Below are 230,686 nucleotides of genomic sequence, written 5' to 3'. Positions count from 1 at the left end.
CCTCCACCCGCCGCTCGTCGGTCGCTCGCAGGCGGTCCCACAGCTCGGGGTTGCGCCGCCCCCAATGGCGTACTGCCACTTCGAGGTGCGGGTCGAATCGCTCCATCGAGAGCCAGCACCGCATCAGCGCGACGTAGCGCTCGACGATGCTGCCGGGCAGCGTCGCGGCCGCGATGATCGAACCCGAGTTGGTTTCTTCCCAGACCTCCAGCAAGCGGTTGAGCAGTGCTTCGTGGTTCTCGAAGTGCCAGTAGAAGCTGCCCCGGGTGACGCCGAGCTTGTTGGCGAGCCGCAGGACCTTCACAGCACCGATGCCGTCGTTGACGAGCACTTCCAGAGCTGCCGTTACCCAGTCGTCGGCACTCAGGCGCTCCCGCTCGGCCATCGGGCCACCCTAGCCAGCAGCCTGCCGGTCGGAAGTTGGGGATGCCAAAGCCGGCATGGACCCACAGAGCGATCACTCTTGGAGTCATCACTCCCATGATGGGCGTACGCTGGGGCCGTGCGAGTGGAGGAGCTGGCATCGGCCCACGCAGTGAGCGTCGACACCGTGCGCTACTACCAGAAGATCGGGCTCCTGCACCCGCCCGCACGCCATGGGCGGATGGCCCGGTACGACGAGAGTCATGGGCGGCGGCTCGGCGAGATCCGGCACCTGTCCGAGGCGGGTTTCTCGCTGGCACAGATCCGCAGGCTCGGCGACGGCCACGATGACCCGATGCTGGTCGCGCTGGGCGCTCGCCACGGCGACACCCTGACCTTCGACGAACTGGTGCAGCAATCCGGCCTCGACGCAGAACTGGTGCGGCTGGCGACCGACACGGGCTTGGTGCGACCGCTGCGCACGTCCGCCGGCAGTGCTGGCGAGGCGGCCACCGGTGAGGGTGTGGGCGAGGGTGCGATAGCCGACACGCTCTACAGCACCGGTGCGCTGACGATGCTGCGCGCAGCCACGGAGCTGCTCGCCGCCGAGATGCCGCTCGACGATCTCATCGGACTGGCGCTGCGGCATGCATCGAACATGGAAGCCGTCGCTGCGGATGCGGTCGGGCTGTTCGCCGAGCGCTTTGCCGACGTGCCCGCGGCGCAGCGCGCCGACCTGGCCGGCCGTTTGATCCCGTTGGTCACCGATCTGGTTGCACAGCACTTCCGCGAATCGCTCGTCGAGCACGCCACCGAGCGCATCCTGGCCGGCGACATCGACGATGGAGGGGCCCATTCCGAGGCGAAGGCTGCGCCGAACGCCCCGGCCGCCGGAGGTTCGGGACGCCGCACCGCAGCGGGGCTGCGCACCCGAACCGCCCTGACGCTGGAATGCCGGGAGCTGTCCGGCGAGCTGGACCCGCTGGCAGTGTTCGCCGCATCCGACGCGCACCAACGGGTGTACTGGGCGTGTCCCGACGGCGACCTGGAGTTCTGTGCGCTCGGCAGCGCCTTCGACGCCACTGCCGGGGCCGGCGCCGACCGCTTCGCCTCCGTCGCCGAGGCGCTGAGCCTGCTGGATGTCGCCATGCGCGGCGACAGCGGTCACCCGATCGGGCCGCTGGCCGTGGGCGGCTTCTCGTTCCGTCCCGAGGCGCCCGCGGCGGACTCGGTGTGGGAGCCATTCGGCACCGGCTGCCTGACCGTGCCCGAAGTGCTCGTCGTGCGCCGGGGCGGCCAGTCGTGGCTGACCTCGGTGCCCGGTGCCCCCGTCTGGCCGATCATGGCTGCATCCCGATCAGGGGTCGGGGGGGCATGTGCCACCTGCGGCGTCGCTGACGGCAGCGGGGTCTGCGGCCTCGCCGCTGCTGCCGGGGCAGCGGACGCGAACTGCGCCCGCGACGGCACGACCATGCGAGGCCACGCCGGCGACGATCTCACCAGCGCAGATGCGCACACCCTGGCGGATCCTGAACTGACGGAGGGGCCCGCGAGCGATCTGAATGCGGCGACTCTGGCAATGCTCGGCGGGAGCTACCGAGCAGACGACGGCTACACCGAGCTGGTGCGGCGCGCCCTCGGCAGGATCGCCGAAGGCGGGCTGGACAAGGTGGTGACGGCGCGGGAACTGCACATCGCGTCGGGGCTCGAGCCCATCGCGGTGCTCAACCGCCTGCGAGCGCGCTACCCGTCCTGCGTCACGTTCGCTTTCGGGCGCGGAGCGCAGACGTTCTTCGGCGCCACTCCCGAACAACTGGTGCACTTCGACGGGCTGCGGCTGCAGACCGACGCGCTGGCCGGCTCGGGGCCCCGTGTCGGCGATCCAGCGCGGGACGCCGATCTCGCGGCCGAACTGCAGCGCGATCCCAAGGAACTGACCGAGCACGCCATGGTGGTCACCGATGTGCGCGACACGCTGCGCGCGTGCGGCGCGGCGCTCGATGCCCCCTCGCCGACCGGCGTCATGGAACTGCGGCGCATCATGCACCTGCACACGCCGATCAGCGGGCGTGCCCCCGCAGGCACGAGCGTGCTGCAGCTCGCGGGTGCACTGCACCCCACGGCGGCGGTCGCGGGGCTGGCGCGGCGTATCGCCCGCGACTGGATCTCCGAGCACGAGGGATTCGAACGCGGCTGGTACGCCGCGCCAGTCGGCTGGACGACGCTGGACGGGCGTGGCGAGTTCCGCGTCGCGCTGCGCTGCGCGCTGACCGATCCCGCCGAGACCCGGCTGTTCGCCGGCGGCGGCATCGTGGAAGGCGCAGATCCCGATGCCGAGCTGACCGAGACCAACATCAAGCTCGAAGCTCTGCTGTACGCGCTCAAGGGCGACTGAGCAGCAGCATGCAGATCTCCGGCGACGATGCCGCCTACTTGGCCTGCCGCTCGCTGTACGAGGGACTCGTGGCTGCGGGCGTCACCGATGCGGTGGTATCGCCGGGCTCACGGTCGATGCCGCTGGCGCTCACCGTCGACGCCACTGCCGAGCTGCGCACCTGGGTGCGGATCGACGAGCGGTCGGCCGGGTACTTCGCGCTCGGGCTGGCCAAGGGCTCGGGGCGACCGGTGCTGCTGGTGTGCACGTCGGGCACGGCAGCGGCCAACTACCTGCCGGCGGTAGTCGAGGCCCACTACTCCGGTGTGCCGCTGGTGGTGGTGACCGCCGACCGGCCGCCGGAGCTGCGGGACTGGGGAGCGGGGCAGACCATCGACCAGCACCGGCTCTACGGCAGCCATGTGCGCTGGTTCTGCGAGACCCCCGTGGCGTCCGAATTGCCACCCGACGAGGCCGCGCGGTGGTTCGGTGCGGCGGCAGCGCGAGCAGCGGAGCAGGCGACGGGCGCCGATCCCGGTCCCGTCCATCTCAACGTGCCGTTCCGGGAGCCGCTGGAGCCGCTGCCGTGCTGAGCGAATGGGCTGCTGCGCACGAGCGGGGCGTCGTGGTGGCTGGGCCGATGTGGGACGGGGATCGGTGGGCGGATGCTGTGGCCGCGTTCTGCCGGGCCAGTGGGTGGCCGCTGCTGGCTGAGCCCTGCTCGCAGCTTCGGCGTGAACTGGATGGTGTGGTGGTGACCGATCATCACGACCTGCTGCTGCGCACGGCGTGGGCGGACGCCGAGCCGCCGGACGCGGTGCTGCGCATCGGCGGGGCGCCCACGTCCAAGCCGCTGAGGCTGTGGATCGAGCGGCACCGCCCGGCGTTCGCATTCGTCGATCCGGCCAGCACCTGGACCGATGCGAGCTTCAGCGTCTCGTTGCACTTGACGATCGGACCAGACGCCGTGGCCGACGCGACCCGCACGCTGTCAGCCCCGGAATCCAGGTGGGCGCAACGGTGGGCCGACGCCGATGCACACGCCGGCGCCGCAATCGACGGCGTGCTCGACGCCGAGCCGTTGCTGGAAGCCGGTGTGGCTCGCCAACTCGGGCGCAGCCTTCCGGCGGGTCACGCGCTGTACGTGTCGAACTCGATGCCCGTGCGCGATGTCGATTCGTTCCTGCGAACTCGGGCTGAGCCGCTGGCAGTGCACGCCAGCCGGGGTGCGAGCGGCATCGACGGCGTGATCTCGGCTGCGACCGGCGTGGCTGCGTCAGGCACCCCCACCACAGTGCTGGTCGGCGACCTGGCATTCCGCCACGATCTCGGCGGGCTGCTCGGCACGTTCGACCCAGGGTCCGGCACCCATGCTGGTCCCGGCGGGCCGGATCTCACCGTGGTAGTCGTCGACAACGGCGGCGGCACCATCTTCTCGTTCCTGCCTGCCTACGGCCTCATCGACCCTGAAGCATTCGACCGGCTGCTGACGACGCCTCCCGAGCACAGCAGCTCGCAGCTCGCAAGCGGGCTCGCCGCGGCCATGGGCTTCGAGCACCACCACATCGGTACGTGTGACGAGCTGCATGCGCTGCTGGCCGTTCCCGGGTCACATCGGGGCGTGCGTGTCATCACCATCGACATCGACGCCGATGCGAACCGCGATCAGCACCGGCGCATCGCGGCCGCCACCGAGATGGCGCTTGGCGGCAGCGGAACCGCAGAACCTTGACACCGAGGCAACAATCCCGCCAATCCGGCGCAGATGCCGAGTTCGCAGACGCCTGGGCAACCGCTACCCAGATAGCGAACATCGGCCGCCGCCAGTCCGGCCCAACCCGCGGGTTGGCAGGCGGCGCTGTGGCGCACCGCGTGCTGCCATGAGCGAGCACCGCAGCGTGCAACTCGCGGTCGCCACGAGGGGCAGCGGCGAGCCGGTCATCGTCCTCCACGGATTTACTGGCAGTGCTGAGGCGATGGCGCCGCTGGCGGACCGTCTCGATGGCTACCGGTGCATCGCCGTGGACCTCGTCGGCCACGGTCGCAGTCCCTCCCCGGTCGACCTCGCGCCCTATGGCGTCGAGGCTATGGCAGCGTCAGTCGCCTCACTCGCATCTGGCGTAGCTGACGGGCCGTGTCACGTCATCGGCTACTCGATGGGCGGCCGGGTGGCGCTGGCGCTGGCATCGGCCCACCCGGAGGTCTGCAGGTCACTGACGCTCATCAGCGCCACCGTCGGCATCGCGGATGTCGCGGAGCGTGCATTGCGTCGCCGGGCCGATCAGGCGCTCGCCGATCGGATCGAGGAGCACGGCCTGACCCGCTTCGTCGACGAATGGATGGACCTGCCGATGTGGGATCCGCTCCGAGCGAGCCTCAGCTCGGCGGCATGGCAGGCGTCCATCGATCAGCGCCTGCGCTCCGATCCCGCCGGGCTGGCGAACTCGCTGCGTGCCGCCGGAACGGGCTCGATGACGCCGCTCTGGGATCGCTTGGACGCACTCGACGTGCCGACGCTGGTCATGTGCGGCGAACTGGACACCAAATTCGTCGAGATCGGCCACCAGATGAACGACCTGCTCCCGCGCAGCGATCTCGCCATCCTGACCGGCGCCGGCCACGCCGCGCATCTCGAAGCCCCCGACGACTGCGCACGCGCCATCCGCGGGCACCTCGCAGCACGCTGATATCCGGTCGTCAGCAGCGCACCGGCCCGCCTTGCCGCAACTGGCAGGCCGGTGACGGGGACCCCCACAGGCCTCCACCAAGACCGGGGTGATTCAACCCGTCACGACCGAGACATCAAGATAATTCTGGACCCTTCGAATCGCACTGAAATAGATTTTCGTATTCGGCCTGTCGCAATTGTTCCCGCTATTGCTGCCCTTGTGGATGCCATAAGCGGCTGAATAGCTGTAGACAGGACCGCCGCTGTCGCCGCTGCACGAACGCATGTCAGGTCCGGTAGCTCGGACGAAGACCGCTGCACAGCTTGTGCCATTTACGTCACAGCCGCTCGAAGGGTTCGGCCGAACACTGACGTTGTCAACTGTGCCGCAGCTCGCAGCCGAACCAATTCCGAAGTGGCAGACGTAGTGGCCATTCATCTGCAGTCTGTTGGGTCCGATGCTGAGAATCGCGCACGTCTCGGGTCGGAGCAGGTCCGTGTTGCATCGGATTCGGTGCGTGACGCTGTGGTTCTGGCCCTGCGGTATCAGGTACAAGGCGGCATCGACGAATCGATGCCAATGTCGCACATCCTCCGCAACCGTCACGCCTTGTGTCTGGCGAGACCGGCCGCGGCAATGTCCAGCTGTGATGATGCCCTGGCGGCCCGTTCCGTTCTGGATGGCTGTGAACCCTGAGGTACATGTGCCCATGCTGCGGCCGCCTTCGAATGCGACTTCGTCTACAAGGGGTTCCGAACTTACAACGTCGAAGCTGACGTCAATGTGTGGAGCCAAGAGCACTCGCACACTGCGCAGGACTGCGGCGTCTCGTTGGCTGTTCTCTCCAGTGGATCCGACAGGGCCAACGTCGTCAGGCAGTTCCCCTCCAGGAGTCACCGAGGGGGCGATTGGAACGTTCGCCGTGTGAATGCCGATCTCCAAAGCGTTGGCGCGCAGGTCGATACCCGTGTGGGTGACGGCGTCACTGAATGCTGCATCGCTGTCTACTGCGCCGGTGTTGCCGACCGGGCCGACCACCTCGCCGAAGCCGAACCGGTCCTGAGCGGCGACCAACTGGGCGAAGGTGGAGGCAGCACCGGTGCGGATCTCCACATCAGCATGGGCGGCAGCGATTGCAGCGGTCGGACTGCTGGGAGGCTGGTGACCGGTGAGCAACACCCACGCGGTCAGCGCGCCTCTGTGGTCAAGGCCCCAACCGGCCAGACGGTCGGCCTCAAGTTCATGAAGCGATGCAATGATCTCCTGCAATTGGGGAATGCGTTCCAGACGCCGCTGTGCCTCGGCGTAGGTGACCGAATAGTCAGATGCGTATGAGGCCACGACAGGGTGGGTCGCGGACTCGTCATCAGGAGCGGACGCGGCGTGAGCGGCTGTCGGCAGCAGCGCACCTAGCGCCGCTGCGGCAACCAGCACGGCGAGCAGTTGCCGTGCTCCCCGGCCTAACGGGCCGCCGCTGGCTGCTTGGGGGCGGTGGGGGTGTCGGTGGCCCATGGTGCCCTCCTTTCGAGCCACTGGCGCGGGCGAGACGGCTCGCCACGAGCATTTCGCGGCCGTGAGCTTACCGAACGTTCAGTAAGCAACACGGCGCAAGCAGATCACCGTCTGCTGCGCCGTGGCGCGCAGCTCAGCCCGTGGGCCGGGGTGAATCAGTGGGGGGCTATTGGTTCCAGTCGGCGAGTGCGGTTGGGTTGATGGCTTTGGTGCCGCCGAACACGATGAGTTCTTGGGTGACGCGCAGGTAGCTGTTGGTGATTGGCGGTATGCGGTCGGGTCGGGTGAGGACCAGCGGCGCGCAGCGGCGGGCGAGCAGGGGCGCGCTGGCGGCGGCGTCGGCGGGGTCGGTGCCGGTGGCCAGCCCGACGGTGTCGGCTTTGAAGCAGTGGCGTCCGTCGAGGAAGGGGGTGTCGAGCCAGCGGGCGAACCGGACCGCGGTGGCGTAGCGGTCCGCGCCGCCGAGGCGGGTGAGGGCCATGGGCCGCTGGCCGCTGCGGTTGGCTTGGGGAATCGCGCGTATCTGGGCTTCGATGTCGGCCGACACCGCGGCGGTGCCGCCCATGACGATGACATGGTCGGCATGTTCGGCGAGGTACGCGGCGGCATCGGGGTGCAGCGCGCCCGCGTCGGCGTACAGGATCGGATAGGGCCCCGATGCGGCGAACGGCCCCGCGGCGAGCGCGTCGGCGAAGGTGCGTCCTGACGCGACGATCACGAGGCGCCCGTAGATCGGCCCGAGGCCGGCGGGCCGCCCGACGCGGCGGGCGACCGCGACGGCGGCGGCAGCGAGGCCGTCGGTGTGGGCGATGCGCTCGGGGTGGGGGTCGATGTGCGCGAGCGCGGCGAGCGCGGCGTCGCTGATGTGCTGTGTGCCGCCGACGGCGATGATCTCGCTCACGCCAAGCTGCTCGAGCCACGCGACGGTGCCTGCTGGGAGGCCGCCTGGGGCGGTGAGCAGCAACGCCGCGTCGAGCGCGCCCGCCAGCGGCCCTGCGGTGAGCGCGTCGGTCCAGCTGTGCCCGCCGGCGAGCACCACGGTGTCGAGCTTGCCGTCGTTGAGCGCTGCCACTTGCCGGGCCACCTCCAGCGATGTCGCGTACCTGTCCGCGCCCCACAACCGCACCGCCTCGCCCTGACTCTCGTCCTCATCATCATCGCCGCCGCCGCCGCCACCACCACCGCCACCACCGCCGCCGCCGCCGCCCGTCGGCCCGGGTCCCGGTCCCGGCCCGGTTCCCGGTCCCGGCGGAGGGGGTTGAACGCGTCGGGGCTGCACCTTCTGCAGCGTTTCGGCCGCGAGGGTCTTGCCGGGGCCGTGCGTGTCTGTGTAGGTGACCGTGGCCCGCAGCCAGTGGCCGACATCAGCGGCGCTCAGCAGCAGGCTCTGCTGGGTGGCGCCGTCGACGGCTGTCCAGCTGCTCTGGTCGGGGGAGCGCTCCCACAGCCACACCTGGCCGGTCGTCCCGGTGTCGGGTTCGGTGAGCGCGGCCCGCAGCACCTGCCCTTCGTGCAGCGGTGTGCCCGGCAGCGTGAGCGTTCCCTCTTCGTCGACATCTGCGACTTCGATGCTCACCGTGACTGCGGCGGACGCGCCCGAGGGGTCCCTGGCCGTCACCCGCACGGTGTACGAACCGCGGGCTTCGTGGTTGAGCGGCGCCTTGGTCAGCACACCGCCGGTACCGGCGTCGATGCCGAACAACGCACGGCCGCTGTGATCCAGAACGTAGGTGAGCGGGTCGCTGTCCGCGTCGGCGGCCGTGGCCGCGCCGAACCTCACACCGGCCGGGGTGTTCTCGTCGACACTGAGCTGTACCGGGCTCTGCGCGAACACGGGCGGCCGGTTCGCCACTGGCGCAGCCCGCGTCGCCGACACCGACGTGCCGGTGGCGGTCTTGCCCGAACCGTGCCGGTCACGGTAGCCGGCCTGCGCACGCAGCCACTGGCCCTCGTCTGCGGCCACCGGCGTGTAGCTCGTCGTGTAGTTCGTCCCGGTCGCTCCGCTGATCGAGGTCCAGGTCTGACCGTCGGGCGACCGCTGCCATTGCCAGGCGACCGATGTCATCCCGCCGTCGGGATCGGCAAGCTGAGCGCCGACCAAGGCGCCGACTTGGGGATGCAACGGCGCGAACGTGACCGTGCCGGCCTCGTCCACGTTGCGCACCCTCACCGTCGCCTGCCGCGAAACGGTGACCGACCCGTCCGACGCCCGAACCGTCACCGCATAGGCATTGTCACGGCTGCGGTCGGCGGGGTTCTCGAAATCGGGCACCGCCCGGAAGCTCAACTCACCGCTATCGGAAATGCTGAAGTCGTCCCGGTCGTTGCCCCACAGCGCCCATGCAATGGGGTCGTTGTCAGGGTCGGCGGCAGCGAAGGTGGCAACGGCCACGGTCGCAGCGGTTCCCTCGTCGACCCCCACCGTCGACGGCCCCGACAGAACCGGGGTCTCGTTCACGTCGGTGACCGTCACCTCCACGTCCAACGTCCCCGTCGTCGCCCCGTCGGACGCTGCCACCGTCACCTCATAGACGTTGTCACCATCAGCATCGGCAGGAGACTCGAAATCAGGCGGCGACACAAACACGAGCACGGTCCCGGCGAAGCCGAAAGCGGCGGCGTCGTCACCGGACAACGACAACGACACAGCAGAACCCTCGGGGTCCACAGCCGAATAGACAGCCACCGCGCTGATGCCGTTCTCGGGAAAGCCCGGGCTGGTCGGCCCGCTCACCACCGGGGGCTCATCGACATCGGTCACCTCGACAGTGACGGCAATGGTGTCGTCGATCACGGTGTCGGCCTCGCCCGCGTCGTCGAGGCTGTCGCTCACCGAGACCGTCACCGAATAGCGCCGCCGCGTCTCGTAGTCCAGCGCAGCCTTTGTCTGCAGCCGGCCCGCGGAGGTGATGTCGAACAAGGCTGCGCCCTGGCTGTCGAGCGTGTAGGACAGCGTGTCGCCGTCGCTGTCACGCGCCGCCAGCGCCATGCCGATGCCCGCGCCCGCACCGGCGGTCTCCGCGACGGTGCGGACGGCGAACTCGCCGTCGGAGAAGAACGGCACCCCGTTGGAAGCGCCCGGCGTGCCCGGCGCGGCCACCGACCATGCCCCGGTGCGGGTGCTGTTCTTGGCCCGCACCTGCACGTCGCGACGGGCGCCGTTGGCGAGTCCGGTGATCGTGTAGCTGCGGGTGCCCGCCGCCGCCGCGTCGGCCGCCACCGTCCACTGCCCATCGGAGCGGTCAGAAGCATCGCTGCGGATATGACGCACGTCATAACCCGCCACCGCCGAACCCCCCGGATCCGACGGCGCGGTCCACGACACGGTCAACGAGCCGTCGCCCGGCGCCACCCCGCCCAGCGCAGGCGCCCCCGGCCCCGAACGATGCCCGTACACCGTCAGCGTCCACGAGTCCAGCCTCGAAACAGCCCCGCCCGACCGCCGGTCGCGCACCCGCAGCGTCCACGTCCCCGACGGGTCCTCCCCCAGATGCCGCGCAGAACCGAACCGGAACGGCGCCAGCAGTGCACACAATCTCCGGCCCGACTGCGGGCAAAGGTGGTGCGCCACGGGTCTCGACAGCACCGACACCGCGCCCGACGGCGACACCAACTCCACCTCCAGGTCCCGGAAGTCCGGCGCCCGGAACGACGCGTCCACCTCCACCCACTCCACGAAGTCGATCGGCGCGTCGAACTCCACGCTCTGCGAAACGCGTGCCCCATTGTCGGGAACCGACACCGCGCCGCCGGCCGAGGCCACCGCGGCAGTGCGCATCGACGGAAGGTTCGCCCAAGCGGAGGCGAGCTGCACCGCCGCCTCGGCGTCCACCACCCCGAAACCGTACTGGTGATTGTGCTCGTAATGCTGGCCGGACGCCCCGCGCCGCTGGGCCCCACGCTGCCAGCCGCTGTCGGAGGCGTCGTTCTTGCGGGCCGTCTCGGCCAGGATCAGCTTCACGTCCCGCCAAGTCAGTGTCCGGTTGGCGGCACGCACCAGCGCCACCGTCCCCGACACGATCGGCGTGGCGGCGCTCGTGCCACCGAAGGCGTCGCTGTAACGGTTGTAGTTGTACGTGGTGGCCATATCCGGGCGGCTCTTGAGCGACCGGTCGCCGGACGGCGCACACACCCACAGGTTGGGGCCCTGCTCGGAATAGCTCGCCCGCCCGCCGAAGCTGTCCACCGAGCAGACAGGGATGAACCCGTGATGGGTATTGAGTTCCTCCAGCGATGCCCATGCGCCGATCAAGTGGTCGTTGCCTGCGGAGGCGACGTACACCACTCCCTTGCCGCCGTCGCCCTCCCGCAGCCCCGACTCGATAGCCAGGTCCAACAGCCGGGAAGAGCGCCCGACACCGACGTTGTCGACATTTCCCCAACTGTTGTTTGAGACCGACGTGGTGGCCCGGCCCCGCGCCAGAGCGTCGGCCGCGTTCGCCGCGCTGAACTCCGAGAACAGGTCGTGGCCGTAGATGCTCGCCCGGGGCGCCACGCCCCGCGTGCCGACATCGTTGTCGCGTGCGGCGATCAGACCGGCCACCGCCGTACCGTGGAAGTCCACGGACCCGTCAACCGGGCCGTAGCTGTGGTTGCGCGACGTCAGCACGTTGTCGCGCAGGTCTTCATGGAACGGGTCGAGTCTCCCATCGACCACCGCCACGTTGATCCCGGCGCCCATGGTGGTGCTCCACGCAGCGCCCAGGTTGATGTCCTCGCCCGCTGTGCCGCCCAAGCTGCCGTCGTTGCCCAGATGCCACTGGCAGCCAAAAAAGGGATCCTCGATGCCGGACGGCGCCTGCGGACAGTGACGCAGGAGACGGTCGTAGCCCACATCGCCCGAGAACAGCACCAGGTACGAGCCGGTAGCGGTCGCCTGCTCGGCGCTGACCCGCAGATAGTAGGTGCCGGCCGCCAACGTGTCGCTGAGCACGTTGTAGTACGCCAAAGTCAGCGATCTGCTGTTGACGAAGGCGACATCGTAGACATGATTTGACAACGCGCTGCCATTGTGATCGGTCAGATCGAAGTCGATGTCGACATCGCGGCTTGCCGCCGATATCCACACCCGTGCCGAGGAGGCGAGGTCGATGCGGAACCAGTCGACGTCGCCGGCCGGGTCGATCTTGCCGCCGCCGGTGTCGCCGAGTTCCAAGCGGGCGGCCGTGGTTCGCGTTCCGCCCGGCTCGGGCGCCGCGTCGACGTACAGATTGTACAAACCGGTCGGAGCAGAGAGTCGTAGGATGCTCGGATTCGTCCAGGGCTGGATCCGGATGTAGTAGGTCCCGGCCGCCAGCCGGGTCCGCATGGCGAACTGCCTCGTGGAGGGCCACAGCCATGCGTCATCGTTGATGCTGATCCAGGCCCCGCTCGAACTCAGAATCGCCCCTTGCGTGTCAGCCACCTGGCCGCCGCCCCGCACCGCCACGTCCGCCTCTTGGGCCAGCACCAGCTTGAAGTAATCGGCATCTGCCGTGGTGCCGAAGGAACTGAAGACACCGCGCGCCGTCTCGCCGAGGCCGATGGGTGTGGCGTCGGCCAAGCCGGTGGTCTCCGCCAGGGTGCCGACGTGCAGCGTGTACGGACCCTGCTCACCATCGCGGCCCGCCTCCACCTTGACGTAGTAGGTCCCCGGCGAGAGCCGTCCGCTCATCACGAAGTTGTGCGGACCCGACGCAATACCCGCGTCGTCGGACCGGTAGCGGCGGGTACCGCTCTGGGTGTACAACTCGCCGTAGGTGTCGGTGTCCCCGGTAGTGAAGAGGTAGAACTCGCGCATTCCCGTGCCAGAGACGACGAAGCGGAAATAGTCCACGTCAGCGTTCGGGCCGAGGACGCCCTGAACCGGGAGTTCCGCCACGATCCTGACCGCTGTCGAGAGCGACCCGCCCGGCTCGGCCGGGGTTCCCGTGGTCGTGGTCGACCAGGCGCCGTCCACGCTGGCTGTGGTCGCCCGCACCTGCACGTCATAGGAGGAACCGTTGGTCAGCCCGGTCAGGATCGCCCGCAGGGGCCCTTCGGTCCACGCGTCGTCTGTCACCGTCCAGTTGGCGTCGGACTTGTCGGTGGCGCTGGTCAGGATGTGGCGCACGTCGTAGGCCACCACCCCGGCCGCGCCCGCGGGCGCTGTCCACGCCAGCGTCAATGCAGTGTCACCCGGCGCGACATGGCCGATCGTCGGCGCCGTGATCGACTGGGCCAGCACGACGCCGCTGCCGGCTAGTGACCACAGCACTGCCACCGAGGCCGCCAGCAGCGCCCAGAGGCACGCGCGCCGCACGCTCAGCGGATGGCCGAGCATGCTCAATCGGTGGCGGTCTGCTGCCACCAATTCGGACTCGACAGCTCCACGCCTGGCTGGGCGGCCAACGTGTTCGCCAGGTCCAACGACGCCAATCCCGGTCGGGTCTCAACGAAGAACCCGTTGGCCACGTAGTCCAGAGCCGTCGTGCGGCCGGCCGCGACGCCGTTGCGCTCGAAGAACGAAGCGACCGCCGCACCGTCCCAGTCAGGGTCGAGCACCAGCACCACACCGCCCGGCAATGCCATCAGCGCGCCCTCATCGGAGCGAAACACAGCCAGCACTCGGCCCGGACCGGCGTCGCCGGCCTCGCTCTGCGCCGCCGCACTATCGGCATCGCCGCCGACCCGGTCCAGGTCGTCACGGGCAACGACATCGCCGTCCAGGAGCACCAAATCGGGCTGCAGCCGCACCACCAGAGCACGGTCGCCGTCATGCCACGTGTAGGACTCCCCCGACGCCGGCTCCGACGGCGCCGACGCCTCTGTCTCGCCCTCCTCGTCGCCGACAGCCGCGACCGCCGCCGACGACTGCTGCACTGGCGCATGCTGTACCGCCATGGTGCCTTGGCCGCCGGCCTCGACGGACGGCTCGATCTCGGGCACCCCGGGCGCCTCATGAGAAACGGGCGTCGACGCCCCCGCAGTCGCGGCGGCCGACACCCACAGGCCGCCCGCCGATCGTTCAGACTCCTGCGCGGCCCACAGCCGCCAGACAAATCCGCCCGCAAAGAGGACCGACAGCGCCACGCCGACCCGAACCGCAGAGCAACGCGTCACCCTGCCGCCCGACGTGCGGTACCCCCCCCCCCCCCCCCGGATCGGTCGTCGGAGAGGGCCGGGTCATCAGCGAAGCAGAGTAGCTCAGCACACGGACCCAGCCAACCAACAAATCCACGCACCAGCCGCCTGCCCGCCGACGTGGCACTGCGGCTCGATGCCAATGGCGGCTGGGATCGAGCGACAGCCGTGAAGGTGCTGCGCCCCGGCGGCTACCTGCCCGTGCCTACCGAGGCCTCTTCCATCGCTGATTGAGCCATCTTCGCTACCGAGCAGCGTCTTGTCCGATCATTCGGCCTGCCGACCGCTCAGTCGCCGTCGTAGAGGCGTTCGAGGTCGACGAGCTCGATTTCGGATCGACGCTGGGCGGCATCGCGCAGCTCGGGGTCGAATCCCGCAACGGAGAACAGCACCCGCTTGGCGTCTGGCGCCACACGGACATCATCCCGGCGCTGCAATAGCTCGGCTGTCCGGTCCAAGCGATCGAGATCTCGTGTCCCCAAGACGGAGAGCTTGGCTTCCCCCAGCACACCAACCTCGCTCGGCGTCGTTCGGCCGTCAGGCCACCGTCTCATCGCCGCGATGTCGAGTTCGAAGGACTGGCGGCGTCCACGGTCGTTGACCTGCGTCCGCCGAACCGGGCCGATGGCACCGCCCAGCGTCGCACTCGAGGCGTAGCGGCCGACCCATCGACGACAGACCGTCTCGAAGTGCGGACCCAAGACCTGAGACTGGAATGTGCGCGTCGACGAGTTCCAGACCTCTGCTGCTCGCCGGTCTTCCAGCAGTGCGCGGTCGCGCCGTGTCACGAGGTGATGGAAGCGCACGATCGGATCGGCGATCCGGTAGGCGGGCCGGCGAGCGGTCAACAGGTCGTCTTCGCGCAGGACAAAGCCGGCGCTGGTCAGCACGCCGAGTTGGTGGACGATGTCGCTAGACGCCCGGCCAGTCGCTGCGGCAATCTGCCCTTGGGAGGAACGGCCTGCGGCGATCGCCTGCAAGAGCGAGTAGTACGGTGCCTCCGATGTCACCCGGGGGTCTTCGCGCAGCAGGTACTCGTCTTCACGGAAGAGCGCGTGGGACGGGTTCAGCAGGGTGTCGCAGATCCACTGGCCGAGCTCGTCGAGATTCTGCGGCACGCCTGCCCCAGCGGTGAGGTCCTTGTAGCCGGCCGCGCCGCCCACGACTGCATCGACGCTCAAGGCGATCGCCGCGTCGGCGAAGCCCCAATAGTCGCGCGACTGCCGGTAGTCGAACGATCCGAGCGACATGTCCAGGCTCGCGCGTCCGCGCATCGGCGAGGTGCCGCTGAGGATGCCGGTCATGACCGACATGGCCGAGCCGCACACGATGATCGAGACCGGAGCGCGCCAGTCCGCCCCGAGATCGCCGCCGCTCGATTCGTCCATGAGGGACTGGATCACCGAATCCAGTTCTGCGCTGGTGTCGCGCAGGTAGGGATACTCGTCGAGCACGAGCACGTGGGGTCCGTCTTGGCGATCGCCAAGGGTGTCGACGACCTGTGACAGCGCATCGCCCCAGTCGCTGAAATGCCCCGGCGGGGCGCCCGGGTGCAGCGAAGCCGCGCTGCGGGCAAACCTGTCCAGGGCAGCCCGTTGGCCTTCGTTCAACACCAAGTGGTACACACCGCCGAAGGTCTCGGTCAGCCGTCGCAGCAGGTAGCTCTTGCCATATCGACGACGCCCGTACATGAGGCCCAGTCGCAGCCGCGGGCCATGCGCGGCGACGAAGTCGGCGAGATCCCGCCACTCGACGTCACGGTCGTGCAGGCTCTTCGGTTTGGGGTGCATAGAGAATCCTGTGCTCTCGTGCACAAGTTAGCATAACTTGATTTCGGTGAAACCAAATCATGCAACACTCGGTCACCGGTGCAATGCACGACACGGCCCGAGCCTGGGTCAAACCGCGTGGTCGCTGTTGTCAGATGCGCCAGCACTGGGTCTTGCCGAGCGATGTTCGGGGCAGCTCGCTGACGAGTTCCAAGGCTCGGGGGGCGCAGTAGGCGGGAAGGTGGGCCTTGACCGCGTCCCGGAGCGCGTCGAGTTCGGGAAGGTGGGCCGGGGTGAATCAGTGGGGGGCTATTGGTTCCAGTCGGCGAGTGCGGTTGGGTTGATGGCTTTGGTGCCGCCGAACACGATGAGTTCTTGGGTGACGCGCAGGTAGCTGTTGGTGATTGGCGGTATGCGGTCGGGTCGGGTGAGGACCAGCGGCGCGCAGCGGCGGGCGAGCAGGGGCGCGCTGGCGGCGGCGTCGGCGGGGTCGGTGCCGGTGGCCAGCCCGACGGTGTCGGCTTTGAAGCAGTGGCGTCCGTCGAGGAAGGGGGTGTCGAGCCAGCGGGCGAACCGGACCGCGGTGGCGTAGCGGTCCGCGCCGCCGAGGCGGGTGAGGGCCATGGGCCGCTGGCCGCTGCGGTTGGCTTGGGGAATCGCGCGTATCTGGGCTTCGATGTCGGCCGACACCGCGGCGGTGCCGCCCATGACGATGACATGGTCGGCATGTTCGGCGAGGTACGCGGCGGCATCGGGGTGCAGCGCGCCCGCGTCGGCGTACAGGATCGGATAGGGCCCCGATGCGGCGAACGGCCCCGCGGCGAGCGCGTCGGCGAAGGTGCGTCCTGACGCGACGATCACGAGGCGCCCGTAGATCGGCCCGAGGCCGGCGGGCCGCCCGACGCGGCGGGCGACCGCGACGGCGGCGGCAGCGAGGCCGTCGGTGTGGGCGATGCGCTCGGGGTGGGGGTCGATGTGCGCGAGCGCGGCGAGCGCGGCGTCGCTGATGTGCTGTGTGCCGCCGACGGCGATGATCTCGCTCACGCCAAGCTGCTCGAGCCACGCGACGGTGCCTGCTGGGAGGCCGCCTGGGGCGGTGAGCAGCAACGCCGCGTCGAGCGCGCCCGCCAGCGGCCCTGCGGTGAGCGCGTCGGTCCAGCTGTGCCCGCCGGCGAGCACCACGGTGTCGAGCTTGCCGTCGTTGAGCGCTGCCACTTGCCGGGCCACCTCCAGCGATGTCGCGTACCTGTCCGCGCCCCACAACCGCACCGCCTCGCCCTGACTCTCGTCCTCATCATCATCGCCGCCGCCGCCGCCACCACCACCGCCACCACCGCCGCCGCCGCCGCCCGTCGGCCCGGGTCCCGGTCCCGGCCCGGTTCCCGGTCCCGGCGGAGGGGGTTGAACGCGTCGGGGCTGCACCTTCTGCAGCGTTTCGGCCGCGAGGGTCTTGCCGGGGCCGTGCGTGTCTGTGTAGGTGACCGTGGCCCGCAGCCAGTGGCCGACATCAGCGGCGCTCAGCAGCAGGCTCTGCTGGGTGGCGCCGTCGACGGCTGTCCAGCTGCTCTGGTCGGGGGAGCGCTCCCACAGCCACACCTGGCCGGTCGTCCCGGTGTCGGGTTCGGTGAGCGCGGCCCGCAGCACCTGCCCTTCGTGCAGCGGTGTGCCCGGCAGCGTGAGCGTTCCCTCTTCGTCGACATCTGCGACTTCGATGCTCACCGTGACTGCGGCGGACGCGCCCGAGGGGTCCCTGGCCGTCACCCGCACGGTGTACGAACCGCGGGCTTCGTGGTTGAGCGGCGCCTTGGTCAGCACACCGCCGGTACCGGCGTCGATGCCGAACAACGCACGGCCGCTGTGATCCAGAACGTAGGTGAGCGGGTCGCTGTCCGCGTCGGCGGCCGTGGCCGCGCCGAACCTCACACCGGCCGGGGTGTTCTCGTCGACACTGAGCTGTACCGGGCTCTGCGCGAACACGGGCGGCCGGTTCGCCACTGGCGCAGCCCGCGTCGCCGACACCGACGTGCCGGTGGCGGTCTTGCCCGAACCGTGCCGGTCACGGTAGCCGGCCTGCGCACGCAGCCACTGGCCCTCGTCTGCGGCCACCGGCGTGTAGCTCGTCGTGTAGTTCGTCCCGGTCGCTCCGCTGATCGAGGTCCAGGTCTGACCGTCGGGCGACCGCTGCCATTGCCAGGCGACCGATGTCATCCCGCCGTCGGGATCGGCAAGCTGAGCGCCGACCAAGGCGCCGACTTGGGGATGCAACGGCGCGAACGTGACCGTGCCGGCCTCGTCCACGTTGCGCACCCTCACCGTCGCCTGCCGCGAAACGGTGACCGACCCGTCCGACGCCCGAACCGTCACCGCATAGGCATTGTCACGGCTGCGGTCGGCGGGGTTCTCGAAATCGGGCACCGCCCGGAAGCTCAACTCACCGCTATCGGAAATGCTGAAGTCGTCCCGGTCGTTGCCCCACAGCGCCCATGCAATGGGGTCGTTGTCAGGGTCGGCGGCAGCGAAGGTGGCAACGGCCACGGTCGCAGCGGTTCCCTCGTCGACCCCCACCGTCGACGGCCCCGACAGAACCGGGGTCTCGTTCACGTCGGTGACCGTCACCTCCACGTCCAACGTCCCCGTCGTCGCCCCGTCGGACGCTGCCACCGTCACCTCATAGACGTTGTCACCATCAGCATCGGCAGGAGACTCGAAATCAGGCGGCGACACAAACACGAGCACGGTCCCGGCGAAGCCGAAAGCGGCGGCGTCGTCACCGGACAACGACAACGACACAGCAGAACCCTCGGGGTCCACAGCCGAATAGACAGCCACCGCGCTGATGCCGTTCTCGGGAAAGCCCGGGCTGGTCGGCCCGCTCACCACCGGGGGCTCATCGACATCGGTCACCTCGACAGTGACGGCAATGGTGTCGTCGATCACGGTGTCGGCCTCGCCCGCGTCGTCGAGGCTGTCGCTCACCGAGACCGTCACCGAATAGCGCCGCCGCGTCTCGTAGTCCAGCGCAGCCTTTGTCTGCAGCCGGCCCGCGGAGGTGATGTCGAACAAGGCTGCGCCCTGGCTGTCGAGCGTGTAGGACAGCGTGTCGCCGTCGCTGTCACGCGCCGCCAGCGCCATGCCGATGCCCGCGCCCGCACCGGCGGTCTCCGCGACGGTGCGGACGGCGAACTCGCCGTCGGAGAAGAACGGCACCCCGTTGGAAGCGCCCGGCGTGCCCGGCGCGGCCACCGACCATGCCCCGGTGCGGGTGCTGTTCTTGGCCCGCACCTGCACGTCGCGACGGGCGCCGTTGGCGAGTCCGGTGATCGTGTAGCTGCGGGTGCCCGCCGCCGCCGCGTCGGCCGCCACCGTCCACTGCCCATCGGAGCGGTCAGAAGCATCGCTGCGGATATGACGCACGTCATAACCCGCCACCGCCGAACCCCCCGGATCCGACGGCGCGGTCCACGACACGGTCAACGAGCCGTCGCCCGGCGCCACCCCGCCCAGCGCAGGCGCCCCCGGCCCCGAACGATGCCCGTACACCGTCAGCGTCCACGAGTCCAGCCTCGAAACAGCCCCGCCCGACCGCCGGTCGCGCACCCGCAGCGTCCACGTCCCCGACGGGTCCTCCCCCAGATGCCGCGCAGAACCGAACCGGAACGGCGCGTACAGCCCGCACCTCGCCGGGCAGGCGGCGACGGACGCGGGCGGCGACAGCACCGACACCGCGCCCGACGGCGACACCAACTCCACCTCCAGGTCTCGGAACGCCGGCGCCCGGAACGACGCGTCCACCTCCACCCACTCCACGAAGTCGATCGGCGCGTCGAACTCCACGCTCTGCGAAACGCGTGCCCCATTGTCGGGAACCGACACCGCGCCGCCGGCCGAGGTCACCGCGGCGGTGCGCATCGACGGAAGGTTCGCCCAAGCGGAGGCGAGCTGCACCGCCGCCTCGGCGTCCACCACCCCGAAACCGTACTGGTGATTGTGCTCGTAATGCTGGCCGGACGCCCCGCGCCGCTGGGCCCCACGCTGCCAGCCGCTGTCGGAGGCGTCGTTCTTGCGGGCCGTCTCGGCCAGGATCAGCTTCACGTCCCGCCAAGTCAGTGTCCGGTTGGCGGCACGCACCAGCGCCACCGTCCCCGACACGATCGGCGTGGCGGCGCTCGTGCCGCCGAAGCTGTCCTGGTAATGGTGGATCCTGGCCGTGGTGGCGATTCCGGGAGCGGCGCTCAGGCCCCTGGAAGGCGCGCACACCCACAGGTTGGGACCCTGCTCTGAGTTGAACACCCTCTCGCCAGACGCGTCGACCGAACAGACCGTGGTCACACCGTGGTGGGTCTTGTACCCGTCCAGCGACGCCCACCCGCCACTGTCGTCGTCGTTGCCGGCGGAGGTGACGTACACCACTCCCTTGCCGCCGTCGCCCTCGCGCAGCCCCGACTCGATAGCCAGATCGATCAGCCGGGGTTGACGGCCGACATGGCCATCTTTGCTCCGGCTCCAACTGTTGTTGGAAACCGACGTGGTGGCCCGGCCCCGCGACTGAGAGTCGGCGTAGTTGGCTGTGGTGCCGTAGTTCGCGGCCTCATAGGCGTAGATGCTCGCCCGGGGCGCCACGCCCCGCATGCCGACATCGTTGTCGCGTGCGGCGATCAGGCCGGCCACGGCGGTGCCGTGTCCATCATCGGCGTGGGAGACGCTGCCGATGATGTAGCTGTGGTTGCGCGACGTCAGCACGTTGTCGCGCAGATCCTCATGGCGCCAGTCGAGCCCGCTGTCCACCACCGCCACGTTGATCCCAGCGCCCATGGTGGTGTTCCACGCAGCGCCCAGGTTGATGTCCTCGCCCGCTGTGCCGCCCAGGCTGCCGTCGTTGTCGAGGTGCCACTGGCAGCCGAGCAGGGGATCGTCGACGCCGGCCGGCGCCTTGGCGCAGTCGAGCGGGAGACGGTCGAATGACTGGACCCGGCGGAGAACCACCAGGTACGGGCCGGTGTCGGTCGCGTCCTCGGCGCTGACTCGCAGGTAATGGGTCCCCGCCTCCAACGTGCCCCTGAAGATGCTTTGGTGCCCGATGGTGCTCTTGCGCACATCGTAGATGTGCCTGGGAAGCGTGTTGCCGTTCTGGTCCGTCAACTCCAGTTCGACGTCGACGATGTCGCTGCCCGTCCGATCGAAGCTCGTCGCCGAGATCCACACCTGCTCCGAGGAGGCGAGTTCGATTCGGAACCAGTCCACGTCGCCTGCCGGGTCGATGCGGCCGCCGCCGGTGGCGCCCAGCGCCAGGGGCGCTGCCATCGCACGCGTGCTGCCCGGCTCGGGCGCCGCATCCACATGCAGGGTGAACAAGCCGGTCCGGCTCCCGTAGGGCTGGCTGCCGAAGGCCTTGACGCTGATGTAGTAGGTCCCGGCCGCCAGCCGGGTGCGCATCGCGAACTGGAGATCATGCGGCCACAGCCATGCGTCGTCGTTCTGGCTGTGGGTCACGCCCGGAACGAGAATCTTGCCAGCCAGATCCGGCACCAAGCCACCGCTTCGCACCGCCACGTCGGTGGTCTCGGTCAGCACGAGCTTGAAGAAGTCGGTGTCTGCCGCTGTCAAGACGCCGCGCCCCACTCCCCCGAGTTCGATGAGCGGCGCATCGGCCAGAGCGACGGGCTCCGCCAGGGTGCCGACGTACAGCGTGTAGGCGCCCTGCGCCCCGCTGTGGCCCGTGACCTTGACGTAGTAGCTCCCCGGCGAGAGCTCCCCGGTCATCATGAAATTGCGCGGGCCCGACACGACGTACGCGTCGTCGGACAGGTTGAGGCGGATGCCGCTCTGGTTGTACAGCTCGCCGTAGGTGTCGGTGTCCCCCGTCGTGTAGGCGTAGTAGTCGCGGTCGGCGGTGCCCGTGACGTCGAAGCGGAAATAGTCCGCGTCGGCGTTCGGGCCGAGGACGCCCTGAACCGGGAGTTCCGCCACGATCCTGACCGCTGTCGAGAGCGACCCGCCCGGCTCGGCCGGGGTTCCCGTGGTGGTGGTCGACCAGGCGCCGTCCACGCTGGCTGTGGTCGCCCGCACCTGCACGTCATAGGAGGAACCGTTGGTGAGCCCGGTCAGGATCGCCCGCAGGGGCCCTTCGGTCCACGCGTCGTCCACCACCGTCCAGTTGGCGTCGGACTTGTCGGTGGCGCTGGTCAGGATGTGGCGCACGTCGTAGGCCACCACCCCGGTCGCGCCCGCGGGCGCTGTCCACGCCAGCGTCAATGCAGTGTCACCCGGCGCGACATGGTCGATCGTCGGCGCCGTGATCGACTGGGCCAGCACGACGCCGCTGCCGGCTAGTGACCACAGCACTGCCACCGAGGCCGGCAGCAGCGCCCAGAGGCACGCGCGCCGCACGCTCAGCGGATGGCCGAGCATGCTCAATCGGTGGCGGTCTCCAGCCACCAATTCGGACTGGACAGCTCCACGCCTGGCTGGGCGGCCAACGTGTTCGCCAGGTCCAACGACGCCAATCCCGGTCGGGTCTCAACGAAGAACCCGTTGGCCACGTAGTCGAGAGCCGTCGTGCGGCCGGCCGCGATGCCGTTGCGCTCGAAGAACGAACCGACCGCCGCACCGTCCCAGTCAGGGTCGAGCACCAGCACCACACCGCCCGGCAATGCCATCAGCTCGCCCTCATCGGAGCGATACACAGCCAGCGCCATGCCGGTGCCGGCGGCACCATCCTCGCTCTGCGCCGCCGCACTATCGGCATCGCTGCCGACCGGGGCTAGGTCGTCACGGGGAACGACATCGCCGTCCAAGAGCACCAAATCGGGCTGCAGTCGCACCACCAGGGCACGGTCGCCGTCATGCCATGTGTAGGACTCCCCTGACGCCGGCTCCGACGGCGCTGATGCCTCTGCGTCGCCCTCTTCGTCGTCGACGGGCGGGACTGCCGCCGACGACTGCTGCACTGGCGCATGCTGTACCGCCATGGTGCCTTGGCCGCCGGCCTCGATGAGCGGCTCGATCTCGGGCACCCCGGGCGCCTCATGAGAAACGGGCGTCGACGCCCCCGCAGTCGCGGCGGCCGACACCCACAGGTCACCCGTCGATCGTTCAGACTCCTGCGCTGCCAGCAGCCGCCAGACAAATCCGCCCGCAAAGAGGACCGACAGCGCGACACCGACCCGAACCGCAGAGCGACCCGTCACCCAACCGCCCGACCGCGGTACCCCCCCCCCGGATCGGTCATCGGAGAGGGCCGGGTCATCAGCGAAGCAGAGTAGCTCAGCACACGGACCCAGCCAACCAACGAACAATGACCCGCCATATCACCTCACGATGGTTGTTTCATGCGATGACGCTGCCCATCAAACAACTCATGAGGTGCGTTGCGTGTTCAGTTCGTGTTCATGCTTTCGCTGCCGCTGAGTGCCCGCGCCACGAATCGTCACGCGGCGCAGCAGCAGCCGCTGGGGCCGTCAGGGCCCGCCGGCGCTTGTACCCAGCTCCGGCAGCGGGAACTCGAAAGCGCCGGGCAGCAACTCGGCAACGGTGGTGTTCTCGTTCACCGCGCAGTCAGGACCGCCCGCCTCGAGGAGCAGTTGGCGGCACCGGCCGCATGGAGCAAGCAGTTCGCCGTCTGCATCGGTGATGGTCACCGCCACCAGGCGACCGCCCCCGCTGCGATGCAGGTCGCTGACCATGCCGCACTCGGCGCAGAGCGTGAGCCCGTAGGACGCATTCTCGACGTTGCAGCCGGTGACGATCCGGCCGTCGTCCACAAGGCCTGCTGCGCCGACGTGGAATTTCGAGTACGGCGCGTACGCCATGCGCGACGCTGCGTGCGCCCGAGCACGCAGTTCGGCCCATCCGATGGCGGTGTCCTCGGCCATGCCGAACCTGCCTCCTCCGTCGCCTCTGCGACGAGAGTACGGCCACCGACGCCACCCGACTGAGCCAATAGCGTTCACGCCGTGCAGGTGACACTGCAGGAATTCGAGCTGCCGCTGGCACGGCCGCTGCTGACCGCTCACGGCTCGATCGCCGTGCGACGGGGCATCGAAGTGCGCGTCGGCGACAACGCCTGCGTCGGCACCGGCGAGGCGGCACCGCTGCCGGGCTTCGGCGTCGAGACGTATGAAGAAGCGCTGGCGGCGCTGGAGCGCTGGGCTGAGCATCCTGAGGGCGAGCCGCCCCGCGAACCGTGTGCTGCCGCCGCAGTGGAATCGGCACTCACCCAGCTCGACGCCGAGATCGAGGGCGTCACGCTGTCCACGCTGCTGGCCGAGACCCCACCGACGCAGCGGCGCATCGCCACCCACGCGTTGGTGTCCGATCTGGATCCTGAGGCTGCGGCCCAGCGCGCAGCGCACGCCGCAGCGGCAGGTCACCTGGCGGTGAAGCTCAAGGTTGCCGCCCGCGACCACGCCAGCCGTGGCGGCAACGGCAGCGCCGCGGACATTGCCGAACAGTCGGTGCGCATCGCACACGTGCGCCGCTCCCTGCCCGCCGGTGTGGCACTGCGACTCGACGCCAACGGCGGCTGGGACCGTGCGACAGCGGTGAAAGTGCTGCGCCCCGTCAGCCACCTCGACATCGAGTTCATCGAGGAGCCCACGCCTCATGCCGCTGACTGGGCGCAGATCAGCCGCACGGTCGGGCTGCGGGTCGCCGCGGACGAGCACCTGCGCGATGCCGACGCGCTTGACCGGCTGATTGCGGTCGGTGCCATCGAGGTCGCGGTGCTCAAGCCGGCGGTGCTGGGCGGTCCGCACGCTGTCTATGACTTGGCCCGGCGGGCGGCGATGCGTGGTGTTCGCTCGGTGGTGTCGTCGTTCATCTGCGGCCCCGCAGGTTTGCGCATCGCCCGCGAGACCGCCGTCGCGGTCGATCCGCATGGCGTGCATGGGATCGGCACGGCGACGCTGTTCGCCGAGCCCTTGCCGGAGGATGTGACGCCTGCCGGCGGGTACTTGCCTGTGCCGGTCGGCGTGCCCTAGATGCGCCAGCGTTGGGCCTTGCCGAGCGGTGTCTGGGGCAGCTCAGCGACGGGTACCGGCGGCAGACGCAGCTAGTCCAGGTCGGCCACCCAGTTCAGCTCGCAGCGGAAGGGACCGTCGTCCCCTCCTCGGTAGGTAGCGAGCTCGACCGTGTCGCGGTGTTCGACCCGAACGCGCGTAGACGTGTTGACTTCGACGCCGCTGCCGTTGACTCCGATCCAGCCGACCCCGCGACGTGCCGGTTCACGCCACTCTGCAAGGCCGCGGTCGTAGTACAGGCATTCCGAATCGGCGGTGATTTGCCAGTAGCCGGGCTTGAGCCGGCCCTCTGGTGCGTCTTGGCCCGTGCGATGCGCGCTTGCCGGCACCCAGGCCGCGTTGTCTTGTTCGTCGGCGTCATCGGAGAAGTGGGCGGCGAGGGTCGTCAGACGGTCGCGCGTGAGGGATGCACAGCGGCCGACGTGCGTCTCCCAGGGGCAGTTCGGGGTCTGTCCCTCGACATTGATGATCTCGAGCGGTGTTCCCCACGATTGGGCATCTGCGTCGAATCGGTAGACACCGGAGCCTTCGACCGGGTACGCATCGACGCTGCCGTTGAGCCTGAAGCGGATGCCGTCGTAGTACATCGGATGGTCGATGTCGAGGCTGCGCACGGCCAAGATGAGATTGGTGCGCGTGATCCCTGCGGGCAGTTCTGCGGCGATGCGCAGGGCCTCAACGTAGGGATACCCGAACAGGTAGCCGAGTGCGTGCAGCTGCTTGTCGCGGTCGAGGTCGGCGTCCTCGATGTTCTCGTTGACGAACTTGATGAACGGTTCGCCGGCGTAACGCGGCTCGATGTTGTCCTTTGCGCCCCCGCCCATGACGAGCCAGCCGTCGGCGGCTGCGCCTGCGGGCTTCATGTAAACGTCGGTCTCGCTGCAGACGGACGAGGTGAACATCGCGCCGCCTCTCGCCTCAATGGATGCGATCAGCCCGTTCGAACCCGCATCCTGGATCGCGAGGAAGCACGCGGCGCCGACGGTCATCGAGATGTAGACGTCGGGGTTCGCGTCAGCCACGGCTTGCATCTCGGTCGCGAGCGAGGGCGCGGCCGGGTCGTGGCGGACCGGGGTGAAGCTCGACACGACCTCGGGGTGAGCTTCGGCCCATTCCCCGAACGCCGCCTCGTAGGCACGCCCGTAGTCGTTGTCCATGACGACCGAGGCCACGCGCACCGGCAGCTTCCCGGTCAGGTTCTCTTCGATCCAAGTACCCCACAGCACCGCCTCGGTGCCATACGCCAACAGCGAGCCGGTGGTCCACGGATGGGTCGCTGGGTCGCCCCAGGCCGAATGATGGCTCTGCGCAAACGGGTGCGGGATGCACTCGTCGTTGATCCGGTCGTAGGTCGCCATGGTGCTGGGCAATCCAAGCGTGACGATCGACAGCACGTTCTCCGACTTGATGAAGGCGTCCACGTTGTCAATCGCCCGTTGAGCGACGAACCCGTCATCTTTGGAAATGAGAACGAGCTGGCGGCCCGAGACCGGGTCGTTGGCGTTCACCCAGTCGAAGTAGCTCTCCATGCCGGCGCCGACCCGTGCGTTCTCGCCGGCGAGGCCCGACTGAGCCAACGAGTAGCCGATGCGGATCTGGGCGTCGGTGACGCCTGCCATGTCGGACCAGCCACTCGGGCAGTCGTCGAGGTCGATCCGGAACCCAGCCAGCCCGCGCAGGACGTTGTCGTCGTCGATGCCGTAGTTGCCTGCCCTGATCTGCCGCGTCAGCTCATCGACGATCTCAGCGCGTTGAGCAGCTGCTTCGGCGAACAACTCCTTGATCGCTTCTTGGTCTGTCGGGGTGCCCACAGTGGTGTCGCCGGCGGCGCGCTGGCCTACCAGTCGCGCGGTGGCCCACCGGTCAATCCCGGACAGACGCCTCATCGAGCGATCGGCGACTTTCGCCGTCGGCAGCGCCGCTGTGCCGCCGACAACGAACCCGCCCGCATTCGCAGCGGCCAGACGCGCCTGCTGATCGGCAGGCATCGGCTCGTCACGCGGGCCGGCGAGCACGATGCAGTCGCTGCCGATCACCCCTGCGAGCATCGCCGCGGCGTACATGTCCGACTGCGCCCTCGCATCCGAACCGACCACGATCGGATCCTCACCCGCACACGACCCTTGCGACTGCGGCGGCACTGCAACGCCGTTGATCCTGGGTGGGACGCCCTGAGTTGCTGCAGCGTCGGGCGTTACGCCAGCCGCGTGCTGACCCACGCGACGGGCCGTGGCCCACCGATCGGGCCCGGACAATGAGGTCATCGAGCGGCCCGCGATCTTCGCCGGCGGTACCGCCGCCATTCCGCCCACAACGAACCCGCCCGCATTCGCAGCGGCCAGACGCGCCTGCTGATCGGCAGGCATCGGCTCGTCACGCGGGCCGGCGAGCACAATGCAGTCGCTGCCAATCACCCCTGCGAGCATGGCCGCGGCGTAGATATCCGACTGCGCCGCCGCATCCGAACCGACCACGATCGGATCCTCACCCGCACACGACCCCTGCGATTGCGGCGGCAGCGCCACTCCAGCGGATTGCGCCGACACGGCCCCTGCGGGAACCAACGCGGCCAGCGCGCCTACCAGGCACACCACCACTGCCGCGACGCTGATGCGCCGCAGCGAAATTACATATCTACGGGGGGGGGGGGGCAGCAAACATGGGCAGGGAACCTAACACTCTCTGATGAAGCGTGAGCGGCGACGATCCGCTGCGTGAGCGGGCAGCAGTTCCAAGCCGATTGGTCGAGGCGGGCGGCAGCCCGACGCTCATGTGAATGCTCGTGGCTGCGGGCAGAACCTACGCGTCTCTGTCGGCTAGGAGGCTGTGGCTTTGCCCCGGCGCCAGAAGCGGAAGAACTCAGGTATGCCGATGAGACCCCGGCTCACGGTGACGCTCGGCAATGCTTGGGGCGGCGTGAGCTTAGGAGACTCGGACTGTTCTGGATCCGTCCTGACCGTGCTGGCCTCGCCCATGCCGTCAGGTTACACCGAGCAGCAAAGCAAGCAGAAGCGTCCCCCCAGCGAACGTGGCATAGACCTGCAGCGCTACCAAGCGCTTCGTTCTCGTCAGCGATTTCTCGTTGCGTTTGCGGTGGCCTTCGTGCGTGAACGCCAAAGACAGTTCGAAGTCCTCCACGCTTGAGGCTTGGTTCGAGAAGTAGTCGAGAGCATCGACATCGGTGCCTTCGTTCCAGCGACTGGCCGAGAGTTCGACGAGCAGTGTCAGAACCACCAAGGCCACGGCGGCGTAGGTAATCCAGAGACCCAACTCGCGGCTGACCGGTTGATCGGCGGGCTGGGCTGCGAGAGCCACGAGTCCTGCAGAGAGGAACCCGGCGAGCATGCTGCGTGACAGAGACTGCAGGCCGCGCAGACGCTCGTCTTGCTTGCGGCGCAGTTCTCGGGCCTCATCGAGGAGGTGCCCGGTGATCGAAGCTTGGCTGCCATTGGACATGGGTCCAACCTCCTTCCGACTACAGACGCCAGCGCTGGGTTTTTCCCAGGGGGGTTTGGGGCAGCTCGGCTACCAACTCAAGGGCTTGGGGGGCGCAGTAGGCGGGGAATTCCGCTTTCACTGCTTCGCGTAGTGCTTCTAGTCGGGGGGGTTGTGCGGGGTCGGTAGCGACTACTACGGCTGTTACTGCTTGGCCCCACTCGGGGTCGGGGCGGCCTACTACTGCTACTTCGGCGACGTTGGGCAGGTCGGCGAGGATTCGTTCTATTGCTACTGGCCAGACCTTTTCGGCGCCGGTGGTGATCATGTCGTCGACTCTTCCGAAGACGGCGAGCTGGCCGTCTTCTGATACGGCGCCGGCGTCTCCTGTGGGGAACCAGCCGTCGGCCGTGCGGGGATCGGTTCCGTCGCGGTAGCAGCGCAGCAGCATCGGGCAGCGGAGCTGCACTTCGCCGTTGGCGATGCGCAGCTCGACGCCTTCGAGCGGCCAGCCTTCGTAGATCACGCCGCTGAACGTCTCGGTCATGCCGTAGGTGGCGACGGTGTTGGGGGGCCGTTGGGCGGGCATCGCGGAACCGCCTAGCAGGATCGCTCGGAATGCCGATGCGTCGATGCGCGCTAGCGCGGTGGGTACCAGCGAGGTGAGGGTTGCGCCTTGGCGGGCTGCTGCTTCGACCGTGGCTGCGTCGAAGCCGTCGTGGACCTCTAGGGGCGTGTCGGTGAGCAGTGTGCGGACGACTACTGCGAGGCCGCCGACGTGTGCGAGTGGCAGGCATGCCAGCCAGCGGTCGGTGCTGGGATCTACGGCGAGCGCTGAGCTGGTTGCCATCGCGTTGGCCTCGATGGCTGCGTGGGTGAGGACGGCGCCTTTCGGATCGCCGGTGCTGCCGCTGGTGGCCATGACGAGTGCGTCGCCGGCCTCGACGTCCCAGCCGCCTCGGCGGCGGTGGCGGCCGGTGGCGTCCACGACGACACTGGCGCCCATGCGCTCGACGAGCGACTCCTGCGCCGTGGCCGGCAGCCGCTGATCGACGGGCAACACGGCGTCGCCGGCATCCCAGGCTTGCTGCAGCTCGGCTACGAAGCGATCACCGCCGCCGATCGCCAGCGCCACCAGTCGTCGCACGGCGCGGACACTACCGATGCGGCCGCTCGTGCCCGCCGGAATTTGCGCTCGGCGAGCGCGGCGCTGCGAGGGCTGCCGCTGGGCAACGAGCGGGATCGTTCGCTCGAAATGGATGAGACGTTGGCGGAGTTGTCGCACGTGGGCGCGAGACTGTCGGCTGCATGGATACGACCGCTGCAACGCCGACGCTGCGCTGGACCGGCGACAGCATCGAGATCATCGACCAGACGCGCCTGCCGGGCGAGCTGGTGCTGATCGACGTGCGCGACGTGGCCAGCGCCGTGGATGCCATCGAGCGGCTTGCCATCCGGGGCGCGCCAGCCCTCGGGGCCTTCGGGGCGCTTGCGCTGGTTGTCGGCCTCGACGAGGCGCAACCCGGTTCGCTGGGTGACGCCGGTGCGGTGCTGGAACGTTTCAGGACCGAGATCGGCGACGCCCGCCCGACCGCGGTCAACCTGCGATGGGCAGTGGACCGCACGATCGATGCCGCGCTGGCTGCCGCCGGTTCGTTCGGCTCGAGCGACAACACGGGCGATGGCAGCGCCAGTGAGCAGGGCAACACCGGCGACAGCGGCAGTGCAGGCAGCGTTGCCGAGCTGCGCCGGCGGCTGCTGGATGAGGCCCTGGCCATCGGAGCGGAAGATGCTCGGGCGTGCGCCGAGATCGGACGGTTCGGCCGCGAGCTGCTCGCCGACGCCACTGTCATTGCGACGCACTGCAATGCAGGACGGCTCGCCACGGCGGGCACGGGCACGGCACTGGGCGTCGTGTACGCGAAAGCCGCGGGGGGCGAACCGGTGCGTGTGCTGGCCGCCGAGACCCGCCCGCTGCTGCAGGGTGCACGGCTCACCGCCTGGGAACTGGCCGACGCGGGCATTGATGTGTCGGTGGTCGCCGATGCCGCGATGGCGTCGCTGATCGCGGGTGGTGCGGTGGACGCGGTAGTCGTGGGCGCGGATCGCATCGCTGCCAACGGCGACACGGCCAACAAGGTCGGCACGCTGGCGCACGCGCTCGCTGCCGCGGACGCTGGCATCGGCTTCTATGTCGCCGCCCCGACCACCACGATCGACGCAGCGCTTCCATCGGGCGAGTGCATTGCCATCGAGCAGCGGAACCCCGACGAGGTGCACCACGCCGGAGGGACGCGTCTGACCCCTACGGAAGCCGTCGCCATCAATCCCGCATTCGACGTGACGCCCGCCCGCCTGATCACGGCGATCATCACCGACGCCGGCGTGTTGCGACCGCCGTACGACCGGTCCATTGCTCAGGCGCTGGCTGCAGCCGGAGACGACATGCGGGAGTCAGTCGAATGAAGGGCACAAGCGAATATCCGCCGGTGGCGTTGGGCTCGGCCCAACCGGGGAGAGGCCGGTGCTGAACCGCTGGGACGACGCTGAGGCGGCACGCTGGGCCGAGCTGGGTGACCTCGGCGAGATCACCTACGGCTCGCGCGTGGTGGGCGCCGATCCAGCGCTGGTGCTGCACGGCGGCGGCAACACGTCCATCAAGGGCCACAGCACCGACGCCTGGGGCGAACCGGTCCCGACGCTGTGGGTGAAGGGCAGCGGCTGGGATCTCGCGACCATCGAACCGCCCGGCTTCGCACCGCTTCGCTTGGAGCCCGTCCGGCGCCTGGCCGAGCTGGCGGAGCTGAGCGACACCGAGATGGTGAACCAGCTGCGGATCCAACTGCTCGACGCCAGCGCTCCGAACCCGTCGGTGGAGGCGATCCTGCATGCGCTGCTGCCCCACCGCTCGGTGCTTCATAGTCATGCCGACGCCGTGCTGGCACTCACCAACACCGCCGACGGCGACGGGCGGGTGCGCGAGCTGTGGGGCGACCGGGCTGTCGTGGTGCCCTACGTGATGCCCGGTTTCGATCTGGCCCGTCGCTGCGCGGACGAATGGCAGGCGCAGGCCCACGACGGCACCGAGGCGATGGTCCTGCTCAACCACGGCATCTTCACCTTCGGCGAGACCACGCGCCAGGCATACGACTCGATGATCGACCGGATCAGCGAGGCCGAGCAGTGCCTCGCAGAAGCGGGCGTGACATCGTTCGGCGAGACCGGCGACGACAGCCTGCTGCAAGAACTGTGGGGCAGCGCCGACGCCGGGGCTCTGACGGCGGACCAAGTCGAAACGGTGGCCGAGCTGCGTGCAGAGATGTCGGCCGCGGCGGGCGTACCGATGCTGCTGCGGGCCGTGCATGACGAGCGGGCAGCAGCGTTCTGCGCCCGCAACGACCTGGTTTCGGTGGCACAGCGAGGGCCGGCGACGCCCGATCACATCATTCGCACCAAGCAGTTCCCGATGGTGGGCCGCGACGTGGATGCCTTCATCGAGGGTTACCGCGCGTACTTCGAGCGAAACTGCGGGCGTCACGCCGACGGCGCATCGCAATCCGATCACAGATCCGACGAGGAAGGCAGTTCGCAGACCTCGCTCACGATGCTCGACCCAGCACCGCGTGTGGTGCTCGATCCCGAACTCGGGCTGTGGACCGCGGGCCGCCGCGCAGCCGACTGCGACATCGCTGCGGACATCTACCTGCACACGATCGACGTCATCAGCGCCGCAGAGGCTCTCGGGGGCTACGTCGCGCTCAGCGAAGCCGACCTGTTCGACGTGGAGTACTGGGAGCTCGAGCAGGCGAAGCTGGCGCGGGCCGGCGCGCCAGCTGGCTTGGCCGGCCAGGTGGCGCTCGTGACGGGTGCTGCTTCGGGCATCGGACAGGCCGCAGCCGCGGCGTTGGCCGCAGCCGGAGCGGCAATAGTCGGCATCGATATCGACATCGGCATCACGCACGACGATGACGGCGACAGCGACCGGCCGTCAGCACTGCACGGTTCGGCATGGCTCGGAATCGAGGCCGACGTCACCGATGCCGGAGCGGTGACCGAAGCGGTTGCCAGCGCAATCGAGCGCTTCGGCGGCATCGACATCGTGGTAGCGGCGGCCGGCATCTTCGGCCCGTCGGCGCCGCTGGAAGAGCTCGTTGATGACTCCGGCCTCGGCACGGCATGGCAGCAGACATTCGACATCAACGTGAGCGGCGCGGCGAACACCCTCGCCGCGGTTCATCGGGTGGTGCGGCACTCGCCGGCCGGAGGTCGTGTTGTCATCGTCGGTTCGAAGAACGTGCCCGCACCCGGCAAAGGCGCAGCGGCCTACTCGGCATCGAAAGCAGCGCTGACGCAGCTCGCCCGTGTGGCAGCGCTCGAATGGGCGCCCGACGGCATCACCGTCAACGTCGTGCATCCTGACGGCGTGTTCGACACGGGGCTGTGGTCGGACGAGCTCATCGCCCAGCGCGCTGCCAGCTACGGGCTCACCTCCGAGCAGTACCGGCGGCGCAACCTGCTGGGCCGCGAACTGGCGTCACCCGACGTCGGCGCGCTGATCGCCCAAATGTGCGGCCCGGCGTTCGCCCACACCACCGGCGCCCAGATCCCCCAGGACGGCGGCAGCGACCGAGTCATCTAGCCGGGCCGACCCCTCCTATCCGCTACGTGCGCGACGCGACGCGCGAACGTGGGGAGTGCACGCCCGCAAGTGGAGGTGCGCCGTGGAGCGCGCGGACCTGACCGAGTTGCACTACATCTGCCATATGAACAACTTGCCGTCAATTCTCGCGAACGGCATCCTCAGCCATAGGCACGCTCAACGACACCACCCGACCCGAATCGCGAACGAAGATGTCCAAGGCCGACGTGCTAGGACGACGGTGCCGGGCGGCCGTCCGTTACACGACTACGTGAATCTGTATCTCAATGCACGCAACCCGATGCTGTATCGGGTCACCGACGGCGGTAACGACGTAGAACATCTGTGTGTGTTGTCAGTCTCGACGCAGGTACTTGACCACGACGACGTGGTGCTGACCGACGGAAACGCTGCCTCGGGTCCGACGGCGTTCCGCTCGGTGTCCAGCGGCTTGGCTGCGATCGAGCGTCAACGCGTCTTCGCCCAGAATTGGAACCATGCAGATCCGTTGGAGAAGCGAGAGCACCGACGGGTGATGTGTGCTGAAATCCTTGTGCCAAGATCCGTCGACGCTGCGATGATCTCGGGCGTCTACGTCGCCAGTGACCGGATCGCTGCCTCAGTCTCGGCTAGCGTTGCGAACGTTCGCGCGATCGTCAAGGAGTCTCTCTTTTTTCGTTGATGCGAGTAGGCACGAACAAGGCAGGAAGCACAGCCGGGGGGACAGCGTGATTCATCTCACGACAGGCGATGTGCTCTCGGCCAATGCTCAGACGCTCGTCAACACGGTCAATTGCGTAGGCGTAATGGGCAAAGGCGTCGCGCTGGGCTTCAAGCAGCGGTTTCCTGAGATGTTCCGCGACTACGCCGAGCGATGCCGAGAAGGCTTGGTGCGGCTTGGAGAACCGTACCTCTTCAGACCACTCGTCGAGCCTTGGATACTCAACTTCCCTACTAAGGACCATTGGCGATCTGTGTCACGGCTCAGCGACATTGAGGCGGGACTCGACTACCTCGCATCCCATCTCACGCAGTGGGGCATCACGTCGATGGCAGTGCCTCCTCTCGGCTGTGGCCAGGGCGGTCTCGACTGGCCAACTGTGGGACCCGTGCTGTACCGCCGGCTCGAGGAGTTGGCAATCCCGGTGATTCTCTACGCGCCCCAAGACACGCCCGTCGAGCAGGTCTCCAGGGAGTTCCTGATGGAAGGCGGTGGCGGAGCAGCGACCGATCCCGATTCGAACATTCCGGCAGCCTGGATGGCTCTGGCAGTGATCATCCGCAAGCTAGAGCGAGAGCGTTATGCGGCACCTGTCGGACGAACTTCGTTTCAGAAGCTCGCGTACTTCGCGACCGTCGCAAGTGTTCCTACTGGCCTTGAGTTCGAGCAACGAAGCTACGGACCGTTCGCCAACGGACTCAAGTCAATTCAGACGAGGCTTATCAACAACGGAATTCTGGCGGAATCCAAGGTGGGCCGAATGTTCGAGGTTCACACAGGTGCCGCGTACCGCGATGTGGTACGCCGCCGCCAGCATGAAATCGAAGTGCACATCGAAGCGATCGAGCGCACGGCTGATCTCATGCTCCGCGTCGACACAAAGCGGGCTGAAGCCTACGCGTCGGCGCACTTCGCGGCCGTTCTGTTAGCTCACGACAAGGGCGGGCGGCCGACTGAGGCCGAGGTGCTGGCGCAGGTCATGCGCTGGAAGTCACGACGCCGCCCACCTCTGGCCGAAGAGGACGCTGCCGACGCGATCCGCAGTTTGAGCATGCTGGGTTGGCTTGACGCGGAATTCAGCGAGACACTCCCGGCGCACGACGACTTTCCTGATACCGAGAGCGCTGCAGCGTAGGCACCTGCAGGCCACCGGCTGAATCTGACAAGCAGCTAGAACTGGCGGGCGTCGATGGTGACGCCGGCGTCTTGGGCTAGAGCGCGGAGTGTTTCGATATCGGCGGGCTCGGCCGTGAGCGTGATCTGAGTGCTTTGTGTGATGTGCTGGATCTCGTTGTTCTCGAAGCCGTCTTCGATGCGGTTGATGATCTCGCGCAACAGGTTGACGAGGCTGTCCCGGTCTACCTCCGGCCCGAGGCTCGTGTTGGCGGTCAGCGAGAGCTGCCAGTGCTGGGCTGGCGGCGGTGGCGGAGTCGGCGTGGGTGGGGTGGGCTGAGGCTGCGCCGGGGTGACGACATCGGGCGGGGCAGGTTCGGGTGCTGGACTGGGGGCTTCGGGCACCGTCGCGCGCCGGAGGCGCACGGTACGAGAGGCCAGATTGATGTCGCCGCGGTCGTGAACGGTGTACACGTTGTTGCCGTCGTCGATGAGTTCGACATCACCGCGACGGACGGCTTCGTAGATGGCCTCGGACAGCTCACCTGCTCCAGTAGGCAGCAGTGGCTTGTGCGGGTTCGACCAGAAGCTGTCGCGGACCTCGGCGAGTGGCACGCCGTAGTCACTGTCGCGCAGGTTGTGCATCAGAGCGCTGTAGCCGAACTCACCGACTTCGAACGCCTTGCTCTCGTCGCGCAGCAATGCCCACACGTGAGCTCCGTTCAAGGCGTCCTGCTTGTCGGTTGCGAGCCGTACGAAGCGCTCTTCCCGTTCGAACTCGCCCTTCGGTGCGAGGTATGCGATGTGGCGGTAACACAGCTTGACCCGAGCATCGAGCGCCTTGAGCGCTTCGGCGGCGTCCCGCTTCGCTTGGGCAGCCATGTCGTCGTCGGCTTGGACGGCAGGAAGCTCGGCCACACGCTTGCGGGCCAGCCACTCCGAGGCGAGGCCTCGGGCCTGCGCCCGAGTGGCCGTGTTGGCGACTGCAAATACAGCCGACGATGCCCACTGCACGCTCATGGGCGACGAACCCCGGCCCATCGCGGCTGCGATTGCCTCGCGGGTCACCGTGTCGTCGCCGTTGAACAGCGAGAACCAGCGCGAGTCCAGGATCACCAGGCGCGTCTGGTGCTGCCGGTCGATGCCGGCCTGTCCGATCACGTCGCGTGCCGCTGCAAACGAAACGCCCTCTGGAGGGACATCGCCGCCATCGACAGAAACGACGTCACCGAAGGGGCCCGAACTCGTCAGCGCAAACGCGCGCTCCGTGACGGCCTGGTCACGGTCGGCCTCGCTGACCGCCTGTTTCTCGGCTTTGGTGAGCATCCCGAGCGTCTTGCGAGTCTCGACGACCCACCGCTTAGGACTGCTGCCTCGACCCGCAATCGAGTCCACCGAGGCCATGCCCGCATCGGTTTCCAGCAGCTCAACAGCCACCGCCTCGGCATCGCCAGCGCCGTAGCCGCTGACCGGCACGAACGACGCAGCGTGCAGTTCCGCCTCGGTCGCACCCCGAGCACCGTTCGCTCGGGGACACAGCGACCGGACGAACAGCGCTGTAGCCATCCGTTCCGCTGATCGCGGATTGTCGTTGCTCCAGCCCTCGGTGCGAAGCGCGTCTAGCCGACGTGCTACACCCCGGTCCGGATTGTGCTGATCAACGATGTCGACGCTCGCGACCTCGCGCAAGTTCGACAGGGTCCGGTGATCGGCCACCAAACCGGAACTGAGCAGCGAGTCGCGTACCTGATGTGACTGCAAGGGCAGGTCGCCACTATCGATCAGTTCCGGAACCCATTCGCCGTCGGAAGCCCGACGCGACTGCTCATAGGCAGTCGACGCGAAGAGGCGGATGGTGGAACGGACACGCTGGAAACCGGCATGCTGCGCCCACTCGTTCTCGGCGAGGGCAATCAGGCTGGGATGGAACGGAAAGCAGCGGGCCACGGCGTCACGAAACGCGGCGCCTGTCGGCCCGCCAAGCTTGTCGAACACCTTGGTCGCCCACGGACCTCGCATGTGCTCGGTGAAACGGTCCGCGACGTGGTCGGTCTCGGCACGGGGCGGCAGGCGTTCGAACAGCCGCCGTTGGATGATCTCAGCGAAGTCGCCGCCGCCCGTTACCGCCGTTGTACGGCCGTTGCGGGTCAGCAGCGCCTCCAGTTCGGTTTGGCACTGGGCACCCGCTTCGTTCAACGCCATGTCGTCTTGGTCCGACGCGATCATCACCACCACGACGACACAGTTCGGCACGTCGTTCACGACATCGAGCAACGCCCGAAGGAACGCCATCTCACGCAGTGCACCGTCGGGATCGTTGGCCGCCGCCAGCCGGATGTAGTCCATGATCTCGTCGACCAGGATGAGCACCGGCCGACCGGTACTCCGCAGCGCCTCGGCTAGATGCTTCTTACTGGTGATGTGCTCCTTGAACTGGTCGTAGCGGTGCCCGTCCTTGTCGAAGAGCCGCCACAAGAACCGCTCGCCGAGCAGTTGCGCAGGGCCGAAGTCTTCGCTCGCAGCAGTGGTGTTGTCGCAATCAAGCACAACGCAGACCGGGCTGCCGAGGTCGGGTCGCACGTTGCCATCACCGGCGATCTCTCGCGCCGATGCGAATACCTCTCGGCCCAAATCGGTCGGTGCCAGCTCAGTGGGATGAGCGGCGAGATGCCAGAGGCCGATCAACCCATGTGACTTGCCCCCGCCCATCGCTTGGTCGAGTCGCCATACGGCAGCTGTCTGCGTTGATCCCTCCACACCGAGTCGCACAGCAACCCGTGCCATGAGCTCGACGAGGTCACCCGTCGGGTGAGTAATCGCGCCGAAGTACGACGGTGACGCGTATGGCGTCTGATTGGACTCGATGCCAGCCACGCCGAACACGGCGTCGTGCAGTGACATCTGCACGTCGTCTACCGCACCATCGCTGCGCGTGACCTCTGGACGCAAGGCGACGGTTTCCCACCACGGATGCGCTTGGGTACTCGCGTTCATCGTCAGTCAATCCCCTCCTGCACAAACAGCGTGCCCTGTCGATCCTGTCGTTCCTCTTCCGCCAGCCGCTCGCCGGTCTCATGCGTCAGCCGCGTGGCCCGCTCGGCGATCAGATGCCGCTGCCGCACGACCCAAGTGAAGGTCTGCCCGTCACGATCGCTCTCGCCGAGCACGCGACCGAATTCGGACATGGCGGCCCACAGCATCTCGTCATCCGCCCGCTCCAGCAGGTGCAAGGCCGTCGCGATGTCGCTGATCGAACGCCCCTCAGCGGCAACAGCGAACACGATGTCCACCACGGGGCTTGTGGGGTGGAGGCTGAGCGAGTCGACGGTCTCATCGCCGAATGCCAACCGTGGACCGCCCTTCACTTTCTGCAGCACTCCCTTGACATCGTCCTCAGTCACGTCGTAGGACAGTCGCAGCCAACGTGCCTCGGACGCTGGGGCGACGCCGCGGCCGTGCTGACGCAGCCACGAGAGCGCGAACCGGGTACGCACATCGAAGTCAGTCAGCTTGAACCGATCAATCCGTACATCGGCGGCGGCTTCGACTGCACGATGCGCCATCCCCAGAAAGTGATCGAACGGCACAGGCTGGCCAGTGAAGTCGCGCACTTCGGAGTACTTGCCGACAACCTCCATCGCCGGGGCAATCGCCGCCATGCGCTGGTCGGAATCGGCCAAGCCATCAGCAGTCCAAGCAGGGACACGCGATGCGATCACCGCCCGAATCTCCTCGTCCACCATGCGGACATCACCAACGGGCCGATCCTGTCGGGCGGCGCGGCACGCCATCATGATCGTATTGTCGATGTACTCGCCAGCCTGCTTGCCGCCCTTCTCGGTGCTGCACGGCCACGAGCCGGTCAAAACCAGTCCTGCATCGCTGATGGCCGTGAGCACGCGAACCCAAGCATCAGGATCTCCATGCCCGAACACGATGCTGACCACACCGTCGGGCTTGACCTTCAGTCGCGCCTGCTCAAAAGCCTTCGTGATGGTCTGCCTGTAATGAGCTTCCGTGCGGTGATCAGGATCATCGATGGTTGTCTTCTTGATAACCGCTTCATGCGTCTTCTCCTGCAGCCCACCGGCGTCGGTGGTCACCCCGAACCAGGGATCGGCGGTGACCAGGAGCCGCTTGAGCCACACGTACATCAAGTCAGATGAGTCGCAGTAGTTGATCATCGAGTCGTATGGCGGGTCAGTCACCACTGAATCGAGGGACGCATCTGGCAGCGCCAACTCGGTGGCAGAACCGCGCTGCACCGATGCCGGATTGCCAGCAGCTCGCTCAAGTTGCTTTCGGAGGCTTCGAATCGTGTGAACCGACAATGAGATCCACGTGCCCGGACCCTCACCGCATCCGGTTTCGAAGTAATCGAAGCTGTGTGAGATACCGGAGTCGTTGTAGTAGATGTGCCCCGTCTTCTGCGAGGGAACCTGAAGCGTCGCGCACCTGCTGCTGTACTTCATTCGACGGGCGAGATTCGAAGCGGCGTAGCCCGCCAGCGCCGAGACGTAGTCGTCGCTGGCCCCCGCAGCTTGCATCCGCGCACTCATCTGGTTGACGATGCGTGCAAGCCGGACGAACCCAAGGGTTTGGCGGTCGTTGCACAGTTCGCCCCAACTGCGATATCCGAAGTTCACGGGGGCGATGAACCTCGAGAGCCCGGGGTCCATCGGCTCACGGGGCACTGCAGATAAGTCAGGCCCGAATGGCCCTTCCGCGCTGAGTACCGCGTCGAGTCTCTCCGCGGCAGCCAGATCGGCGCTGCTGGGCTCGCGGTAACGCTTGCCAACATCAGCATCAAGATCGGCAACTGCAAGCATCACATCATCCTTGAGGCCGTCGCGCATCATGCGCTTGAGCGTTTCCGAGTGATGTGTGTGGCCGCAGAACGAACAGACGCCGCTCTTGCCGCGATCCCCCGCAGTCTCTCTCAGTGTGGGTTGAGACTCCGGCTTCCCGTCGTGAACCTCGGCAGCACAGGCACCTAACGATTCGTGGGGAACGATTCGGTAGGACTGTCCCGGGTCGTCCTTCTTTGGGTTGGGATTGCGAAGGGCGAGCCTTCCGGTGAGCGGAAATCGGTTGCCGCAGTTCGTGCAGGGCAACGTCACGGCCCACACGTAGCCCCACGGACGCTTGCCGTTGACGACTGGATAAAACTCACCCATCACAGACTCGTAACGACGTCCTACTTCGTTGAGCACGAATCGCACGTCTCGCAATAGCCGCGGTTCGGTGAAGTACTCGGCGGCGTGCTCGTCGTACCCTTCGAACGGCAACGGCGGCTCGTCGTCCCAATTGCGCATCGGGTAGTCGGCCAACAAGCGGCCGGCGAGAGTTGCAACCGGTGAGTAGTCGATGCCCCAGGCCTGCACGCCCAACCGGGCGGCTTCGAGCGGAATCATCGCCCTGCCCGAGAACGGATCACAGAGCTTCGCACCGTCGGGGTAATGCTTGGCAAGCTCGGCGCGCAATTCGACATTCGCGGCGTCGTAGTCAGTCATCGCCTCCCGAACGAGATTCTTCAGGCTTTCTTGTTCGCTCGGATCGTGAGGCCACGGCAACAAAGAGCAGAGCACGGCCGCCTTGGCCTGGGCCAGTGGTCGTGATGCGAACCAGGTGAACAAGCTCTTCTCAGCGAAGCCCGTGCCCCAGCCACGGGCCGAGTGCGTCGATACTTCCTCACACGGGAACCACCGTTCGATCAAGCGCGTGCTCATGCATCGTCGCCTTGATGTTCAAGTGCCGCGCTCAATGCGCTGCCGGCGAGCCGGTACTCGGTGACGTCCTGGAGGCTGTCGCGGAAGACGTTCGCTGGGTCCTGCCAATGCCCGAACAGGCTGCCCTCGCCGTCGATGCAGTTGTCCACCACATACAGCCAGTAGTCATCCCGATGCTGACGGGCACTGGTCAATTCGCCGGAGGTCAGACGCACGCCGCTCGTAGAGGCCTGACCGGCCACGCCCTTGACCTCGATGCAACGCACTTGAGGTCCGCGACGAGCTTCGAGGTCGTAACCACGGTTCTGCGTGTGGACATCGGTGACATGCCAGCCATCGGCTACCAGATGCTCAGTGACCCAACGCATGGACACCTCCTCACTCTCAGCAGCAGACTCCAGATCAGCTGGGTCGGCATCCAGCCCAGCCACAACACGCGCCCAACCGATGCGGCGCGGTCCGGATGTGGTCACCTGCGCGACCTTCTGAGCTTCGGCAAGTCGGCTGTCAACCGCGGACTTGATTCGCTGACGTTCCTTCCTGCCAACCGCACGATCAGCGATGTGGTCGGTCAGATGGTTTGGCAACGGCAGTAGCTGGCTCCGTAGCTGGGCCACCCACTTGCTGAGCCGCTGTTCGCGTGCTGCGCGTTCGGACTCGGCGGCGCTATGCGCCACGGCCAGCGCGGCATTGGCGACTGATTCATCAAGCGGTACGCGCTCAACCGCGATACCGGTGCTAGTCATCTCTGACGACGGCGCTACGAGGTTCGGCAATTCCGCCCACGACATGCGGCGCGTGGTGCCATCGGCCAATACGGCGATCAGCCAAGTCTGCGTGCTGTGCCTGGGGTGATGCCGCGGGTTGTCACTGTTTCCACCCTCGGTGATGTCGCTCTCGAACACGAACAGCGTGTAGCTCTCGGGAGAAGCGGTGTCGCAAAGCACAGCGCCCTGCCACATGTCGGTCTCAAGCCGGGCACGCAGTCCTTCGGCCAGCGCGCCGAACGCGTCGTCGCTCGGCCCGAGCATGTAGGCATCGGCTGCACGCTTCACACCTTGGGCTATTGCGGCCGACTGAGCTTCGTGCCGGGTCACCACCAACAACTGTTGACCGTCGGCACCGCCGAGAGCTGAGGGCAGATCCCAACCTTGGGCTTGTGAGTCCGCAGACAGGTAGTAGAAGCCGTCGCCGAGCGGCGCTGGCCGGCAGCCGATCAAACCCGCTGAGGCGGCCCGCTCCAAGAAATGCTCGACGATGACGGGATTGACGCGGGCAACAACCTCGTCGATGCGCGCTGCGTTCGCCGTCTCGGTATCCACTTCCACGCTGAGTTGCGTGGACTCCGCCAAGTAGTCGTCTCTGGCGCGCCTGAGTTCATCGACGGTGGGCCAAGGGTCTGCCGGATCGAACGAGGTCTCGCCGTACCACGGCAGGAGGGATTGCTCTGCTGTGCCGGCATTAGCGCGGGCGCGCTCCATCACTGCTGCAAGACAATCGAACATTTGGCCATCGAGTTCGTTCGCGGCGGCGATCAGCCGTTCAAGCAGCGTTGCAAGCACGTCCCCTTCGCGCGTGCCGAGCGCAACCAAGTTGTAGAGGTACACCTTGTCGTCTTGGCCGATGCGATGGATGCGCCCCATGCGCTGCTCTAGGCGAACGAGCGACCACGGGATATCCCAGTTGACGAGCACATGGGCGGCTTGCAGGTCGATGCCCTCGTTGCCGGCATCAGTGGAGACGATCACCTCGAACTCGCCGTCCTCGAACTGCTGGCGCGTGGTGGCCCGCTCGGGGTGGCTGTCTGCGCCCGAGTAGCTGCGTGCCGTGTAGCCGGCCTTCGTGAACATGCGCACGAGCCATGTGGCCGTGTCGGCGTACTCGGTGAACACGACGAGCTGCTCGCCCGATCCGGGAGTGATGCCGTGCTCGGCCAAGCACTTGCCCAGAGGCAGCCACTTGGAAACTGCTGAACTGGTGTCGGCGGCGGTGCTGGATGCCGCGTCGACGGCCGTTTCCAAGTCGGCCAGCAATTCGGTGATCGCTTCCCGCTCGGCGCGCGCATTGAGCGAACGGGCTGCGGTGACCTGCTCCTCGGCTGCGTCGTCGTCGCTCTCACGTTCGATGACTGCCACATCGTCGTCGCCCGCGAGCGCCGGTCCGTCGGCGGTGCCCATCCGGTCAAGGCGGCGCCGCAGCGTGCAGGCGAGCGCGTACAGCGATGACGCCGCCCGCTTGCCATAGACCATCGCGGCGAGCTGGCGTCCGCGAACCGGGAAGTAGGTATTGGCGATGTGCTGCGAAGCGTCGTAGTACTGCCGCTCGGTGGCATTCAGCCGCACCTTGAGATTGAACGCCTCGCGCTCACGGAACAGCCGTGTGTGCGAGTCGTAGTCGACCAACTGCTCCTTCATGCGGCGCAGAAAGTGCAGCGAGCCAGGGCGAATCAACTTGCGGGTGAGCGGTGCACCGCCCCCGGGCGGCGACGCCAGAGTGTCGCCGCCAACCGCACTAGGGAAGATGATCGGGTCGACGAGATGTAGTAGTTCCCGGAAGTAGCGTTCATCGCCCCGATGGGGCGTCGCGGTGAGAAACAGCGCGTGCGGCACGTCAGCAGACAGCTCGCGACCGACTCGATGAAATGTCTCCGCAGTCGGTGTCATGCGATGCGCTTCATCGAAGATGACGGCATCCCAACCTGCGCGGTCGGGATGCAGCGCTTCGCGAACCTGCGGATTCGCCGCTGCCAAGTGCAACGAGACGACCCAGGTGTCGGCCTGAGTGGTGGCCAAACCATCCCAGCGCACGGTCTCGGCGGTGACCTCGCGCAGGCCTCCACCAAGGAACCTCTCGAAATCGGCCTGCCATTTGCCAACCAAGTGCGCTGGGCAGACAACAAGCGCCCGCTTCACGAGCCCAAGTCGTTGAGCCTCACGCAGCCACAGCCCCGACATCATCGTCTTACCTGTGCCCGGTTCGTCGGCGAGCAGAAAGCGCAGCAACGGCTGGGGCAGCATCCGCCCGTATACGGCATCCATCTGATGCGGATATGGCCGCAGCCGAGTGGACACCAGCACCGTGGACGCTGCGGCACGAGCAGCGTCGAGCATCCACTCTGTCCACAGCCCGGCCAGCACCGTCTCCGGCGCCGCCAGGCAGTCAGCAGCCACGACCTGCAGCGACTCGAACTCCTCGGTTGTCAGCGACACTTTGCGCAGCGAAGCATCGTCATCGTCGTTGCCGTCCGACTCGGATGGGTCGGCCACGTACAAATCGAGCTTGAGCCCACGCGGCACGCACATGTCCACCAGCACAATCGCCGCCTCGCCCGGCAGCCTGACCCGCTGCCCCACCAGCGCCGCAGCCCGCTCGCCCAGCGTCTGCCCCTCCGCCTCCAGCACCCCCGTGACAGTACCGACCCGCTGCCGGGATCGGCTGCGTAGCCTCCACAGCCGGTGGCTGGGCCGATTCAGCTCTCAAACAAACAAGTCAAACGCGCGGGAATCGTGCTGCGCCGACACATGAACGGAGACTTCCCAGGCCCATCACCTGACGAGCTGCGCGACGCCGCGCGTACGGCGGACGCATTTCGTGCCGTACACCGCCAGCCAATGTTGACAGCGCGGATGGGGTTACGGTCCTGCGTCATCTCTGAGGGGTACGAAATCGGCGGCGACACGCAAATCACGCAGCGTCTCAAGCGACGAAGCACCATCTGGGACAAACTCCGCCGCGAACCGGATATGAATCTGGCACGCATGCACGATATTGGCGGCTGCCGAGTCGTATTGCCGTCCTTGAAGGCGGTCGAGAGAGTGAGCCGCCGATTCACCGCCAACAGTCAGCGCCGCAATGGCAAAACCGACCGCATCATCGACTACGTCACGAAGCCTCGTGAATCGGGATACCGAGCCGTCCACATCCGCACGTGGTACGGCGGTCGACGCATCGAGGTGCAGTTGAGGACGCCGTGGCAGCACCTCTGGGCGAGGCTCATCGAGGATCTCACTAGCCGTACAGGTGTGGACTACAAGAGCGGTGACGGCCCACCTGGGCACCACAGCGGGTTGAAGTCACTTGGCGACTTGTACGCAGCACGCGATATCGAAGGGCCGGACCGCTGGGTCCCCGACGACGAACTGCGCGCACTAGCAGAGGAGATCATGGAGTTGATCACACCTGCATCCGCTCGCTGAGTAGTCCAGCGCTCGGCGAGGAACGGCGTGCAGAGGCGCGGACTACCCTGCGTGCATGGCATCCGCTCCCCTTCGGTGCAAGACGATCCACTTCTTGATCGCGTACGACCATGACACGCGCAGCAGAATCGTGATGGAGGAATTCACAAATGGCGCCCGGGCCGTCGAGGCATACGGCGATCTTGAGCGTCAATACGAGGACCACCCGCGCATCGAGGTGGTGCTGCTCGGTGCCGATTCGGAAAAGGCAATCCGAGTCACTCACCCGAACTATTTCGACGACCAGCCGCTCGAAGAACTGTTGCAATTCGCTCGCTGAATCCAGCCTCGCAGCGTGGCTTGCAAATGCGGTCCCCACTCCGCGCCGAGCAGCGCGTCCTGAGGATGTCTACAACGGGTCTTCAGGTGCGGGGGCGGCGCCGGCCATGAGCAGGCCGATCTCCTCACGGGTGGCGGTGCGGGGATCGACCGTGGCCACGATGCGGCCCTCGTACATGACAACGACCCGGTCGCTGAGTGCCAGCACCTCGTCGAGCTCGGCCGACACCAGCAGCACGGCCGTGCCCTCGTCGCGGCGCTCGCGGATGCGGCGCCAGATGAACTCGATGGCGCCGATGTCGATGCCGCGGGTGGGCTGCGCCGCGATGAGCAGGTCGATCTCGTCGGAGAACTCGCGGCCCACGATGAGCTTCTGCTTGTTGCCGCCCGACAGGCTGTCGGCTGGGGACTCCACGTCGGGCGTCCGCACGTCGAAGGTGGCCACGACATCGCGGGCGTGGGAGTCGATGCGGTCGCGCCGCAGCATGCCGCCGGCTGCGAAGGGCCGCTTGAAGTAGCGGTTCAGGACAGAGTTGTCGGCCACCGAGTATGAGCCGATCAGGCCGTGCTTGGCCCGGTCCTCGGGGATGTGCCCCACGCCGATCACCGTGACCTGGCGCGGTCGGGCACCCGACGCATCCCGGTCGCTGATCGACACGGTGCCGGCCGTGCCATGACGCAGCCCGGTGATGGCTTCCACCAGCTCCCGCTGACCGTTGCCCTCCACGCCGGCGACGCCGACGATCTCACCGGCGCGTACTGCGAGTGACAGCTCGTCGACGGCTCGCTGGCCGCGGTCATCATCGGCGCAGAGGCCAGTTATGTCGAGCACCACCGGCCACTCGCCAGCCTCGGCGATCGGGGCTTCGTCGCTGGTGACAGCCGGCGTCGAGATCGCCGATCCCACGCCGGTGGCACCCGATTCGAACCGGTCGCCGTGCAGATCCACCGCGCGGCCCACCATCAGCTCGGCCAGTGCCGCCTCGCTGGTCTGCGCGGGCGTGGTGGTGCCCACCACCCGGCCCTCGCGCAGCACCACGATGTCGTCGGCTGCGGCCATGACCTCGCGCAGCTTGTGGGTGATGAACACGATGCCCACGCCTTGGGCGGTCAGGCCGCGCAGCACGTCGAGCAGGTGATCGGTCTCCTGCGGGGTGAGCACTGCGGTCGGCTCGTCGGCGATCAGCACCCTCGCATCGCGGTACAGCGCCTTGAGGATCTCGACGCGCTGCTGGGCTCCGACCGGCAGGTCCTCCACCGCCGCATCGGGGTCGACATGGAGTCCGAATCGGTCGGCCAGGTCCATCACCCGGCGGCGCGCCTGGGCCACGTCGATCATGCCGAGCTTGCGCGGCTCGGCACCGAGCACGATGTTGCGCACCACGCTCATCGGCGGCACGAGCTGGAAGTGCTGATGCACCATGCCGACGCCGCGGGCGATGGCATCGTGCGGGCTCGACAGCTCGACGTTCTCGTCGGCAATCACGACCTGACCCGCATCGGGGCGGTGCAGGCCGAACAGCACGTTGACGAGGGTGCTCTTGCCCGCACCGTTCTCGCCCAGCAGCGCCAGGATCCGCCCGGGCCGCAGCTCGACCGAGACGTCGTCGTTGGCCACGACCGCGCCGAAGCGCTTGGTGATGCCGTGGCCGGCCAGCAGCACCTCGGGCTCCGCCTGCGAGACAGCGGTCGCAGCCATCATCGGACCTCGTACGGCTGGCCGAGCGCAGCCGGGTCGCGCATGCGGCCGAACAGGCCTGCTGCGGCCACGACGATGATCGTGACCACGAACGGCAGCATCCCCACGAACTGCGCCGGGATGTCGAAGGTGTCATTGAGCTGGAACTGGCCTTGCAGTGCCGTGGTGAAGCCGAAGAACAGCGCCGCCGCGTAGGCGCCCAGCGGGGTGCGGCGACCGAAGATCATCACGGCCAACGCCAGGAAGCCCCGCCCGCCCGACATCGCCCGGGTGAACGTGCCCACCGACTCCAGCGCCAAGTACGCGCCGCCGAGGCCGGCCAAGCCGCCCGCCAGCGTCACATTCCAGTAGCGCAGCCGGATCACATCGATGCCCACGGTGGCCGCGGCACCGGGGTGCTCGCCGATGGCGGTCGTGCGCATCCCCCACACCGAGCGCAGCAGCAGCACGTGGAGCACCACGACCAGCACGAGCGCCAAGTACGTCAGCGGCGGGCGGTTGAACAGCGCCGTGCCCACGACGGGCAGGTCGGCGAGCGGGCCGAGCTCGATCGATTGATACTTCGGCTGGCCCAGCGAACGCCCCCGGTCGTAGAAGAACGAGGTCAGGCCCAGCGCCGCGATGTTCAGGACCGTGCCGGCGATGATCTGGTCGGTTCGCAGCCCGACCGACATTGCAGCGAGCATCCAGCCCATCGCCAGACCGGTGCTGACGCCCGCGACAACGCCCAAGAACAGCGAGCCGGACATCGACGCCACGGTGAAGGCCGTAAAGGCCGACATCAGGAACTGGCCTTCGATGCCGATGTTCACGATGCCCGAACGCTCGCCGATCATCCCGCACATGGCGCCCAGCACCAGCAGGGTGGCGGCGCGCACGGTGCCCCCGAGCACGGCGGTGGTCTGCGCCCCGTCCCAGGCGTAGAAGCCCCACACGCACGCCACCAGCACGACGGCCCCCGCCACTGACCACACGCGCTGCGGCGACCAGCCCGACGGCCCCAAGCCAGCGCGGTCGCTCAGCGTGCTGGCGGTCAGGTCCGTTGCCGGCATATTCATGGCCGCCTGCCGCCGTGCCTCAGCAACCGCAGCTCCGAGGCCGCGGCAGGGTCGTGCGACCAGCGAAGGACTGCGCCGGCGGTCATCGGCCCCACCCCGCACCGAGCGTCAGGCGACGATCCGGCGCATCGGGCCGATCACGCAACCGCAGCAGCCAGCGCACGATCAACGGCGCTGCCACGAACAGCAGGATCAGCGCTTGGATCACATCGATGATCTCCGGCGCAACCCCCGACTCAAACTGCATCTTGGCGGCGCCCGCTTCCATCAAACCCACCAGCAGACCAGCGGGGATGACGGCGATGGGGTTGGTACGAGCCAACAGCGCAATCGTGATGCCCTCAAAGCCGAGGCCCACGTTCACCCCGGCCTCGAAGCGACCGTCGACGCCGAGCGACTCGATCGCTCCGCCGAGGCCGGCCAGCAGCCCCGCCACCGCCATGGTCGAGGCCATGATCCAGCCCACCGAGATGCCCGCATACCGAGCGGCGTGACGGTTCGCCCCCACGCTGCGCACCTCGAAGCCGTAGGTGGTGCGTTCCAGGATGAACCAGCAGGCGAATGCGGCGATCACCGCCAGCACGAAGCCCGCCGGCAGCCATCCCCAGGTGGGGATCTCCGCCGACGGCTCCACCAGCGGGGTCCTGGCGATGATGTTGGAGCCGGATCGGTCCTGCCAGGGGTTCGCCGCCAGCCAGTCGGTGAGGTTGCCGGCCACGAAGTTGAGCATGATCGTGACGATCACCTCGTGCGCCCCCGATGTGGCTTTCAGCACGCCGGCGATGGCACCCCACGCAGCCCCCGCAGCGGCACCTATCAGCAGCGCCAGCGGAAGATGCACCACCAGCGGCACGCCCTCGAGTCCGAAGCCCACGCCCGCCGCGAATGCCGCACCAACCAGCAGCTGGCCCTGCCCGCCGATGTTGAACAGGCCCGCCTTGAACGCGAAAGCAACAGCTAGGCCCCCGAACACGAGCGGCGTCGCCTTCTGCAGGGTGCGCAGCAGCGCATCGGCGTCGCCCGCCCCGCCGAGCACCAACGCGCCGTAGGCACTCGTCACCGAGTGGCCCTGCACAGCGATGAGCACGGCGCCTAGGACGAGGCCCAGCACCACCGATGCCAGCGGCACCGCAGCGGCGCGCATCACCCCACGCATCGGGCTCTGGCGAGCGTCGGCGGCGTTGCCTTCCGCTTCGAGGCGGTCAGCCTCCGCGGGCGGCGATGGACTCGCGGGCGTGCTCACGGCGAGGTGAGGTGCCCGCGCTCGGGGGCGTCCCGCTCAGCTTCTGGCTCGCCGGATCAGCCTGGCGGCCATCCGGTGTCGATCTCGCCGGCGTTCAGGCCAGCCAGCACGTCGTCCAGCGTCGCCCGCATCTCGTCAGTGACGATGCTGTCGAAATCGTGGAACGGCGCCAAGCCGACCTCGCCGAGGTAGTTGCCCCCGGCGAAGTCACCGCTCTCAGCTTGGGCAACCAGGTCGGCCACGCCCGGGGTGATGAGCTTCATGGCGCTCGTCACCAGGCACGGCCGCGCCTCGGGCACCGTGTTCCACTGGTCTGTGTCAACGCCCACGCAGTAGGCGCCTTCCTGCGAAGCAATCTCGATGAGCGCCCCGTTGCCAGTGGCACCGCCGGCGCCGAAGATGATGTCGGCACCCTGGTCGAGGGCCTGCCGGGCGGTGGCAGCACCCCAATCGGGATCGCCGAACGCAACGTCCAGACCGCCGGGGTGGTACGTGGAGATCGTCTCCACGGCCGAGTTGGTATAGCGGGCTCCGTGCTCCCAGCCTTCCTTGAAGGCCACCACGGGAGGTACCAGATCGGTGCCGAGCACGGCGCCCACGATGTTGGTCTCGGTGAGCATGCCCGCGAGCGCGCCGGCCAGGAAGCCCGACTGGTCTTCGGGGAAGATCAGCCCGGCCAGATTGGGCAGCGCCTCAGCCTGGAACTGGTCGACGCCGATGAAGAAGATGTCGGGGTTCTCCTTCGCCGCAGTGATGGTGGCGTCGCCGAGGCCGAAGCCGACGGTGATGATGACGTTCACACCGTCTTCGACGAACAGGTTGATGTTGTTCTCGTAGTCCTTGGCCTCTTCGGTCTCGATGTAGTCGGCTTCGGCGCCCAGCGCGGCGGCGGCTTCCTGCGCGCCCTCCCACGCCGACTGGTTGAAGCTCTTGTCGTCGACCTTGCCGGTGTCGGTGACCAAGCCGATCTTGAACGCCTCGCTGTCGTCGCTGCCCGTGCAGGCTGCAGCCAGCAGCGCAACGATCGCCAACACCAGTGCCAACCGCTTTGTCAGTCTCGTCATGGAGGCCCTCCCGTTCGCACCCGTGACGTGGCCGGGCCGCAGCGGCCCCGCCGGTTTGCAGGCGAGCCTATGCGCGCTCATTCCTGCACGAGTTCGACCAGCGTGCCCAGATTGCCCTTCGGGTGAACAAATGCGACCGTGGTGCCGCGGGAGCCGGGTCGGGGTGCGGTGTCGATGGGCACCGCACCGGCGTCAATCATTGTCTGGAGTGCTGCGGCGCAGTCATCCACCCGGTAGCCGACATGGTGCAGGCCCTCACCCCGGCGCTCGAGGAACTTGGCGATGGGCGAATCCGGGCGGGTCGCCGCAGTGAGCTGGATGTAGCTGTCGGCGACCTTGATCAGGGCCTCCTCGACGCCGTCAGAGTCGACGACTTCCCGGTGGGCGACCTCAGCGCCGAACGCTTCGGCGTAGTAGGCGACCGCAGCGTCGAGGTCGTTCACGGCGATGGCCACGTGGTCGATCTCGGTCAGGATCATCGGGCTGCTCCCCATTTCTTGGCGGCTCAGTGTCGGCGGCTTCAGGCGCTGGCGGCTTCCAGCGAGGCTGCATGGCGGGCGAACAGCGTGATGCGGTCATCGCCGATTCGCTCGCGCTTCTCTGGATCGGTGATGCCCAGACCCGGTTCGGGGGCGAGGCACAGCACGCCGAGCTTGCCCTCATGCAGGTTGTGATGGACCTGCCGCGCGGCCAAACCCGTCTCCTCGAGCGTGAACGTCTTGGACAGGATCGGCTGGATGCGCCCCTGATCGATGAGCCGGTTCATCGCCCACGCCTCGGCGTAGTTGGCGAAGTGACTCGACACGATTCGCTTCAGCTTCATCCACAGATGCCGGTTGTCGTACTCGATCATGTACCCGCTGGTGGCGGCACACGTCACGACGGTGCCGCCCCGCTTGGCGGCGAACACCGATGCTCCCATGGTGGACCGGCCTGGATGCTCGAACACGATGTCGGGGTCGTCCCCGATGAGGCTGCGCACCTTCTTGCCGAAGCGCCGCCATTCGCGCTCGTCCTGGGTGCTGGCGTCGCTCCAGAAGCGGTAACCCTCGGCGCTGCGATCGATGGTGTGCTCCACGCCGAGCTGGCCGAGCAGCTCCGCCTTGTCGGGCGAGCTGACGACGCCGATGGGCACGCCGCCGCCGTTGAGCACGAGCTGGCAGGCATAGCCGCCCAACCCCCCGGTGGCGCCCCAGATGAGCACCGAGTCGCCCTGCTTCATGCGAGCGGCGTTGTCGCCCACCAGCATCCGGTAGGAGGTGGCGGCGCAGAGCGCATTCACCGCCGCTTCCTCCCACGACAGGTGCGCCGGCTTGGGCATGAGCTGGTTGGCCTTGACGATGGTGAGGTCGGCCAGCCCGCCGAAGTTGCTCTCGAAGCCCCAGATCCGCTGGTTGGAGGCCTTCATCGAGTCCTCGTGGGCTGCAGGATCCTGATCGTCGACGTAATTGCAGTGAACGACCACCCGGTCGCCGGGGCGCCAATTGCGCACCGCCGAACCGCACTGCAGCACAACTCCGGAGGCGTCTGAGCCGAGCACGTGGTAGTCGAGCGCGTGGCGGGCACCCCAGCGGCTCTCCCGACCCAGCCGATCCAAGAAGCCGAACGTGGGCAGGGGCTCGAAGATCGAGGTCCACACGGTGTTGAAGTTGATGGCGCTGGCCATCACCGCCATGTACACCTCGTCGGGCGCGAGCTCGGGCGTGGCGACCTCGCCGATGTGGGTGGCCTCGCGGGGATCCTTGTCGGCCGAGGCACGGCCCTCGAACATCGTCTGCTCGTCACGCAATACGTATGCCGCCCTGAAGCTCTCCGGGATCGGCATGGCCTCAAGTTCGGGGCCGGACGCGCCGGCATCGATGGCATCAGCGAACTGCTTCACGGGGCCGAACGCTAACGGTGCGGCAGAGCCGCGAGTGCCACAATTTGGTGACGATCCGGCCCGTCGATCCCGGGCTCGGGCAGCCTCGCAGGCCGTTTCGTACACTCGCCGTGCACAGATCAGTCGCCGAGCCTGCGGGCTGGCGCGTCGGTGCAGGCGAGGGGGTTGCAATGGCTCGTAATGGGAGGGCTGGTTCGGTAGTCGTCGGGGGTGCGCGCACGCCGATCGGCAAGTTCAACGGCGGACTGGCCGGCCTGACCGGCGCACAACTCGGCGGCATTGCCATCGAAGGTGCGCTGGAGCGTTCCGGCTTGGCGGCCGGCGACGTCGACTACGTGGTGATGGGACAGGTGCTGCAGGCCGGCCAGGGCCAGATCACCGCCCGGCAGGCTGCGACCAACGCCGGCATCTCCATGGATGTGCCCGCCATCACGATCAACAAGGTGTGCCTGTCGGGCCTGAACGCGATCTACATGGCCGACCAGATGATCGCAGCGGGCGACGCCGACGTGGTCGTCGCGGGCGGCATGGAGTCGATGACCAATGCGCCCTACCTGCTGCCGGATGGCCGCAACGGCATGCGCATGGGCTCGGGCACGGTGCTCGACGCCATGATCCACGACGGCCTGTGGTGCGCCTTCGACGACGGTCACATGGGCGACGGCACCGAGCGAGACGCGGCGAGCGCCGGTATCGCCCGCAGCGCGATGGACGAGTACTCCGCCCAGTCGCACGAACGAGCGACGGCCGCGCAGAAGGACGGTCGCTTCGATGACGAGATCGTGGCCGTCAGCATCCCTCAGCGCCGCGGCGATCCGCTGACGGTGCTCGACGATGAGGGCATCCGGCCCGGTACGACGCCCGAGAGCCTGTCGGGCTTGCGGCCGGCGTTCGCACCGGACGGTGCGGTCACGGCCGGCAATGCATCGCAGATCTCCGACGGCGGCTGCGCGCTGGTGGTCATGTCACCCGAGGCGGCTGCTGAGCGCGGCATCGAGCCGCTGGCCGAAGTTGTGTCGTACGGCATGGTGGCGGGGCCGGACACGTGCCTGCTGCACCAACCGGCGAATGCGATCCGCCGTGCGCTCGAGCGCACTGACCTCGACGTGTCCGACCTGTCGCTGTTCGAGATCAACGAGGCCTTCGCTGCGGTGGCCGTGGCGTCGACCGAGGAGCTGGGCGTGTCGTCGGAGATCGTGAACCCGAACGGCGGTGCGGTAGCGCTCGGCCATCCCATCGGCATGTCGGGTGCCCGTCTGGCGCTCACCCTCGCCAGCGAGCTGCGCCGCCGTGGCGGCGGACTGGGCGCGGCGGCGCTGTGCGGCGGCGGCGGTCAGGGCGACGCTGTCGTCCTGCGGGTTGCATAGTCACTCCGTCCAATCCATCTCACTTCACCAAGGCCTCTGAACGGCAGCGGCGCGAGCCGATTCAGGCGGCCTCGGGTCGGGCGAGCACTTCGGTCGCCACGGACATCGGCCACATCGCAGCTTCGACGGCATCGCTGACCGCTCGCGCATCTGCAGCGGGTGCTTCGAGATACACACGGCTCGCGCCGAGCAGCTCAGTCAGCCTGGCAAATGGGGCCGGGTCGACCAGCATCGCTCCTACTACCGCCGCTGGCGCAGTGGCAATCGCCAGCAGCGCGCCGCACGGATCGACGAACACCGCGGCAATGCCGTCCGGGCCAGCACAGGAACTCAGGCACAGCGCACGCGCGTGGCACTTCCCGGTCACGAGCACTCGCTGGTCGGGTGACGGCCTGAACACTGCGACAGGCAAGTCGCGTGAGGTTCGATGGTCGGGGTCGAAGGCAGCCATGGCACTCCTTGGGAGTGCAGGCCGCTGGGGAAGTGTCGGCCGGACAGTAAGCAGGTACAGCTCACCCGTCCAGCGATTTAGGGCGTGAGGGTGCGGCGGTTGCGGAGAGCTCGTTCGAGGGTGAGCTCGTCGGCGTATTCGAGGTCGCCGCCGACGGGCAGGCCGCTGGCGAGCCTGGTCACTTGCACGCCGAGCGGTTCGAGCTGACGTGCGAGATACATGGCGGTCGTGTCGCCCTCGATGTTCGGATTAGTGCACACGATCAGCTCGGTGATCGACTCGCTGTCGAGGCGGGCGAGCAGCTCGCGGATGCGCAGCTGTTCGGGCCCGATGCCTTCGAGCGGGTTCAGGGCCCCACCGAGCACGTGGTAGCGGCCCCGGAAGCCCGCCTTCTCCATGGCCACCACGTCCCGCGGCTCCTCCACCACGCAGATCATCCCGTTGGCCCGCGCCGGGTCGGCACAGATGGGGCATGGGTCGGTCTCGCTGAGGTTCCAGCACTGGCTGCAGAAACCGACCCGGTCTTTGGCGGCGGTGATGGCTGCGGCGAGGCGATGAGCGTCCGCGGCCGGCCGCTTCAGCAGCCAGAACGTGATGCGCTGGGCGCCCTTGGGGCCGATGCCGGGCAGGCGGCTGAGTTCGTCGATCAGGTCTTCGACGGCGTCGTCGTACACGTCTGTCCCCGCCGCTGGTGGTGGTCAACCAAGGCTGTCAGGTCGCGTCCTCGTCGTCGCGGACCACGACCGAGCCCGGAAAGCGGTCCACGATCCGCTGCACCTTGTCCTCCTGCGAGGACACAGAAGCGGCCGCTTCCTGCGAAGGCGTTGATGCGATCGGACCCTCGGTCGCGGTCTGTTGCGCCGCCGAAGACGAGGCATCCTCGGTTGAGGTCGACGGCGCCGACTGCGGTGACTCGGCGCTGGCCGGCACAGGCGGACTGGGCGCACCGCCCGCGTCGCTCACCTCGAGACGCACCGTCTGATCGAGCAAGTCCGACAAGATGGGCTCCACCTCATTGCTTCGACGCCGGGCCTGAGCGAGGGGCACGCCTTCAGTCAGCCGGACGGTCACCACATTGCGCTCGTGGGCGAGAACGGTTGCGTCACGGAATAGACCTGCGGCAACCGGACGCAGCTTCCCGACAATCAGGGATTCCCACATGCGTTGGAGCTCAGGGGCTGACATCGCAGAGCCAGAGTCCGGCGCAGGCTCGGCCGTCGTGGGCGGCTGCGCGTCCGCGCCGGGCGACGTAGCGGGAGGCGAGGGCGCGGCAGCGGCCTCGATCGCCGGATCCGGCCGCGGTTCGGGAGGCACCTGCGCAGCAACGGACTCAGCCGGAGCGGGCGGCACAGCCGGTGCAGGGGGCACAGGCGGGGGCGGCGGGGCTGCGGACGGGGCATCGAGTGAGGGGGGTGCCGTAGTTGCGGCCATGGCCGCTCGGGCGGCGGCGGGGCCGGCAGCGGGCGGCGCTGGCGCGCCCGCTCCGCCGCGGGCCGGCGCTACGGCGGAAGGCCCTGCATCGGGCTTGGCGGCGCCGAGCAGATCATCGGCGAGCAGGCCCACTAGCGCTGTCTCCAGCGTCAGGCGACGATCAGCCGATTGGGGCATCTGCGCCAGGGCGCTGCCGAGCACCTCGAGGGCCCGCACATTGGCACGGCGACCCATCACGTCGCTCAGCTCTCGCGCCGAAACGATGTCGGCTTGCGGCAGTTCAGCGGGCTCCACACCTGCGCCCACCAGGAACATGTCACGCAGGCGGCGTGCGGTGCGCTCGGCCAAATCACGGGCGTCGACGCCAGCAGCCGTGGCCTCTGCCACAGCGATCAGGGTCGCGGCCAAGTCGGCGCCAGCGAGCGCCTGCACCAGTGCGTTCACGTCGGCGCGATCGTCGGGGATGCCGCCGGCCGCCAGCACCGTGTCGAGCGCCGACAGCGCATCGCGGACCGACCCGGCACCCCGTTCGGTCACGTAGTCGACGACGGCATCATCGACCGGCGCGCCAGCGGCTTCGGCAATGGCTCGCACATGCGGCGCCATCTCGTCCGCACCCACCAGCGACAGCTCGTACTGCTGGGTGCGGCTGCGGATGGTGGGCAGCACTTTGTTCGGATCGGTGGTGGCCAAAATGAACACCACGTGCGACGGCGGTTCCTCCAAGGTCTTGAGCAGCGCATTGGACGCCGCCGCAGAGAGCATGTGCACCTCGTCGAGCAGGTACACCTTGCGGCGCCCGGAGCTGACCAGGGCCGCCTTCTCGGTCATGTCGCGGATGTGGTTCACCGAGTTGTTGGACGCTGCATCGAGCTCGATGAGGTCCATCGAGGTGCCCGCAGCAACGGCGACGCAGCTGTCGCAGACACCGCATGGCTCGCCCTCGTCGGTGAGCGCCTCGCAGTTGAGCGCCTTGGCCAGGATGCGGGCGGTGGAGGTCTTGCCGGTGCCGCGAGGACCGCTCAGCAGGTACGCGTGACCGACGCGGTCCTCGCGTACGGCGTTGCGCAAGGCCCGAACCAAGTGCGGCTGTCCGACCACCTCCGCAAACCGCTGAGGCCGGAACCTCCGGTAGAGCGACTGGTGCTGCATCTCGCGGCGATCCTAAGAGGCCGGGCAGAGATTCGCCGACCGCTTTCTGGCCGCCAATTGCTTGCCGCTCTTGTTCGCTGTCGCTCACGGGGCCGCTAGGCCCCGGAGGCCGGGCAGAGATTCGCCGACCGCTTTCTGGCCGCCAATTGCTTGCCGCTCTTGTTCGCTGTCGCTCACGGGGCCGCTAGGCCCCGACTGTGACCGATCCGGCGGCTCTGCGGTTATCGTTCGGGGCGTGTCGCCGTCTGACGTGGCGGCCGGGTCCTGTGCAACGGCGACCCGTGAACCGAGTCAGGGCCGGGAGGCAGCAGCTCTCAGCGGACCTCGTTGTGTGCCGCAGATCGCCTGGCCGCCTCGCCAGACGGCGACACGCCTGCTGCACGCCGATCGCCCTGCGATCGGCGCATCGGTACGGAGAGTTGCCAGAGTGGACGAATGGGCTCGCTTGGAAAGCGTGTGAGGCTTTCATCGGCCTCCGTGGGTTCGAATCCCACACTCTCCGCATGTCAGACTGAGCAGTGATGACCAGCTCCGGGCTGCCCACCAGGGACGCCAAGGGTTACGAGCCGGACCTGCCCATCTCGGTGTCCACGATCCTGGACTGGCCGCCGCGGCCGCTCGCGACCCTGCGGCACATCTCGCTGATGATGCTTCCGCAGGGAATGCTCTGGGTGGCGATGTCGGCAGTGGTGTGGAACTTCTTCACGCCGTCCCCCGAGCGCATGGCCAGCCTGCACCCCAGGTGGATCTTGGAGATCTACGTCCGCAACGTGGTGCTGTTCACGCTGGTCGCGGGGACGCTGCACGTGGCGCTGTACGTGCGGCGGGTGCAGCAGCAGCGCTACAAGTACAACCGCCAGTGGCTCAGCACCACCAACCGGGCGTTCCTGTGGAACAACCAGACCCGCGACAACATCTTCTGGTGCCTGGCGAGCGGCTGTGCGGTCTGGTCGGCATATGAGGCGCTGACCATGTGGTTCTACGCCAACGACTGGATCCCGTCGGTGGAGTGGGGCACCTGGTGGCCGTACATCTGCGCGCTCACGGTGATCGCGTCGCTGTGGTCGGTGGTGCACTTCTATTGCATCCACCGGGTGCTGCACACGCGCTGGGTCTACGACCACGTGCACTACCTGCATCACCGCAACGTGAACACCGGGCCGTGGAGCGGGCTGTCGATGCACCCGGTCGAGCACATGATGTACCTCAGCATGATCGTGCTGTGGTGGGTGGTGCCCGCCCACCCGTTCATCCTGATCCTCACCCTGCTGTCCAACGCCGTGGCCACGTCGTTCTCGCACTCGGGATTCGAGCGCTTCGAGATCGGCAAGCGCGAGGGACCGACCATGGCCGGAGCCGACTACTTCCACCACCTGCATCATCGCTACTTCGAGTGCAACTACGGCAACCGGCCCGTGCCGCTCGACAAGCTGTTCGGCACCTTCCACGACGGCACGCCCGAGGCCCACGCCAAGATGCGTGAGCGGGCTAAGGCGCGGCGCGGCGTCACCACCGCCTGACACCGAATTGCCTCTTGCTTCCCGCTCTTGTTCGCTTCGCTCACGGGCCGCTCGGGCCCAGGCGGCGGCGCGGCATCTCGACCGCCTGACGCCGAGGCCCGACGCTGCCGCTTGATATCGGGCAGCAGCGGCCACACTGCGGGTGTGACAGACGAAGCAGCCATCGAGTTGGCGTTGGAACAAGCCCGTCGGGCTGCGGCGATCGGCGAGGTGCCGGTCGGCGCGGTGGTGATCCTCGACGGCCAAGTGCTGGCCGCACGACACAACGAGCGCGAGACCACCAACGACCCCACCGCGCACGCCGAGGTGCTGGCCCTGCGCGATGCCGCGGCGGCAATCGGCGACTGGCGGCTGAACGGCGCCACGCTGGCGGTGACGCTCGAGCCCTGCCCGATGTGCGCGGGAGCTGCGCTGTCAGCCCGGGTAGCCCGGGTGGTGTTCGGGGCCTACGACCCCAAGGCCGGTGCCGCGGGAACCCACTACAACCTGCTGGTGGACCCGCGCTTCAACCACAACTGCGAGGTGGTCGGCGGCGTGCGCGAAGAAGAGTGCGGCGAGCTGCTCACGGAGTTCTTCAGCGCCCATCGTTGAATCGCTCGCGGCGCAGCGCCACGACGCTCGGGAGCGGCCGGGGGTGGCGGAAGGTGTGGGATTCGAACCCACGGTGACCCGAAGGCCACAACGGTTTTCGAGACCGCCCCATTCGTCCGCTCTGGCAACCTTCCGCAGCGCACCCTATCGACGCCTGCCCGGCTGACCGCCCAGCTCGCAGCCCGGCTGGCGAGGCGTAATTCGGTCGCGACGCGGACGAATTCGTGACAGCCTCAGAGCCGTGAACAGCGCTGTCGACCGCACCGGGGCCGCGGCCGGAGACCCGGCAGGTCAGGCCGACGGCACGTGGTCGGTCTCGGACTTGACGGCCGCCGTCGGCGAGACGATCCAGCGGGCCTTTCCCGGCGAGGTCTGGGTGCGCGGCGAGATCATCGGCTACTCGGTGGCGGCGAGCGGCCACATCTACTTCAACCTCATCGAGCCGGGTTCCGGCAACGATCGCCGGGGCGCACGCATGCGGGTGGCCCTGTTCAAGGGACGTCAGCGCCTGGTGAACCGCGACCTCGCCGCAGCAGGCGGTCTGACGCTCGACGACGGCATCGAGGTGCGGATCCGGGCCGAAGTCGAGTACTACGCCGGCAGCGGGCAGGTGCAGCTCATCATGAGCGGCGTCGACCCGCACTTCACCCTCGGCGTGCTGGCTGCCGACCGGGAGCGGATCCTTGCCGAGTTGGCCGAGTCGGGGCTGCTGCGGCGCAACGCCGCTGTGCCACTGCCCCTGGTGCCGCTGCGCGTCGGGCTCGTCACGGCCAGTGGCAGCGCTGCCCACGCCGACTTCGTCCATGAGCTGGAAGCCAGCGGGTACGCGTTCGAAGTGCTGCTGTGCGATGCCAGAGTGCAGGGCGTGACGGCCGAGGCCGATCTGGTGGCGGCGCTGCGCACGCTTGGGCAGGCCGACGTCGACGTGATCGCGGTGGTGCGCGGCGGGGGTGACCGCACCGATCTGCTGGCGTTCGACCTCGCGAGCGTGGCGAAGGCCATCGCGCTGTGCCCGCTGCCGGTGTTCTGCGGGATCGGCCACGAGATCGACACCTCGGTGGCCGACCAGGTGGCACACACGGCCGCCAAGACGCCGACTGCATGCGCCGCCGCGCTCGTCGCCCATGTCACCGCGTTCGACGAACGCCTGGCTCAAACCCGTCGCGAGGTGCACCGGCTTGCCCGCTCCCGGGCGACTGCCGCAGCAGCGCGTCTGGCCACTGCTCGAAGCACGCTGGGCCTGCTGGCCGAGCGCCGCCTAGCTCGCCCTCGCTCGTGGCTCGGCGAGGCCCGACTGCGGCTGGGCCACCAGACGCAGCGTCACTGCCGCGCTGCAGCCGGCAAGCTCGTCGGCGCGCGCCGGTCGCTGCAGCGCAGTCATACCCATGTGCAGCGCGGCATGGCGTCGCTCGCCTCCCAACGACCCCGGTTGGAAGGAGCGTCGGCGCGACACCTCGGCACCGCGAAGGCTCGGCTGCGTTCTGCATCGGCGCTGGTGTCGGCGGTTGCACCCGAGCGAACCCTGGCCCGGGGTTTTTCGATCACGCGCGCAGCCGACGGCAGCATCGTGCGCGAGATGCCCGCCGCTGGCGACACGATCTCCACCGAGACCCAGCACGCAGTGTTCGCCAGCGTTGTGCGCGACGACCACGCGACCGGCGATGAGCCCAACAGGCTGGCTGACGATCCGACGACGGGAAGGACAACTGATGGCTGAAGATGCCGACCATCGCGCTGACGCGGACCCAGGTAATGCCGAGCTCGGCGGTTACGCCGAGTCAATGGCCGAGCTCGAAACCATCCTGGCCAGCCTCGAGAACGACGATGTCGACATCGACACGCTGGCCTCGAAGGTTGAGCGAGCCTCGCTGCTGATCGCGCACTGCGAGGGACGCCTGCGTGCCACTGAGCTGTCGCTGACAAGCATCCTCGCCCAGCACGAACCGGCGACCACGGCCGAGGAAGACTTCTGAGCAGTGGCCGTGCGGGCATGTGTGGACCGAGGGAGTTGGTGGGCGCTCCCCCGGTCCACCTGCGCGTCACGGGCCGGTGGAAGACCCGGAGCGCACGCTCACGCCACTGCGGATTCTGCCCACTGTGAGTGACCGCGGCGGCTCGTCGAAATCAACGAGGAACCTATGAGTTCACCATCGAATTGTCAAGATGATGCGGCCCGATATCCCAGTAGTTCCGGGGATTTTCTGCATGGTGCGTGGCCGTCGCCGCTGCAAGCGGCCAATGTTGCCGCAGGTGCTGTGCGACGGACCGAGCCGCGCATCGCAGGCGCATGGGCTTACTGGGTGGAAGAGCGACCCCTCGACCACGGGCGAGGTTCCGTGGTGCGGGTGCGCCTCAACGAGCCCGGCGCAGGGCCCGTCGATGTTCCCCACTCCGCGGAGGCAGACATCCGCACCGCCGTCCACGAATACGGCGGCGGTGCCTGGCTGCCGTTCGAAGCAGCCGACGGCAACCACTTCGTGCTCGCCAGCTGCATGAGCGATCACCGGGTGCGGCTGTTCGACGCGGCGGGAGAGGCCGCGCCGCGTGCAGTGACGCCAGAACCGGACATCCCGCGGGGGCTGCGATACGCCGACCCCGCGCTGGTGCCCGTACCGCCCGGCAGCGCCGGTGGCGCGGCCGTCAGCCCGGTCAGCGTGTGGGTGCGCGAATCCCATGACGACACCGGGAACGAGCCGCGCAACGAGCTGGTCGCGATCCGCCTGGACGGGACGATCAGCGTGGTGGCCACCGGTGCCGACTTCTACTCGTCGCCACGACCGTCACCCGATGGCAGCGCACTGGCCTACCTGAGCTGGGATCACCCGAACATGCCGTGGGACCATGTGCGCCTGCACCTAGTGGACCTGGACGGCGGCATGGCGGTACCGGGGACCGACCGGGTACTGGTCGACGGCCCCGCCCTGAGCCAACCGGCCTGGAGCCCTGACGGCGAGCTGCACACCGTCACCGATGTCGACGGCTGGTGGTCGATCCACCACGTCGATACCGAGACGGGTGCCACCGAACCGGTGCTCGGAAACACAGCGGCCGGCGGGGAGCACGGCCGCGAGTTCGGCGTGTCGGCATGGGTCTTCGCGCAGGCCACCTACGGCTGGAGCGCCGACGGAACGCTGTGGTGCACGTGGACCTCAGGCGGTGTCGGCCACCTGGGCATCATCCGCGATGGACAACTGGAGGAGGCTCCGAGCGGGTTCACCGACTTCGGCCGCCTCGCGGTCACACCCGGCGGATCGGTCGTCACGGTGGCCGCCGGCTGGACCCGCCAGGCCGCCGTCGTGGAGATCGCACCCGACGGCAGCCATCGCCAGCTCAGCGCGAGCGAGCCGTCCGTGCTCGATTCCGACGACGTCTCGGTCCCCGAGGCGTTCACCTTCGACAGCGACGACGGATGCGAAGCCCACGCTTTCTTCTTCCCGCCTGCCAATTCGGCCGTGACCGCGCAGCCGGATGAGCTGCCGCCGCTCATGGTGCTCAGCCACGGCGGGCCCACCGGCTCGGCCCGCAGCTCGCTCGACCTGGGCATCCAGTACTGGACCACCCGCGGCATCGCCGTGGTCGACGTGAACTACGGCGGCAGCACCGGATACGGCACCGCCTTCCGCAACCTGCTGCGGGGCCAGTGGGGTGTCGTCGATACGCAGGACTGCATCGCCGCGGCACTCCACTTGGCCAGCGAAGGCGCCGTGGATGCCCAGCGCCTGGTCATCAAGGGGGGTTCCGCAGGCGGCTACACCACGCTGTGCGCGCTGACCGGCAGCGACGTGTTCGCCGCCGGCATCTCCCGCTACGGGGTCGCCGATCTGGAGGCCCTCGCCCGCGACACCCACAAGTTCGAGGCCCGCTACCTCGACGGGCTGATCGGTCCCTGGCCCGAGCAGGCCGGCCTGTACCGGGAGCGATCGCCAATCTGGCGGACCGACCAGCTGCGGACCCCGATGATCGTGCTGCAGGGCACCGAGGACCGGGTGGTGCCCCAGAGCCAGTCCGAACAACTCGTCGAAGCCCTAGCCAGCGCAGCCGTACCGCACGCCTACCTGCTGTTCGAGGGCGAGGGGCACGGCTTCCGCCGCGGCCCCAACATCGTGGCGGCGCTCGAAGCCGAGCTGTCGTTCCTCGGCCAGGTGCTGGGCTTCGAGCCCGCCGGCGACATCGCCCGCGTCGAGGTGCGCGAGGGTCGTCAGCAGCAGCCCCAATAGGTTCGGGCCGTGTACAGCTTCGCCCGGAGGCCGATCTGGCTGGCCGGGCACGCGCTCGCCGGCGGCCTGCTGGTGATCTTTGTGATCGCAGGCTTCTGGCAGCTCAGCCGCCACAACGAGGTGAGCGACCGCAACGCAGCGATCACCGAGCGCCAAGACATGCAACCCCTCGATGCCGACCGCTTCTTCGAAGCCGTAGCCGACCCCGCGGGCATCGACCAACTGGAGTACCGAACCGTGACACTGCCGATTCGACGTCTCGATATGGATGGCACCGTGCTCATCCGCAACCGGAGTCTCGACGGCGTCGCAGGGTGCCATTTCGCCGTGCCTGCAGAGGTTCCCTCCGACGACAGCACCGAGTCTCGAGGTGTGTTGGTGGTTGCCGGTTGGCTTCCTCTGCAAGCGTGCGAAGCGGTGCTCGTGCGCGAACCGATGGTCATCCGGACTCCGCTTGTGGCCGCCACACAGGTGGAGGGTCGGATACGACGAAGCCAAGAACGCGGGTGGCTCGGGCCTGCTGATCCAGCCCAAGGACGGCTAGAGACGCTGGCCCGTGTCGATGTCGAGCGCATCAACCGTCAATCCAACCTCGACCTTGTTCCGGCGTATGTCGAGGTGATCAGCTTCCGCAACCCAGACGGCTCCGTGATCGAGCCTCGCAGAGACCAATCGGATGGCACCCCGGTGCTTGAGCTCATCCCGCCGCCGGAGCTCAATGCCGGACCACACCTGGGCTACACGGTGCAGTGGTTCAGCTTCGCCGCCGTGGCCATCGTGGGCTACACGCTCGTGCTGCGCCACCAAGCCCGCAAAGGCGAATCCGAGCAGATCGCCGACGACTGAACACCGCCAGCAGCCGTCGTCACCGACGCGGTGCGTTTACCATTGCGCGAAACGGACACGGGACGCTCCGTGTGCCCGCCGTCCCGTGCGATGGCGCGCCTATGCGTCAGTCGAGGAATCTGCGGACGCGTAGTCGGGAACGAGTTCAGCAACAGCTGTCTCCAAGGCCGGACGGGGCCGTGACGGGTAGCGCTCGGCCTCACGGGCTGCTCGTGCGATTTGGGCGTGCAGCTCCGAGTCGGGATCGAACACCGGGACCGGAACATGCTTCAGCGGATTCGTATCGAAGTGGAGCTTCGAGGTCTTCGACTCGCGCCAAGCGTCCTGCAGGCACTCAGCGTTCAGCACACCTGTTAGGTACAGCGCCTCTTCATCCGAGGCAGCGACGTACCAGTACAGCTTGTCGTCGGCGACGAGGCCTGACGGTCCCCGACAAGCTCGCAGCGATTCGCCTGACTTGTTGTAGAACACCTTGCGGTGAGTCTCAGAGGTTCCAGCGGCAAGCTGATTCGTGAGCGTGCTTTGGAAGTCGACGTTCTCTGACAACGTCGCCCCGGCTGTCTTGGCCCGATCACGTGCATAGCGAGCTTCAGCGGTCTTCCAGTACTCGCGCGCTCGCGGCATAGTCGCCCGAAACTCGGCATCGTTCAGGGACATGACAGTTGGAGGGTCCCCCGAAAGCGGCGCGATGAGCCACGCATCCGGCGAACACTCGAACGGTAGAAGCGTCTGCGCGCGCAGCGTCCTCGTGAGCGCCGACGTCTCCACAACGACCTCGTAGCTCACGCCCTTCCAAGGCTTCTTCGTAGACGCCTTCGTGCTCACCTTGACTGTCTTGGCTGAACCATCGTCGTCCAGCTCGACCGGGTCGATCGGGTCGATGGCCAAGCACAGGCCCAGTGGCGATGCCACCGCGCCACGGCGGAACCGCCGCGCGTACGGCGACGGGCTACTGGCGCGCCGCACAACTTCGGACACAGTCGGCGCTTCGGGATCGCCCGAGTAGCGCAACAGCATTGCGCTGCCCCATTCGGAAGCGCCCTCACGAACCCGCCGGCCGACGACGACACAGGTGCCGTTGGGTGCATGCCGGAATGGGGGCGGCTCTACGTCATCAAGGCTTGCCGCATAGTCAAAGCCGACCTTCGCTTCACCCCAGTTTCCTGAGCGCCACTCATTCCATGTTTGGTTGATGAGTGCGCTGCCTGGCAACACCAGCCCGAACGCCCCTCCGTCTTCCAAGTAGAGATCAGTGGCACGCGCCGAGAACAGCGACGCCAAGTCGCCCTTGGCCGACCATCTGGCCTTGGGACGCAGCCCGTACCGCTCGCTGAGCGCGGCCATCTGATCCTTGCGCGTGCCGGCCGGTGTGTCGTTGGCAACCAGCCACGGCGGATTGGCAACAATCGCCATCACCTTGTTGCGCGCCAACGCGGATGGTGCAACTTGGTTGCCGATGTACCAGCGCCAGACATGATCGCCTTCGTCGGCCACTGCGTCGGACAGCTGGGCTACCGCGCCGCTCAGCATGGCCTGCGTCTCGGCATCGACCGCGTCAAGGCTGCGCTCGCCAACAGCAGCATCCACCAGCGTCCGCACCAGCCGTTCGGCGTGCGGCGACTCGATGACCTCGGCGGGAATGTCGATGCGCTGGCCTTGAGCCGATGTCAGGCCGAGCGTCCCCTGCATGTTCTTCTGAGCCTGCTCGGAGTGCAGCAGCGCGTCGGCGAGATAGACGCGCAACGGTACCGCGGCACCGGGCGGAAGCGCCGTTGCAAGCGTCGCCTTGGCCATCTCGACCGCAACGGGATGTACGTCGAGCCCGGTCACCATTGTCGCCACGATTTCTCTGGTCCGCCCCGCCAACAGCGGATGCGCGGAACGAATGCGCTTAGCGATGGCTCGAGCCGACCAGAACAGGAATGTGCCGGAACCACAGGCCGGGTCGAGTACCGAAAATGGCGGTGCTTCCACAAGCTCGGACGCTGCGGACACGTCGAGTGACCGCGCTGCTGCTTCGACCGCTGCATCCAGCCGAGCAGGTTCCTTCACGAGCACCTGTTCCACGACATCTGCGGCGAGCCAGTCCGGTGTGTAGTACTCGCCGAATTCCTTGCGGTCGTCGCGGTCGATCAGATCGTGGTACAGCTCCTTCAACAAGTCTCGGTCGGCCGCGCGCCAGTCATATTGAGACACGCTGCCGGCCAAACGCTCCAAGAGATCAATGCCAGCGGCGAAGTCGCCGAGCCACGCGCAGAAGCCGTCTGCCACAGCGGCGGGCAGCTCATCGATGGTCGACTCCTCCTGCGCGGCGAGCACAATCATGCGGGCCGCCACGACGAGCATCGTGTGTTCGGCAAAGTTGTGCGCTTGCCCGATGGCACCGGGTCCGACCAGACCCGACCCTTGGAGCGTGCGCCGCCACAGGCCGAACTTGGTCTCGTAGAACGGTTCGGTTTCGACCGTGGGCAGCAGCTCTCGAAGCTCGGTCAGATAGGGGTCGAACAGCGTTCGCAATGGCGACGGAGGAGACGGTGCACCCCGTCGCTCCGGGGGTGCCAGATACTCGACGACGAATTGACCGAAGACTTCTACGTCGTCTGCGAAGACCGCCCCCTGAACGTGAGGCAGCTGAACGAGTTGCCCCTCACCGGAGGACAGCGCACCCGAAGGCGCCTGCCATTCCCAGCCCCACCAAGTGCGGCCGTCCGTCAGGAACCCCCGCCAAGGTCGCTGGGAGCCGAGTTCCAGCCGGCGTTCGGCGAATGCCTCGACGTAGCGAGCGACCTGATCAAACTGCGTCTCGCCGGCGCCGGTTCTGAGCCTCGTGGGGTCTGCTTCGCCACGGGCCTTCGTCTCAATGACGACCCGGTACTCGTGACACACAAGATCAGCCGCACCGGTTCCGGCCCGTACCTCAAGTGAGTAGTCGCCAGCGTCGAGTTCCGCTAGCAGGTTCGCCAGCCTGCGGCGGATGTCTTGCTCACCTACCGCACCCAGCAGCGCTGTCAGCTGCTGTCCGGCACGTTCCTCGCTGGACATGCCATTCCTCCCGGTGATGCGATAGGTCCTAGGTCAGGCATCACTCTCGCGCCACGGTGTGACATTCAAGTGAGCACGGTATCGGAGCGCGGCAACGCGGATTGGGACGGCACCGGATCGAGGCCTGTCAGACGCACCCTTGTCAAGGGGGGTCGTCAGGCGGCCTGAAGCTGGGTCTTCAGTCGGTGTTGTTCGTCGCGCCACATTCTGCGGATGACGCGGTTGGCGAGGTGGCGTTTGTGGGCTCGTCGTGCTTCGCGTCGGGTCATGCCTTCGGCGGTTTTCGGGTGAGGCAGAGCGGTGCCGTCGAGCTGGCTGCGGGCTCGGTGCGCCACGTGCTCCAGGCCGGCCTCGAGGTCGAGATGACTAAACATCTGGGCTACGAGCGTCACGCCCCTGGGGGCAGAGGCACAGGGAACTCTTGGAACGGGTCGACGCCCAAGACGGAAAGGACCGAGGTCGGCGACGTCGGCCTGGCGGTGCCGCGGGACCGTTCGAGCCGGCCACGGTGCCCAAGCACCGCCGTCGCCTCGCCGGGCTGCTTAGGCAGATGTAGCTCAATTGAACTACAATGCCTCCATGCCTCAGTCGCATCCGTTGCAGGTCCGATTGGCCGACACCACGCTGGATCACCTCGACAACCTCGGTGAGATGTATGGATTCAACCGTTCTGAGACGGCGCGGCGCCTCATCGAACGTGGGTTGAATCGCTTTGCCGACCAGATGATGCGTCGCCTCTGCGTCCTCGGTGACCACCAGATCGAGGCTCTGGCCAGGACTCCGTTGAAGGACCGACTCGTCTTGCTCAGTCAACTTGACACCCAATCTGACGAGGGGCTGTGACTGCCGACGTCCCGTGCCCGCCTGGCCGTCCCGAAGTTCTCAGTCCCAAGCACGGGAATTCAGAGAAGCATCTGCGACGCAGCCTCGCCGGCGGGGCGCGCACACCGCGGTGCCTGACTGAACCGGGCGACTCAGAGTGCCCTTGATTCGAGAGGGATCGACATGCGCATGAACAGATCGCATCGGACCAGCGATCAGGGCGTGCAGCAGGTCAAGACCGACTTCACAGACTTGGGTTGGCACGCGATCGAGGTCCCGCAGGCAGGCGACATCGGCACCGACCTGTACGTCCAGCTGTTCGACGAGCGTCGTCACGCTTTGCGTCTCGTCTTGGGCATCCAGGTGAGGTCGGCAGCGTCGCAGTTCCGTAGTCCTGCGAAGGGCGACGACGGCGAGATCGTCGGCTGGTGGTGTTCGGATCACCGAGACCATTTCGACTACTGGTCGACTCACGCCCTTCCTCACTTGATCGTGCTGCGCGATCTCGAAGAACGCGTTTCCTACTGGGTCCATGTGACTCCTGAGGAGATCGAGCCTGCTGGCGACAGCGCCAAGATTCAGGTGCCGAGGCACCAGGTGATTTCGGCCGAACAAGTCGACGACGTTGTGAAGATCGCGGCGAGCCAGAAGGCAGCGCCGTTGCTGGAAGGGTTGGCGATCTCAGCGGGCATCGACGACTTGCCGCACTCTCGCCGCCTGCGCTATGCGCTGATCGCGCCGCGACTTGCCGCACCTCCTCGCGCAGCTGGCTACGAGAATTCCATCTGTGCCGAAGAAGCGATCGCGCTGATCGCAGCGGGTCGCTTCCGCGACCTGGTGAACTACGCGGATGCACATGAAGACGTCCCTGATCCTGAACAGATCAGCGACGACGCGACATGGCAATGGCAACTCGCAGCCGCGATGTGGGACTGGACGATCAATGACTCTCTCGCCAGCCTCCGTCTCGTGTTCGAGTCGGCTCCCGACGATCAGTCGCACGCGGCGAGCGCTGTGCTGTTGGCCTGCGCCTTGCGACGCGAGGAGCAGCCCGATGCCAGCACAGCAGTGCTCGACAGCCTCGCCGAGCACGAGTCGCTTCACCCTGTGGATCGCGGATGGGTGCTCGTCCAGAGAGCGCGCAACAAGATCGAAGTCGATGACGTGGACGGCGCTCATGAAGACGCAGTCGAAGCTCAAGGTTGCTTCGCGGGCGACCGCGACGACGTCACGGTCTCGGCGCTGAGCGCATCAGCAGCGTGGTCGCTATACCGCGCTGCATGGATGAGACGATTCGAGATCGGCGAACTCGTCTCGGAAGATGAGGACGAGCAGCAGCGCTACAAGGGACTACTCATCGCATTCGACACGGCGGTGTCTTGGTGGCGTTCCCGAGAAGTCTCCGCCGCGATGAGCGCCGAACAGGACGAGAGCTTCCGCGATTGGGCACAGGACGACCCAAACCAGGACATCGTCTCTGGGTCCTCGGGCGAGGATGCGTTGTTCGCTGCCGAACTGAATGCCGACCTGACGGCCGAGCACAGTGCCTGGCGCTCCATTGCCGAGCGCCGCGGTCGTCGGCTGTTAATGCACGCCTCCAAGGGCGATGATGAAGTCAAAGAACTGGCTGAAGGACTCGACACTCTGCGCCGATGCGGCCGACAGCAATCGCTCGGGCAGGCCATCGGTCATCTGCTTCGCGTCGGTCCAGCAGACGCCTTGGCGCAGTCTCTGCGCTGTTTGCCCAAGACCGGCTGGACCGGTACCACCATCGCTGCGAACTTCGAGGCGCTGAAGCTCGCGGGCCACTTTCTAGACGAGGACGCCGCCGGCGAGCTGCTGTTGTCATGTGCCCGTTTCGCACGCGGCGACCCACCCGATCTTCCGCGTTGCGAACTGACGCCTCCTGGGTTGATGATGGCCGCGCTCGACGGCGCAGCAGGACTGATGGCTGCCGCCAGCGATTCGTTGCACAGCCAAGTGGCCCGAGACCTCGCTGAGCTGCCGCCGAACGCAGAGCTCGCCTACAGCATGCGCATCGGCAACGTCCTTGATCAGCTCGATTGGAATCACGTCGAGCCTGCAGACCGCGAAAGGCTGCGCGAGCTGGCGAGACGCGGCAATGCGCGTGCCGTCGCTGCCGTGCTCGGCTGGTTCTACACAAACGGTGACACGGCAGCCCGCAACGAATTGACTCGCCTCGCCGCCGCCCGCGACCTATACGCCATGGCTGAGCTTGGTGACCTGAGCGAGCTGGGCGACGCGGAGGCACGTGATGTGCTTGACGCACTCAGTGATTGCGCCAACGGGGTGCTCGCTGATGCTCGACGAAGGCGATACGGCGGTGACGGCGCTTGGATCGCCGCAACATTGGTGGGTGCGTGCGCGACACATCCCCTCGAAGCTGACTGGGAGGACGCGTTCGCGCTCTTGGGCGAGCCTCTTGTCAACACCCACACCAAGCGGGCGCTGTGCGCAGCTGCCGTCGAACACGCCGAGAAACTCCCAGTGCAAGTCGCGCAACGCTTCATTGCCGGCTGCGATCAGATCGAACATCTGACACCGATCTACCGCGGCGACAGCGATATCGGCGCCATGCACACGAGCATGCTGTATGCGCTCGGCGCAGTCTCGGACTGCAACACCCAGACCGCTCTCGTCGAGCATGCTGCCGGCACCCATCTTGAGCGATGCGATGCTGCTCGCCTCGCGCACAAGCTCTGCAGCGACCGAGCTGACATCGTTCTCGCGATGCTCGCCGGAGATCGAGACTTCTTGGTGCGCGCAAACGCCGCCTACTGCATCGGGCATCGAGTCTGCAACGATGAGAACCGCGGGCTTGACGCGGCCGCGCTGAAACTCGCTTGTAGCGACGCGACCAGCATCCAACTGAGCCTGCTAAACGGCCTGCAAGCGAGTAGTCCGCCCCACCGCCCAGTCGTGAACTTGATCGCCGCGCAACTCGAGATACACCCCTCGGCCCGAGTACGCCGACTCGCCGACTCGCTGACGAACAACAACGATTGAAGTGTGCCCCGAAGAATCCTTGAAGCGCCTTGGCCGGCGATCTGTCAACACCGCAGATGGCGACCGGTGTTTAATCCGGCTAATCTGATCCCCGTCACCTGCACTGGATCCCGCAGGCGAATCCGAATAGATCGCCGACGACTGAGGGGTTAGCGGCCGATGGCTTTGGCCATGCGGGCGGTGGCCTCGTCGAGCATGGCGGGCGACGTGGCGAAGTTGAGGCGCACGTGGCCCGCGCCTTCGGGGCCGAAGTCGAGCCCGGAGTTCAGGTACACGCGACCCCGCCCCAGGAACACCGAGGCAGGATCGTCGCCCAGGCCCAGTTCGCGGCAGTCCATCCACGCCAGGTAAGTGGCATCGGGCGGCCGGTACTGCACCTCGGGCAGCCGCTCAGTCAGCAACTCCGCCAGCAGGTGACGGTTGCTGTCCAGCCCGGCCACCAGCTCGTCCAGCCAGTCCGGCGCCTCGGTCCAGCCGGCGATGGTGGCGACCTGCCCGAGGATCCCGATGCCGCCGATCAGCCGCTTGGGGATCTTCTTGACGATGGGGCCGTAGCGCGACGACGCCGAATGCAGGAACGCCATCCGCAGCCCTGCCATGTTGAACGACTTCGTGGCAGCGGTGACGGTGACCGTCCGCTCGGCGGCCAGCTCGCTGACCGAAGCCACCGGGATGTGCCGCCGGGGCGCATACACCAGGTCGCAGTGGATCTCGTCGGAGATCACCACCAGATCGTGACGCTCGGCAATGTCGATCACCGCAGCGATGTCGTCGGCGTCGAGCACCATGCCGCACGGGTTATGCGGCTGGCACAGGATCACCGCGGTCACATCGGGCGCCGACGCCACCGATTCGAAGTGGTCGAGGTCGAGCCGCCAGCCGTCGTCGTGGCGGATGAGCGGGTTGGGCACCACCCGGCGCCCGTGCCCCTCGACGCTGGAGAAGAACGGCGGGTAGGCGGGCGTCTGGAAGATGACGCCGTCGCCGGGCGCGGTGCAGTAGGTGATCGCCAGCTCCAAGCCTTGGATCACGTCGTGCACCCGCACGACGTCGAGCGGGTCGACCTGCCAGCCGAACGCCTCGCTCATGCGCTTGGCGAAGACACGCAGCACGGGGATCGGCTGGTCGTAGAAGTCGTAGCCCAGGCCGCCCGAGTCGATGCGCTCGCGCACGGCGTCGAGCACGACTGCGGGCAACTCCACGTCCATGTCGGCAACCCATGCCGCCAGCACGTCCGGGCCCTCGCGTCCCCACTTGATGCCCGGGCGGTTCCGAACCCGTTCGGCGTCCAGTTCGAATATCACGGCGTGACCCTACGCGCCCGACCCTTGGGTTCTCAAAGGCTGCGCCAATAGGTGAACCTTCTCGTTGTCGCACCCGTTGCTTCCCGCTCTTGTTCGCTGCGCTCACGGGCCGCTCGGGCCACGGCTTCGCCTGGGGGCTCAGCCTCTCAGTACAGGCCGACCATGCGGCCGGCGAGGCCGAGGACAGCGACGGCCAGCACGGGCCGGATCAACCGCTCGCCGCCGCGCACCGCCCAGCGGGCACCCAGCCAGCCGCCGACAGCGAAGCCCGCGGCCACGATGACGGCGAATCCCCAGTGCACCTGGTCGTTCAGGATGAACACCGGCACTGCCACCACGGTCAGCACAGCGATCACCACCACCTTGACCGCGTTGGCGTTCACCAAGTCGAGCCCGGCGTGCGACAGGGCCAACACCAGCAAGAGCCCCACACCTGCTTGAAATGCGCCGCCGTAGGCGCCGATCAGGAAGAACACCGCCACGGTCAGCGCCCTCGGCCAGACGATCTCGTCGCCGCGGGCCTTCGGCGGCCACAGGCTCAGGATCAGCAGCGGCACCATCAAGATGCCGAAGACCCGCTCGAAGGCCGTGTCGCTGAGCAGGCTGGAGACCGCGTAGGCGCCGATTACCGAACCGATCAGCGCCGGCAGCAGTACGGGCACCGAGCGGCGCAAGCCCGACACGCCCTCCGACCGGTAGCCGGCAACCGACGCCAGGTTCTGGGTGACGACGCCGATGCGGTTGGTGCCGTTGGCCACCAACCCGCCGAGATCGCCCACCACCGTGAGCAGGCTGACCGTCAGCAGCGAACCGCCGCCGGCCATGGCGTTGACCACGCCCGCCACCACGCCCGCGGCTGCGACGAGCGAAATCTGTGCGATGTCCATCGGCTGGCCGTCAGCCAGATGGCTGCGGCGGCGAAGGAGCGTCTGCGAGCTGGGTTGTCTGCTGGCGCAGGAGATGGTCGGCCAGCACGAGGCAGACCATCGCCTCCACCATCGGCACCGCCCGGGGCAGCACGCACGGATCGTGACGACCGCGGGCGGCGAGCACCGTGGCCTCGCCCGAGCTGGTCACCGTCTTCTGCTCGCTCGCAATGGTGGCAGTGGGCTTGAAGGCCACACGCAGCACGATGTCGGCACCGTTGCTGATGCCGCCCTGGATGCCGCCGCTGCGGTTGGTGACCGGGACGGGTCGGCCGTCGGGACCGGGCGCGAACTCGTCGTTGTGGGTGCGGCCGGTCATCAGCGTTCCGGCGAAGCCGCTGCCGATCTCCATGCCCTTGGCCGCCGGCAGCGACATCACCGCGCCCGCAAGCTCAGCGTCGAGCTTGTCGAAGACCGGTTCGCCCAAGCCCGGCGGCACACCGCGTGCCACGCAGGCCACCACGCCTCCCAGCGAGTTGCCGTCGTGGCGGGCAGCGTCGATGGCTTCGGTGATGCGGGCTGCGGCGGCGGGATCAGGGCAACGGGTCGGGTCGGCCTCCACGTCGTGGCGGGTCAACTCCGCGGGATCGACGTCGGCAGTGATGTCGCGCACCGAGCTGACCCAGCCCAGCACCTCCACCCCGGCCGTTGCCAGGATCTTGCGAGCCACCGCGCCCGCCGCAACCCGGCCGACGGTCTCACGGGCCGATGCACGCCCGCCCCCCTGCCAGTTGCGGATGCCGTACTTGGCCTCGGTGGTGTAGTCGGCGTGGCTCGGCCGGTACTTGGTGGCCATTTCGGAATATGCGCCGGGCCGGGCATCGGTGTTGGCCACGGTCATGCCGATCGGCGTGCCCAGCGTGAGGCCCTCGAAGACACCCGAGTGGATCGTCACCCGGTCAGCCTCCTGGCGCTGGGTGACAATGCGGCTCTGGCCGGGACGGCGCCGGTCGAGGTCGTCCTGCACATCGGCCTCGCTCAACTCGATGCGCGCCGGGCAGCCGTCGATGATCACCCCCAGCGCTCCGCCGTGCGATTCGCCGAACGTGGTGACCGCGAAGCGGTCCCCGAACGTGCTGCCGCCCATGTGAGAACCCTACGACGGCTCGTCGGGGGGCGACTCGCGCTGCTCGGCCAGGAACTTCTGGAATTCCAGCGCTATGTCGTCGCCGCTCGGCAGGTTCTCCTCGGCGGTGCGGTCTGCTTCGGCTTCGAGCTGCCGGATATAGGCCACGATCTCGGGGTCTCGCGCCACCGCCTCATCGACACGCTGCTCCCAGGTCTGCACGCTGCTGTCCAGCTCGCGGTAACCGGTGGTCACGCCCGTGACCGTCTCGAAATGGGCCAGCAGTGCCCGCGTGCCCTTGGGATTCGGCGGGCCCGCGACGTAATGCGGCACCCCCACGCGCAGCGACACCACAGGAAACGCTGCCCGGTCCAGCACGTCGTGCAGCGTGCCGATGATGCCGGTGGGGCCTTGGTAGGTAGGGCTGTCGAGGCCCAGGCGAGCGGCCAGCTCCCCGTTGGCGGCGCTGCCCTTGACCGAGGCGGTCCGCGAGTGGGCCACGCCCGCGACCATGGCCCCGAGCGTCACCACCATCTGGCAGCCGAGTCCACGGGCGATCTCCGCCACTCCCTCGCAGAACGTGCGCCAACGCATCCGCGGCTCGATGCCCGACAGCAGCACGAGGTCGTGCGGCGGGGCAGCCGGCACGACGTGGCACTCGATCTCCGGCCAGCGGATACGGCGCTCCCCATCGGGAGCGATCTCGATGTGCGGGCGGCTCTCCTGGAAGTCGAAGAACTCCTCGGGGTCGATATGGCAGACCCGCCGTGCCTCGCTTCGCTCGCGGATCCACGTGAGCGCGCCGGTGGCGCACTCGCCGGCGTCGAACCAGCCCTCGAACGCCACCAGCAGGAGCGGATTGTGCAGGTTCGGCGCGCCGTCCCACACGACGATCGGTTGCTCTAGTGGATCTTCGGTCCCGGTCACGGCCTCACTATGGCCGATGCGTGCGCAGATCGCGCCCGGATTTGTTGCTCAGCGGGCCCAAGCGGGCAACGAGGCACGCTCCAGCGAGTCCAGCCAGACCGATTCGAGCGCCTTGTGCGATGCGAGGTAGAGCCGGTCAGCACCACAACGCATGCAGAGTTGCTCACAACAGCCTGGTCTGTCGATGCCGACCTCACAGGTGTCACGTCACTTACTGAACGTTTAGTAAGTTCGAATCAGCGGAAGGCTCGTGGCGAGCCGTCTCGCCCGAGTCCGCCGCCGACTCGAAAGGAGACACGCCATGCGACACCACCCATACCGACAAGCCCGAGGCGACCCACTTCATCGCAGAATGCGACAAGCATTCGCCGTACTTCTCATCGCCTGCACACTCGGTGCCCTGCTGCCAGCGAGCGCCCTCGCCGACACCGCTGCGGATAGCGAGCCGGCAATCCACCCGGTCGTCGCTTCCTACGCATCCGACTACTCGGTCACGCTCGCCGAAGCGCAGCGACGGCTCGAACGCATCCCAGCGCTGCAGGACATCATCGGCGCTCTCCACAGTCTCGAAGCAGATCGGCTCGCCGGGTGGGGCATCGATCATCACGGTCCAATGACCGCGTGGGTGTGGCTCACCGGATCAGAACCGCCCAGCAGCGCTGCCGCCGAAATCGCTGACGCGCACAGCGACGTGAAGATCCGCACCGGCGCAAAATTCACATTCGCGGCACTCACCGCAGCCCAAGACAAGTTCGGCATCGGTGAGGGCATCGGACCAGTCGGCAATACCGGCGCAGCAGACGCTGTCCAGATCGACATCAGCGATCTGATCACACACACCGCAGTGGACGTGAGGGCCAATGCGCTCGAAATCGGCATCGACACCAGCAGCGCACCAGCCCCGCCATCAGGTGCGCTCGACGCTCTGGAAGGTCGTGGCCCATTCGGACCGGTTGGCAGCACAGGTGATGCCCCGGACGACGCCGGGACGCTCGCCATCATCACCGCCCTGCTGGCACCCCACATCGCCGTCCCGTACAACGTCATCAAAGCTGACGCAATCGAGGATCAAACCGCTTTCGAAGGCGGCCACCGGATGACAAATGGATCAGCTGTCTGCACATCCGGATTCACCGCCTACCACAGCAACCACGGCAGATATGGGATCATCACTGCTGGCCACTGCCGTCGCAGCACATGGACGACACAAGGCGTGGCGCTTACCTTCGGGGTGCGCGCATACAACGCCAGCAACGACGCAGCCTTTTATCTCATTCCGAGAAATCAAGCTCACACCGCCACCAACAGGATCCTCTGCAGTAACCATCCTGAAAACCCTCGAACCTGCGCAGTCCGTAGCATTGGTCCAGGACGGCTGCTGATGCTTGATGATCATGTGTGCCGCGCGGGCACCAATTCCGGTGTAAGTTGCGGCACCGTCGACAACGTCAGGTTCCAGCCCAGCAGTAGCGATGGATGTGATGGATACGGAGGGACCTGCCAAGCAGTGTTCGTTCGCGCGTCTGGACCGAACGTCCGGTCATGCAAGGGAGATAGTGGCGGTCCTGTCTACAGTTACAGTGCCGCTTATGGCATTCACAAAGCAGGACCAGAAGACAACCCGTGCAACAAGTCCAATTCGTTTATTGTGTTCAGCTCGATCCGGCGAGTACAGAATGCTCTTGGGGTCACAGTAGTGACCAATTGGCCTGAAGATGTACCATAATCCCTGTGCACTAACTGCGAGGTTGTCAGCATTGGACCAGAGTCAATAGTGTCATGCGGCACGCGATGCTCACGGGCTTAATGCTGCTATCAATAGCTTGTACACGTGGTTATGAAACCGGGCCCGGTAACGGTGCTGAACCAAGTGTATCAAGCGAACTCAGAATGAGCGTACCACCTGATAACCGTGCTCCGGTGCCGACGAATCGGCATCAAACGCAGTCCATCGTAACATCCTTGACTGAAGGCGAAATAGCTACACGGACAACATCCGCTATCAATGAATCCCTATGGTATCCACGACTCGAGAACATACGGCCGCTGCCGTGGGCGGACTTCCATGAGATGTACGAGCGCAGAGTCTACGAAGTCGCAGAATCGATTCTGAGTCGAGCTGTTGGTGTCCCACATGTCGAAGGTAAGTGTCTTTATCTCGATGTGTTTTACAGGATGCATCAACGTCCGAGCTTCCCGGGGGATGGCCCGAGGGACACCCTGCGCTGGGTGCTGTCCTTGCCAAATGATCTTGTGCAATATGATGAGGCGAACGAAGAACTCTGGTTTCATCATCGTGTTCACACTGCTGGCCCATTCTCGCTTGGGAAAGAGATTATGATCGACGATGCCCAATGGTTAGTCGATCGAAGTCCAGAGTGCGGAAATCACCGTATTTTGCGCGGTTCAAGCATTGAAAGCTGCGGCTATCTGAGTGATCGCTTCACTCGAGCATGCACAGTTGCAATATATTCATCCACACATCGAGTCCTGCCAACCGAAGCGAACCGCCGACTGGAACGCATTCCGGAAATGGAGATAGTGCTGGCAGGACTACGTGAGACAGAATCGAAGCGAACGGCGGGCTGGGGTATCGATCAAGCGGATCCGTATATGCGGATCGGTGAATCATTCGTCGCATGGCTTTGGCTCACCGGTGATGATCCACCAAGTCCGCAGGCACAAGAAGTTGCCGCCGAGCATTCTGACATCGAGCTTCGGATCGGCGCATCGGTAACCTACGCCCAGATCCAATCCGCTCAGCAGCAGTTCGGTGACGGGAATGGCATCTATCTTCCGCGCGACACGCTCGATGGTGCTGTCCAAGCGATCGAACTGTCAGAGGCTGTCGCGTGGACGTGGATCAATCACAGGGCCAACGCGCTGGAAATCGCAATTGACACTTACCGAATCCCGCACGATGTCGGTTCCGTCATGCTCACAGGTGATCCGAACTCCTACGGTGACAATCGATGGCCGCCCCAGGACGAGCTCTTCGCCACGATTGCGGACGACATTCGAGCTCGCATTGAGGTTCCCTTCGACATTGTCTTCCAAAGGATCGACCCGGACGAACGGCATCGATGACCCAACCGTGAGCAACTCAGTATCCGCTCGTCAGCGGACCCAGGCGGGCAACGAGGCACGCTCCAGCGAAGAAAATCAGAGTGACCGCGCAGCAGGGCTCTCGTAGGTTCGGCACGGGACGGGACCGCCCCCGCTACCGGAGTAGCTCTGACCACCGGGCGGATCCCGTCCTCACGACACGTCGTGTATGCCGCTCACATCGTAACGCCGAGGAGCGAAAGCAGCCGACGGGTTTAGCGGCTAGCCGTCGTCGGCGACTTCGTCGTAGAGGCCGTTGCGGCCGAGACGCACCAGCAGTTCCTCCGTGCTCCACGGCAGCATGGTGGCGCCGCAGCGGGCATCGCGGTAGTGCTGCTCGAGGCGGCCGGGCCGCAGCAACGACCTCCCGCCGCAAGTGCGCAGTGCCAGCGATGCCATCTCGGGTGCGCTCTCCATCGTGGTCACCGTTGCCACATGCGCCCGGCGCAGCTCCTCGGGGCTGGGATCGGCCCGGAGCTCGCTGAGCACCCGGTAGGTCAGCGACTGCGCCCGGTCGTAGATCAGCTGCAGCTGCGCCCAGCCGGTCTGCTTGATCGGGTGGTCACGTGACGCCTTCACCCCCGACTCGCCCCGCAAGTAGGTGCGCGTGGCATCCAGGATGGCCCGCATCAGCCCCAGATAGCTGAACGACAAGGTCATGTAGAACTGGGGGAAGCGCTCCACCATCGCGTTGAACATGCCCGGCGGCAGCACCTCATTGCGGGCCGGCACGAACACGTTGTCCATCACCAGCGTGCGGGAGTCGGTGCCGCGCATGCCGATCGGGTCCCAGTCACCGACGATCTCGGCACCCTCGCCGTCGGCAGGCACGCCGAGCAGGCGGATGTGGGGATCGCCCTCCACCACCGCCAGCACGTTGTGGACGTGAGCAGCGCCGCTCAGCGAGGCGAAGATCTTGCGGCCGGTCACGCGATAGCCGCCCTCGGTGGGCACCGCCATGGTGCTGAAACCCGATCGCGCGCCCGGCGCCTGGCCCTCGGAGAACGGCTGGGAATGGATGACGCGGCCGCCGACCATTCCCTCCCACAGGTGCGGCCGGGTTTCGGCGAGATGAGCAGCCATGGCCCCATCGGGATCCAGCTCACGCCCGCGCTCGCCGGCCAGCAATGCTTCGGCGATCGGGCCGGAGAGCAGCGCGGTGGCGGTGTGCATGTTGAACGTCAGCGCCGTGGTTGCGCAATGCCGACCCATCTCCTCGGCCACGAGCGCGTAGCCCACGAAATCTGCACCCAGCCCGCCGACCTCTTTGGGCACGCACAGGCCCAGGAACCCGGCATCGGCCAGGTCGGCCCAGTTCTCATGCGGGAAGCTGGCATCGCGGTCGTAGGTGGGCGCACGCTCGGCAAATGCAGGCCCCAGTTCGGCCATCCGGGTCACGAGCTCGGCTCGCTCGGGCGTCAGCACCTGTTCATTCATCACTCACCCTGTCTCGCTTAGCAGTTCATGGGGCACTCACCCCGCAGCAGCCGGAAGTGGCCTGCCGTAGCCGCCGCCTCCGGGCGTGTGGATCTCCATCACGTCGCCTTCGCCGACCTCCACTCGGGCACAGCCGGCCAGCTCGGTGACGGTGCCGTCGACCCGTTCGAGCAGATTGCGCCCGCGCGCACCGTCCTCGCCGCCGGCGACGCCGAACGGCGCAATGCGCCGGCAGCTCGACAGCAGATTGGCTGTCATGGGCTCGCCGAAGCGCAGGCGCCGCACGACGCCGTCGCCCCCGTCGTTTGCGCCACGGCCGCCCGAGCCTTGGCGCACCTCGAACCGCTCGAGCAGCACCGGATGGCGCTGCTCGAGTATCTCGGGGTCGGTGAGGCGGGTGTTGGTCATGTGCGTGTGCACCGCATCGGCGCCTGGGCGCCGCGCCGTGGCACCCGCTCCCCCGCAGATCGTCTCGTAGTACTGGTGGGCAGCGTTGCCCCAGATGAAGTTGTTCATGGTGCCCTGCGAGGCAGCCACCACCCCCAGCGCGCCGAACAGCGCATCGGTGATCTGCTGGGACGTCTCGACGTTGCCGGCGATGACTGCGGCGGGCGGGTGGGGCGACAGCATCGAGGGGTCGGGCACCACGAGTTCGAGCGGCCGCAGGCAGCCGGCGTTCAGCGGGATGGCGTCGTCGACCATGCAGCGGAACACGTAGAGCACCGCCGAGCGGCACACCGCCACCGGGGCGTTGAAGTTGCCCGGATGCTGACCGCTGGTGCCGGCGAAATCGACGACTGCGCTGCGCTGGTCGGCATCCACCGAGATGCGAACGCAGATCACGCTGCCGTCGTCCAGCTCCATCCGGTAGCTGCCGTCATCGAGCGCATCGATGACCCGGCGCACCATCTCCTCGGCATTGTCGGCGACATGGCCCATGTAGGCGTGCACGACATCGAGGCCGTAGTACTCGACGATGCGGGCCAGCTCGACGGCGCCCCGCTCGCAGGCCGCCACCTGGGCGCGCAGGTCGGCGATGTTCTGGTCGGGGTTGCGCGCCGGCCACGGACCGCTGGCGAGCACCTCGCGCACCTTGTCCTCAAGGAAGCGTCCCTCGGTCACGATCTGGAGGTTGTCGAGCACGAGCCCCTCCTCGTCGATGGTGGTCGAATCGGCCGGCGCCGAACCGGGGACGCAGCCGCCGATATCGGCGTGGTGGCCGCGGGAGGCCACGTAGAAGATGCGCTCGCCGCCCGCGGCGTCGAACACCGGTCGCACCACCGTCACATCGGGCAGGTGCGTGCCGCCGTTGTAGGGGTTGTTGAGCACGAAGACGTCGCCGGGTGCCATGTGGGGGTTCTGCTCGATGACGGTGCGAATGGACTCGCTCATCGAGCCGAGATGCACCGGCAGGTGCGGTGCGTTGGCGACGAGCTCGCCGGAGAGATCGAAGAGCGCACAACTGAAGTCGCGCCGCTCCTTGATGTTCACCGACACGGCGGTGTGCTCGAGCACCACGCCCATCTGCTCGGCGATGTTCATGAACAGGTTGTTGAAGATCTCGAGCTGCACCGGATCGACGCTCGTGCCGATCGCGATGCGTGAGGGTCGGGCCACCACCCGATCCAGCACGAGATCGCCTCGGTCGGTGATGGTGCCCTGCCAGCCCGGCTCGATCACCGTCGTGGCGTTCGGCTCGACGATGACCGCTGGGCCTGCCACCGCCGTGCCGGGCGCCATGGCGGTGCGGTCCCAGAATGGTGTGTCGTAGCGCTCGCAGGTCGGCTGCGTGTTGCCGTCGGCTGGTGCGGTGCCATTCGCTGCCGTGCCGGCGGTTGAGCCCATGTAGGTCGGATGCGTGGCGAGCAGCGGCTCGCGGTCGCCGGGTGTCGGTGCGGCAGGCGGCGGGTCAACAGCTTGACCGCGGGCCTCGATATGCAGCGCATCGACCACCAGTGCTGTTGCGGAGTTCGCCGCTCCGGGCGGGCTGAAGCCGAATCTCGTCCGGTGTGCGAGCTCGAACGCAGCGGCCACTTCGGCCGCGGTCCCAAGTGGAACCTCGAGCGTCGTGTCCGAGCCCCGGTAACGGACGGCGAGGCGGCCGGTCACCTCGATCCGATCGGGCGATACGCCCGCGGCAGCCACGGCGTCGATGGCACTGGGAGCGGCATCAGCCAATCGCCGGTACAGCTCGTCAATGAGCGCTTCATCGAGGGGGGCTTCGACCGGTTCGGCACGCAGGTCGGTGACATCGGCCAACCCGATGCCCAGCGCCGAGAGCACGCCCGCATGCGGGTGAATGAGGACCGTGGAGATGCCCAGCCGATCGGCGACCCGGCAAGCGTGCTGGCCGCCGGCACCACCGAAACAGACGAGCGTGTAGGCGCTGACATCGTGGCCCCGTTCGGTGCTGATCTTGCGGATCGCGTTGGCCATGTTCTCGGCTGCGATCTCGCCGTAGCCAAACGCCACCTCGGCGGCACTGCGTCGCGCGCCGCTCGCGTCCGCGATCCGGTCGGCCAGCTCGGCGATGCCGCGGGCCGCAGCATCGGCGTCGAGCGGCTCGGTGCCGTCAGCGCCGAACACCGCCGGGAAGTACTCGGGTCGGATGACACCCAGCACCGCGTTGGCATCGGTGAGCGCGAGCGGGCCGTCGTTGCCGTAGCAGACCGGCCCGGGGTCGGCGCCAGCCGACTCGGGGCCGACACGCAACCGGCTGCCGTCAAACGTGAGCAGCGATCCGCCCCCGGCAGCGACCGTGTGCATGTCGATGATCGGCGTACGGACGCGGATGCCCGCCACCTCGGTCTCGTTCGCCCGCTCGAACTCGCCGGCGAAGTGGGAGACGTCGGTCGACGTGCCGCCCATGTCAAAGCCGATGAGCCGCTCGAACCCGGCCGCCTGGGCGGTGCGGGCCATGCCGACGACACCCCCGGCAGGACCCGACAGCAGTGCATCGCGGCCGGTGAAGCGCCGGGCATCCGCCAGACCGCCGTTGGACTGCATGAACTGCAGCTGCGGCCCCTCAGCTGACGCGGCTGTGCCGATTCTCGATGCCACGGCATCGACCGTGCCGATTCTCGACGCGACGGCGTCGACGTAGCTGCGCAAGATCGGGGACAGGTAGGCGTCGGCCACGGTGGTGTCGCCGCGGGGGACGATCTTGACCAGCGGGTCCACCTCGTGGCTGACCGAGACCTGCGAGAAGCCGATCTCGCGGGCCGCAGCTGCCAGAGCGGCCTCGTGGTCGGTGTGCCGGTAGCCGTGCACCAGCACGATGGCCACGGCCTCCATGCCGCGCTCACGTGCCGCTGCCATGCCGTCGGTGGCCGACGCCAGGTCCAGCGGGCACAGCACCGTGCCGTCCGCCGCGATGCGCTCGTCGACCTCGAGCACCTCCGCATAGAGCATCTCGGGCAGCACGATGTCGAGCTTGAACAGGTGCGGGCGGGTCTGGTAGCCGATGCGCAGCACGTCGCCGAATCCGGCCGTGGTCACGAACAGGGTCGGCACGCCGCGGCGCTGCAGCAGCGCATTGGTGGCCACCGTGGTCCCCATCTTCACCGACCGGATCCGCTCCGGCGGCAGCGGCTCACCGCGGGGCACCTCGAGCAGGTCGGCGATGGCGGTAGTGGCTGCGTCGTCGTAGCGGCGCGGGTCCTCGCTCAGCAGCTTGTGCGAGACGAGGCTGCCGTCGGGCCGCCGAGCCACCACATCAGTGAAGGTGCCACCCCGATCCACCCAGAAATCCCAGCCAAGGGCTGCTCGGCTCATGGCAGGACCCTACGTGCCGTCCTTGGCGAGGTCCGTCTCACAGCCTGCTCTCAGTCGGGAACGACGGCCGTGGCGATGATCTCCACCATCGCATCGGGTTCGACCAGCCCAGTCGTCCCCAGCAGCGCCATCGCCGGGAAGTGCCGGCCGAGGTGCTTGCGGTGGGCGGCCCCCACGCCGCGAAGATCGCTGCGGTAGGCCTGCACATCGGTCGCGTACACCACCATCGACACGATGTCGTGGGGTTCGCCGCCGGCATGCGCCAGCGCCTCGACGACGTTGCCCAGTGCCACGTCGTACTGCTCGGCGAACGTGTCACCGACGACAGCGCCGGTCGGGTCTGCGGCGATCTGGCCGGCGAGGTACACCGTCCGCCCGTCGGCCGGCACGACCGCGTGGGAAAAGCCCGGCGAGGGGGACATCGAGTCGGGGCTGATCTGCCGGTGCGGTGTGCTCATCTCATAGTCCTTTCCGTCTCGGCACCTCTGAGGCGCGCAATGTCATGACGGTCCTCCGTCGAGCACGATCTCTTGGCCGTTGTGATCGCCGTCGAGCAGCTCCATCACCGCCTCGACCACTTCGGCGATCTCGATGATCCGCCCGTGGGGGGTGGCTTTGGCCAAGGCAGCCTCGGCCTCGGCGAGGTTCTTGCCGGTTTGGCGGGCGATGTTGGCGATCGTGGCGACGGTCATCTCGGTGCGGACGAATGTCGGGCACACGGAGTTGGCCGTGACCCCGGTGCCATCCACCTCGGCCGCCACCACACGCATCAGGCCCATAGCCGCGTGCTTTGACGATGCATAGGCGGCGATGTACTTCGCGCCCTCGACGCCTGCGATCGAGGCAACGGTCACGATCCTGCCTGCGTCGCGTTCCAGCATTCCGTCGATGACCGCTCGGGTGCACAGGAACGCCCCGGTCGCATTGACCGCGATGCTGCGGTGCCACTCCTCCAGAGTCGTGCGGCCCAGCCGGTTCGATCCCGACACCCCGGCGTTGTTGACGAGGATGTCCACTCGACCGATGTCGGAGAACGTCGAGACCACCTGCGCTTCATCGGTCACATCGCAGATGCGGGCGTCGACGCCGGCGAGCGGCTCAGCAGGCGCAGAGGTGGCCAGGGCGATGACGTCGTGGCCCGCACCGGCGAGTTCGAGGCTGATGGCCCGGCCGATCCCGCGAGTGCCTCCGGTGACGACGGCCGTGCTCATGCGGCGGCTCCGGCGTTGTCGAGCATGCTCGGAACCGTACTACTCTTTTTGACATCGCAAATTTCCCGCTATCTCACGGATGCAACGAACGATGACGGGTCCCGAACGGATGCCTCGATGAAGATCGCCTGCATCGGGGGCGGTCCGGCAAACCTGTTCTTCAGCATCCTGATGGCCAAGCAGGACCCGGGCCACGACATCACCGTGTACGAACGCAACCGCCGCGGCGACACGTTCGGGTTCGGCGTGGTGTTCTCCGACGAGACGCTTGCCAACATCGCAGAGACCGATCCCGACTCGATCGCTGCGATCGAGTCGGAGTTTCGCTACTGGGGCACGATGGACGTCCGCTACCGGGGACGGACGGTCACCTCCGACGGGCACGGCTTTGCCGCGCTGTCCCGGGTGCGCCTGCTCGAGATCCTCACCCGCCGGGCACTCGAACTCGGCGTGCGTGTCGAATTCTCCACCGAGGCCGATGTCGATGCGCTGTCGGGTGGGGTCGATTTGGTCGTAGCCGGCGACGGCGTCAACAGCAACACCCGATCCCGCTATGCCGATGACCTTCGCCCAACGATCCGCCACGGCTCGGCGAAGTACATCTGGACCGCCACCGACGCCCCCTTCGACCGCTTCACGTTCATCTTCGAAGACATCAAGCACAGCGAGGACATCGAATGCTGCGAGGACGGGGCGCGCCGCACCGTGCAGGCGCACATCTATCCCTACGACGACACGCGCTCCACATTCATCGTCGAGATGGCCGAGCCGACGTGGAAACTGGCCGGCCTCGGGGGCCACGATGACGGGCTGGCGCCAGGCCAGTCCGACCGGCACGCCCTGGAGTGGTGCAGCCGGCTCTTCTCGGACCATCTCGACGGACGGCCGCTCATCGGCAATAACTCGCGGTGGATCAGCTTCCCGCGCATCTCATGCGAGTCGTGGATCGCGAACAACGTCGTGCTGCTGGGTGATGCCGCACACACGGCTCACTATTCGGTGGGCAGCGGCACGAAGATGGCGCTGGAGGACGCGATCGCACTCGCCGATGCCATGGCCGCAACAGGCGATGTCTCTACGGCGCTCAAGAACTACGAATCCGAGCGCCGACCCCAGATCGAGAGCCTGCAGCGGGCCGCGGCAACCAGCGAGGACTGGTTCGCGAATGTCGACCATCACCGCCAGCGCCCGTTCGAGCAGTTCGCGTTCTCGCTGTTCACCAGGTCGCAGCGAGTCACCTACGACAATCTGCGCGAGCGCGACCCGCAGTACCACGACGAGACCCTGCGCTGGTTCGCCGAACAGCAGCCGCCTGCACACCGGCCGCCGACCCCGGACACGCCGCCTATCTTCTACCCCTTCACCCTGCGGGACGTGAGCTTTCACAACCGGATCGGCGTGTCGCCGATGGCGCAGTACAGCGCCGTGGACGGGATGCCGAACGACTGGCACAAGGTGCATCTGGGCAGCCGTGCCGTCGGCGGGGCCGCCCTAGTGATGACCGAGATGACCTGCACCTCGCCCGACGCTCGCATCACGCCCGCCTGCACCGGGATCTGGAACGCCCGCCAAGCCGAGGCATGGGCCGGGATCACCCAGTTCGTGCACGACTTCACCGACGCCAAGATCGGCCTGCAGCTCGGGCACGCGGGCCGCAAGGGCTCCACGAGAGTGCCGTGGGAGGGTGAGGACGTCCCCCTGGAAGCGGGCAACTGGCCGCTGATCTCGGCGTCGCCGCTGCGGTACCGGACCGGCAGCCAAGTGCCGGCCGAGATGTCGTATGCCCAGATGGATGCCGTGCTCGACGACTTCGTGGCGGCAACCCGGCGAGGGGCTGACGCCGGGTTCGACCTGGTCGAGCTGCATGCTGCGCACGGCTACCTGCTCTCGTCGTTCCTGTCGCCGGTCACGAACCAGCGCAGCGACGACCACGGCGGCTCGCTTGAGAACCGGACCCGCTTCCTGCTGCGCGTCACCGAGGCGGCACGGGAGGCCTGGCCGCAGGGCAAACCGCTGTCAGTGCGGATCTCGGCCACCGACTGGGTCGAAGGCGGGTTCAGCCGATCGGAGGCCATCGAGCTGAGCGACATGCTCAAGGGCGTCGGCGTCGACATCATCGACGTCTCGACCGGCCAGGTCGATCCCAGCGGAGAGCCGGCGTACGGGCGGCTGTACCAGACGCCATTCGCCGAGGCCATCCGCAACACCGTCGGCATTCCGACCATGGCGGTGGGCGCCATCTCCAGCATCGACGACGTCAACACCGTGCTGATGGCGGGTCGGGCCGACATCTGCCTGATCGCCCGTGCGCACCTGGTCGATCCCTACTGGACGCTGAACGCGGCGATCGATCTGGGCCGCAGCGAGCAGCCGTGGCCGATCCAGTACTGGCAGGGTCGCACCAGCCGCCGGCGCGAGCAGGTGCCCGACGCCTTGATCGACCGCGACCTGCGCTGAATGCGCCCCAGTCGCTATGACACGTGCTTCTTTAGCGGCGGGTGGCGGTGTTGAGTGTGTCGAGGTAGAAGCGGTGTGCGCCGGGTCGCAGCTGGCGGTGCAGTTTCGTGAACACCTCACGGGCTTCGTCAGCGAGCCATCCCTCAGGTGTGACCGAGCGAGGCAGCCCCGGGTCGGCGTAGGGCAGCGGCCGCCAAGCGCTGATGTTGTTCATGTGCGCCACGAATGCGTCGCAGTCAGACCCGGGCTCGGTGACCCACGCGTCCGAGATAGGCCGTTGAGCGGTGAGGTACTCGCCGTAGAGCTTGTTGATCATGTCGAGATCCCATGCGCTGGTCGCTATGTGGGGCTCGTCGCTGTCGGGCCGAAAGTCACCCTCGAAGAACGAGACGTAACCGTCGAGCCCATGGCGCCGCAGCATCGTGCGAGCCTCATCCGCCAGCGAGGCGGGGGCGATCCATGACGCAGCCGGGCCGGGCGCGAAGCCCAGGCGGGCGAGCTGCGACCGGATCAGGTAGCGCTTGCTGCGCTCTGGCTCGGGGATCGAGAACAGCACCAGCAGCCATCGGTCGTCGCTTGGCCGAACGCCGTTGCCGAAGATGCGCCGATCCCCCGCTTCGAGGATCTCGCGCCCATCAGCGCTGAGGGCGTACCCGGCCTTGCCGTCCACCCGTTCGGGCACCAGCAGCCCGGAGCGCTTCATGCGAGACGCTGCGGATCGCACGGCCTGCGCATCCACGCCGACCTCGCGCAGCAAGGCGATGAGCCCGCCGACAGCAACCCAGCCGCCATAGTCGCGGGCGAACAGCCCGTAGATGTCGAGAATGCGGTCTCTCGGGGACTTCGTCATGCCGTCCCCGACCCAGTCCTCGCCACTATTCGCCGAGCGGGGCAGCCAGCCCGCGCCGCTGGAGCTTCCCCGTCGGCGTCGTGGGCAGCGGCTCGGCACAGAAGGTGATCCGGCGAGGGTACTTGTAGGGGGCAATCGAGGCCTTGACGTGGTCTTGCAGCTCGCACGCCAGCGCGTCGGTGGCAGACGACGGGTCAGTCAGACGGACGAAAGCGTGGACGACCATGCCCCGCTCTGCGTCAGGCGTGCCGATCACTCCCGCTTCGGCCACTGCGGCGTGTGTCAGCAGGGCTTCCTCGACTTCGGGGGCAGCGATGTTGTAGCCAGAGCTGATGATCATGTCGTCGGCCCTGGCCTGGTACCAGAAGTAGCCGTCGGCGTCACGCACATAGACGTCGCCCGTGAAGTTCCAGCCGTTGTGCACGTAGACGGTCTGGCGTTCGTCGTCGAGGTAGCGGCAGCCGATTGGTCCTCGCACGGCGAGCAGGCCTGGCCGGCCGTCAGGCACCGGGGCGCCGTCGGCGTCGAGGATCGCTGCCTCCCACCCGGGCAGGGGCTTGCCCGTCGAACCGGGCCGTATCTCGGCGTCGGGCGCGGAGATGAAGATGTGCAGCAGCTCGGTGGCGCCGATCCCGTCATTCAGTCGCAGGCCGAGCTCGTGCTCGACGAGCTCGAACGTGGATCGCGGCAGCCATTCGCCGGCTGACACGCCGCAGCGCAGTGAGGAGAGGTCCGGCCGGGGATCGAGCATCGTCATGGCCCGGTACGCGGTGGGCGAGCTGAAGCACACGGTGGCCTGCCGTCTGGCGATCAGCTCCGCCAATGCAGCGGGGCCCGGCTCGTCGCAGAACCAGGTGCACGCTCCTGCTCGCATGGGGAAGACCACCTCGCCGCCCAAGCCGAACGTGAACGCCAGCGGCGGGCTCCCGACGAACACGTCGTCGGGGCCTGCTCGCAGGATCGGCTCGAACGCGTCGGCGATCACCAGCAGGTCGCGATGGAAGTGCACGGCAACCTTGGGGTCGCCGGTGGTGCCCGAGGTGGACGCCAGCAGGGCCGGGTCGGTTGCCGCGGTGTCCACTGCGGTGAACTCGCCTGACTTGACTGCGGCCGCGACGTTGAGATCTCCGTCCGGTCCCCAGATGGCGATCGGACCGCCGGTCACTTTCTGCAGCTCGGCTTCCATTCCCGCTTCGCACAACGAGACCGCCGGCTCGCACTTCGACAACACCTTCGCAAGCTCGGCGGCGCGCAGCAGCGGCATCGTCGTGACGGCCACAGCGCCGGCTTTCAGCACGCCAAGCCAGGCAGCCACCATCCAAGGTGCATTGGCGCCCCGTAGCAGGACGCGGTTCCCCGCAACGACGCCGTAGTCCTCAACCAGCACCGCGGCGATCCGGTTGGCGCAGTCGGCCACGTCGGCGTAGGTCCACATGTCGTCGCCGAGCCCCATGCAGGGGCGCTGGTCCCAGCCCCGTTCGATTGCCCTGTCCAGCAGGATCGAGGCGGCATTCAGCCGGCTCGGGTAGCAGTACAGCGACTCGTCGAGCCTGATCTGCGGCCAGTGCTCTGCAGGCGGCAGACGATCGAGGACGAACCGGTCCACATGTGCCGTCGCAGCCGCGGTGCCTGTGCGCATATCCAGCCGTTCATACCCGTTCGGGTAATGCCGTCGATATGACGATCTCTAATCGAACGCTATATCGAGCGTCGCCGTCGCGCAAGGACTTCGTGGTGCGCCAGCAGGGCGCATATGGCGTGGCGCGTCAGGCCGCCCGCCGACGCGGGATGCAGCCGGGATCGTCGTGAGTCAGGACGTGATCTTGCGGAAGCGGGCGCCGTACATGATGCCGCCGTAGTAGTTGAAGACTTCGCGGGCGTTTTCGTCGTCGAACGGGTAGTCGGCACCGATCTGGGTAGCTGCGGCGAGCCCGGTCACGAAGCAGGTCTCCTGGCTGTTGACCAGCGTGTGCGCTCCGCAGTGCCAGCTGCGGCGCTTGCCCTGGATGAAGCGGAACAGCGGCACGAGCAGCGTCACCTGGCGCACGTCATGCACGACGTGCTGGAACCACCAGCGCTTCACGATCTTGTCCTCGTCGATCGGGGTGTTCGAGTTGTAGGTCACCAGGCAGGGCTTGTCGGAGCCGAAAGTCCATGGCTGCTGGTTGTGCATGATGTAGGTGAGCTCGTAGTTGTCGGGCCGGGCGCCGTACTGCTCTATGTGATTGCTGCGTGTGCGAAGGCATTCCACCTCGTCGTCGGGCAGCACCGACGGGTCGGAGTGCACCAGCGTGTGGTTGTGCAGCTCGCTCTCGTAGCGGACCGACGAGAGCACGTAACGCTCGAGCGCCGTGGGCTTGTCGAGCATCATCAGGGTCTGGTTGGCATTCGAGGCGAAAATCACCTCGTCGAAGGTCTCGCGGACTCCGTCGGCGTCCTCGACGACCACCTCCGATGTCCCGCGGTACACCTTGCGGACAGGTCGGCTCAGATAGATCTTGTCGCCGAAGTCCGCCGTCAGGTGCTCGTAGATGCGCCGCGTGCCCTGGTCCCAGGTCTGCATGGGCGTCGCCGACTCGATGTCGAAGAACTCGAGATAGCGGGCGAACAGCGCGGCGGGCATGTCGAACACGTTCGTCGCCATCAGGAAGTTGACGAACATCGGCTTGAGGATCTTGTACCTGAAGTCGGCGGAGAAGCCGCCCACGTTCAGCACCGTCCGCATGCTGATGTAGTTGAACGGGTTCAGCGCATTGAGGAACTTCGACCGCGCCCGGGTGAGACGACCGAATGAGTGCAGGCGACCCAGCAGGCGCTGGAACCGCTCGATCTCGGGCTGCAGCTGGTCCCTGATGTCGGAGTCGAAGTCGTGGGCGTACCTGCCGCCCTGGTACTTCACGCTGTAGTTGAACTTGGTCGGGAACAGCTCGATGCCGAAGCGCTCCAAGAGCAGCAGGACGTGGTCGTAGACCGACGGGATCAACGCAGTGACTGAGATGTCGAAGGGAAGCGACGTGCCGTCGTCCTGCGGCATGTCGACAGTGACAGCGTTGCCGCCGAGGCGATCGTTGGCCTCGAACAGCCGGATGTCGAACCGGTCCGGATGGTGGGCCAGCGCCCATGCGGCGCCGAGCCCGGACATGCCTCCGCCGATGATTGCGATCCTGCGCTGCGTCATCGTGCTCCCGCCCTTGGGATGCCTCAGGTGGGAGGCGGATGAGGTGAGCGCGCTTGCAGGGATTCGAACCCCGAACCTTCTGATCCGTAGTCAGATGCTCTGTCCAATTGAGCTACAAGCGCTGGTTGCCACTGGCCGGGCCGGAGGGCCCGTCGGCGCCCGAACAGTGTACGAGGCTGTTTTCTGCGAGCGCCGAGGATTTCGCCGACGCTCGCGTCGTCAGGGAGCGTCGGCTTCGCGGTTACGTGGTTCGCTGGTGCCCGCCGCGCGGGCGACATCGGCCGGTGTGCGGTCGAGCGCTTTGGCTGCGGCGACGACGTCGGCCCACTCGGGCTTGCTGCGGTGCGGGCCGTGCTTGACCCGAATGGTCTGGCCGTCGACATCGACAGTCGAAATATGTCGTTCGAGCGCCGTGCGCACGACGGTCCGCGCCCGCAAGCCCAGCGTGCCGGTGAGACGCGCCATCAGGTCGCCCAGCGCTGTCACTTCGTCGGCACTGCACAGCGCCATCAGCGTGTGTGCTGGGCGGCCGTGCTTCATCACGATCGGGACCGCCCACGCATCCAGCGCGCCGGCTGCCAGCAGCTCCTCGATCGCGTGGCCCAGCAGCTCGCCCGAGACATCGTCGAGATTCGTGGCCAGTTCCACCAGCTCGGTGGTGGATTCGGCGCCTTCGATGGCCGCCATAGTCGCGGCCAGCCCTGCATCAGTACGGCCCACTTCGGTTGTCCGAGTACCGATCAGCACGCCCGTGACGTTGGGGCGACCGGGCAGCTCGCGGGTGCCCGCACCGAAGCCGACGCCCGTCACCGTCATGGGCGGTACTGGCCCGAACGTCGATGCCAGGGCGGCCACGATGGCGGCCCCCGTCGGGGTCGTCAGCTCCATGTCGATATCGACGCCCACCACTGGGTGTCCCGCCAGCAAGTACCCGACTGCGGGCGGCGGGTTCGGCAGCACGCCATGCGCGGCGTGGATGGTGCCCTTGCCCACGGCAACCGGTCCGCAGACAACCTCATCGACGCCCAGAGATTCCAGCGCCGCGCACACGCCGACGATGTCGACGATCGCATCCAGCGCCCCGACCTCGTGGAAGTGGACCTCGTCGGGTGGCACTCCGTGCACCTGGCCCTCGGCAACAGCGAGCGCCTCGAACGCCGCGAGCGCGCGGCCGCGAATCCGGTCTCCCAAGGGTGCGCTCTCCAGCAGCTCCCGGATATGGCGCCAGCGCCGATGGTGATGCCCTTCGGGGGCGTCCACGACAGCCCGCGTCGCGGCCAATTCGTTCCGCCGGACCCGCTCGGCACTGAGCTGCCAGCCGTCGACACCCAGCAACTGCAGCTGTTCGATGACGAACTCCAGGTCTGCACCGGCATCCAGCAGCGCCCCGAGCGCCATGTCGCCGGCGATGCCCGAGACCGGGTCGAACCACGCCACCGTGCCGTCGGGAGCACTTCGCTCGCCGTCTGCAGATGACGACGCGGCTACCGGCGCTTGGGGCGTCACCGACGACGCGTCGGCGGCTGCGATGTCATGCATCACCCGGCACCGCCGTCGCGGCTCGCCGCCAGATCCAGGATGCGCATGACGGCCATTGCGGCGCCGAAGCCGTTGTCGATGCCCACCACGGTGATGCCTGCCGCGCACGAAGCGTGCATGGCCAGCAGCGCTGTCACCCCGTCGAGCGCCGCTCCGTAGCCGGCGCTGGTCGGCACCGCAACAACCGGAGCGGGCACCACGCCTGCGACAGCGGTGGCGAGTGCTCCCTCCATGCCTGCCACCACGATGACCACATCGGCCGACGCGAGCGTGTCGATCTCGGCCAGGAAGCGATGGAGGCCCGCGAGACCGATGTCGGACACCATCCCGGCATCGACGCCGAATGCCCCGAGCACCGCTGCGGCTTCGCTCGCGACCGGTCCGTCCGATGTGCCCGCTGCTGCCACCACCACGCGCTCGTGACGCGCTGGTGCAGCGCGCCACACCACCGTCGCCAGATCGGCTGAAGGCATGGCGGCGCCATCAGCCGGGTCAGGCTCCCGATCGGCGGGGCGGTGCACCACGCCGCCGGGGCACGCGGCCAGCGCCGCTGCGACCTGATCGATGCTTGCTCGGGTCAGCAGCACCGGGCCGGAGCCGCCGCTCAGCATCTCGGCCACGATGCGAGCGCACTGGCTCGGCGACTTGCCGGGCCCGTACACCGCCTCGGGATGGCCGGTGCGCAGCGCTCGGTGATGATCGATGCGCGCCCCGGCAATCTCCGCATACGGCAGCCGGCGCAGTCGCGCCAGCGCCTCATCAGCGGTCACCGTCCCGTCACGAACCTCTGCCAGCAATCCGGCGAGCTGTTCAGCGTCCATCGCCTGCCGTTCTACCCGCCGCGGCCCGGCGTCGGGTGCCCGCGGCCCGGTGCGTATCCTGCCCCGATGGCTGCTGCCGCTGCACCCCAGGGCGCCTCTGCCCTCTCGCCGTCGACGCGCATCGGGTACATGGGCCCGCACGGCACCTTTACCGAGGCTGCGCTGGCGACCCAGCCGGACCTGTCGCAGTGCACGCCTGTCCCTCTCATCTCGGTGCCCGAGGTGCTCTCTGCACTCGACGACGGCGCGGTCGATTACGGCTTCGTCCCCGTCGAGAACGCCATCGAAGGCGCCGTCAACGTCACCCAGGACGCGCTCGCGTTCGACTTCGACTTCCTCATCCAGCGGGAAGTGGTCGTGAACGTGCAGCTCGACCTCATGGCGCTGCCCGGCACGGCCACGGCCGACGACCTCGCGGCGATCCACACCGTGCTGTCGTTCCCTGTGGCCATTGCCCAGTGCCGTGCGTTCCTGCACACCCAGCTTCCCGACGTCGAGATCGAGGCGGCTACCTCGACTGCGCTGGCGGCCCGGCGCATCGGCGAGGAACAGCTCGCCGGTGTCGCAGCGATCGCCAGCCCGACGGCAGCCGAGCTCTACGGGCTCGAGACCGTCGTGCCTGGAATTGAGGACCACCGCGACAACCAGACCCGCTTCCTGCTGCTGGCCAAGGGTCAGGTGCCGCCGGCCAGCGGCAACGACAAGACCAGCATCGTGGTGTTCCAGCAGCAGAACGAACCCGGCAGCCTGCTGGGAATCCTCATGGAGTTCGAGGCCCGCCGTCTCGACCTGTCCCGGCTGGAGTCGCGGCCGACCCGGCGCGGCCTCGGCGAATACTGTTTTCTGCTCGACTTCGAGGGTCACATCTCCGACGAAGTGGTTGCCGACTGCTTGCGCGCGCTCAAGATGAAGCAGCGTGACGTCAAGTTCCTGGGCTCGTTCCCTGCCGCGAACGGCAACTCATCGGGCCGCGAGCGGGTCAGCGAGGAAGCCTGGAACACGTCGGACGACTGGATGAAGTCGCTCCGCCGCCTCATCCGCTGAACAACACGCGGCATTTGTCCGTCGTCGCAGGGACCTACCGTTGGGACATGGACGGCCGCGTTGCCCATCGCACCCATGCTGTGCCAGCACGGAAGGCCCCACACGAGCGCAGTACCGGCGCAGCGCGGCCCAGCGACACGTCGCCTGAGGTCTGGGATCAACTCACGGCCAAGTGGGCGTCAATGACGCCAGCCCAGCGGGCCACGCTGGCAGCAGCGATGTCGACGGCCATCGAAACCGCTGTACGGGCGGGCATCCTGGCCGGCGAACCCGATGCCGACGACACTCGCGTTCGTTTTCTCGTAGCACAGCGCCGGTACGGCACCGAAGTAGCGGAGGCCGCGTTCGGCGCTAACGGCCGATGGCCACAGTGACCGATCCCATCACGCTGGCTCTGCGAGTGGCAGCAATCCTGGAACGACACGGCATCAGCTACGCCCTCGGCGGGTCGCTCGCAAGCTCGATGTTCGGCGAGCCGCGCGGCACGATCGACATAGACATGGCAATCCGCCTCGAGCACCAACAATTCAACGATCTCGTTGACACGTTGGGCATCGAGTTCTACGTGCCCGCAGAAGCCGCTCAGCAGGCGATCGAACAGGGCACCTCATTCAACCTCATCGACGAAGCCGGACTCAAAGTGGACCTCTTCGTACTCGGCGACAGCCCGCTTGACCGGCGCCAGATCGAACATCGTCGGCGCGTCATGGTGCAGGAAGATCCGCCACAGCACTTGTGGGTGACGGCACCCGCAGAGCAGGTACTGCGCAAGCTGGAGTGGTACCAAGCAGGCGGGCAAGTCTCAGAGCGTCAGTGGCGTGATGTCGTGGGCATCCTGCGGACGCAAGGCTCGACGCTGGATCGAGCCGACCTGACCCAGACTGCCGCATCGATGGGGCTCGGGGCGCTGCTCGACGCAGCCCTCAAGGACGCCGAACCGAGCACCTGAGGCGAGGGTGGGTCAGACCCAGGGGCAGTTTGAGTTGCGGTCGCCGAAGGTGCCGCCGGTGCGGTAGCGGTCCAGCGTGAACGGCTTGAGCTCGTCGGGCTTCTGGCCGTGCACCATCATCTCGGCGGTGAGTTTGCCCACGCCGATCATCTTGAACCCGTGGTTGGAATCGGCGATCACCCAGGCGTTGTCGGCCACGTAGTCGAACACCGGCACGTTGTCGGGCGTGAACGCCCCGATGCCGCCGTTGCGGCGTTCCTTGAAGTACGGCCGCAGGTCTTCCAGCCGCTTGAAGAGCATGCCCAGCGTGGCGCAGTAGTAGTCGGCGAACCACTCCTCGGCCTGGTACTCGTCGTTCAGGTGGCCGTAGGGCTCCACTGCTGCTCTCGGCCCGATCTTGATCGGGATCGTGCCGCCCTGCAGGCCGGGTGCGCCCACCCGCTCCGCGGCGTAGCGCGTGTACGAATAGAAGTGGTCCTTGAGGAACCGGCCGTCGGGTGAGTACACCGGTGTGTTCATGAGCTCGACGTGCAGCACCGGCGAGTCGCGGTGCTGCGCGGTGCGGAAATCGACACCGGGCGGCAGCAGGACCTCTCCTTCGAGCAGCCGCCAGTAGGTCCACATGTCCATCTGCTCCTCGACGTGCCCGTCGGGGTACAGCACGTCGAGCTGGCTGGGGCCGCCGAGCCATTCCCAATGCGTCGGCGTCCATGCCCCTGCACCCACCACGACCTGCTCGCAGGTGATCGAGCCCTGGGTGGTCTCGACCGCGGTGACCGAGCCCGAGTTGTCGAACTGGTAGCCGGTCACGGTGGCGCCGTACACCCGCTGCACGCCCCACTGGCGGCACTTCTGATCGAGACCCCACACGGCCAGGTGCGTGCCGGCGTAGCCGGAGCGGTGCTCGTGCAGCACCACGTCGCAGTTGTCGGTCTTGAAGTCGGGCCACAGGTTGGTGAGGAAGGCGCGGGCCTCTGCACCGATGTAGACGTCGGACGGGTAGCCGCTGGCTGCCTGGGACGCCTGGAGCTTCAAGTAGTCGTCGGTCTGGTTGACCTCGCCCACCGACACGTAACCGACCTGCTGGAAGCCGAGATTCACCGGGTCGGATTCCCACACCTCGACGCTGGCTCGCAGGATGGCGTGCAGCGGCCCAGTCATGTACATGTTGCGGACACAGCCGCAGGCCAGCCCGGTGGCGCCTGCCCCCGGGCCCTGCTTGTCGATCAGCACCACGTCGCTGCCGGAGCCCTTGCCGGTGCGCTCGAGGTACATGGCCAGGTGGTAGGCGCTCGACAGCCCGTGCACGCCGGCACCCACCACCACGAAGCGGGCGTGGGACGGCAGCGGCACGGCGTCGAACACGGGGATGACGGCCGGGTTGACCGCTTGGCCGTCCACCTCAGGCGGCAGGGGCCGGTTGGCGAACGGGTACCACTGGTTGTGCTCTGTCGGATTTGGAATTGGCGGATTGGGGATGGAGTTGGTCATGGCTGTCCTTCTTTCAGTCAGGGATCACGTCTGGTCGTCGGCGGGCGGGAGCCGGTAGTCGGCGCCCAGCGTCCGCCAGATCAAGGGGACACCGGGCCGGTAGGCGAGGTGGTGGCGGCTGGGTGCATCCAGGATGGTCACGTGAGCCGGACTGCCGTTGGTGAGCCGCCCAACGTCAGTCCGGCCCAGCGCGACTGCTCCGCCGACCGTCACTGCGGCGACGGCTTCGTCGATCGTCATGCCCATGTCGCGCACTGCCATGGCGATGCAGAACGAGATGGACGTCGTGTAGCTCGAGCCCGGGTTGCAATTCGAGGCCATCGCCACCTTGACCCCGGCATCGATGGCCCGCCGGGCATCCGGGTAGGGCTGGCGGGTGGAGAAGTCGGTGGCCGGCAGGAACGTGGCCACCGTGTCACTGCCGGCCAGGGCCTCGATGTCGTCGTCGGAGAGGTAGGTGCAGTGGTCCACCGACGCGGCGTCCATCTCGACGGCAAGCTGCGCGCCCGGTCCGTGGCCGAGCTGGTTGCCGTGCACGCGCAGGCCCAGCCCGGCGTCCCGACCCGCCTCGAGCACCGCCCGGGACTGCTCGACGTTGAACGCGCCGGTCTCGCAGAACACGTCGATCCAGCGGACGTGGTCGCGGACGGCGTCCAGCATCGGCCCGCACACCAGGTCGATGTAGTCGTCGGCACGTCCCGCGTACTCGCTGGGCAGCAGGTGGGCTCCCAGAAACGTGGCTTCGGGGGTGACCTCGGCGGCCAGCAAGGCAAGCTCGATCTCGGAGTCGAGCGACAAGCCGTAACCGGTCTTGATCTCCACCGTGGTCGTGCCCGCCCGGTGCGTCTCGGCCAACCGCTGGTCGAGCGAATCCGCCAGAGTGTCGCGGCCGGCGCCGCGGGTGGCCTCGGTGGTGACCCGGATACCGCCGCCGTCGTAGGGCTCGCCGGCCATTCGGCGGGTGAATTCCTCTGAGCGGTCGCCTGCGAACACCAAGTGAGTGTGGGAGTCGACGAATCCCGGCAGCACGCACCGGCCGCCAGCGTCGAGGCGCTCATCGGCAACGGCGCCCGACGGACCAACCGCTACCACCGTGTCGCCGTCGATCACCAGCGACGCATCGGTCACCACGCCCAGCGGCCCATCCCCCAGCGCGGGGTCATTGGTGACTAGCTCGCCGATGTTGTCGATCACGAGAGTCATGACGCGACGACCTCCGTGATGGCCGATGCCAGCTCCGTCGCCACGTCGATCGTCGTGTGCCGGCCATCACGCACGACGGTCGTGCCGCCCACCACCAGGTGGTGCACATCGGCACTAGCGGCCGCGAAGATCGCAGCGGCCAGCGCTGTCTCGGCGTCGGTGCCCGCCAGCCGTACCGAATCGAGCCTGATCGTCGCGAAGTCGGCCAATGCGCCCGCCTCCAGGCTGCCCCCGTCGGGCCAGCCGAGCGACTCGTAGCCGCCGGAGGTGGCCATCGCGGCGAGATCATCGGCGGCGAACACGCCGCGCTCGCCCGTCGTGGCGCGCTGATCGCCTTCGACCGTGCGGGCCTCTTCGAATATGTCGACGGCGGCGTGGGAGTCGGAACCCAGGCACAGACGGGCGCCATGGCGGGCCAAGCGGGCGCTGGGTCCGATGCCGTCGGCCAAGTCGCGCTCGGTGGTGGGGCACAGACAGCAGAGCGCGCCAGCCTCGCCGATCAACGCCTGATCGCGGCCGTCAGCATGGGTGGCGTGCACCAGGGTCGTCATCGGGCCGAGCCCTCCGGCCTGCGCGATCAAGTCGATGGGAGTTACACCGTGGACGCCGAGACACTGCTCGTTCTCCGCCGGTTGCTCGGAGGCATGGAAGTGCAGCGGGGCGCCGCGCTGCTGTGCCCAGTCCGCGGCCATCTTGACCGAGGGCGGATCGACAGCTCTCACCGAGTGCACCGCTGCGCCGACCTGCACCATCGGGCCGGAGAACGTGCAAGCCAACTCCTCGACCCGAGCGACCCACCGGTCGGCACTGCCGTCGCTGAAGCGGGACTGTTCGGGTCGCAGCGGCTCGTAGCCGCTGTCCAGCGCGCGGTCGAGCCCGCCGTGGAGATACAGCGTGTCCAGCAGGGTCAGGCGGATGCCGGCATCTCGGGCCGCGGCCACCAGTGCCGCGCCCATGGCGTTGGCATCGTCATAGCTGCCCCCGCCGGGACGGTGATGGACATAGTGGAACTCGCCGACCACGCCGATGCCGGCCAGGGCCATCTCGGCAAACACTGCCCGGGCCAGCCGGCCGTAGCTGTCTGGGTCGAGCCGGCCCGCCACCCGGTACATCAGGTCGCGCCACGTCCAGAAATTGCCCCGCCCCGCGTGGGTTCGGCCGCGCAGGGCCCGGTGGAACGCATGGCTGTGCGCGTTCGCCAATGCCGGCAGGGTCAGCCCCTCCAGCGGCACCGCGCCCTCGGGCCGGACGGGCACACCAGCGCGCACCGCCGTGATGCGATCGCCCTCGACAGCGATCACCACACCCTCTGCGACCCGGGGGCCGCCGAGCCAGGCCAGCTCGCACCAGTAATGCGCCGTCATGTTCCAACCTGCTGGTTGAAACGGGTGATGCGCTCGATGAACGCGTCACGGTGGTGCTGTTCGAACTCGTCCCAAGTGCACAGGGTGGACGGGTCGGCACGGTCGGTGATCAGCACACCGTCGAGATGGTCGCACTCGTGTTGCCAGGTACCCGCGGTCAGGCCGCGTGCGGTGCTGCAGTGCTCGGTGCCGTCACGGTCCAAGTAGCGGACGCCCAGGTTGACCGAGCGAACCACGTCGCCCCGCAGCGGCACCGACAGGCAGCCCTCATTGATCACCACGGTCTCGTCGTCGAGCACTTCCAGCTCGGGGTTGATGGCGACGGTCAAGGGGATCGGCGGCTTGTAGGGGTAGCGAGGGTTGTCGTTCACCTCGATGACGACGATCCGGTCCGTCTCGCCGATCTGGTTCGCGGCCAGGCCCGCCCCGTTGGCGTGGCGCATCGTGTCGATGAGGTCGTCGATGATGCTCTGCACACGCTCACCGGCAATGTCGGCAGGCCGCACGACGGCGGCCGTCTCACGCAGCACCGGATGGCCAATCAAGAGGATCTCCCGGACGGTCATATCGCGTGTCTTCGTGTGCTGGGCTTCATTGCGCGGCCGGCCGTTCGGACGGAATCTGCACGCCGCGCTCGGCGGCCACGTCCCACGCCCGGTCGTAACCGGCGTCGGCGTGGCGCATGACGCCCGTGCCCGGGTCGTTGAGCAGCACCCGCTCCAGCTTCTGCGCGGCGAGATCGGTCCCGTCGGCCACGCTGACCTGGCCGGCATGGATGGATCGGCCGATGCCCACGCCGCCGCCGTGGTGGATGCTCACCCACGACGCCCCCGACGAGGTGTTGACCATCGCGTTGAGCAGCGGCCAGTCGGCAATGGCATCGCTGCCGTCTGCCATGTCCTCGGTCTCGCGGTAGGGCGAAGCCACCGATCCCGAGTCGAGATGGTCGCGGCCGATGACGATCGGGGCCTTGATCTCGCCTGAGGCGACCAGCTCGTTGAAGCGCAATCCCAGCCGGTGGCGCTCCCCGTAGCCAAGCCAGCAGATCCGCGCCGGCAGGCCCTGGAACGCGACTCGCTCGCCAGCGAGCTTGATCCAACGCTTGAGCGGCTCGTCGTCGGGGAACTCTTCGAGCACGGCCCGGTCAGTGGCGGCGATGTCGGCCGGGTCGCCCGACAGCGCAACCCAGCAGAACGGTCCCTTGCCCTCGCAGAACAGGGGCCGGATGTAGGCCGGGAGGAAGCCCGGATAGTCGAAGGCCCGGCTGTAGCCGCCGAGCTCGGCCTCGGCGCGCAGGCTGTTGCCGTAGTCGAACACCTCCGAACCGGCGTCGAGGAAGCCCACCATCGCCTCCACGTGGGTGGCCATGGCCGACCGGGCGCGGCGTATGAGCTCGTCGGGCTGGTTGCGCCGCATCTCCTCGGACGCCTCGGGCGACAGGTCGTTGGGCACGTAGGTGAGCGGGTCGTGGGCTGAGGTCTGGTCGGTGACGATGTCGGCCGCGACGCCGTCGGCCAGCAGTCGGGGCAGCAAGTCGGCTGCGTTGCCAACCAGTCCGACCGACAGCGGGCGGCGGGCCTGCACGGCCTCGTCGCACCGGCGGAGCGCATCGGCGTAGTCGTCGGCGACCACGTCGAGATAGCGGGTTTCCACCCGTCGAGCGACCCGCTCGGGGTCGACCTCGATGCACAGGGCGACTCCCTCGTTCATGGTGATGGCCAGCGGCTGAGCGCCGCCCATGCCGCCCAGACCGGCGGTGACGGTGAGAGTGCCAGCCAGCGAGCCCCCGAAGCGCTTGCGGGCGATGGCGCCGAAGCATTCGTAGGTGCCCTGCAGGATCCCCTGCGTGCCGATGTAGATCCACGACCCGGCAGTCATCTGGCCGAACATCGTCAGGCCGAGATGCTCGAGGCGACGGAATTCGTCCCAGGTGCCCCAATCGGGCACCAGGTTGGAGTTCGCGATCAGCACCCGGGGCGCCCATTCATGCGTCTGGACGACGCCGACAGGCTTGCCCGACTGCACCAGCAGGGTCTCGTCGTCGGCCAGGTCGGTCAGCGCCCCGATCATGGCGTGAAAGGCGGGCCACGAGCGCGCCGCCCGGCCGGTGCCCCCGTACACGACCAGTTCGTCGGGGCGCTCGGCCACCTCGGGATCCAGATTGTTCTGCAGCATCCGGAAGGCGGCCTCTTGGGGCCAGCTGCGGCACGTCAATGCCGTGCCGGTGGGAGCCCTCACCCCGCCAGGCGGGGCGCTGGCGGCGTGCTCTGTGCTGGTGGCCATAGACAACCTCGACGCCGGGTGTGCGGTGCACCGCACGTTACCGAGGTTCGGCCTATGCTGTCAATATGCAGCAAGTGATTTCAGATAGTGAAACTACTGCTGTGTCTCCGCTGCACCGATCGCGCTCCGCAGAACGGGTGCTGGAACTGCTCGACACCGTGGTTACCAACGGCGAGCTCAGCCTCTCTGCGGCAGCCGCCCGCACGGACATGCCGGCGAGCACGGCGCTGCGGCATCTGCGAGTGCTGACCGACCGCGGCTATCTCGTCAAGGACACGTCCGGTTCGTACTCGGTGGGTCCGGCGTTCGTGCGCACCGCTCTGGCGTCGCTGCAATCCGGTCCCTACGCCCGGCTCCGGGCCGCTGCGGGGCCAGAGCTCGAACGGCTGGTGGAAGCCACCGAAGAATCCGCATACCTGGCCGTGCGCGACGGTGATACTGCCGTCTACATCGCCACGGTCGAAGGTCGCCGGGCGATCCGCCACGTCGGCTGGGTGGGCCGCTCGGTGCCGATCGACGGCACCGCCGTGGGCGCGGCGCTGCAGGCCGCTCCCCTGGGCCGCGACGCCCGTCCAGCGCCCGTTTTCAACACCGGCGCCATCGAGCCCGACGTCACGGCGGTCTGCGCTCCCGTCCACGGCCCCGACGGCGCGATCGCCGCGCTGTCCGTGCTGGGCCCGGCGGACCGGCTCACCGGCACCCGCCTGCAGACGGCGGCCGATGCCGTGGTCGAAGCCGCCGTCGCCACGTCGGCCGCGTTCTCCTCCGTCCCTTCGACTCCTGCTGGAGGTACCGAACGATGAACGCTTCGGCGCATCGCCAGTTGTTTCCCGCTCTGGTTCGCTGCGCTCACGGGCCGCTCGGGCCACGGCTTCGCCTGCCGGCTCAGCCTCGGGCATGACGGTGGAAGTGGACGGCCCGGGCGTCACCGTCGCCGACGTCGTCGCGGTTGCCCGCCGCCGAGAGCAGGTTCGCCTCAGCGCCGGCGCGCTCGGCCGGATGGCCGCGGCCCGCCACATCGTCGAGACCTTGGCCGAGGGCGAGCCGGCCTACGGCGTCTCCACCGGCTTCGGCGCGTTAGCCAACACCACCATTCCCGCTAATCGTCGCGCTGCCTTGCAGCAGTCGTTGATCCGGTCCCATGCCGCCGGGATGGGACCGCCGGTCGAGCCCGAGGTGGTGCGGGCCATGATGTTCCTGCGGGCCCGCACGCTCGCCTTCGGCGTCTCGGGGTCGCGACCGCAGATGGCGGAGACGCTGGTGCGCCTGATCAATGCGGGCCTGGTTCCCGTGGTACCAGAGCATGGCTCGCTGGGGGCCAGCGGCGACCTTGCGCCGCTCGCTCATGCAGCGCTCGTGCTGGTCGGGGAAGGCGAGGTGCTCACCGACAGCGGAGGCACGATCAGCGGGGCCGAGGCCTTGGCGTCGGCGGGCATCGAACCCTTGGTGCTGGCCGAGAAGGAGGGCCTAGCCCTCACCAACGGCACTGACGGGATCCTGGGAATGCTCTGCCTAGCCGTCCACGATCTGGCCAGCCTGCTCACCGTTGCCGACATCGTGGCTGCCTGCAGCGTCGAGGCGCTGCTGGCCACCGACCGGGCCTTTGCCGCCGACCTGCTCGAGCTGCGGCCCCATCCCGGCCAGCAGGCCAGCGCGGCCAACCTGCGCGCCGTGCTGGGCGGCTCGCCCATCGTGGCCAGCCGCCGCCACGGTGACGACCGGGTGCAGGACGCCTACTCCATCAGGTGCACGCCCCAAGTCCACGGCGCAGCTCGCGACACTCTCGACTTCGCCGCCGACGTGACCGATCGGGAGCTGGCCTCGGCCATCGACAATCCGATGGTGCTGCCCGACGGTCGGGTGGAGTCGTGCGGCAACTTCCACGGAGCTCCGGTGGCGCTGGCAGCCGACTATCTCGCGATCGCCGCGGCCGAGGTGGGCGCCATCGCGGAGCGCCGCATCGACCGGTTGCTCGATCCCAAGCGGTCCGCTGGGCTCCCGCCCTTCCTGGCCGACGACCCTGGCGTGGACAGCGGCCTGATGATCGGCCAGTACACGGCGGCCGCCCTGTGTGCCGAGAACCGGCGCCTAGCCGCACCGGCCGCGGTGGACTCGCTGCCCACCTCGGCCATGCAGGAGGACCACGTGTCGATGGGCTGGGGCGCGGCCCGCAAGCTCCGCCGGGCCGTCGCCAACCTGCGCCGCATCCTGGCCATCGAATGGGTGACCGCGGCCCGCGGCATCGAGCTGCGTGCACCCCTGCAGCCCGCAGCAGGCACCGCAGCGGCGCTCAGCCTGCTGCGCAGCGAAGTGCCGGGCCCCGGACCCGACCGCTGGCTGTCGCCCGAGCTCGCCGCAGCCGATCAGATGCTCGCCGACGAGGCCCTCGTCCCCGCAGTCGAATCAACCACCGGCCCCCTCGCCTGAACCAGCTCAGCCTGTTGCGGAGGAGGTCGTGCCTCTGAACGAGGCGAGCCACATCTTCGCGCACCTGGGTAAGCTCGCGGTCGAAGACCCCGGAACCGTCAATGCCTCGGCAAACGGCCGGGGTTACGCCATTTCGGGCAGTGAAAACTGCGACCGGAGCCGGGATCGTGGCTAGGCAGGAACTGGCTCGCGTACGTCCTGTACACGCTGGCTGTGTCGCGTCAACTTCGTTGTCGCCTGCGGTCGTTTCCGAGCGCGTGGCTCGAGGTCTCCGGTCGGCATGTTGCGCCACTCTGCGCCGAGAGCGGCACCCGCGTCGTGGACGATGTCGAATACTTCAACATCTGTCTCTGAAGTCGCAACTGGTCGCGGCAACTCGAACGTGATCTCGATCTCGCCCGTTTCTGCGTCGCCGGAGACCACGGGGTCGATGACGCGCGCATCACCGAGCAGGTGCTCCATGACGTCGCTCACGAATGAGCACACTTCGTCATACGTCAAGGGCCTCGTGCCGCGCTCATCCTCGTGCACGATGCCGATCTTGCAGGTCGCCTCAGTGCGTGGTGCGCTCATCCCCATTCCTCGGTCGTCTCGCATTTCCTCATTTGCGTTCTCGTGTTTCGCAGACTGCGATGATCCGACGGCGTCGCGGACACAGCCACGATGTGCTTGCCGCAAGCGGCCGGGCAGTACATGGCGAAGTGTCCCTTGGTTTTCTTGACGCGCCAGCCATGGTCTTCAGCTTGTTTGAACAGCCGCTCGAAGTCGCGGTTTCTGTGCCGTGGACGTCCGCTCGCCATGAGCGGCACAAGCTAGAGCGTACGACTTCTCGCACCGCCAGATTTTCGCGACCGCGCCACCGACACCGCATATGTACAATTCGTACATGACCGAAATCGCATTCAGCGATGCTCGGAATCGTCTGGCCGATGTGATCACCGAGACCAGCAGGTCCGGCGAGCCGATTTCCGTGACGCGACGCGGCCGTCGTGTCGCAGTGATCCTGGGCGCCGACGCGTTCGATCGGCTCGTCGACCGTGCCGATGAGGCCGAGGACCGTCGCGAGCTCGACGCGGCCCGCGCCGAAGATGACTACGTGCCGTGGGAGGAAGTCAAGGCTGCGCTCGGGCTCGAGTGAGCCGGCACATCGGTGAGTCAGTACAGCGTCGAGATCTCCCGCCGGGCGGTCAAGGCGATCGCCGCGCTCGAACGCGCCGAGGGGCTCCGGGTTCGGGCAGCGATCGACCTGCTGGCGGGCGAGCCACACCCTCCTGGCTGCGTCCAGCTTGCCGGCGAGGCCTCTGCGCACCGGGTACGGGTCGGCGACTTCCGGATCGTGTCCGAGATCATCGATGATCGGCTCGTGATCCAAGTCGTCCGGGTAGGCCACCGCCGCGACATCTACCGAAGCCCCTAAACAAGCCACGGCCGATCAACCGCCCACCGTTGAAAGGCCGCGAAATTCGTTCGGTCCTTCTGGGGGCGATGAGTACGCTGCACCTCATGGCGATGGTCGTGCAACTTCCGGATCACGTCGCTGCCGCTGCAGCCGAGCGGGCCGCCGAACGCGGTGTCACCGTCGCCGAGTTCATCTGCGAACTCGTCGAGCGGGCTGACCGTCGGCGGGCGCTCGAGGCCTTCATCGGTGGTGCCGACGAGCCGATCCGCGAGCCGTTCGACATTCATCGTGCGCGCGAGCAACTCGCAGAAGAACTCTTGACCGAGCATCAGGCGATCAGCGAAGACTTCGCCCGAAGCCGCGCTCGTTCATCCGAACGGTCAAGAGGTCTCGGCTAGGTCACTGTGCTCATCGTCGACACGAGCGTGTTGTTCGAGGCGCGCAGCCGCAACGAAGCGCACCACGGAGCATGCCGTGACCTGCTCCGTTCCGAAGAATGGCTCATTGTCCCGGCTCCTGTCGTGGCCGTCGCTGAACGGATGGGCGCCACTCGTGTTGCCGCACTGAACCACCGTGACTTCGCGATCGTGCGGCCGTCGCACACCCCTCGCCTCGAACTGCTTCCCGAACAGGCGACTCGCCACTGAGGCGGCGCACCATGTCGTCGGCGGCTCATTCGGAAGCGAAGGTCCAGGGTTGTGTGAGTTCGTCTCGTAGAACCCAGTGGCCGCGGGCGCAGAGGAACAGTTCGTAGATCACGTAGATGTAGGTCACGTAGATGTAGCGGTGTTGGCGCGGCATTCGACACAGTTCAAGGCGGGTGGGCAGACGCGCAGCGCTACTCGCTCACCGCGCTTTGGGGGCTGCTGTCGCCGTGGCGCATCGCCGCCGCGGAGATCTCAACAGGCTGGGTGCTCCATACACAGTTGCATGGTTGCACTCCATATGCAGACAGCCGTTGTAGGGTCGCGCTATGAGAAACGCTTCACCCCCCCCCCCCCGCTGTGCGGTCGTCGTCGAGGAACGTCGCGCTGCATCAGACAAGCGTCGCGGCTGATCCTCGCTGCCGCCGTCGCGGCGTCAGTGCTCGCGCTGCCCGCTGCCGCTGGCGCGCAGGAACCGGTTGAACTGCCGCCCGGCCCGCCGACCGGCCTAACCGCCAACGAAGCCGGTGATGCAATCACGGTGAGTTGGCAGGCTCCGACGGGCAGCACGCCAACGGGCTACATCGTGCGGGCCATCCCCGACTGCGGAGGCAAGAAGAAGACCAAGCGCGTCAGCGCCGACACAACATCAGTGACGTTCGGCAATCTCAAACACTGCGACACGTACAAGTTCTGGGTCCGCGCCCGCAACGCCGCAGGCAAAGGCGAGCGGGCCAAGCTCACATGGCACCGGCCCCAAGCCCAAGGCGCTACCTACCAAGGCGGGCAGGGCGACACCGAAGCACCCTGCGAATGGGCCGTGTTCTTCGATGGCGTCCAGACAATGGGATTCCCGGACTGGATTACGCCGGGCACCACCGACACCCCCGAGAGTTCGAGCACTCGGTTCACTACCGTCAACTACATCGGCTCATGGTCGATCACCCCATGCGTCCCCGCCAGCGACAAGCGCACGTTCAACCAATCGGCTAGGGACAGCGGACGGCTTGTCGCCCTGCGATGGTGCCCAGACCTCGACAGCGCCACACAGCTCGCCAAAGACATCACCAGCCGTGACCGCGCCCCAGCGTGGACCGGCCGATACCAAAGCCGTCACGAGTTCCAAGACTTTGGCCGCTCCCAGTGGATCAAGCAGTTTCCAAGAGCAATAACCCCCAAAGTCGCGAACCGCTGCGCCGAGTGACACCCCAGTAAGTGAAGGTCATTCTTTGGATTGCGGCCATCGCTCTCGCGCTCGTGGTCATCGCTGGCGTGGTCGGCTCGGCAGATAGCGACGGGCCGCGTCGGCCGCTGACGGATCGCGAGATCATCGAGCGCGAAGCAGAGCGCTTCTGCGACGCGCACCCGGAACTAGAGGGCTGCTGAGACGCGCGCCCGTGAGGTTCTGGAGGCAGACGGCTCGGGCGTTGCGATGGGCGAATACCACCGTCGCAGACGGTCAGCAGCCCCGCCTTCCATGCAGCGGCACCGTGAGGAGCACACAAACCACGTATTCATGGTCTGGAGTGCGGCCCGCAGACTGCGCCGAGACGGGGCCAAGCTGCGCCGCATCCTGACCGTCGAATGGGTGACCGCCGCCCACGGCATCGAGCTGCGGGCACCGCCACCGCGCTCAGCCTGCTGCGCAGCGAGGTGCCGGGCCCCGGCCCTGACCGCTGGCCGTCACTCGAGCTCGCCGCAGCCATTCGCCGGCCCGCCGACGTAGCCCCGGTAACCGCAGTGAAGGCAGCTACGGGCCTGATGTCTCAATCGGCGGCGATGGCCTCGATCTCGATCATGAGTCCAGGGAAGGCGAGTTGGGTGACCCCGAGCAACGTCATCGGAGGGGTTGCGCCCAGCGGTCCGAATCGTTCGCCGAACACGCCGAAGTTCCTCAGAGCATCGTCCATATCGGTGACATAGACGGTGAGTCGCGTGACGCTGGACAGATCCATGTCGGCGGCGTTCACGACGGCTTCGAGGTTGTCGAGCGCCAGCGTCATCTGGCTTCGCATGTCTCCGGCGTGCTGCGGTTTGCCCTCGGCATCCACCGATGTCTGACCTGCACAGACCAGTTGCCTGCTCGCTCCCTCGATGATCTCGGCTTGGTTGAAACCGAAATTCAGTGACCAGGGCCACGGGTTGACTGGCGTCCTCTTCATTGCATCGTCTCCTTTGGCCTGAACGACTTGGCGGAGGGAGGGGGATTCGAACCCCCGGAGGCTTGCGCCTCAACGGTTTTCAAGACCGTCGCAATCGTCCGCTCTGCCACCCCTCCGCAGGCCAAGCTAGCGGCGTACCTCGGGGTCGCTGCCGGGAAATGGGATCGCTGAAGCCCGCTGGTTGGGGTTATCTTGAGTCGGCGCGGCTGGCGCCCAAAGGCTTGGCCGTGCATGGAGAGGTGGCCGAGTCAGGTTGAAGGCGCTTCCCTGCTAAGGAAGTAACTGCCGCAAGGTGGTTCGTGGGTTCGAATCCCACCCTCTCCGCACCTGTGATATCGCCGTCGGCAACGCTGGGGTGGGGCCGCTCCGGCGTGTGTTAGCCGCCCTGCACCACAGGCAGCACTTCGGTCTCCAGCAGCCTGCGCGCGACAGCCCCCTCGGGGGATGCATACACGTTCTCGTTGAACTGGCCCGACAACAGGACCTTGTCGATGCCCATCGACTCCAGCTCGTTGAGCTTGGCAATGCAACGGTCGGGCGTGCCGACCACGCCGAACCGGTCCATGAAGTCGGCCGGGAGCGACGCGGCCTGTGGCGACTCGTTTCGCGAATGCCCGCCGAAGTCGTAGACCTCGTGCAGCGTGTGAAGCGTCTTCGCCGTCTCCTCGCTGGTGGGCCCGACCGGTGTGCCGCCCTGCATCACCTGGAAGCGAGCGAAGACCGACATGGGGCCCCTGATCAGATCACGGGCAGTGTCGGGGTCGGCGTGGCACGCCATGTTCAGGTACGCGCCGAACTTCACACCGTCAGGATCGAGGCCGGCGTTGCGTCGGGCCGCCTTGGCAACATCGATGCCCCACGCGAGACGCTCGGGGTCGGCGCCGACAGCGAACATCACCCGATCGGCATGAACCGCTGCGATGCCGATCACCTTGGGGCCGGTGGCCGCCACCTCGACGGGAACCTTGCTGCCGTTGGTGCCGAGCGAGTCTTCGCTGAGCGTGCCCCACGCCATACGGCTGACGCCTGGTCCCTCCGCAAGCTCCAGCGCATCGGCCGGCGCTGCGTACTCGAGCGGAATGTCGATCTCATCGAAGGGCACGTCGCCGCCACTGAGATACGCCTGCAGCTGCTTCAGGTGGCGTTCGAAATGCCCCAGGCGACCGGGAGCGCGGCCCAGATGCACCAGACACGAATCGCCCCGGCCGATGCCGAACTCAAAGCGTCCGCCCGAGACCTGGTCGATGCTCAGGCACGCGGCTGCGTTCACCGCCGGGAGGCGGGTCACCGAATTCCCCACGGCAAGCCCGAGCTTGATCCTCTCGCTCGCGGTGGCGGCAAGCGCCAGCGCGACGAAGCACTCACCGCTGAGGTTCTGCGTGTCGACGACCGCCAGCCCGCCCCAGCCCCCGTCTTCGGCTGCCTTGGCCACATCTCGAATCTGCAGCGGCGCCGGGAATGCGTGAAGCCAGAGTTCCATTGTCATCACCGATCATTGTCGTCAACCGTCGCAGCGACGCTAGTAAACGGTTCTTTGAACTGCCGGGGCTCGATGAACTGCCCGCAGCGCACGTCTCGCCGCGTACCGTTGGCCGAGCATTTGGGGACGAGGAAGTAGGCCCGCATGAGGAACCGGCTGCTTCGCTTCGCGACCTATGTCGCTGTGGGCGTCGTGACGGGCTTCATCGTCGCCGCAGTCGCCGTGCTCACCGAGAAGGTGCTGCTCGAGCAGGTCTTGCATCTGCCGCCTTGGCAGTGGATGATCGCGCCCGCACTCGGTCTGTGGGGCGCCGTGCTGATGCTGCGCTGGGCTGATGCCGGCCGCCGGCTCGCGCCCTCCACCTCCGAGGAGTACATCCGCGCCTTCCACGACCGCAACCACCCGATGCGGTTCCGAGACCTGCCTGCTCGCCTGCTGGCGGGCATCGTGACGGTCGGCTCCGGCGGTGCAGTCGGTCTGGAGGGTCCGTCCATCTACGCCGGCGCCACCGCGGGCAACGCGATCCAACGGGTGGTCCGCCGGCTGTTCCGGGGCCGGGAGGGCTACGCGCTGCTCGTGGCAGGCGCGGCCGCGGGTGTCAGCGCCATCTTCCAGGCGCCCGCCACCGGCGTGCTGTTCGCTCTCGAAGCCCCCTACAAGAGCGACCTGGGCCGCCGAGCACTGCTGCCCGCGCTGCTCTCCAGCGCTGCCAGCTACGTCGTGTACGTGCTCGTCACGGGGTTCGACGACCGCCCGTTCGAGATCGGCACCGAGATGGTGACCGTCCAGTTCGGACGTCAGGAACTGCTGGGCGCTGCCTTGGTTGGTGCTCTCTGTGGGCTCTTGGCGTCGGGGTTCTGCCGGGTGCTGAACTTGGCCAAGCGAATTCACGCCTCCGACCGGCCGTGGTGGATGATCGCGCTGTGTGCCGGGGGAATCCTGATCGGTCTCGCCGCACTCTGCGAGCTGGTGTTCGACGCGCCGCTGTCGCTGGGCCCGACAGCCGAGGGCCAACTGGTGGACTGGGCGCTCAACCCCCAGGCATCGCTGTGGCTGCTGGGGTTGTTGCTGGTCATCCGCATGATGGCGACCTCGACAGTGCTGGCAGGCGGCGGGGTGGGCGGCGTGTTCATCCCGCTCGCTGTGTTCGGCCTGATCGTGGGTCGCCTGGTGGGCGGGTGGATCGAGCTGGGGCCCGAGTCGCTGGCGTTCTTTCCCTTCATCGGCGTGGCCGCCTTCCTGGCAGCTGGCTATCGCACCCCCCTGGCCGGGGTGATGTTCGTGGCCGAGTCCACCGGCGCGCCCCTGTTCGTCGTGCCCGCACTCGTGGCGGTGGCCGTGTCGCAGGTGCTCATCGGCAATGCCTCGGTGTCGCAGTTCCAGCGCGACAGCCGCACGGGCCATCTCGAGCGGCGCTTGGAGATGCCGGTCAACTCCGCCATGTCCACCGAGGTGCCGACCGTGAATGCCGACGCCCCACTGGCCGATTTCGTGTGGGGAGTCGCACTGCCACGCAAGCAGCTCGAAGCCATCGTGACCGGACCCGAACGGGAATTCCTCGGCGTGATACGGCTGAGCGACACCCGTGACGTGGACCGCAACGACTGGATGTCGGTGACGTGCGGCGAGGTGATGACGGCCGACATCACTCCGGCGCGCCCGTCGTGGACGCTGCGCGAGGTCACCGAGGCAATGGCAGAAACCGAGATCGAGCTGTATCCCGTGGTCGACAGCGGCGGGCGCATCGCGGGCGTCGTCACCGAGAATGCCATCGTCAAGCTGGTGGACTTCCTCAACGAGACACAAGGCGACCGCTGAGCCCTCCCCCGACACAACACAAACGAGACCGATGATGAATGAAGCCGAGCCGCAGCCGATCGGGCTGCTCGAGGGTCTTGCGACAACCCGGGCAATCCGCCGCTACCTGCCCGAGCCGATCCCCGACGAGGATCTGGCATCGATCCTGTGGCATGCCAGCCGGGCGCCCAGCGGCTCCAACCGGCAGATGTTCCGCTTCGTGGTGCTGCGCGACGGGCCGGCAGCGCAGCAGGCGAAGGCCCTGCTCGGCCAGTGCTTTCGTGACGGCTGGAATGCGAAGCGCTCGGGCGACGGCTACACGCAGGGCTCCGGCGCTGCTGACGACTCGCCCAAGGCCCGCATGGCGCGCACCATGCAGCACTTCGTGGACCACTTCGAGGAGACGCCGGTGGTGGTCCTGGCGTGCTTGGTGCGCTACCGGAAGCCCACCTACGCCGAGGGCGCATCGGTGTACCCGGCGGTGCAGAACCTGCTGCTGGCGGCACGGGCGCTCGGCTATGGCGGTGTCATCACCGGTTGGCACCACGATGTCGAGGACGAGCTACGCGAGCTGCTCGGCATTCCCGAGGGCGTGGCGATCCATGCCACCATCCCGCTCGGGCGGCCTGCGGGGCGCCACGGCCCCGTGCGGCGACGGCCGCTGCGCGAGCTGGTGTACGAGGATCGCTGGGACCAGGATGCGGGATGGGCCGTCGACCCGCCCGATGCGCGCTTCACCTCCGCAGGCCCGCCCCCCGGCTCCCCGACGTAGATCGGGACTCACCGTGCAGACGGCAGGTCCCTTGGCGCTTGCCGCAGCGGCAGCTCTCAGTCAGTGCCAGAGGGCCGGTCGGTGTGGCTCCACTGCGACCATGAGCCGATGTACACCCGCGGACGGCCGAGGCCGGCACGCTCCATGGCCAGGGCGTCCATGCAGGCACTGACACCTGAGCCGCAGTACACGACAGCGTTGTTGCGAGCGCTCACGGCGTCCGCCGACACTGGGGTCTCGACGCCCTCGGCCTCATAGCGGGCGCGCAGCGTTGCGGGGTCAGCAAAGCGACCCTCGGGGCCCAGATTCTCGGTCATCGGCACATTGACTGCTCCGGGAATGTGGCCCGGACGCGGATCGACCGGCTCGGTCTCGCCGCGGTAGCGGTCGCCCCCGCGGGCATCGATGAGCACGATCTCTGGGCTGGCACCAGCGTCGGCCGCAGCGTCGATGCCGACGAATGCGCCTTCCGGCCAGGCTCGCACCGGGCACTCGCGGGCGGCTCGCGTGCTCGGCGCCGTCTCGGTGGCACCCGTCCACGAGCCCAGGCCGCCGTCGAGCAGTGCCGCATCGTGGCCGAGCACTCGCAGCATCCACACCATCCGGCCTGCGGCAGTGCCGTTCAGGTCGTCGTACGCCACTACCGGGTCGTCGGGGCCGATACCCAGGACTCCCAAGGATGCGGCGAAGCTCTGCGCGGTCGGCAATGGATGGCGGCCATGCCCGGGCGCGCCGTGCGCGGACAGATGCGCGTCGAGGTCCACCCAGATGGCCCCGGCGATGTGGCCTTCGAGGTAGGCGTCATGGCCGGACCGGCCGTCGAGATACCAGCGCACGTCGCACAGCACGACGTCGTCGCGGCCAGACAGCTCTGCGGCGCTCACCACGGGCGGCAGCGGAGCCATCAACCCTGCCCGAACATCATCAGCCACTGCGCCGCCATCACACGCTCGGCGCAGGGCACCGCTCTCAACCCTGCCCGAACATCATCAGCCACTGCGCCTCGCTGCGCGGCTTGAAGACGTAGTTCATCTGGCGTGTCTGGCCCATGGTGGCACTGGGTTCGAACGAGTACCGGTGGCCGGGAAACAGCACGGCCGAGTCGGGCACCTTGGCAAGCGTGTCGTGGAGCGAGCGGTACATCGCAGCCGGATCGCTGCCGGGCAGGTCCATCCGTCCGCAGCCGTCCAGGAACAGGGTGTCGCCGGCCACGAGCGCCCCGCCCACCAAGAAGCACTGGCTGCCAGGGGTGTGCCCGGGGGTGTGCAGCAGCTCGATGTCCACCGCACCCACCGACACCACATCGCCAGGAGCGTGCAGCTCCATGTCGCTCATCGAGATGCCGGTGGTCTTGCGCACCAGTTCGGCCTCGGGCGCCTGCAGGTGGATCTTCGTGCCCTGACGCTCGAGCAGCTGGGCGACGCCCTCGATGTTGTAGCCCATCATGTTCCCGCCGATGTGATCGGCGTGGAAGTGCGTGGCCAGCACGCCGGTGAGCTGCATCTCGTCTTCGGCGAGGATGTCGAGCAAGTCGTCGACGGCATACGCCGGGTCCACCGCGACCGCCTCGCGGGTCTCCCGGTCGCCGATGAGGTAGGCGAAGTTCACCATCTGGCGGGCGATCGGGTCGCTGGTGGCGAAGTCCTGGCCCGACAGCAGCTGGCGAAAATACAACCGGCTCTCGCCGGGCTGGCGTGCCTGCGAATCAGCGGCGGTGTCGTCACCCATGGCAGCGCACAGTACTCACCAGCCGCGCGAAAGGGCACGCTCGGGTTGGCCCGTCGGGTGCCAGCGCGGCAGTATGCGCCCATGAGCCAAACGCCTGCACCGCTGTCGGACTTCTACGAGATGGACGAATTCCTGTCCGACGAGGAAACCATGATCCGCGACACGGTCGCCACGTTCGTGGCCAAAGAGTGGGATCCGATCGTGGGCGAGCACTTCGAAGCAGGCACGTTCCCGATGGAGCTGATCCCGACGATCGCCGACATGGGCCTGCTCGGCATGCACCTCGACGGCTACGGATGCGCAGGCGCCTCGGCCATGGCGTACGGCGTGGCCTGCCGCGAGCTCGAAGCCGGCGACAGCGGGCTGCGCAGCTTCGTGTCGGTGCAGGGATCGCTGTGCATGTTCCCGATCTGGCGCTACGGCTCAACCGAGCAGAAGGAGCACTGGCTGCCGCGCATGGCCGCCGGCGAGGTCATCGGCTGCTTCGGGCTGACCGAACCCGACCACGGCTCCGACCCGGCCTCGATGACCACCCGGGCAGTGCGCCGAGGCGATACGTGGATCCTCAACGGCGCCAAGCGGTGGATCACCAACGCCGGGCTGGCCGATCTGGCCATCGTGTGGGCCAACACCGACGACGGCTTCCGGGGCTTCCTGGTGCCGACCGACTCGCCCGGCTTCGAGGCTCGCAAGATCCAGAACAAGCTCTCGCTGCGGGCCTCGGTGACCGGCGAGTTCTACATGGACGACGTCGAAGTGCCCGAGTCGATGCGCCTGCCCGACGCGCTCAGCATCGGCGCGCCGCTGAGCTGTTTGTCCGAGGCCCGCTTCGGCATTGCCTTCGGTGCCGTGGGTGTGGCCCGCTGTTGCTACGAACAGGCGCTCAGCTACCAGCTTGAGCGCCCCCAGTTCGGCAAGCCGCTGGCCAGCTTCCAGATCAGCCAGATCAAGTTCGCCGACATGCTCACCGACATCACCAACGCCAACCTGCAGGCCATGCGGCTGGGCCAGCTCAAGGAACAGCACCGGCTGCGACCGCATCACATCTCGATGGCCAAGCGGCACAACTGCCGCGTGGCCATCGACACGGCCCGCACCGCCCGGGCGATGATGGGCGCCAACGGCGTCTCGACGGAGTACGCGCCGATGCGCCATGCGGCCAACATGGAATCGGTCATGACCTACGAGGGCACCGAGGAAATCCACGGGCTGATCCTGGGCCAGCAGATCACCAGCATTCCCGCCTTCCGCTGACGGCGCCCCGACGCGCATGACAGCGCAGGCGCGCCATGGTCTCGCGACCGACACTGAACTGCAATGGCGCTGCCGGAACGACCACGGGACCATGGGAGTCACTCAGGTAGTGCCGCTCGATGAGCAGCCAACCGAGGGAGGGGACGCTATGACCGTTCCAAGCAACCGCCGGACCAGCAGAAACTCAGGCAGATGGGCACGATGGCTGGCCGTCGCAGCGGCGCTGCTGCTGCTGATGTCCGCCTGCGCTGGCAGCGGCGACGACGATGCCGACGGCGACGCACCGGCAGCGACTGTGGAGATGGCCAGCCAAGAAGATGCACCGACAGCCGCGCCAGCCTCGGACGACGGAGAAGAGATGGCCATGGCGGAAGAGGCCAGGGAGGTCCAGCTGACTTCGAGCGGCGCCGCCGCCGAAGAAGATATGTCGGACGACTCTGGCACGAGCACCCTGGCTGCAGGGGTGCCCGCTGTGCCTGCCGATCTCGGCCGGGACATCATCTACACGGCGTGGATCTCGGTGGAGACGGCCGACGTGGCCGCCGCGGCGGCGCAGGCCAACTCGATCATCCAAGGACTCGGCGGGTTCACGTTCTCCCAGGACACACGCACCCAAGACCGTGCCTACACCACGCTGACCTTCAAGGTCCGGCCCGAGCAGTTCTCGACTGCGTTGGAGCGGCTGTCCAACGTGGGCGAACTGGTTGAGCAGTCGGTGAACGCCGAGGATGTCACCGACATCGTCGTCGACCTGAACAGTCGCATCTCGACTGCCGAGATCAGCGTGAACCGGTTGCGCGAATTCCTGTCGCAGGCCACCGACGTGGAAGGCGTCGCCGAGCTGGAACGCGAGCTGGCGAGCCGCGAGACCGATCTGGAGCGACTTCGTGGGCAACTTCGCTCGCTGCGCGACCGGGTGGACCTGGCCACGATCACGCTGTCGATCACGGAGTCGGTTGAGGCGGTCCCGCGCACCTCGGTGATCTTGCGGGCCTGGATGGCAGCCGGCGACGAGGACCCGTGCCTCGGGTTCACCGACCTGGCAACGCCGCCGGACGGTGATGTGGGCTTCTGCTTTGAGCTGGAGAACGAAGGCGAGACAGTGCTGACCGAGGTGATGCTGAGCTCGAATGAGCTGCGGTTCAACACCGACGACCTGATCGTGCCGGACGGCGTCGATCTCGAGCGGATCGAGCCCGGCGAGCGAGCGGTTGCCACGCTGGCCCTGCCGGTCACGGACGGGCGCATCGCTGGGCGGGTGGCGACCCGCGGGCTGGAGATCAACGTTGGATTGAGTGCCGTGCCCGTCACCGAGACCGGCACCGAACTGGCCCGGCTGGCCCGCAGCCAGGGTCTGTATCTCTTTGTCACCGAAGAGGACACGCCACCGACCTTCGGCGATGCGCTGAGGGGCGGCTGGAACGCACTGGTTGCCGTCGGCAACGCCGTGCTGCTCATCATCGGTGCGCTGCTGCCGTTCCTGCCGGTCATCGCGATCGCGCTCGTCGTGGCGTGGTGGTGGCTGCGCCGCCGCCGTGCCCCCCGGGCCGCCGCTACGGGCACCTCGGACGAGACCTGATCTCACCGTCGCCATTCAGCGGTCTTCGATGACCGCTCGCTGTATCGGACACAAACGGACACGATTCGGGATGTCCGTTTGTGTCTGATGCGAGCTGCCAGACTCGCCTCATGCAGGTATCGGCCGTTCGCACGACGGGCATCTACTGCCGGGCGGATTGCTCGGCGCAACCGCTGCCGCACAACGTGACGCAGTACTCCAACCCGGTGGCCGCAGAGGCGAACGGATTCCGCCCATGCCTGCGCTGCCATCCAGAACGCCAAGCCGGGTCGCTCGCCGATCTGGACGTGCCTGCGCCGGTCGGGGCGGCCCTGCTGCGGATCAACGACGGCTACCTGGACGATCACGACGAAGAGGCGCTCGCGGCGCACGTGGGCTACAGCGCCCGCCAACTGCGGCGGCTGTTCGAGCACCACGTCGGCGCGACGCCCACCACCATCGCCCGCTCACGCCGTGCGCACTTCGCCCGCTGCCTGATCGACGACACCGACCTGACGTTCGGCGAGATCGCCCGGGCTGCGGGCTTCGGCGGGCCGCGCCAACTGCACCGGGCCATCACTTCGGTGTTCTGCTTCACGCCCACCGAACTGCGTTCAAAGCGGCGGCAGGGCGAGCGCCCTCAGCTCGACGGCGGTCTCGTGCTCACGGTGCCGTACCTGGCGCCGTTCGATTTCGAGGCGTTCATCTCGCACCAGGCCGCTCGCGTCATCGCCGGGGTCGAAGCCGTCGGCGTTGATCCCGGCGGGAACCCCAGCTATATCCGCAGCTTCAGCGCCTGCGGTCACCCCGGCATCGCCGAACTGGCGATGCCCGACAACGCCGCCTCTATGGCGGCCGGGCCGAATGACGCCGCCTCTATGGCGGCCGGGCCCAACGGCACCGCCGCTGTGCCTGAGGATGCCGGTGGCGAACGCAACCAGCCGCAGCTGCGGCTGCACCTGCCGACGTACGACTCGATCATCGATGCCGTAAGCCGCTGCCGGGCGATGCTCGGCGCGGACGAAGACCCGTCGCCGGCCGAAGCCGCTCTCGCAGACGATCCGCTCATCGGTCCCCTGGTGCGCCACGCGCCCGGGCTGCGAGTGCCGCGGTCGTGGGACCGGTTCGAGACCGCCATACGCATCGTCGTCAACCAACAGATCTCACTGGCAGCGGCCTCCACGATGTGCAGCCGGATTGCTCAGCGCTTCGGCACGCCCTTCGACGCCCCGTCGGAGTGCTGCGTCGACGTCCAAGTGCCCCTGACCCACCTGTTCCCGGGTGCGGCGAGCCTGGCCGATGCCGGACCGTCCGGATTCGCTGGGCTGGGCTTCACCCAGCGCCGTATCGACACCATCGTGGGCCTGTCGAAGACGGTAGCGAGCGGCGATCTCGACTTGAGTGCCACAGACACGCTCGAAGACACCGTGGAACGGCTCTGTGAACTGCCCGGCATCGGCCCATGGACCGCGCACCTCATCGCTATGCGGGTCTTGGGTCACGACGATGCGTTCCCCGCCTCAGACCTTGGCTTGCGCCGGGCCGCCGAGGGTCTGCTGGGCCACCCCGTCTCCGCCCGTGAGCTGAAGGCGCTGGCCGAGTCGTGGCGCCCCTACCGTTCGTGGGCTGCACAGCACCTGTGGCATGCCGCCGCGGCGTCCAGTCCACGCCCACCAGATTCTCGCTCGCACTGACCCCATCCCGATCCAGGAAACGACACATGAATCCACCGCCGTCCACCCCAAGCAGCACCGTCCCAGACGAAGATGCGCATTGGCACACCACCATCGACAGTCCCATCGGGCCGTTGGGCCTCGTGGCGACCGACGAGGGACTGCGTGCCGTGTCGTGGCGCGGCGACGAGACATCGGTCAAGCTGCCCGACGACATGGTCGAAGACCCCGACCATCCGATCCTGCGTCAAGCAGCGCATGAGCTCAACGAGTACTTCGACGGCGACCGCACCAGCTTCGATGTGCCGCTCGACCTGCGCGGCACACCGTTTCAGGAGGCAGCCTGGCGGGCACTCGGCGACATCCCCTACGGCAGCACCCGCAGCTACGGCGAGCAGGCCGCTCTCGTCGGCAGGCCCAAGGCTGTGCGAGCCATCGGCCAGGCCAACGGCCGCAACCCGGTGCCGATCGTGCTTCCCTGCCACCGGGTCATCGGCGCCGACGGCTCGCTCACCGGATTCGGCGGTGGGCTCGACCTCAAGACCCAGCTGCTCCAGCACGAAGGCGCGCTGTAGCCGGCGCATGCACGGTCGCACAAGGGCCCAAGGCGGGCAGCTCTGATCATGGCGAACACTCAGCTCGTTGCCGACATCCGCCGCGCCCTCGCCGACCATGCCGACCCCGACAAGGCCGAACCCATGCGTGCCTACATGAAGTCGGAGATGCCCTATCGCGGCGTGCAGAAGCCGGCCCGCCGCAAGCTTCTCAGCGCACTCCTGCGTACTCACCCGTTCGATGACAAGACGGTCTGGCAGCACACGGTCTTCGAGCTCTGGCGCAACGCCGAGTTCCGGGAGGAGCGCTACATCGCGCTCGACATCGCCGGCGCGCCGAAGTGCCGGCCCTTCCGCACGCTCGACACGCTGCCGATGTTCGAAGAGTTCGTCGTTACCGGCGCCTGGTGGGACTACGTCGACGACGTCGCCACGCACCGCCTGCGTGAGCTGCTCGAGGCCTATCCCGGCGACATGCCCGGCCACATGCGCTCATGGAGCGGCGACAGCGACATGTGGAAGCGCAGGTCGTCGATCATCTGCCAGATCAACAGAAAGGACGAGACCGATCTCGACCTGCTCTTCGATTGCATCGAACCCAACCTGTCCCACACCGACTTCTTCGTCCGCAAGGGCATCGGGTGGGCACTGCGCTCGCTCGCATGGACCGACCTGCCGACCGTCGAGAACTACGTCGCCCGCAACCGCGACCGCATGAGCACACTGTCCGCTCGCGAAGCACTGAAGAACGCCGACAAAATCCGGCGCGCTGCGTAACCCACCGCCAGCGCTGCCCCTGCCGGCGCAGTCATAAGCTCGGCACTGGTCTGACCAAGCAGTTCGCGACCATCCGGAGCTCGCTCCACGTTCTTTCTGGCGCCGCTGCACGTTTCTCGGGTTCTAGGAGTGCATGAGGCAGTCAGCGCACAGCTGACCCTGGACTGACACCCTGACCGGCCACCACGGCGCGAAGCGAGATCTCGCCGTGGGCGACCTATTGCTGAGGCAGTGCGAACGCGACGAGTACGGCGTCGGCTCCCCGGCCTGAGGCTATGACGACGTATTGCCGTCCTGAGGCCGTCTGGTAGGTCATGGGGTTCGCGTAGGTCGCGTGCGGCGTTGCGCCACGCCAGAGTTCGGCACCCGTGGCGCTGTCGAACGCATAGAGATAGGGCTCGCCGCCGCCCAGGAAAACCAGACCGCCTTTGGTCGCCAGCGGACCGGAGTTGCCGACGGTGCCCAGCCGCTCGGGCAGGTCGACGCCGCGCAGCAGCGGATGGTTGCGGATCTCGTCGCTGCCTTGCCCGAAGGGAACTCTCCAAGCGATCTCGCCGGCGTTGAGATCGATCGCCACCAAACGCGCCCACGGCGGCTTGATCAGCGGGATCGGGCCGAGCGCGCTGGCGGGGGTCTCGACTGCTCCCGGCCCGCCGGCCTCACGAAACATGACGCGTGTTGCGCCGTAGGGGCAGTTGTTGCTGTACGGGGCGTCGACGCGTGGGTCGTCGCCAGTGTTTTCGCAGACCTGGTTGGTTTCGACGTCCTCGGAAGTGCGCACGTAGAGCAGCCCGGTGTCGGGGTCGAAGGCCGCGCCGCCCCAGTTGGCGCCGCCGCTGTCGCCTGGGCGCTGGAGCGTCCCCTGCAGGCTCGGCGGAGTGAACAGCGGGCCGAGTCGGAATCGACCCATCTCGGCCACAGCGAGCGCGTGAATCTCCGGTGTCAGGTCGTTGGCGTCGTCAAGCGATATGCCTTGCTGAGCGAACGGCGGGGGCTTGGAGGGGAACGGCTGCGCCGGGTACACCTCCTCGCCGGGGACATCGGTGTACGTGTCCACGGCCCGCTCGGTGATCGGCCATACCGGCTCGCCCGTCTCCCGGTCGAACACGTAGGTGAAGCCCTGCTTGGACACCAGTGCGACAGCGTCGATCTCGCGCCCGTCCACGGTGATCGTCACCAGATTCGGCGCTGCGGCAAGGTCGTAGTCCCACAGACCGTGATGCACCGCCTGGAAGTGCCACCGCCGCTCGCCGGTGCGCGCATCGAGTGCCACCAGCGACTCGGCGAACAAATTCGCCCCTTTGCGGCGCCCGCCCCAGTAGTCGCTGCTGGGCGTGCTCGTGGGCACGTACAGCAGCCCCTGCTCGACATCGAGCGACATGAGCCCCCACACGTTGGCGTGCCCGGTGTATCGCCACGACTCGTTCGCCCAAGTGTCCGCGCCGACATCTACGGCACCGGCCAGATACCCGAGTTCAGCGACGTCGTCGACACGTTCCTGGCCTGGCACGAGGAGATCCTCGACTGGCACCGAGCCAGCAGCCCGAATCCCAAGAAAACGCGAAGGCCCGCCTTGTTCAGATGCTTGCCGTCGTCTGCGACGGCATGTTCGAAGGGTCAGCCGCCAGGTTGGCGAACAGGGCCCCCAGCAGCTCGGTCCTCGTGGCCGGCACGCACCTTGCATCGACCCGGTGCTGGTACTTGCGACGGTACGGCACCGGCTCCAGGGGATCGTTAGGGCTGTCAATCAGGAAATCCCTAACCTGTCGCCGCTACGTCGGTTGCTGCTCACTCCTCGGGCAAGGTGATGGCGGCGTTGACCCGATTCAGACTCCTTGGGCTAGGGCTGACTCGTGCAGCTGCGCCCAGGGGACCAGTTGTCCCTGGGTGCGGGATTGGGATTGATCACCCCCGTAGACCGCGAACAGGTCGCAGGCGCTGTGGTCTTGGAGATGGCCCGCCACCTTCCGGGCGGTGTTGAGAAAGCCCGAAGAGGGCGTGGCGGCCGATTTCGTCTCTACCAGGGTCAGCCTTTCGGGGTGCTCGATGACGAGGTCGACCTCGGTTCCGCTGCGGTCGCGGTAGAACGACAGGGCGCCGCTGCGGCCTTGGTGGGTGCGCTGTTTGAGAATCTCCGACACGACCCAGGTCTCGAACAGCGGGCCCCTCAGAGGGTGCGACACCAGTTGCTCGGCGGTGCGGATGCCCAGGAGGTGGCAGGCGAGTGCGGTGTCGTAGAAGTGCAGCTTGGGCATCTTCACCAGCCGCTTGCGGAGGTTGGTGTGGAACGGCGGCAGCAGGAACACCACGAAGCTGGCTTCCAGGATGCTGAGCCAGGCCTTCGCCGTGGGCTGGGATACCCCGCAGTCATCGGCCAGGGACGAGAGATTGGCGAGCTGCGCGGTGCGGCCCGCGCAGAGCTGCACAAACCTGCCGAAAGCCGAGAGGTCGCCCACGTTGCGCAGCGTTCGCACGTCGCGCTCGATGTAGGTGGCAATGTAGGAGCCGATCCAATCGCTGGGGTCAAGGCCGCGGTCGAAGATGCGGGGATAGCCGCCAGTGAGCAGAACCTCCTCGAGATTGCGAGAGCAGTGGGGGAAGCGGATCGCCTCCCCCCGGCTCAGCGGCAGCAAGTGGTGAACCGCGGTGCGGCCGGCCAGCGACTGGTTGACCGATTCCACCAACGAGAAGTTCTGGGAGCCGGTGAGGATCCACTGCCCCGGAGTCGGGTCGGCATCGATGAGCCCCTGGAGATACGACGGCACATCCGGCGCCCGCTGGACCTCGTCGATGATCGCCCCCCTGGGGAACTGGGCCAGAAACCCACGGGGGTCGTCGACCGCGAACGAGCGAACATCGGGCGCCTCCAAGCTCACATAGGGATGCTCGGGGAACACCGCCCGGCTCAGGGTGGTCTTGCCGCTCTGGCGCGGACCGGTGAGCGTGATCGCCGGTGCGTGCCGGGCCGCCTGCTCCAGCCCCGGGGCTAGATCCCTGAAAACCGTCATCACCGAGAGCCTAACCGAAGTCGGCTATTTCAAAATCGAATATTGAAACAGCCGAGCAAGGCGCCCTTTCAGGGAATCACTCCTGGGGCAGGGTGATGGTGGCGTTGACCCGCTCGCCCTTGCCGGCGTGGCCCTGAGCGCGGATCCACACGTTGTACGTGACGCCGGGTTTCAGGTTCTTGAAGACGACCTTGGACTTCTTGGCCTTGGGGTTCTTGGTCTTGCCGCTGCCTTAGCCCGGGCGGGACGAGCCCTCTGCCGTACGTCGGCTCGGTGCGGTGCGCGAGGAGGGACTTGAACCCTCACACCCTTGCGGGCACAGGCACCTGAAGCCTGCGCGTCTGCCAATTCCGCCACTCGCGCGTGGGGCGAACAGACTAGCCCGCGAACCTCCGCTCCTACACTGGGCCGCCGTGGGTGGCGCCAGCCTGGTCGGCAGCGACGGACAGTGCCACGAACTCGGCTCTTCGACGGTCATCGGGCGGCGTGACGACTGCGACATCGTGCTCAACGGGCCGAAGGTCTCACGGCGGCATGCGCAGATCAGCGCCAGCGCGGACGGCCTGTTGCTGGTGGACCTCGCCAGCGTGAACGGCACGCTGCTGAACGGCGTCGAGGTCACCAGCGAGCGCTTGTCGCACGGCGATGTCGTCACCATCGGCACTCACGAGCTGCGGCTGGAGCTGGACTGATGTCCGAACAGTTGGTGCGGCTGCTCGCGCTGTGCGTGCTCGTGTTGCTGTACCTGTTCTTCTTCCGCGTGATGCGCGCCGTGTGGGCCGGTGTCGCAGCACCTCGCAATCACCTCGGCTGGAGGTCGATCCGCACATTGCGAAACGGCGGGCCCGCCAACGGCAACGCCGCCCCGCAGCCGGCAGCGCTCGTCGTGCGCTCGCCGTTGAGCGCCCAGGGAGAACGGCACCTGCTGGCCGACGCGCTGACCATCGGGCGCAGTCCCGAGTGCGATGTGATCATCGACGACAGCTACTCGTCGCAGGCTCATGCCCGTCTCTACCGCGACGGCAGCCAGCATCTGCTGGAGGACTTGGGCTCCACGAACGGGACGTACCTCAACCGCCAGAAAGTCGACAACGCGACCGTGGTGCGCATCGGCGACTTCGTGCAGGTCGGCTCGACCGTCTTCGAGGTCAGCGCATGATGGTGCCCCGCTGCCCGGGCTTCATCGACGGCCGGCGACGGGGAGGAGTCAGCCGCGCGGGTGCTGCCGCATCGGAAAACCGCGAGACTGCAGGGTCATGACTGCCCCCGGCCGCCAGATGCGCATTCGCTGGGGCGGAGCGTCAGATCGGGGTCTGCGACGCGCCGAGAACCAGGACGCCATGTACGCAGACATCGGCCTGTTCGTGGTGGCCGACGGCATGGGCGGCCACCTCGGCGGCAGCGTTGCATCGAGCCTCGCGGTGAAGACCGTCGCCGCAAATTCCCCCTCGACGCCGGCCGAGCTGCTGGCGGCGGTTCGCCATGCCAACCAAGTAGTGCATCACCGGTCGACCGCCCACGCGGACCTGACGGGCATGGGCACCACGCTGTGCGCCATCGCCGTCGTGCAGAGCGACGACAGCAGGGTTTGGTGCCTGGTCAACGTGGGCGACTCGCGCGTGTACCGCTACCAGGCAGGCAAGCTGACGCAGCTCACCGTGGATCACAACTTTGTCGCGGAGATGGTCCGCGCCGGCGATCTCACCGAGGAGCAGGCCGCCGAGCATCCCCGGCGCAACACACTCACTCGTGCCATCGGCGTGGAGCCCGACGTGTTGATCGACGACTGGGTCCTCGAACTCACCGGCAACGACCGCTTCCTGCTGTGCACCGACGGGCTCACGAACGAGCTCGACGAATCCGAGATCACTGAGCTGCTCGACGCCGACCACCATCCCTCCGAGGTGGCGCGCGCCCTGGTGCGTCAGGCCAACGACCGAGGGGGGCGGGACAACTCGACAGCGCTCGTCGTGGACGTCGACATCGAGGGCCTGCCCGCACCGACGGCTGCGCTCACCGAGCCGGCTGTCGAAGCCGGCAGCGCGCACAGCACCTCGAAGCGGCGCGGCTGGCGACGTTCTCGCTCGCGCTGAGGACCCCGCTGCGCACGCGACGTCGCACCGAAGCAGCCCTCGCCGCACTCGCGGGCGTGGTGGTCTGCACCGCATTTGCTGTCACTGCGCTGGGTGTGGAGCACAGCTCGGTCTGGGGCGATGCCGGCAGGCGCGGCACAGCCGAGTCGCTCTGGGGCATCGCCGGTTGGCTGGCAGCCGTGGTGGCCTGCGGCGCGGTGGTGCGCGTCGCGATCAAGCGATGGGCGCCGAACAGCAACGAGATCCTCTTGGGGATCGTCGGCCTGCTTATGGGCATCGGCTGGGTCTTCGTCGCTCGAATCGACTCCCTGTTGGCGTCCGAGCAGGCAGTAGCCGTGCTGCTGGGGCTTGCGGTCATCGCCGGAACCTTGGTCGCCGGCCGCCACATCGACTGGTTCTTGAGCCGACCCGGCGCGTGCGGACTCGTTGCTGCGCTGCTGCTCGCCGCGGGGAGTTTCTCGGGCGGGGCCAATGTCTCGGCCGGAGCGTACGAAGCACCGCGCCAGTGGCTGAACTTCGGGTCGCTGCTGAGCGTTCAGCCCTACGGTCTCGCCAAGATCGTCGTGGTCATAGCTGCCTGCGGGCTCACGGCGACCGCGCCTCGCTGGCTCAGCGACCGCTTGGTTCCGCACCGCCACGCCGCAGGGGCCAGCGCGGCGGCGGTCGGTGCGTGGGCACTGCTCATCATCGGCGGTGACCTCGCCTCGTCGGTGATCGTGTTCGCGGCGGCCTGGCTGCCGTTGTGGCTCGACGGCGACGATCTCGTCGGCAGCGACATCCCGACAGTGCCCCGATCGACTCGCGCGAGGGCACTCCACTGGGTGATCGCGACATACGTCGTGGGCGTCGGCGTGGTCGCGACGGTGTACGACAGGCTGTCCGCACAGATTCGCTACTGGCTGAACCCGTGGATCGATGCCGAGGGCGCGACGGTGGTCGACGCGGCGTTCGCGATCGGCGACGGCGGCCTCAGCGGGGTGGGCCTTGGACTCGGCGCTCCGCAGCACCTGCATGAACCGCACAGCGACTTCATCTTTGCCGTCATTGCCGAAGAACTCGGCATCCTGGGCGCTGCGGCCTTGCTCGTCGCGTTCATGCTGCTGGTCGGCGTCGGCGCAGGCATCGCGCAGCGGGCGCGAGGCACGCATCGGCTCGTGGCGGCGGCTGTCGCGTCGGTCATCGGGCTGCAGGCCTTCTTCGCCATCGCCGGAGTGCTGCGGTTGCTGCCGCACACCGTCGGCGCGCTGCCCTTCGTCGCCTACGGGCAGTTGGCAATGATCGGCAACTGCATCGCCGTCGGACTGCTGCTCGCCATCTCCAACGCCAGCAACAGCCCCCGAGGCGAACCGCTGCACGTCCCGCTGGGTGACCCGTGAACCGCCGCGTCGTCCGGCTGACTCTTTTGCTCGCCGCCGGCTTTGCCGTCCTGCTGGTGCAGCTCACCAATCTCGGCTTCATCTCGGCGGACGGGCTGCGCCGCCACGAACTCAACACGCGTGCAGCGGCAGCGGCCATCGGCAACGCACGCGGTGCGATCACCAGCGCAGAGGGCGAGATCCTCGCCCCCCCGATCAATCCCGGCAAGAGCGACGTACCGCTGCTGCGCACGTACCCGCACGGACCGCTGTATGCGCACGTCGTGGGCTACCTCGGGCTTGAGGCCGGTGCCAGCGGGATCGAGCGCAGCTACGACAGCGAGCTGTCAGGCACCGCGACCGGCATCGCTGTACGGGAGCTGGCCGACCTGTTCGCTGACAGCGATCGGGTGGGCGACGTGACACTGACGGTTCATCACGGCGTGCAGCTCACCGCTCGCGCCGCGCTGGGTGATCGTGACGGCGCCGTCGTCGTTGTCGATCCCGCCACCGGTGCTGTCATCGCGATGTGGTCGCGTCCCAGTTTCGATCCGAGCGCGCTGGTGTCACTCGCAGCCGGCAACGACCAGCCCGGTGCTGGGCCGCCCGCGGCGCGCGCCTACCAGCGCCGCTACGCCCTCAGCGCCAGCGAGTCGCCGGATGCGGTGGGGAACGAACTGCTGGAGGGGGCACGCCGGGAGCCGGGTGCGACCGGCATCGATCTGCCGGGCGAGCCGGACAGCGGCGACCCCGATGATGGCGACGACGGAGTGCGGCTGACACCGCTGCAGCTCGCGCTAGTTGCCGCAGCAGTCGCCAACGACGGTGTCCGGATGCGCCCCTACGTCGTGCAGCGAGTCGACGCCCGCCCTGCTGCCAGCTCGGCTGAAGACGATCCCTCGACGCTCGACGCATTCGCAGAGTCGGCGCCCCGCGATGCCGGGCGCCTCTTTGACACCACGGTTGCGGCCCGACTGCTGTCTCACATGGCAGCCGCAGCACAACAGGCCTCGATCAGCCTTGCTCCTGCAGAGGGAGCCACGCTTGCCGCAGCGATCGCGACCGGCCAGCTCGCAGATCGGTCCGGCAGCGGCACGCAAACCGGGAACTGGGCCGTGCTGCTGGCCCCAGCCGATGCGCCCACCGTGGCCGTGGCGGTGGTGATCGAACCGGACGCCGCCTTTGACATCGGCAATGGACGAGGCGGCGGTACCTTGGCAACGATGATCGCTGCGACCGCAGCGGAAACCGCCCTTGCGCTGCGGGCGGGTCCAGATTCCGACCGCCCGTAGCCCGAACCTTTCGCAGTCACCCCGCCGGCCCGACGGCCTGATCTGGCAGCAATTGCCCCCCGCTCATGGCAGACACCGACAACCCAATCTTCGGCGGTCGCTACGAGCTGTTCAGCCGCATCGCGCGGGGCGGAATGTCCGAGGTGTTCCTGGGTCGCGACCGCCTGCTCGACCGGCCCGTCGCCGTCAAGGTCCTGTTCCCCGAGTTCGCCACCGATTCGTCATTCGTCGAGCGGTTCCGGCGTGAGGCTCAAGCCGCCGCGAACCTGAGCCAACCGAACGTGGTCGGCGTGTACGACTGGGGCAACCACGAAGGCACCTACTACATCGTGATGGAGTACGTGGAGGGCCGCAGCCTCGCGGAGGTCATCCGCAGCGACGGCCCGCTGCATCCCGACCGTGCCGCGGACATCGCCATCGACATTGCCGCCGCGCTTGCCTTCGCTCACGGCAACGGTGTGGTGCACCGTGACATCAAGCCGGGCAACGTCATGATCACCCAGTCCGGCCAGGTCAAGGTGGCCGACTTCGGCATCGCGCGAGCGCTCGGCGGCGGCACCGACGACTTGACGCGCACCGGCTCGGTCATGGGCACCGCCACGTACTTGTCGCCCGAGCAGGCTCAGGGGCTCGAAGCGGATCCGCGCAGCGACGTGTACTCGCTGTCGGTCGTGCTCTACGAGGTGCTGACTGCGGGACCGCCGTTCACCGGCGACAGTCCCGTCGCCATCGCCTACAAGCACGTCCAGGAAGCGCCGGTCCCGCCGTCGCGCTACAACGCCGACGTTCCCCACGAACTCGAGGCCATCTGCCTGCGAGGGCTCGCCAAGGACCCGGCCGCGCGCTACGGCTCAGCCGCCGAGCTGCGCAACGATCTGCTGCGGTTCCGGGCGGGCCAGCCGACCCATGCCGCAGCAACCGATGTCACTGCGTACTTCCCGGCAGTGAGCGCTGCCGCTCCCGAGGCCGCAGCGCAGGCGCCCACTGCTGAGCCAGCCGCAGCGCCCTCGCAGACTGCGCCGCCCAGGTACCAACAACCTCCTCCGGCACCGCCGGCGCCCCCGTACGGCCGCCATGGAGGCGGCGCAAGCGAATACGGCGGGCCTCAGTACCCACCGCAGTACCCGCAGGCTCCACCACCGGGCGCTGTCGAGCCGCCGGACCGCACACCGATGTGGATCACGCTGCTGGTCATCCTGCTGCTGGTCATTGCCGGGCTGGTGTTCCTGCTGGTCAACGACCGCGGCGAGCCGGGCGTGGTGACCGAGCCCGAGAGCACCTCCGATGTACGGCTGCGAGTGCCCAGCGTGGTGGGTCTGCACTTCACCGAAGCCGAGCGCGAGCTCGCCGACGTCGGCTTCGAGCACGTCAGCATCGAGTTCTCCGAACGCGACGACGTCGACGAGAACGTCGTGTTCCAGCAGAATCCCCGCGCCGGGCTGCTGCTCGCCGAGCCGAACGATCCCGACAATCCGATCACCCTGTTCGTGGCTGCGCCGCGCACCCTGATCCTGCTGCCCAACGTGGTCGGGCGAACCTACGAAGAGGCCGAGGCGACGCTCGTCGCCGCAGGCTTCAGCGTGGAACGCATCGACGTGCGCAACGACAACCTGGCGATCGGATTGGTGACCGAGCAGAGCATCCCGAGCACCGAGCAACGGCCCGCAGGCACGATCGTGACGCTGACGGTCTCCGCAGGTCGGGGCGAAGTCGAGGTGCCGCGGCTCGCCGGGCAGACGATCGACGACGCCAGAGTCACGCTGGCCCGACTCGGGCTCGTCGACCGGGTGGAGCGCGAGTTCTCCACCGAATTCAGTGCGGGAACGGTGATCCGCAGCAGTCCTGACGCTGCCGAGCCGGTGGAACGGGGCAGCGTCATCACGCTGATCGTGTCTGACGGTCCAGAGGAACTGGTGGTACCGGCACTGGAGGACTTCGGCACCACGCTCGCCGACCGCATTGAAGCTCAACTGGTGGCGCTCGGTTTCACCGTGAAGCGCACAGCGCGTGAAGTCTCCAATCTCGACGTGAACACGAACGTCGTCCGCGACATCAGTCCCGAACCCGGAACGGTGCTCATCGCCGGATCGGAAGTGGTCCTCCACATGTTCAAGCCGCCGGCGGTGCTGGCTATCCCGAGCCTGCAGGCATTGGAGACATTCGATCCCGACGGGGTCGAAGCCGCCTTGACGGAGCTGGGCTTCACGGTGAAGCGGCGCACGCAGCCGGTGGCTGCCGGCGATCCCGCTGACGGGCAGGTCATCTCCCTGGATCCGCCGCCAGGCACCGACATCAGGATCAACTACGACACGATCACGCTGGTCATCGGCGAAGCCGCCCCAGAAGACGAAGGCGAAGACGGCGAGGAAGAAGCCGACGAAGCCGAACCCAACGGTTAGGTTGACCCGTCATGGCTCGGCCCCGCAAAACCAGCCGCATCACGCCCAAGGGCACCCGACCGCAGAACGCGCCAGCCCAGCAGCACAGCACCGGCAGCGACGCCCCCCAGAGCGCTTCATGGTTCGGCTGGTTGATCGTGGCATTGCTTGGAATCGGCACGGCGGTGATCGTGTCGAACTACATGAGCTGGTTGCCGGGCAGCCCGGCCAGCGCATGGATTGCCGTCGGCTTGGGCATCGTCTTGGTGGGCATCCTGCTCGCCACGCGCTGGCGGTAATGACACGGATGTAACTTTCCCCAGGCTGTGGAGAACCTGTGGGAAGCAGCGGAGGCGGCAGGACATCTGCACCTCTCCGAGCGGGCTCCTATTCGTCGGCGTTGGCTATGAGGTCCATGTCCTCGCTGCAGCAGCGGGGCGGCTCCGGGTGCTGCACCGGGGCGCGGGTCATGCGCATCTCGGTACCGCAGAGGCTGCACCGGTAAGTGAGGCGAACCCTTCGCAGTTCCCCTGGCGGGGGCGGCGGGGGAATCGGTCTCGAGAACGTGGCCATCATTCGCAGGCCGAGCCGGTACACGATGTAGATGAACACCAGCGAGAGCGGCACGGCCAGCCACAGGCTCACGTTCTCACGCTACTGGCGTGCAACTTTCTTGCCGTAGGGGCCTGACCGCTTGTGACATTGTTTGTCTTGTGCGGCCATCTGGAACCGAGCCAGGGGATTTTGTCGAATACGACATGGACCTCTACGAAGCGCAGCGGCGCAGCGCCATGCGGGCCGCGCTGGAGGCCAGCCGCGCAGAGCTCTCCGCGGAGCTGGGCGTCGAACTCCAAGTTGCCAGCGAGGGCAACGAGCTGGTGCTGACCGACGCCGAGGGCGTTCGTTACCGGGCGAGCCTGAACCCCCGCGGGCGGCTGGTGCTGACCGCCGCCCGGAAAGCAAGCCTGCTCTAACGCGACGGCGCCGCTCGGAAGGCGCGTTCGAGCAGCGACGGCGGTGCCGGTTCGCGGTCGGGCTCTGGCTGCGGCATCTCGGCCGGCTCGGGCCGGGACCGGGGCTTGAAGAGCGGCTCGGCGCTCTCGGCGGCTGCGGCGCTCGGCTCAGAGGCTGCCACGACCGGTTCTGGCTCGGAAGCCCGCTGATCGTCGAGCTCCCACCCGACCGGCACCTTGATCCGGTCTGCATGGACGCGGCACAGCGGCATGATCATGTCGCGCTGGCGGGAGGTGCCAGCGATGGTGGCCGCGTCGAGATCGTAGAGCCACGCCCTCGTTCCAGGCACGTCGTAGCCCAACCCTGCGGTGGCCATCTCGGTGCACATCCCTCGAACACACTGCAACATGGCTTCCGAAGGTACCGGCGCGCCCTGGCCCGCTAGGGGATGGGCGGAGCGCGGCTCAGGCCGCAGCCCGGTGCCGTTGGACCGATCTCGGTAGGGTTCACTGCGCCAGCGGCAGACCTGCGGCTGGCGAGCACACGAGGGGAGCAGCTGTGGTTGGCGGAGCATTGAAGTCCGCGAGCATGGACGATTTCGATCTTCGGATGTCCACCGAGGTCGAGCCGCTGTACGAAGCGGTCAAGGCGTTCATCCGCGACGAGGTCGACCCCATCACCGAGGAATTTCACCAGATGGGCGAGAACCGCGAGGACCGCTGGAGCTGGGCACCCGGCCAGCTTGAGCTGCTGGAAGGTGCCAAGGCCAAGGCTCGCGAGCAGGGCCTGTGGAACTTCTTCCTGCCCGACGCGGACACCGGCGAAGGGCTGAGCAATCTCGACTACGCCTATATCGCCAACGAGCTGGGCAAGAACCGGCTGGCCTCGGAGTGCCTCAACTGCTCCGCGCCCGACACCGGCAACATGGAGGTGCTCGAGCGTGTCGGCACGCCTGAGCAGAAGGCGGAATGGCTGGAACCGCTGCTCGAGGGCAAGATCCGCTCTGCCTACGCCATGACCGAGCCGGCGGTGATGAGCTCGGATGCCAAGCAGGTGCAGACCAACGCCGTGCTCGACGGTGACGAGTGGCTGATCAACGGCGAGAAATTCTACATCTCAGGTGCGGGCGATCCGCGCTGCAAGATCATGATCACGATGGTCCGCACCAATCCCGATGCGGACACCTACAAGCAGCAGTCGCAGATCCTCGTGCCGATCGACGCGCCCGGCGTGGAGATCCTGGGGCCGATGCACGTCTTCGGCGCCGACGACGCGCCGCACGGGCACATGCACATCCTGTTCAACGACGTGCGCGTCCCCAGGGAGAACATCCTGCTCGGCGAGGGTCGCGGCTTCGAGATCTCTCAGCTCCGGCTGGGCCCGGGCCGCATCCACCACTGCATGCGCTCGATCGGCTCGGCCGAGAAGGCCATCGAGATGATGGTCGACCGGGGCGTGAACCGCGAGGGCTTCGGAAAGAAGCTGATCAATCTCGGCAAGAACATGGAGATCGTGTCGCGGTCACGCATCGAGGTGGAGGCCATGCGCCTGATGGTGCTGCGGGCCGCGAAGGCCATGGACACGCTGGGCAACGCGGAGGCCCGGGTGTGGGTGAGCGCCGTCAAGGCGATGGTGCCCGAGAAGTGCTGCGACATCATCAACGAGGCCATCCAGATGCACGGCGCAGCCGGCGTGTCGCAGTGGTTCCCGCTGGCGGACATGTGGCATGCGCAGCGCACGCTGCGGCTGGCCGATGGGCCTGACGAGGTGCATCACCATGTTGTGGCTCGGGCTGAGGTTCGTACTCGTGAGTCGGAGCGGGCCATGGGGTTCGCCGCCGATCACACGCTGGACGGCCCCCGCCAGCCCGCAATGGCCTTCTCTGGCCCGTAACCGCGCCCGCTCAAGCGTGGCTGGGATCGCCGAGGTCTTCTAGGGCCCAGTCGCGGAGTTCTACTTTGCGGATCTTGCCTGAGGGGGTGGCTGGCATTTCCTTCACGAAGATCACGTGGCGGGGGATCTTGAAGCTGGCGATGCGGCCTCGGCAGCGCTCGATGAGCGACTCTTCGGTGATGTCTGATGGAGCTGTAGCGGTGAGCTGCACGAAGGCGACGGGGACCTCGACGAGGCGCGGATCGGGGTAGCCGACTACTGCGATCTGCTCGACACCGTCGACTTCGAGCAGATAGCCCTCCACCTCGGCCGGTGACACGTTCTCGCCGCCCACTTTGAGCATGTCCTTGTGGCGGCCGATGAAGACGGCGTGGCCGTCGGGGCGCATCCTTGCGATGTCGCCGGTGTCGAGCCAACCGTCATCGCCGAGCACTTCGGCCGTGGCTTCGGGCCGCCGCCAATACTCCTCCATCACGGTGTAGCCGCGGACGAACAGCGCTCCCGGGGTGTCCGGGGGGCATTCGGCGCCGGTGTCCAGGTCGCGGATCTGGTACTCGATGCCGTCCATGGGGTAGCCGGAGGCCTCGGTGCGTTGCTCGACGGAGTGGGTGGGGTGGCTGCAGCTCACGAACGCCCACGACTCGCTCATGCCCCAGCCCGAGATGGTCGGGCAGAACACTTCCTGAGCCCGGCGAGCGATTGGCGTGGACGATTCCATGCCGGCCGCGAGGGTTCCCATGCGCAGGCTGGACACGTCACGAGGGTGCTCGTCTTGGGCTCGCAGCAGGTCGCCCCAGTGCGAGTCGAACCCATGCAGCACCGTGCCGCCCCGTGACTCCACTTCCGCCAGCACCGCGGCGGGGTCGAAGACGTCGAACAGCACTTGGCAGCCGCCGGTGAGCACTGCCTGGATCGAGACCTCGCCGTAGCCGAACAGGTGGAACAGCGGCAGGTAGCTCATGTGAATGTCGTTGGTGGTGTGACCCAGCAGCATCGAGCGCTCACGGCTGTTGCGCAGCGGGCGGTGGGTGTGCACCACACCCTTGGGATGACCGGTGGTGCCCGAGGTGTACGCCAGCATCATGCGGTCGTCGACGGTCACGCTGGCGGCGCGAGCGGCCAGCTTCTCGTCGGAGACGCTCTCCCCCGCGGTGAGCAGATCATCCCAGCTCATCGCATCAGCCAAGGCGTCGCCACGATCCGCGCCGGTGAACACCAACCGTTCCAGGTGGCCGGCTGCAGTGATCTCCGGGTAGGCCTCGCAGAGCATCTGGCGATAGTCGATCGGGCCCGATTGGTCGATCGAAATCATGAACCGGCTCTCCGACTGCGCCACCGTGTAGGCCACGTCGTCGGTCCGGTACCGAGTGTTGAGCGGCACAATGCAGCCGCCCACCTTCGGGATGGCGTACTGCAGCCACAGCCACTCGGGCAGGTTGGTCATCCACACCGCCACGTGATCGCCGATCTGGGCGCCGAGCGCCATCAGCCCCTTGGCCACCCGGTCCACTTCGTCGGCGAAATCGGCGTACGTCCAGTGGCGCTCGCCGAAGATCACCGCGGGGCGGTTCCCCCACTTACGGGCCGCCCGGTCGACGGCGTCGCCCAGCAGCAGCCAGTCGTAGGTCGCATTCGCAGCCATCGCCGCAGCGTATGCCAGCGGTCGCTCTCTACGCCCAGCCGACCCGCTACACGCCGAAGCAGCGGGGGCTACGTTGAGCGGGTTCGCGCCCCCGTCTGAAGGAGACCCGAGGTGGAATTCGATCTCATGACCGGCTCATCCACCTGGAGCGATGCGGCCGACCTGGCCCGCAAGGTGGAGGGCGCCGGCTTCTCCGGGATGCTCTACACCGAGACCGGCCAGGTGCCGTGGATGCAGCTCGCCGCGGCAGCCATGGCAGCTCCCAGCCTCACCTTCACCACCGGCATCGCCGTGGCGTTCCCCCGCAGCCCGATGGTGTCGGCCCAGATCGCCTGGGAACTGGCCGGCGAAACCAACGGCCGCTTCCGGCTGGGGCTCGGCAGCCAGGTGAAGGGCCACATCGTGCGGCGCTATGCGGCTGAGTTCGACCGGCCGGCGGCACGCATGCGCGACTACGTGGGAGCAGTGCAGGCGTGCTTGCGGGCCTTCCGGCGCGAAGAGAAGCTCAGCTACGAGGGCGAGTTCTTCAACCTGAGCCTGCTGCCGGCCCAGTGGGCGCCTCGCAGCCACGACTACGGCGACGTGAAGGTCGACATCTCATCTGTCGGTCCGATCATGAACAGCGTGGCCGGCGAGGTGGCCGACGGCGTGCATGTCCACCCGATGCACACCATGCACTACATCCGCGAGCGGCTGCTGCCCGAGGTGGCCCAAGGTGCCGAACGTGCCGGCCGCGACGCCGAAGAGATCGACCTGATCGTGCCGGTGTTCGCCGCGCCGGGTGACTCTCCCGAAGAGCTGGCACCGCTCGTCCGGCGGGCCAAGACGCAGATCGCCTTCTACGGCACCACGCCGAACTACTCGTTCCAGTTCACCGACCTGGGGTACGACGGCGTGACCGCGGCGCTGCGCGAGCGCATGGCTGCTGGCGATATCGCCGGCATGGCCGATTGCATCACCGACGACATGCTGGAGCATTTCGCGCTGGTGGCCCCGTGGGACGAGATGGCGGACCGGTTGAAGGACCGCTACACGGGCACCGCCAGCCGGGTGGTCATGTACCTGGCGGAGGAGCAGATCCGCAAGGACCCTGACATGGTGCACAAGTGGGGTGACGTGGCGCAGGCCACCCGCTCATAGAACGCATCACGGCCCGAGCACTCGACGACAGGAGACAACGTGAGCGACCCAGACGGCACAGGCCGCGTGGCCTTGGTGACGGGCGGCGGCGGAGGCATCGGGCGAGAGATCTGCCTCGGGCTGGCCCGCGATGGCCGGCGCGTGGCAGTGGCCGACCTGCGGGTGCCCGAGGCCACCGAGACGGCAACCGCCATCAACGGCGAGGGCGGTACAGCCATTGCTGTGGAGATGGATGTGGCCGACTCCGACGCCGTGACGCAGGGTTTGCTGACGGCGGTGGACGAACTCGGACCGGTCGAAGTGTTGGTGAACTGCGCGGGGTGGGACGTGCTGCATCCGTTTGTGACCACCGATGAGGATTTCTGGGACCGGGTCATCGAGATCAACTACAAGGGTCCACTTCGCACGACGCACGGATGCCTGCCCGCCATGATCGAAACGGGTTTCGGGCGGATCGTGAACGTCAGCTCGGATGCTGCTCGGGTGGGCTCGTCGGGCGAAGCCGTCTATGCCGGTGCCAAGGGCGGGGTGATTGCTTTCACCAAGACCATCGCCCGCGAGGTGGCGCGCCGCGGCATCACCGCGAACGTGGTGTGCCCAGGCCCGACCGACACTCGCCTGCTGGCAGAGATCGCCTCGGCCACCGACACGAGCGACAAAATCATCGGGGCGATGGCTCGGGCCGTGCCGATGAAGCGCATCGGCCAACCGCACGAGGTGGCTGCTGCCGTCGTATTCCTGTGCAGCGAAGAGGCTGGCTACATCACCGGCCAGACGCTGTCGGTCAGTGGCGGCCTCACCATGGCCTAGCGGCGCGCCCGCTGTGTCGGCGGCAGGGCGCTTAGTCGGGCGGGGTTGTAGCGATGGTGTTGCTGTCGTACAGCGCAGTGATCTCGGCGGGGGCGTAGCCGAGCTCAGCCAGGATCGTGTCGTTGTGCTGGCCCAGCTTGGGGGGTGGGCTGAGGGCGGCTGGTGTGGTGTCGAAGCGGAACGGAAGGCCGGGGAAAAGCTGGGGTTGTTCGCCTTGGCGGGCGTGGTCAACCATCAGTCCGCGGGCTGCGCTGTGGTCGTCGTTGACGACGTCGGCGATTGTCATGACGGCTGAGGCCGCTATGCCTGCAGCTTGCAGCTCGGCGGCGGCTTCGTGTTTGTCTCGGGTTGCTGTCCAGCGTTCGATCATCACGTCTATGGCGTCGTGATCGGCATGGCGCGCCGCGGCGGTGGTCCACTGGGGGTTGCATGCTGAATCGTCGAGCACCTGTATGAGTGCTTTCCATGCTGCGTCGTCCTCGACTGTCAGGGCGAGCCAGGCGTCTTCGCCGCGGCACTGATACACGCCTGAGGGCGCGGCGTCTGGTGTGCGGGCGCCGCGGCGGGTTGGGGGCAGCGAGCCAGCCGGACGCATTGAGGCCTCGGTGAACTGGTCGCCTGCGACATTGATCGCTGTCTCGAGCTGAGACAGGTCGACGCCGACAGGCTCGGCGGTGCGCCAGTGCTGCCACAGCGCGGCCAGCGCAATGACCGTGCCGTGCAGGCCTCCGACGACATCGGGGAATGCGATGCCCTGCTTGTAGGGGCCCGAGTCTGGGTAGCCGGTGGTGGACGCCAGGCCCGAGGCGGCATCGAGCACCGGGCCCCAGCTGATGCGCTCGGCGTCGGGGCCGGTGGCACCGAAGCCGGACATATCGAGCGTGACGATGCCCGGGTTCATCTCGCGGAGCTCGGCCAGCGTGATGCCGGCCGAGCGAACGCCGCGAGGGCTGTAGTTGTTCACCACCATGTCTGCTGTCTCGACGAGCCTGCGCAACACATCTCGCCCGCCGGGGGCCTTCAGGTCCAGGCACAGGCCGCGCTTCGAGCGGTTCATCTTGTTCCAGTGGCCGAGGCGGTTGAACCAGTCGTCGCCGGGGTCGTTGTTGAGGAAGATCCCGTTGCGCGACAGCGGACCGGGGAGCTGTCCCCATTCCCAGCCGCCGCGCTCAGCCAGGATCATCTCGGCGGGCGGCATGGCGAGGCCGCGTGCGGTGGGGTGCTCGATCTTGATCACATCAGCGCCGAGATCACCGAGCATGCGACAGACCAACGGGCCCGCCCAGGCGATCGTGAACTCAACCACCCGCACACCCGCAAGCGGCTTGACACCAGCGGGCCAGCCTGTTCGAACCGGCGCAGGGTCATCGAGGCCCGCGCCGAGTGCGGGCGCTCGGCGGAACTGCGGTGTCGCACCTTCGATGTGCGCCGGCGGTCCTGGCAGTCGTGCGTTCGACACACTGCCAGCGCCCGGCTCACTTGGCCGGACACCGTCGGTCTGAGCATCGACGGCGCCGAAGTGCTGCCAGTAGCCGCGTGCGGCGAGCTGCTCGCTGATCAGCATGTCGTCGAGACTGGCGACCGGGCCAGAGGGCACCTGGTTGTCCTGCAGGACGGCGACAGCCTCGGCGACGGTTTTCTTGGCGGCCCAAGCGGAGATGATCTCGTCGAGTTCGTCGGCGTGGTCGAATCGCACCGCGGGGACATAGAAGTCATCGCGGGCCAGCAGCTCCACCTGGTCCATCGCGATGCAGAAGCCTTCCCACTGGTGCATCGACACGGACGCAATGCAGATCCAGCCGTCAATGCACTCGTAGAGCGCTAGCGGATGGTGCTGCTCGCCGAAGCGGTTCCCCCACCGGCGCTTCGTGACGCCGTTGTGGGTGTACAGGCTGAAGCTCCACTGGTGGGCATTGGCCAGCGCCTCCAGCGCTGACACCTCCACCAGATCGCCACGGCCAGTCGTGGCAGCGTTGACAAGTGCTGCCTGGATGCCGATCGCAGCAGTCGCTCCCACCAGGTGCGTCAACCAAGGACCGCCGCCCGGCAGCGGGTGCCGGTCTGGCTCTCCGTTGAGGCTCATATGCCCGCCCAGCGCCCAATGCTCGAGCGGACCGGCGCGCCATGCCGACTTCGGCCCGGTGAACCCGTACGGCGTGATGGCTGCTGCCACGAGCCGGGGGTGGGCCTCTCGGACTGCCGCGATCTCCGCTTGCGTCGAGGCCAGGTCACCGTGGACGTCCAGCACGACTACGTCGAAGTCGTCGGCCAACTCGTCCAGCGAGGCGCCGGGATCGACGACGACGCTCGCCGTATTGGCTCGCAAGTACTCCCACGTCGTCGAAACCGGGCCAGCGGCGGTGTCGATTACACGCGATTGCCGCAGACGCGATCCGTCCGACGGTTCGCCTGCCACCACATCGGCACCGGTCATCGCGAGCAGCCGAGCGCAGTACACGCCCGCGCGCCCATCGCTCAGATCCAGTACCCGAACGCCTCGCACATCACCCCTGGATCGCCGTCAACCCCAGCGGGCCCGGATCGTACCGATCCTGCCGTGCGGCCGACGTGAGGATCGTCCGCGACAAGCGCTCGGCTGCGCTGTTATTTCCCGCTCTTGTTCGCTCGCGCTCATGGGCCGCTCTGGCCCGGGGCTCAGCCTCTAGGCGCCGTAGTCGGGGTCGCGGCGTTCGGCGAAGGCCCGCAGGCCCTCTTTGGCATCGGGGGAGGCGAAGGCTGCCCGGGTGTATTCCTGGTAGAGCCGAAGGCCGTCGGCCAGCGACATCTCCCGGCCGCGCAGGGCCATCTCCTTGGTCATCCGGATCGCGGCGGGACCGTTGGCAGCGATCTGGTCGGCGATGCCCCGAGCGGTCGCCTGCAGGTCCTCCGGCGCGGTCATCTCGCTGACCAGCCCGATGCGCAGTGCTTCGGGTGCATCTACAAATGCCCCGGTCAGCAGCAGCCGCATCGCGTCCGACGAACCAATCAGGCCCGGCAGCCGCAGCGCGCCGTAGCCGTGCAGGATGGCCCAGCGCACTTCCGGGCAGCCGAACTGGGCGGTGTCGTCGCAGACCCGGATGTCACAGAACAGCGCCAGCTCCAGCCCGCCCGCCAGGCAGTAGCCCTGGATCGCGGCGATCGTGGGCTTGGCGGTCTCCATACCGATGTCGAACCGGTCAGGGCGCCACGGCATCCAAGCAGTTCGGTCCGCGAACTCGCCGAGATCGTGGCCCGAGGTGAACGCCCTGCCGGTTCCGGTCACGATCGTGCAGCGCACAGCAGGGTCAGCGTCGGACGCGAGCAGTGCCTCGCCGATGCCGTGGTACATCTCGTCGGTCATCGCATTGAGCTTGTCGGGCCGGTTCAACGTGATCGTCGCCACGTGCCCGTCGACCTCGTAGGTCACCTCATCCATGGCCAACCCCTCTCAGCCTCTGGGCGAAATGCTTGCACGACGAGCGAGCGAGTGACGACGGATGCGGGCGCTGGTGCGGGAAAATCACTCGTGTGACGCAGGCAGGCAGCAGTACGTTGCCATGCAAGCCATGACCGCCCAGAGGGCTTCGCAACAGCGAGCCAGCTAACGATCGGCGCCGACTGATGACCGTCACACTGAATGACCTAGTGGAGTCCAAGGGTTACGTGGTGGCCGACGGCCCGATGGGCACGCAGCTATTCGCTGCAGGGCTGTCGGCGGGTTGGTCGCCAGAGGAATGGAACCTCAGCCACCCCGACGAGGTGCAGGCCGTCCACCGGGGATACCTGCGCGCAGGCGCAGACTTGATCGTCACGAACAGCTTCGGCGGCAACCGCTTCCGCCAAGCCCTGCATGGCCTCGAACATTGCGTGCCGGAGCTGAACCGCGCCGCTGCACACATCGGCCGGGTCGAAGCCGACGCTGAGATGCAGCGGTCGGATCGGCCAGTGCTGGTGGCCGGCTCGATGGGTCCGACGGGCGAACTGCTGGCGCCGCTCGGCGACATGAGCGTCGAAGCGTGCGAAGCCGCATTCGCCGAGCAAGCTGCTGCGCTCGATGCAGCCGGGGTCGATCTGCTGTGGATCGAGACGATGAGCGCGCTTGATGAAGTCGAGGCCACGGTACGCGCAGCTCGCTCGGTGAGCGACCTGCCGGTCGCTGTCACCATGAGCTTCGACACCGCCGGCTGCACGATGATGGGCGTCACCGGCAAGGAGCTGGCGGAACGGCTGGGGCCATTGGAACTTGCCGCCATCGGTGCCAATTGCGGCAGCAACGTGCCCGACACCGAGGCGGCAGTTCTCGCCATTGCCAATATCGCTCCGGGCGCGCTGGTCATCTCCAAGCCGAACGCCGGAGTACCGGTGTGGCAGGGTCATTCGCTCGTCTACGACGGCACGCCAGAACTGCTGGCCGCTCACGCGTACCGGATACACGCCGCAGGCGTGACGGTGATCGGAACTTGCTGCGGCAGCACCCCCGAACACACCGCCAAGATCGTGGCCGTGCTGGCAGGCGACGAACCTCCGCCTGCCGTCACCGCAGCGCCCAATCCACGCGAAACTCTCGACGAACGGCTCGTCCGCAGGCGTCCTCGACGGCGCAGAAGCGGTGGCTGACCCCGGTCGCAGCCATCGGAGCGGCCCGGACCCGCCATTTCCGCGTGCGATCTAGGGTGAACCCATGAACGGTCAGCTGCTTGCGGGAACCACCAAGGGCGTCTTCGCCATTGACGACGCGGGGTCCAGACAGACGCTCGAAGCACGCCACGTCCGCGACCTCGTCAACGTCGACGGCCGCCTGTTCGCTGGATCGGCCAGCGGCCTGTTCACCAGCGAGGACGGGGGCCAGACCTGGGCCGGGCCGCAGCTCCCTGGGCGCGAGGTGTGGCAGATCCGGGCCGCCAGCGACGGCCGGCTGTACGCCAGCACCGAGCCGGCCGCCCTGTTCCGCAGCGACGACGGCGGCACGACGTGGGACGAGATCACGGCGTTCGCTGCGCTCCCCGAAGCGGAACGCTGGTGCGTGCCGGTCGAGCCTCCCCTGCCGGGCCGAGCACGTGCGCTCGTCATCGACGAGGGCGATCCCGACCGCATCTGGGTCGGCGTCGAAGTCGGCGGCGTGGCCCGCAGCACCGACGGGGGCGAGAGCTGGACGGTCGACCTGCCGGGCGACAACCCCGACATCCACATGATGTTCGCCCACCCCGCCGAGCCCGGGGTGCTGTTCATCAGCACCGGCTACGGCCGCTTCGACGGCGTTGCGGAAGAACTCGAAGGCAACGCCGGCGTGTTCCGCTCCGACGATTACGGCGAGTCATGGGAATACGCCTGGAAGGGCGTCGTGCCGCGCTACTCGCGTCCCCTGTGCGTCGACCGCCGCGACCCCTACAGCGTCACCGTCGCCAGTGCCCCCACTGCGTTCTCGCACTACAAAGACGACGGCGGGGCTCATGCGGCCCTCTACAGGTCAGATGACCACGGCCAGTCGTGGCGATCGCTTTGCGACGACGCTCACTCGCCGTCGCCGGTCAACTTCCATGGCCTGATCGCCGATCCCGACAACGTAGGCGGGGTGCTCGTGGGCACTGACACCGGCGAGGTCTGGCAGGTGTCCGACGATGCCCAGTGGACCGAGCTCGGGTCTGGCCTCCCGCTCGTCTGGTCGCTGGCGGTGGTCTGACGCGACCCGGGAGGCCACGGATAGCCCGACGGCGGCGAAGCTGGAGACCGAACGCATGCAGGACCGCTACGGCCTCGAAGTGAGCACCTCATCCGCCGAGGCCCGTGACGCCTATGTCGAGGGCATCGACCGCATGCTGTCGGCCGAGGCTGGGGTCGAAGAATGCCTGTCGGCGGCGCTCGCGGCCGACCCAGGGTTTGCCCTCCCTCACGCCGCCTTGGCCCGCCAGCACCAGCTCTACGTGCGGCCCGACGAAGCACGGGCCTCAGCGGAGGCTGCCGTCGAGCTGAGCCGCGGTGCGACCGCCAGGGAACAGCAGCACGTCGAGATTGTGCGGCTGCTCATTGCCGGCCAGGTTCCACACGCACTCGACCTCATCCGCCAGCACGTCATCGACTACCCCCGCGACGCGTTCGCCCTGGCGCCCGCCTGCGGCGTGTTCGGCGCCATCGGCTTCAGCGGCCGCATCGGCCGCGAAGCCGAACTGCTCGACTTTCTCGAGCCACTCGCCACGCACTACGGCGACGACTGGTGGTTCGCCACCGTGCATGCCTTCGCCCTCATCGAGACCGGCCGGTGGGACCGGGGCCAGCAACTCGCCGAGCGTGCGCTCGAACAACGGCCCGCCACTCCCCATGGTGCCCACACGCTGGTGCACGCACTCTTCGAAGCCGGCGCAGACGACGAAGCGGTCGGCTTCCTCGACGGGTGGCTCCCCGGTTCCGACCGGGCGAGCGTGCTCCACTGCCACATCTGGTGGCACTACGCGCTGGTGCTCATGGCAGTCAGCCGCCACGACGATGCCTGGCAGGCTTTCCGCCACAACTGCCTGCCTGGGGCAACCACCAGCCCGCCGATCACCGTGTTCTCCGACTCGTCGTCGTTCATGTGGCGATCGGAACTGGCCGGGCAACCTCGTGATCGCGCCGTCTGGCAGCAGGTGCGCGAGTTCTACGAGGAGCGGTTCCCGCAACCCATCGTGTTCGTCGACGCCCACGCTGGGCTCACCTACGCCGTCCTCGGCGAGACCGAACAACTGCGGGCATGCATTACCCAGCTGCAAGAGCTCGGCGAGGCAGGCCGTCTGCCGGCGGGCACCACCGGAGCGACCCTGGCTCAGGCCTACGGCGCGTTCGTCGACGAGAAGTGGTCGACGGTCATCGATGTGCTCGAACCCCTCATCCCCCAAGTCGTTCGCATCGGCGGCAGCCGGGCCCAGCGCGACCTGATGACCAACACATTGCTCGCGGCCTATGTCAAGGCCGGTCGCATCGACGAGGCACGTGCGTTCTGCGCACGCGTCGTCGATCGCCGACCCGCGCGTCCGGTAGCCGGCTTCGAGCTGTGCTGATCAACGTTGTGAGGTCGCAGCCCGCCGTCAATCAGAACCCGTGCCAACCGTCGAGTGCTGCCGACTGCTCGATCCACACTGACATCTGCGCTTCGTCGAATTGATCCTCAGGAATGTCCACCCAGCGCGAATCGGGATCCTTGCCCGCGCCTGGCGGCTCGGGAACGAGCAATGCACCATTCAAGAACGTCACCTTGACGTACCGGGTGAACGCATGGCAGCTCGCGAACCACCCGCGTCCCTCGACACCGTAGAAGGGTGAGTTCCAGCGCACGGCCTTGCGCACGTCGGGCACGACGCGCTCGACCACTTCATCCAGCTGGCGAGCGATGGTGCCCTTCCAGCCCGGCACCGCCGCGATGAAGGCCTGCACCGGGGCATCGCCGTCGCCCTTGGGAATCTGCGGGTTGCCGCCTGCGAGCAACTTCGGCTGCTGCGAGCTAGCCATCGTGGAGCTGACGGGACTCGAACCCGTGACCCCCTGCTTGCAAAGCAGGTGCTCTTGCCATCTGAGCTACAGCCCCATGGAGCGAGGGCCACCGAGGGTACCGGCCAGCGCGCTGCGCGAATCCGGGCGAGGTCAGCGGGACGGGCGTGGCGGGCCGGCGCAGGGCAGGCTTGGGGCTGGTGGCCGGCACATCGAGTTTGAGATATCCGGGCGAACCGGAGGACGCGTCGGCCCCGTGGTCGGTTGCAGCCGCTGCCTTCGCCGCCAACTTCGTGACGTTCGGGATCCTCTTCTCGTTCGGAGTCTTCTTGACGCCCATCGCGCGTGACCTCGACACCACGACCGGGCCCGTGGCCGCACTGTTTTCGGCCGCCGTCTGCACCTACTACGCCGGCGGTGCGATCGGGGGTCGCATCGGGGACCGCTACGGCGCCCGTCTGCTGGTCGGAGTCGCAGCGGTGGCGATGTCGGCGGGTCTTCTGCTGACCGCCTGGTCGAATGCGCTGTGGCAGACCTACGCCGCCTTCGGCGTCTTGGTGGGACTGGCCACCGGATTCTGCTACCCGTCGATGATCGGGCTGATCGGCCGCAGCTTCGCCGAACGACGCCGCCCCGCAGCGATGGGCTTCCTTCTGGCCGGCGTGGGCGCCGGAACTCTGGTGATGCCGCTGGCGAGCCATGCGTTGATCTCGACGCTGGGCTGGCGCCAGACCTACGCCGTGCTGGCTGCCGTGGCCTTCGTCGCCATCGGATGGGCCGCAACGCATGGCGACCGGGTGAACATCTCCACGGCCGGGCTCATTCGTGTCGCCCGGCTGGTGCGCTCGCGCCGCTTCCTGCTGTTCTTTGCGGCAGTCGTGGCAATCGGGCCGGGCTTCTACGCGCCGGTCGCGTTCTACAACGATTACGCGGTTGACCGTGGTGTCGCCCCGGCATTGGCCGCGGCACTGATCGGCATCTCGGGCGCGACGAGCGTGGTCGCCCGCTTGGCCTGCGGCGCGCTGGGCCACCGCGCCGATCCGATGTGGCTGTGCCGGTCGGCTTTCGCAGCCATGACGGCAGCGCTGGCGATCTGGTGGATCTCTGACGGGAACCCCGCCGTGCTCGTCGCCAGTGCTGTTGCCCACGGCGTCGGCTGGGCGGTGTGGGTGACCGCCACACCCTCCGTGCTGGCCGGTTGGTACGGAGTGGAGAATCTGGGCGGCGTGATCGGCATTTACTACACAGGTCTCGGTGTCGGCGCGCTCGCCGGTCCGGCGGTTTGCGGCTTCATCATCGACGCCTCCGGCTTCGGACCTGCAATCGTGCTCGTCACCGTCACCAGCCTCATCGCGCTCGGCCTGTTGATGCTGCCGATGCGGGAAGCGGCCATCACAGGATCGCCATAGGGCGTGCATGGATCGGGCCCGGGGCTCAGCCTCTTAGGCTCCCCCGGGTGAGCAGCATCTGGCAGGTCGCACGCGGACTGAAGATGTCGTACCGCGGCTCGGATCTTCGACACCGGGTGGAGCAGCTGAACAGGCGACTCGACGAGACGTATGCGCCGAGCGACGGCCCGACTTCCGACCACGCCGAGACGGCGACGGAGTACTACGACATCTGCAGCTACCTCATGATCTACGGCTGGGGCGAATCGCTCCATTTCGCACCGCTGACTCCACAGGAGAGCCTGGAAGACTCCAAGCTCCGCCATCAGCGCCTGATGATCGACAAGCTGGACCTGCACGAGGGCATGTCGGTGATCGACGTCGGGTGCGGGATCGGCGGGCCGATGCGAACCGTGGTCCGTGAAGCAGGCGTCAGGGTCACCGGCATCAACAGCAGCGAAGTCCAACTCGCCAGGGCGAGGGAGTTGACCGCCGAAGCAGGCCTCAGCGACATGATCGACTACGTCGAGACCAGCTTCATGGATATGGGCACCATCGAAGACTGCACCTATGACCGGGCCTATGCAATCGAATCAACCTGCCATGCACCGGACAAGGTCGGCGCATTCACCGAGATCTCGCGGGTACTGAAGCCAGGCGCCCTGCTGTGGGGTCAGGAAATGTGCCTGACCGACGCGTTCGGTCCCGACAACGCGAATCACCAAGAGATCAAGCGAGAACTCATGCGCGGGATCGCGCTCAAGAAGATCGCAACGTTCGCGGAGGTCAACCGAGCACTCGAGTCGGCCGGATTCGAGGTGATCGAAGGAACAGACTTTGCGACCCCCCCCCCCTCGGAGAACGGTCCGACAACCCCGTGGTACCAGCCGATGGAGACACGCAGCGGCACGCGCCGTGTCACCCTGCGAGGAACACCCCTGGGTCGACAGCTCGCGATCGGGGCCGCGCGCTTTGCTGAGACATTGAGGATCCTGCCCAGAGGCACGGCCGAGATCGCCAAGCTGCTGGATCGCACTGCCGACGCCTACGTTGCCGGCGGCAAGACGGGAATCTTCACACCGCTGTACTGCTTCGTAGCCCGCAAGATTCCCTGAGGCTGAGCCGACAGGCGAAGCCGTGGCCCGAACGGCCCGTGAGCGCAGCGAACAAGAGCGGGAAACTAAACGTGCGACGAAGCCAACGGCGGCAATCGGGCACGTCTGCTAGGAAACCCCGCATGAATATGCCTGCCATTTCGCTGGCCGCCGTGCGCGGCCGACGCGAACGCACCCTGGAAATCGCCGCCGAGATCGAGCAACGAGGATTCAGCGGCATCTACTGCCCTTCCATGGGCGACCCGGTGGCGCTGTGCCAAGCGATTGCTCATGTCACCAACGAGATCCACTTCGGCACCTCGGTGCAGCCGATCTACTTCCGCAACCCGGTCGACATGGCCTCGACTGCGGCATTCATCCACGAGATCTCAGGCGGACGGTTCTGGCTGGGCATCGGCGTGACGCACGGTCCCGTGCACGAGCGTCTCGGCATCACGCCTGGCAAGCCGCTCTCCGACATCCGCGAGTACATCGCTGCCATGGAGGCGGCATCGTCCCAACATGGCGATCTCCCGCCGATCGTGCTGGCCACGCTGCGCCAGCGCATGGCCGAACTGTCGGCCGAGATCAGCTCCGGTGCGGTATGGGCGAACGCAAGCTGCAACGACTTCCAGAACTCAGTAACCCACCTCGGTGACGCCGCGAGTCGTGACGACTTCTTCGTGGGGAACATGATCCCGACTGTCATCGATGACGACCGCGCCGCCGGAGCAGCGCGGAACCGCAAGACGCTCGCCGGCTACGTGTCGCTGCCGAACTACCGCAACTACTGGAAGCAGGCCGGCTGGGTCGACGAGATGGAAGCGGCCGAGACGGCGATCGCCGCCGGCGACACCGAAGCGCTGAACCGGGCGATGACCGACGACTGGCTGTCGAACGCGACGCTGTACGGCTCGGCCAGCCAGGTCCGTGACGGCGTCGAGGCATGGTTCGATGCCGGTTGCAAGACGCCGATCCTGGTGCCATCCAGCACGAGCGGCGGTCAGCTCAAGGCGCTCGAGGAGCTCTTCGACACGTTCGCGTGAGCCTGGGGCTGTCTCGACCGCCAACTCGGAAACACGGGCAGGCGCGCCGTTACGCTGCCGGGCATGCATATCGAGCTGTTCGGATTCGACACCACACCTGAGCGCTTCGAGGCCAGCATCCGCGAGGCCTCCGAGCAGGGCTTCCGCCGCTACTGGACGCCCCAGATCTTCGGCCACGACGCGCTGACCACCATCGCCGTGGCAGGCCGCGAGGTGCCCGGCATCCGGCTCGGCACCGCGGTGGTGCCCACCTACCCGCGGCATCCGATGATGCTGGCCCAGCAGGCGCTCACCACCCAGGCCGTGATCGGCGGACGGCTGGATCTAGGCATCGGCCCGTCGCACAAGCCAGTAGTCGAGGGCATGTGGGGCTACTCGTTCGACCGGCCCATTGCGCACATGCGCGACTACCTGACGATCCTGACGAAGCTGATGACCGATCGCCGTGTCTCCCACGGCGGCGATGCGGTTGTGGGGCGCGGCGAGATCACTCCCCCGGCTGCCGACGCACCGCCTGTGTTCGTCGCTGCCCTAGGCAGCCAGATGCTGCGCCTGACCGCCCGCATGGCCGACGGCACGTTCACCTGGATGACCGGGCCGGCGACGCTGCGGGATCACACTGCGCCCACCATCAACTCCGCAGCCGCCGAGGCCGGGCGCCCAGCGCCCCAGGTGGTGGCCGGCTTTCCTGTGTGCGTGACCGATGACGCTGGCACCGCCCGCGAGCGGGCTGCCAAGGACTTGGTGGTATACGGCACGCTGCCCAGCTACCGGGCGATGCTCGACCGGGAGGGCCTCGGCGGGCCCGAAGACATCGCCGTCATCGGGAGTGCAGCCGAGGTGAGCGACCGCATCAACGCGCTGGCCGACTGCGGCGTGACGTCATTCGCCGGATCGGCGTTCGGCACCCTCGATGAGCAAGCCGCCACTCGCGAGACCCTCATCAGCCTGCTGAGCTGAATCGGGGCCGCGACGCAGGCCCACCAGCACGGCAATCAGCGCTGCGAGGCCGACCACAGTGCTGGTCCACACGTTGATCCGCACACCCCACAGCTCGTTGGCGGTGTCGATGCGCAGCAGCTCGATCCACAGCCGCCCAGCGGTGTAGCCGAGTACGTACACCGCGAACAGGTAGCCGGTGCGCAGCCGCGGGAGCACCCTGGGAACTCCCCACACGAGCGTCGCCGCCAGGCACAGATTCCACGCGGCCTCATACGCGAACGTGGGATGAAACGTCTCTTCGAGGCCATAGCCGGCCGCACGATGCGCCTCGTCAATTTGGAGCCCCCACGGCAGGTCCGTGGGCCGGCCGTACAGCTCCTGGTTGAACCAGTTCCCGAGCCGGCCGATGGCCTGGGCCACAGCTAGCGCGGGCGCCAGCGCGTCGAGCATCGCTCCGGTGCTGTGGTCGCCCCGGCGCAGCATCCACACCGCCACCAGCACACCGGCCGAGATGCCGCCCCAGATGCCCAGCCCGCCCTGCCAGATCTTCAGCGCGTCGCTGAAGTTGCCCTGGTAGCGATCGAAGTCGGTGATGACGTGATACAGCCGCGCACCGATGAGGCCAGCCGGCACCGCCCAGATCGCAATCGTCCCCACCAGGTCGTTGGCGCGCGCCCGGTACGCATCGTCCCGGTCTGCGATGGCCCGACGCCAGCGGCGGGAGGTGATCCACAGCGCAACCAGCACCGACACGGCGATGGCAACGCCATAGGCTCGAATGTCGAGCGGGCCGAGCGAGATGTAACTGCGCGACGGGCTGGGAATCGACGCCAGGAGCCCGCTCACGTCATAGCTGCGGCCATTGGCTCGGCCGACAGGAGCAGGAGATCACAGGCCATGAACGCCACAGGGTACGCAGAGTTGCGGGCTGCAGAAGGCGCGCGACTCAACGAAATCGCCGCGGATGCCGAACGCTCGCCGGACATGTGGGCCAGACGCGTCCCCAGCTGCGGCGACTGGACCCTCGAAGCGCTTATCGAGCACTGCGCCACGGTCTGGACATTCGTGCGCAGCAGCATCACCGCCGGGGCGCGCGTCGAGCCAGCCACCATCGCCAAGCCCCCCGGTTCCGTATCGCAGTGGCATGCAGACGCATTCGATGCCCTCACCGGTCTCATGACTGGGCGACCGCCGGACGCCGAAGCCTGGTCGTGGGACCCCGAACAACAGTCCATGAGCTTCTGGTGGCGACGCATGGCGCACGAAGCCACCATGCACCGGTGGGACGCTGAAGCCGCCCTGGGCATCACGCCGGCATCGATAGCACCCGAGCTCGCAGTCGACGGTGTCGACGAACTCTTCGATGTCTACGTGCGCCTGCGGCTACCGGACGGTTTCGCCGGCAACGGCGAGACCGTGCATCTGCACGCCACCGACGCTGACGGCGAATGGGTCATCACCCGCACACCCGACGGGATGCAGGTAGAGCGCACGCATGCGAAGTCCGACGTCGCTGCCCGCGGCCCGGCGCAGGATCTCCTGCTGTTCGTCTGGGGTCGCATCGGCCCCGAACGGCTCGAAACATTCGGCCGCACCGACCTGCTGGAGGAATGGCAGCGGGCCGTGCGCTTCTGACCGACCGCCTTAGAGGCGCGCTCCCTCGTAGGCGGCGGCGCGGACGCCTCGCTCGGCCAACTCAGCGAGCCACGGCAGCGGATCGTCAAGCATGCCCAGCCCCCACGCGCCAGTCGGCAATTCGTCGGCCAGCGCCCAGCCGGCAGCGGTTGCTGCCACCGCCGCCGCCGCGGCGCTCGGATGGTCGATCACGCCGAGCACGTCCGTGCAGTGACGGCCGTCTCGCAAGCCGCGCAGCTCCACACGGACGCCGCCGGGTCCGCCTTCAGGATGGGGCGGCCGCAGCATGGGCAGCATGGCCGTGAGGCGATCACGTCGCGTGCCCGCGACGCGTGCGGTCACCCGTTCGACATCGCTGAACGCGGGCACCAGCAGGAGCGCATCAGCCAGCGCAGCCCGGTAGCAGTCATGGGCGCCGAGCGGATCGGGGAACCACACGAGCTCCCGGCCCGATCCGCCGCGCCGCCGCCGCCACTCCCCGTCACGCCAGTCGATCGAGGTACCGGTGCGGGCGCGGTGCAGCTGGCGCTGGTTGGCGGGTCCTCCGGTGCCGACCCGGGCGACGTGCACCTCGGTGACCACGTCGAATCGTGCCGCGCCGTGGCGGGCCAGCAGGCAGCTGTAGCCCGGCGAGAAGCCCGCGCCGACCACCACGGACCGCCCGGCGTTCGTGGCCCGCTTGTCCAGCTCAAGCAACTGCTCCACATCGGCCACGGCGCCCGACAGCGACACCACATGCGAATGGCGCTCGAGGGCTTTGCCGGCCAGCGCAGCGTGCCCTCCGCTCGGCAAGCTGAGCACTACGACATCGGCTTCGGGCAATGCGCCGGGCTCCAGCACCTCCACGTCTACATCGAGCAGCTGTGCAGCGAGGCCGCGCAGTCGAGCAGTGTGACGTGATCCCAGCACGAGCCGATCGACATCGGGCCGCGAGGCGAGCTGCCGTGCGATTCGCTGCCCCACTGCGCCTGCGCCGATGACCGCGACGGTGCTCATGAAATCGGGCTCATGTGTACAGCGATCACCGCAGGTCGGGTCCGGCCAGCTCTCGCCAGCTGCCTTCGCGGCGAGGGAGATCCTGCGACGAACGCAGCCGCAGCACGATGGTCACCAGCCCGCCCACGATGATGGCGAGCAGAGCTCGTCGAAGAAAGCTCACTGAGCTTCCCGCTCTTGTTCCCCGTCCTCACTTGATACGGGCTCACGGGCCGCTCGGGCCGCGGGCCCGGCCGCTGGAAGCATGCAGCGTGCTTGTGGGGCTAGATGGAATCGAACCAACGACCTCACCCTTATCAGGGGTGCGCTCTAACCGACTGAGCTATAGCCCCGCGGAGCCGCACACACTACAGCTAGGCCACAGCCACAGCCAAGTCGGTTCAGCGAGCGGGCGGGCGGCGCTCGTCTTCGAGCACGGTGAGCCGGACACCGCCGGTGAGATCGCTGATCAGGTTGAACATGATCGCCATCACTACGTTGAAGGCCACGCCGACCGTGGCGACGATGAGCCCGACGATCCGGGCGCGGCCGAAGATCACCATGCCGTCGATGGTCCAGCTCTCATAGGAACCGACTTCGGTGATGAACGACTCGACCTTGTCGACGAGACCTGAGCGCTGAGCCGCATTCCACAGCAGTACGCCCGCTGCCAGCACGGCGACATACAGGCAGGCGTACAGCAGCACTGACACTTTGAACACCGACCAGGGATCGATGTGACGCAGAATCCTGTGCGTCCGTCGGACCCGGGCTCGACGCTGGCTCAGCCAGGCCCAGCGAACCGCCGGGGCTTCTTCGGAAGGTACCGAGGGGGGTGGTGCCATCGCCGGCTGGCCGGCCGCAGCAGGCGATGGCGGAGTCTGGCCCGGCGCCGCATGGGGCGGCGCAATCTGACCCTGCGACGGCGGGATCTGGGGCGGCATGCGCGCACCGGGCGCCGGGTTCTGCGAAGCCGGCGTGCGGCCACGGCGACGACGGGTACTGCTCGCTGGGGTAATGCCCAGCGCTTCGGCAAAGAGCTCGTCGGTGGGAGTCGGCCCGCCCGGCTCCGGCGACGGCGGCTCCGCACCCGATGTCGCATCGGCCACGCTTCGCAGTGTAGGAGTCAGCCCGCAGGACCCTCGGTCGCCGCGAAGGTGCTCGAAGCGTCGAGCCGCTGCTTCGCTGCCCGGCTCAACCCCCGGCCTCAACCTCCGGCATCCATCAGCGGCAACGGTGCCGCAGCGGCAGCCGAAGCCCGCTGGCCATCGAGTTCCACGATCACCTCCACCTGGACCGTGCCAGCACCGACGTGAAGTTCGAACGATGCCAGCTCCCCGCCGGCCTCACGCACCGCAGCCGATGCTGCCGCATCGTCAGGAAGTACGCCGTTTGCGATCGCGTATCGGTCAGATGCCACGAGCGTCGCCAAAGCTGCGGCGTCCGCGGCGGCCTGGGCTCGCGAGTTCGCCACCGCAGCTTGACCCCAGCGGGCCACCAAACCCAATCCCACGAGCAGTGCCAAGGCCAGCAGCGCCACCGGCAGGGCCGCCTGCCCGCGCTGGGTCCGAGCCCCGATCGCTCGCCCCGCACCTGTCAGCATCGGCTGAAGCTAGGTCGCCGGGCTCACCTCAGGCGAGAGGTTTTCACGGGGCTCGGCGTCGCCTTCGTCGGCATCGAGAATGTCAGGGAGATCGACCAAGGCCACCGCCACCACGGTCTCATCTTCGCCTAGCGCCATCGCCCGAACGCCCGACGCTGCACGACCTTGGCGGGAGATATCCGAGACTCGTGTGCGGATGAGCACGCCGCTCGACGACACCAGCAAGATCTCGTCGTCCTCATCCACGAGGCGCGCGCCTACCACATGTAAGTCGTCGCCAGATGTCTTCACCGCGATCACGCCTAAACCGCCACGGCCCTTACGCGAAAACTCCTCGGCGGCCGTGCGCTTAGCGGCACCATTGCTCGTCACCACCAGCAGGTCGCGGTTGTCCTCCCCGTCCAGCACGTCCGCCGCAGCCACGGTGTCGCCGCCCCGCAGTCGCATCGCGCGCACGCCGGCTGCATTGCGGCCCATCGAGCGCACTTCGCTCTCGGCGAAGCGCATGGCGCGGCCTCCACGGGACACGACGAACACGTCATCGTCGCCTGATGTCTCGAGCACGCGCACCAACTCGTCACCTTCACGCAGGCTCAGCGCGATCAGACCATTGGAGCGGATGTTCTCGTAGGCGCGCAACGGCGTTTTCTTGGCGAGCCCGTTGCGTGTCACGAACATCAGGTACCGATCCGAAGGGAACTCCCTCGCCTCCACGACCGCCTCGACGCGTTCGTCGGGCGCCAGCTGCAGCAGGTTCACCAGCGCCGTACCCCGTGCGGTGCGGTTGGTGAGCGGCACTTGGTACGCCTTCAGCCGGTGCACCCGGCCCCGGTTGGTGAAGCACAGCAGCCAGGCATGCGCTGTCGTCAGCAGCACACGCACCACCGCATCGTCGTCCTTCAGGCGCGCACCCTGCACGCCGCGACCGCCCCGTCCCTGCGTGCGGAATACGTCGGGCGACGTTGCCTTCACGTAGCCCTCACGCGTCAGCGTCACCACCAGCGGCTCGTCCTCGATGAGATCCTCGGCGTCCATCTCGCCCGGGTCGGTGACGATCTCGGTGCGCCGCGGTGTCTGATGCTCGTCACGCAGGGCGCTCAGTTCGTCGACGATGACCTGCCGCAGCCGGCCTTCGTCGCCGAGGATGGCTTCCAGCTCGGCTATCGCCTGCCTCAGCGCGGCCAGCTCGTCGCTCAGCCGCGTGCGCCCCAGCCGGGTCAGCCGGCTGAGCTGCATGTCGAGGATGTGATTCGCCTGTTCAGCGCTGAACGACATCGGCTCATCGCACAGCCCCGCCAGCGCCGCCGCCCGATCGTCGCTGGCGCGGATCAGGGCGATGATCTCGTCGATCAGGTCAAGCGCACGCAGCAGGCCTTCCACGATGTGCGCGCGGGCTCGGGCCTCATCCAGCCGATGCTCGCTGCGACGGGTGACCACGTCGATCTGGTGGTCGACATACGCGACCAAGGCATCCCTGAGATTCAGCGTGCGAGGCACCCCGTCGACCAGCGCCACCATGTTCACGGCGAAGCCGGACTGCAGCGGTGTGTGCTTCCACAGGTTGTTGAGCACCACGTTCGCCGGCGCCGACGGCCGCAACTCGATGACGAAACGCATCTCTCCCCGTGCCGACTCATTGCGCAGCGCGGTGATGCCCTCGATGACCTTGCGGTTCACCGCATCAGCGATCTTTCGCTCGATGTTCTCGAGGGAGGTCTGGTATGGGATCTCGGTGACCACGATGCTCGGCCGCTTGCCGTTCTCGACGATCTCCGCCCGGGCACGCAGCTTGACCGAACCGCGCCCGGTTGCCATGGCCTCGCGGGCGCCGGCCCGGCCGAGCATCCGCCCGCCGGTGGGGAAGTCGGGCCCCGGGACGAACTGCATCAGGTCGTCGACGGTGGCGTCGGGGTTGCCAATGAGGTGAATGGTGGCGTCGATGATCTCGCCGAGGTTGTGCGTGGGGATGTTGGTGGCCATGCCCACCGCGATGCCCTGGCTGCCATTGACCAGCAGGTTCGGGAACCGCGACGGCATCACCAGCGGCTCGGTGCGGGAGCCGTCGAAGTTCGCGGTGAAGTCCACCGTCTGCTCATCGATGCTCTCGGCCATGGTCATGGCCAAGTCGGTCAGGCGGCATTCGGTATAGCGGTAGGCAGCCGGCGGGTCCGACGGCGAGCCGAAGTTGCCATGCGGATCGATCAGCGTGTTCGCCAAGCTGAACGACTGGCCCATTCGCACGAGCGCGTCGTAGATCGAGCCGTCGCCGTGCGGGTGGTAGTTGGCGATGACATCGCCGACCACCGTGGCGCATTTCTTGTGAGGGCGATCCGGGCGCAGACCGGTGTCGAACATCGACCACAGGATCCGGCGGTGCACCGGCTTCAGGCCGTCACGGGCATCGGGCAGCGCCCGCGAGGTGATGACCGACATGGCGTAATCCAGGAAGGACTGCTCCATCTCGGTTTGGATCTCGACATCCACAATGCCAAGCGCGCCGCCTGCATGCGAGGCGTCGCTGCCGTCGGGCGAGCCGGCGCCGGTATCGGGTTTGTCGTTGCTCACAGCGCTCCCAGCCGGATCCGTCTGCCCGCCACGCTCAGACGTCGAGAAAGCGGACGTCGCTGGCGTTGTTCTGGATGAAGCCCCGGCGGGCGTCCACGTCGTCGCCCATGAGGATGCTGAAGATCAGGTCCGCCGTGGCGGCCTCTTCGAGCGTGACGCGCAGCAGTGTCCGGCTGGCCGGATCCATGGTGGTGTCCCACAGCTCCTGGGCGTCCATCTCGCCGAGACCCTTCAATCGTTGGAACTCGTTGCGGTGGTTGGGCCGCTCCGTCAGGAACGCATCCTTTCTGCGGTCGTCCTTGAGATACACGGTCTCAGTGCCCACCTTGGTGGAGTACAGCGGCGGCTGGGCGATGTACACGCAGCCGTGCGACAGCAGCTTGCGCATGCGGTGAAAGAAGAACGTCAGCAGCAGCGTGCGGATGTGGCTGCCGTCGACATCGGCGTCGCACAGCAGGATCACCTTGCGGTAGCGCACCTTGTCGATGTCGAAGCCGCCCTCGCCGGTCGCACCGTCGACGCCGGCGCCGATCGCCGAGATGAGCGCACTGATCTCGTTGTTGTCGAAGATGCGCTCGGGACGGCTGCGCTGGACGTTGAGAATCTTGCCGCGGATGGGCAGGATCGCCATAGTGGCGGGGTCGCGCGCTTCCTTGGCCGATCCCCCGGCCGAGTCGCCTTCCACGATGTACAGCTCAGCCTCTTCAGGGTCGCCCGAGGAGCAGTCGGTGAGCTTGCCGGGCAGGCCAGCGCCCCCCAGGGCCGACTTGCGTACGGTGTTGCGGGCCTTCTGGGCGGCGATGCGAGCACGGCGGGCGTCGACGGCCTTGCCCACGACCAGCTTGGCCTCGCTGGGGTGCTCTTCGAACCATTCGCCGAGCCCGCTGTAGGCGGCCTTCTGCACGAGGCTGCGCATGGCGGTGTTGCCCAGCTTGGCCTTGGTTTGGCCTTCGAACTGCGGCGCTTCCATGCGGACGCTCACCACCGCGGTAAGGCCTTCACGAATGTCGTCGCCCTGCAGGTTGCCATCGTCGGGCCGCAGCATCTTGCGATCCTTGGCATAGGCGTTCACGGCCGACGTCAGCGCCGATCGGAACCCCTCCGCATGCATGCCGCCCTCGATGGTGTTGATGCCGTTGGCGAAGCTGTGGATGCCGTCGGTGTTGAAGCCGCTGTTCCACTGGAAGGCGATCTCCACCTCGTCGCCGTGCTCGGCAGCAGACAGATAGCCGACGTTGTCGAACAGCGCTTCTGAGGTCTCGTTGAGATGCCGTACGAAGTCGCGGATGCCGCCTGGGTAGCAGTACTCGTGGTGAACCGGTTCGGCTCGCCGCTCGTCGGTGAAGCCGATGCGCAGGCCGGCGTTGAGAAACGCCATCATCTGCAGCCGCTCGGTCAGCGTTTGGGCCCGGAACTCAACGTGATCGAACACCGTCGGATCGGGCTTGAACGTAATGGTGGTGCCGGTGCTGTGGGCAGGCGACGGGCCGGTGTCGGTCAGCTCACCGACCGGCTCGCCGCCGTCGCGGAACTGCAGCTTCCAGCGCCGACCGTCCCGGTCGATGACGGCCTCCAGTTCGGAGGACAGCGCGTTCACCACGGACACACCGACGCCATGGAGCCCACCGGACACCTTGTAGCCGGTGCCGCCGAACTTGCCGCCGGCGTGCAGCACGGTCAGGACAACCTCAGCAGCTGACTTGTCGGGGTACTGCGGATGAGCCTCCACGGGAATACCACGACCGTCGTCGGTGACGCTGCACGTACCGTCTGCTCGCAGGGTGACTTCGATGGAGCTGCAGTGCCCTGCCATGGCCTCGTCGACGGCGTTGTCCACCACCTCGTAGACGAGATGGTGCAAGCCCCCGGGGCCGGTCGAGCCGATGAACATCCCGGGTCGTTCACGAACCGGCTCGAGACCTTCGAGCACCGTGATCGCATCGGCGTTGTAGTCGCCGGCAGCGATGCTGTCAGTGCCGACGGCCCCCATCAAGTCGTCGCCGGTGCCCGCCGACGCGGGTGCCAGAGTCGTGTCGGTCACAGTGCAACCAGTCTACTGGACGGCGACCGATTTTCGGCGTAGGAACAGCCGCTTCAGCATCGGTAAAACCGCAGGTCAGAGACGTTTTTTGTGCCCAGTGTCAGGAAGCACGCGGAGGTGCAGCTCAGAGATCGTGGCGGCTCCCGATTCGGCGTTCAGTGCGGCCAGAATCCGGCTGGAATGATAACGCAATTCGGTCGCCCAGGCAGGATCGTCCACCACGACGGTGAGCCGGCCTGCTTCGAGCCGTTCGGGCTGCGAGTGCGCCGCGATGGCCTCGCCGACGGCCTCAGCCCAGCGCTCGTTGAGGTCGATCGCGCGGCCCCGTGAACCGAAACCGGCCGTGACTGCCTTGAGCGAATCACTGATCGACCGCGGCTCTCGGCCGCCTGTTGCGCGACGGCGTCTGCTCATGTTGAAAGCACCTCGCCGTCTTGGATGTGAACTTGGCTGTGGGCTTCGATTCCGGGGGGCACGTGGCCGGTGGCCGAAGTCACGATCGTCTGTGCGGCAGGCAGGCATCCGACGAGACGTCGGGCTCGCCCCTCGTCAAGCTCGGAGAACACATCGTCGAGCAGCACGATCGGCTCGACTCCGCTGAGCTGCGCCGTGTAGCGGTGCTGGGCCAGTCGCAGCGCCAAGGCGATGCTGCGCTGTTCCCCTTGGGAAGCGTGGGTACGCGCCGGCAGGCCGTCTAAGCAGACCGTCATGTCGTCACGGTGCGGGCCCACGGTGGTGGAGCCGCGTCGCAGGTCATCCGCTCGTGCATTCGCCAGCGCGGTCGCGAGGCTGCTCTTGCGCCACTCGGCCGCATAAGACAGCTCCATGTCCGCGGCACGCCCGGCGAGCTGGTGGTAGGCGTCTTGAGCCGGAGGTACCAACGCCGTGCACAGGGCGTCACGCCGGTGTGCAATCGCCTCGCCGAGCTCTGCGAACTGCGCATCCCAGACGTCGAGGGTGGCGAGGGCCTCGTCGTCGGGGCGATAACCGGCCTGCTTCAGCAGATTGTTGCGCTGTCGCAACACTCGCTCGAAATCGAGTCGCATCGCCCGGTACTCACGGTCGGTACTGGTCAGCACATTGTCGAGCAGCTCCCGTCGCACTGACGGTCCACCCGCCGCAATCGACAGGTCGGCTGGGCAGAACACCACTGTGCTGGTCACATCGGCGAGGTCGCGCAATGACCGGACCCGTTGCCCGTTCACCTGCGCACGGGTTCTGCCCGCCGCTGCGATCTCCATCTCCACCAGGTATGTCCGGCGCGCTCGCCGGATCTCGGCACGCACGAAGGCGTGATCGCGGCCAGCGCGCACGAGTGTCTCCGCACTCGCCCCGCGGAACGAACCAGAGCCATCCAGCAGTGCGACAGCTTCCAGCAAATTGGTCTTGCCGTGCCCATTGGGCCCGACCACCAGCGTTCGCTCTGCGTCGAGCGACAGTTCTGTGGACCGGTGATTCCGGAAGTTCTCGATGCTCAGCCAAGCAACGATCACGACACCCGAACGGGCATCAGCAAGTACAGGAACTCGCCCTGCCCGGGCGTCCGCAGCACAGCGGGCTTGAGGGCATCCAGACGCACAATCTCGACCGTGTCGCCACCGGCTGCGTCGAGCCCCTCGATGAGGTAGTCGGGATTGAAGGCGACCGTGGTCGGTTCTCCCTCATAGGTGGCATCGACCTCTTCGCTCGCGCTGCCGACGTCCTGACTGATCACTGTCAGTTCGATGCCGTCAGAGCGCAGCTCCATCCGCAGCGGCGCATTCGTATCGCGGGCGAGCAGGCGAAGCCGGCGTGCACCGTCGAGCAGCGCGGCACGGTCCACCTCCAGGCGATTGTCGTGAGAGTCAGGGATCAGCGGCTCGTAGCTCGGGAAGTCACCAGCGATAAGACGGCAGGTCACCTGGGCCGATTGCGCATCGTCGCTGACTTCGAAGGCGACTTCCCGCTCCCCAAGCCGCATGGTGACGTCCTTGCTGGCGTCGAGGATCCGGCCGAGTTCCTCCAGGGCCCGAGACGGCACGAGCACTTGCTGCCCCGGGTCGAGCACCTGGGCCTCGGGCAGATCCCGCAGGGCGAGCCGGTAGGAGTCGGTCGCCACCAGCCGCAAGCCGTCGCCCCGGGCCGCCATGAGCACACCGGTCAAGATCGGTCGGGCATCGTCGGAACTGGCGGCACGGACCACTTGGCGAAAGGCCTGCGCCAGATCCCCAGCCGGCACAGTGACATCATCTCCGGTCGGCTGCGGCAGCGTGGGAAAATCGGCGGTCGGCAGCGTCCGCACGGAGAATTGCGCCCGCGCACTGGTGATCTGCACTTCATCGTCGTCAACCTGCACATCCACCTCGCCTGGCGGCAACGCTCGGGCGATGTCGGTCAGCAGCCGGGCTGGCACCACGGTCTCGCCCTCTGTCTCCACTGCGGTGCGCAGCTGCGTGCGCACCGTGAGATCCAGATCGGTGCCCGTGACAGTGAGGCCCTCGCGGTCAGCTCGCAGGTGCAACCCGGTCAGCACGAACAGCCCGCCTCCGCGCACATTGACCCCTCGACTGGCCAGAGTCAGCTGGTCAACCAATGCATCTCGTTCAATGCGCAATTTCACGGGCGGTTCTCCTTGGCCATACAAGACCGATGAGGCGGATCATCCTCAATAAGAAGGTTGAGACTTGTTCGGTAGTGGTTGTAGGGGCTGTGAATTGTGGATGACTGGCTGTTGTTGCAGATCAGCGCAACGCAGCCTGTCAACAGTCTTGCCTGCGCGTCCACAGCTTCACCTTCCCTTTTCTGCATAGCAGGCGTGGTCGTGGAAAAGCGCGACTTTTCCCGAGGTTTGTCGAGAACTTTTCCACTCATTGTCCACAGTGTGTGGAGACACCCTAGATCCAGCCACCGGCCGCAGAGCGGACAGAGCTCGGTGGACCGGCCTCAAGCAGCCCGGACACGCGCTATGAGCTGGGCAACCTGGTCGTACACCTTGCGTTCGGCAGGCAACAAGCTGTTGATCTTCTTGACCGCGTGCATGACGGTCGTGTGGTCTCGCCCGCCGAAAACGCTGGCTATCGCTGGGTAGCTCAGGTCGGTGAGCTCCCGCATGACATACATGCTGATCTGGCGAGCGTTGACCAGGCCTTGCTGGCGGCGCTGGCTGGTGAGCTCGTTCACGTCGTAGCCGAACATGTCCGCGGTCATGTTCAGAATCCGGTCGGTGGTGATGGGCGTCTCTTGCGGTTCACGGACATCGCTCAGAATCTGCTGCGCCATCTCGAGCGTGACCGGACTCCGGGTGAGGCTTGCGTATGCGGTGACGCGCACGAGGGCGCCCTCGAGCTCGCGGATGTTGTTGGTGATGAGGTGCGCGATGTGCTCCAGCACCTCATCGGGCACGTGGCCCCGTTCGGTCTTCTTGCGCAGGATGGCCACCCGGGTCTCAAGATCCGGAGGCTGGACGTCGGTGATCAGGCCCCATTCGAATCGGCTGCGCAGGCGATCCGACAGCGTGGAGATGCTGCGGGGCGGGCGATCGGAGGAGATCACAATCTGCCGGCCAGCCACATGCAGCGAGTTGAAGGTGTGGAACAGCTCCTCCTGCAGGCCTTCCTTGCCTTCCATGAACTGGATGTCGTCGAGCAACAACACATCGAGTTCGCGGTAGCGCCTCTTGAACGCCGGCGTCGTGTTCGTGCGGATGGCTTCGATGAACTCTGAGAGAAACGTCTCCGTGGAGACGTACCGGACACGATGCTCCGGCAGGGTGGTGCCCAAGAAATTCACAATGGCCTGCAGCAGGTGGGTCTTGCCGAGACCCGTGCCTCCATGAATGAACAGGGGGTTGTACGCGATGCCCGGAGTCTCGGCGACCGCGAGCGCCGCGGCCTGTGCAAACCGGTTGCTGCTGCCGATGACGAAGCTCTCGAACGTGTATCGGGGATTGGTGATGTCGACGCCCGGCACTCTGCGCGGCGGTTCGCTGGCATCGGTCGTGGGCGGGGCCGTCTCGGCGGGGCCGTCGGAGGCCCTCGCCGGATGATCAGTGCCCGTCGCCGGGTGCCACATGTCGTCCTCGCCTGGGGCGGAGGCGTCGCTGCGGGCCATCGCGTCGACATCGTGTGCATCCAGATGGTGCGGGTCTGCGTCGGTGCCGTTGGCGCTGTCGAGATCATCGAGCTCCGGACGGGTCTCGATCTCGTAGGTCTGCGGGCGAACAGGCAGCCGCTCGAAGGCGGCGTGCAGCATCGGGATGTAGCGCCGTTGGATGCGGTCGCGGATCATGTTGCTCGGCGCGATCAGCACGGCTAGCTCGTCGTCGATGTGAAGTGCTTGCAGGTGGCGGAAGTAGCCGAGCCAGAGCGCGTCGGACACCGTGGCCCGCAGGATGTCGCGGCACTGCGACCACAGCTCGTCGGTGTTCGCGCGGGCGCCCTCGGGCAGTGCAGATGCCGAGGATTCTGGTGCTGGGGATTTTGGTGATTGAGAGATGTGGTGATGATCCTCAGGTTCGTGTGCTGCGGCACCTGCCTGCGGAGAACTCACCACGACAACCTCGTTCGCCTCTGTCCGTCGTGTGCTCGCGGAACCTGTTGTTCGCCTGCGAGCCACCAAGCGGCATTCGGTGGTCGGAACCTATGGCTGCGCTGTCACTGCTGCAAGCGCGTCTTTGCGCGGCTGCGCGGTGCTCAAGTTGACGGGAACGCAACAGTTCAGCGACAGACCCACAACACCCGTAAAACAGGCGGATGACAGGCAAATTTGCCGTTCCGGCAACGAGTGTCATGGTCGACACTCGGCACGTGCAATGTGGCTCCTTACGCGGGCGCTGCGCGTCTTCGCGCGCGCCGCCCGCGCCATGGCTTTGTCTGTCAGCTCGCCTCTACGCGCATCGGAGGGGATCGGCACCCGTAGGCTGTCTGTGCTCTCGGGCCGACACCCGGGCACGCTCCGGCCGCCGCAGCGCATTTCGCGGACCTGCCCGCGGCCTGAACCTCCAGGAGGCTCCAGCGTGAAGCGCACGTACCAACCCCACAACCGCAGACGGGCCCGCCGCCACGGCTTCCGCCATCGCATGTCCACCCGTGCGGGTCGGGCGATTGTCAACGCTCGCCGACGCAAGGGCCGGCAACGGCTGAGCGCCTGATCGATTCGTGCCGCAGCAGGGCCGACTTCGCAGCACTGCGCCGCGGTCGTCGATTCGACAGCGAGCTGCTGTGGATGACGTTCGCGGCCGACCGCGGTCTGAGAGGGCCGCGCGTGGCATTCGCGCTCAGCCGCCACCGCGGAACGGCAGTGCAGCGCAACCGAGTTCGACGTCGTTTGAGAGCGGTCTTTCGCGAGTTCGCCATCGACCTGGCACCTGGCCGCTATCTCGTCGGTGTGCGAGCGGCAGCGTCGGCGGTGACCTACCAGCGGGCTCGAGCCGAGTTGATGCGGTTGCTGCTGGCCGCGGAAGCCCTGAGCGACCGGGGGAACAAGCGGCCATGACCTCGGGTCCGCTCGCGCGAGCGTTGATCGCCGCCGTGAAGCTCTATCGAGCACTCCCCCGCTCACGGCTGCCGTCGTGCCGTTTCGATCCGACGTGCTCGCAGTATGCGCTGGACGCCCTGCGCACCTGGGGAGCAGCACGCGGCGGCTGGCTGGCCCTCCGCCGCATCTGCCGCTGCCATCCCTGGGGCGGCTGGGGCTACGACCCGGTACCGGAGACGCGCTGATGTTCGACTGGGCTGATCCGATATTCGACGGAATCGCCGCCGTGTTGGCGTGGTTCTACTCGTTGGTGCCTGACTACACCTTCGCGATCTGCATGCTGACCCTGGCGATCATGCTGCTGTTTACGCCACTCACCCTGCGGGGCGCACGGTCGATGACCAAGATGCAGGCACTGCAGCCGGAGATGACGGCGCTGCGCAAGCGGCACGGCAGCGACCGCCAGAAGCTCAACGAAGAAATGATGAAGCTGTACCAGTCTCACGGGGTGAGCCCCCTGGGCGGGTGCTTGCCGAACTTGGTGCAGATTCCGATCTTCATCGTGCTCTACCGGGTCATCTGGAACCTGCGTATACCTGACGACAACCATCTGATCGACAACCCGTTTCCCCGAAATCTGAGCCCTGACTCGCAGATGTACAAGGACATCGTCGACGCGGAGGGCGAGATGCGGTCCTTGGGCATGGACCTGTCGAAGGTGGCGAAGGACGTGGTTCAGGCCGACTTCGTCGACGGGCTGCCGTACTTGGGGCTCATAGCCATCACCTTCCTGCTGGCCTGGCTGCAGCAGCGCCAGATGGCGCGGCGGCGCGGCAATGCGGCCATGCCGAACCGCCAGATGGAAATCATGATGAAGTACCTGCCGTTCATGCTGCCGGTCTTCAGCTTCTTCGTGCCGGCGGCGCTGGTGCCCTATTTCATCGTGTCGAGCATCTACCGCATGCTCCAGCAAGCGTTCATTCACGCCACGATGAAGCCCCCGCAGTCGCTGACCACCGCGGAGTCTGACGCCAAGGTCATCGAAGCCGAAGAGATCCCCAAACCAGAGCCGCCGCGCCAGGTGCCGAATCAGCGCTCACGCAAGGCGCTTGATGCTGAGGCGGAGCGCCGTGCGGAGCGTGAGCGTCGCCGTGCAGAGCGACGCGAGAGCTCACAGAACTCATCTGGCGAGCGCGCACCGGCGCCTACGCAGTCAGAGCCTTCGGAGTCTCCCACGATCCGCCGGACTCGCTCGTCTGAGGAACGAGTTGTCGATGCGCGCAAGCGAGCACGTCGCGGTGCTGGATCCTCGAATCGGAATCAGGACCAGAAACCGGACCGCAATCAGAGCCGGCATCAGACCCGCGAGCGCGGCCGTCGCCGCGGGCGTGCCGAACCAGAGCCAGAATCGAAGCCCATCCAGAGTCGTCGTACTTCAGGAGACGGCAGGACCCGCAATCGCCGCAAGCGATGAACGCACCGGCAATTGCTCCCCATAGGATGCGAGCTTTGGTGGACCTTGTCGTTGGGTCACCTGTTGTTTCCCGCTCTCGTTCCCCGTCCTCACTTGATACGGGCTCACGGGCCGCTCGGGCCACGGCTTCGCCTGCTGGCTCAGCCTCTCGGAGTTAGGCGCTGCGTCGTGGAGTGGATCGTGGTGAGCGGCCACACCGTTGCTGAGGCGCGTGAGCGCGGACTCGATGCGCTTTCGGTTGCTGTTGAGGATGCGGACATCGAGATTCTTGCTGAGCCGGGCCGTTCGCACTGGGGGCTTCGACGCCAACCCGCTCGCGTTCGTATGCGAGTGCGGCCAACCGGCCCGCCGCCGCGAGTAGGCGACCAGCGCCGAGACCGCCGCAGATCCCGCCGACGCTCTGGCGGCCGGCAGCGTCAGGCACAGCAGAGCCGGAGCGGCAATCAGAACCAGAACCGCAGCGGCCGCTCGTCGCGGCGCCAGTCCCGGGCAACTCGCAGCGGCACCGCTCCGAAACAATCCGGCTCGACCTCGTAGTACGTGAGCGTCAAACGGGCAACGGGTGCCGTTGCTTGGCGATGGTGAACTTGAGCTTGCCGTTGGGAGATAGCGACGGGAACGCATCGATTTTGAGCCGGTAGTTCGTCGGCTTCATCTGCAATTCGAAGTAGTGCGCGACCATCAGCAAGTTGAGCGTGAGCTGCAGATCGACCATGTGCGAGCCGAGACAGCCGTGAGTGCCCAAGCCGAACGGAGCGTAGCCAGGCGTCCGGTGCTCTGCGCGTGAGGGCAGATAGCGATCGATATCGAACGTGTAGGGATCGGGAAACAACTCCTCCATGTAGTGGCAGGCTGTTGTAGCAATGAGAAGCTTGGATCCGACCGGCAATTCGAAGTCCTCGACGACACATGAGTTCATCACGGTTCGCATCGACATCGGTATGGTCGGGTAGAGCCGCATCGCTTCCATGATGAAACGCCGCGTCACATCGATAGCGGGCGACTTGAAGTCCTCCGGTGTCGGGTTCCCATCCTCGAACAGAGCGTCGGCTTCCGCGCGAATCTGTTCATGCAGGTCAGGCTGACTCAGCATGGCGTACATCAAGAAACTCAACTCGTCGCCGGCGTACATGCTCGCCAGCACCGCGGCCGAGAACATGAAGCGGAGGTTCGATTCGGGCACAAATGTGGGGTCGCTCTTGTGCAGGCTCAGGATGTCATCAGCCTGATCTCGCGGACAACCCATTCGCTGAGTTGCAGTATGAGACCGCACTACCCGGTCAAACAGCACCTCAACGGCCTTGGCCTTGCGTTTCATGCCGGGCGTACGCAGCATGAACGGCGGCATGACCTTGATCACCTGCGTCTTGAGCGCACGTGACTTGAAGCTGATGATGTCGTCCATCACGTCGTCGGCCTCAACGCTGATAAGCGTTGGCGTGATGCATGCGTTGGTGAGCTGCCGGCACAGGGAGACACCGCCGTATGTGTCGCCGACGGTCCATGTCGCCATGAACTTGCGGACATTCCCGTAGGTCTCGTCGATTTGGTGTTCCAGCCGTTCACGGCCATAGCTGGCCCGCAGGGACTTTCGCAAGCGGAAGTGATCCGCTCCGTCGATTGCTGGCAAGAGTCCCGCGGCAAAATATGCTTCCTCCAAGCCCCGGAGATAGTCGCTCGACCGAAGGTACATCCGGCCATATCGGTGCACCCAGCGGTTGACGCGAGGGCCGGCGACACAGATCATCGGCTGCTTCTCGAGCGGAGACTTGAGTTTGAAGACCGGTCCGAATTCTTCGGTGAGCTGTGCGAATCCCGCAGGGACGTTTCCTTCGCGGAGATGCTTATTGGTGGCAAGCCGGCGGATTGGCAACTTGGGAATCGTCTTGGTGAGCGCGGCGCTTTGAACCGTGCCCGCCAGATTCTGCGTCACTGCATCCGCAATTGCCCTGCCAATGAGATCCATCTGACAGATGAGTTGAACTCGTTGTTCCGCTGCCTCGTCAAAATCAAAGATGAAGCGCAAGACATCACAGACATTCGCAAGCGCGATGATGATGATGTCCCTCGAATCGGGAATATCGGTTCCGAAGATCGACTTGTCAACTCGTGCTTTGACGTGTTCGACGGTCGTCTGCGCGTCTTCGTCAGACAAATATTCGCTGTGCCGGCCAGCGGGCGCCAATGTCCAGAAATCGCCTTCGTGATGCTCGAGGATCTGGACCTGGACCAGCCGGTCCAAGGTGAGATCGATCATCATCTCGGCGCGCGGTGCGAGTTGTTCGACCCAGTACTGCGCACTGCGCTGTTTCGACTCGTTGGCAATCTGGGAAAGGGCGAGATCCAGGACCGGATTCCCTGTCGGCGTCTCGTCCAACAGGATGAGGGATTCCATGTCGGTGTCGATGCGTGCTCGGAGCGACAGTCCGGCCAGCGCTGCGCCCGCCATCGCACAGCTCAAATGCCAGCCCGGCACTTGATGGAAATAGCCGGTTTCCTCATTGAGCATCAGCAGCATGAGCTCGTCGCACAGGGTGAGCACCTGGTCGGTCTCAGTCGCTGTTACTTGAGTCGCCATGACCCCCCCCCCCCCGCCGCTTGGTCATGCCGAGCGGAGAAGCGTCACTGCCTCAAGCTGCGGGTACGGGTACCGATGTCCAAATTCGCCACGGTAGGGTACCCGACTGCTCGGAATATCCCCGTATCTGGATGTTGCGTGAGGAGGCCGGATCGATGCCTTCCGACATGGCAGAGACAGCGAACATTCGTTCACTCTCTCCTTTTCCAGAGGGTTGGTACTTCATCGGCGCCCATCGAGATCTGCAGAAGTCGAGACCGCACGCGGCGATGTGGATGGGTCGGAAGATCGTTGCTTGGTGTGATGATCGCGGCGATATCTGCGTTGCCGAGGCCGTCTGTCCGCACCTCGGATCGGATCTCAGCCCCGAGGCCGGGACGCGGGTCGTCGATGGCCAACTGGTTTGCCCATTTCATGGATTCGAATTCGATGTCACAGGACAATGCGTTGCCACACCTTCAGGCGACCCGGCACGGTCCGCGAGGTTGCGCCTTTTTGAGACCTGCAACATCGGAGGCTTGATCTTCGCCTGGTGGGGCGTCGGGGGCCGTGAGCCGCAGTGGCATCTGCCCAGTGCACCCCCCAATGACGGGGATTGGAGCGACTTCGAACTCAGAACAGTTCGTTTCGCGGGCCATCCGCAGGAGACCAGTGAGAATTCGGTCGATATTGCCCATTTGAGCTATATCCACGGCTATGACAACGTGACCAGCGATGCACCCGTCACGATCGAGGGTCCGTGTCTCGAGAGCCGTTTTGGATTCAGCAGCACCCGCAGCATCGCCAAGCTTGGGAGGCTCTCCCTGAGGGTGTCAGCGGTCGCGCGAGTGGTCGGTTTGGGCTACTCGTATGTTGAATTCCAGGAGCACACAATCGGCATGGATGCGCGGCTCTGGGTACTGGCGACCCCGGTCGACGGCACACTCATCGATCTGACCATCGTCTCGTCGGTGTGTGAACTGCGGGAACCGAAACGGCCGATTGCCGGCCTGAAGTTTCTGCCGTGGCGGATGCGAGCGCCCATCCTGAACAAGTTTGTCGCGGATTTTCAGATCCAGGATGTGAAACAGGACGTGGTCATCTGGAGCCGCAAGCACTACGTACCGCGCCCGCGGCTCGTGCGGGCCGACGGCGAGATCATGAAGTACCGAGAGTACTGCGCGCAGTTCTACCCAGAAGTGGGTCCGTGCAAGTCCGCGACTCGGTGAGAAGGATCCCATCAGAGGAGAAGAAGATGACAGGCGAGACAACCACAGCCGAACAGCAGGCCATGGTGGAGGAATTTCTGGATGGACTGGTGACGGCATTCGGCATCAGCGCCAAGGCGGTGCCCGTCGCAGCAGACGACGACAGCTTCGAGATCAATCTTGAGGGCGAGAACGAGGCGCTGGGGCTGCTGATCGGGCCGCGCGGCCGCCATGTCGTTGCACTCCAGGAGGTCGCGAAAACCATGCTGCAGCGCAGGCTGCCAGGTGTGCGCCGCGCGCGCGTGCGGGTTGACGTGGGCGGCTACCGGCAGCGCCGACGCGAGGCGCTTGAGGCGTACGTGCGCGAGCTCGCCGGCGCCGTAGTGGAACGCGGAACGGAACGTGGGCTCGAGCCAATGAATGCGGCTGATCGCAAGGTCGTGCACGACACGGTCAACGAGATCGCCGGTGTCGACACGATCTCGGTGGGCGATGAACCCCGCCGGCGCGTTGTGCTGGTGCCGTCTAGCCCGAGCGATGCTCCTAACCCGAGCGACGAGGCGTAGTCTGTCCGATCGATCAGAAGAGCGGTCGCTTCCGGATCTGTTTCCACGCTCGGGGGTATGTCGGATCGGCGGCCGTCAGGCACTCCAGAACCGCAAACGTCGGCGCGTCTGCGGTTCTCCGCACGAAACGCATCCCGAGCTGAGCGAGGGCATCGGTTGGCCAGCGCGCCTCTCCACAGTTGGGCGGCTCGCTGACCACGAGCCTGCCGCCCGCGCGCAGCAGGCCGGCACTGCACTCTGCGACCGCGGCTGGCGGACCAAATGCCCGGCTCACGATGCCGTCATAGACATGGCGATGCTGGGTGAGGTGGGCGAGTTCGGTGGCATCGCCGAGCGCGATCGTGACGCGACCGGCGAGCTCGAGGTCCCGAACAGCAGTTTTGAGAAAGTCGGTCCGTCGGTGGGATCGATCCAACAGCACGAATTCGATACTGGGTTGCTCTAGGGCCATCACGAGTCCGGGCACTCCCCCACCGCTCCCGAGATCGCACCAGCGTTGACCGGGCGTCGGTCGCGCCGCCGCGTGGTGGGCTCTTGCGTGCTCCACATGGACCAGGAGGTCGCCCGGGCCCAGAAAACCTTGTTGTTGGCCGCGTCTCAGCACGGCAACGAGGCGTTCGTCTGCCGTCGTCATGATGCGGGGAACCGTATCCGATGCACGACGCGCATCAGCAAGCCGCGCCGCTCGGGCCCTGGCATGTTTCACGTGAAACACTGCGGCCCGCGCGGTGGGTTCACGACTGGCCTACGCTGACCCTCGGGCGTCAATGAACGGAGACTGCATGGGCCGGATCATTGCGGTGACGAACCAGAAAGGCGGCGTGGGCAAGACGACGACGGCCGTCAATCTGTGTGCGGCACTCGCCGAGGGGGGCCAGAAGACGCTGCTCGTTGACATGGATCCACAAGGCAATGCCGCTACCGGCGCCGGCATCGACCCGCGTGCGGTGGAGACCTCGATGTACCAGGTATTGCTCGGCTCGGCAGAGATTGTCGACTGCATCCAACCGACCGGCATCGAGCACTTCGACGTGGCACCGGCACGGCTAGAGATGTCTGGTGCAGAGATAGAGCTTGTGTCTGCCTTCAGTCGCGAGTTGAAACTCCGGTACGCCCTTGCCCCGATCGCTGACGACTACGACTACATCTTCATCGACTGCCCGCCGTCGCTCGGGCTGTTGACCGTCAACGCCTTGAGCGCAGCGGTCGAGATTCTGGTGCCGGTCCAGTGTGAGTACTACGCACTCGAAGGCCTCGGCCAGCTGTTGCACAACGTGGAGATGGTGCGCGAGGGCCTGAATCCTGCCCTCGTCATCAGCGCCATCGTCATGGTCATGTACGACGCCAGGACTCGGCTCGCCGCCGAGGTGGTGGCTGATGTGCGGCGGCACTTTGGCGACCGGGTGTGCCGGGTGGTCATCCCGCGGACGGTGCGCCTGTCGGAGGCCCCGAGCATGGGGCAACCGGTGACGGTGTACGCGCCGAACAGTCGTGGCGCCGTGGCCTACCGAGAGCTCGCCCGGGAGATTCATGAGCTCGGCGGTCAGATGGGGGCAGCCGGCGTCCGAGCGGTTCATGATCCCGGTTCGCATGCGGACTGGGAACAGGAGCAGGCGAATCCGGACGGCATCTCGCCGATCAGTCGCGAAGGAGCCCCCACATGAACGCTCAACGAGGGCTCGGGCGAGGGCTCGGCGCGCTCATCCCCACCGGCCAATCGGCCTATCGCGAGGTGCCGGTTTCAGCCGTCGAAGTCAACCCGCTGCAACCCCGGCAGCACTTCGACACTGCAGCACTGGAGACCTTGGCAGATTCGATTCGCCAGATCGGGGTCTTGCAACCAATCGTCGTGCGCGAGACCGGCATCGTCGGGCGCTTCGAGATCATCGCGGGCGAACGCCGCTGGCGAGCGGCGCGCAGCATTGGCTTGGACACGATTCCGGTCGTCATTCGAGCTGCGGACGACGAGTCCAGCCTGACCCACGCGCTGATCGAAAACGTTCATCGAGCGGATCTCAATCCCCTGGAAGAGGCGGCTGCGTACCGGCAGCTCATCGATGACTTTGGCGTCACTCACGATGAGCTCGGACGTCGCATGGGTCGCAGCCGCGCGGCGGTCACCAACTCGCTCAGGCTCTTGTCATTGCCGGTGAGCGTGCAGCGCTACCTGCTGGAGGGCGAGCTCTCCGCAGGTCACGCTCGTGCGCTGCTCGGCTGCGACGATCCTGTCGATCTCGAACTGCTTGCCGAACGTGCAGTCGACGAAGGCTGGTCAGTGCGAGCGGTGGAGGAGCAAGTCCGAGCCCTCAGCACGCCGTCTGAACGTGACTCGGCGCCGGATCAGCCCGGCAACGAACCCACTGCATCGCCGCCCGCCGCCGAGGATCGTCCGGCCGCGGTACTGGAAGTCGAATCGGCCTTGGCCGCCGCCCTTACGACTGCCGTCGAGGTACAACTCGGCCGCCAAGGGGGTCAGATTGTCATCAGATTCGCTGATATGAACGATCTCGGCCGGCTCTACGAGGCGTTAACAGACAACCTTCGAGTGACCCTTGAAGGTTGAGTGGTGTTTGCCGGCGCACTCAAGCTTTGGATCACAGAGACGCCGGCGCCAAGATTCGCAGCCTCAATCTGAACATGTTGTCCACTAACTGTGGACAACATGGGGAGAACGTTGCGCCGTTCCCTGGCCAGTCAGGCAGCGGGCTGATCAGCGAGCAGATCGCGGGTCGATTGGGCAACGATGTCGGCCACTTCCCGGTTACGTTCAAGCAGAGCGTCGATGCGTTCGAACCTGCACAGCACGGCGGGCATGGCACTCTCACGCAGCATCGGGAGCCCCATGCCGTTTGTTGCAATGGGGCCGAACATCGGTTCCAATCTGTCCGCGATGTCGGCGGCGAGCTTCTGGCCGGCGCGGCTCACGAAGTGACGACCTTGGAAATAGCTGACCGAAGGAGCGGTCGACTTCACCTCAAAGCCGATATAGACGGCTGCACCGAACCGGTTGACCTGCGCGGCCTGTGTTGACCAATCAGGATGGTGAACGGTCAGCACCTCGGCGCCGTCTCGCCCGATCTCGCGCCGTACCGACGCAGTAACGGGTTCGAGGCCGCCGGCTTCGCCCACTGCGATGCGCCGTCCGATCAACTGGCCGCCGGCAGACTCCAGTCGCTGCCGCTCGGTGATGTGGGCGACGACCGATGCGTCGCCGAGTGGTCGCACGAGCTGCTGCAGCGTCTGCAGGGTTCGGCCACCGCAGACGCCGTCACCGCCCAGGCTCATATTCGTCTGGAAATCGGCGAGCGCGGTGGCAGTCAGCGGGCCCCAGATCCCATCGATGCGCCCGACCGAGAAACCCAGCGTGCTGAGCATGCGCTGCACCTCGGCGACGTCATCGCCGCGCAGGTGTGGAGTGCGCAGGTACAGGAATCGGTCTCCCAGCCGCTGGCCCGCCTCGATCAACAGTCCCCATGTCTCGGGGCCGCAGATGCCGTCGACATCGATCGAGCGCTGCGCCTGGAATGCCTTGATGGACTCGGCGGTGGCCGAGTCAAAGATGCCGGTGATCGGGCCGTGCCAGTGACCGGTCGCGGTCAGCCGATGCTGCAGGTCTCGAACATGCGGACCTGCCGCGCCGATGCCGAACGGTCGGATCAGAGGAACTCGCCGATCTCAGCCAGCAGGGCGCTCTTGGGCTTGGCGCCGACGAGACGCTTGGCCGGCTCGCCGTCTCGGAACATGATGAGCGTCGGAATGCTCATCACCTGGTAGCGCATGGCCAAGTCGGGACTCTCGTCGACGTTGACCTTGGCGATGCGGATGTTGTCGTGCTCGGTGGCGATCTCCTCGAGAATGGGGGCGATCATCTTGCACGGTCCGCACCATTCGGCCCAGAAATCCACCAGCACAGGGCTGTCAGCACTGCCGACCGTCTCGTCGAACGTGCTGTCGTCCAAGGTGGAAATGCCTTCGGCCATCGCTGGCTCCTCATCTCGTCGTTGCCGCGAGGCTACCGCTGCGGTCTGGCCCGACGGCGCTCAGTGACCTCGGGCTTCGAGCCAGCGTTCGGCGTCGATGGCGGCTTGGCAGCCCGAGCCGGCGGCAGTCACTGCTTGGCGGTAGTAGTCGTCTTGCACGTCACCGCAGGCGAAGACGCCTTCGACGTTCGTGCGCGCGCTGCCAGCTTCGGTCACGAGATAACCGTTGGGCTTGCGGTCGAGCCAGTCCGCGAACAGCTCAGTGTTCGGCCGGTGCCCGATCGCGATGAACAGCCCTGAGATGTCAAGCGGCGCACGCTGCTTCGTCTGCGTGTCCTCGAGCATGACGCCCTCGAGGCGCTCGTCGCCCAGGATCTCCACCACCTGCCGGTTCCACAAGAACTCGATCCGCTCGTTGGCAAAGGCCCGATCCTGCATGATCTTCGAAGCGCGCAACTCGTCGCGTCGATGCACCACGTACACCTTTGCTGCGAAACGCGTCAGGAAGGTGGCCTCTTCGAGTGCACTGTCACCGCCGCCCACCACCGCGATCTCCTGACCCCGGAAGAAGAAACCGTCGCAGGTGGCACAGGTGGACACGCCGTGACCGATGAGACGCTCCTCATTGGGCAGTTCGAGCAGCAGACTCTGCGCTCCGGTGGACGCGATGACCGTGCGGCTGCGGTAACACGTGTCGCCGACCCATACAGAAAACGGTTGTTCGCTAAAATCGACCTGAGTGGCCTTCGCGGTAAGGAACTCGGCCCCGAAGCGTTCTGCTTGAGCTCGGAAGCTGGCCATCAAGTCAGGACCCAGGACGCCCTCTGGGAATCCGGGGTAGTTCTCGACATCAGTGGTCAGCATGAGCTGTCCGCCCGGCTGGTCGCTGGTGGACGACGGCTCACCCTCGATCACGAGCGGCCGCAAGTTCGCCCGAGCGGTGTAGATGGCAGCGGTAAGTCCAGCCGGGCCGCTCCCGACGATAATGACGTCGCGCGGAGCGGCGTCAGGAGATCCAGCGCTGCTGTTCATGTTCCTCGCGCCGCACGCGGTCGCCGCTTGGACCACGCCCATGCTCCGGCACCGCCGAATACGCCGGCAGCGATCAGGTGCGCAGACCACACGTCGCCCGGCACCGCGATATCGAGTGCCCTGATCGCCGCAATGGCCACCAGCACCACGACGCCGACCGCTGCGGTGACGATGACCAGGCCGTACACCAGCGCTCGCGCGGCCGTGATCAGCGGCCCGCTGGTCCGGGCGCGCACGGCGTCGACGGCATCGGTAAACCGAGCGACAGCTGCGTCGATGCTGTCGTCGGACGTCTCCCCGGAGCCCTTCGAGCGCTTCGAGATCATCGGCGGAAGCCTAGAGGCTGAGCCAGAGGCGAAGCCGTGGCCCGAGCGGCCCGTGAGCGCCAGCGAACAAGAGCGGAGAGAGAAGTGTTGCGGTCGCCGCTAGGGGGTGACGGCGTCGGTGCTGGGGGGTGCTTCGGCTCCGCTGATCGTGGTGGTGACTTCGATCCGCGAAACCGTGACCCGATGCCCGCCATTGGGCAACTCGTCACCGAGATCGGTGATCCATACGAGCAGGGCAGCGGCCTCGGCAGCGGGCACATCCAGCGCTGTCGAACCGGTGATGTCCTGCGCTGCCGCCACTGGGCTTCCCCAATCGATCAGCGTGCGATTGCGCTCGCTCGATGCGTAGAGCTCGAAGGACCACCCGACGGTGGGGGAGTCGATCACCAGGCGCTCTACCGAATGTGGCTCGTCGCCGTACAGCACGACGATGAGCCCGACGCCATCTTTGAGACCGCCGAAGTCGCGGGTGTTGTAGCGCGCCGTGCTCCACCCGGTGCTCGGATCGCCGTCGTTGATGAAGATGAGGCGCTCGGGGTGCTCGATCCGGTCGTCGCCTGCCGGATCGAAATCGGTGATGGACTCCAGCAGGATCGGTACGCGACGAACTTGGGTCGTCGTCGGTGCCGGCGGGGCTGTCGGCGTTGTCTGCGGCGCGACGGTCACGGCGGTCGCGGTCACGGTCGCCGACGGCGCCACCGTGACGATCGGCTGCGTACCGGCGACCGGGGCCGTAGTCAGAGGCGGCGGCGATGTATCCGGAGCAGGTTCGGACGGCTGCCCGATGACCACTGCGACCCCCACGAGCGTCGCGGCTGCGGCTACCAGAACGCCGACGGGTGCCAGCCAGTGCCGTTCGGCCTGCCACACCGACCTCCGATCGGCGCCGGTGCCGTCGGCCGCTGGCAGGTCGTCCACGACCGAACGCAGCGCGAGCAGCATCGATGGGACATCGGGCCACGGATCCGACGCGCTGATAGCCCGTGCCAGCACCGGGGCAACGACATCGGGCACGGCAGCGTCGAGTTCCCAGGTGCCATCGGGTCGCCGTTGAGGTGCCGCTCCGACGATGAGGCGGTGCGCGAGCACCGCGATCGAAGCCAGATCAGCGCGCCGTGTCGCGGGAATGGTCACGGCATCGTCTGTCGGCGGGCCGTTGAGAATGACCCATCCCACCTCGGCGCGCCACCCGATGTACTCGGCGTCGACGCCGCCGTGGGCGAAGCCCGCGCTGTGCAGAACAGCCAGCGCCTCGGTCACGGTGATGACAACGCGGATCGCTTCGGTCGCCGCGAGGCGTCTGGTGTCTCCATTGGGCGCCGCGAGGTCGTCAGTGAGCATCCTCGCGGGCAGTTGCTCGGTGACGATCGCAAAGTGGTCTGCTTCGTCGTAGGTGTCGAGGATGTGCAGCAAACCGTGGTGCTCCACACGCGCCAGTGCCTTGGCCTGCAGGCGCAGGCGGTGACCTATCTCGCTCTCGGCGGTTGCCCGGCGGATCGTGACCGGTCGATTGAGCGTGCGATCCAAGCCGGACCACGTTTCGACTGCGCCCGGCTGCAGCAGTTCGTGCCGCTCGTACCGTTCGTTCGAGCCGGTGTCGGTCACTCCTTCGTAATGAAGACCACGCCGATGGTGCCCACACCTGCGTGTGCTCCGACCACGGGACCGATCAGCATCACCCTGGGCTCAGTGTCGGTGAGCGGCGCGATCCGCGCCACAAAATCGTCGACGTCGTCACAGTCCGCATGCATCACCGCGATCACCGAGATGTTCGGGCCCTCTGTGGCCACCAGGTCGACCAGGTGCGCGAGTGCGCGAGTGCGTGTTCGCTGCTTGCCCGCTGGCTCGACGCGGCCGTCGGTGACGGTGATCAAGGGCTTGATCGACAGGACTGAGCCGAGCAGCGATTGCGCAGCGCCGATGCGGCCGCCCTTGCGCAGATTCTCCAATGTGTCCAGCGCGGCGTGAACGCGGACTCGCTGTGCTGACGCCCGTATGGCATCGGCAATCTGCGATCCATCGGCGCCGGTGGCGGCAAGTTCTGCGGCAGCGATGACCAGCAGCCCGAGACCGGCACTGACTGTTCGGCTGTCCACCACATGGCAGATGAGCCCGCTCGGCGGCTCCGATGCCGCCTGTTGCGCGGCTTCGATCGTTGCAGAGAGATCCCCGCTGAGCGTGATCACGACCACTTCGCTCGCGCCGGCGTCTGCAGCACGCTGGTATGCCTGCGCGAAGGCACCGGGGGAGGGCGCGGCGGTGGACGGAAGCTCGTCGCTGTTCCGGCAGCGCGTCCAGAACTCGGCCGTGCTGAGTTCCACGCGATCGGTGAACGACTGCATGCCGAACCGGATCTCCAACGGAACCACCGTGACGCCAAGGCCTGCGGCGACCTCTTCGCTGAGGTCGCAGGAACTGTCGGTGATGATGTGCACTGGGGCTTGCGCTGTCATTGCGGCTCAGCTTCCTTCGTTGTCGTCGGTGGAGGACTCGTCTGGCTCGGTGCGGGCGTCTGCGTGCGTCGTGTCGTGCGAGCGTTGCGCGCGCTTCGGTGCCACGCGGGACAGTTGCGAAGTTAGTGCTCGGGCCACGGGCAGTCGGAGCGCCAGCCCGCAGCCAAGGTGAAGCCCTGCCATGGTCACGCCGGCAACTGCGACTCGCAGCACGGAAGGCACTGGCGCCAGCACGAGCGTGACCCCCAGACCGACAACGAACGTCACGGCTGCTGGCACCAGATGACGCGCAATCGCGCCCCCGAACAGCCGCCCCGCCGGCCAGTCGGCCGCCGTTGGCATGCCAGCCCGAGCAGGACGGCGTTGCATGACCGCTCGACGCAGCAGCCCCAGTTCGACCCAGGCGCCCACCGCCGCACCGAGCGCCAGGCCTACCGCGCCCAGGCGGGCGGGCAGTGCGGCATCTGAGCGGATCCCCGAATCCAGCAGCGACCATGTCGACTCCAGCGAGAACAGATCGATGTCACCGAATCCGGTGAGAGCACCCTCGACCACGAGCACCCGGTCCAGCGGCAGCATCAGCGCCGCGCCGACAGCCAGTGAGACAGCCAGCCGGATCGCCGCGATGGTGGCCGCCGTGCGCGTGTCGCGCGCGGCGAACAGCACGTTCTGGCACAGCCTCGACGCCACGAGCGGCACCAGTCCGAGCGAGTAGGCACCGAGCACCAAGGCGATCAGGGTGATGTCATCGTCTGCGATCGCCGTGCGCAGCCCGGCGAGATTGAACACAGAATCGGTAAGCGGTCCGCCGGCGGCGAAGTAGATCGCCACTACGCCGGAGACGCCGAATGCCGTTGCGCACAGGCGTGCAGACGTGCGCTCCGCAATCGTGGCGGGTTCGCGGATCCGACTCAGCTCGGTCAGCTCGGCGGCGGCGATGCTGGTGCCGATCAGGCTCAGCGGCAGCAGGTACAGCGTCTGCGCAGCGGCCATCGCTGCTGCGGCTCCCACGCTGAGCAGTGAAGCCAGCGCGAGATCCAGGAAGGCAGAGATCTGCAGTACCCCGCGACCGGCCACCGCAGGCCCGAACCGCTTGATGACCCCGGCGGCGTGCGGCTCCCTCCAACCGAAGTTCAGGGAGATCCGCGGGTCGGCCCGCCAGACACCCCGCAACTGCACGAGCACCTGGGCCGCTGCGCCGGCAGTCACGCCCCAGGCCAATGCGGTCGCGCGGTCGGCGCCCGCCACCCCCCATGCGAGCACGCCGACCAACACGGCGATCTGGGTCGCGTTCCACACCACCGGCGCCACATAGGAGAGGAAGAAGCGCCGGTGGCTGTTGAGCACCCCGAGGCACCATGCACTGAGCACCGCCAACGCCGTGCCGCACACCGTGATGCGCACGAGCGTGACCGTGAGCTCGAAGCGCTCGCCCACAAACCCCCAGGCGATGAGCCGCACCAAGGGCCGTGCGGCAAAAATGCTGATCAGCGCAGCGGCCGCAGTGATCGCGACCAGGAACGTGGCGATGGCGCCGGCCAATCGCCCCGCCGCTCGCTCGTCGCGCTCGGTCAGCGAGCTGTAGGCGGGAACGAATGCGCCCGACAGCGCGCCCTCGCCCAGCAGGTTCTGGAGGAAGTTCGGGATGCGCATCGCCGCGGCGAAGGCATCGCCGATAGTGCCGATCCCGAGAACGTTGGTGACGAGTGCTGTGCGAGCGAGGCCTGACAGGCGTGAGACGCCGATGCCGGCTGCTGCCGCCGCGGCGCCTTGCTGTCGGCGCATGGTGGCGCCCGATCGCTGCCCGCTCAGCCGGCGAGCCGCAATTCCACTTGTTGGCGGGCCTCGTCCTCGGTGACGTCCATGCTGATGGACAGTTCCGAGACGAGAATCTGGCGGGACTTCTCCAGCATCGACTTCTCGCCGGCCGAGAGACCCTTGGCGTTCTCGCGCAGTGCGAGGTTCCGGACTACTTCGGCAACTTGGTAGATGTCGCCGGACTTCAGCTTCTCCTGGTGATTCTTGAAGCGCCTGCTCCAGTTGGCTGGCTCGCGGACGTCCTTCTTGGCGAGCAGCTCGAAGAGATCCTCGACGTCATCGGTGTCGATCGGCGGCCGCATGCCGACCTCGTCGACCATGTCGGCGGGGACCTTCACGGTCAAGTCGCCGTGCGCGGTTTTCAGCACCAAGTACTCGCGGGCCTCGCCGAATTCGTCTCGCTCCTCCCGGGCCATGATCTCCGCTGCACCGTGGTGGGGGTAGATCACGCGGTCGCCAAGCTCAAACTTCATCGTCACCTACTGGAATTCTCGATCAGGATTCATCGGAGGATGCCAGAAACTCTCACTGCTGCCACCGGGTCGCCGCAGCTGCGGCCCCGTACGCCGGATCAACCGGCGCCGAGCGGGTACTTCCGGATGAGGTGATTCCAGCCGCACTCCGGGCACACCTCGAGCTCGTAGGCCATGAAGTTGCCGTTGCGCTGGGCGACACGCTGGAGTTCTGCGTCGGAGAGCACGCACTTGCCCCCGCTGCCCATGCGCGGGCCGAAGACGTAGCCGACGATGCGCAAGTCGCCGTCGGGGCACAGCCGGCAGCGTCGGCCGAGCGGCGGGGCGGCGTTGCGAGCGGCTCGCAGCAGGTCGGGGTGGGCGTCGCATGCCTCGGCACGTGACACCACGCCCGCTTCTACATCTGCGAGCAGGCGTCGCCGCCTGAGCCGGTAGTCAACCGATCCAGGTACCGCCGGGGCGGGCTCGGGTGCGATGCGAGGCTGGAGCGCCACGCGGCTCACGCTAGTGCGCTGGTTCAAACGCCCCCGGCCCCTAGTGCTCCCGGCCTTGGTTCCAGGCTGTGAGCAGTTGGCAAGCCTCGTCAGCATCCAATGGGCCGTGTTCGATCTGCTGGGCGCGTAGCCAGGCCAGGGCTTCGCCGATTGCTGGACCTGAGGTTCCGAGCACTTCCATGACGCGACGACCGTCGATCGGCAGATGCCGGAGACGGTCGCCCTCGGTTGCTCGAACCTCGGCAAGCTCCGCGACGAATGGGCCGTGGACGGCTTGGCCCCATGCAGTCAAGCTAGCGGCTGCGGCGTCCAGTTCCGGCTCGTGATTTGCGATCAGTTGCCGTGCGGTTGTTCGCCGAGCTGTGTCGTCGGTCGCTGCGCGCGTGGCGGCTGTCTCGAGTGCTCGCGTAGCTCGGAGGATCGCTGCAGCCTTCTTGCGGGTCGCGTTGTCGCAGCGCAGCGCGGACAGGCATCGGGTTGCGGCGTCTTCGTCGCACACGGGTCCGAGCAGGATGGCCCAGCGCAGTGCCACCCGGTCGCCGAGATGAGCAACGTCGTCCAGCGCGGCAGCTGGCAATGCGGCATCGGCATGCCGCCATGGCGGCAGAAGATCTGCCAGCAGGCCCGTGTCGTCCAAGAAACGGACACCGGCGGAGGGTTGAGGCAGTTCGAGCAGCTTCGTGAGTTCGGCCTCGATGCGTTCGCGCGACACGATGGCCAGCCGCGGGCGCGAGCTGCGCACCGCCGCGACGAGTTCCGGCGTAGCGAGGAGCGAGAGCTGCGCGCTGAACCGGGCCGCGCGCAGCATCCGCAGCGGGTCGTCGGCGAACAAGCCCTCCGGCGGCGATGGTGTGCGCAGAACACCGTCCGCCAGGTCCGTCAAGCCGTCGAAGGGGTCGAGCAGCGACCAATCGGGGAGTTCGATCGCCATGGCGTTGACGGTGAAGTCGCGCCGGCTCAGGTCCGTCGCGACATCGTCGGAGAAGCGCACATGCGGCTTGCGCGAGCCGCTGTCGTAGGACTCGGCCCGATGGGTGGTGATCTCCACGGTCGTGCTGCCTCGGCGAGCGCCGATGGTGCCGAAGCGCTTGCCCTGATCCCAGACGGTGTCTGCCCAGCTGGCTGCGAGTTCCGCTATCTGGTCGGGGACTGCGTCGGTCGTGACGTCGATGTCGCCGGTCAGTCCATGACCGAGCAGCGCGTCGCGGACGAGACCGCCGACCAGAAAGAACCGGTGTCCCGCGTCGGTGAACGCTGCTGCCAGCGGCTCAATTCGCTCCAGGAGTTTGCGCCGATCGTCGTCGCTCAGCACCTGTGTGCCCGGTTGTGGCTCCCGAGCCGGGGTCGATCCCGCAGGGTTCGATGTCACCGGGTCGAGCGTACAAATCGGTCGCAACAGCTGAGTCCCGGACCCGAGCGGCCAGCGAATTCGCGGTACTCTGCGCCGGATGCCCGCTCGCCAGCGCTGGGCTCGATGGCTCCTGTGGCTTGTGCTGGCGTTGGCGATTGCAGCAGGCACCGGAAGCCGGCTGCTGGACAGTCTCCCCTCGCCACCGCAGCACGCGACGGTAGTGCCGAGCGTGCTCTATGACCGCTACGGGACACCGATTGCCGAAATCGGCCCCAGCGTCCCGCACGCATCGCTGGGCCTGGAAGACATGGCACCTGCGCTGGTCGATGCCTTGGTTGCGGTGCTCGACCCGAGCTTCCTGGAGCGTGACGGCGTCGATGCCGGGGCGTACGCCGCGGCGCTGCGGCGACTCTGGGGAGAACCGGATCCAGAGAGCGACAGCATTATGCGTAGGTATCTCGACACCGTGCACGACCCTCACGACGGCGCTGCGAGCGAGGCGCGCCTGCTGCTGGCAGAGCTGAGGCTGGGTCGTCACCTCAGCCGGCCGGAGATTCTTGAGCGCTTCGCCAACATCGTGTACCTGGGTCGTGGCGCCTACGGAGTTCATGCCGCAGCCAACGCTTGGTACGGCATTCCCGCATCGAACCTCACCGTCACCCAGGCGGCCTACATCGCGTCGCTCGTCGACGATCCCTGGGGCGTCGATGCAGTGTCGGGTTCTGGCGACGACCGGTACCGGTCGGCCCGGCAAGATCGCGACCGGGTGCTGCTGACCATGTACGAGCACGGTCTGCTCACGGCCGACGAATTGGCGACGGGGCGATCCCAACCGGTCGCTGCCGGCATTCGTCCGGCGGCCGCTCTCGGTATCGGCGCGGCGGGCCAGGGCACCTCGGACCATGGCGCCCTGGATGCCGCGGCGGGCGGGTTCGTCCGGCTGCTCATCGCCGAGGCCGGCCTGACGGCCGCGGTTGGGCAGGCGTATGCCGAGCTCGTCGAGCGGTACGGCATTCATCGAGTGGTCACTGGTGGGCTGCACGTCACGACGAGCGTCGACGTGCCTGCCCAACGCGCCGCGGTACAGGCCATTCGTGCCCAGCTCGACAGCACCGCCGGCCTCGCAGTCGGCGCCGACGTTGCCGTGCTGGACCGCAGCGGCGATGTGCGCGTGCTCGTGAGTGCCGCCAAGGCCTCGACGGCCGGCAATGTCGAGTTCGAAGCCGCGTTGCGACAGCGGCCGCTCGGCGATCTGCTCGGTCCGGCAGCAGACGTCGCGGGGGAGTGGATCGTCGACGACGAGACGTCGGTCGGCACCATCCTGCAAGTTGGCGACGTGGCGCAGGTTGCAGCAGCGTTCAGCGTCGCCGCAACCGATGGGGAGCGGCGCACACCGCGGATCGTGCTCGAAGCAGGCGACAGGCCGCCGAGCCGATCGCTGCCCGACCGAGACACAGATCGATGGCCGATGCACCACGCCCAGGTCCCCGCAGCGACATCGATCACCGAGTTGCGTGCCGGCATGAACTCGCTCACGCTGCCGTCCGGCGTACCGGCGATCGGCCGCGCTGGAATCTCAACAGCGACCGGTGACGCATGGTTCGCCGGATGGACCACCCACTACACCGCCGCGGTACGGATCACCTCGACTCCGGCAGCGCCCGCGATCGACGTTGCGACGGCGACGGGTGAGCTGTTTGCGGCAGTGCTGGATCCCTTGCAGTACCCGCCCTAGAGCTGTCCGCGCGCGGTGACGCGCGAGTAATTCAGGGTGTGATCGATGAGCGCGGCGCCTAGCGTTGCGAGCGCACCACGGGCATTTGCGTGCCCGTCCAGCCACAGGCGTCTGCGACGCTTGCAGCAAGCCTGCTCATTGGGGCCGGGTTCGCAGGGTGGGTGCAAGAACATATCCCTGCCCCGCAAGGGGCCCCGCCCCGGCGGGTCCACAGGAGGTCGCCCCCAATTGCGCGCGTACGAGCTGATGGTCATCTGCGATGGTGACCTGGAGAACGCTGAAGCCCGCAAGGCCATGGATGAAGTCCAAGGCCGCATTTCAGAGATCGGCGAGGTGGCCTCGTTCGATTTCTGGGGTTTGCGTGACTTTGCGTACGAGATCAACCACAAGACACGCGGCTACTACTCGGTGATCGAGCTGCGGGCTGAGCCCGGAGCGATGGACCCGGTTGAGCGGTACCTGCGGATCGCGGACGACATCGTCCGCCACAAGCTCATCCGACTCCCCGACGACGAAGCGCAACGGCGCGGACTGTTCGACGAGGGGTCGACCAACAGCCACTAAGCGGAGGCGTCATGGCTGACAACACCATCACCGTGGTGGGCAATCTCACCCGCGATCCTGAACTTCGATTCACCCAGACCGGCCGCGCCCGGGCAGTGCTCGGCGTAGCCGTGAACCGGCGGTGGATGAACCGCCAGACGAACGACTGGGAGGAGCAAGTCAGCTTCTTCAACGTCGTCTGCTGGGCCGAACTTGCCGAGAACGTCAGCGAGTCGCTGGCCAAGGGCAACCGCGTGGTTGTCACCGGGCGGCTTGAGCAGCGCAGCTGGGAGACACCAGACGGCGACCAGCGCAGCGTTGTGGAGATCGTTGCCGACGAGATTGCGCCATCGCTGCGCTGGGCGACTGCCGAGATCACCCGGATCCCGCGAGGCCCGGCCGGCGACGGGGGCGGATCCCGCGAGCGCCGCGGCGGCGGCTGGGAGTCCGGCGACAGCGCACCACAACAGTCACCTGAGGAGGAACCGTTCTAATGCCACCACGCAAGCGAACCGGTCGGGCCCGTGCGAAAGACCTGCGGAGCCGTCCGCGTCGGCGCAAGGTCAGCCCGCTCACCACGGCTGGGGTGTCCTACGTCGACTACAAGGACGTCGAGCTGCTCAGGTCGTTTGTCTCCGAGCGAGCCAAGATTCGGGCCCAGCGTGTCTCGGGCAACAATCGCCAGCAGCAGCGCGAGGTGGCCCGGGCGATCAAGACCGCCCGCGAGATGGCGTTAATCGAATATGCGCGCCGGCCGATGACACAGCGACGGGGCGACAAGCGACGCGGCCAGCGACCGGGCGACGACCGCCGCCCGCCCGCTGATCGAGCGGGCGGGCCGCCGGGCGACGAGCAGGAACACCACGACGACGTGGTCGACGAGCACCTCGACGAGGTGGTTGCCCCAGCGCCTGCTGCGGTGGCGGGGGAGCAGGCATGAAGGTCGTGCTGCGCAGCGATGTCGACGGTGTCGGCACGGCCGGATCGGTGATCGACGTGGCCGACGGGTTCGCCCGGAATCACTTGATACCGCGAGGGCTGGCCCTGCGAGCGACGGACGGCACCGTGAGCCAGGCGGCGGCCATGGCCCGGGCGCGATCTGCGCGTGATCTGCGCGAGCGCGAAACAGCCGAGCGTGTCGCCAGGGAACTGGTCGCGGACGGTGTGACCATTGCTGCCCGGGCTGGCTCGGGGACGCATCTCTACGGATCGGTCACGACAGCGGAGATCGCTGCGGCGATGACAGCCCGGACAGGCGCCGAGGTCGACCGGCGCAAGCTGACGATCGAAGCGCCGATCCGGACCATCGGCACGCACGAGGTCTCGGCACAGCTGCACCCCGAGGTGTCATTCACCTTCAACGTCGAGGTCGTCGCGCTGAGCTAGAGCCGCGGCTGCGGATGGGGCCTGTCGCGGGTTCGCGTCAGCCTCGTCGCCCACATGTGACACCCCTCCTGTGAACTGGAGGCGTGCCTCGAAACCAGACCGAAGCCTGTGGACAACCCGGCGGTTGTGCACAGTCATCGCCGGAGAATTCCACGGGAATTCCCCCTCCTGTGCCCAAGCGATCCGCAGGGATCTCGCGGCAAGGTAGACAGCCGTGAGTCTCGCCGAGCTATCGATGGACGCGCCCCGCCGACCTGGCGGGCGGATCCCACCGCAGAACATCGACGCCGAGGAATCGGTGCTCGGGGCGATGCTGCTCTCGAACGATGCCATCGGCGCCGCGGTCGAACGTCTCGCCGTGGATCACTTCTATATGCCCGCGAACGGACTCGTGTTCGAGGCGATCGAGTCGCTCTACGTCTCCTCCGAACCCGTCGACTGCCTGACCGTTGCCGATCAGCTCGAGCGCAGCGGCAACCTCGCCGCGGCCGGGGGCGCCGATCGCCTGCTGGCGCTCGAAGCCGCCACGCCGACGCTCACCCACGTCGACCGTTATGCGCGCATCGTGGAAGACACCGCGCTGCTGCGGCGCCTGATCGCGGTCTCGTCGGAGATCTCGGAGCTGGCGCACAGTCGCCCCGACGACACGGCTGCGGCCATCGACCAGGCGGAGTCGTTGGTGTTCAGCGTGGCCGAGCGCCGCATTGTCGACTCCACCCAGTCCCTGCACGACTTGCTCGACGAGAGCCTGGACCGGCTGGAGGAGCTGTACGAGCGGGGCGATGCGTTCTCGGGCTTGGCGACCGGCTTCTCCTCGCTCGACCGCATCCTGGCGGGGATCCAGCCGTCGTCGCTGGTCGTCGTGGGTGCCCGGCCCGCGATGGGCAAGACGTCGCTGGCGCTGACGATGGCATCCAGCGTGGCCTTGGAATTGCAGCAGCCGGTGCTGCTCTTCTCGCTGGAGATGAACCATGCCGAGCTGACGGGCCGGCTGCTGGCCTCCGACGCACGGGTCGATGCCACGCGGGTGCGAACGGGCCAGCTGCGCGCCGACGAGTGGAATCACATCACGCGCAGCGTGGGTCGCTTGGGTGACGCGCCGATGTGGATCGACGACAACCCGAACGTGACCGTCACCGAGATTCGTGCCAAGGCCCGGCGGCTGCGCAGCCGGCTGGGCGGTCTGGGTCTGATCGTGGTCGACTACCTGCAGCTCATGAGCGGGCGGGCGAACGCCGAGAACCGCCAGGTGGAGATCGCGGAGATCTCACGCGGCCTCAAAATCTTGGCCCGCGAGCTCGAGACGCCGATCGTGGCGCTCTCGCAGCTGAGCCGGAACCTGGAATCGCGCAGCGACAAGCGGCCCATGCTGTCGGACCTGCGTGAATCGGGTTCGATCGAGCAGGACGCAGACATCGTCATGTTCATCTACCGCGATGAGATCTACAACGAGGACACTGCCGATCGAGGCATGGCGGAGATCATCGTCGCGAAGCACCGAAACGGGCCCACCGGTACCGCGCGACTGGCATTCATGCCGCAGTACACGCTCTTCGCCGACATGGCGCACGAGTAGCCGATGGCCGAGGACTGCTTCTTGAGTGCCGCCCACATGCTGGCCGCTGACGGCGGCAGCACGATGTTCCTCGGCGACGATCTCATCCCGTATCTCGTGCTGGCACTGGGCGGCGCGCTGTTGGTGGGCAACCTGGCGGCCATGGTGCGCCCGCGGCGTGTCGGCGATGGGGGAGCGCCGGTGCGGGCGCCGGCACGGCGGGCAGTGCCGCTCGCACTCGTAGGACTGGTCGCAGCGATCTGGGCGCTCGCGACGCTGCTGGCGGGGTGAGGTGAGCGGGTGAGGGGAATCGAACCCCCGTTATCAGCTTGGGAAGCTGAAGTTCTGCCATTGAACTACACCCGCAGAATGAGGCCGGAGCCTATTCAGACGGAAGGGAGCCGAGGTGATCCTGTCGGACCGGAGCATCCGTGAAGCGCTCGAGAAGGGCCGCATCATCATCGAACCCTTGGGCGACGCAGCCGTGCAGCCCTCATCGGTGGATCTGCGGCTGGATGCCACCTTCCGGGTCTTTCGCAACCACACCCGTCGAGTCATCGACGTCATCGAAGACCAGACCGATCTGACCGAGGAGGTGGAGGTCGCCGCGGGCGACGCGTTCATCCTGCACCCCGGCGAGTTCGCGCTGGGTTCCACGCTCGAACGCGTGGCAGTTCCCGACGATCTGGTCGGGCGCATCGAAGGCAAGTCGTCGCTCGGGCGTCTCGGCCTGCTCATCCACACCACGGCCGGTTTCGTGGATCCCGGCTGGGACGGCTACCTGACCCTCGAACTGTCCAACGTGGCCAACCTGCCGATCACGCTGTACCCGAGCATGAAGATCTGCCAGATCAGCTTCATGGAGATGACCACGCCGGCCGAGCACCCCTACGGTGCCGAGCTGCTGGGATCCAAGTACCGGGGCCAGCGCGGTCCCACCCCCAGCCGCTACCACGAGAACTTCCGCTCCCGCCGCATGCTGTGATAGCTGCCGGTGGTGATCGTGGCGTGCTATGCCAGGACTGATGCGGACCGCAGATGCCTCCGGCTGGCTTGATGAGGTGCTGCCGAGCAATTCGCTTCTCTGCGCTAAACGGTTGTCCCTCGGCGACATATGTACGGTCGATGACCTTCCAGGCAGCATCCGCTTGCCTCGTGCTCTGTGGGAGGCGCTCGCTCCCGGACATCTCGCTAGCTCTGAGGTGCCGCCGCGACCGGTGGTGCTCTGCGATTCGTACGGTGTCAGATCGACCGGTGAGCTCGGCTGGCGCCCAGCGACGACCTGGAGTCACACGAGGCCTGAACTGCACTTACGCGTAAGCGAGGACCCGCCGTCCTCATTGCGCGATCCGGAGAATGTCGGCGCGGTCGCGATCTTCGTCTTCTCATTCCCTCAAGATCACCTTGCCTGCATGTACTTCGTGTGCCGGTCCATCGACGACGAGGATGACGTTGAAGAGCGTTTGGGTCCCGTCGAGCCCGGCCTCGCGGTGGTGCAAGGTATCGACGTGCCGATGGCGCATGGCGGGAGCGGCCTGCCTGGGTCGTTTCCGACGGAGATTCCCCTTGCCCACTGGTGAGCGTTCGACTCAGAGCGTGTCAAGGAAGATGTACTTCTGGTGCCACCGCAGGTAGGAGGCAGAAGGAGCTGCGCCGTCAGGTGAACGCAAACGGCTCCGGAGTGTGCGCCCGAAGTTGCGCTCGACTCCCTGATCGGTCTGACGGCTCTGCTGCAACTGATGTGCTCGATGCACCCGCAGGCCGCCGTTGACGGTGATGAGGCCCGCATCGAATGCGGTGTCGTGCATAGGGCAAGCGGCAATTCCGTTTGAGGCATCAAGCCGTTCGGAATCATCGCAAGCCGCCCACGGCTTGATGTGAGACGCGATAAGAAGTCCCTTTCGCGGCAGCGAACGCGGTGCGAAGTCACAGAAGCCGCACCGGTGCCCGTAGTTCGCGAGGACCTCTTTGGCGAACCGGTGTTGCCCGAGCCGGATCTGCTGCTCGGCAACGCGGAATGTCTGACCTTCGTCGGCAGCCAACTGCCTTGCCCTGAGCTTGGCCGCAAGGGTTTCCGCGGCTTCGATGAGGGGGCGATGAGGTAAGCCGGCTTGGCCGATCAGCATCGCCCCGTCCGCGATGTCATCTTCGAGGAAGTCCGGTAGACGTTCCGGGCCGATGCCCATGTGCCGTGCTGCAAGCAGCACGCGCTCGTAGAGCTCGGCGAGGTGGATAGGGTCCGCTGCCATCTGGTCGAAGAACGGCACGTCGCAGGCGGCACCATTTGCATACGATCCATCGAGATTCAGCATCTTGATGTTGATCGATTTCGAAGATCGCTTGAACAAGTCCGCCAAGCGGGTCACGTCGCCCGGGATTAGATGAATGTTCTGCCCGCCGAAGCGATGCGGGTCGACGACGCGAAACAACGCGCAACACAAGACGAGTTCGACCGTGCGGTACGGCTCTTGCCGTGGTCGCCATTCCCTCTGCAAAATGCGCCCCCACTCGGCGCGCGCCTGCTCATCCGTTAGGTCCAGAAGCGCTGCCAGCGACGGCACCTGACGATCCTAAGACTCGGCCCACGCCTAGAGGTGAGCCTCGCGTAGCCACATCCTCATGGCCTCGTGCACGAAGGACACCGAACCGCGCGATGGCCGGTACAGGGTGCCTGCGGCCTCGAGGCGTGTGAGGTAGGTCGCGAGATAGCCGGAGCTCTTGTCGAGCGCCGCGGCGAGGTCTCGTCGCCGGACCTCCGCATCGGCGAAGCGGCTCATCTCTATGAGTACGCGCCGGTCTCCGTCGGAGAGATCCCGCCAGACCGGTCTGAGCACCTGTTCCACCATGGCGAGGTTCGCGATCCGGATTCCGGCCTCGGCGTCAGCGAGGGTCACACCGCCGTCGAGGTCGGTGCATGACTCCCACATGTGGTAACCGACGAGCTGAACCATGAAGGGATATCCAGATGCGGCCGAAGCAGCAGCCTCCAGCGCCTCGCTCGTTACGCGATGACCTGAGTCGACGATGGGTGCCCGCAGCGCTCGCATTGTCTCGTCGCGCTCCAACGGTTGGATCGGTGTCCGGGCGATGCGCTGGAAGAACGTCATAGCGTCGTCAGCGAGAATGCCGTCTTCCATGCTCGGCAGGCCAGCGCCCACAAACATGACCGGCTTGGCGTCGACTTTGGAGACCGCCTGCAACGCATGTGCGAACTCACGCGCTGAGTCGATGTGCGCCTTGTGAAACTCGTCCAAAGTGAGTAGAGCACCGCTGTGCTTGGACTCGGCCAGTTCGCCGAGCGCGCCCATCGTCCGCAGCATCCGGGTTCGCGGCCGGTCGGCGTCGGCTGCGCTCTCGGCTAGCTCGATTCCGCCGCCGGTGCCCAGCACAGACAGGTTGAGTGAAGAGATCCTCCGGCGCGAGCGGCGATCGTCGAGCTCTGCAGCGGCATCCGCGAGCTGTTCGGTGATCAATCCCGACAGGTTCTCAGACGGTGTGGCCGTGATCGGCACGGTGGCCCATCCGGCTTGCTCCGCTGCGTCACGCATGGCTTTGAGCAGGACGGTCTTGCCGGATCCGCGTGGACTAGCGATCAGCATGGTGAAGTCCGGGTGCGTCGGCCCGGCCGCCATAGCGACACGCAGACGTTCGAGCGGTTCTTCACGGCCGACGAGCGTGTGCGGAGCAACGCCGAACGATGGCCGGAACGGGTTCTGATCGGTCATTGCTGCGTATCCAGTCGATGGTCCACGCAGTTCAGCCTATCCAGCATCGCTAAAGAAGGCTAAAAAAAGCTAAAAAAAGCTAAAATTCGCTAAAGAAGCTGCGGCAGGCTGGACATCACGACGGCTGCTGGCCTCACACGGGTGTTCATCCGGCGTTGCCGACGCGACGGCGGGCCTCAGTCGTCGGCGGCTTCTAGGGCGTCGATGAGGTGGATGGAGATGTCGGCCACCTTGACCTCGTCGTCCTCAACGCCGTGGCCCTTCACGCCGTCGTCGATCATGATGTAACAGAACGGGCACGCCGTGGCGATGCGGTCGGCGCCGGTGTCGAGCAGCTCACGCGAACGCTCGTCGTTGACCTTGGTGCCGATGGTCTCTTCCATCCACATGCGCGCACCGCCTGCCCCGCAGCACATGCCCTTGGTGCCGTTGCGGGGGGCCTCCACGATCTCCACGCCGCCCAGGCTGCCGATGACGTTGCGCGGCGCCAGGTACACGTCGTTGTGGCGGCCCAGGTAGCACGAGTCGTGGTACACGACCCGCTCGTCCAGCCGTGCTTCGGAGAGATCCAGGCGCCCGTCGGCCACAAGCTGTTCGAGGAACTGGGCGTGGTGGATGACCTCCCAGTTCCCGCCGTACTGCGGGTACTCGTTGCGCAGCGTGTTGAAGCAATGCGGGCACTGGGTGATGACCTTGCGGACACCCATGCCGTTGAGCGCCGCGATGTTCTCCGCAGCGAGCATCTGGAACAGGTACTCGTTGCCCGAGCGCCGCGCGCTGTCGCCGGTGCAGTTCTCGCCCGGTCCCAGGATGGCGAAGTCGACCCCAGCGCGCCGCAGCAGCTTGGCCGTGGCCACCGACACCCGGCGGTTCTTGTCGTCGAACGATCCGGCGCAGCCCACCCAGTAGAGGTATTCGTGGTCGAACGGGTCATCGGCGTCGACCACCTCCACATCGAGACCGTCGGCCCAGTCGGCCCGTTCGCCGTTGTTGAGGTTCCAGGGGTTGGCGTTGTTCTCCATGCCCCGGAACGCACCGCCCAGCTCGGCGGGGAACTCGCTCTCCATCAGCGTCAGGTAGCGACGCATGTCGAGGATCTTGTCGAGGATCTCGATGTTGACCGGGCAGTTCTCGTCGCACGCCTTGCAGGTCGTGCACGCCCAGAGCTCCTCATGGGTGATGCGCTCGAACACCGAGTCCGCCGCCACGGTGATCTCGGCATCGGTGCCGATCGGCGGCGTCACCCCGCCGTGCTCCCCGGTCGCGGCCATGATCTCGCCGGTCTTCAGCACGATCTCGCGAGGATCGAGCGGCTTGCCCGTGGCATGGGCCGGGCACACCGCTGTGCAGCGGCCGCACATGGTGCAGGCATCGGTGTCGAGCAGCTGCTTCCAGGTGAACTCGTTCACCACCGACACGCCGATGGTCTCGATGTCGTCGGCCTCCATCAGGTCGGGCACCATCCGCATGGCGCCCTTGGGCCGCTCGCGGTCGCGCAGGTACATGTTGAGCGGCGAGGTGAACATGTGCCGCAGCATGGTGATGGGCAGCATCACCAGGAAGGCCATGAAGCAACCCACGTGGGCGATCCACCACACCTGGTGCCAGCCGCGGATGTTGGCGAGGCCGTCGAACGCTGCCGACAGCGGGTAGCCGATGAATGACCACTGCTCGTATGCCGGCCGGCCGTCGATCACGATGCGCATCGCCTCGGCCACGAACCCGGTGGCACCCAGCGCGGCGAGCACGATCAGGATCACCATGTGCTCGGGCCGCGACTTGATCCGGATGCGGTACGGGCGCGCGGCATACCGGCGCACGATCGCCCACACTGCTCCGGCCAGGAAGATGGCTCCCGCCAGGTCGCCGACGAAGCTGAAGCCCTGGTAGGTGGGGCCGACGAGGAACTTCGCAGCCGTCGGCAGCTGGTGGTTGATCTCGAGCGTGGTGGTGACGGCCAGCAGCACCAGGAAGCCGTAGTAGAGCAGTGCGTGCATCACGCCGGCGGCCGGGTCGCGCAGCAGCGTCTGCATGAGCACGCCGCCGCGGTAGTCGTGCAGCCGCCGGCTGGCGTTGGACGCCGTTGTGGAGCGTCGATCGGGCGCGCCCCGCTGCCAGTTGCGGGTGCGCTGGGCGAAGTTCCATGCCCCGTAGATGATCAGCACGCACGTCAAGGCATAGAACGCGAACTTGACTCCGCCCGGCACGTTGCCGAACACCTCGCGATGCGCGGCGTCGGTGTCTTCGTGGAATCCGAAGGCGGCTGCGGCAATGCCTGAGGCAGCGGTGATCGCCGCAAACGCGATACCGATGCCCAGTACGAGTTGGTGCGGTCGCAGAGGCGGCTTGCTCACGCTGGCGAAGTTAGCTGACGCCCCTGCGAGGGGGCGGTGAGTGGTTCAGCCGTAGAGCTTGCGGTTCGCCTTGCGCAGGCGACCGGCCAGTTCCGACAGCAGCTTGTGGGCCACCGAAGGGGTGCTGTCGATGATGCCTTTCAGCTCCCGCCGCGACAGCATGATCGTTTCCATGTCGGTGGCAGCCACCACCGACGCGGTGCGCGGGCCGTCGTCGAACAGCGCCATCTCGCCGATGGACTCGCCCGGGCCGATCTCGGCAACCTTGCGCCCGTTGCGGCGCACGACCGCCGTGCCATGCACGATCACGAAGGCATAGCCGGCCATTGCGCCGCCGCTGCCCTCCTCAACGATGTTGTCGCCGGCCGTGAAATCGACCTGTTCGGCCTTGCGTGCGATGTGTTGGAGTTCCTTCTTGCTGCAGTCGGAGAACAGATCAACTTCACGAAGACTCTCCGCACGATTCGCTACCGACATATACCGCTCCTTGCCGCAGTGGTCTTTGCGCCGGGGCTGGCTGGCCCACAAGCGCCGGACCGTAGCATGCGCCCGGTCCCCAAGACGCGCCAGAGACTAGCGCCCGCTGCCCATTCATCGGGCAGATTGCGTGCAATCGGCCCTGCGGCGTGCGACGCTACAGAGGCTGAGTCGGGAGGGCGCAATGGTTGAGGCCTCGGTTGCAATGGTGACAGCGGTCATCAAGCCACACCGGCTTGAGATGGTGCTCGAGGCGCTGCGGGATCTCGACATCACCGGGCTCACCGCATCGGAGGTACGGGGATTCGGCCGTCAGGGCGGCCACACCGAGACGTACCGGGGCACCGAATACCACGTCGACTTCATTCCGAAGGTTCGCATCGAGGTGCTGGTGGCGACCGAGCTGGCGGAGCGGGTGGTGGATGCCATTGTCGAATCCACCCGTACCGAGCGCATCGGCGATGGCAAGGTGTGGGTCACTGCCGTCAACAGCGTGGTGCGGATACGCACCGGCGAGCGCGGCATCGACGCTCTTTAGCCGGAGGGAGCGCTGAATCGTGTGACCGCGGCGAGGGCGGCAGTGCCCTCAGCCGAGGTAGCGGTCCTCCACTGACTGCGCTGTTGTGACTTGCAGGTTGGCGTCGAGCTCGTAGACGAGCGGTATGCCGGTGGGGATGTTGAGCTGGGCAATCTCGCTGTCGCCGATGCCGTCGAGGTGCTTCACGAGCGCTCGCAGGCTGTTGCCGTGGGCGGCGACCAGCACGGTCGCGCCGGCCCGCAGGTCTCCGACGATGCCTTCGTGCCAGTAGGGCAGCATGCGTCGCACGACGTCGGCCAGGCACTCGCCGCGTGGCATCTCGCTGGGGGTCAAGCCTGCGTAGCGCGGATCGTTTGCGACATCGAACTCATGATCAGGGGGCATCGGCGGGGGAGGCACGTCATAGCTGCGCCGCCAGAGATGGACCTGGTCGGCGCCGTGCCGTTCGGCCATCTCCGCCTTGTTCAGACCGGTGAGCGCGCCATAGTGCCGTTCGTTGAGACGCCAGTGCCGCCGTACCGGCAGCCAGCCCCGGCCCATCGCGTCGAGCGTTGTGTTGGCGGTCTGAATGGCACGCCGAAGGAGCGATGTGTGCACAACGTCGGGTTCGATGCCTGCCGCCAGGAGGGTGGCGCCGGCGGCACGGGCTTCCGCCTGGCCGTCGTCGGTCAGGCCGACGTCCCACCAGCCGGTGAAGCGGTTCTCGAGGTTCCAGGCGCTCTGCCCGTGGCGCAGGAGCACGAGGGTGTGCGTGTCGCCTGACGATGGCATGGGCGTGCACGGTAGCCCGCTGCGCCAAGGCTTCAACCGGTAGCATGACTTAGAGAAGTTGCTAATAAAGCACTCAATTTATATGCTTGTCAGTACTACCAATCCGCATTCTTGGCCGGTTTGGGCCGGGATGCCACACGATGAAAGGCACAGCGATGCCCAAGGCTGTCGGAATTGACCTCGGAACCACGAACTCGGTGGTGGCTGCGATGGAAGGCGGCGAGCCCGCTGTCATTGCCAACGCCGAAGGCGACCGCACGACCCCGTCGGTGGTTGCCTTCGCCCGCAACGGCGAGGTATTGACCGGCGAGGTCGCCAAGCGGCAGGCGGTCACGAATCCCGAGCGCACCATTGCCTCGGTCAAGCGGCACATGGGCACCACCTGGGGCAAGTCCATCGACGACAAGAACTACACGCCGCAGGAGATCTCGGCCCGGGTGCTGCAGAAGCTGAAGCTCGACGCCGAGCAGTACCTCGGCGACACGGTGACCGAGGCGGTCATCACCGTGCCGGCGTACTTCGACGACGCACAGCGCACCGCCACGACCGAGGCGGGCAAGATCGCCGGCCTCGAGGTATTGCGCATCATCAACGAGCCAACGGCCGCGGCGCTGGCCTACGGCCTCGACAAGGAAACCGAGGACCAGACAATCCTGGTGTTCGACCTCGGCGGCGGCACGTTCGACGTGTCGGTGCTCGAGATCGGCGACGGCGTCTTCGAGGTGAAGTCCACCGCAGGTGACACCCGCCTCGGCGGCGACGACTGGGACGCCGCAGTGGTCGCGTGGCTGGTGGCGTCGTTCAAGGGCGACCACGGGGTCGACCTGAGCACCGACGCGATGGCGTGCCAGCGTCTGCGGGAGGCGGCCGAGCAGGCCAAGAAGGATCTGTCGTCCAAGCAGTCCACCCAGATCAACCTGCCGTTCATCACCGCAACTGACAGCGGCCCCCTCCACCTCGACTATGAGCTGAGCCGATCCAAGTTCGAGGAGCTGACGTTCGACCTGCTGAAGCGCTGCCGGTCTCCCTTCGAGCAGGCCATCAACGACGCGGGCTTGGCGAAGGCCGACATCGATCACGTGATCTTGGTGGGCGGCTCCACGCGCATGCCCGCCGTGCAGAAGCTGGTGACCGAGCTCACGGGCCGCGAGCCTCACAAGGGTGTGAATCCCGACGAGGTGGTCTCGGTGGGCGCCGCCATCCAGGCCGGTGTGCTCAAGGGCGACGTCACCGATGTGCTGCTGCTGGACGTCACACCGCTCAGCCTGGGCATCGAGACCAAGGGCGGCGTGATGACACGCCTCATCGACCGCAATACCACGATCCCGACGCGCCGGTCGGAGATGTTCACCACCGCTGAAGACGGCCAGCCCTCCGTGGAGATCCACGTGCTGCAGGGCGAGCGGGAAATGGCAGCCGGCAACAAGACGCTGGGCAAATTCCAGCTCGTCGGCCTGCCGCCGGCGCCGCGAGGCGTCCCGCAGATCGAGGTGGCGTTCGACATCGATGCCAACGGCATCGTCCACGTGTCCGCGAAGGACAGCGCGACCGGCAAGGAGCAGTCGATCACCATCACCGGTCAGTCGGCCATGTCGCCCGAGGAGATCGAGCGGATGGTCTCCGATGCCGAGGCGCATGCCGCAGAAGACGCCCGCCGGCGTGAAGAGGCCGAGATCCGCAACAACGCGGACACGCTCGTATATCAGACGCGCAAACTGCTCGACGAGCAAGGCGACAGCGTGTCCGCCGATGACAAGGAGCCTGTGGAGTCGGCCTTGGCGGCTGCCAGCGAGGCACTCGAGAGCGACGATCTCGACGCCATCCGCTCGGCCACTGAGACGCTCGCTGGCGCCAGCAGCGCGTTCAGCCAGAAGCTGTACGAATCTGCGGCCGCGGACACCGCCGCCGGTGCCGAGGGCTCCGGTGCTGACGACGACGTCGTCGACGCGGAGATCGTGGACGAGGAGAAGTGAGCGAATCCGAGACCGAGCTCGACGCAGCGGCTGCGGAAGCAGTCGGCGAGAGCCTGGAGGATCCGGCGGAGCTGGCTGAACTGCTGTCACAGCTCGATGCCGTAACCGCCGAGCGGGACGACTACCTCGACCAGCTGCAGCGCCAACGGGCGGAGTTCCAGAACTTCCGGAAGCGAGTCGAAGCGGAGCGGCGCCAGCAGGTTTCGGCCGGTGTCAGCCGCTTGGTCGAGTCGCTGCTGCCGGTGCTCGACGGGTGCGACGCTGCCACTGCCCAGGGGCACGACGAAGTGGCCGCCGTGGGCCAGTCGCTTATGGTCGCCTTGGGCAAGGCGGGGCTCGAACGCATCGACTCCGTCGGGGAGCCGTTCGACCCCACCCAGCACGAGGCGGTGACGATCGAGGAGGCAGTCGACGACGCCCCTCAGATTGTGACCGCGGAGTTGCGCAGCGGCTTTCGATTCGACGGCCGGGTGCTGCGCGCCGCCATGGTCCAGGTGCGCGCGGGGTAGGGGGCCACGATGGACCCGCGACGCGAGTGGTTCGAAACCGACTACTACGCGGCCTTGGGTGTCTCGCCCGACGCGTCGGACAAGGACATCACCAAGGCGTACCGGAAGCTCGCCCGCAAGCACCATCCGGACTCGAGCGCCGGCGACGAGGAACGCTTCAAGCAGATCTCCGCGGCGTACGACGTCATCGGCGACACCGAAAAACGCTCCGCGTATGACGAGGCTCGCCGCCTGGGACCTGGCGGCTTCGGCCCGCAGATGGGCGGGTTCGCATCGGGGCCTGGCGGCTTCAGCATCCGGATCGAGGATCTCGGCGACCTGGGCGGCATATTCGGCAACCTCTTCGGCGACGGCCGGGGACGGGCCGGCCGCGGCGGCCCCATGCCGATGCGCGGTCACGACCTCGAAACCCGGCTCGGCATCTCATTTCGCGATGCCGTGGAAGGCGCGGTGACCGAAGTCAGCGTTCCGGACCCGTCCGGAGGCGGCATGCGCATGGTGAAGGTGCGCATTCCCGCTGGGGTCGACGACGGCGGGCGGATCAGGCTGGCGGGCAAAGGTTCGCCGGGTTCGGGCGGGGGACCCAACGGCGATCTGTTCGTGCTGGTCGACGTGGCGCCGGACGCAGATTTCGGCCGTGACGGCCGCAACCTGACCATCAACGTGCCGATCACTTTTCCCGAGGCCGTCTTCGGCGCCGATGTCAAGGTGCTGGATTTCGACGGGAACCCGGTGACGCTGCGTATCCCACCAGGAACCCCGTCGGGCAAGACCTTCCGGGTGCGCGGTCGCGGCGTCACCACACGCCGCGGCACCGGCGACATGCTGGTGAGCGTCGACATCGTGGTGCCGACGAAGCTGTCGTCTGCGGAGCAGGCGGCAATCGAGGCGCTGCGCGACGTCACCGACTTTGAGGGAGGGACGGGCCGGCGACAGCGCGCGGCAGAGCCGGAACCGGCGACATTCGCCGACACCGCAGGAGCACAGCGATAGCAACTAGGGGACGAACCGAGGACCATCGTCATGAGCGAACAACCAAGGCGAACGCCATCTGCGTCCGAGCGCAACCGGGCGCTCTACGTCATCTCGGTGGCGGCCGAGCTCGCCGGTGTGCATGCTCAAACGCTGCGGATCTATGAGCGCAAGGGCCTGCTGGCCCCCGCACGCACCTCCGGCGGCAGCCGCCGGTACAGCGACCGCGACATCGCGATGCTCAACCGCATCAGCCAGCTCACCAGCGAAGGACTCAACCTGGCAGGTGTCAAGCGCGTGATGGATCTGGAGGAGCGCGTGGCGGCACTGGAGCGCAAGCTTGCCGACGTGCAAGCCGAGGCGGCCACGCTGGTGGCAGAGACGCACCGGCAGTACCGGCGAGACCTGGTGCCGCTGCCGCAGACCGATCTCATCAGACGTCCGGGCTCGGGGCCCGGAGCAGGGCCGAATCCGCAGGGCTGACTCGGCTGGCCATTAGCTGTCGAATCAATAAATCTGAGTCAATCAGTATCAAGTTTTCTGTTAAACTTGACATCATGAACAACGACGCAGATCCTTGCAACCGTCCGCTGCCGTCCAGCCCGCTGACGCACAAGTGCCAAGAGGCGCTGGCATCGGCGGCAGCCGCCGCGCAGAGTCAGGGTCATCCCGAGATCACCCGGGCGCACCTGCTGGCGGCGCTCGTCTCCCAGCCAGAGGGCTTGGTGCTCCCCGTGCTCGCACGCGCCGGCATCGAGCCGGCTTCCGTGCGTACGCGGGCGCTGGAGGCGCTCGGGCGGCTGCCGCGCGGCTTCAGCACGCAAGAGTCACGGCAACCCGGGCTCGCCCGCGAGCTGGCCGAAGCGCTGCAGGCTGCCGACGCGGAGCGCGCCCAGATGGGCGACGACTACCTGTCCACCGAACATCTGTTGCTGGCGCTCGCCGACGACCTTGATGCCGACCGCGATGCGCTGGCGGCTCTGGTCGGCGAGTTGCGCGGCAGCACACGGGTCACGTCGCCGACTCCGGAGAACTCCTATGAGGCACTCGAGCGATTCGGCCGCGACCTCACGGCCGAGGCTCGCGACGACCAGCTTGATCCCGTCATCGGCCGAGATGACGAGATCCGCCGGATCATCCAGGTGCTGTCGAGACGCACCAAGAACAACCCCGTCCTGATCGGCGAGCCGGGTGTGGGAAAGACGGCGATCATCGAAGGCCTGGCCCGTCGCATCGCCGAGGGCGACGTTCCTGACGGCCTGCGCGACAAGCGCGTCGTGGCGCTGGACCTGGCTGCGATGGTGGCTGGAGCCAAGTACCGGGGCGAGTTCGAGGAACGGCTCGAAGCAGTGCTGAACGAGATCGTCGAGTCCGAGGGCGAGATCATCACCTTTCTCGACGAGGTGCACACGCTGGTGGGCGCAGGCGCGGGCGGCGAGAGTTCGCTCGACGCAGCCAACATGCTCAAGCCGATGCTGGCGCGGGGCCAGCTGCGCCTCGTCGGCGCGACGACGCTCGACGAGTACCGCCAGCACATCGAAGACGACGCTGCGCTCGAACGGCGTTTCGCCCCCGTCTATGTGGGCGAGCCATCGGTCACCGACGCAGTGGCCATCCTGCGCGGGTTAAAAGAGCGCTACGAGGTCCACCACGGCGTGCGCATCACCGACGCAGCGCTGGTGGCCGCTGTCACGCTGTCGGATCGATACCTGCGAGAGCGATTCCTGCCCGACAAGGCCATCGATCTGATGGACGAGGCCGCCAGCCGCCTGCGCATCGAGATCGATTCGGTACCGCTCGAGATCGACGTGTGCGAACGGCGCATCCGCCAGCTCGAGATTGAGGAACTGGCGCTGGGCAGCGAGGAGTCGTCGAATGGATCACTGAATGGGTCGAGCAGCAGTGCGCTCGGCAGCCAGGGGCAGCAGAACCAGCGCCGCGAAGCGATCGCCGAAGAACTGGCGTCTGAGCGCGAACGGGTTGCTGGGCTCAAGGCGCACTGGCAGGCGGAAAAGGCAGCCATCGACCAGATCCGGGCACTGAAGTCCGAAGCCGAGGCGCTGGCCGCCGCTGTCGAGCGGGAAACGGATCTCGAGCGGGCTGCGGAGATCCGCTTCGGCCAACTGCCCGAGGTGCACCGGCGCCTCGACGAAGCGGCCACCGAGCTGACACGACTGCAGGCCGGCAAGCGGATCCTGCGGGAAGAGGTGGACGCGAACGACATCGCCGAGGTGGTGTCGCGCTGGACGGGCATCGCCACGAGCCGGCTGCTCGAAGGAGAAGTGCACAAGCTGGTGCACCTCGAAGAGACGTTGGCCCGCCGGGTCGTCGGCCAGCACCATGCCGTTGCGGCGGTCGCCAATGCCATCCGGCGCAGCCGTGCCGGGCTGAGCGAGCCGGATCGGCCCATCGGCAGCTTCCTGTTCCTGGGCCCGACCGGCGTCGGCAAGACCGAGCTCGCGCGTGCACTCGCCGAGGCGCTGTTCGACGACGAGCGCGCCATGGTGCGTATCGACATGTCGGAGTACCTGGAACGGCACTCGGTCAGCCGCCTGATCGGCGCACCCCCCGGCTACATCGGCCATGACGACGGCGGCCAGCTGACCGAGGCAGTCCGCCGCCGGCCGTACTCGGTCGTCCTGCTCGATGAGATCGAGAAGGCACACGCCGATGTGTTCAACGTGTTGCTGGCTGTGCTCGACGACGGTCGGCTGACGGACGGTCAGGGGCGCACCGTCGACTTCTCCAACGTCGTGCTCATCATGACGTCGAACCTGTCGGTGGACCCAGCGGAGTTCTTCGCACCGGAGTTCATCAACCGTGTCGACGAGCTACTGCAGTTCGACGCCCTCAGCCGCAGCGATGTGGCTGCTATCGCCGAGCGGCAGCTGGAGATCCTGCGCAGCCGCCTTGCCGATCGCGAGATCACGCTGGACGTGACAGCGACAGCGGCAGAACTGCTCGCCAACCGCGGGTACGACCCCGCCTACGGTGCCCGGCCGCTCCGGCGCTTGATCCAGCGCGAACTGACCGATCCGCTGGCCTCCGGCCTGCTCGACGGCACGTTCGCCGATGGCGACGCCGTGACGGTGGACAACGTCGACGGCTCGTTCAGCCTCAGCACGTCGTCGAGGGGGGCACGCGTCGCGCCCGCGGCGCCCGACGGGGCGCAGCCGTGGCCGCAAGCCTCCTGAACGCCGTGCCGGACGGCCGGATCCGCCGCAAATCCGGCGGCCCCGGAGGGGCCACTCCCTAGACTGATTTGGTGACGACGACAGCGTCCTGCCGGCTGGCGATGGGCTGAATCATGCCGGGCTCGATCGTCGTAGGAACGCAATGGGGCGACGAGGGCAAGGGCCGCATCGTCGACATCGTCGCCAAGGAATGCCAGCACGTCGTTCGCTACCAAGGCGGCCACAACGCTGGGCACACGATCGTCGTCGACAGCGAGACGTTCGCCCTGCAGCTCATTCCCAGCGGGGTGCTGTACGAGCACGTGACGCCGATCATCGGCAACGGCGTGGTGATCAATCCGTGGGTGCTGATCGATGAGATCGACATGCTCGCCAGCCGCGCCGTCGACTGCGGCCGGCTGATGCTCAGCCCTGCGGCGCACCTGGTGCTGCCCTACCACCAGATCGCCGACGAGCTTGCCGAAGCGCAACGCGGTGATGCCAAGCTCGGTACCACCAAGCGCGGCATCGGGCCTGCGTACGCCGACAAGGCGGCACGAGTCGGGCTGCGAGTCGAGGATCTGCTCGAGCCGATGACGCTGCGCTCGCGATTGCTGAGCGTGCTGGCCGACCGCAACGCTTATCTGCAGCGGGTATACGACCATCCCGGCGTCGATCCCGACGAGTTGGCCGACCAGCTCATCACTGAGGTGGCACCCCGGCTGGCGCCGCTGGTGGCCGACACCATCGGCTGGCTCCACGAAGCGCTGCACGCGGGCGAGCGGGTGCTTTTCGAAGGCGCCCAAGCCACGTTCCTCGACCTCGACCACGGCACCTACCCGTTCGTCACGTCGTCGAACCCGGTGGCAGGGTTCGCGCTGGTCGGCTCGGGTATCGGCCCCGGCGCGATCGATCAGGTCATCGGCATCGCCAAGGCGTACACCACCCGGGTGGGTTCTGGACCCTTCATCACCGAGCTGGACGGCGAGACCGCCGAGCATCTACGAGATCGCGGCGCGGAATACGGCACCAACACCAACCGGCCGCGCCGCTGCGGCTGGTTCGACGCCGTCATGGGCCGTCAGGCCGTGCGGCTGAACGCCTGCACCGAGATCGCGCTCACCAAGCTCGACGTGCTCGACGAGCTCGACACGATCAAGGTCTGCGTCGCCTACGAGGTGGACGGTCACCGCTACGACTACCTGCCCCACCTGCGCTCGCTGCATGACCGGGCTGTCCCCGTCTACGCCACGCTGCCGGGCTGGAAGACGCCGCTCGACAAGGTCACCCAGCGATGGCAGTTGCCGCGCGAAGCGGTCGACTACATCGTCTTTCTCGAACGTCAGCTCGGCCTGCCGATCCGGTATGTCTGCGTCGGCCCTGGCCGCGAGCAGTACATCCGCTTCGCAGCGTGAGCTGCGAAGTTTGGACCCGGCGCGGCGTGAGCTGCGCTGACTGAGCGGGGGTATCCCGGTGAGAGTGTGCGTGGTCGGCCAGGGCGGTCGTGAGCATGCGTTCGCGTCGGTGTTGCGCCGGACTGCCGATGTCGTGGTGACTCCGGGGAACCCTGGCATTGAGGGCAGCGTCGCAACACCGCCCACCGAGATCGATGCCGATCTGTTCGTGATCGGCCCGGAAGGGCTGCTGGCAGACGGCCTCGCTGATCGCCTGCGGGCAGGCGGCCGGCTCGTGTTCGGACCGGGCGCCGACGGCGCCGCGCTGGAGAGCTCCAAGGCGTGGATGAAAGAAGTGGTCAGCGCCGCCGGTGTGCCCACTGCCGCCTACGCCACGTTCGACAGTGACCCAGCAGAGCGTCGCGCAGCACACGCCTACCTGGAAACGCTGCCGCCGCCGTATGTCATCAAGACGAGCGGCCTCGCTGCCGGCAAGGGCGTGCTGGTCACCGACGAGCTGGCGCAAGCCCACGCCGATGTCGACGCCAAGCTGGACGGCACTGCGTTCGGGGATGCCGGCCGCCGCATCGTCATCGAAGAGGGAATGCGAGGCCCCGAGGTGTCGCTGTTCGCGCTGTGCGACGGCCGCAGCGCTGTGCTGCTGCCCACGGCTGTGCGCGATCACAAGCGCGTCGGCGACGGCGACACGGGGCCCAACACGGGCGGCATGGGCTGCGTGTCGCCGCTGGCCGACGTCGACCGGGCCGCCTGCGCCGAACTGGCCGCGCTGGCGTTCGAGCCGACGCTGGCCGAGCTGACCCGGCGAGGCGTCGACTACCGCGGCGTGCTCTACGCCGGCTTCATGCTGACCCTCGACGGACCCCGCCTGCTGGAGTTCAACGTCCGCTTCGGCGATCCCGAGGCACAGGTCACGTTGCCGCGCATCGAGAACGATCTCGCGCTGCTGCTGGCAGGGGCCGCGGCAGGCGAGCTGACTGACCAGATTCGAGTCTCCGAGGACGCCATGGTGTGCGTGGTGTGCGCTGCGGAGGGCTATCCAGCAGCGCCGCGCACAGGCGACGTCATAGCGGGCCTTGAGGGGGCGCGCGAAGTGCCAGGCGTCACTGTCTTCTGCGCAGGCGTCGGGGCCGCCGACGGGCAAGCGGCCCCGCCTGAATCGCTGGTGACAGCGGGCGGCCGTGTGCTGAATGTGTGCGGCCGCGGGCCCGATGTGGCGGTAGCGCGCGACCGTGCGTACGAAGCCGTGCGGCACATCAGCTGGCCAGGAATGACCTACCGCACCGACATCGCCGCGGCCGCGGCCGCGGCCGCCGCCGTCCTCAACCGATGAGAGCTGCTGTCCAGTTCGGAAATCGCCCCGTCACCCACTCCGGGCGGCGAGACTCAGACGGTACGTCGATGGGCACTACGCCAATGCATGTCAGGAGAGCAAGTCGATGAAGGTCGCCATCTTGATGGGCTCGCCGAACGATGCGTCGAAGATGGCACCCGCTGCCGAGATGCTCGACCGCTTCGGCGTCGAACACGTGACTGAGGTGATGAGCGCTCATCGCACACCTGCAGCCGTAGCGTCGTTTGCTACCGGTGCACGCGATGCCGGCTTTGCCGCGGTCATCTGCGGGGCGGGCATGGCAGCGCACCTGGCCGGTGTGGTGGCTGCCCACACCACCCTGCCGGTGATCGGTGTGCCGCTCAGCGGCGGCCTCGCCGACGGCCTCGATGCGCTGCTGTCGACGGTGCAGATGCCGAAGGGCATCCCGGTCGCCACCGTTGCGGTGAACGGCTCGGCGAATGCGGCTGTGCTCGTCACCGAGATGCTGGCGGTGACCGATACGGAGCTCGCTGCCCGTTTGGACGAGTTCCGCGCCGCTGGTGCCCGGTGAGGCTGGGCACGGTGAGATTGGCGTGAGCCCCGAGGTCATTCCCAACGTTCTGGCGTCGCGCTACGCCTCTGCGGAGATGGCCGAGCTGTGGTCGCCCCGACACAAGGTCATCCTCGAGCGGCGGCTGTGGTTAGCGGTGCTCGAGGCGCAGCGAGACGCGGGTGTCGACGTGCCAGAGGGCGCGCTGGAGGCGTACCGAAACGTCGTCGAGGTGGTCGACCTCGACTCGATCACCGAGCGGGAACGGATCACCCGCCACGACGTGAAGGCACGCATCGAGGAGTTCTGCGCGCTCGCTGGCTACGAGCAGATCCACCGCGCCATGACGTCGCGCGATGTCACAGAGAACGTCGAGCAGTGCCAGGTCACCGCAGCATTGGGCTTGGCCGCCCAGCGCATGGCGGCCTTCATCGTGCGCACCGCCGCGTTGGCCGGCGCCCACCGAGATCTCGTGATGACAGCGCGCACGCACAATGTGCCCGCGCAAGCAACCACGCTGGGCAAGCGCTGGGCCACGATCGGCACCGAGGCGCTCGCGTCGCTCGAGCGCATCGAGGAGCTCGTGGCGCGCTACCCGCTGCGTGGCATCCGCGGACCAGTGGGCACCCAGCAGGACATGCTGGAGCTGTTGGGCGGCGATCAGGCGGCGGTGGATCGCCTGGAGCGACGCATCGCGGCCGAGCTGGGGTTCACCCGGGTGCTCGGTTCCGCCGGGCAGATCTATCCCCGCTCACTCGACCTGGACGTTGTCGCAGCGCTGGTCGGCGCCGCGGCACCGCTCGGCAACATGGCGCTTGGCGTGCGGCTCGCCGCCGGGCACGAACTGGTCACCGAAGGCTTCGCTGCCGGCCAAGTCGGTTCGTCTGCCATGCCGCACAAGATGAACACCCGCTCGTGCGAGCGGATCACCGGCCTCGTGACCGTCCTGCGCGGACATCTCACGATGGCCTCGCAGCTTGCCGGCGACCAATGGGACGAGGGTGATGTGAGCTGCTCGGTGGTGCGCCGCATCGTGCTCCCCGATGCGTTCTTCGCACTCGACGGAGCGCTGGAGACTGCCTTCAGCGTCCTCGACGGCTTCGCCGTCTTTCCGGCTCGGGTCGAATCCGAACTGTCCGCATACCTGCCGTTTCTCGCCACCACCCGCCTGCTTGCCGCCGCTGTGGCAGCAGGCGCCGGCCGCGAGGAGGCGCACGAGCGCATCGGCGCCCATGCGACCGCGACGGTGCTGGCGCTGCGCGAGGGCACCGTCGACCGCAATGATCTCGCAGCTCGCATAGCGGCCGATCCCGAGCTGCAGCTCAGCCACGACGACGTCGCCGCGGCGCTGGCGGATCCGGCGTCGTTCAGCGGCCGCGCCGCAGATCAAGTCGACGAGTTCGTGGCCGCCGTGGGCAAGGTGGCGGAACGGTACGGCGCAGCCGTCGACTACGAGCCGGGCGAGGTGCTGTGAGCCGAGCAGCGGGTGACGATCAACGATGACAAGAGAGGCAACGTGAGCGAGCTCGAGCTAGTCCACCGCGGGAAGGTACGCGAGATGTACCGCGTCGACGACAGACACCTGTTGATGGTCGCCAGCGACCGCATCTCGGCCTTCGACGTCGTGTTCGACGAGCCGGTGCCCGACAAGGGCCGGGTGCTGACGGCCATGACGGCCTGGTGGTCGACGTGGCTCGGCGACATCGCGCCGACCCATGTGGTCTCAGCCGACCCCGCGGACTTCCCGGCTGCGGCACAACGATCCGAATGGGCCGGCCGAGCCCTGCTCGTTCGCCGGGCCGAGATGCTGCCGATCGAGTGCATCGTGCGCGGGTACATCACCGGTTCGGCCTGGAAGGAATACCGCGAGCGCGGCACCATGCACGACGAGCCGCTGCCGGCCGGCCTGCTCGAGTCGCAGCAGCTCCCCGAGCCGGTCTTCACGCCGTCCACCAAGGCAACCGATGGGCACGACGTGAACATCTCGTTTGACGCCGCCGCAGAGCTGGTCGGCGACGACGCCGCCACTGCCGCCCGCCAAGTGTGCGTCGATGCCTACAGCACGGCGGCCGCTCATGCGTCCGAGCGGGGGATCATCATCGCCGACACCAAGTTCGAGCTGGGCTATGTGGACGGCGCCCTGGTCGTCGCCGACGAGTGGCTCACTCCCGACTCGTCGCGCTTCTGGCCCAAGGATCACTGGCAGCCCGGCGCATCGCCGCCGTCGCTCGACAAGCAGCCGGTGCGCGACGCCACCGAAGCCACCGGCTGGAACAAGGAGCCGCCCCCGCCGCCGCTCACCGATGAGGTGGTTGCCGCCACCCGTGCTCGCTACATCGAGGCGTACGAGACGCTGACCGGCGAGTCGTTCGACGACTGGTTGGCGCACCCCGGCGTGCCGGCGGGAGCCACCGCTTCATGAACCGCTGGGATGTGCTGGTGGAAGTCTCGCCACGAGCCGAGATTGCCGATCCAGCCGGCACCACGATCGAGCGAGCCCTCGCAGCGCTCGGATTCGGCGGCGTGAGCGGCGTGCGGGTCGGCAAAGCCATCCGCATGGAGGTCACCGCCGCAGATGCTTCCGAGGCCCGTTCGGTGACGGAGCAGATGTGCGACCGCCTGCTGGCAAACCCGGTGATCGAAGACGCCCGCATCGAGCTGCGTGCCGTGGCGCAGGATCACAACACGTGAGCGCCCCGTGAGTGTGCCGATGAGTGTGCCAATGAGTGTGACGGTCGGCGTCGTCCAATTCCCCGGCACGAACTGCGATCTCGACACGCTCGATGCGCTGGCGGATCTCGGGGCACGAACAACGCTGCTGCGCAGTGACGAAACCTCGCTGGGCGGCGTCGACGCCGTCGTCATTCCGGGTGGATTCGCGCACGGTGACTACCTGCGTACCGGCGCAATCGCCCGCTTCTCGCCGGTCATGGACGCAGTGGCGTCATTCGCGGGTGCCGGAGGTCCCGTGGTCGGCATCTGCAACGGATTCCAAGTACTGACCGAGGCAGGTCTGCTGCCGGGAGCATTGCGACCCAATGCCGGGCTTTCGTTCCTGTGCCAGCCGCAGAAACTGATGATGGCGTCGGTGAATCATGTATTGGGACATGGGCTGTCGCCATCGGATGAACTGAGCATTCCCATCAATCATTTTGAGGGGAACTATGTGTGCGATGGTGCGACATTGCGACGTTTGCGCGAGAACAGTCAAGTGGTGATGCGCTATGTCGACAATCCCAATGGTTCAGTGGACGACATCGCTGGCATTTGCAACGAAACCGGCAATGTGGTGGGTTTGATGCCCCATCCGGAACGGGCGACATCGGAGCTGTTGGGCTCTACCGACGGACGCAAGTTGCTCAAAGCGTTGCTGTATACGGCAGCGAGCAGCCGCCAAGCCGCTGGTCACCGCGCCGCATGAAGACGCGTCTGTCTGCGATGGCTCTCGTTTCGCTCGCCGAGAGCTGGAGAATCTGAAGTGTCAGCCGCCCCGTGTGATGCCCGCACGGGCCAGCATGTCGGCAGGAACGCCGAATTCTCGCCATGTGGCGTACTGAATTCCCTTGCGCTGCCCGTAGTTGGCAGCGTGAGTGACAAAGCCCTCCTCGACAGAAGCCATATCGGGCTCGACCTGCAGCGCTTCGATAGCCGCCTCGACATCCCGGCGCTCTTGCATCAGGAGCAAGCGCTTGATGGGCTTTGCCTCGGCAATCTGGGCATCGATTGCGTCTTTCTTGGCGTTCAGCGACTCCGCACTCTGCTTGCGACCGGGACGAGGCCGGTGAGTTTCGAGGGCCTCAAGATAGTCCCGCACTGCTGCGGCCTCGATGCGGCCCGCGGCAATAACCGCTTTGTGTTCGTCGGACATGGTTCGTTCGCTCATGACGTCTGTATAGCACGACGTTTTCCAGTATCCAATGAACTCGGGTTGATGTGACTGCAATAGTTTCCGATACAACCAGCATTCATGCGGCACTTGGCCTGACCGATGACGAATACGGCCGCATTTGCGAGCTCTTGGAGCGTGAACCGAATCATCTCGAACTCGCGATGTATGCGGTGATGTGGTCCGAGCATTGCTCGTACAAGTCGTCGCGCCGTCATCTCGCTCGTTTGCCCACTGAGGCCCCGTGTGTGCTCGTCGGACCAGGTGAGAACGCCGGTGTTGTCGACGTCGGCGACGGTATTGCCGTTGCCGTGCGCATCGAGAGCCACAACCATCCCTCGGCCATCGAGCCATATCAAGGCGCGGCAACCGGAGTCGGCGGCATCCTGCGAGACATCTTCACCATGGGCGCGCGGCCCATTGCGCTCGCCGATCCGCTGCGCGTGGGGCCGCTGGACGAGCCGCGCAGCAACTGGATCGCCGAGGGAATCGTCAGCGGCATCTCGGGGTATGGCAACAGCGTCGGCGTTCCGACTGTTGCCGGCGAATTCGTGTCGTGCGAGACGTACCGAGACAACCCGCTGGTGAATGTTGCCGCGCTCGGGATCATGCCGACTGAGCGTCTGGTGCTCGGCCGCGCCACCGAGGTGGGCAGTGCGGCCGTGCTCATGGGCGCGAGCACCGGCCGCGACGGCATCGGCGGCGTCAGCGTGCTGGCGTCGGCGGGATTCGACGAGGCCGACGACGATGCCACGAAGCGCCCGAGCGTTCAGGTCGGCGATCCCTTCGAGGAAAAGCGTCTCATCGAGGCATGCCTGGAACTGCTGGAGGCAGGGCTCGTCAGCGGCATCCAGGATCTCGGCGGCGCCGGTTTGACGTGCGCTGCGAGCGAGACGGCCTCGCGTGGCGGTACCGGCATGGAGGTGGATGTCAGCGTCGTGCCGCTGCGCCAGCACGGCATGGAACCGTTCGAGATCATGACATCGGAGTCTCAGGAGCGCATGCTGGCGATTGTCTCGTCAGCCAACGTCGATCGGGTGCTCGAGATCTGTTCACGCTGGGAGGTGAGCTCGACGGTGGTCGGGCGCGTGACCAGCGACGGCATGCTGCGCGTGCGCGATGGGGTGGATGGCCCAGTCCTGGCCGAGGTTCCGGCGAGCACGCTGCACGACGACGCGCCGTCGTACGACCGTCCGATGCGGCCTCCGGCCGATCTGACCCTCCGGCGCAGCGTCGACCCGGCGGCTGATCCCGCCGCGGGCAGCTCCAGCGACTGTGCTGCGGACCTGTTGGCGATGCTCGCCGACCCGAGCTGGGTGTACCGCCAGTACGACCACCAGCTGTTCCTGAACACGGTGGTCGGCCCGGGCCGCGACGCCACGCTGCTGCGACTGCGAGACCCTCGCAACGGCACCCCGACCGGGCGCGGCCTTGCCGTGTCGGTGGACGGCAACCACCGCTGGTGCGATGCCGATCCTCGCTGGGGCACCGCCATGGTGGTCATCGAGGCGGCGCTGAACCTCGCCTGCGTGGGCGCCGATCCGCTCGCGCTCGTCAACTGCCTCAACTTCGGCAATCCGACGTATCCCGAGGTCATGTGGCAGCTTTCTGAGGCCATCGACGGCATGGCGGAAGCCTGTGACGCACTCGGCGTGCCCGTCGTGGGCGGCAACGTCAGCCTCTACAACGAGACCAACGGCACCAATATCAGCCCGACACCGGTGGTATGCCTGCTCGGTGTGCATCCCGACCTCACTCGCCGGCCGATCGCCGACGAGTTGCCGTCGGGCACGGCGCTCATTCTGGTGGGCTCGCCCGGCCCGGCCGTCGGGGACGACACAGGCACCGACACGTCGTCGCGGGGTCCCACGGCGCTGGGCGGCAGCCGGTGGGCGTGGGAACGTCGTGGCTGCCGCGACGGCGCGCTGCCCGACCTCGACCTCGCGGGCAGCGCCGCAACAGCCCGGTTCGTGGCTGCAGCCGTGCGGGAGGGTCTCGTGCGGTTCGCGCATGATGTCTCCGACGGTGGCATCGCCGTGGCGATCGCGGAAATGTGCTGTCACGGCGGCACGGGCGTGCAAGCGCGGGTTCCGTCGCTGGGAGGCCCGTCGCCGGCGGAGCGGGCGCTGTTCGCTGAACCGCCGGGCCGCGTGTTGGTCGCAGTTGAAGCTGACGATGCCGAGCGGCTCGCGCACGCGGCCTCTGCAGCAGGGCTCGCGAGCCGCCGGCTCGGGCCGTTCGGCGGATCGAGCGTGCAGATCGGGCGCTTCGCAGAACCCGGTATCGACATCGACGTGGCCCTCGCCGACACGCTGGCCCGCTGGAGCGGTGCCTTGCCCGGAGCGTTCGCACAGCCCGTCGACGGGGAGGCGGCGTGAGCGGCACCCCGGCCGACGGCGTGGATCTGGTCAAGCCGCGCGAGGCCTGTGGCGTCGTCGGCGTGTACCTGCCGGGCGGGCCCGTGGCCCACCTGAGCTATCTCGGGCTGTACGCGCTGCAGCACCGGGGGCAGGAATCAGCCGGCATCGCGGTGTCCGACCGCACCCACATCACAGTGGTGAAGGACATGGGCCTGGTCGCCAGCGCCTTCGATGATCGCGTGCTTGCAGGACTCGAAGGCGACCTCGCCATCGGCCACACCCGCTACTCCACCACGGGTTCGAGCTCCTGGCGTGCAGCGCAGCCCTTCTACCGGGGGCTTGACGGCACGGAATTCGCGCTCGGTCACAACGGGAACCTCACCAACACGGCCGAGCTGGCAGCCTCCTCGGGGATGCTCGACGGGGTGGTCACCAGCGACAGCGACTTGGTGGCCGAGCTGATCGCCCAGCGCATCAACGCCACACCGCAGATCACCCGCACCCGCCCACGCGAGGCCGTCACGGAAGCGCTCGCAGAGGTACTGCCCAGCCTGCGCGGGGGCTTCACGTTTGTGGTGGCCGACCGCGACCGCCTGATCGGGGTTCGTGATCCGCATGGCATCTGGCCGCTGTGCCTGGGCCGCTTGGATGTCGACGAGCAAGCGGGTGACGACGCTGGGAGCAGCCAGTCCAGCGGCGGCTGGGTGCTGGCATCGGAGAACCCTGCGCTGGAGGTGGTCGGCGCGACGTTCGAGCGCGAGATCCAGCCAGGCGAGATGATCGTCATCGACGCAGCCGGGTGCCGCTCGCTGTGGCCCTTTGCAGCCACATCGTCAACCGGCGACGGGGCGTCCCCGTACTTGTGCGTCTTCGAGTTCGTGTATTTCTCGCGCCCCGATACCACCTTGGCTGGCCAGAACGTGCATGCGGCCCGCCAGCGCATGGGCGCCCACTTGGCAACCAACGCGCCGGTCGATGCCGACCTGGTGATGCCTGTTCCCGAGTCGGGCATTCCTGCTGCGCAGGGCTACGCACGTGCCAGCGGCATCGCCTACGGCGACGGGCTGGTCAAGAACCGCTACATCGGTCGCACCTTCATCGCTCCGAACCAGCACGTCCGATCGCTGGGTGTGCGGACCAAGCTGAATCCGATCAGCCCCAACATCGACGGTCGCCGGCTCGTGGTGGTCGACGATTCGATCGTGCGTGGCACCACCACCCGGTCGATCGTGGAGATGCTGCGCAGCGCCGGCGCTGTCGAGGTGCACCTGCGCATCTCCTCGCCCCCGTACCGCTGGCCGTGCTTCTACGGCATGGACACCGGCACCTCCGACGAGCTGCTGGCCGCGAATCGCGACCTGGCCGAGATCGAGGCATACCTGGGAGTCGATTCGCTGGCCTACCTGAGCCTGGATCAGCTCGTCGAGGCCACCGGCGTGCCTGGCGGCGGGTTCTGTCATGCGTGCCTGACCGGCGAGTATCCGGTGGAGATCGGCGCGGGGGCGCGGGCCGAAGTGTTCGGCAGCGCTGCCGACGAGCCGAATCGCTCGCTGATCGCGACGGGCAGCGTGCAACGTGCTGCCGTCGCCGAGTCCGTCGCTGGATGACGCCCGCATCTGTGGACCCACCCGCTGGCGCACCCGAAGCCGGCGATTCCGGGCCGCTGACCTACGAAGCGGCGGGAGTGAGCATCGACGCGGGCGACGAGGCGGTGCGGCGTCTGGCGCCCCACGCTCGCAGCACCTACCGGCCTGAGGTGCTGAGCGACATCGGAGCGTTCGGGGCGGTCACGGCCCTGCCGGAGGGCTTCGCCGACCCGGTGCTGGTGAGCGCGAATGACGGCGCGGGCACCAAGCCCCTCATTGCCGCTGCGCTCGGCCGGTGGGACACGATCGGGATCGACGTGGTGGCCATGTGCGTCGACGACATCGTCACGCTCAGTGCACAGCCGCTGCTGTTCCACGATCAGATCACCGCAGGACGCCTCGACCCCGACGTCGTCGAGGCGATCGTGACGGGCTTGGCCGCCGGCTGCCGCAGCGCCGGCTGCGCGCTGGTCGGAGGCGAGCTGGCCGAGCACCCCGATGCGCTCGCTCCCGGCGACTATGACATCGCCGGCTTTGCCGTGGGCGTGGCCGAACGCGCACGGCTGCGAGGCTCCATCGCAGGCGACGCGACGCTCGTGGGGCTGGCGTCGGGTGGGCTTCGATGCAACGGCTACAGCCTCGCCCGCCGCGTCCTGCTCGGTGAGACGCCCGACGCGGCGGTGCTCGGCTCGCCCGCCTGGCCGGGTGCCGATCATTCGCTGGGCGACGAGATGCTGCGACCCTCGGTCATCTACGCCCCCGCGGTGCTAGCGCTCTTCGACGAATGCGGCGCGCTTGGGGCTGCGCACATCACCGGCGGGGGACTGGTGGCGAATGTGGCCCGCATGCTCGGCCCCGATGTCGATGCGGTGCTGCGGCGCGGATCCTGGCCGGTGCCCAGGATCTTCGGCCGCATTGCGGATGCCGGCCCGGTCACGCCCGAGGAGATGGAACGCGTCTTCAACCTCGGCATCGGCATGGTGATTGCCGTGCCCCCGCCGGAGGCCGATGCGGCGGTTGCGGTTGCGCAAGGCGCTGGCCACCAGGCTTGGGTGATCGGCGAGATCCGCCCGGGCGCGGGCACTGCCCACCTGGTCCAAGCGGGCAGCTAGAGCCAAATCGACGGGTCCAGCCCAATACCCTGCCTGCCCATTATCCGGACAGCGCCCCAGGCGCGCCAGGAGCACCGATGACTGCCACTGCGGGGTCGCGACCCACCGCCGCCTATTCCGCCACGCTCGAAGTCGAGCTGGCCCACCAGCCGGGCACGCTCGGCCGGCTGTGCACCGCAATCGGCGACGTAGGCGGCAACATCCAGAGCCTCGACGGCTTCACCATCACCCAGGGCACCCTGCGCCAGCACATCGTGGTGGATGCGTCCAGCGAGCAGCACATCGTTCAGATCTGCGACGCAGTCAACGGGCTCGAAGGCATCACGGTCATCTCCTCGATGGACCGCACGTTCGAGCTGCACGAGGGCGGCAAGCTCGAGACAGTCACCCGCATCCCGCTGCGCAATGCCGATGACCTCTCCATGGCCTATACGCCCGGCGTCGCTCGTGTCTGCCGGGCGATCGCTGATCAGCCCGAGCGTGTACACGACCTGACGATCAAGGGCAACACGGTCGCCATCGTCAGCGACGGAACGGCGGTGCTCGGCCTCGGTGACATCGGCCCGGCGGCCGCGATGCCGGTGATGGAGGGCAAGGCGCTGCTCTTCAAGGAATTCGCTGGCGTGGACGCGTTCCCGATCTGCCTCGACGTCAACGAGGCCGACGAGATCGTCGAGACGGTCATCCGGCTGGCGCCCACCTTCGGCGGCATCAACCTGGAGGACATCGCGGCACCCGGGGCCTTCGAGGTCGAGGAAGCGCTGCGGGCCGCGCTCGACATCCCCGTGTTCCACGACGACCAGCACGGCACCGCAGTGGTCGCGCTGGCTGCGCTCGAGAACTCGGCGCGGATCGTGGGCAAGGAGCTGGCGAACCTGCGCTGCGTCATCCTGGGGGCGGGTGCCGCCGGGGTTGCGACCGCCAAGATCCTGCTGGGCGCCGGCATCGGCGACGTGATCGCCTGCGACCGCAAGGGCACCATTCATCCCGGTCGCTCCGAGCTGAACCACGCCAAGGAATGGCTGGCGGCCAACACCAACGCCGAGCGCGTGGCCGGCTCGGTGTCCGACGCCATGGCCGGCGCCGACGTGTTTCTCGGCCTCAGCGGACCCGGGCTCATCACCCGCGACGACGTGGAGACGATGGCCGAGCGACCGATCGTGTTCGCCATGGCCAACCCCGACCCCGAGATCCTGCCCGACGCCATCGGCGACATTGCCGCCGTGGTGGCCACGGGCCGCAGCGACTACCCCAACCAGATCAACAACGTGCTGGCGTTCCCCGGCATCTTCCGTGGCGCCTTCGACGCGGGCGCCACAGATATCACCGAGAACATGAAGATCGCCGCCGCCGAGGCCATCGCTGCAGGCGTCTCCAGCGACGACCTCAGCCCCGACTTGGTCATCCCCACAGCCTTCGATCGCTCAGTAGTCCCAGCAGTGGCCTCCGCCGTAGCAACCGCGGCCCAAAAAGACCAAGTAACCCGCCGCTAAACAGGCCACACCCAAGCGCCCCACGAGAGTCGTCGCGACGGCACCCCTTAAGTTCGCGGCCGAGGGGCGAAGCCCTTCGAGCTTTCTATTGTTGTGAGCGGGGGCGAAGCCCCTTCGCTCGCACTAGGCAGTGGTCGGGACCGGCGTCGATCCGGTGACCTCACGCTTTTCAGGCGCGCGCTCTGCCAACTGAGCTACCCGACCGCGGTCCCGACGGGATTTGAACCCGCGACCTCTGGCTTGACAGGCCAGCGTGAACTCCAGACTTCACCACGGGACCAGCTGTATTGCTGTGTGCTTGCGCCGACGTCGAGATCGGGATCTCTGCCGATGCGAGCGCAGCAACGATAGCCACCTCGATCAGCAATCAGCGCCAGCGACCGCAGCACGCAGGCGGCCGGCGAGATCGCCGCGAGACAGCACTGACACTCCCTCGCCGCCGCACCACGCTGACAGCGCATGCAGCTCGGCTGCCAGTGCCTCCAGAGCGTCTGCGGAGGCCGCGGCGCCGCTGGGCCATGACGCCGGTTCAGCCCACGCAGCCGGTACTTCCAGCACGTTACGTTCCCGGTCGAAGCGCACATCGAGGCGCGCCGCCAGCGCATCGTCGTGCAGGAACGGCAGCACGAAGTAGCCGTACTGCCGCTTGGCCTTGGGCGTGTAGATCTCGATGCGGTAGTGAAAGCCGAACAGCCGCTCGGCGCGGGGGCGGTGCCACACCAGCGGGTCGAACGGGCTGAGCAGCACCGACCTCGACCGTCGCCGGGCAGCGCGCTGGCCGGCGGGCACATACCCCGGCCGATCCCAGCCCTCCACTGTTACCTGGCGGAGCTGTCCGCTCTCGACGAGCTCCGCTATGCGAGCGGGCGCGATGCGCTTCGGCAGGCGGTGGTAGTCGATGAGATCATCGGCGGTGGCGACGCCGAGGCACCGGGCGGCGTCTGCCAGCAGCGCCCGGTGCGCGTCGGGTTCGTCCACAACCGTCTCGACCACCTCGCTCGGCAGCACCCGTTCGATCACGTCGTAGCGCCGCACGAATCCGGTGCGTTCGGCCACGCCGACCCGGCCTGCCCAGAACAGCCACGCCAGCGCCAGCTTCCCGTTGCTGCGTGTTCCCCAGGGCCCGCGCACGCCCGGTCCCCACTCCATCGCAGCATCCACCTCAGCCGTGGATGCGGGGCCGTTGGAGTCGAGCCAGGCGAGCGCCGCACGAATCTTGGGCTGGTTGGCCTCTCCGAAGCGGGCGTAGCCGCTCCACATGTCGCCGGCAGCCCCCCGGCGCATCCGCCAGCCGAACAGCGGCCAGTCGGCCACACGCACGAACGACGCCTCATGGCCCCAGTACTCGGTCAGCTCCCGCTCGTCTGCCCGGCGTGCGTACGCCGCCCGCTCGAGCAACCCCAGCACGGCGTCGTGCGTGCCGCCCATCCGGGCGCGCAGCACCAGCAGGTGCGAGCGCGCCAGCACATTGACGGCGTCGATCTGCAGCAGGCCCATGCAATCCATGGCCCGTCGCAGATGCCGGACGTCCAGCCGCCCACCCGGCAGCGGTGAGGCGAGCCCTTGGGCGCCGATGGCGAGCCGTCGCGCCGCCCGCAGGCTCAGGCGAGCAGGCCGCGCCGCGGTCATGCGGTGCTCATGGGGCGCCCTCGACGGCGCCGCCGCTCAGCGTTCTTCTTTGAAGATGACGTGCCGGCGCAGCACCGGGTCGTACTTGCGCAGCTCGATCCGGTCGCGGGTGTTGGTCTTGTTCTTGCGCGTCGTGTACGTGTAGCCGCTGCCCTCGGTGGACTTCAGCTTGATGACGGGACGCTTGTCGCTCTTGGGCATCAGACTTTCTCCCCCCGACGGCGCAGATCGGCCACCACCGACTCGATGCCGCGCTTGTTGATGGTCTTGATGCCCTTAGCGCTGACGGTCAGCGTGACCCAGCGACTCTCGTTGGGCACCCAGAACCGCTTCCGCTGGATGTTCGGCTTGAACCAGCGCTTCGTCCGCCGATGCGAGTGCGACACGTTGAAGCCCGAGTGCGGCCGGCGGCCGGTGACTTGGCAGATGTTGCTCATGGGTGCCAGCTCCGCGGGATGGGCTCAACAGCAGCGCACAAGGCTAGCGAGCAGTCTGGTACCGACCCACTCAGCCGTCGGCCAGCCGGGGGATGATCTCGCTGCCGACGCGTTCGAGCACCTCGTAGCGGGGATCGAAGTTGGGCAGGATCATGATCTGGTCGAGTCCCCGCTCGCCCAGGTCAGCCAGCCGTTCGGTGACCGCCTCGGCAGTGCCCACGATGCAGGTGGCATCGATGAGCTCGTCGGTGAGAAACCGGGCCTCCTCGGGCAGCACCCAGCAGTTGTGGCCGGCGTGGATGCGCTGGTGGATGCGATCGGGGTCGGTGTCGTCGAGCATCGCGCAGTACTCGTCCCAGACCGCCTCCAGGCGGGCGCCGGGCGACCGTCCGAACTGTCGGTACTGGTCGTAGGAGTAGTGCAGCGACGCCATCGCGAAGGCGCCGGCCTCGTGGTGGACCCGCTCGCGCTGGCTGGCGAGCGTCTCGCCGTCGTCGAGGATGACGATGGTGGTGAGCGAGCACATCAGGTAGTCGGCGCGGTCGATCGTGCGACCTGCCTCGGCGGCGCCTTCTTCGATGTACTCCCAGACGCGCGCCGTGGCCGAGCCGTCAGGCGGCACCGAGAGCACCGCGCCATCGCCGTAGCGACCTGCCAGTCCCAGCGAGCGCGGCCCGAAACCCGACACGTACAGCGGGATCTCGTCGTCGAAGTTGACGAACCCGTTGTCCGGCATGATGTGGCGGATCGGCTGCGCGCTGCCGCCGAAGTGGTGGACGGCTTCCTCGCCACGCAGCAGCGGCCGCAGCGCTGCCAAGTACTGGTCGAACTCGGCGATGCGCTGGGGTTTGTGTCCCATGATCCGCATCGCGGTGTTGCCGGTGCCGATGCCGAGAAATGTCCGTCCGGGCGCGAGCGCGTTGATCGTGGCGATCGACGCGGCCGTCACAGGAGCGGGCCGCGTGCCCGAGACCGACACGCCGGTGCCGAGCTGGATGGTGCTGGTGCGCTCAGCGGCGAGCGCCAGCGTCGCGTAGCAGTCCGACCACAGCATGTGGCTGTCCGCGAACCAGGCATGCGTGTAGCCGAGCTCCTCGGCCCGCTCGACGTAGTCGAGATCGCCGATGTGCGATGCGATGCAGATTCCCAAGTCCATGTCTGTTCCCCGTTGTCGACCCGGCCGACCGCCGACATGTGCATCCCGGCCAGCGTGGACACGCTAGACACGAACCGTGGCATCCGATGCGGCGAAGTCGTCAAAGAAGGGCCGCAAGAAGGCGGCCCAGGCTCCTGCCGCGCAGCTCACGGTGAAGGCACGCCGACGCCACATCGAGCGGGGCCGCTATTCCAATGCGCCCGTGGACCGGGCTGCCGGCGGCGTGGTGTGCCATGACGGCGCCGTGCTGGTGGTGCACCGGCCGCGGTATGACGATTGGTCGCTGCCGAAGGGCCACCTCAACCGGGGCGAGTCCTGGGAGGAGGCGGCGCTGCGCGAGGTCCGTGAGGAGACGGGCGTGCGGTGCGCGATCACGTCTGCGCCCTACCCGGTCAGCTACATGATCGCCAGCGGGGTGCCCAAGCTGGTGCTCTTCTACGCGATGGCCCCGGCGAAGATGCCCAAGCGGCTCGCGGGCGACCCGAGCGAGGTCGACGAGGTGGCCTGGTGGGACATCGCCGACGCCGTACGGGCACTGAGTTACGAAACCGAACGCGAAGCCTGCGCCGCGCTCACCATCTCCCACCTGCGCCGCAGCACCTCCGCCGCCAGCTAGCAGCCGGCACCTGCCGGCTCGGCCTCTCATGGGTTTCTCATGAACGGCGTTCCAGAATGAGGCCATGGGTGCTGATCTGCCGAACCGGAGCAGCCCCGCGGTAGCCGTCGTCGACGACGATCAGCGCATCCGAGCGGCATTGCGACGCGCCCTGCAGCTCGAGGGCTATGACGTGCTCGAAGGCAGCGATGGCCTCGAGGGCGAGGCGCTGGCCGGCCGGGCAGACGTGATGGTGCTGGACGCCACCATGCCGAACCTGGGCGGCTTCGAGCTGTGCCGCCGCCTGCGCGCCGCCGGGAGCCGCCTGCCGATCCTGCTGCTGACGGCGCGGGGCACAACAGCGGACCGGGTGGAAGGCCTCGATGCCGGCGCCGACGACTACCTGGCAAAGCCGTTCGCGCTCGACGAGCTGCTGGCTCGACTGCGGGCGCTGCTGCGCCGGAGTGCCGAGGGCTCCTCGCCGGACGAAGGCGAGCGGCTGGCCTGCGCTGGCATTGTCCTTGACACGGCCAGCTACGAGGTGACCTGCGCGGGCGAGCCCGTCACGTTGACCCACACCGAGCACCGGCTGCTGGAACTGTTCCTGCGCAACCCCGGTCGTGTCCTGCACCGCGACGAGATCTACGACACGGTGTGGGGCTACGACGCGTCGCTGGCCTCGAACTCCTTGGAGGTCTACGTCGGCTACCTGCGGCGCAAACTCGCCTCCGCGTCGAACTCAGACGGCCACAGGCCGATCCAGACCGTGCGCGGCGTGGGCTACGTGCTCCGACCCACATGAGCTTCCGTACCCGGCTCGGACTGCTGGTGGCGGCCTCGGTTGCCGTCGCCGTGCTGGCGGTCTCGGGGGTAGCGCTCTGGATTGCCCGAGCCGAGGCCCGGTCGGCACTCGACCGCAAGCTGGACGACCGCGTCGCCGTGCTGGTCGCGAGCGGCGGGCGTCTGCCCGAGCGCCGCAGCGTGCAGTTCTTCGGGCGATTCGTGCCCCGGGACGTGCTCGCACAAATCGTGGCCCCGAACGGCGCAGTGGTGTACGCGTCTGACGAGGTGCTGCCGGTAACACCCGCAGACGTTGCCGTGGCCAATGGCCGGGTTCGTCGGCATCGAACCGATGTGTCAGCGGACGGTGTGCGCCTGCGAGTGCTGACGGTGCCGGTGGCACCCGCGGGAGCGCTGATGGTCGCCAGCCCGCTCGACGAGGTCGACGCGAACGTGGCGGGCCTGCGCAACGCGCTGGCTGTTGTGGCCGCCATCGGCGTCGCGGGCGCCGGACTGCTCGGATTCCTGGTGGCGGGCCGTGCCATCCGGCCGGTCCGGCGGCTCACCGATGCAGCACGGAACGTCGCGCAGACCCAAGATCTGGACCAGCCCATCGAGCTTGAGCGCGACGACGAACTGGGCGAGTTGGCTCGCAGCTTCAACGCGATGCTGGAGGCCCTGGCGCTGTCGCGCGCCCAGCAGCATCGGTTGGTCACCGACGCAGGCCACGAGCTGCGGACGCCGCTCACGAGCATCCGCACCAACATCGAATTGCTGGCGCGAGCCGAGCAGGTTGCGGCCCAACCAGCGGCCGCGACGGCTTCCGACGCGCCTGTCGGCGATGCAGTCGTTGCACTCGACAGCAATGAGCGCCGCCAGATGCTCGACGATGTCCAGTTCGAGCTCGACCAGCTCACCGAACTGGTGAACGAGCTCGTCGAGCTGGCGACCGACCAGCGATCCCAGGGCGAGCCGGAGCGCGTCGATCTGGCCGAGCTGGCTGCGTCGGTCATGGACCGGCACCGCCGCCGCACCGAGACGGATTTTGTGACCGCGTTCGAGTCGTGCGAAGTGGTCGCGAATGCGGCGCTAGTGGAGCGAGCGATCGGCAACCTCGTCGACAACGCCGTGAAGTGGTCGCCTCCGGGCGAGCCCATCGAGATCAGCGTCGCCGCAGTCGACCGGGAGGCTAACGTCCGAGTGCGCGACCGCGGACCCGGCATCCCCGCAGCCCTGCGTGAGACCGTCTTCGAGCGCTTCTACCGCGCCCCCGAAGCGCGCTCCCAGCCCGGTTCCGGCCTCGGACTGTCGATTGTCGACTACGTGGCCCGCAGCCACAACGGCTCAGCGTCGGTCATCGACACCGATGGCCCCGGCACCACCGTCGAACTCCGGCTCCCGCTGGCGGCCGATAGCGAATCGCCTTCCGTCGACTCGCTCTGAGTCTCAGGGCTCTTGCGCTCGCACCGAGATCGCCATCGTCGGGCAAGCACGCCGAATCCGGTGTTGACAGCGACCGTGTCACGCCACGTGACCGGACCGATTTCGAGGGGAAAGTGCTCCCAAACCTGCTGGTCAGGGGCCGTTTTCGGTGTCTAACAAACGTTCGTATATTAAACACCTGATCTGAGCCCGTCAAGCCAGGATCCCAGCTGTACGGCTCATCGCCCGCAGCGGCGCGTGAAACAGCCGCAAAGCCGCGTGCTTGCTGGGCTTGCGCGCCACATCAGTTCCGTGCGGCGTGGCCTCGGCGAGCTTCCGCGCGGGCCCGTTCGGGCGCACGGGCTCTGTCTACGAAACGAACGGTTTCTAGACAGGAGGGACCCGCCATGCCCAAACGACTCACCGCCGCGCTGGGCGCGCTGCTGGTATTCGCATCGGTGCTCGCAATCGTGCCGCTCGCGACCAGCGAGCCGGCCGACGCGCACACCAAGACCGTGCGCCGCTGCTCATTCGACCCCTTCGCCGGCCGGCAGTGCTGGAACGAGGCAGTGCCCCACACCCACCCCAAGCCGCTGCCGCCGCAGCGATGCGTGCCCGACATGCCGCTGCAAACCGACCGGCCCGGCCAGACAATCCACAGAGACGACGCGGCCAACAACGCCGAAGCAGCCCAGCCCGACAACAGCGCCGGTTCGGGCCAGTCCGGCTCAGCGGCCACGCAGTGCGACGTGACGCCGGTCATAAACCAGCCCACGCCCGACGACAAAGACGACGACAAAGACGACGACCCGGACCCTGATCCCGACCCGGACCCTGATCCCGACCCGGACCCGGACCCTGATCCCGACCCGGACCCGGACCCGGACCCCGATCCCGACCCGGACCCGGACCCTGATCCCGATCCCGATCCTGATCCGGACCCCCAGACGACCACCTACACCGTCAAGCCGTGTACCCCGTTCCAAGACCCGACCGAGACCTACCAGCGTCACCAACACCCGCTCGCGGGCGGCACCACCGACGGCGAATGCCACCGGGACGACCATTCGCACTGCCCCGCCGGGCACACCGAGCAAGGCGGCCACGGCTCGCAGAACTGCCGCAAGAACGACGCCGTGGACAGCATCTTCACGCGCATCGGGTACATGCTCAAACAGGGCGGCAAAGCCACCCTCAAGGCCGTTATTGAGACGCTGCAGAACGAAGCCGCCGACCAGCTCGACGACTTGGACATCGACTGGGACGAATTCGCAACCGACCCCGCCGAGCAGCAGAAACTGCTCGACCTGCTCAACCCCGTGCTTGAGCGGAGCAACGTCGAGATCTACACACTCAACGACTTGCAGACCCTGTGGTCCGACATCGGCGAGACGGGCCGACGCGCCGCCACCGGCGGCAGCGGGGCTGCGGCGTGCTACATCGGGGTCGAGGCCGTCCTACTGAAAACCACGAAAGGCAAGAGCCTCAAAGCGGGTAACCGCCAAGCGGTAGGACTCTTTCTTGCCACCGTGTGCGGCACTGGGACAGCGTTGGTGCCGGTGCCAGACCCCGACGACGACGGCAGCGACGACGACGGCGACGGCAGCGACGACGACGGCAGCGACGACGACGCCAACGACGACGACAGCAGCGACGACGACGCCAACGACGACGACAGCAGCGACGACGGCGACGGCAGCGACGACGGCAGCGACGACGGCGACGGCAGCGACGACGGCAGCGACGACGGCGACGGCAGCGACGACAGCACCGAAGAAACGCCCGAGGACGCCTGGAACAGCGCCTTAGCCGACTTCACCGCTGGCAAAATCAGCTTCGCTGAGCTGATGCACGCTAAATATCGCTATCAGTGCGCCACCGGCGTGGAGTCGGCGTGCCGCCAGTGAGCGAGAAAACAGCCATGAGCACGGGAGCTACCCTGACACCATGAGCACCACCGAGGCGCCGACGAGCCCCGCCCAACAGAGCCCGAGCCGTTGGCGGCGAGTTCGTTCGCGGCTCGGGCTGTGCATCGCCTGGCTCGTGCTGCTCGTGCTGGGCGTCGCCTTGCCGCTCCTACTGCTCAGCCAGATAGTCCTGGACGGACGCACGGACCTGTTCAGCGACGCCGGCATAGGTGCGGCGTCGGGCCTGACTGTGGGGCTCATTTGCGCCGGGCTGAGAGAGCTGTGGCGGCGGCAGCGGCGCCGCGAAGCCGAGGCTGCTAATTCGGCCTAGGAGCACTGCTGGAGCTGCTGACACCATGACCGACACCGCTACGACAGCTCGGCGCAAGCAGCGGGTGATTAGACGCGCGGTGATGCTTGTGGCGCTGGCTCTTGGCGCTGCGCTCGGGTCGTGGGTTCTAGTCCCGCTTTTGACGCTTGAACGGGTCGGCTCTGGCTGGTGGGCCGTGACGCGAGTGGCCGCGCTGTTGGCTATCGGCATCTACGTCGTGACTGTCGTGCGGGAACGCCGCCGAAAGCAGGGCGCGGCTCGGCGCTTGGCCGAGCTCGACGCCGCAGCCGAAGTCTGAGCAAGCGGCCGGCCGCTTAGCGGTTCTCGGCGTGCCGCTTGTGTGCTTTCCGCTGTTCCGGGCCACCGATTCGGCCGCGAGATGGATGTAGTCCGCCGTGGTTGCCGTTGGTTGGTCGATCTGGCTGCTTGCCATAGTGGCGAAGCCGCCACAGCGCAGCGACGTAATCAAGCCTCCGCCGCCGACTGCTGGCCTGACAACGGCACCGGTAGGCACTATGTCTCGTCTTCGCTCCTGAGGAGCGTGGCGACGCTGGAGTGGTGCCAGGTGGTCTTGCCGGTCGCGGTGAGAATGCCCGCAACCTCGAGCGCCGCCGCAATGTCGCGCAGGCTGTAGCCCTCGTCATGGAGTTGCTTGGCAAGGACTCGGGCTTCCTCAGGCTGGCGGCTGGGCCTTCCGAGCTGTTTGCCGCTGCGCTGGGCCGACTGCAGGGCTGCGACGGTGCGGGCGCGGGCTGACCCGGCTTCGTGGGCAGCGATGACGGCAAGAACTCCGACCAGCAAGCGGCCGCCGTGCGTCTTGGTGCCCTCGGGCGCATCGAGAGTGATCAACTCCCACCCCAAGCGCTCGGCGCGGTCGAACAACTGCAGCGTCGCCAGCGTGTCGCGAGCAAGACGGTCGATGCGCGTCGCGACAAGCACATCTGCGTCACCATGCTCGAGTAGCGCAAGTGCGGCGCTGAGCCCGGGCCGCTCGTCGACGGGAACCGCTCCCGAGATTGCCTCGTCGGTGACGCACTCGATCACCCGCCATCCGCGTGCAGCAGACGCATCGGCGATGGCTCGGTGTTGGGCGTCGATGCTGAGGCCGGTCGCAGCTTGAGTGCCGGTCGACACGCGGGCGTAGGAGATGACGCGCTTTGGTGACCTTCCGCACATAGATTCATACACACAGCGCAACGTAGTGTATGCGAATGAATGATTCAAGACGAAAGTTTGATAAAGCGATCTAGATGATCCCGGGAATCCGGGTCGTCATCGCGGCTGGCGACGTCGACAGCGCTAGGTCACATGCACTTCAACGCTGAGGAGGCAGCACCCCCAACGGGATTCGAACCCGTGCCGCCGGCGTGAAAGGCCGGTGTCCTAGGCCGCTAGACGATGGGGGCAGGGCGTCTCAGGCTACGCGGTGGTGGCGTCGATGAGTTCTGCGAGCAGCCCGCCGAGGTAGTGGTAGCGCAGCCGTGGACGCTGTGCAGGATCGTGCGGATCGATCTCGGCGGGATCGTCTTCCTCAGAGATGTCGAGTTGGGTGCCGAGCACGAGGCGCAGCTCGTTCAGGCCCTGCATCCAGGCGGTGATCTGTTCATCGTCGAGGTGATCGGCAGCGAGCGTGCTGTCGAGCAGATCGAGGTGATCGAGGCGTTCGGCCAGCAGCTCGTCACGCATGAGCCGCTGGTACTCGGCATCGCGGTCGGGATCGCTCAGGTAGGCGGGCGGGAACAGGCGGCGCAACGACGGGTCCAGCCCGTCGCCGCCGTCGCGTGCCGGCGTGTGGTCGAGCAGGTTGGATCGCAGTTCGCCCACCATGTCGGACAGCAGCCGCCGCTCCCAGTCGGCGAGATGCACGCTCACCAGCGAGCCGCGAGCCCCGAACCTTGTGCCGCTCACGGGGCCTCCGCCGCCAGAGCGTCGCTCAGTCGCTGGTGCAGCGCCGCGAGCACAGCTCAGTTGTCCTTCTGCATGGTGGCCCAGAGACCGTATTCGTGGAGCCTGAAGACGTCGAGCTCGGCCTTCTCGCGTGAACCCCACGCGACTGCGGCACGGCCCTTGTTGTGCACATCCAGCATCAGCTCGGTGGCCTTGGCCTCGCTGTAACCGAACAGCTTCTGGAACACGTACACGACATAGCTCATCAAGTTGATCGGGTCATTCCAGACCAGCACCACCCACGGCACGTCAGTGCTGTGCTCGTCCTCATTGGTCGGATCGCGGACAACTTCGGGGTCGGCAACGGCTGGCGCTTGCGCCAGCCGAGGTGCGACAGTCGGAGCGGTCGGGCTCACGGGTTCATTCTGCGAAGCCGCGGCCCGCGATGCCAACCGATTCGGCAACGCCAGGCTCCGCTGAGGAGCGTCGACCGGTCTCTGCTGCGAGCACCAAGCGGGTCATCGTGATCGTGAGCAGCGTTGCGCCGACGACATGCAGCGCCACGAGCAGCACCGGCAGCTCATTGAAGTACTGCACGTACCCGATCGCCGCCTGCACGGCCATCACGCCGATCACGATCCGAACGCGCCGCCCAAGCTCGCTCGTTGCGTCGCCCCCCGTTGTCGCGACCAGCCGTCGTACGCGCAAGGCGAGCGACAGGGTGGCCGCAGCCAAGACTGCCACCGTGATGCCGTGAATGCGGGCCACCGACGGCAGGGCGTACTGCAGGCGCTCGACATGCTCGTCGCCGCCGTGGGGTCCAGTGCCGGTCACCACCGTCCCAGTCCACAGCGCCGCAGCCGTGAGCGTCGCGGCCAGCCAAGCGAGCGTCCGAACGTGGGTCGGCAGAGGGGCGGTGCCGTTCCCGCCGTGCGGCGGCTCCCACGACGCTCGATGCTGCAGGACCACCGCGGCCGCCACCAGCACCTGCGACGCCAGGAAATGCGACATCACGATCGGCGGCGAAAGGTGAGTCAGCACGGTCACGGCGCCGAGACCGATCTGGAAGATCACGCCGGCCACCAGGCCCAACGACCACCACACCAAGTCGCCGCGGCGCGGTCGCCGCCACCACGACGCAGCCACAGCCACAACAACAGCCGCTGACACCAGGCCGGTCACGATGCGATTGCCGAATTCCACCCAACCGTGAAAGTCGGCCGCGGGCACGAACTCGCCGGGCTCGCAGGTCGGCCAATCGCTGCATCCCAGGCCGCTGCCCGTGAGACGCACAAGCGAGCCGGTGACGACGATCGCCACGAGCGACCAGAGTGCCCAGCGCGCAATCACGGCGAAGCGCTCGGGGGTGACGTACCGCCGGCGCCCTTGCGGCTGCGACGGGTCCGGCAAGTTCACGCTGAAACGTTAGGGGCGACTCGTAGCCTCACAGCAATGCTGGCGGCGCTGCGCCCTTCACTGCGTGGATCAACATTGCGGGGATACGTCGCGCTCACCAAGCCGCGCATCATCGAACTGCTGCTGGTGACGACGGTGCCGCCGATGTTCGTGGCCGAACGTGGCGTGCCCTCTGTGACGCTGATGCTGTTCACCGTGGTCGGCGGCACGCTGTCGGCGGCGGGCGCCAACACCTTCAACATGTACATCGATCGCGACATCGACGCGACGATGGCTCGCACGTCCCACCGTCCGCTGGTGGTCGGCACGGTGACTCCGCGCGCTGCGTTGATCTACGGCGTGGTGCTCGAAGCGGCGGCGTTCGGGATTCTGTGGTGGGGCGCCAACCTGCTGGCAGCTCTGCTCGCGCTGGCTGCGTGCCTGTTCTACGTGTTCGTGTACACGCTGTGGCTGAAGCGGTCGTCTGCCCAGAACATCGTCATCGGCGGAGCGGCCGGCGCTGCGCCGGTGCTCGTCGGCTGGGCGGCCGTGACCGGCACGCTGTCGCTCGAGGCCTGGATCGCATTCGCGATCGTCTTCTTCTGGACGCCGCCGCATTTCTGGGCGCTGGCCATCCGCTATGCCGACGACTACGACACCGCCGAGGTGCCGATGCTGCCGTCGGTGGCCAGCGAGCGTTCGGTGCTGGTGCAGATGACGCTGCACACCCTCGCGGTGGTCGCGCTGTCGCTGTGGTTTGCCGTAGCAGCCGACGCCGGAGGCCTGTACTGGGCAGTCGCGTTGGCCGGCGGCGCTGCGTTCGGATGGCAGCTCGTGACGCTGTGGCGAGCGCTGACGCCCCAGACCGCGATGCGCGTATTCCACACCTCGATCGCGTACTTGGGGCTGCTGTTCGCGGCGATGGCTGTCGACGTGGTCGTCCGGCTCAGCTGGTGATGCAGTTGTGCTGGGAACAATCTGGTTGAGGGGGCCGCGGGTCGCTAGAGTGCGCCGTTGGCGTCGCCCCCAAGCGGCGCTGCCAGCCGAGTTCGGGAACCACATCGCCGCATGACCGACGCCACTACCGAAGCGGGGCATACACAAGGACCTTCTGTGTCCGGACATGCAGCAGGAACTGCCGGGGCCGTCCCGGCAGAAGACCCGACGGCGTTCGGCTGGCTCAACACCGCCGACCACAAGCGCATCGGCCGGCTGTTCATCGCCTGCTCGCTGCTGTTCGCCCTGGCCGGCGCGATCGCAGATCTGCTTGTGCGCTTCGACCTGGCCTCGTCCAGCGGCCACACCGTTCTCAACGCCGACTCGTTTGTGCAGGTGTTCACGTTCACCCGCGACGCCCTGGTGTTCGGCATGCTCATCCCGCTGTTCCTGGGCATCGCCATCTATGTAGTGCCGCTGCAGGTGGGAGCGCCGAACATCGCCTTCGGGCGTGCTGCGGCCCTGTCGTTCTGGGGCTGGCTGGTGTCGGCAGGCGTGCTCGTGGGGGCGTACATCGCCAACGGCGGTCCCGGCGGCGGCTTCTCGGACGGGGTGGATCTGCACCTGCTGGCTCTAGCGGGGCTCGTGATATCGCTGCTCACCGGAGCGATCTGTGTTGCCGTCACCACGCTCACCATGCGTGCGCCGGGCATGTACATGGACCGCACCCCGCCGTTCGCCTGGTCGGCCCTCGTCACGGCGTCAATGCTCGTAGTCAGCCTCGGCGTGGTACTCGGCCAGATCGTCATTCTCTATATCGAGCACCGCTACGGCCCCCGCTTTCTCGGCGGCAACTACGGCATCTGGTCGCGCATCGACTGGATGTACCGCACGCCGCAGCTGTTCATCTACGTGGTGCCCGTGCTCGGCGTGGTCGCTGAGATCATGCTCGCCGCCGCCCGCCGCTGGGTCTTCGAGCCGCTGGCGCTCTACTTCACCATGGGACTCGTCGGGCTCTTCGGCTTCGGCGCGTGGGCCAACTTCGGCATCACCGACGAAGGCGCCGACATCGTCGACGGCCTCGAGGGCATCGTGCTGGTCGGCCTGTATGCGGGCGCCCTCGCAGGAGTCTCGGGCTTGCTTGCGCTGCTGGGCTTCACGCTGTGGCAGAGCCGCAACCGGCCGCGGCCTCGCAGCGGCGCAGTGTCATTGACGCGGCCCAACACGGCGGTGGTCGCTGCGTTCGGCGCCGGGACGCTCATCGCTGTGGCCGCACTGGTGGGCCTGATCGGCGCCGGCGTGGACTGGCTGCAGATCGCGGGACGCGGCACCGACGGGAACGCCCCGCTGCGATTCACCACCTGGGTCACCGGCCAGCAGAGCCTGCTCATCTACGGGGCAGGGCTGCTGGGCGGGCTGGCTGCGCTGCACTGGTGGGCGCCCAAGATCTGGGGCCGGCGGCTGTCCGAGCTTGCCGGGTTCGCCAGCCTCCTGGCAATCGGTGGCGGTGCCCTGCTCGCGTGGCTGTTCCCGACGCTGTCAGGTGTCTTCACCGAGCAGCCGCAGTTCGTCTACGGCGCGCCGCTGCTGACTTCCCGCTATGTCGACCAGGTGGATGAGACCGGCCCGGATGTCGCTGAAGGCCTGTCGGCGCTTGGCGCCGTGGGTGTCGTCATCGTGCTCGTCGGCGTGGCGCTCGTGGTGCTGAACCTGCTCGTGAGCGTGGCCATGCGCAAGGGCGCCGAAACCGAGGCCGACCCGTGGGACGGGCTGACACCCGAGTGGCTGCTGCCCTCGCCGCCCCCGCTCGGCCCCGCTGCGGCCTTGCCGGAACTCACCTCGGGAACCCCCTTGCTCGACGCTGAGCTCAATGGCAACGGGCTCAACGGAAGCGCGGCCGCCGCCGAACGCGACGCGGAAGAGGTGCCGGCCTGATGGCGGACGCGACGAGCACCGTCGAAGCTCCGCAGCCGGGGCGTTACAGCGTTCCCGGCCCGCCGCCGCGCCCCCGCAGCCAGCTCGTCGGCACCGGCTTCGCCATCGCGGCCGGAGCCATGGCGGTGGCCGGGGCATTGGGCCACTACATGGCGCGCCGGCATGCATCGGGCATCGACCCCGGCCACGACTGGCTGGCCGGCCAATCAGTGCCGAATCCGCAGCTCGTCTACGCGCTCATCACCCTGCTGGTCTCCGTGGTCACGGCGCACTGGGCGGTGTGGGCCAGCGGCCGCGGCGAGCGCGGCCACACCTGGGTGGGCATGGCGCTCACCCTGGTGATGGGGCTCGCCTTCTTCAACATGGTGATGTTCAGCCTGAACCGCATGGAGCTCGAGATCGGCTCGGGCGAATGGGCGACCTTGGCATACGCGGTCAGCGGGCTCTCGCTGGCCATCTTGATTGTCGGGATGTTCTACCTGGGCCTGATGACACTCCGGTCGCTGGGAGGCAGCGTGGGCCGCGACCGTTCGACGCCGCTGGGCGCAGCGGTCTTCTTCTGGGATTTCGCCGTGCTTGCGTGGGCCGCCACCTGGTACGTCGTGTACGTGGTGAAGTAGGGGATCGATGGTCGGCATCGCCAGCAGGTACTTCGCCGGGCGCATCGCGCTGGCTGCCGTGGCCGCGGTGGCGGTGGGCCTGCTCACGGGCATGGACGGCACCGGTCACGTGGTCATGTACGCCACGATCGTGCTGGGCGTGGCCGCCGGGGCCTTCGCCCTGCTGTTCGCCCTGGCACTGACGGTGGGTGACGGCGACTCGCTCGACCGGGAGCACTCGCACGAGCACCGTCCGACCCCGGCGTACTGGCCGATCATGGCGGCGGTGGGCATGGGCGTGCTCATGGTGGGGCTGGTGACCGACTCCCTGCTCACGATCGCGGGCGTGGCCTTGCTGCTGATCTCCGCCATCGAGTGGACCATGAGCGCATGGGCGGAGCACCTGTCCACCGATGCAGAGTCGAATGCGGTCGAGCGCGCACGATTGCTGCGGCCGTTCGAGATCTCGCTCTACGGCGCGCTGGGCATCGCCATTCCGGTGGTGCTCGCTTCGCGCATCTTCCTGACCGTCAGCAAGACGGCGGCGAGCTATGCAGCCATCGTGATCGCGGCGGTGATCCTGGCGTTCGCCTTCCTCGTGTACGCGAAGCCGCAGCTGCGACGCGCCGTCACGGCGTCGATGCTGGTGCTGGGCGGCGTCGCGCTCATCGTCGCGGGCATCACCTCAGCCGTGATCGGCGAGCGTGAGTTCCACCACGTCGGCGATCACGCCGAGGCCGATGATCACAGCGAATCCGACGATCATGGCGCCGGCGGGTCAGGTGAGATGAGCGAGTCCGACGGAGGGCACGAGTGATGGGCGCTCGCTTTGCTCGACGCTGGCAGTTGGCCGTAGCGGCGTTGCTCGGTTTGCTGCTGGCGGGCTGTGCCACTGGTCGCCTCGATGCCACCAAGCCGGTCGGTCAGGAAGCCCGCGACATCGACTTCCTCATGCGCCTGTCGGGCTGGATGGCGGTCGGCGTCGGCATCTTCGTGGCTGCCGCAGTCTTCGCGATCATCGTGAAATTTCGGGCCAAGCCCACCGACGACCCCGATGACCTGCCGCCGCAGATCCATGGCAATCGCAAGGCCGAGCTGACGTGGACGCTCATCCCGACGGCGTTGCTGGTGTTCCTCACGATCTTCACGCTCGGGACAGTGTTCGATCTCGCCGCCGCAGGCACAGGCCGCACGATCAAGGTCGAGGGCCAGCAGTGGTGGTGGCAATTCACCTACGAGCTCGACAAAGACGAGATCGACAAATACAACCTTGACCAAGACGGCCGCTACGAGATCGTCACGGCCAACGACTTGGTCATCCGGACCGGGGAAGAGGTCAACCTCGAGATCCACTCCAACGACGTCATCCACTCGTTCTGGATCCCCCAGCTGAACGGCAAGAAGGACGCCGTGCCCGGCCGGGTTCACCACTGGCGGATCAGCTCCGACGAGCCGGGCATCTTCTACGGCGAGTGCGTGGAGTTCTGCGGGCTGAGCCATGCGAACATGCAGATGCGCACCATCGTGCTTACTCCCGAGGAATTCGATCGTTGGATGCGAGAACAGCTCGCCGGACAGGCGGCGGCGCAAGTGGCGCCTGCCGATGAATCACCCGAAGCGGCCGGTGCCGCACTGTTCGAGACCCACTGCATCAGCTGCCACGTCGTCGACGGGGTCTACGAGAGCGCGGCGGGGGGCAATGCCAACCTGCTCGCGGGCATCGCACCGAATCTCACCAACCTGATGAGCCGCACGGCCTTCGCCGGAGCGCTGTACGAGACCTACCAGACCGGGCCCGACGGGGCATACCTGCGCAATCCCGACGGAAGTCTCAAGCTCAACGTTGCCGAGCTGCGTGAGTGGGTGCGCAACGCGCCCGACATGAAGCCGGCTCGTGCCGACAACCAGCAGGGCATGCTGGACTTCTCAGAGGTGCTGACCGATCAAGACCTCGACAATCTGATGGCCTACCTGCAGACCCTCGGCAGCCCGCCGGTGCTGCCCTGATGAGCAGGGCCTAGGAGAACGACCTGATGGCAATCATCACCGATCAGCCGGAAAGTCCTGATCTTCCGGACAGCTCTGGACCGGGCACCGAGCTCGAGGTGGCCGAGCCGGACGCGCATGGAGACGACTCGCCCCGTACCGGCGTCTTCGCCCGTCCCACGCACGCAACCGGCTGGCGCGAGTGGCTCTTCACAGTGGACCACAAGAAGATCGGAATCATGTACGGCGCCCTCGCGCTGTTCTGGT

The 230,686-nt window shown here is 67.3% G+C and carries 201 protein-coding genes, 12 tRNA genes, 1 other RNA gene and 4 pseudogenes (2 of these 218 only partly in view); 111 read left to right on the top strand and 107 right to left on the bottom strand.

The annotated features are described in order from the left end of the window. On the bottom strand, positions 1-385 hold the 5' portion of the coding sequence (locus ACOGI8_RS01205; RefSeq protein WP_419855083.1) for a TetR/AcrR family transcriptional regulator. The gene continues 218 nt to the left of window position 1, outside the view; only the first 385 of its 603 coding nucleotides appear in the window; its start codon is at positions 383-385; its stop codon lies off the left edge, out of view. Positions 386-502: 117 nt separating this feature from the next. On the opposite strand from ACOGI8_RS01205, the gene ACOGI8_RS01200 reads away from it, so the two are divergent. The 4 genes from ACOGI8_RS01200 (at position 503) to menH (ending at position 5,424) form a co-directional block, all read left to right on the top strand. Continuing rightward, positions 503-2,758 carry an isochorismate synthase gene (locus ACOGI8_RS01200; protein ID WP_419855082.1) on the top strand — a complete coding sequence of 752 codons (2,256 nt, stop codon included), beginning with the start codon at positions 503-505 and terminating at the stop codon, positions 2,756-2,758. Between the two features lie 8 nt (positions 2,759-2,766). After that, the gene (gene menD, locus ACOGI8_RS01195; protein WP_419855081.1) at positions 2,767-3,330 is read left to right on the top strand and encodes a 2-succinyl-5-enolpyruvyl-6-hydroxy-3-cyclohexene-1-carboxylic-acid synthase; all 564 of its coding nucleotides are present in this window, start codon (positions 2,767-2,769) and stop codon (positions 3,328-3,330) included. Further along, positions 3,324-4,469, top strand: coding sequence for a hypothetical protein (locus ACOGI8_RS01190; RefSeq protein ID WP_419855080.1), 1,146 nt, complete (start codon positions 3,324-3,326; stop codon positions 4,467-4,469). The genes menD and ACOGI8_RS01190 overlap by 7 nt, the downstream gene beginning before the upstream one ends. 148 nt (positions 4,470-4,617) lie before the next feature. Beyond that, complete coding sequence (menH, locus tag ACOGI8_RS01185) at positions 4,618-5,424, top strand: 2-succinyl-6-hydroxy-2,4-cyclohexadiene-1-carboxylate synthase (protein WP_419855079.1); 807 nt, start codon at positions 4,618-4,620, stop codon at positions 5,422-5,424. A 93-nt stretch (positions 5,425-5,517) separates the two neighbouring features. Here the strand turns inward: menH and ACOGI8_RS01180 are convergent, their stop codons facing one another. The 7 genes and pseudogenes from ACOGI8_RS01180 to ACOGI8_RS01150 all read right to left on the bottom strand — a co-directional run. Further along, entirely contained in the window at positions 5,518-6,918 is a 1,401-nt protein-coding gene (locus ACOGI8_RS01180; protein ID WP_419855078.1) for a trypsin-like serine protease, read from the bottom strand. A gap of 166 nt (positions 6,919-7,084) precedes the next feature. Beyond that, complete coding sequence (locus tag ACOGI8_RS01175) at positions 7,085-13,219, bottom strand: cell wall-binding repeat-containing protein (RefSeq protein ID WP_419855077.1); 6,135 nt, start codon at positions 13,217-13,219, stop codon at positions 7,085-7,087. A 2-nt stretch (positions 13,220-13,221) separates the two neighbouring features. Continuing rightward, positions 13,222-13,968 carry a hypothetical protein gene (locus ACOGI8_RS01170; protein WP_419855076.1) on the bottom strand — a complete coding sequence of 249 codons (747 nt, stop codon included), beginning with the start codon at positions 13,966-13,968 and terminating at the stop codon, positions 13,222-13,224. Between the two features lie 338 nt (positions 13,969-14,306). Then, complete coding sequence (locus tag ACOGI8_RS01165; RefSeq protein ID WP_419855075.1) at positions 14,307-15,809, bottom strand: AAA family ATPase; 1,503 nt, start codon at positions 15,807-15,809, stop codon at positions 14,307-14,309. A gap of 288 nt (positions 15,810-16,097) precedes the next feature. Then, the gene (locus ACOGI8_RS01160; protein WP_419855074.1) at positions 16,098-22,196 is read right to left on the bottom strand and encodes a cell wall-binding repeat-containing protein; all 6,099 of its coding nucleotides are present in this window, start codon (positions 22,194-22,196) and stop codon (positions 16,098-16,100) included. Positions 22,197-22,198: 2 nt separating this feature from the next. Then, positions 22,199-22,975, bottom strand: a complete 777-nt coding sequence (locus ACOGI8_RS01155; protein ID WP_419855073.1) for a hypothetical protein — start codon at positions 22,973-22,975, stop codon at positions 22,199-22,201. Positions 22,976-23,287: 312 nt separating this feature from the next. Further along, positions 23,288-23,659 (bottom strand): annotated as a pseudogene (locus tag ACOGI8_RS01150) (cytidine deaminase); the annotation flags it as partial. Between the two features lie 81 nt (positions 23,660-23,740). On the opposite strand from ACOGI8_RS01150, the gene menC reads away from it, so the two are divergent. Continuing rightward, positions 23,741-24,766 carry an o-succinylbenzoate synthase gene (menC, locus tag ACOGI8_RS01145; protein ID WP_419855072.1) on the top strand — a complete coding sequence of 342 codons (1,026 nt, stop codon included), beginning with the start codon at positions 23,741-23,743 and terminating at the stop codon, positions 24,764-24,766. Positions 24,767-24,837: 71 nt separating this feature from the next. Here the strand turns inward: menC and ACOGI8_RS01140 are convergent, their stop codons facing one another. The 4 genes from ACOGI8_RS01140 to ACOGI8_RS01125 all read right to left on the bottom strand — a co-directional run bounded on the left by ACOGI8_RS01140 (position 24,838) and on the right by ACOGI8_RS01125 (position 29,387). Continuing rightward, positions 24,838-27,462: an ABC transporter substrate-binding protein gene (locus tag ACOGI8_RS01140; protein ID WP_419855071.1), complete on the bottom strand. Its 2,625-nt coding sequence runs from the start codon at positions 27,460-27,462 to the stop codon at positions 24,838-24,840. A gap of 159 nt (positions 27,463-27,621) precedes the next feature. Continuing rightward, positions 27,622-27,780 carry a hypothetical protein gene (locus ACOGI8_RS01135; RefSeq protein ID WP_419855070.1) on the bottom strand — a complete coding sequence of 53 codons (159 nt, stop codon included), beginning with the start codon at positions 27,778-27,780 and terminating at the stop codon, positions 27,622-27,624. A 4-nt stretch (positions 27,781-27,784) separates the two neighbouring features. Further along, positions 27,785-28,261, bottom strand: coding sequence for a hypothetical protein (locus tag ACOGI8_RS01130; RefSeq protein WP_419855069.1), 477 nt, complete (start codon positions 28,259-28,261; stop codon positions 27,785-27,787). Between the two features lie 19 nt (positions 28,262-28,280). Continuing rightward, positions 28,281-29,387 (bottom strand): class I adenylate-forming enzyme family protein, encoded by a 1,107-nt coding sequence (locus ACOGI8_RS01125; RefSeq protein ID WP_419855068.1) that lies wholly within the window; start codon positions 29,385-29,387, stop codon positions 28,281-28,283. A gap of 161 nt (positions 29,388-29,548) precedes the next feature. On the opposite strand from ACOGI8_RS01125, the gene mtnA reads away from it, so the two are divergent. From mtnA to ACOGI8_RS01105, 4 genes are read left to right on the top strand one after another with little or no spacing between them, the layout of a single operon-like run. After that, positions 29,549-30,706: an S-methyl-5-thioribose-1-phosphate isomerase gene (gene mtnA, locus ACOGI8_RS01120; RefSeq protein ID WP_419855067.1), complete on the top strand. Its 1,158-nt coding sequence runs from the start codon at positions 29,549-29,551 to the stop codon at positions 30,704-30,706. Between the two features lie 58 nt (positions 30,707-30,764). Beyond that, positions 30,765-32,879: a bifunctional aldolase/short-chain dehydrogenase gene (locus tag ACOGI8_RS01115; protein WP_419855066.1), complete on the top strand. Its 2,115-nt coding sequence runs from the start codon at positions 30,765-30,767 to the stop codon at positions 32,877-32,879. Between the two features lie 55 nt (positions 32,880-32,934). Further along, positions 32,935-33,561, top strand: a complete 627-nt coding sequence (locus ACOGI8_RS01110) for a DUF4433 domain-containing protein (RefSeq protein WP_419855065.1) — start codon at positions 32,935-32,937, stop codon at positions 33,559-33,561. A 46-nt stretch (positions 33,562-33,607) separates the two neighbouring features. Continuing rightward, positions 33,608-34,735, top strand: a complete 1,128-nt coding sequence (locus ACOGI8_RS01105; RefSeq protein WP_419855064.1) for a macro domain-containing protein — start codon at positions 33,608-33,610, stop codon at positions 34,733-34,735. 35 nt (positions 34,736-34,770) lie between these two features. On the opposite strand, the gene ACOGI8_RS01100 is transcribed toward ACOGI8_RS01105, so the two are convergent. The 3 genes from ACOGI8_RS01100 to ACOGI8_RS01090 form a co-directional block, all read right to left on the bottom strand. Continuing rightward, the gene (locus ACOGI8_RS01100; protein ID WP_419855063.1) at positions 34,771-37,707 is read right to left on the bottom strand and encodes a DUF499 domain-containing protein; all 2,937 of its coding nucleotides are present in this window, start codon (positions 37,705-37,707) and stop codon (positions 34,771-34,773) included. A 2-nt stretch (positions 37,708-37,709) separates the two neighbouring features. Then, positions 37,710-40,226, bottom strand: coding sequence for a DUF1156 domain-containing protein (locus tag ACOGI8_RS01095; protein ID WP_419855062.1), 2,517 nt, complete (start codon positions 40,224-40,226; stop codon positions 37,710-37,712). 212 nt (positions 40,227-40,438) lie between these two features. Beyond that, positions 40,439-43,843 (bottom strand): helicase-related protein, encoded by a 3,405-nt coding sequence (locus tag ACOGI8_RS01090; RefSeq protein ID WP_419855061.1) that lies wholly within the window; start codon positions 43,841-43,843, stop codon positions 40,439-40,441. A 54-nt stretch (positions 43,844-43,897) separates the two neighbouring features. On the opposite strand from ACOGI8_RS01090, the gene ACOGI8_RS01085 reads away from it, so the two are divergent. Together ACOGI8_RS01085 and ACOGI8_RS01080 are read left to right on the top strand one after the other, a co-directional pair. After that, positions 43,898-44,638, top strand: a complete 741-nt coding sequence (locus tag ACOGI8_RS01085; protein WP_419855060.1) for a RelA/SpoT domain-containing protein — start codon at positions 43,898-43,900, stop codon at positions 44,636-44,638. 55 nt (positions 44,639-44,693) lie between these two features. Next, a complete protein-coding gene (locus ACOGI8_RS01080) occupies positions 44,694-44,957 on the top strand; it encodes a hypothetical protein (RefSeq protein ID WP_419855059.1) in 264 nt (87 codons plus the stop codon). Between the two features lie 69 nt (positions 44,958-45,026). Here ACOGI8_RS01080 and ACOGI8_RS01075 read toward each other — a convergent pair whose 3' ends face one another. The 6 genes from ACOGI8_RS01075 to ccrA form a co-directional block, all read right to left on the bottom strand. Beyond that, positions 45,027-46,658: an ABC transporter ATP-binding protein gene (locus tag ACOGI8_RS01075; protein ID WP_419855058.1), complete on the bottom strand. Its 1,632-nt coding sequence runs from the start codon at positions 46,656-46,658 to the stop codon at positions 45,027-45,029. Next, positions 46,655-47,713: an ABC transporter permease gene (locus tag ACOGI8_RS01070; RefSeq protein ID WP_419855057.1), complete on the bottom strand. Its 1,059-nt coding sequence runs from the start codon at positions 47,711-47,713 to the stop codon at positions 46,655-46,657. Before ACOGI8_RS01070 ends, ACOGI8_RS01075 begins: the two co-directional genes overlap by 4 nt. A gap of 82 nt (positions 47,714-47,795) precedes the next feature. After that, positions 47,796-48,956 (bottom strand): ABC transporter permease, encoded by a 1,161-nt coding sequence (locus tag ACOGI8_RS01065; RefSeq protein WP_419855056.1) that lies wholly within the window; start codon positions 48,954-48,956, stop codon positions 47,796-47,798. A gap of 56 nt (positions 48,957-49,012) precedes the next feature. After that, positions 49,013-50,020 carry a BMP family ABC transporter substrate-binding protein gene (locus ACOGI8_RS01060; RefSeq protein WP_419855055.1) on the bottom strand — a complete coding sequence of 336 codons (1,008 nt, stop codon included), beginning with the start codon at positions 50,018-50,020 and terminating at the stop codon, positions 49,013-49,015. Between the two features lie 77 nt (positions 50,021-50,097). Continuing rightward, positions 50,098-50,499 (bottom strand): methylmalonyl-CoA epimerase, encoded by a 402-nt coding sequence (gene mce, locus ACOGI8_RS01055; RefSeq protein ID WP_419855054.1) that lies wholly within the window; start codon positions 50,497-50,499, stop codon positions 50,098-50,100. Between the two features lie 41 nt (positions 50,500-50,540). Then, positions 50,541-51,902 (bottom strand): crotonyl-CoA carboxylase/reductase, encoded by a 1,362-nt coding sequence (ccrA, locus tag ACOGI8_RS01050; RefSeq protein ID WP_419855053.1) that lies wholly within the window; start codon positions 51,900-51,902, stop codon positions 50,541-50,543. 170 nt (positions 51,903-52,072) lie between these two features. On the opposite strand from ccrA, the gene ACOGI8_RS01045 reads away from it, so the two are divergent. Continuing rightward, positions 52,073-53,269 (top strand): acetyl-CoA C-acetyltransferase, encoded by a 1,197-nt coding sequence (locus ACOGI8_RS01045; protein ID WP_419855052.1) that lies wholly within the window; start codon positions 52,073-52,075, stop codon positions 53,267-53,269. A 61-nt stretch (positions 53,270-53,330) separates the two neighbouring features. On the opposite strand, the gene ACOGI8_RS01040 is transcribed toward ACOGI8_RS01045, so the two are convergent. From ACOGI8_RS01040 to dnaX, 3 genes are all read right to left on the bottom strand, one after another. Then, a complete protein-coding gene (locus ACOGI8_RS01040) occupies positions 53,331-53,720 on the bottom strand; it encodes a hypothetical protein (protein WP_419855051.1) in 390 nt (129 codons plus the stop codon). A 77-nt stretch (positions 53,721-53,797) separates the two neighbouring features. After that, positions 53,798-54,394, bottom strand: a complete 597-nt coding sequence (gene recR, locus ACOGI8_RS01035; RefSeq protein ID WP_419855050.1) for a recombination mediator RecR — start codon at positions 54,392-54,394, stop codon at positions 53,798-53,800. A gap of 37 nt (positions 54,395-54,431) precedes the next feature. Further along, a complete protein-coding gene (dnaX, locus tag ACOGI8_RS01030) occupies positions 54,432-56,303 on the bottom strand; it encodes a DNA polymerase III subunit gamma/tau (protein WP_419855049.1) in 1,872 nt (623 codons plus the stop codon). Between the two features lie 255 nt (positions 56,304-56,558). Between dnaX and ffs the strand changes: the two genes are divergently transcribed. The 4 genes from ffs (at position 56,559) to tadA (ending at position 58,414) form a co-directional block, all read left to right on the top strand. Continuing rightward, positions 56,559-56,657: signal recognition particle sRNA small type (gene ffs, locus ACOGI8_RS01025), an RNA gene on the top strand. 59 nt (positions 56,658-56,716) lie between these two features. Continuing rightward, a tRNA-Ser gene (locus ACOGI8_RS01020) sits at positions 56,717-56,805 on the top strand. 19 nt (positions 56,806-56,824) lie between these two features. After that, entirely contained in the window at positions 56,825-57,823 is a 999-nt protein-coding gene (locus tag ACOGI8_RS01015) for a sterol desaturase family protein (protein WP_419855048.1), read from the top strand. A 144-nt stretch (positions 57,824-57,967) separates the two neighbouring features. Beyond that, complete coding sequence (tadA, locus tag ACOGI8_RS01010; RefSeq protein ID WP_419855047.1) at positions 57,968-58,414, top strand: tRNA adenosine(34) deaminase TadA; 447 nt, start codon at positions 57,968-57,970, stop codon at positions 58,412-58,414. Positions 58,415-58,458: 44 nt separating this feature from the next. On the opposite strand, the gene ACOGI8_RS01005 is transcribed toward tadA, so the two are convergent. After that, positions 58,459-58,548 (bottom strand) — tRNA-Ser (locus ACOGI8_RS01005). A 107-nt stretch (positions 58,549-58,655) separates the two neighbouring features. Between ACOGI8_RS01005 and xseA the strand changes: the two genes are divergently transcribed. From xseA to ACOGI8_RS00985, 4 genes are all read left to right on the top strand, one after another. Then, positions 58,656-60,131, top strand: coding sequence for an exodeoxyribonuclease VII large subunit (gene xseA, locus ACOGI8_RS01000; protein WP_419855046.1), 1,476 nt, complete (start codon positions 58,656-58,658; stop codon positions 60,129-60,131). Beyond that, positions 60,124-60,387, top strand: a complete 264-nt coding sequence (gene xseB / locus ACOGI8_RS00995; protein ID WP_419855045.1) for an exodeoxyribonuclease VII small subunit — start codon at positions 60,124-60,126, stop codon at positions 60,385-60,387. Before xseA ends, xseB begins: the two co-directional genes overlap by 8 nt. Positions 60,388-60,714: 327 nt before the next feature. Beyond that, entirely contained in the window at positions 60,715-62,631 is a 1,917-nt protein-coding gene (locus ACOGI8_RS00990) for a S9 family peptidase (RefSeq protein WP_419855044.1), read from the top strand. Between the two features lie 9 nt (positions 62,632-62,640). After that, positions 62,641-63,477 carry an SURF1 family protein gene (locus ACOGI8_RS00985; RefSeq protein WP_419855043.1) on the top strand — a complete coding sequence of 279 codons (837 nt, stop codon included), beginning with the start codon at positions 62,641-62,643 and terminating at the stop codon, positions 63,475-63,477. A gap of 99 nt (positions 63,478-63,576) precedes the next feature. Here ACOGI8_RS00985 and ACOGI8_RS00980 read toward each other — a convergent pair whose 3' ends face one another. Together ACOGI8_RS00980 and ACOGI8_RS00975 are read right to left on the bottom strand one after the other, a co-directional pair. Further along, positions 63,577-66,519 carry a hypothetical protein gene (locus ACOGI8_RS00980; RefSeq protein WP_419855042.1) on the bottom strand — a complete coding sequence of 981 codons (2,943 nt, stop codon included), beginning with the start codon at positions 66,517-66,519 and terminating at the stop codon, positions 63,577-63,579. 155 nt (positions 66,520-66,674) lie between these two features. Further along, the gene (locus tag ACOGI8_RS00975) at positions 66,675-66,911 is read right to left on the bottom strand and encodes a hypothetical protein (protein WP_419856436.1); all 237 of its coding nucleotides are present in this window, start codon (positions 66,909-66,911) and stop codon (positions 66,675-66,677) included. Between ACOGI8_RS00975 and ACOGI8_RS00970 the strand changes: the two are divergent. The 3 genes and pseudogenes from ACOGI8_RS00970 to ACOGI8_RS00960 form a co-directional block, all read left to right on the top strand. Next, positions 66,849-67,057: pseudogene (locus tag ACOGI8_RS00970) on the top strand (transposase); the annotation flags it as partial. The gene ACOGI8_RS00975 and the pseudogene ACOGI8_RS00970 sit on opposite strands and share 63 nt — an antisense overlap. A gap of 41 nt (positions 67,058-67,098) precedes the next feature. After that, positions 67,099-67,362 (top strand): hypothetical protein, encoded by a 264-nt coding sequence (locus ACOGI8_RS00965; RefSeq protein ID WP_419855041.1) that lies wholly within the window; start codon positions 67,099-67,101, stop codon positions 67,360-67,362. A 168-nt stretch (positions 67,363-67,530) separates the two neighbouring features. Next, positions 67,531-70,368: a DUF4365 domain-containing protein gene (locus ACOGI8_RS00960; protein ID WP_419855040.1), complete on the top strand. Its 2,838-nt coding sequence runs from the start codon at positions 67,531-67,533 to the stop codon at positions 70,366-70,368. Between the two features lie 149 nt (positions 70,369-70,517). Here the strand turns inward: ACOGI8_RS00960 and ACOGI8_RS00955 are convergent, their stop codons facing one another. From ACOGI8_RS00955 to ACOGI8_RS00940, 4 genes are all read right to left on the bottom strand, one after another. Beyond that, positions 70,518-71,672, bottom strand: coding sequence for a MalY/PatB family protein (locus ACOGI8_RS00955; RefSeq protein ID WP_419855039.1), 1,155 nt, complete (start codon positions 71,670-71,672; stop codon positions 70,518-70,520). A gap of 146 nt (positions 71,673-71,818) precedes the next feature. Continuing rightward, the gene (locus ACOGI8_RS00950; RefSeq protein WP_419855038.1) at positions 71,819-72,559 is read right to left on the bottom strand and encodes a sulfite exporter TauE/SafE family protein; all 741 of its coding nucleotides are present in this window, start codon (positions 72,557-72,559) and stop codon (positions 71,819-71,821) included. A 10-nt stretch (positions 72,560-72,569) separates the two neighbouring features. Beyond that, positions 72,570-73,685, bottom strand: a complete 1,116-nt coding sequence (gene aroC, locus ACOGI8_RS00945; protein WP_419855037.1) for a chorismate synthase — start codon at positions 73,683-73,685, stop codon at positions 72,570-72,572. Positions 73,686-73,694: 9 nt separating this feature from the next. Then, entirely contained in the window at positions 73,695-74,591 is an 897-nt protein-coding gene (locus ACOGI8_RS00940) for a PAC2 family protein (RefSeq protein ID WP_419855036.1), read from the bottom strand. A 352-nt stretch (positions 74,592-74,943) separates the two neighbouring features. On the opposite strand from ACOGI8_RS00940, the gene ACOGI8_RS00935 reads away from it, so the two are divergent. Together ACOGI8_RS00935 and ACOGI8_RS00930 are read left to right on the top strand one after the other, a co-directional pair. Beyond that, on the top strand, positions 74,944-76,317 hold the full coding sequence (locus ACOGI8_RS00935) for a trypsin-like serine protease (protein WP_419855035.1): 1,374 nt from the start codon (positions 74,944-74,946) through the stop codon (positions 76,315-76,317). A gap of 236 nt (positions 76,318-76,553) precedes the next feature. Then, positions 76,554-77,678: a hypothetical protein gene (locus tag ACOGI8_RS00930; protein ID WP_419855034.1), complete on the top strand. Its 1,125-nt coding sequence runs from the start codon at positions 76,554-76,556 to the stop codon at positions 77,676-77,678. Positions 77,679-77,918: 240 nt separating this feature from the next. Here ACOGI8_RS00930 and ACOGI8_RS00925 read toward each other — a convergent pair whose 3' ends face one another. The 4 genes from ACOGI8_RS00925 to ACOGI8_RS00910 are packed head-to-tail and all read right to left on the bottom strand — an operon-like array spanning position 77,919 to position 84,118. After that, the gene (locus ACOGI8_RS00925; protein ID WP_419855033.1) at positions 77,919-79,133 is read right to left on the bottom strand and encodes an acyl-CoA dehydrogenase family protein; all 1,215 of its coding nucleotides are present in this window, start codon (positions 79,131-79,133) and stop codon (positions 77,919-77,921) included. A gap of 36 nt (positions 79,134-79,169) precedes the next feature. Then, on the bottom strand, positions 79,170-82,907 hold the full coding sequence (locus tag ACOGI8_RS00920; protein ID WP_419855032.1) for a hydantoinase B/oxoprolinase family protein: 3,738 nt from the start codon (positions 82,905-82,907) through the stop codon (positions 79,170-79,172). Between the two features lie 50 nt (positions 82,908-82,957). Continuing rightward, positions 82,958-83,365, bottom strand: a complete 408-nt coding sequence (locus ACOGI8_RS00915; protein WP_419855031.1) for a RidA family protein — start codon at positions 83,363-83,365, stop codon at positions 82,958-82,960. Positions 83,366-83,407: 42 nt separating this feature from the next. Then, positions 83,408-84,118, bottom strand: coding sequence for an SDR family NAD(P)-dependent oxidoreductase (locus ACOGI8_RS00910; RefSeq protein ID WP_419855030.1), 711 nt, complete (start codon positions 84,116-84,118; stop codon positions 83,408-83,410). A gap of 117 nt (positions 84,119-84,235) precedes the next feature. On the opposite strand from ACOGI8_RS00910, the gene ACOGI8_RS00905 reads away from it, so the two are divergent. Next, positions 84,236-86,575, top strand: coding sequence for an FAD-dependent monooxygenase (locus ACOGI8_RS00905; RefSeq protein WP_419855029.1), 2,340 nt, complete (start codon positions 84,236-84,238; stop codon positions 86,573-86,575). Between the two features lie 31 nt (positions 86,576-86,606). Here the strand turns inward: ACOGI8_RS00905 and ACOGI8_RS00900 are convergent, their stop codons facing one another. The 6 genes from ACOGI8_RS00900 to larB all read right to left on the bottom strand — a co-directional run bounded on the left by ACOGI8_RS00900 (position 86,607) and on the right by larB (position 92,963). Next, a complete protein-coding gene (locus tag ACOGI8_RS00900; RefSeq protein ID WP_419855028.1) occupies positions 86,607-87,425 on the bottom strand; it encodes a PaaX family transcriptional regulator C-terminal domain-containing protein in 819 nt (272 codons plus the stop codon). A 25-nt stretch (positions 87,426-87,450) separates the two neighbouring features. After that, positions 87,451-89,064 carry an AMP-binding protein gene (locus ACOGI8_RS00895; protein ID WP_419855027.1) on the bottom strand — a complete coding sequence of 538 codons (1,614 nt, stop codon included), beginning with the start codon at positions 89,062-89,064 and terminating at the stop codon, positions 87,451-87,453. A 171-nt stretch (positions 89,065-89,235) separates the two neighbouring features. Beyond that, entirely contained in the window at positions 89,236-90,603 is a 1,368-nt protein-coding gene (locus ACOGI8_RS00890; RefSeq protein ID WP_419855026.1) for an FAD-dependent oxidoreductase, read from the bottom strand. 48 nt (positions 90,604-90,651) lie between these two features. Next, positions 90,652-90,725: transfer RNA gene (locus ACOGI8_RS00885), tRNA-Arg, on the bottom strand. Positions 90,726-90,822: 97 nt separating this feature from the next. Next, positions 90,823-92,142, bottom strand: a complete 1,320-nt coding sequence (larC, locus tag ACOGI8_RS00880; RefSeq protein WP_419855025.1) for a nickel pincer cofactor biosynthesis protein LarC — start codon at positions 92,140-92,142, stop codon at positions 90,823-90,825. Then, the gene (gene larB / locus ACOGI8_RS00875) at positions 92,142-92,963 is read right to left on the bottom strand and encodes a nickel pincer cofactor biosynthesis protein LarB (protein ID WP_419855024.1); all 822 of its coding nucleotides are present in this window, start codon (positions 92,961-92,963) and stop codon (positions 92,142-92,144) included. Before larB ends, larC begins: the two co-directional genes overlap by 1 nt. Before the next feature lie 66 nt (positions 92,964-93,029). Here larB and pheA point away from each other — a divergent pair, with 66 nt between their 5' ends. Genes pheA through ACOGI8_RS00860 form a run of 3 tightly spaced genes read left to right on the top strand, consistent with a single transcriptional unit; the run spans position 93,030 to position 94,956 of the window. Further along, positions 93,030-94,007, top strand: a complete 978-nt coding sequence (pheA, locus tag ACOGI8_RS00870) for a prephenate dehydratase (protein ID WP_419855023.1) — start codon at positions 93,030-93,032, stop codon at positions 94,005-94,007. A gap of 47 nt (positions 94,008-94,054) precedes the next feature. Next, positions 94,055-94,381: a hypothetical protein gene (locus ACOGI8_RS00865; protein ID WP_419855022.1), complete on the top strand. Its 327-nt coding sequence runs from the start codon at positions 94,055-94,057 to the stop codon at positions 94,379-94,381. After that, positions 94,369-94,956, top strand: a complete 588-nt coding sequence (locus ACOGI8_RS00860; protein ID WP_419855021.1) for a hypothetical protein — start codon at positions 94,369-94,371, stop codon at positions 94,954-94,956. Before ACOGI8_RS00865 ends, ACOGI8_RS00860 begins: the two co-directional genes overlap by 13 nt. A 12-nt stretch (positions 94,957-94,968) precedes the next feature. Here the strand turns inward: ACOGI8_RS00860 and ACOGI8_RS00855 are convergent, their stop codons facing one another. Genes ACOGI8_RS00855 through hutU form a run of 5 tightly spaced genes read right to left on the bottom strand, consistent with a single transcriptional unit; the run spans position 94,969 to position 101,297 of the window. Further along, positions 94,969-96,447, bottom strand: a complete 1,479-nt coding sequence (locus ACOGI8_RS00855; protein WP_419855020.1) for an NAD(P)/FAD-dependent oxidoreductase — start codon at positions 96,445-96,447, stop codon at positions 94,969-94,971. Positions 96,448-96,471: 24 nt separating this feature from the next. Beyond that, the gene (gene hutI / locus ACOGI8_RS00850) at positions 96,472-97,650 is read right to left on the bottom strand and encodes an imidazolonepropionase (protein WP_419855019.1); all 1,179 of its coding nucleotides are present in this window, start codon (positions 97,648-97,650) and stop codon (positions 96,472-96,474) included. After that, positions 97,647-99,014, bottom strand: coding sequence for a formimidoylglutamate deiminase (locus ACOGI8_RS00845; RefSeq protein WP_419855018.1), 1,368 nt, complete (start codon positions 99,012-99,014; stop codon positions 97,647-97,649). The genes hutI and ACOGI8_RS00845 overlap by 4 nt, the downstream gene beginning before the upstream one ends. Beyond that, entirely contained in the window at positions 99,011-99,580 is a 570-nt protein-coding gene (gene def, locus ACOGI8_RS00840; RefSeq protein WP_419855017.1) for a peptide deformylase, read from the bottom strand. Before def ends, ACOGI8_RS00845 begins: the two co-directional genes overlap by 4 nt. A gap of 25 nt (positions 99,581-99,605) precedes the next feature. After that, positions 99,606-101,297, bottom strand: coding sequence for a urocanate hydratase (hutU, locus tag ACOGI8_RS00835; protein ID WP_419855016.1), 1,692 nt, complete (start codon positions 101,295-101,297; stop codon positions 99,606-99,608). A gap of 101 nt (positions 101,298-101,398) precedes the next feature. Between hutU and ACOGI8_RS00830 the strand changes: the two genes are divergently transcribed. Both ACOGI8_RS00830 and hutH read left to right on the top strand, forming a co-directional pair. Beyond that, on the top strand, positions 101,399-102,100 hold the full coding sequence (locus tag ACOGI8_RS00830) for an IclR family transcriptional regulator (RefSeq protein ID WP_419855015.1): 702 nt from the start codon (positions 101,399-101,401) through the stop codon (positions 102,098-102,100). Positions 102,101-102,194: 94 nt separating this feature from the next. Beyond that, positions 102,195-103,724 (top strand): histidine ammonia-lyase, encoded by a 1,530-nt coding sequence (gene hutH, locus ACOGI8_RS00825; RefSeq protein WP_419855014.1) that lies wholly within the window; start codon positions 102,195-102,197, stop codon positions 103,722-103,724. Positions 103,725-103,895: 171 nt separating this feature from the next. Here the strand turns inward: hutH and ACOGI8_RS00820 are convergent, their stop codons facing one another. Beyond that, positions 103,896-104,297 carry a hypothetical protein gene (locus ACOGI8_RS00820; protein WP_419855013.1) on the bottom strand — a complete coding sequence of 134 codons (402 nt, stop codon included), beginning with the start codon at positions 104,295-104,297 and terminating at the stop codon, positions 103,896-103,898. Between the two features lie 313 nt (positions 104,298-104,610). Here ACOGI8_RS00820 and ACOGI8_RS00815 point away from each other — a divergent pair, with 313 nt between their 5' ends. From ACOGI8_RS00815 to ACOGI8_RS00800, 4 genes are all read left to right on the top strand, one after another. Beyond that, positions 104,611-104,862 carry a type II toxin-antitoxin system Phd/YefM family antitoxin gene (locus ACOGI8_RS00815; protein WP_419855012.1) on the top strand — a complete coding sequence of 84 codons (252 nt, stop codon included), beginning with the start codon at positions 104,611-104,613 and terminating at the stop codon, positions 104,860-104,862. A gap of 12 nt (positions 104,863-104,874) precedes the next feature. Continuing rightward, positions 104,875-105,141, top strand: coding sequence for a type II toxin-antitoxin system RelE family toxin (locus ACOGI8_RS00810; RefSeq protein WP_419855011.1), 267 nt, complete (start codon positions 104,875-104,877; stop codon positions 105,139-105,141). 86 nt (positions 105,142-105,227) lie between these two features. Further along, positions 105,228-105,521 carry a hypothetical protein gene (locus tag ACOGI8_RS00805; protein WP_419855010.1) on the top strand — a complete coding sequence of 98 codons (294 nt, stop codon included), beginning with the start codon at positions 105,228-105,230 and terminating at the stop codon, positions 105,519-105,521. A gap of 6 nt (positions 105,522-105,527) precedes the next feature. Next, the gene (locus tag ACOGI8_RS00800; RefSeq protein WP_419855009.1) at positions 105,528-105,770 is read left to right on the top strand and encodes a hypothetical protein; all 243 of its coding nucleotides are present in this window, start codon (positions 105,528-105,530) and stop codon (positions 105,768-105,770) included. Positions 105,771-105,795: 25 nt separating this feature from the next. On the opposite strand, the gene ACOGI8_RS00795 is transcribed toward ACOGI8_RS00800, so the two are convergent. Further along, positions 105,796-105,924 (bottom strand): hypothetical protein, encoded by a 129-nt coding sequence (locus tag ACOGI8_RS00795; RefSeq protein ID WP_419855008.1) that lies wholly within the window; start codon positions 105,922-105,924, stop codon positions 105,796-105,798. 282 nt (positions 105,925-106,206) lie between these two features. Between ACOGI8_RS00795 and ACOGI8_RS00790 the strand changes: the two genes are divergently transcribed. After that, positions 106,207-106,971: a fibronectin type III domain-containing protein gene (locus ACOGI8_RS00790; protein ID WP_419855007.1), complete on the top strand. Its 765-nt coding sequence runs from the start codon at positions 106,207-106,209 to the stop codon at positions 106,969-106,971. Positions 106,972-106,982: 11 nt separating this feature from the next. Beyond that, the gene (locus tag ACOGI8_RS00785) at positions 106,983-107,153 is read left to right on the top strand and encodes a hypothetical protein (protein WP_419855006.1); all 171 of its coding nucleotides are present in this window, start codon (positions 106,983-106,985) and stop codon (positions 107,151-107,153) included. Between the two features lie 380 nt (positions 107,154-107,533). Here ACOGI8_RS00785 and ACOGI8_RS00780 read toward each other — a convergent pair whose 3' ends face one another. Then, positions 107,534-107,929 (bottom strand): RidA family protein, encoded by a 396-nt coding sequence (locus ACOGI8_RS00780; protein ID WP_419855005.1) that lies wholly within the window; start codon positions 107,927-107,929, stop codon positions 107,534-107,536. 28 nt (positions 107,930-107,957) lie between these two features. Beyond that, positions 107,958-108,045: transfer RNA gene (locus tag ACOGI8_RS00775), tRNA-Ser, on the bottom strand. 117 nt (positions 108,046-108,162) lie between these two features. On the opposite strand from ACOGI8_RS00775, the gene ACOGI8_RS00770 reads away from it, so the two are divergent. Beyond that, positions 108,163-108,253 (top strand) — tRNA-Ser (locus ACOGI8_RS00770). A gap of 52 nt (positions 108,254-108,305) precedes the next feature. Here ACOGI8_RS00770 and ACOGI8_RS00765 read toward each other — a convergent pair. After that, entirely contained in the window at positions 108,306-109,409 is a 1,104-nt protein-coding gene (locus ACOGI8_RS00765; RefSeq protein ID WP_419855004.1) for an LLM class flavin-dependent oxidoreductase, read from the bottom strand. A 144-nt stretch (positions 109,410-109,553) separates the two neighbouring features. Here ACOGI8_RS00765 and ACOGI8_RS00760 point away from each other — a divergent pair, with 144 nt between their 5' ends. Further along, complete coding sequence (locus ACOGI8_RS00760; RefSeq protein ID WP_419855003.1) at positions 109,554-111,227, top strand: chloride channel protein; 1,674 nt, start codon at positions 109,554-109,556, stop codon at positions 111,225-111,227. A gap of 31 nt (positions 111,228-111,258) precedes the next feature. After that, positions 111,259-111,978, top strand: coding sequence for a nitroreductase family protein (locus tag ACOGI8_RS00755; protein WP_419855002.1), 720 nt, complete (start codon positions 111,259-111,261; stop codon positions 111,976-111,978). Positions 111,979-112,034: 56 nt separating this feature from the next. On the opposite strand, the gene ACOGI8_RS00750 is transcribed toward ACOGI8_RS00755, so the two are convergent. Together ACOGI8_RS00750 and ACOGI8_RS00745 are read right to left on the bottom strand one after the other, a co-directional pair. Further along, positions 112,035-112,883: a sulfurtransferase gene (locus ACOGI8_RS00750; RefSeq protein WP_419855001.1), complete on the bottom strand. Its 849-nt coding sequence runs from the start codon at positions 112,881-112,883 to the stop codon at positions 112,035-112,037. Positions 112,884-112,947: 64 nt separating this feature from the next. After that, complete coding sequence (locus tag ACOGI8_RS00745; RefSeq protein WP_419855000.1) at positions 112,948-113,706, bottom strand: MBL fold metallo-hydrolase; 759 nt, start codon at positions 113,704-113,706, stop codon at positions 112,948-112,950. Between the two features lie 81 nt (positions 113,707-113,787). On the opposite strand from ACOGI8_RS00745, the gene ACOGI8_RS00740 reads away from it, so the two are divergent. From ACOGI8_RS00740 to ACOGI8_RS00720, 5 genes are all read left to right on the top strand, one after another. Next, a complete protein-coding gene (locus ACOGI8_RS00740; protein ID WP_419854999.1) occupies positions 113,788-114,960 on the top strand; it encodes an acyl-CoA dehydrogenase family protein in 1,173 nt (390 codons plus the stop codon). 148 nt (positions 114,961-115,108) lie between these two features. Beyond that, positions 115,109-116,539, top strand: a complete 1,431-nt coding sequence (locus ACOGI8_RS00735) for a DUF4349 domain-containing protein (RefSeq protein WP_419854998.1) — start codon at positions 115,109-115,111, stop codon at positions 116,537-116,539. Positions 116,540-116,649: 110 nt separating this feature from the next. Continuing rightward, on the top strand, positions 116,650-118,212 hold the full coding sequence (locus ACOGI8_RS00730) for an AlkA N-terminal domain-containing protein (RefSeq protein WP_419854997.1): 1,563 nt from the start codon (positions 116,650-116,652) through the stop codon (positions 118,210-118,212). A 26-nt stretch (positions 118,213-118,238) separates the two neighbouring features. Continuing rightward, the gene (locus ACOGI8_RS00725; protein ID WP_419854996.1) at positions 118,239-118,766 is read left to right on the top strand and encodes a methylated-DNA--[protein]-cysteine S-methyltransferase; all 528 of its coding nucleotides are present in this window, start codon (positions 118,239-118,241) and stop codon (positions 118,764-118,766) included. A 48-nt stretch (positions 118,767-118,814) separates the two neighbouring features. After that, positions 118,815-119,522, top strand: a complete 708-nt coding sequence (locus ACOGI8_RS00720) for a DNA alkylation repair protein (RefSeq protein WP_419854995.1) — start codon at positions 118,815-118,817, stop codon at positions 119,520-119,522. A gap of 217 nt (positions 119,523-119,739) precedes the next feature. On the opposite strand, the gene ACOGI8_RS00715 is transcribed toward ACOGI8_RS00720, so the two are convergent. The 4 genes and pseudogenes from ACOGI8_RS00715 to ACOGI8_RS00700 all read right to left on the bottom strand — a co-directional run bounded on the left by ACOGI8_RS00715 (position 119,740) and on the right by ACOGI8_RS00700 (position 122,893). Then, entirely contained in the window at positions 119,740-121,032 is a 1,293-nt protein-coding gene (locus tag ACOGI8_RS00715; RefSeq protein ID WP_419854994.1) for a PQQ-binding-like beta-propeller repeat protein, read from the bottom strand. 316 nt (positions 121,033-121,348) lie between these two features. Continuing rightward, positions 121,349-122,530 carry an ATP-binding protein gene (locus ACOGI8_RS00710; RefSeq protein ID WP_419854993.1) on the bottom strand — a complete coding sequence of 394 codons (1,182 nt, stop codon included), beginning with the start codon at positions 122,528-122,530 and terminating at the stop codon, positions 121,349-121,351. Positions 122,531-122,606: 76 nt separating this feature from the next. Continuing rightward, a pseudogene (locus ACOGI8_RS00705) lies at positions 122,607-122,723 on the bottom strand (hypothetical protein); the annotation flags it as partial. 86 nt (positions 122,724-122,809) lie between these two features. Further along, positions 122,810-122,893: transfer RNA gene (locus tag ACOGI8_RS00700), tRNA-Leu, on the bottom strand. A 50-nt stretch (positions 122,894-122,943) separates the two neighbouring features. Between ACOGI8_RS00700 and ACOGI8_RS00695 the strand changes: the two genes are divergently transcribed. From ACOGI8_RS00695 to ACOGI8_RS00665, 7 genes are all read left to right on the top strand, one after another. Further along, entirely contained in the window at positions 122,944-123,222 is a 279-nt protein-coding gene (locus tag ACOGI8_RS00695) for an FHA domain-containing protein (protein WP_419854992.1), read from the top strand. Beyond that, positions 123,222-123,689 carry an FHA domain-containing protein gene (locus ACOGI8_RS00690; protein ID WP_419854991.1) on the top strand — a complete coding sequence of 156 codons (468 nt, stop codon included), beginning with the start codon at positions 123,222-123,224 and terminating at the stop codon, positions 123,687-123,689. Before ACOGI8_RS00695 ends, ACOGI8_RS00690 begins: the two co-directional genes overlap by 1 nt. Positions 123,690-123,786: 97 nt before the next feature. After that, on the top strand, positions 123,787-124,623 hold the full coding sequence (locus ACOGI8_RS00685; RefSeq protein WP_419854990.1) for a Stp1/IreP family PP2C-type Ser/Thr phosphatase: 837 nt from the start codon (positions 123,787-123,789) through the stop codon (positions 124,621-124,623). Positions 124,624-124,679: 56 nt separating this feature from the next. Next, positions 124,680-125,999 carry an FtsW/RodA/SpoVE family cell cycle protein gene (locus ACOGI8_RS00680; RefSeq protein WP_419854989.1) on the top strand — a complete coding sequence of 440 codons (1,320 nt, stop codon included), beginning with the start codon at positions 124,680-124,682 and terminating at the stop codon, positions 125,997-125,999. Continuing rightward, the gene (locus ACOGI8_RS00675) at positions 125,996-127,270 is read left to right on the top strand and encodes a penicillin-binding transpeptidase domain-containing protein (protein WP_419854988.1); all 1,275 of its coding nucleotides are present in this window, start codon (positions 125,996-125,998) and stop codon (positions 127,268-127,270) included. Before ACOGI8_RS00680 ends, ACOGI8_RS00675 begins: the two co-directional genes overlap by 4 nt. Positions 127,271-127,335: 65 nt before the next feature. Further along, positions 127,336-129,669 carry a Stk1 family PASTA domain-containing Ser/Thr kinase gene (gene pknB, locus ACOGI8_RS00670; RefSeq protein ID WP_419854987.1) on the top strand — a complete coding sequence of 778 codons (2,334 nt, stop codon included), beginning with the start codon at positions 127,336-127,338 and terminating at the stop codon, positions 129,667-129,669. Positions 129,670-129,680: 11 nt separating this feature from the next. Next, positions 129,681-129,947: a cell division protein CrgA gene (locus ACOGI8_RS00665; protein ID WP_419854986.1), complete on the top strand. Its 267-nt coding sequence runs from the start codon at positions 129,681-129,683 to the stop codon at positions 129,945-129,947. 88 nt (positions 129,948-130,035) lie between these two features. On the opposite strand, the gene ACOGI8_RS00660 is transcribed toward ACOGI8_RS00665, so the two are convergent. Next, positions 130,036-130,293, bottom strand: coding sequence for a hypothetical protein (locus ACOGI8_RS00660; protein ID WP_419854985.1), 258 nt, complete (start codon positions 130,291-130,293; stop codon positions 130,036-130,038). A 68-nt stretch (positions 130,294-130,361) separates the two neighbouring features. Here ACOGI8_RS00660 and ACOGI8_RS00655 point away from each other — a divergent pair, with 68 nt between their 5' ends. Next, positions 130,362-130,622: a hypothetical protein gene (locus ACOGI8_RS00655; RefSeq protein ID WP_419854984.1), complete on the top strand. Its 261-nt coding sequence runs from the start codon at positions 130,362-130,364 to the stop codon at positions 130,620-130,622. Here the strand turns inward: ACOGI8_RS00655 and ACOGI8_RS00650 are convergent. After that, complete coding sequence (locus tag ACOGI8_RS00650; protein WP_419854983.1) at positions 130,619-131,011, bottom strand: DUF3499 family protein; 393 nt, start codon at positions 131,009-131,011, stop codon at positions 130,619-130,621. The two genes, ACOGI8_RS00655 and ACOGI8_RS00650, sit on opposite strands and share 4 nt — an antisense overlap. 179 nt (positions 131,012-131,190) lie before the next feature. Between ACOGI8_RS00650 and ACOGI8_RS00645 the strand changes: the two genes are divergently transcribed. Next, positions 131,191-132,495 carry an acyl-CoA dehydrogenase family protein gene (locus ACOGI8_RS00645; protein ID WP_419854982.1) on the top strand — a complete coding sequence of 435 codons (1,305 nt, stop codon included), beginning with the start codon at positions 131,191-131,193 and terminating at the stop codon, positions 132,493-132,495. Positions 132,496-132,505: 10 nt separating this feature from the next. On the opposite strand, the gene ACOGI8_RS00640 is transcribed toward ACOGI8_RS00645, so the two are convergent. After that, on the bottom strand, positions 132,506-134,137 hold the full coding sequence (locus ACOGI8_RS00640) for a class I adenylate-forming enzyme family protein (RefSeq protein ID WP_419854981.1): 1,632 nt from the start codon (positions 134,135-134,137) through the stop codon (positions 132,506-132,508). 111 nt (positions 134,138-134,248) lie between these two features. On the opposite strand from ACOGI8_RS00640, the gene ACOGI8_RS00635 reads away from it, so the two are divergent. Both ACOGI8_RS00635 and ACOGI8_RS00630 read left to right on the top strand, forming a co-directional pair. After that, positions 134,249-135,277 carry a TIGR03617 family F420-dependent LLM class oxidoreductase gene (locus ACOGI8_RS00635; protein WP_419854980.1) on the top strand — a complete coding sequence of 343 codons (1,029 nt, stop codon included), beginning with the start codon at positions 134,249-134,251 and terminating at the stop codon, positions 135,275-135,277. A 39-nt stretch (positions 135,278-135,316) separates the two neighbouring features. Further along, positions 135,317-136,087 carry an SDR family NAD(P)-dependent oxidoreductase gene (locus ACOGI8_RS00630; protein WP_419854979.1) on the top strand — a complete coding sequence of 257 codons (771 nt, stop codon included), beginning with the start codon at positions 135,317-135,319 and terminating at the stop codon, positions 136,085-136,087. A 31-nt stretch (positions 136,088-136,118) separates the two neighbouring features. Here the strand turns inward: ACOGI8_RS00630 and ACOGI8_RS00625 are convergent, their stop codons facing one another. Then, entirely contained in the window at positions 136,119-138,590 is a 2,472-nt protein-coding gene (locus tag ACOGI8_RS00625; RefSeq protein ID WP_419854978.1) for a CoA transferase, read from the bottom strand. A 159-nt stretch (positions 138,591-138,749) separates the two neighbouring features. Continuing rightward, the gene (locus tag ACOGI8_RS00620; RefSeq protein WP_419854977.1) at positions 138,750-139,502 is read right to left on the bottom strand and encodes an enoyl-CoA hydratase/isomerase family protein; all 753 of its coding nucleotides are present in this window, start codon (positions 139,500-139,502) and stop codon (positions 138,750-138,752) included. 185 nt (positions 139,503-139,687) lie between these two features. Here ACOGI8_RS00620 and ACOGI8_RS00615 point away from each other — a divergent pair, with 185 nt between their 5' ends. From ACOGI8_RS00615 to ACOGI8_RS00605, 3 genes are all read left to right on the top strand, one after another. Then, a complete protein-coding gene (locus tag ACOGI8_RS00615) occupies positions 139,688-140,683 on the top strand; it encodes a homocysteine S-methyltransferase family protein (protein WP_419854976.1) in 996 nt (331 codons plus the stop codon). A gap of 64 nt (positions 140,684-140,747) precedes the next feature. After that, positions 140,748-141,746, top strand: a complete 999-nt coding sequence (locus tag ACOGI8_RS00610; RefSeq protein WP_419854975.1) for a WD40/YVTN/BNR-like repeat-containing protein — start codon at positions 140,748-140,750, stop codon at positions 141,744-141,746. 55 nt (positions 141,747-141,801) lie between these two features. Next, complete coding sequence (locus tag ACOGI8_RS00605) at positions 141,802-143,097, top strand: tetratricopeptide repeat protein (protein ID WP_419854974.1); 1,296 nt, start codon at positions 141,802-141,804, stop codon at positions 143,095-143,097. A gap of 31 nt (positions 143,098-143,128) precedes the next feature. Here the strand turns inward: ACOGI8_RS00605 and ACOGI8_RS00600 are convergent, their stop codons facing one another. Together ACOGI8_RS00600 and ACOGI8_RS00595 are read right to left on the bottom strand one after the other, a co-directional pair. Continuing rightward, positions 143,129-143,545, bottom strand: a complete 417-nt coding sequence (locus ACOGI8_RS00600) for a DUF1801 domain-containing protein (protein WP_419854973.1) — start codon at positions 143,543-143,545, stop codon at positions 143,129-143,131. A 2-nt stretch (positions 143,546-143,547) separates the two neighbouring features. Next, a tRNA-Ala gene (locus ACOGI8_RS00595) sits at positions 143,548-143,621 on the bottom strand. A gap of 103 nt (positions 143,622-143,724) precedes the next feature. On the opposite strand from ACOGI8_RS00595, the gene ACOGI8_RS00590 reads away from it, so the two are divergent. The 4 genes from ACOGI8_RS00590 (at position 143,725) to ACOGI8_RS00575 (ending at position 148,012) form a co-directional block, all read left to right on the top strand. Next, positions 143,725-144,933 (top strand): MFS transporter, encoded by a 1,209-nt coding sequence (locus tag ACOGI8_RS00590; protein ID WP_419854972.1) that lies wholly within the window; start codon positions 143,725-143,727, stop codon positions 144,931-144,933. Between the two features lie 47 nt (positions 144,934-144,980). Continuing rightward, a complete protein-coding gene (locus tag ACOGI8_RS00585) occupies positions 144,981-146,027 on the top strand; it encodes a methyltransferase domain-containing protein (protein WP_419854971.1) in 1,047 nt (348 codons plus the stop codon). Between the two features lie 122 nt (positions 146,028-146,149). Next, the gene (locus ACOGI8_RS00580; RefSeq protein WP_419854970.1) at positions 146,150-147,052 is read left to right on the top strand and encodes an LLM class flavin-dependent oxidoreductase; all 903 of its coding nucleotides are present in this window, start codon (positions 146,150-146,152) and stop codon (positions 147,050-147,052) included. A gap of 63 nt (positions 147,053-147,115) precedes the next feature. Continuing rightward, a complete protein-coding gene (locus ACOGI8_RS00575; RefSeq protein ID WP_419854969.1) occupies positions 147,116-148,012 on the top strand; it encodes a TIGR03564 family F420-dependent LLM class oxidoreductase in 897 nt (298 codons plus the stop codon). On the opposite strand, the gene lgt is transcribed toward ACOGI8_RS00575, so the two are convergent. Then, on the bottom strand, positions 147,935-148,840 hold the full coding sequence (gene lgt / locus ACOGI8_RS00570; protein WP_419854968.1) for a prolipoprotein diacylglyceryl transferase: 906 nt from the start codon (positions 148,838-148,840) through the stop codon (positions 147,935-147,937). The two genes, ACOGI8_RS00575 and lgt, sit on opposite strands and share 78 nt — an antisense overlap. 51 nt (positions 148,841-148,891) lie before the next feature. On the opposite strand from lgt, the gene ACOGI8_RS00565 reads away from it, so the two are divergent. Further along, positions 148,892-149,629, top strand: coding sequence for a maleylpyruvate isomerase family mycothiol-dependent enzyme (locus ACOGI8_RS00565; RefSeq protein WP_419854967.1), 738 nt, complete (start codon positions 148,892-148,894; stop codon positions 149,627-149,629). A 9-nt stretch (positions 149,630-149,638) separates the two neighbouring features. Here ACOGI8_RS00565 and ACOGI8_RS00560 read toward each other — a convergent pair whose 3' ends face one another. From ACOGI8_RS00560 to dnaA, 11 genes are all read right to left on the bottom strand, one after another. After that, the gene (locus ACOGI8_RS00560) at positions 149,639-150,625 is read right to left on the bottom strand and encodes an NAD(P)-binding domain-containing protein (RefSeq protein ID WP_419854966.1); all 987 of its coding nucleotides are present in this window, start codon (positions 150,623-150,625) and stop codon (positions 149,639-149,641) included. A gap of 25 nt (positions 150,626-150,650) precedes the next feature. Then, a complete protein-coding gene (locus ACOGI8_RS00555; protein WP_419854965.1) occupies positions 150,651-150,788 on the bottom strand; it encodes a hypothetical protein in 138 nt (45 codons plus the stop codon). Between the two features lie 95 nt (positions 150,789-150,883). Beyond that, a tRNA-Ile gene (locus tag ACOGI8_RS00550) sits at positions 150,884-150,957 on the bottom strand. A gap of 48 nt (positions 150,958-151,005) precedes the next feature. Next, complete coding sequence (locus ACOGI8_RS00545; RefSeq protein ID WP_419854964.1) at positions 151,006-151,713, bottom strand: DUF3566 domain-containing protein; 708 nt, start codon at positions 151,711-151,713, stop codon at positions 151,006-151,008. Between the two features lie 98 nt (positions 151,714-151,811). Then, positions 151,812-152,207: a pilus assembly protein TadG-related protein gene (locus ACOGI8_RS00540; RefSeq protein WP_419854963.1), complete on the bottom strand. Its 396-nt coding sequence runs from the start codon at positions 152,205-152,207 to the stop codon at positions 151,812-151,814. Positions 152,208-152,216: 9 nt separating this feature from the next. Continuing rightward, positions 152,217-154,772 carry a DNA gyrase subunit A gene (gene gyrA / locus ACOGI8_RS00535; RefSeq protein ID WP_419854962.1) on the bottom strand — a complete coding sequence of 852 codons (2,556 nt, stop codon included), beginning with the start codon at positions 154,770-154,772 and terminating at the stop codon, positions 152,217-152,219. 34 nt (positions 154,773-154,806) lie between these two features. Further along, positions 154,807-156,762, bottom strand: coding sequence for a DNA topoisomerase subunit B (locus ACOGI8_RS00530; protein WP_419856433.1), 1,956 nt, complete (start codon positions 156,760-156,762; stop codon positions 154,807-154,809). A gap of 126 nt (positions 156,763-156,888) precedes the next feature. Beyond that, the gene (locus ACOGI8_RS00525) at positions 156,889-157,227 is read right to left on the bottom strand and encodes a DciA family protein (RefSeq protein WP_419854961.1); all 339 of its coding nucleotides are present in this window, start codon (positions 157,225-157,227) and stop codon (positions 156,889-156,891) included. After that, a complete protein-coding gene (recF, locus tag ACOGI8_RS00520) occupies positions 157,224-158,306 on the bottom strand; it encodes a DNA replication/repair protein RecF (protein ID WP_419854960.1) in 1,083 nt (360 codons plus the stop codon). The genes ACOGI8_RS00525 and recF overlap by 4 nt, the downstream gene beginning before the upstream one ends. Continuing rightward, positions 158,303-159,412: a DNA polymerase III subunit beta gene (gene dnaN / locus ACOGI8_RS00515; RefSeq protein WP_419854959.1), complete on the bottom strand. Its 1,110-nt coding sequence runs from the start codon at positions 159,410-159,412 to the stop codon at positions 158,303-158,305. Before dnaN ends, recF begins: the two co-directional genes overlap by 4 nt. 323 nt (positions 159,413-159,735) lie before the next feature. Next, positions 159,736-161,340, bottom strand: a complete 1,605-nt coding sequence (gene dnaA / locus ACOGI8_RS00510; RefSeq protein WP_419854958.1) for a chromosomal replication initiator protein DnaA — start codon at positions 161,338-161,340, stop codon at positions 159,736-159,738. A gap of 466 nt (positions 161,341-161,806) precedes the next feature. Here dnaA and rpmH point away from each other — a divergent pair, with 466 nt between their 5' ends. The 5 genes from rpmH (at position 161,807) to ACOGI8_RS00485 (ending at position 164,278) form a co-directional block, all read left to right on the top strand. Continuing rightward, on the top strand, positions 161,807-161,941 hold the full coding sequence (rpmH, locus tag ACOGI8_RS00505) for a 50S ribosomal protein L34 (protein WP_323673719.1): 135 nt from the start codon (positions 161,807-161,809) through the stop codon (positions 161,939-161,941). Then, complete coding sequence (rnpA, locus tag ACOGI8_RS00500) at positions 161,938-162,285, top strand: ribonuclease P protein component (protein ID WP_419856432.1); 348 nt, start codon at positions 161,938-161,940, stop codon at positions 162,283-162,285. The genes rpmH and rnpA overlap by 4 nt, the downstream gene beginning before the upstream one ends. Further along, a complete protein-coding gene (yidD, locus tag ACOGI8_RS00495) occupies positions 162,282-162,512 on the top strand; it encodes a membrane protein insertion efficiency factor YidD (protein ID WP_419854957.1) in 231 nt (76 codons plus the stop codon). Before rnpA ends, yidD begins: the two co-directional genes overlap by 4 nt. After that, positions 162,512-163,741, top strand: coding sequence for a membrane protein insertase YidC (yidC, locus tag ACOGI8_RS00490; RefSeq protein WP_419854956.1), 1,230 nt, complete (start codon positions 162,512-162,514; stop codon positions 163,739-163,741). Before yidD ends, yidC begins: the two co-directional genes overlap by 1 nt. 168 nt (positions 163,742-163,909) lie before the next feature. Beyond that, positions 163,910-164,278 (top strand): Jag N-terminal domain-containing protein, encoded by a 369-nt coding sequence (locus ACOGI8_RS00485; protein ID WP_419854955.1) that lies wholly within the window; start codon positions 163,910-163,912, stop codon positions 164,276-164,278. A 10-nt stretch (positions 164,279-164,288) separates the two neighbouring features. Here ACOGI8_RS00485 and ACOGI8_RS00480 read toward each other — a convergent pair whose 3' ends face one another. Further along, complete coding sequence (locus tag ACOGI8_RS00480; protein WP_419854954.1) at positions 164,289-166,319, bottom strand: cytochrome P450; 2,031 nt, start codon at positions 166,317-166,319, stop codon at positions 164,289-164,291. Positions 166,320-166,474: 155 nt separating this feature from the next. Here ACOGI8_RS00480 and ACOGI8_RS00475 point away from each other — a divergent pair, with 155 nt between their 5' ends. Both ACOGI8_RS00475 and ACOGI8_RS00470 read left to right on the top strand, forming a co-directional pair. Further along, positions 166,475-167,527 (top strand): Rieske 2Fe-2S domain-containing protein, encoded by a 1,053-nt coding sequence (locus tag ACOGI8_RS00475; protein WP_419854953.1) that lies wholly within the window; start codon positions 166,475-166,477, stop codon positions 167,525-167,527. A gap of 26 nt (positions 167,528-167,553) precedes the next feature. Beyond that, positions 167,554-168,072, top strand: coding sequence for a protein jag (locus ACOGI8_RS00470; RefSeq protein WP_419854952.1), 519 nt, complete (start codon positions 167,554-167,556; stop codon positions 168,070-168,072). Between the two features lie 13 nt (positions 168,073-168,085). Here ACOGI8_RS00470 and ACOGI8_RS00465 read toward each other — a convergent pair whose 3' ends face one another. Beyond that, complete coding sequence (locus ACOGI8_RS00465) at positions 168,086-168,706, bottom strand: 16S rRNA (guanine(527)-N(7))-methyltransferase RsmG (RefSeq protein WP_419854951.1); 621 nt, start codon at positions 168,704-168,706, stop codon at positions 168,086-168,088. A 133-nt stretch (positions 168,707-168,839) separates the two neighbouring features. On the opposite strand from ACOGI8_RS00465, the gene ACOGI8_RS00460 reads away from it, so the two are divergent. Continuing rightward, on the top strand, positions 168,840-169,736 hold the full coding sequence (locus ACOGI8_RS00460) for a ParA family protein (protein ID WP_419854950.1): 897 nt from the start codon (positions 168,840-168,842) through the stop codon (positions 169,734-169,736). Next, on the top strand, positions 169,733-170,635 hold the full coding sequence (locus ACOGI8_RS00455; RefSeq protein WP_419854949.1) for a ParB/RepB/Spo0J family partition protein: 903 nt from the start codon (positions 169,733-169,735) through the stop codon (positions 170,633-170,635). Before ACOGI8_RS00460 ends, ACOGI8_RS00455 begins: the two co-directional genes overlap by 4 nt. A gap of 131 nt (positions 170,636-170,766) precedes the next feature. Here the strand turns inward: ACOGI8_RS00455 and ACOGI8_RS00450 are convergent, their stop codons facing one another. The 11 genes and pseudogenes from ACOGI8_RS00450 to ACOGI8_RS00400 form a co-directional block, all read right to left on the bottom strand. Beyond that, positions 170,767-171,537: a peptidoglycan-binding protein gene (locus tag ACOGI8_RS00450; RefSeq protein ID WP_419854948.1), complete on the bottom strand. Its 771-nt coding sequence runs from the start codon at positions 171,535-171,537 to the stop codon at positions 170,767-170,769. Positions 171,538-171,546: 9 nt separating this feature from the next. After that, a pseudogene (locus tag ACOGI8_RS00445) lies at positions 171,547-171,714 on the bottom strand (peptidoglycan-binding domain-containing protein); the annotation flags it as partial. 14 nt (positions 171,715-171,728) lie between these two features. After that, positions 171,729-172,052: a thioredoxin gene (gene trxA, locus ACOGI8_RS00440; RefSeq protein WP_419854947.1), complete on the bottom strand. Its 324-nt coding sequence runs from the start codon at positions 172,050-172,052 to the stop codon at positions 171,729-171,731. Between the two features lie 60 nt (positions 172,053-172,112). Beyond that, positions 172,113-173,084 carry a thioredoxin-disulfide reductase gene (gene trxB, locus ACOGI8_RS00435; protein WP_419854946.1) on the bottom strand — a complete coding sequence of 324 codons (972 nt, stop codon included), beginning with the start codon at positions 173,082-173,084 and terminating at the stop codon, positions 172,113-172,115. Further along, positions 173,081-173,410: a hypothetical protein gene (locus ACOGI8_RS00430; protein ID WP_419854945.1), complete on the bottom strand. Its 330-nt coding sequence runs from the start codon at positions 173,408-173,410 to the stop codon at positions 173,081-173,083. Before ACOGI8_RS00430 ends, trxB begins: the two co-directional genes overlap by 4 nt. Before the next feature lie 99 nt (positions 173,411-173,509). After that, the gene (locus tag ACOGI8_RS00425) at positions 173,510-175,015 is read right to left on the bottom strand and encodes a hypothetical protein (RefSeq protein ID WP_419854944.1); all 1,506 of its coding nucleotides are present in this window, start codon (positions 175,013-175,015) and stop codon (positions 173,510-173,512) included. After that, on the bottom strand, positions 175,012-175,863 hold the full coding sequence (locus ACOGI8_RS00420; protein ID WP_419854943.1) for a DegV family protein: 852 nt from the start codon (positions 175,861-175,863) through the stop codon (positions 175,012-175,014). Before ACOGI8_RS00420 ends, ACOGI8_RS00425 begins: the two co-directional genes overlap by 4 nt. A 6-nt stretch (positions 175,864-175,869) precedes the next feature. After that, positions 175,870-177,648 carry a murein biosynthesis integral membrane protein MurJ gene (gene murJ / locus ACOGI8_RS00415; RefSeq protein WP_419854942.1) on the bottom strand — a complete coding sequence of 593 codons (1,779 nt, stop codon included), beginning with the start codon at positions 177,646-177,648 and terminating at the stop codon, positions 175,870-175,872. Between the two features lie 23 nt (positions 177,649-177,671). Further along, the gene (locus ACOGI8_RS00410) at positions 177,672-178,154 is read right to left on the bottom strand and encodes a CarD family transcriptional regulator (protein WP_419854941.1); all 483 of its coding nucleotides are present in this window, start codon (positions 178,152-178,154) and stop codon (positions 177,672-177,674) included. 98 nt (positions 178,155-178,252) lie between these two features. Further along, positions 178,253-178,648 (bottom strand): DUF5318 family protein, encoded by a 396-nt coding sequence (locus tag ACOGI8_RS00405; protein WP_419854940.1) that lies wholly within the window; start codon positions 178,646-178,648, stop codon positions 178,253-178,255. Between the two features lie 40 nt (positions 178,649-178,688). Beyond that, on the bottom strand, positions 178,689-180,167 hold the full coding sequence (locus ACOGI8_RS00400) for a CCA tRNA nucleotidyltransferase (RefSeq protein WP_419854939.1): 1,479 nt from the start codon (positions 180,165-180,167) through the stop codon (positions 178,689-178,691). 52 nt (positions 180,168-180,219) lie between these two features. On the opposite strand from ACOGI8_RS00400, the gene ACOGI8_RS00395 reads away from it, so the two are divergent. The 7 genes from ACOGI8_RS00395 to ACOGI8_RS00365 all read left to right on the top strand — a co-directional run bounded on the left by ACOGI8_RS00395 (position 180,220) and on the right by ACOGI8_RS00365 (position 185,509). Continuing rightward, entirely contained in the window at positions 180,220-181,734 is a 1,515-nt protein-coding gene (locus ACOGI8_RS00395; RefSeq protein WP_419854938.1) for a transglycosylase domain-containing protein, read from the top strand. A gap of 228 nt (positions 181,735-181,962) precedes the next feature. After that, positions 181,963-182,298: a 30S ribosomal protein S6 gene (gene rpsF / locus ACOGI8_RS00390; protein ID WP_419854937.1), complete on the top strand. Its 336-nt coding sequence runs from the start codon at positions 181,963-181,965 to the stop codon at positions 182,296-182,298. An 11-nt stretch (positions 182,299-182,309) separates the two neighbouring features. Continuing rightward, positions 182,310-182,771 (top strand): single-stranded DNA-binding protein, encoded by a 462-nt coding sequence (gene ssb, locus ACOGI8_RS00385; protein WP_419854936.1) that lies wholly within the window; start codon positions 182,310-182,312, stop codon positions 182,769-182,771. Then, positions 182,771-183,217: a 30S ribosomal protein S18 gene (gene rpsR / locus ACOGI8_RS00380; RefSeq protein ID WP_419854935.1), complete on the top strand. Its 447-nt coding sequence runs from the start codon at positions 182,771-182,773 to the stop codon at positions 183,215-183,217. Before ssb ends, rpsR begins: the two co-directional genes overlap by 1 nt. After that, positions 183,214-183,663: a 50S ribosomal protein L9 gene (gene rplI / locus ACOGI8_RS00375; RefSeq protein ID WP_419854934.1), complete on the top strand. Its 450-nt coding sequence runs from the start codon at positions 183,214-183,216 to the stop codon at positions 183,661-183,663. The genes rpsR and rplI overlap by 4 nt, the downstream gene beginning before the upstream one ends. Before the next feature lie 214 nt (positions 183,664-183,877). Beyond that, positions 183,878-185,239: a replicative DNA helicase gene (gene dnaB, locus ACOGI8_RS00370; RefSeq protein ID WP_419854933.1), complete on the top strand. Its 1,362-nt coding sequence runs from the start codon at positions 183,878-183,880 to the stop codon at positions 185,237-185,239. A gap of 3 nt (positions 185,240-185,242) precedes the next feature. After that, positions 185,243-185,509 (top strand): hypothetical protein, encoded by a 267-nt coding sequence (locus ACOGI8_RS00365; protein ID WP_419854932.1) that lies wholly within the window; start codon positions 185,243-185,245, stop codon positions 185,507-185,509. Positions 185,510-185,513: 4 nt separating this feature from the next. On the opposite strand, the gene ACOGI8_RS00360 is transcribed toward ACOGI8_RS00365, so the two are convergent. Beyond that, positions 185,514-185,584 (bottom strand) — tRNA-Gly (locus ACOGI8_RS00360). Between the two features lie 40 nt (positions 185,585-185,624). Between ACOGI8_RS00360 and dcd the strand changes: the two genes are divergently transcribed. Further along, entirely contained in the window at positions 185,625-186,203 is a 579-nt protein-coding gene (gene dcd, locus ACOGI8_RS00355; protein WP_419854931.1) for a dCTP deaminase, read from the top strand. A gap of 28 nt (positions 186,204-186,231) precedes the next feature. Continuing rightward, entirely contained in the window at positions 186,232-186,798 is a 567-nt protein-coding gene (locus tag ACOGI8_RS00350; protein ID WP_419854930.1) for an EcoRII N-terminal effector-binding domain-containing protein, read from the top strand. A gap of 9 nt (positions 186,799-186,807) precedes the next feature. Here the strand turns inward: ACOGI8_RS00350 and ACOGI8_RS00345 are convergent, their stop codons facing one another. The 4 genes from ACOGI8_RS00345 to ACOGI8_RS00330 form a co-directional block, all read right to left on the bottom strand. Next, the gene (locus tag ACOGI8_RS00345; protein WP_419854929.1) at positions 186,808-187,779 is read right to left on the bottom strand and encodes an HNH endonuclease; all 972 of its coding nucleotides are present in this window, start codon (positions 187,777-187,779) and stop codon (positions 186,808-186,810) included. A gap of 27 nt (positions 187,780-187,806) precedes the next feature. Then, positions 187,807-188,943 carry an ATP-binding protein gene (locus tag ACOGI8_RS00340; RefSeq protein WP_419854928.1) on the bottom strand — a complete coding sequence of 379 codons (1,137 nt, stop codon included), beginning with the start codon at positions 188,941-188,943 and terminating at the stop codon, positions 187,807-187,809. 176 nt (positions 188,944-189,119) lie between these two features. Further along, complete coding sequence (locus ACOGI8_RS00335; RefSeq protein WP_419854927.1) at positions 189,120-191,297, bottom strand: heterodisulfide reductase-related iron-sulfur binding cluster; 2,178 nt, start codon at positions 191,295-191,297, stop codon at positions 189,120-189,122. A gap of 45 nt (positions 191,298-191,342) precedes the next feature. Beyond that, entirely contained in the window at positions 191,343-191,825 is a 483-nt protein-coding gene (locus ACOGI8_RS00330; protein WP_419854926.1) for a Crp/Fnr family transcriptional regulator, read from the bottom strand. Between the two features lie 133 nt (positions 191,826-191,958). Here ACOGI8_RS00330 and ACOGI8_RS00325 point away from each other — a divergent pair, with 133 nt between their 5' ends. After that, positions 191,959-192,312, top strand: coding sequence for a P-II family nitrogen regulator (locus tag ACOGI8_RS00325; RefSeq protein ID WP_323671478.1), 354 nt, complete (start codon positions 191,959-191,961; stop codon positions 192,310-192,312). A gap of 48 nt (positions 192,313-192,360) precedes the next feature. Here ACOGI8_RS00325 and gpmA read toward each other — a convergent pair whose 3' ends face one another. Beyond that, positions 192,361-193,083, bottom strand: coding sequence for a 2,3-diphosphoglycerate-dependent phosphoglycerate mutase (gene gpmA, locus ACOGI8_RS00320; RefSeq protein WP_419854925.1), 723 nt, complete (start codon positions 193,081-193,083; stop codon positions 192,361-192,363). 155 nt (positions 193,084-193,238) lie between these two features. Here gpmA and dnaK point away from each other — a divergent pair, with 155 nt between their 5' ends. The 12 genes from dnaK (at position 193,239) to purQ (ending at position 206,408) form a co-directional block, all read left to right on the top strand. Next, positions 193,239-195,056: a molecular chaperone DnaK gene (gene dnaK, locus ACOGI8_RS00315; protein ID WP_419856431.1), complete on the top strand. Its 1,818-nt coding sequence runs from the start codon at positions 193,239-193,241 to the stop codon at positions 195,054-195,056. Further along, positions 195,053-195,565 carry a nucleotide exchange factor GrpE gene (locus ACOGI8_RS00310; RefSeq protein WP_419854924.1) on the top strand — a complete coding sequence of 171 codons (513 nt, stop codon included), beginning with the start codon at positions 195,053-195,055 and terminating at the stop codon, positions 195,563-195,565. Before dnaK ends, ACOGI8_RS00310 begins: the two co-directional genes overlap by 4 nt. 9 nt (positions 195,566-195,574) lie before the next feature. After that, positions 195,575-196,558, top strand: coding sequence for a DnaJ C-terminal domain-containing protein (locus ACOGI8_RS00305; RefSeq protein WP_419854923.1), 984 nt, complete (start codon positions 195,575-195,577; stop codon positions 196,556-196,558). Between the two features lie 30 nt (positions 196,559-196,588). After that, positions 196,589-197,020, top strand: a complete 432-nt coding sequence (locus ACOGI8_RS00300) for a heat shock protein transcriptional repressor HspR (protein ID WP_419854922.1) — start codon at positions 196,589-196,591, stop codon at positions 197,018-197,020. Positions 197,021-197,127: 107 nt separating this feature from the next. Continuing rightward, positions 197,128-199,731 (top strand): ATP-dependent Clp protease ATP-binding subunit, encoded by a 2,604-nt coding sequence (locus ACOGI8_RS00295; protein ID WP_419856430.1) that lies wholly within the window; start codon positions 197,128-197,130, stop codon positions 199,729-199,731. A gap of 113 nt (positions 199,732-199,844) precedes the next feature. After that, complete coding sequence (locus ACOGI8_RS00290) at positions 199,845-201,125, top strand: adenylosuccinate synthase (protein ID WP_419854921.1); 1,281 nt, start codon at positions 199,845-199,847, stop codon at positions 201,123-201,125. A 58-nt stretch (positions 201,126-201,183) separates the two neighbouring features. Further along, positions 201,184-202,455 (top strand): phosphoribosylamine--glycine ligase, encoded by a 1,272-nt coding sequence (purD, locus tag ACOGI8_RS00285; RefSeq protein WP_419854920.1) that lies wholly within the window; start codon positions 201,184-201,186, stop codon positions 202,453-202,455. A 106-nt stretch (positions 202,456-202,561) separates the two neighbouring features. Next, positions 202,562-203,008 carry a 5-(carboxyamino)imidazole ribonucleotide mutase gene (gene purE, locus ACOGI8_RS00280; RefSeq protein WP_419854919.1) on the top strand — a complete coding sequence of 149 codons (447 nt, stop codon included), beginning with the start codon at positions 202,562-202,564 and terminating at the stop codon, positions 203,006-203,008. A gap of 22 nt (positions 203,009-203,030) precedes the next feature. After that, positions 203,031-204,461, top strand: a complete 1,431-nt coding sequence (gene purB, locus ACOGI8_RS00275; protein WP_419854918.1) for an adenylosuccinate lyase — start codon at positions 203,031-203,033, stop codon at positions 204,459-204,461. Between the two features lie 42 nt (positions 204,462-204,503). After that, positions 204,504-205,409 (top strand): phosphoribosylaminoimidazolesuccinocarboxamide synthase, encoded by a 906-nt coding sequence (locus ACOGI8_RS00270; RefSeq protein ID WP_419854917.1) that lies wholly within the window; start codon positions 204,504-204,506, stop codon positions 205,407-205,409. After that, positions 205,406-205,678, top strand: a complete 273-nt coding sequence (gene purS / locus ACOGI8_RS00265; protein ID WP_419854916.1) for a phosphoribosylformylglycinamidine synthase subunit PurS — start codon at positions 205,406-205,408, stop codon at positions 205,676-205,678. The genes ACOGI8_RS00270 and purS overlap by 4 nt, the downstream gene beginning before the upstream one ends. Before the next feature lie 37 nt (positions 205,679-205,715). Next, entirely contained in the window at positions 205,716-206,408 is a 693-nt protein-coding gene (gene purQ / locus ACOGI8_RS00260) for a phosphoribosylformylglycinamidine synthase subunit PurQ (protein WP_419856429.1), read from the top strand. A 60-nt stretch (positions 206,409-206,468) separates the two neighbouring features. On the opposite strand, the gene ACOGI8_RS00255 is transcribed toward purQ, so the two are convergent. After that, a complete protein-coding gene (locus tag ACOGI8_RS00255; protein WP_419854915.1) occupies positions 206,469-206,870 on the bottom strand; it encodes a hypothetical protein in 402 nt (133 codons plus the stop codon). Between the two features lie 50 nt (positions 206,871-206,920). Between ACOGI8_RS00255 and purL the strand changes: the two genes are divergently transcribed. From purL to ACOGI8_RS00235, 4 genes are all read left to right on the top strand, one after another. Next, on the top strand, positions 206,921-209,251 hold the full coding sequence (gene purL / locus ACOGI8_RS00250; RefSeq protein ID WP_419854914.1) for a phosphoribosylformylglycinamidine synthase subunit PurL: 2,331 nt from the start codon (positions 206,921-206,923) through the stop codon (positions 209,249-209,251). Then, positions 209,248-210,840 (top strand): amidophosphoribosyltransferase, encoded by a 1,593-nt coding sequence (gene purF / locus ACOGI8_RS00245; protein ID WP_419854913.1) that lies wholly within the window; start codon positions 209,248-209,250, stop codon positions 210,838-210,840. Before purL ends, purF begins: the two co-directional genes overlap by 4 nt. Then, positions 210,837-211,931 (top strand): phosphoribosylformylglycinamidine cyclo-ligase, encoded by a 1,095-nt coding sequence (gene purM, locus ACOGI8_RS00240; RefSeq protein WP_419854912.1) that lies wholly within the window; start codon positions 210,837-210,839, stop codon positions 211,929-211,931. The genes purF and purM overlap by 4 nt, the downstream gene beginning before the upstream one ends. 77 nt (positions 211,932-212,008) lie before the next feature. After that, complete coding sequence (locus ACOGI8_RS00235; protein ID WP_419854911.1) at positions 212,009-213,424, top strand: NAD-dependent malic enzyme; 1,416 nt, start codon at positions 212,009-212,011, stop codon at positions 213,422-213,424. A 131-nt stretch (positions 213,425-213,555) separates the two neighbouring features. On the opposite strand, the gene ACOGI8_RS00230 is transcribed toward ACOGI8_RS00235, so the two are convergent. The 6 genes from ACOGI8_RS00230 to ACOGI8_RS00205 form a co-directional block, all read right to left on the bottom strand. Then, positions 213,556-213,628, bottom strand: a tRNA-Phe gene (locus ACOGI8_RS00230). Between the two features lies 1 nt (position 213,629). Next, positions 213,630-213,704, bottom strand: a tRNA-Asp gene (locus ACOGI8_RS00225). A gap of 80 nt (positions 213,705-213,784) precedes the next feature. Then, positions 213,785-215,053, bottom strand: coding sequence for a winged helix-turn-helix domain-containing protein (locus ACOGI8_RS00220; RefSeq protein ID WP_419854910.1), 1,269 nt, complete (start codon positions 215,051-215,053; stop codon positions 213,785-213,787). Between the two features lie 36 nt (positions 215,054-215,089). Next, positions 215,090-215,254, bottom strand: a complete 165-nt coding sequence (gene rpmG / locus ACOGI8_RS00215) for a 50S ribosomal protein L33 (RefSeq protein WP_323671457.1) — start codon at positions 215,252-215,254, stop codon at positions 215,090-215,092. Then, positions 215,254-215,490: a 50S ribosomal protein L28 gene (gene rpmB / locus ACOGI8_RS00210; protein ID WP_419854909.1), complete on the bottom strand. Its 237-nt coding sequence runs from the start codon at positions 215,488-215,490 to the stop codon at positions 215,254-215,256. The genes rpmG and rpmB overlap by 1 nt, the downstream gene beginning before the upstream one ends. 70 nt (positions 215,491-215,560) lie before the next feature. Further along, on the bottom strand, positions 215,561-216,646 hold the full coding sequence (locus ACOGI8_RS00205; RefSeq protein WP_419854908.1) for an LLM class flavin-dependent oxidoreductase: 1,086 nt from the start codon (positions 216,644-216,646) through the stop codon (positions 215,561-215,563). 76 nt (positions 216,647-216,722) lie between these two features. On the opposite strand from ACOGI8_RS00205, the gene ACOGI8_RS00200 reads away from it, so the two are divergent. The 6 genes from ACOGI8_RS00200 (at position 216,723) to ACOGI8_RS00175 (ending at position 221,979) form a co-directional block, all read left to right on the top strand. After that, a complete protein-coding gene (locus ACOGI8_RS00200) occupies positions 216,723-217,262 on the top strand; it encodes an NUDIX hydrolase (protein ID WP_419854907.1) in 540 nt (179 codons plus the stop codon). Positions 217,263-217,326: 64 nt separating this feature from the next. After that, on the top strand, positions 217,327-218,043 hold the full coding sequence (locus tag ACOGI8_RS00195) for a response regulator transcription factor (protein ID WP_419854906.1): 717 nt from the start codon (positions 217,327-217,329) through the stop codon (positions 218,041-218,043). Continuing rightward, a complete protein-coding gene (locus tag ACOGI8_RS00190) occupies positions 218,040-219,464 on the top strand; it encodes an ATP-binding protein (protein WP_419854905.1) in 1,425 nt (474 codons plus the stop codon). Before ACOGI8_RS00195 ends, ACOGI8_RS00190 begins: the two co-directional genes overlap by 4 nt. A 386-nt stretch (positions 219,465-219,850) precedes the next feature. Continuing rightward, complete coding sequence (locus ACOGI8_RS00185) at positions 219,851-221,350, top strand: hypothetical protein (protein WP_419854904.1); 1,500 nt, start codon at positions 219,851-219,853, stop codon at positions 221,348-221,350. Between the two features lie 40 nt (positions 221,351-221,390). Continuing rightward, on the top strand, positions 221,391-221,681 hold the full coding sequence (locus tag ACOGI8_RS00180; RefSeq protein ID WP_419854903.1) for a hypothetical protein: 291 nt from the start codon (positions 221,391-221,393) through the stop codon (positions 221,679-221,681). A gap of 25 nt (positions 221,682-221,706) precedes the next feature. Next, positions 221,707-221,979, top strand: a complete 273-nt coding sequence (locus tag ACOGI8_RS00175; RefSeq protein ID WP_419854902.1) for a hypothetical protein — start codon at positions 221,707-221,709, stop codon at positions 221,977-221,979. Between the two features lie 215 nt (positions 221,980-222,194). Here ACOGI8_RS00175 and ACOGI8_RS00170 read toward each other — a convergent pair whose 3' ends face one another. The 5 genes from ACOGI8_RS00170 to ACOGI8_RS00150 form a co-directional block, all read right to left on the bottom strand. Further along, positions 222,195-222,857, bottom strand: a complete 663-nt coding sequence (locus ACOGI8_RS00170; protein ID WP_419856428.1) for a recombinase family protein — start codon at positions 222,855-222,857, stop codon at positions 222,195-222,197. 157 nt (positions 222,858-223,014) lie between these two features. Further along, positions 223,015-223,087, bottom strand: a tRNA-Glu gene (locus tag ACOGI8_RS00165). 13 nt (positions 223,088-223,100) lie between these two features. After that, positions 223,101-223,589 (bottom strand): DUF2017 family protein, encoded by a 489-nt coding sequence (locus ACOGI8_RS00160; RefSeq protein WP_419854901.1) that lies wholly within the window; start codon positions 223,587-223,589, stop codon positions 223,101-223,103. Between the two features lie 56 nt (positions 223,590-223,645). Next, positions 223,646-223,984, bottom strand: a complete 339-nt coding sequence (clpS, locus tag ACOGI8_RS00155; protein WP_419854900.1) for an ATP-dependent Clp protease adapter ClpS — start codon at positions 223,982-223,984, stop codon at positions 223,646-223,648. Positions 223,985-223,988: 4 nt separating this feature from the next. Beyond that, positions 223,989-224,984, bottom strand: a complete 996-nt coding sequence (locus ACOGI8_RS00150; protein WP_419854899.1) for a COX15/CtaA family protein — start codon at positions 224,982-224,984, stop codon at positions 223,989-223,991. Between the two features lie 36 nt (positions 224,985-225,020). On the opposite strand from ACOGI8_RS00150, the gene ACOGI8_RS00145 reads away from it, so the two are divergent. The 6 genes from ACOGI8_RS00145 to ACOGI8_RS00120 form a co-directional block, all read left to right on the top strand. After that, positions 225,021-225,920: a heme o synthase gene (locus tag ACOGI8_RS00145; protein WP_419854898.1), complete on the top strand. Its 900-nt coding sequence runs from the start codon at positions 225,021-225,023 to the stop codon at positions 225,918-225,920. A 156-nt stretch (positions 225,921-226,076) separates the two neighbouring features. Beyond that, the gene (locus ACOGI8_RS00140) at positions 226,077-227,834 is read left to right on the top strand and encodes a cbb3-type cytochrome c oxidase subunit I (RefSeq protein WP_419854897.1); all 1,758 of its coding nucleotides are present in this window, start codon (positions 226,077-226,079) and stop codon (positions 227,832-227,834) included. Beyond that, positions 227,834-228,454 carry a cytochrome c oxidase subunit 3 gene (locus ACOGI8_RS00135; protein WP_419854896.1) on the top strand — a complete coding sequence of 207 codons (621 nt, stop codon included), beginning with the start codon at positions 227,834-227,836 and terminating at the stop codon, positions 228,452-228,454. The genes ACOGI8_RS00140 and ACOGI8_RS00135 overlap by 1 nt, the downstream gene beginning before the upstream one ends. 7 nt (positions 228,455-228,461) lie before the next feature. Next, on the top strand, positions 228,462-229,250 hold the full coding sequence (locus ACOGI8_RS00130) for a hypothetical protein (protein WP_419854895.1): 789 nt from the start codon (positions 228,462-228,464) through the stop codon (positions 229,248-229,250). Further along, positions 229,250-230,440: a cytochrome c oxidase subunit II gene (gene coxB, locus ACOGI8_RS00125; protein WP_419854894.1), complete on the top strand. Its 1,191-nt coding sequence runs from the start codon at positions 229,250-229,252 to the stop codon at positions 230,438-230,440. Before ACOGI8_RS00130 ends, coxB begins: the two co-directional genes overlap by 1 nt. 26 nt (positions 230,441-230,466) lie before the next feature. Continuing rightward, positions 230,467-230,686 carry the beginning of a cytochrome c oxidase subunit 4 gene (locus ACOGI8_RS00120; protein ID WP_419854893.1) on the top strand. Its footprint extends 1,862 nt past the window's final position, so the window shows 220 of its 2,082 coding nt (coding positions 1-220); the start codon lies at positions 230,467-230,469; its stop codon lies beyond the right edge, outside the window.

Origin of the sequence: Candidatus Poriferisodalis sp. (assembly GCF_965204195.1) — a bacterium.
Classification (GTDB): domain Bacteria; phylum Actinomycetota; class Acidimicrobiia; order Acidimicrobiales; family Poriferisodalaceae; genus Poriferisodalis.
This window is presented reverse-complemented; position numbering and strand designations above follow the sequence as displayed.

Coding starts and splice junctions, on each gene's coding strand:
- ACOGI8_RS00615 (WP_419854976.1), top strand. CDS start 139,688: ATGACCGTCACACTGAATGACCTAGTGGAGTCCAAGGGTTACGTGGTG.
- ACOGI8_RS01130 (WP_419855069.1), bottom strand. CDS start 28,261: ATGTCCAATGGCAGCCAAGCTTCGATCACCGGGCACCTCCTCGATGAG.
- ACOGI8_RS00735 (WP_419854998.1), top strand. CDS start 115,109: ATGACCGTTCCAAGCAACCGCCGGACCAGCAGAAACTCAGGCAGATGG.
- dnaK (WP_419856431.1), top strand. CDS start 193,239: ATGCCCAAGGCTGTCGGAATTGACCTCGGAACCACGAACTCGGTGGTG.
- ACOGI8_RS00220 (WP_419854910.1), bottom strand. CDS start 215,053: ATGACCGCGGCGCGGCCTGCTCGCCTGAGCCTGCGGGCGGCGCGACGG.
- ACOGI8_RS00820 (WP_419855013.1), bottom strand. CDS start 104,297: ATGAGCGCACCACGCACTGAGGCGACCTGCAAGATCGGCATCGTGCAC.
- ACOGI8_RS00855 (WP_419855020.1), bottom strand. CDS start 96,447: ATGACCAACTCCATCCCCAATCCGCCAATTCCAAATCCGACAGAGCAC.
- ACOGI8_RS00710 (WP_419854993.1), bottom strand. CDS start 122,530: ATGACGGTTTTCAGGGATCTAGCCCCGGGGCTGGAGCAGGCGGCCCGG.
- ACOGI8_RS01040 (WP_419855051.1), bottom strand. CDS start 53,720: ATGGCTGCCTTCGACCCCGACCATCGAACCTCACGCGACTTGCCTGTC.
- trxA (WP_419854947.1), bottom strand. CDS start 172,052: ATGGCCGAAGGCATTTCCACCTTGGACGACAGCACGTTCGACGAGACG.
- ACOGI8_RS00580 (WP_419854970.1), top strand. CDS start 146,150: ATGAATATGCCTGCCATTTCGCTGGCCGCCGTGCGCGGCCGACGCGAA.
- ACOGI8_RS00565 (WP_419854967.1), top strand. CDS start 148,892: ATGAACGCCACAGGGTACGCAGAGTTGCGGGCTGCAGAAGGCGCGCGA.
- ACOGI8_RS00460 (WP_419854950.1), top strand. CDS start 168,840: ATGAACGGAGACTGCATGGGCCGGATCATTGCGGTGACGAACCAGAAA.
- ACOGI8_RS00475 (WP_419854953.1), top strand. CDS start 166,475: ATGCCTTCCGACATGGCAGAGACAGCGAACATTCGTTCACTCTCTCCT.
- ACOGI8_RS00740 (WP_419854999.1), top strand. CDS start 113,788: ATGAGCCAAACGCCTGCACCGCTGTCGGACTTCTACGAGATGGACGAA.
- ACOGI8_RS00950 (WP_419855038.1), bottom strand. CDS start 72,559: ATGGACATCGCACAGATTTCGCTCGTCGCAGCCGCGGGCGTGGTGGCG.
- ACOGI8_RS00235 (WP_419854911.1), top strand. CDS start 212,009: ATGACTGCCACTGCGGGGTCGCGACCCACCGCCGCCTATTCCGCCACG.
- purE (WP_419854919.1), top strand. CDS start 202,562: ATGAAGGTCGCCATCTTGATGGGCTCGCCGAACGATGCGTCGAAGATG.
- ACOGI8_RS00925 (WP_419855033.1), bottom strand. CDS start 79,133: ATGAATGAACAGGTGCTGACGCCCGAGCGAGCCGAGCTCGTGACCCGG.
- ACOGI8_RS00180 (WP_419854903.1), top strand. CDS start 221,391: ATGAGCACCACCGAGGCGCCGACGAGCCCCGCCCAACAGAGCCCGAGC.
- ACOGI8_RS00455 (WP_419854949.1), top strand. CDS start 169,733: ATGAACGCTCAACGAGGGCTCGGGCGAGGGCTCGGCGCGCTCATCCCC.
- rpmG (WP_323671457.1), bottom strand. CDS start 215,254: ATGCCCAAGAGCGACAAGCGTCCCGTCATCAAGCTGAAGTCCACCGAG.
- ACOGI8_RS00755 (WP_419855002.1), top strand. CDS start 111,259: ATGATGAATGAAGCCGAGCCGCAGCCGATCGGGCTGCTCGAGGGTCTT.
- ACOGI8_RS00665 (WP_419854986.1), top strand. CDS start 129,681: ATGGCTCGGCCCCGCAAAACCAGCCGCATCACGCCCAAGGGCACCCGA.
- ACOGI8_RS01180 (WP_419855078.1), bottom strand. CDS start 6,918: ATGGGCCACCGACACCCCCACCGCCCCCAAGCAGCCAGCGGCGGCCCG.
- ACOGI8_RS00525 (WP_419854961.1), bottom strand. CDS start 157,227: ATGAGCAGACGCCGTCGCGCAACAGGCGGCCGAGAGCCGCGGTCGATC.
- larC (WP_419855025.1), bottom strand. CDS start 92,142: ATGCATGACATCGCAGCCGCCGACGCGTCGTCGGTGACGCCCCAAGCG.
- ACOGI8_RS01100 (WP_419855063.1), bottom strand. CDS start 37,707: ATGAACGCGAGTACCCAAGCGCATCCGTGGTGGGAAACCGTCGCCTTG.
- ACOGI8_RS00750 (WP_419855001.1), bottom strand. CDS start 112,883: ATGGCTCCGCTGCCGCCCGTGGTGAGCGCCGCAGAGCTGTCTGGCCGC.
- ACOGI8_RS00305 (WP_419854923.1), top strand. CDS start 195,575: ATGGACCCGCGACGCGAGTGGTTCGAAACCGACTACTACGCGGCCTTG.
- yidC (WP_419854956.1), top strand. CDS start 162,512: ATGTTCGACTGGGCTGATCCGATATTCGACGGAATCGCCGCCGTGTTG.
- ACOGI8_RS00530 (WP_419856433.1), bottom strand. CDS start 156,762: ATGGGGGCCGTCGGCACTGACAGCATCGCTGCCGGCGACTACAACGCC.
- ACOGI8_RS00965 (WP_419855041.1), top strand. CDS start 67,099: ATGCCTCAGTCGCATCCGTTGCAGGTCCGATTGGCCGACACCACGCTG.
- ACOGI8_RS00720 (WP_419854995.1), top strand. CDS start 118,815: ATGGCGAACACTCAGCTCGTTGCCGACATCCGCCGCGCCCTCGCCGAC.
- purM (WP_419854912.1), top strand. CDS start 210,837: ATGACGCCCGCATCTGTGGACCCACCCGCTGGCGCACCCGAAGCCGGC.
- ssb (WP_419854936.1), top strand. CDS start 182,310: ATGGCTGACAACACCATCACCGTGGTGGGCAATCTCACCCGCGATCCT.
- ACOGI8_RS00325 (WP_323671478.1), top strand. CDS start 191,959: ATGGTTGAGGCCTCGGTTGCAATGGTGACAGCGGTCATCAAGCCACAC.
- ACOGI8_RS00730 (WP_419854997.1), top strand. CDS start 116,650: ATGCAGGTATCGGCCGTTCGCACGACGGGCATCTACTGCCGGGCGGAT.
- ACOGI8_RS00135 (WP_419854896.1), top strand. CDS start 227,834: ATGGCGGACGCGACGAGCACCGTCGAAGCTCCGCAGCCGGGGCGTTAC.
- ACOGI8_RS00725 (WP_419854996.1), top strand. CDS start 118,239: ATGAATCCACCGCCGTCCACCCCAAGCAGCACCGTCCCAGACGAAGAT.
- pknB (WP_419854987.1), top strand. CDS start 127,336: ATGGCAGACACCGACAACCCAATCTTCGGCGGTCGCTACGAGCTGTTC.
- ACOGI8_RS00470 (WP_419854952.1), top strand. CDS start 167,554: ATGACAGGCGAGACAACCACAGCCGAACAGCAGGCCATGGTGGAGGAA.
- ACOGI8_RS00900 (WP_419855028.1), bottom strand. CDS start 87,425: ATGACGAAGTCCCCGAGAGACCGCATTCTCGACATCTACGGGCTGTTC.
- ACOGI8_RS00480 (WP_419854954.1), bottom strand. CDS start 166,319: ATGGCGACTCAAGTAACAGCGACTGAGACCGACCAGGTGCTCACCCTG.
- ACOGI8_RS00300 (WP_419854922.1), top strand. CDS start 196,589: ATGAGCGAACAACCAAGGCGAACGCCATCTGCGTCCGAGCGCAACCGG.
- ACOGI8_RS00980 (WP_419855042.1), bottom strand. CDS start 66,519: ATGTCCAGCGAGGAACGTGCCGGACAGCAGCTGACAGCGCTGCTGGGT.
- hutH (WP_419855014.1), top strand. CDS start 102,195: ATGACGGTGGAAGTGGACGGCCCGGGCGTCACCGTCGCCGACGTCGTC.
- pheA (WP_419855023.1), top strand. CDS start 93,030: ATGGCTGCTGCCGCTGCACCCCAGGGCGCCTCTGCCCTCTCGCCGTCG.
- ACOGI8_RS00865 (WP_419855022.1), top strand. CDS start 94,055: ATGGACGGCCGCGTTGCCCATCGCACCCATGCTGTGCCAGCACGGAAG.
- ACOGI8_RS00365 (WP_419854932.1), top strand. CDS start 185,243: ATGGCCGAGGACTGCTTCTTGAGTGCCGCCCACATGCTGGCCGCTGAC.
- ACOGI8_RS00640 (WP_419854981.1), bottom strand. CDS start 134,137: ATGGCTGCGAATGCGACCTACGACTGGCTGCTGCTGGGCGACGCCGTC.
- ACOGI8_RS00560 (WP_419854966.1), bottom strand. CDS start 150,625: ATGAGCACCGTCGCGGTCATCGGCGCAGGCGCAGTGGGGCAGCGAATC.
- ACOGI8_RS00860 (WP_419855021.1), top strand. CDS start 94,369: ATGGCCACAGTGACCGATCCCATCACGCTGGCTCTGCGAGTGGCAGCA.
- ACOGI8_RS00765 (WP_419855004.1), bottom strand. CDS start 109,409: ATGGAACTCTGGCTTCACGCATTCCCGGCGCCGCTGCAGATTCGAGAT.
- ACOGI8_RS00410 (WP_419854941.1), bottom strand. CDS start 178,154: ATGAAGTTTGAGCTTGGCGACCGCGTGATCTACCCCCACCACGGTGCA.
- hutU (WP_419855016.1), bottom strand. CDS start 101,297: ATGGCCACCAGCACAGAGCACGCCGCCAGCGCCCCGCCTGGCGGGGTG.
- menD (WP_419855081.1), top strand. CDS start 2,767: ATGCAGATCTCCGGCGACGATGCCGCCTACTTGGCCTGCCGCTCGCTG.
- dnaX (WP_419855049.1), bottom strand. CDS start 56,303: ATGCAGCACCAGTCGCTCTACCGGAGGTTCCGGCCTCAGCGGTTTGCG.
- ACOGI8_RS00290 (WP_419854921.1), top strand. CDS start 199,845: ATGCCGGGCTCGATCGTCGTAGGAACGCAATGGGGCGACGAGGGCAAG.
- ACOGI8_RS01060 (WP_419855055.1), bottom strand. CDS start 50,020: ATGACGAGACTGACAAAGCGGTTGGCACTGGTGTTGGCGATCGTTGCG.
- ACOGI8_RS00910 (WP_419855030.1), bottom strand. CDS start 84,118: ATGAGCACGGCCGTCGTCACCGGAGGCACTCGCGGGATCGGCCGGGCC.
- rpsR (WP_419854935.1), top strand. CDS start 182,771: ATGCCACCACGCAAGCGAACCGGTCGGGCCCGTGCGAAAGACCTGCGG.
- ACOGI8_RS00935 (WP_419855035.1), top strand. CDS start 74,944: ATGCGACAAGCATTCGCCGTACTTCTCATCGCCTGCACACTCGGTGCC.
- hutI (WP_419855019.1), bottom strand. CDS start 97,650: ATGACTCTCGTGATCGACAACATCGGCGAGCTAGTCACCAATGACCCC.
- ACOGI8_RS00960 (WP_419855040.1), top strand. CDS start 67,531: ATGAACAGATCGCATCGGACCAGCGATCAGGGCGTGCAGCAGGTCAAG.
- ACOGI8_RS00690 (WP_419854991.1), top strand. CDS start 123,222: ATGTCCGAACAGTTGGTGCGGCTGCTCGCGCTGTGCGTGCTCGTGTTG.
- ACOGI8_RS00745 (WP_419855000.1), bottom strand. CDS start 113,706: ATGGGTGACGACACCGCCGCTGATTCGCAGGCACGCCAGCCCGGCGAG.
- ACOGI8_RS00905 (WP_419855029.1), top strand. CDS start 84,236: ATGAAGATCGCCTGCATCGGGGGCGGTCCGGCAAACCTGTTCTTCAGC.
- ACOGI8_RS00130 (WP_419854895.1), top strand. CDS start 228,462: ATGGTCGGCATCGCCAGCAGGTACTTCGCCGGGCGCATCGCGCTGGCT.
- ACOGI8_RS01160 (WP_419855074.1), bottom strand. CDS start 22,196: ATGCTCGGCCATCCGCTGAGCGTGCGGCGCGCGTGCCTCTGGGCGCTG.
- rplI (WP_419854934.1), top strand. CDS start 183,214: ATGAAGGTCGTGCTGCGCAGCGATGTCGACGGTGTCGGCACGGCCGGA.
- mtnA (WP_419855067.1), top strand. CDS start 29,549: ATGGATACGACCGCTGCAACGCCGACGCTGCGCTGGACCGGCGACAGC.
- ACOGI8_RS00895 (WP_419855027.1), bottom strand. CDS start 89,064: ATGCGCACAGGCACCGCGGCTGCGACGGCACATGTGGACCGGTTCGTC.
- ACOGI8_RS00340 (WP_419854928.1), bottom strand. CDS start 188,943: ATGACCGATCAGAACCCGTTCCGGCCATCGTTCGGCGTTGCTCCGCAC.
- ACOGI8_RS00795 (WP_419855008.1), bottom strand. CDS start 105,924: ATGCCGCGCCAACACCGCTACATCTACGTGACCTACATCTACGTGATC.
- ACOGI8_RS00845 (WP_419855018.1), bottom strand. CDS start 99,014: ATGACGGCGCATTACTGGTGCGAGCTGGCCTGGCTCGGCGGCCCCCGG.
- ACOGI8_RS00465 (WP_419854951.1), bottom strand. CDS start 168,706: ATGACGACGGCAGACGAACGCCTCGTTGCCGTGCTGAGACGCGGCCAA.
- larB (WP_419855024.1), bottom strand. CDS start 92,963: ATGGACGCTGAACAGCTCGCCGGATTGCTGGCAGAGGTTCGTGACGGG.
- ACOGI8_RS00605 (WP_419854974.1), top strand. CDS start 141,802: ATGCAGGACCGCTACGGCCTCGAAGTGAGCACCTCATCCGCCGAGGCC.
- ACOGI8_RS00575 (WP_419854969.1), top strand. CDS start 147,116: ATGCATATCGAGCTGTTCGGATTCGACACCACACCTGAGCGCTTCGAG.
- ACOGI8_RS01175 (WP_419855077.1), bottom strand. CDS start 13,219: ATGCTCGGCCATCCGCTGAGCGTGCGGCGCGCGTGCCTCTGGGCGCTG.
- purS (WP_419854916.1), top strand. CDS start 205,406: ATGAACCGCTGGGATGTGCTGGTGGAAGTCTCGCCACGAGCCGAGATT.
- rpmB (WP_419854909.1), bottom strand. CDS start 215,490: ATGAGCAACATCTGCCAAGTCACCGGCCGCCGGCCGCACTCGGGCTTC.
- ACOGI8_RS00685 (WP_419854990.1), top strand. CDS start 123,787: ATGACTGCCCCCGGCCGCCAGATGCGCATTCGCTGGGGCGGAGCGTCA.
- ACOGI8_RS00145 (WP_419854898.1), top strand. CDS start 225,021: ATGCTGGCGGCGCTGCGCCCTTCACTGCGTGGATCAACATTGCGGGGA.
- ACOGI8_RS00255 (WP_419854915.1), bottom strand. CDS start 206,870: ATGAGCGAACGAACCATGTCCGACGAACACAAAGCGGTTATTGCCGCG.
- ACOGI8_RS01075 (WP_419855058.1), bottom strand. CDS start 46,658: ATGATGGCTGCGACCGCTGTCTCGCAGGCGGAGCCCGAGGTGCTGCTG.
- trxB (WP_419854946.1), bottom strand. CDS start 173,084: ATGAACAGCAGCGCTGGATCTCCTGACGCCGCTCCGCGCGACGTCATT.
- ACOGI8_RS00920 (WP_419855032.1), bottom strand. CDS start 82,907: ATGAGCCGAGCAGCCCTTGGCTGGGATTTCTGGGTGGATCGGGGTGGC.
- ACOGI8_RS01070 (WP_419855057.1), bottom strand. CDS start 47,713: ATGAATATGCCGGCAACGGACCTGACCGCCAGCACGCTGAGCGACCGC.
- def (WP_419855017.1), bottom strand. CDS start 99,580: ATGACCGTCCGGGAGATCCTCTTGATTGGCCATCCGGTGCTGCGTGAG.
- ACOGI8_RS00420 (WP_419854943.1), bottom strand. CDS start 175,863: ATGACAGCGCAAGCCCCAGTGCACATCATCACCGACAGTTCCTGCGAC.
- yidD (WP_419854957.1), top strand. CDS start 162,282: ATGACCTCGGGTCCGCTCGCGCGAGCGTTGATCGCCGCCGTGAAGCTC.
- ACOGI8_RS00890 (WP_419855026.1), bottom strand. CDS start 90,603: ATGACGCAGCGCAGGATCGCAATCATCGGCGGAGGCATGTCCGGGCTC.
- ACOGI8_RS00650 (WP_419854983.1), bottom strand. CDS start 131,011: ATGTTGCAGTGTGTTCGAGGGATGTGCACCGAGATGGCCACCGCAGGG.
- menH (WP_419855079.1), top strand. CDS start 4,618: ATGAGCGAGCACCGCAGCGTGCAACTCGCGGTCGCCACGAGGGGCAGC.
- ACOGI8_RS00430 (WP_419854945.1), bottom strand. CDS start 173,410: ATGATCTCGAAGCGCTCGAAGGGCTCCGGGGAGACGTCCGACGACAGC.
- ACOGI8_RS01135 (WP_419855070.1), bottom strand. CDS start 27,780: ATGGGCGAGGCCAGCACGGTCAGGACGGATCCAGAACAGTCCGAGTCT.
- murJ (WP_419854942.1), bottom strand. CDS start 177,648: ATGCGCCGACAGCAAGGCGCCGCGGCGGCAGCAGCCGGCATCGGCGTC.
- ACOGI8_RS01015 (WP_419855048.1), top strand. CDS start 56,825: ATGACCAGCTCCGGGCTGCCCACCAGGGACGCCAAGGGTTACGAGCCG.
- xseB (WP_419855045.1), top strand. CDS start 60,124: ATGGCTGAAGATGCCGACCATCGCGCTGACGCGGACCCAGGTAATGCC.
- ACOGI8_RS00620 (WP_419854977.1), bottom strand. CDS start 139,502: ATGGATGAGGTGACCTACGAGGTCGACGGGCACGTGGCGACGATCACG.
- ACOGI8_RS00915 (WP_419855031.1), bottom strand. CDS start 83,365: ATGAGCACACCGCACCGGCAGATCAGCCCCGACTCGATGTCCCCCTCG.
- ACOGI8_RS00170 (WP_419856428.1), bottom strand. CDS start 222,857: ATGTGCGGAAGGTCACCAAAGCGCGTCATCTCCTACGCCCGCGTGTCG.
- ACOGI8_RS00175 (WP_419854902.1), top strand. CDS start 221,707: ATGACCGACACCGCTACGACAGCTCGGCGCAAGCAGCGGGTGATTAGA.
- ACOGI8_RS00350 (WP_419854930.1), top strand. CDS start 186,232: ATGCCAGGACTGATGCGGACCGCAGATGCCTCCGGCTGGCTTGATGAG.
- ACOGI8_RS00185 (WP_419854904.1), top strand. CDS start 219,851: ATGCCCAAACGACTCACCGCCGCGCTGGGCGCGCTGCTGGTATTCGCA.
- ACOGI8_RS00760 (WP_419855003.1), top strand. CDS start 109,554: ATGAGGAACCGGCTGCTTCGCTTCGCGACCTATGTCGCTGTGGGCGTC.
- ACOGI8_RS00195 (WP_419854906.1), top strand. CDS start 217,327: ATGGGTGCTGATCTGCCGAACCGGAGCAGCCCCGCGGTAGCCGTCGTC.
- ACOGI8_RS01080 (WP_419855059.1), top strand. CDS start 44,694: ATGGCATCCGCTCCCCTTCGGTGCAAGACGATCCACTTCTTGATCGCG.
- ACOGI8_RS00205 (WP_419854908.1), bottom strand. CDS start 216,646: ATGGACTTGGGAATCTGCATCGCATCGCACATCGGCGATCTCGACTAC.
- ACOGI8_RS00600 (WP_419854973.1), bottom strand. CDS start 143,545: ATGGCTAGCTCGCAGCAGCCGAAGTTGCTCGCAGGCGGCAACCCGCAG.
- ACOGI8_RS01045 (WP_419855052.1), top strand. CDS start 52,073: ATGGCTCGTAATGGGAGGGCTGGTTCGGTAGTCGTCGGGGGTGCGCGC.
- ACOGI8_RS00610 (WP_419854975.1), top strand. CDS start 140,748: ATGAACGGTCAGCTGCTTGCGGGAACCACCAAGGGCGTCTTCGCCATT.
- aroC (WP_419855037.1), bottom strand. CDS start 73,685: ATGGGCGGCAGCACGTTCGGGGACCGCTTCGCGGTCACCACGTTCGGC.
- mce (WP_419855054.1), bottom strand. CDS start 50,499: ATGATCCTGACCGAGATCGACCACGTGGCCATCGCCGTGAACGACCTC.
- ACOGI8_RS01095 (WP_419855062.1), bottom strand. CDS start 40,226: ATGACTGACTACGACGCCGCGAATGTCGAATTGCGCGCCGAGCTTGCC.
- ACOGI8_RS00190 (WP_419854905.1), top strand. CDS start 218,040: ATGAGCTTCCGTACCCGGCTCGGACTGCTGGTGGCGGCCTCGGTTGCC.
- ACOGI8_RS00815 (WP_419855012.1), top strand. CDS start 104,611: ATGACCGAAATCGCATTCAGCGATGCTCGGAATCGTCTGGCCGATGTG.
- ACOGI8_RS01165 (WP_419855075.1), bottom strand. CDS start 15,809: ATGCACCCCAAACCGAAGAGCCTGCACGACCGTGACGTCGAGTGGCGG.
- ACOGI8_RS00805 (WP_419855010.1), top strand. CDS start 105,228: ATGGCGATGGTCGTGCAACTTCCGGATCACGTCGCTGCCGCTGCAGCC.
- ACOGI8_RS00540 (WP_419854963.1), bottom strand. CDS start 152,207: ATGCTGACAGGTGCGGGGCGAGCGATCGGGGCTCGGACCCAGCGCGGG.
- gpmA (WP_419854925.1), bottom strand. CDS start 193,083: ATGCCATCGTCAGGCGACACGCACACCCTCGTGCTCCTGCGCCACGGG.
- ACOGI8_RS00780 (WP_419855005.1), bottom strand. CDS start 107,929: ATGAAGAGGACGCCAGTCAACCCGTGGCCCTGGTCACTGAATTTCGGT.
- coxB (WP_419854894.1), top strand. CDS start 229,250: ATGGGCGCTCGCTTTGCTCGACGCTGGCAGTTGGCCGTAGCGGCGTTG.
- ACOGI8_RS00645 (WP_419854982.1), top strand. CDS start 131,191: ATGGACGATTTCGATCTTCGGATGTCCACCGAGGTCGAGCCGCTGTAC.